The 230686-nt window shown below is 66.2% G+C and carries 210 protein-coding genes, 1 tRNA gene and 3 rRNA genes (2 of these 214 only partly in view); 62 read left to right on the top strand and 152 right to left on the bottom strand.

Going from position 1 to position 230686, the window contains the following annotated elements:
• The 10 genes from QNO06_RS07360 to QNO06_RS07315 form a co-directional block, all read left to right on the top strand.
• A protein-coding gene (locus QNO06_RS07360) for an OsmC family protein (protein WP_227910906.1) crosses the window boundary here: on the top strand, positions 1 to 316 show its 3' portion. It extends 113 nt beyond the left edge of the window; 316 of the gene's 429 nt are visible here — the last part of the coding sequence; the start codon falls outside the window, past its left edge; its stop codon occupies positions 314 to 316.
• A 223-nt stretch (positions 317 to 539) separates the two neighbouring features.
• Positions 540 to 845: an urease subunit gamma gene (locus QNO06_RS07355; RefSeq protein ID WP_227902226.1), complete on the top strand. Its 306-nt coding sequence runs from the start codon at positions 540 to 542 to the stop codon at positions 843 to 845.
• Position 846: 1 nt separating this feature from the next.
• Complete coding sequence (locus QNO06_RS07350; protein ID WP_227910905.1) at positions 847 to 1746, top strand: hypothetical protein; 900 nt, start codon at positions 847 to 849, stop codon at positions 1744 to 1746.
• Positions 1747 to 1807: 61 nt separating this feature from the next.
• Positions 1808 to 2254, top strand: a complete 447-nt coding sequence (locus QNO06_RS07345) for an urease subunit beta (protein ID WP_227910904.1) — start codon at positions 1808 to 1810, stop codon at positions 2252 to 2254.
• Positions 2254 to 3978, top strand: coding sequence for an urease subunit alpha (gene ureC / locus QNO06_RS07340; protein WP_227910903.1), 1725 nt, complete (start codon positions 2254 to 2256; stop codon positions 3976 to 3978). Before QNO06_RS07345 ends, ureC begins: the two co-directional genes overlap by 1 nt.
• Before the next feature lie 9 nt (positions 3979 to 3987).
• Positions 3988 to 4677 carry an urease accessory protein UreF gene (locus QNO06_RS07335; protein ID WP_227910902.1) on the top strand — a complete coding sequence of 230 codons (690 nt, stop codon included), beginning with the start codon at positions 3988 to 3990 and terminating at the stop codon, positions 4675 to 4677.
• Between the two features lie 46 nt (positions 4678 to 4723).
• Positions 4724 to 5356: an urease accessory protein UreG gene (gene ureG, locus QNO06_RS07330; RefSeq protein WP_227910901.1), complete on the top strand. Its 633-nt coding sequence runs from the start codon at positions 4724 to 4726 to the stop codon at positions 5354 to 5356.
• A 26-nt stretch (positions 5357 to 5382) separates the two neighbouring features.
• The gene (locus tag QNO06_RS07325) at positions 5383 to 6438 is read left to right on the top strand and encodes an urease accessory protein UreD (RefSeq protein ID WP_227910900.1); all 1056 of its coding nucleotides are present in this window, start codon (positions 5383 to 5385) and stop codon (positions 6436 to 6438) included.
• Between the two features lie 95 nt (positions 6439 to 6533).
• Positions 6534 to 7577, top strand: a complete 1044-nt coding sequence (locus tag QNO06_RS07320; protein ID WP_227910899.1) for a HoxN/HupN/NixA family nickel/cobalt transporter — start codon at positions 6534 to 6536, stop codon at positions 7575 to 7577.
• Complete coding sequence (locus QNO06_RS07315; protein WP_227910898.1) at positions 7574 to 8503, top strand: urea transporter; 930 nt, start codon at positions 7574 to 7576, stop codon at positions 8501 to 8503. The genes QNO06_RS07320 and QNO06_RS07315 overlap by 4 nt, the downstream gene beginning before the upstream one ends.
• Before the next feature lie 144 nt (positions 8504 to 8647).
• Here the strand turns inward: QNO06_RS07315 and crcB are convergent, their stop codons facing one another.
• The 4 genes from crcB to QNO06_RS07295 all read right to left on the bottom strand — a co-directional run bounded on the left by crcB (position 8648) and on the right by QNO06_RS07295 (position 15047).
• The gene (gene crcB / locus QNO06_RS07310; RefSeq protein ID WP_227910897.1) at positions 8648 to 9025 is read right to left on the bottom strand and encodes a fluoride efflux transporter CrcB; all 378 of its coding nucleotides are present in this window, start codon (positions 9023 to 9025) and stop codon (positions 8648 to 8650) included.
• Positions 9022 to 9480: a fluoride efflux transporter FluC gene (locus QNO06_RS07305; protein ID WP_227910896.1), complete on the bottom strand. Its 459-nt coding sequence runs from the start codon at positions 9478 to 9480 to the stop codon at positions 9022 to 9024. The genes crcB and QNO06_RS07305 overlap by 4 nt, the downstream gene beginning before the upstream one ends.
• Positions 9481 to 9633: 153 nt before the next feature.
• Entirely contained in the window at positions 9634 to 13188 is a 3555-nt protein-coding gene (locus tag QNO06_RS07300) for a S41 family peptidase (protein ID WP_227910895.1), read from the bottom strand.
• A 47-nt stretch (positions 13189 to 13235) separates the two neighbouring features.
• The gene (locus tag QNO06_RS07295; protein ID WP_227910894.1) at positions 13236 to 15047 is read right to left on the bottom strand and encodes a protein kinase domain-containing protein; all 1812 of its coding nucleotides are present in this window, start codon (positions 15045 to 15047) and stop codon (positions 13236 to 13238) included.
• 162 nt (positions 15048 to 15209) lie between these two features.
• Here QNO06_RS07295 and lipB point away from each other — a divergent pair, with 162 nt between their 5' ends.
• The 3 genes from lipB to QNO06_RS07280 all read left to right on the top strand — a co-directional run bounded on the left by lipB (position 15210) and on the right by QNO06_RS07280 (position 17782).
• Positions 15210 to 15935, top strand: coding sequence for a lipoyl(octanoyl) transferase LipB (gene lipB, locus QNO06_RS07290; protein ID WP_227910893.1), 726 nt, complete (start codon positions 15210 to 15212; stop codon positions 15933 to 15935).
• A complete protein-coding gene (lipA, locus tag QNO06_RS07285; RefSeq protein ID WP_227910892.1) occupies positions 15932 to 16936 on the top strand; it encodes a lipoyl synthase in 1005 nt (334 codons plus the stop codon). The genes lipB and lipA overlap by 4 nt, the downstream gene beginning before the upstream one ends.
• Before the next feature lie 93 nt (positions 16937 to 17029).
• Entirely contained in the window at positions 17030 to 17782 is a 753-nt protein-coding gene (locus QNO06_RS07280; protein ID WP_227910891.1) for a DUF4191 domain-containing protein, read from the top strand.
• Positions 17783 to 17833: 51 nt separating this feature from the next.
• On the opposite strand, the gene QNO06_RS07275 is transcribed toward QNO06_RS07280, so the two are convergent.
• Both QNO06_RS07275 and QNO06_RS07270 read right to left on the bottom strand, forming a co-directional pair.
• Positions 17834 to 18940 carry an NAD-dependent epimerase/dehydratase family protein gene (locus QNO06_RS07275; RefSeq protein WP_227910890.1) on the bottom strand — a complete coding sequence of 369 codons (1107 nt, stop codon included), beginning with the start codon at positions 18938 to 18940 and terminating at the stop codon, positions 17834 to 17836.
• A gap of 37 nt (positions 18941 to 18977) precedes the next feature.
• Positions 18978 to 19418 carry an RDD family protein gene (locus tag QNO06_RS07270; RefSeq protein ID WP_227910889.1) on the bottom strand — a complete coding sequence of 147 codons (441 nt, stop codon included), beginning with the start codon at positions 19416 to 19418 and terminating at the stop codon, positions 18978 to 18980.
• A 248-nt stretch (positions 19419 to 19666) separates the two neighbouring features.
• On the opposite strand from QNO06_RS07270, the gene glnA reads away from it, so the two are divergent.
• On the top strand, positions 19667 to 21091 hold the full coding sequence (gene glnA, locus QNO06_RS07265; RefSeq protein ID WP_227910888.1) for a type I glutamate--ammonia ligase: 1425 nt from the start codon (positions 19667 to 19669) through the stop codon (positions 21089 to 21091).
• A gap of 101 nt (positions 21092 to 21192) precedes the next feature.
• Here the strand turns inward: glnA and QNO06_RS07260 are convergent, their stop codons facing one another.
• Complete coding sequence (locus QNO06_RS07260) at positions 21193 to 21846, bottom strand: hypothetical protein (protein WP_227910887.1); 654 nt, start codon at positions 21844 to 21846, stop codon at positions 21193 to 21195.
• 167 nt (positions 21847 to 22013) lie between these two features.
• The gene (locus QNO06_RS07255) at positions 22014 to 22190 is read right to left on the bottom strand and encodes a hypothetical protein (RefSeq protein WP_227910886.1); all 177 of its coding nucleotides are present in this window, start codon (positions 22188 to 22190) and stop codon (positions 22014 to 22016) included.
• A gap of 296 nt (positions 22191 to 22486) precedes the next feature.
• Between QNO06_RS07255 and QNO06_RS07250 the strand changes: the two genes are divergently transcribed.
• Positions 22487 to 23170, top strand: coding sequence for an alpha/beta hydrolase family protein (locus QNO06_RS07250; RefSeq protein ID WP_227910885.1), 684 nt, complete (start codon positions 22487 to 22489; stop codon positions 23168 to 23170).
• Here the strand turns inward: QNO06_RS07250 and QNO06_RS07245 are convergent, their stop codons facing one another.
• Positions 23171 to 23722 (bottom strand): dihydrofolate reductase family protein, encoded by a 552-nt coding sequence (locus QNO06_RS07245; protein ID WP_227910884.1) that lies wholly within the window; start codon positions 23720 to 23722, stop codon positions 23171 to 23173. It abuts the gene before it with no gap.
• Positions 23723 to 23839: 117 nt separating this feature from the next.
• Here QNO06_RS07245 and QNO06_RS07240 point away from each other — a divergent pair, with 117 nt between their 5' ends.
• Positions 23840 to 24712, top strand: a complete 873-nt coding sequence (locus QNO06_RS07240; RefSeq protein ID WP_284162978.1) for an alpha/beta hydrolase fold domain-containing protein — start codon at positions 23840 to 23842, stop codon at positions 24710 to 24712.
• Between the two features lie 22 nt (positions 24713 to 24734).
• Here QNO06_RS07240 and QNO06_RS07235 read toward each other — a convergent pair whose 3' ends face one another.
• The 7 genes from QNO06_RS07235 to QNO06_RS07205 all read right to left on the bottom strand — a co-directional run bounded on the left by QNO06_RS07235 (position 24735) and on the right by QNO06_RS07205 (position 33652).
• Complete coding sequence (locus QNO06_RS07235) at positions 24735 to 25748, bottom strand: ATP-dependent DNA ligase (protein ID WP_227910882.1); 1014 nt, start codon at positions 25746 to 25748, stop codon at positions 24735 to 24737.
• Positions 25749 to 25757: 9 nt separating this feature from the next.
• Positions 25758 to 26165 (bottom strand): SdpI family protein, encoded by a 408-nt coding sequence (locus QNO06_RS07230; protein WP_227910881.1) that lies wholly within the window; start codon positions 26163 to 26165, stop codon positions 25758 to 25760.
• A 68-nt stretch (positions 26166 to 26233) separates the two neighbouring features.
• A complete protein-coding gene (locus QNO06_RS07225) occupies positions 26234 to 26923 on the bottom strand; it encodes an NUDIX hydrolase (protein ID WP_227910880.1) in 690 nt (229 codons plus the stop codon).
• Between the two features lie 57 nt (positions 26924 to 26980).
• Entirely contained in the window at positions 26981 to 27709 is a 729-nt protein-coding gene (locus QNO06_RS07220) for an amino acid ABC transporter ATP-binding protein (protein WP_227910879.1), read from the bottom strand.
• Positions 27706 to 29166 carry an amino acid ABC transporter substrate-binding protein/permease gene (locus QNO06_RS07215; RefSeq protein ID WP_227910878.1) on the bottom strand — a complete coding sequence of 487 codons (1461 nt, stop codon included), beginning with the start codon at positions 29164 to 29166 and terminating at the stop codon, positions 27706 to 27708. Before QNO06_RS07215 ends, QNO06_RS07220 begins: the two co-directional genes overlap by 4 nt.
• A 110-nt stretch (positions 29167 to 29276) precedes the next feature.
• Complete coding sequence (locus tag QNO06_RS07210; protein ID WP_227910877.1) at positions 29277 to 32291, bottom strand: bifunctional [glutamine synthetase] adenylyltransferase/[glutamine synthetase]-adenylyl-L-tyrosine phosphorylase; 3015 nt, start codon at positions 32289 to 32291, stop codon at positions 29277 to 29279.
• 20 nt (positions 32292 to 32311) lie between these two features.
• The gene (locus QNO06_RS07205) at positions 32312 to 33652 is read right to left on the bottom strand and encodes a glutamine synthetase family protein (RefSeq protein ID WP_227910876.1); all 1341 of its coding nucleotides are present in this window, start codon (positions 33650 to 33652) and stop codon (positions 32312 to 32314) included.
• A gap of 163 nt (positions 33653 to 33815) precedes the next feature.
• On the opposite strand from QNO06_RS07205, the gene panB reads away from it, so the two are divergent.
• Positions 33816 to 34682 carry a 3-methyl-2-oxobutanoate hydroxymethyltransferase gene (gene panB / locus QNO06_RS07200; protein WP_227910875.1) on the top strand — a complete coding sequence of 289 codons (867 nt, stop codon included), beginning with the start codon at positions 33816 to 33818 and terminating at the stop codon, positions 34680 to 34682.
• Here panB and QNO06_RS07195 read toward each other — a convergent pair whose 3' ends face one another.
• Positions 34683 to 34847 (bottom strand): SPOR domain-containing protein, encoded by a 165-nt coding sequence (locus QNO06_RS07195; protein ID WP_227910874.1) that lies wholly within the window; start codon positions 34845 to 34847, stop codon positions 34683 to 34685.
• A gap of 69 nt (positions 34848 to 34916) precedes the next feature.
• Between QNO06_RS07195 and map the strand changes: the two genes are divergently transcribed.
• Positions 34917 to 35795, top strand: coding sequence for a type I methionyl aminopeptidase (gene map, locus QNO06_RS07190; protein WP_227910873.1), 879 nt, complete (start codon positions 34917 to 34919; stop codon positions 35793 to 35795).
• Positions 35796 to 35831: 36 nt separating this feature from the next.
• Positions 35832 to 36635 (top strand): polyphosphate--glucose phosphotransferase, encoded by an 804-nt coding sequence (ppgK, locus tag QNO06_RS07185; RefSeq protein WP_227910872.1) that lies wholly within the window; start codon positions 35832 to 35834, stop codon positions 36633 to 36635.
• A 115-nt stretch (positions 36636 to 36750) separates the two neighbouring features.
• On the opposite strand, the gene nrdR is transcribed toward ppgK, so the two are convergent.
• The 3 genes from nrdR to QNO06_RS07170 form a co-directional block, all read right to left on the bottom strand.
• Positions 36751 to 37251, bottom strand: coding sequence for a transcriptional regulator NrdR (gene nrdR, locus QNO06_RS07180; protein WP_227910871.1), 501 nt, complete (start codon positions 37249 to 37251; stop codon positions 36751 to 36753).
• A 133-nt stretch (positions 37252 to 37384) separates the two neighbouring features.
• Positions 37385 to 38743, bottom strand: coding sequence for a histidinol dehydrogenase (hisD, locus tag QNO06_RS07175; RefSeq protein ID WP_442860124.1), 1359 nt, complete (start codon positions 38741 to 38743; stop codon positions 37385 to 37387).
• Between the two features lie 55 nt (positions 38744 to 38798).
• The gene (locus tag QNO06_RS07170) at positions 38799 to 39980 is read right to left on the bottom strand and encodes an ROK family transcriptional regulator (protein ID WP_227910869.1); all 1182 of its coding nucleotides are present in this window, start codon (positions 39978 to 39980) and stop codon (positions 38799 to 38801) included.
• A 262-nt stretch (positions 39981 to 40242) separates the two neighbouring features.
• Between QNO06_RS07170 and QNO06_RS07165 the strand changes: the two genes are divergently transcribed.
• The 6 genes from QNO06_RS07165 (at position 40243) to QNO06_RS07140 (ending at position 46425) form a co-directional block, all read left to right on the top strand.
• Positions 40243 to 40971 carry an amino acid ABC transporter ATP-binding protein gene (locus QNO06_RS07165; protein ID WP_227911123.1) on the top strand — a complete coding sequence of 243 codons (729 nt, stop codon included), beginning with the start codon at positions 40243 to 40245 and terminating at the stop codon, positions 40969 to 40971.
• 48 nt (positions 40972 to 41019) lie between these two features.
• Positions 41020 to 41970, top strand: a complete 951-nt coding sequence (locus tag QNO06_RS07160) for a glutamate ABC transporter substrate-binding protein (protein WP_227910868.1) — start codon at positions 41020 to 41022, stop codon at positions 41968 to 41970.
• Between the two features lie 101 nt (positions 41971 to 42071).
• Positions 42072 to 42716, top strand: coding sequence for an amino acid ABC transporter permease (locus tag QNO06_RS07155; RefSeq protein ID WP_227910867.1), 645 nt, complete (start codon positions 42072 to 42074; stop codon positions 42714 to 42716).
• A complete protein-coding gene (locus tag QNO06_RS07150) occupies positions 42713 to 43633 on the top strand; it encodes an amino acid ABC transporter permease (protein WP_227910866.1) in 921 nt (306 codons plus the stop codon). The genes QNO06_RS07155 and QNO06_RS07150 overlap by 4 nt, the downstream gene beginning before the upstream one ends.
• Before the next feature lie 12 nt (positions 43634 to 43645).
• A complete protein-coding gene (locus QNO06_RS07145; RefSeq protein WP_227910865.1) occupies positions 43646 to 44680 on the top strand; it encodes an asparaginase in 1035 nt (344 codons plus the stop codon).
• 41 nt (positions 44681 to 44721) lie between these two features.
• Positions 44722 to 46425: a copper homeostasis protein CutC gene (locus QNO06_RS07140; RefSeq protein WP_284014605.1), complete on the top strand. Its 1704-nt coding sequence runs from the start codon at positions 44722 to 44724 to the stop codon at positions 46423 to 46425.
• Positions 46426 to 46455: 30 nt separating this feature from the next.
• Here QNO06_RS07140 and dnaE read toward each other — a convergent pair whose 3' ends face one another.
• The 23 genes from dnaE to dinB form a co-directional block, all read right to left on the bottom strand.
• Positions 46456 to 49995 (bottom strand): DNA polymerase III subunit alpha, encoded by a 3540-nt coding sequence (dnaE, locus tag QNO06_RS07135; protein ID WP_227910863.1) that lies wholly within the window; start codon positions 49993 to 49995, stop codon positions 46456 to 46458.
• Between the two features lie 87 nt (positions 49996 to 50082).
• Positions 50083 to 51018: an RluA family pseudouridine synthase gene (locus QNO06_RS07130; RefSeq protein ID WP_227910862.1), complete on the bottom strand. Its 936-nt coding sequence runs from the start codon at positions 51016 to 51018 to the stop codon at positions 50083 to 50085.
• Positions 51015 to 51599 carry a signal peptidase II gene (gene lspA / locus QNO06_RS07125; protein ID WP_227910861.1) on the bottom strand — a complete coding sequence of 195 codons (585 nt, stop codon included), beginning with the start codon at positions 51597 to 51599 and terminating at the stop codon, positions 51015 to 51017. The genes QNO06_RS07130 and lspA overlap by 4 nt, the downstream gene beginning before the upstream one ends.
• A gap of 160 nt (positions 51600 to 51759) precedes the next feature.
• Positions 51760 to 52422 (bottom strand): DivIVA domain-containing protein, encoded by a 663-nt coding sequence (locus tag QNO06_RS07120; RefSeq protein WP_227910852.1) that lies wholly within the window; start codon positions 52420 to 52422, stop codon positions 51760 to 51762.
• Between the two features lie 154 nt (positions 52423 to 52576).
• Positions 52577 to 52867, bottom strand: coding sequence for a YggT family protein (locus tag QNO06_RS07115; protein WP_227910851.1), 291 nt, complete (start codon positions 52865 to 52867; stop codon positions 52577 to 52579).
• Between the two features lie 63 nt (positions 52868 to 52930).
• Positions 52931 to 53461, bottom strand: a complete 531-nt coding sequence (locus tag QNO06_RS07110; RefSeq protein ID WP_227910850.1) for a cell division protein SepF — start codon at positions 53459 to 53461, stop codon at positions 52931 to 52933.
• 100 nt (positions 53462 to 53561) lie between these two features.
• The gene (locus QNO06_RS07105) at positions 53562 to 54314 is read right to left on the bottom strand and encodes a YggS family pyridoxal phosphate-dependent enzyme (RefSeq protein ID WP_227910849.1); all 753 of its coding nucleotides are present in this window, start codon (positions 54312 to 54314) and stop codon (positions 53562 to 53564) included.
• Between the two features lie 33 nt (positions 54315 to 54347).
• On the bottom strand, positions 54348 to 55088 hold the full coding sequence (locus tag QNO06_RS07100) for a purine nucleoside phosphorylase YfiH/LACC1 family protein (RefSeq protein WP_227910848.1): 741 nt from the start codon (positions 55086 to 55088) through the stop codon (positions 54348 to 54350).
• A 21-nt stretch (positions 55089 to 55109) separates the two neighbouring features.
• Entirely contained in the window at positions 55110 to 56306 is a 1197-nt protein-coding gene (gene ftsZ, locus QNO06_RS07095; RefSeq protein ID WP_227910847.1) for a cell division protein FtsZ, read from the bottom strand.
• A 255-nt stretch (positions 56307 to 56561) separates the two neighbouring features.
• A complete protein-coding gene (locus QNO06_RS07090) occupies positions 56562 to 57431 on the bottom strand; it encodes a cell division protein FtsQ/DivIB (protein ID WP_227910846.1) in 870 nt (289 codons plus the stop codon).
• A complete protein-coding gene (gene murC, locus QNO06_RS07085; protein WP_227910845.1) occupies positions 57421 to 58827 on the bottom strand; it encodes a UDP-N-acetylmuramate--L-alanine ligase in 1407 nt (468 codons plus the stop codon). The genes QNO06_RS07090 and murC overlap by 11 nt, the downstream gene beginning before the upstream one ends.
• Positions 58824 to 59933 (bottom strand): undecaprenyldiphospho-muramoylpentapeptide beta-N-acetylglucosaminyltransferase, encoded by a 1110-nt coding sequence (gene murG, locus QNO06_RS07080; RefSeq protein WP_227910844.1) that lies wholly within the window; start codon positions 59931 to 59933, stop codon positions 58824 to 58826. Before murG ends, murC begins: the two co-directional genes overlap by 4 nt.
• Positions 59930 to 61378 (bottom strand): FtsW/RodA/SpoVE family cell cycle protein, encoded by a 1449-nt coding sequence (locus QNO06_RS07075; RefSeq protein WP_227910843.1) that lies wholly within the window; start codon positions 61376 to 61378, stop codon positions 59930 to 59932. The genes murG and QNO06_RS07075 overlap by 4 nt, the downstream gene beginning before the upstream one ends.
• Position 61379: 1 nt before the next feature.
• Entirely contained in the window at positions 61380 to 62948 is a 1569-nt protein-coding gene (gene murD, locus QNO06_RS07070; protein WP_227910842.1) for a UDP-N-acetylmuramoyl-L-alanine--D-glutamate ligase, read from the bottom strand.
• Positions 62930 to 64033 carry a phospho-N-acetylmuramoyl-pentapeptide-transferase gene (gene mraY, locus QNO06_RS07065; RefSeq protein WP_227910841.1) on the bottom strand — a complete coding sequence of 368 codons (1104 nt, stop codon included), beginning with the start codon at positions 64031 to 64033 and terminating at the stop codon, positions 62930 to 62932. The genes murD and mraY overlap by 19 nt, the downstream gene beginning before the upstream one ends.
• A complete protein-coding gene (locus tag QNO06_RS07060; protein WP_227910840.1) occupies positions 64030 to 65535 on the bottom strand; it encodes a UDP-N-acetylmuramoyl-tripeptide--D-alanyl-D-alanine ligase in 1506 nt (501 codons plus the stop codon). Before QNO06_RS07060 ends, mraY begins: the two co-directional genes overlap by 4 nt.
• A gap of 6 nt (positions 65536 to 65541) precedes the next feature.
• A complete protein-coding gene (locus QNO06_RS07055) occupies positions 65542 to 67107 on the bottom strand; it encodes a UDP-N-acetylmuramoyl-L-alanyl-D-glutamate--2,6-diaminopimelate ligase (protein ID WP_227910860.1) in 1566 nt (521 codons plus the stop codon).
• A gap of 82 nt (positions 67108 to 67189) precedes the next feature.
• Positions 67190 to 68971, bottom strand: coding sequence for a peptidoglycan D,D-transpeptidase FtsI family protein (locus QNO06_RS07050; protein WP_227910839.1), 1782 nt, complete (start codon positions 68969 to 68971; stop codon positions 67190 to 67192).
• 45 nt (positions 68972 to 69016) lie between these two features.
• Positions 69017 to 69721 (bottom strand): cell division protein FtsL, encoded by a 705-nt coding sequence (gene ftsL / locus QNO06_RS07045; protein WP_227910838.1) that lies wholly within the window; start codon positions 69719 to 69721, stop codon positions 69017 to 69019.
• Positions 69721 to 70719 (bottom strand): 16S rRNA (cytosine(1402)-N(4))-methyltransferase RsmH, encoded by a 999-nt coding sequence (gene rsmH, locus QNO06_RS07040; RefSeq protein ID WP_227910837.1) that lies wholly within the window; start codon positions 70717 to 70719, stop codon positions 69721 to 69723. The genes ftsL and rsmH overlap by 1 nt, the downstream gene beginning before the upstream one ends.
• Positions 70720 to 70913: 194 nt before the next feature.
• Positions 70914 to 71345: a division/cell wall cluster transcriptional repressor MraZ gene (mraZ, locus tag QNO06_RS07035; protein ID WP_227910836.1), complete on the bottom strand. Its 432-nt coding sequence runs from the start codon at positions 71343 to 71345 to the stop codon at positions 70914 to 70916.
• Positions 71346 to 71655: 310 nt separating this feature from the next.
• On the bottom strand, positions 71656 to 72030 hold the full coding sequence (locus tag QNO06_RS07030) for an SCO2097 family morphological protein (RefSeq protein ID WP_227910835.1): 375 nt from the start codon (positions 72028 to 72030) through the stop codon (positions 71656 to 71658).
• 183 nt (positions 72031 to 72213) lie between these two features.
• Complete coding sequence (gene dinB / locus QNO06_RS07025) at positions 72214 to 73440, bottom strand: DNA polymerase IV (protein WP_284014595.1); 1227 nt, start codon at positions 73438 to 73440, stop codon at positions 72214 to 72216.
• 105 nt (positions 73441 to 73545) lie between these two features.
• On the opposite strand from dinB, the gene QNO06_RS07020 reads away from it, so the two are divergent.
• Positions 73546 to 74034: a hypothetical protein gene (locus QNO06_RS07020; RefSeq protein WP_227910834.1), complete on the top strand. Its 489-nt coding sequence runs from the start codon at positions 73546 to 73548 to the stop codon at positions 74032 to 74034.
• A gap of 144 nt (positions 74035 to 74178) precedes the next feature.
• Positions 74179 to 75222, top strand: a complete 1044-nt coding sequence (locus QNO06_RS07015) for a polyprenyl synthetase family protein (protein WP_227910858.1) — start codon at positions 74179 to 74181, stop codon at positions 75220 to 75222.
• Between the two features lie 161 nt (positions 75223 to 75383).
• Here QNO06_RS07015 and QNO06_RS07010 read toward each other — a convergent pair whose 3' ends face one another.
• Positions 75384 to 75737, bottom strand: a complete 354-nt coding sequence (locus tag QNO06_RS07010) for an Rv2175c family DNA-binding protein (protein ID WP_227910833.1) — start codon at positions 75735 to 75737, stop codon at positions 75384 to 75386.
• A gap of 306 nt (positions 75738 to 76043) precedes the next feature.
• Here QNO06_RS07010 and QNO06_RS07005 point away from each other — a divergent pair, with 306 nt between their 5' ends.
• Positions 76044 to 77357 carry a lytic transglycosylase domain-containing protein gene (locus tag QNO06_RS07005; protein ID WP_227910832.1) on the top strand — a complete coding sequence of 438 codons (1314 nt, stop codon included), beginning with the start codon at positions 76044 to 76046 and terminating at the stop codon, positions 77355 to 77357.
• Between the two features lie 86 nt (positions 77358 to 77443).
• Positions 77444 to 79609 carry a Stk1 family PASTA domain-containing Ser/Thr kinase gene (locus QNO06_RS07000; protein ID WP_227910831.1) on the top strand — a complete coding sequence of 722 codons (2166 nt, stop codon included), beginning with the start codon at positions 77444 to 77446 and terminating at the stop codon, positions 79607 to 79609.
• A gap of 55 nt (positions 79610 to 79664) precedes the next feature.
• Here the strand turns inward: QNO06_RS07000 and QNO06_RS06995 are convergent, their stop codons facing one another.
• Both QNO06_RS06995 and QNO06_RS06990 read right to left on the bottom strand, forming a co-directional pair.
• A complete protein-coding gene (locus QNO06_RS06995; RefSeq protein WP_227910830.1) occupies positions 79665 to 81068 on the bottom strand; it encodes a class II 3-deoxy-7-phosphoheptulonate synthase in 1404 nt (467 codons plus the stop codon).
• A 92-nt stretch (positions 81069 to 81160) separates the two neighbouring features.
• Positions 81161 to 82090 carry a lysophospholipid acyltransferase family protein gene (locus QNO06_RS06990; protein ID WP_227910829.1) on the bottom strand — a complete coding sequence of 310 codons (930 nt, stop codon included), beginning with the start codon at positions 82088 to 82090 and terminating at the stop codon, positions 81161 to 81163.
• A gap of 167 nt (positions 82091 to 82257) precedes the next feature.
• Between QNO06_RS06990 and QNO06_RS06985 the strand changes: the two genes are divergently transcribed.
• Together QNO06_RS06985 and QNO06_RS06980 are read left to right on the top strand one after the other, a co-directional pair.
• Positions 82258 to 83022 carry an alpha/beta hydrolase gene (locus tag QNO06_RS06985; RefSeq protein ID WP_227910828.1) on the top strand — a complete coding sequence of 255 codons (765 nt, stop codon included), beginning with the start codon at positions 82258 to 82260 and terminating at the stop codon, positions 83020 to 83022.
• Positions 83019 to 83528 (top strand): hypothetical protein, encoded by a 510-nt coding sequence (locus QNO06_RS06980; RefSeq protein WP_227910827.1) that lies wholly within the window; start codon positions 83019 to 83021, stop codon positions 83526 to 83528. The genes QNO06_RS06985 and QNO06_RS06980 overlap by 4 nt, the downstream gene beginning before the upstream one ends.
• Before the next feature lie 76 nt (positions 83529 to 83604).
• On the opposite strand, the gene QNO06_RS06975 is transcribed toward QNO06_RS06980, so the two are convergent.
• Positions 83605 to 84678 (bottom strand): ROK family glucokinase, encoded by a 1074-nt coding sequence (locus tag QNO06_RS06975; protein WP_442860123.1) that lies wholly within the window; start codon positions 84676 to 84678, stop codon positions 83605 to 83607.
• A 139-nt stretch (positions 84679 to 84817) separates the two neighbouring features.
• Here QNO06_RS06975 and QNO06_RS06970 point away from each other — a divergent pair, with 139 nt between their 5' ends.
• Entirely contained in the window at positions 84818 to 86626 is a 1809-nt protein-coding gene (locus QNO06_RS06970) for an AMP-dependent synthetase/ligase (protein WP_227910826.1), read from the top strand.
• A gap of 29 nt (positions 86627 to 86655) precedes the next feature.
• On the opposite strand, the gene QNO06_RS06965 is transcribed toward QNO06_RS06970, so the two are convergent.
• Both QNO06_RS06965 and QNO06_RS06960 read right to left on the bottom strand, forming a co-directional pair.
• Positions 86656 to 88083 carry a mycothione reductase gene (locus QNO06_RS06965; protein WP_227910825.1) on the bottom strand — a complete coding sequence of 476 codons (1428 nt, stop codon included), beginning with the start codon at positions 88081 to 88083 and terminating at the stop codon, positions 86656 to 86658.
• A gap of 46 nt (positions 88084 to 88129) precedes the next feature.
• Positions 88130 to 91528, bottom strand: a complete 3399-nt coding sequence (locus QNO06_RS06960) for a pyruvate carboxylase (protein WP_227910824.1) — start codon at positions 91526 to 91528, stop codon at positions 88130 to 88132.
• Between the two features lie 279 nt (positions 91529 to 91807).
• Here QNO06_RS06960 and QNO06_RS06955 point away from each other — a divergent pair, with 279 nt between their 5' ends.
• Complete coding sequence (locus QNO06_RS06955; RefSeq protein ID WP_227910823.1) at positions 91808 to 92647, top strand: ParA family protein; 840 nt, start codon at positions 91808 to 91810, stop codon at positions 92645 to 92647.
• Between the two features lie 118 nt (positions 92648 to 92765).
• On the opposite strand, the gene QNO06_RS06950 is transcribed toward QNO06_RS06955, so the two are convergent.
• The 7 genes from QNO06_RS06950 to QNO06_RS06920 form a co-directional block, all read right to left on the bottom strand.
• Positions 92766 to 93347 carry a MerR family transcriptional regulator gene (locus tag QNO06_RS06950; protein ID WP_283996607.1) on the bottom strand — a complete coding sequence of 194 codons (582 nt, stop codon included), beginning with the start codon at positions 93345 to 93347 and terminating at the stop codon, positions 92766 to 92768.
• A gap of 192 nt (positions 93348 to 93539) precedes the next feature.
• Positions 93540 to 94034, bottom strand: coding sequence for a bifunctional nuclease family protein (locus QNO06_RS06945; protein WP_227910822.1), 495 nt, complete (start codon positions 94032 to 94034; stop codon positions 93540 to 93542).
• Positions 94035 to 94036: 2 nt separating this feature from the next.
• A complete protein-coding gene (ftsR, locus tag QNO06_RS06940; RefSeq protein ID WP_227910821.1) occupies positions 94037 to 94786 on the bottom strand; it encodes a transcriptional regulator FtsR in 750 nt (249 codons plus the stop codon).
• Between the two features lie 19 nt (positions 94787 to 94805).
• Complete coding sequence (locus tag QNO06_RS06935; protein ID WP_227910820.1) at positions 94806 to 95294, bottom strand: FHA domain-containing protein; 489 nt, start codon at positions 95292 to 95294, stop codon at positions 94806 to 94808.
• A gap of 567 nt (positions 95295 to 95861) precedes the next feature.
• On the bottom strand, positions 95862 to 96146 hold the full coding sequence (locus QNO06_RS06930) for a hypothetical protein (RefSeq protein WP_227910819.1): 285 nt from the start codon (positions 96144 to 96146) through the stop codon (positions 95862 to 95864).
• Between the two features lie 323 nt (positions 96147 to 96469).
• On the bottom strand, positions 96470 to 98023 hold the full coding sequence (locus QNO06_RS06925; protein WP_227910818.1) for a choice-of-anchor A family protein: 1554 nt from the start codon (positions 98021 to 98023) through the stop codon (positions 96470 to 96472).
• 88 nt (positions 98024 to 98111) lie between these two features.
• A complete protein-coding gene (locus QNO06_RS06920; protein ID WP_227910817.1) occupies positions 98112 to 98474 on the bottom strand; it encodes a hypothetical protein in 363 nt (120 codons plus the stop codon).
• Here QNO06_RS06920 and QNO06_RS06915 point away from each other — a divergent pair.
• The 4 genes from QNO06_RS06915 to QNO06_RS06900 all read left to right on the top strand — a co-directional run bounded on the left by QNO06_RS06915 (position 98473) and on the right by QNO06_RS06900 (position 100551).
• Complete coding sequence (locus tag QNO06_RS06915) at positions 98473 to 98676, top strand: hypothetical protein (RefSeq protein WP_227910816.1); 204 nt, start codon at positions 98473 to 98475, stop codon at positions 98674 to 98676. The genes QNO06_RS06920 and QNO06_RS06915 overlap by 2 nt on opposite strands.
• A gap of 134 nt (positions 98677 to 98810) precedes the next feature.
• The gene (locus QNO06_RS06910) at positions 98811 to 99578 is read left to right on the top strand and encodes an SDR family NAD(P)-dependent oxidoreductase (protein WP_227910815.1); all 768 of its coding nucleotides are present in this window, start codon (positions 98811 to 98813) and stop codon (positions 99576 to 99578) included.
• Between the two features lie 48 nt (positions 99579 to 99626).
• On the top strand, positions 99627 to 100130 hold the full coding sequence (locus tag QNO06_RS06905; protein WP_227910814.1) for a helix-turn-helix transcriptional regulator: 504 nt from the start codon (positions 99627 to 99629) through the stop codon (positions 100128 to 100130).
• 10 nt (positions 100131 to 100140) lie between these two features.
• On the top strand, positions 100141 to 100551 hold the full coding sequence (locus QNO06_RS06900; RefSeq protein WP_227910813.1) for a VOC family protein: 411 nt from the start codon (positions 100141 to 100143) through the stop codon (positions 100549 to 100551).
• 6 nt (positions 100552 to 100557) lie between these two features.
• Here the strand turns inward: QNO06_RS06900 and QNO06_RS06895 are convergent, their stop codons facing one another.
• Complete coding sequence (locus QNO06_RS06895; RefSeq protein ID WP_227910812.1) at positions 100558 to 101520, bottom strand: PQQ-dependent sugar dehydrogenase; 963 nt, start codon at positions 101518 to 101520, stop codon at positions 100558 to 100560.
• Positions 101521 to 101746: 226 nt separating this feature from the next.
• On the opposite strand from QNO06_RS06895, the gene QNO06_RS06890 reads away from it, so the two are divergent.
• Positions 101747 to 102310, top strand: a complete 564-nt coding sequence (locus tag QNO06_RS06890; RefSeq protein WP_284162942.1) for an alpha/beta fold hydrolase — start codon at positions 101747 to 101749, stop codon at positions 102308 to 102310.
• 65 nt (positions 102311 to 102375) lie between these two features.
• Here the strand turns inward: QNO06_RS06890 and QNO06_RS06885 are convergent.
• The 10 genes from QNO06_RS06885 to QNO06_RS06840 form a co-directional block, all read right to left on the bottom strand.
• Positions 102376 to 102449 (bottom strand) — tRNA-Pro (locus tag QNO06_RS06885).
• A 309-nt stretch (positions 102450 to 102758) separates the two neighbouring features.
• Positions 102759 to 104321, bottom strand: a complete 1563-nt coding sequence (gene der / locus QNO06_RS06880; protein WP_227910810.1) for a ribosome biogenesis GTPase Der — start codon at positions 104319 to 104321, stop codon at positions 102759 to 102761.
• A gap of 171 nt (positions 104322 to 104492) precedes the next feature.
• Positions 104493 to 105194, bottom strand: coding sequence for a (d)CMP kinase (cmk, locus tag QNO06_RS06875; protein WP_227910809.1), 702 nt, complete (start codon positions 105192 to 105194; stop codon positions 104493 to 104495).
• A complete protein-coding gene (locus tag QNO06_RS06870) occupies positions 105191 to 106300 on the bottom strand; it encodes a prephenate dehydrogenase (RefSeq protein WP_227910808.1) in 1110 nt (369 codons plus the stop codon). Before QNO06_RS06870 ends, cmk begins: the two co-directional genes overlap by 4 nt.
• A 3-nt stretch (positions 106301 to 106303) precedes the next feature.
• The gene (locus QNO06_RS06865; RefSeq protein WP_227910807.1) at positions 106304 to 107515 is read right to left on the bottom strand and encodes a pseudouridine synthase; all 1212 of its coding nucleotides are present in this window, start codon (positions 107513 to 107515) and stop codon (positions 106304 to 106306) included.
• A gap of 25 nt (positions 107516 to 107540) precedes the next feature.
• A complete protein-coding gene (gene scpB, locus QNO06_RS06860; protein WP_442860122.1) occupies positions 107541 to 108191 on the bottom strand; it encodes an SMC-Scp complex subunit ScpB in 651 nt (216 codons plus the stop codon).
• On the bottom strand, positions 108188 to 109108 hold the full coding sequence (locus QNO06_RS06855) for a segregation and condensation protein A (RefSeq protein ID WP_442860121.1): 921 nt from the start codon (positions 109106 to 109108) through the stop codon (positions 108188 to 108190). Before QNO06_RS06855 ends, scpB begins: the two co-directional genes overlap by 4 nt.
• Positions 109086 to 109979, bottom strand: a complete 894-nt coding sequence (locus QNO06_RS06850; protein ID WP_227910806.1) for a ParA family protein — start codon at positions 109977 to 109979, stop codon at positions 109086 to 109088. The genes QNO06_RS06855 and QNO06_RS06850 overlap by 23 nt, the downstream gene beginning before the upstream one ends.
• 114 nt (positions 109980 to 110093) lie before the next feature.
• Positions 110094 to 110681, bottom strand: coding sequence for a GNAT family N-acetyltransferase (locus QNO06_RS06845; protein WP_227910805.1), 588 nt, complete (start codon positions 110679 to 110681; stop codon positions 110094 to 110096).
• Positions 110682 to 110841: 160 nt separating this feature from the next.
• Positions 110842 to 112257 carry a cation:dicarboxylate symporter family transporter gene (locus QNO06_RS06840; RefSeq protein WP_227910804.1) on the bottom strand — a complete coding sequence of 472 codons (1416 nt, stop codon included), beginning with the start codon at positions 112255 to 112257 and terminating at the stop codon, positions 110842 to 110844.
• Positions 112258 to 112390: 133 nt separating this feature from the next.
• Here QNO06_RS06840 and QNO06_RS06835 point away from each other — a divergent pair, with 133 nt between their 5' ends.
• Entirely contained in the window at positions 112391 to 114022 is a 1632-nt protein-coding gene (locus QNO06_RS06835; RefSeq protein ID WP_227910803.1) for a sensor histidine kinase, read from the top strand.
• Entirely contained in the window at positions 114019 to 114789 is a 771-nt protein-coding gene (locus tag QNO06_RS06830; RefSeq protein WP_227910802.1) for a response regulator, read from the top strand. Before QNO06_RS06835 ends, QNO06_RS06830 begins: the two co-directional genes overlap by 4 nt.
• Here the strand turns inward: QNO06_RS06830 and QNO06_RS06825 are convergent, their stop codons facing one another.
• Positions 114790 to 116709 (bottom strand): AMP-binding protein, encoded by a 1920-nt coding sequence (locus tag QNO06_RS06825; RefSeq protein WP_227910801.1) that lies wholly within the window; start codon positions 116707 to 116709, stop codon positions 114790 to 114792.
• 271 nt (positions 116710 to 116980) lie between these two features.
• Here QNO06_RS06825 and QNO06_RS06820 point away from each other — a divergent pair, with 271 nt between their 5' ends.
• The 4 genes from QNO06_RS06820 to QNO06_RS06805 are packed head-to-tail and all read left to right on the top strand — an operon-like array spanning position 116981 to position 121273.
• Positions 116981 to 117676, top strand: coding sequence for a GntR family transcriptional regulator (locus QNO06_RS06820; protein WP_227910800.1), 696 nt, complete (start codon positions 116981 to 116983; stop codon positions 117674 to 117676).
• Positions 117673 to 119190 carry an MmgE/PrpD family protein gene (locus QNO06_RS06815; RefSeq protein ID WP_227910799.1) on the top strand — a complete coding sequence of 506 codons (1518 nt, stop codon included), beginning with the start codon at positions 117673 to 117675 and terminating at the stop codon, positions 119188 to 119190. Before QNO06_RS06820 ends, QNO06_RS06815 begins: the two co-directional genes overlap by 4 nt.
• A complete protein-coding gene (gene prpB, locus QNO06_RS06810) occupies positions 119191 to 120096 on the top strand; it encodes a methylisocitrate lyase (protein WP_227910798.1) in 906 nt (301 codons plus the stop codon).
• A 43-nt stretch (positions 120097 to 120139) separates the two neighbouring features.
• Positions 120140 to 121273 carry a bifunctional 2-methylcitrate synthase/citrate synthase gene (locus QNO06_RS06805; protein ID WP_227910797.1) on the top strand — a complete coding sequence of 378 codons (1134 nt, stop codon included), beginning with the start codon at positions 120140 to 120142 and terminating at the stop codon, positions 121271 to 121273.
• Between the two features lie 215 nt (positions 121274 to 121488).
• Here QNO06_RS06805 and QNO06_RS06800 read toward each other — a convergent pair whose 3' ends face one another.
• The 10 genes from QNO06_RS06800 to QNO06_RS06755 all read right to left on the bottom strand — a co-directional run bounded on the left by QNO06_RS06800 (position 121489) and on the right by QNO06_RS06755 (position 131561).
• Positions 121489 to 121989: an 8-oxo-dGTP diphosphatase gene (locus QNO06_RS06800; RefSeq protein ID WP_227910796.1), complete on the bottom strand. Its 501-nt coding sequence runs from the start codon at positions 121987 to 121989 to the stop codon at positions 121489 to 121491.
• Entirely contained in the window at positions 121989 to 122930 is a 942-nt protein-coding gene (gene xerD / locus QNO06_RS06795) for a site-specific tyrosine recombinase XerD (protein WP_227910853.1), read from the bottom strand. The genes QNO06_RS06800 and xerD overlap by 1 nt, the downstream gene beginning before the upstream one ends.
• 328 nt (positions 122931 to 123258) lie before the next feature.
• Positions 123259 to 123927, bottom strand: coding sequence for an NUDIX domain-containing protein (locus QNO06_RS06790; RefSeq protein ID WP_227910795.1), 669 nt, complete (start codon positions 123925 to 123927; stop codon positions 123259 to 123261).
• A gap of 4 nt (positions 123928 to 123931) precedes the next feature.
• Entirely contained in the window at positions 123932 to 125626 is a 1695-nt protein-coding gene (gene pyrG / locus QNO06_RS06785; RefSeq protein WP_283996589.1) for a CTP synthase, read from the bottom strand.
• A gap of 63 nt (positions 125627 to 125689) precedes the next feature.
• Positions 125690 to 127411: a DNA repair protein RecN gene (gene recN / locus QNO06_RS06780; protein ID WP_227910793.1), complete on the bottom strand. Its 1722-nt coding sequence runs from the start codon at positions 127409 to 127411 to the stop codon at positions 125690 to 125692.
• The gene (locus QNO06_RS06775; RefSeq protein ID WP_227910792.1) at positions 127408 to 128442 is read right to left on the bottom strand and encodes an NAD kinase; all 1035 of its coding nucleotides are present in this window, start codon (positions 128440 to 128442) and stop codon (positions 127408 to 127410) included. The genes recN and QNO06_RS06775 overlap by 4 nt, the downstream gene beginning before the upstream one ends.
• Before the next feature lie 53 nt (positions 128443 to 128495).
• Positions 128496 to 129362, bottom strand: coding sequence for a TlyA family RNA methyltransferase (locus QNO06_RS06770; protein WP_227910791.1), 867 nt, complete (start codon positions 129360 to 129362; stop codon positions 128496 to 128498).
• Between the two features lies 1 nt (position 129363).
• On the bottom strand, positions 129364 to 129591 hold the full coding sequence (locus tag QNO06_RS06765; RefSeq protein ID WP_227910790.1) for a hypothetical protein: 228 nt from the start codon (positions 129589 to 129591) through the stop codon (positions 129364 to 129366).
• Positions 129592 to 129733: 142 nt separating this feature from the next.
• Positions 129734 to 130735: an HAD-IIA family hydrolase gene (locus tag QNO06_RS06760; protein ID WP_227910789.1), complete on the bottom strand. Its 1002-nt coding sequence runs from the start codon at positions 130733 to 130735 to the stop codon at positions 129734 to 129736.
• Complete coding sequence (locus tag QNO06_RS06755; protein ID WP_227910788.1) at positions 130725 to 131561, bottom strand: hypothetical protein; 837 nt, start codon at positions 131559 to 131561, stop codon at positions 130725 to 130727. Before QNO06_RS06755 ends, QNO06_RS06760 begins: the two co-directional genes overlap by 11 nt.
• A gap of 6 nt (positions 131562 to 131567) precedes the next feature.
• Between QNO06_RS06755 and QNO06_RS06750 the strand changes: the two genes are divergently transcribed.
• Entirely contained in the window at positions 131568 to 132689 is a 1122-nt protein-coding gene (locus QNO06_RS06750) for a hypothetical protein (RefSeq protein WP_227910787.1), read from the top strand.
• A 298-nt stretch (positions 132690 to 132987) separates the two neighbouring features.
• On the opposite strand, the gene rrf is transcribed toward QNO06_RS06750, so the two are convergent.
• The 6 genes from rrf to QNO06_RS06720 all read right to left on the bottom strand — a co-directional run bounded on the left by rrf (position 132988) and on the right by QNO06_RS06720 (position 143381).
• Positions 132988 to 133104 (bottom strand): 5S ribosomal RNA (rrf, locus tag QNO06_RS06745).
• A 229-nt stretch (positions 133105 to 133333) separates the two neighbouring features.
• A 23S ribosomal RNA gene (locus QNO06_RS06740) occupies positions 133334 to 136469 on the bottom strand.
• Between the two features lie 513 nt (positions 136470 to 136982).
• Positions 136983 to 138510 (bottom strand): 16S ribosomal RNA (locus tag QNO06_RS06735).
• The 16S, 23S and 5S rRNA genes sit together here, the layout of an rRNA operon.
• 573 nt (positions 138511 to 139083) lie before the next feature.
• Positions 139084 to 140406, bottom strand: coding sequence for a tyrosine--tRNA ligase (gene tyrS / locus QNO06_RS06730; protein WP_283998027.1), 1323 nt, complete (start codon positions 140404 to 140406; stop codon positions 139084 to 139086).
• Between the two features lie 13 nt (positions 140407 to 140419).
• Complete coding sequence (locus QNO06_RS06725; protein WP_227914056.1) at positions 140420 to 142687, bottom strand: HelD family protein; 2268 nt, start codon at positions 142685 to 142687, stop codon at positions 140420 to 140422.
• A 139-nt stretch (positions 142688 to 142826) separates the two neighbouring features.
• Positions 142827 to 143381, bottom strand: a complete 555-nt coding sequence (locus QNO06_RS06720) for an adenine phosphoribosyltransferase (RefSeq protein WP_227914055.1) — start codon at positions 143379 to 143381, stop codon at positions 142827 to 142829.
• Between the two features lie 181 nt (positions 143382 to 143562).
• On the opposite strand from QNO06_RS06720, the gene QNO06_RS06715 reads away from it, so the two are divergent.
• Complete coding sequence (locus tag QNO06_RS06715; protein WP_227914054.1) at positions 143563 to 144555, top strand: aldo/keto reductase; 993 nt, start codon at positions 143563 to 143565, stop codon at positions 144553 to 144555.
• Between the two features lie 71 nt (positions 144556 to 144626).
• Here QNO06_RS06715 and QNO06_RS06710 read toward each other — a convergent pair whose 3' ends face one another.
• From QNO06_RS06710 to argC, 10 genes are all read right to left on the bottom strand, one after another.
• Positions 144627 to 145286 (bottom strand): DNA-3-methyladenine glycosylase, encoded by a 660-nt coding sequence (locus QNO06_RS06710; protein ID WP_227914053.1) that lies wholly within the window; start codon positions 145284 to 145286, stop codon positions 144627 to 144629.
• A gap of 35 nt (positions 145287 to 145321) precedes the next feature.
• Entirely contained in the window at positions 145322 to 145840 is a 519-nt protein-coding gene (locus tag QNO06_RS06705) for a pyridoxine/pyridoxamine 5'-phosphate oxidase (RefSeq protein ID WP_227914052.1), read from the bottom strand.
• Positions 145841 to 145863: 23 nt separating this feature from the next.
• Positions 145864 to 147321 (bottom strand): argininosuccinate lyase, encoded by a 1458-nt coding sequence (gene argH, locus QNO06_RS06700; protein ID WP_227914051.1) that lies wholly within the window; start codon positions 147319 to 147321, stop codon positions 145864 to 145866.
• 4 nt (positions 147322 to 147325) lie between these two features.
• Positions 147326 to 148534, bottom strand: a complete 1209-nt coding sequence (locus tag QNO06_RS06695) for an argininosuccinate synthase (protein ID WP_227914050.1) — start codon at positions 148532 to 148534, stop codon at positions 147326 to 147328.
• Positions 148535 to 148615: 81 nt separating this feature from the next.
• Positions 148616 to 149152: an arginine repressor gene (locus tag QNO06_RS06690; protein WP_227914049.1), complete on the bottom strand. Its 537-nt coding sequence runs from the start codon at positions 149150 to 149152 to the stop codon at positions 148616 to 148618.
• Positions 149149 to 150114 (bottom strand): ornithine carbamoyltransferase, encoded by a 966-nt coding sequence (gene argF, locus QNO06_RS06685; RefSeq protein ID WP_227914048.1) that lies wholly within the window; start codon positions 150112 to 150114, stop codon positions 149149 to 149151. The genes QNO06_RS06690 and argF overlap by 4 nt, the downstream gene beginning before the upstream one ends.
• The gene (locus tag QNO06_RS06680) at positions 150111 to 151340 is read right to left on the bottom strand and encodes an acetylornithine transaminase (RefSeq protein ID WP_227914047.1); all 1230 of its coding nucleotides are present in this window, start codon (positions 151338 to 151340) and stop codon (positions 150111 to 150113) included. The genes argF and QNO06_RS06680 overlap by 4 nt, the downstream gene beginning before the upstream one ends.
• Complete coding sequence (gene argB / locus QNO06_RS06675; RefSeq protein WP_227914046.1) at positions 151337 to 152260, bottom strand: acetylglutamate kinase; 924 nt, start codon at positions 152258 to 152260, stop codon at positions 151337 to 151339. The genes QNO06_RS06680 and argB overlap by 4 nt, the downstream gene beginning before the upstream one ends.
• Before the next feature lie 13 nt (positions 152261 to 152273).
• Positions 152274 to 153479 carry a bifunctional glutamate N-acetyltransferase/amino-acid acetyltransferase ArgJ gene (gene argJ, locus QNO06_RS06670; RefSeq protein WP_227914045.1) on the bottom strand — a complete coding sequence of 402 codons (1206 nt, stop codon included), beginning with the start codon at positions 153477 to 153479 and terminating at the stop codon, positions 152274 to 152276.
• Positions 153479 to 154510 (bottom strand): N-acetyl-gamma-glutamyl-phosphate reductase, encoded by a 1032-nt coding sequence (argC, locus tag QNO06_RS06665; RefSeq protein WP_227914044.1) that lies wholly within the window; start codon positions 154508 to 154510, stop codon positions 153479 to 153481. Before argC ends, argJ begins: the two co-directional genes overlap by 1 nt.
• Positions 154511 to 154617: 107 nt before the next feature.
• On the opposite strand from argC, the gene QNO06_RS06660 reads away from it, so the two are divergent.
• Positions 154618 to 155580 (top strand): quinone oxidoreductase family protein, encoded by a 963-nt coding sequence (locus QNO06_RS06660; RefSeq protein ID WP_227914043.1) that lies wholly within the window; start codon positions 154618 to 154620, stop codon positions 155578 to 155580.
• Positions 155581 to 155643: 63 nt separating this feature from the next.
• Here the strand turns inward: QNO06_RS06660 and pheT are convergent, their stop codons facing one another.
• Together pheT and pheS are read right to left on the bottom strand one after the other, a co-directional pair.
• Positions 155644 to 158181 (bottom strand): phenylalanine--tRNA ligase subunit beta, encoded by a 2538-nt coding sequence (gene pheT, locus QNO06_RS06655; RefSeq protein WP_227914042.1) that lies wholly within the window; start codon positions 158179 to 158181, stop codon positions 155644 to 155646.
• Positions 158182 to 159279 (bottom strand): phenylalanine--tRNA ligase subunit alpha, encoded by a 1098-nt coding sequence (gene pheS, locus QNO06_RS06650; protein WP_227914041.1) that lies wholly within the window; start codon positions 159277 to 159279, stop codon positions 158182 to 158184. It lies immediately after the preceding gene.
• Between the two features lie 117 nt (positions 159280 to 159396).
• Here pheS and QNO06_RS06645 point away from each other — a divergent pair, with 117 nt between their 5' ends.
• Both QNO06_RS06645 and QNO06_RS06640 read left to right on the top strand, forming a co-directional pair.
• Complete coding sequence (locus QNO06_RS06645) at positions 159397 to 159882, top strand: hypothetical protein (protein WP_227914040.1); 486 nt, start codon at positions 159397 to 159399, stop codon at positions 159880 to 159882.
• A 32-nt stretch (positions 159883 to 159914) separates the two neighbouring features.
• Positions 159915 to 160988, top strand: a complete 1074-nt coding sequence (locus QNO06_RS06640; protein ID WP_227914039.1) for an Rv2578c family radical SAM protein — start codon at positions 159915 to 159917, stop codon at positions 160986 to 160988.
• Positions 160989 to 160992: 4 nt separating this feature from the next.
• Here the strand turns inward: QNO06_RS06640 and QNO06_RS06635 are convergent, their stop codons facing one another.
• Positions 160993 to 161424 (bottom strand): (deoxy)nucleoside triphosphate pyrophosphohydrolase, encoded by a 432-nt coding sequence (locus QNO06_RS06635; protein WP_284015187.1) that lies wholly within the window; start codon positions 161422 to 161424, stop codon positions 160993 to 160995.
• A 302-nt stretch (positions 161425 to 161726) separates the two neighbouring features.
• Between QNO06_RS06635 and QNO06_RS06630 the strand changes: the two genes are divergently transcribed.
• The gene (locus QNO06_RS06630) at positions 161727 to 162950 is read left to right on the top strand and encodes an MFS transporter (protein WP_227914069.1); all 1224 of its coding nucleotides are present in this window, start codon (positions 161727 to 161729) and stop codon (positions 162948 to 162950) included.
• On the opposite strand, the gene QNO06_RS06625 is transcribed toward QNO06_RS06630, so the two are convergent.
• Positions 162889 to 163830 (bottom strand): cation diffusion facilitator family transporter, encoded by a 942-nt coding sequence (locus QNO06_RS06625; RefSeq protein ID WP_227914038.1) that lies wholly within the window; start codon positions 163828 to 163830, stop codon positions 162889 to 162891. The two genes, QNO06_RS06630 and QNO06_RS06625, sit on opposite strands and share 62 nt — an antisense overlap.
• Positions 163831 to 163933: 103 nt before the next feature.
• Positions 163934 to 164614 carry a TetR/AcrR family transcriptional regulator gene (locus QNO06_RS06620; protein ID WP_227914037.1) on the bottom strand — a complete coding sequence of 227 codons (681 nt, stop codon included), beginning with the start codon at positions 164612 to 164614 and terminating at the stop codon, positions 163934 to 163936.
• A gap of 129 nt (positions 164615 to 164743) precedes the next feature.
• On the opposite strand from QNO06_RS06620, the gene QNO06_RS06615 reads away from it, so the two are divergent.
• Positions 164744 to 165670 carry an NAD-dependent epimerase/dehydratase family protein gene (locus QNO06_RS06615; RefSeq protein ID WP_227914036.1) on the top strand — a complete coding sequence of 309 codons (927 nt, stop codon included), beginning with the start codon at positions 164744 to 164746 and terminating at the stop codon, positions 165668 to 165670.
• A gap of 41 nt (positions 165671 to 165711) precedes the next feature.
• Here QNO06_RS06615 and QNO06_RS06610 read toward each other — a convergent pair whose 3' ends face one another.
• The 4 genes from QNO06_RS06610 to infC form a co-directional block, all read right to left on the bottom strand.
• A complete protein-coding gene (locus QNO06_RS06610) occupies positions 165712 to 166620 on the bottom strand; it encodes a TrmH family RNA methyltransferase (RefSeq protein ID WP_227914035.1) in 909 nt (302 codons plus the stop codon).
• A gap of 22 nt (positions 166621 to 166642) precedes the next feature.
• A complete protein-coding gene (gene rplT, locus QNO06_RS06605; RefSeq protein ID WP_227914034.1) occupies positions 166643 to 167293 on the bottom strand; it encodes a 50S ribosomal protein L20, sunset domain variant in 651 nt (216 codons plus the stop codon).
• Between the two features lie 121 nt (positions 167294 to 167414).
• Entirely contained in the window at positions 167415 to 167609 is a 195-nt protein-coding gene (gene rpmI, locus QNO06_RS06600) for a 50S ribosomal protein L35 (protein WP_146363238.1), read from the bottom strand.
• 108 nt (positions 167610 to 167717) lie between these two features.
• Positions 167718 to 168719, bottom strand: coding sequence for a translation initiation factor IF-3 (infC, locus tag QNO06_RS06595; RefSeq protein ID WP_442860193.1), 1002 nt, complete (start codon positions 168717 to 168719; stop codon positions 167718 to 167720).
• 387 nt (positions 168720 to 169106) lie between these two features.
• On the opposite strand from infC, the gene QNO06_RS06590 reads away from it, so the two are divergent.
• Entirely contained in the window at positions 169107 to 169535 is a 429-nt protein-coding gene (locus QNO06_RS06590) for a DUF1844 domain-containing protein (protein WP_227914033.1), read from the top strand.
• Positions 169536 to 169605: 70 nt separating this feature from the next.
• Here the strand turns inward: QNO06_RS06590 and QNO06_RS06585 are convergent, their stop codons facing one another.
• From QNO06_RS06585 to QNO06_RS06550, 8 genes are all read right to left on the bottom strand, one after another.
• A complete protein-coding gene (locus tag QNO06_RS06585) occupies positions 169606 to 170916 on the bottom strand; it encodes an MFS transporter (protein WP_227914032.1) in 1311 nt (436 codons plus the stop codon).
• A 34-nt stretch (positions 170917 to 170950) separates the two neighbouring features.
• Entirely contained in the window at positions 170951 to 171799 is an 849-nt protein-coding gene (locus QNO06_RS06580) for an SseB family protein (RefSeq protein ID WP_227914031.1), read from the bottom strand.
• Between the two features lie 2 nt (positions 171800 to 171801).
• Positions 171802 to 172551 carry a bifunctional 1-(5-phosphoribosyl)-5-((5-phosphoribosylamino)methylideneamino)imidazole-4-carboxamide isomerase/phosphoribosylanthranilate isomerase PriA gene (priA, locus tag QNO06_RS06575; RefSeq protein WP_227914030.1) on the bottom strand — a complete coding sequence of 250 codons (750 nt, stop codon included), beginning with the start codon at positions 172549 to 172551 and terminating at the stop codon, positions 171802 to 171804.
• Between the two features lie 23 nt (positions 172552 to 172574).
• The gene (locus QNO06_RS06570; RefSeq protein WP_227914029.1) at positions 172575 to 172733 is read right to left on the bottom strand and encodes a CG2302 family histidine operon protein; all 159 of its coding nucleotides are present in this window, start codon (positions 172731 to 172733) and stop codon (positions 172575 to 172577) included.
• 5 nt (positions 172734 to 172738) lie between these two features.
• A complete protein-coding gene (gene hisH, locus QNO06_RS06565) occupies positions 172739 to 173377 on the bottom strand; it encodes an imidazole glycerol phosphate synthase subunit HisH (protein ID WP_227914028.1) in 639 nt (212 codons plus the stop codon).
• Positions 173374 to 173991, bottom strand: a complete 618-nt coding sequence (gene hisB / locus QNO06_RS06560; protein ID WP_227914027.1) for an imidazoleglycerol-phosphate dehydratase HisB — start codon at positions 173989 to 173991, stop codon at positions 173374 to 173376. The genes hisH and hisB overlap by 4 nt, the downstream gene beginning before the upstream one ends.
• A gap of 133 nt (positions 173992 to 174124) precedes the next feature.
• On the bottom strand, positions 174125 to 175225 hold the full coding sequence (locus tag QNO06_RS06555; RefSeq protein WP_227914026.1) for a histidinol-phosphate transaminase: 1101 nt from the start codon (positions 175223 to 175225) through the stop codon (positions 174125 to 174127).
• Positions 175226 to 175289: 64 nt separating this feature from the next.
• Positions 175290 to 175676: a LysM peptidoglycan-binding domain-containing protein gene (locus tag QNO06_RS06550; protein WP_227914025.1), complete on the bottom strand. Its 387-nt coding sequence runs from the start codon at positions 175674 to 175676 to the stop codon at positions 175290 to 175292.
• A 435-nt stretch (positions 175677 to 176111) separates the two neighbouring features.
• On the opposite strand from QNO06_RS06550, the gene lexA reads away from it, so the two are divergent.
• Positions 176112 to 176903, top strand: coding sequence for a transcriptional repressor LexA (gene lexA, locus QNO06_RS06545; protein WP_442860192.1), 792 nt, complete (start codon positions 176112 to 176114; stop codon positions 176901 to 176903).
• A gap of 105 nt (positions 176904 to 177008) precedes the next feature.
• Here the strand turns inward: lexA and QNO06_RS06540 are convergent, their stop codons facing one another.
• Both QNO06_RS06540 and hflX read right to left on the bottom strand, forming a co-directional pair.
• The gene (locus QNO06_RS06540; RefSeq protein WP_227914024.1) at positions 177009 to 179045 is read right to left on the bottom strand and encodes an ATP-dependent DNA helicase; all 2037 of its coding nucleotides are present in this window, start codon (positions 179043 to 179045) and stop codon (positions 177009 to 177011) included.
• Positions 179038 to 180603, bottom strand: coding sequence for a GTPase HflX (hflX, locus tag QNO06_RS06535; protein ID WP_442860194.1), 1566 nt, complete (start codon positions 180601 to 180603; stop codon positions 179038 to 179040). The genes QNO06_RS06540 and hflX overlap by 8 nt, the downstream gene beginning before the upstream one ends.
• A gap of 192 nt (positions 180604 to 180795) precedes the next feature.
• Here hflX and QNO06_RS06530 point away from each other — a divergent pair, with 192 nt between their 5' ends.
• Positions 180796 to 181410, top strand: coding sequence for a class I SAM-dependent methyltransferase (locus QNO06_RS06530; protein WP_227914022.1), 615 nt, complete (start codon positions 180796 to 180798; stop codon positions 181408 to 181410).
• A gap of 13 nt (positions 181411 to 181423) precedes the next feature.
• Here the strand turns inward: QNO06_RS06530 and dapF are convergent, their stop codons facing one another.
• From dapF to QNO06_RS06490, 8 genes are all read right to left on the bottom strand, one after another.
• Positions 181424 to 182350 (bottom strand): diaminopimelate epimerase, encoded by a 927-nt coding sequence (dapF, locus tag QNO06_RS06525; RefSeq protein ID WP_227914066.1) that lies wholly within the window; start codon positions 182348 to 182350, stop codon positions 181424 to 181426.
• Between the two features lie 35 nt (positions 182351 to 182385).
• Positions 182386 to 183321 carry a tRNA (adenosine(37)-N6)-dimethylallyltransferase MiaA gene (gene miaA, locus QNO06_RS06520; RefSeq protein WP_227914021.1) on the bottom strand — a complete coding sequence of 312 codons (936 nt, stop codon included), beginning with the start codon at positions 183319 to 183321 and terminating at the stop codon, positions 182386 to 182388.
• Positions 183322 to 183333: 12 nt separating this feature from the next.
• Positions 183334 to 184860: a tRNA (N6-isopentenyl adenosine(37)-C2)-methylthiotransferase MiaB gene (gene miaB, locus QNO06_RS06515; RefSeq protein ID WP_227914020.1), complete on the bottom strand. Its 1527-nt coding sequence runs from the start codon at positions 184858 to 184860 to the stop codon at positions 183334 to 183336.
• Between the two features lie 113 nt (positions 184861 to 184973).
• Complete coding sequence (locus QNO06_RS06510) at positions 184974 to 185333, bottom strand: aggregation-promoting factor C-terminal-like domain-containing protein (RefSeq protein ID WP_331461483.1); 360 nt, start codon at positions 185331 to 185333, stop codon at positions 184974 to 184976.
• Positions 185334 to 185871: 538 nt separating this feature from the next.
• Positions 185872 to 187155: an aggregation-promoting factor C-terminal-like domain-containing protein gene (locus tag QNO06_RS16975; protein WP_331461482.1), complete on the bottom strand. Its 1284-nt coding sequence runs from the start codon at positions 187153 to 187155 to the stop codon at positions 185872 to 185874.
• Positions 187156 to 187235: 80 nt separating this feature from the next.
• Positions 187236 to 188036, bottom strand: coding sequence for a regulatory protein RecX (locus tag QNO06_RS16970; protein WP_331461481.1), 801 nt, complete (start codon positions 188034 to 188036; stop codon positions 187236 to 187238).
• 112 nt (positions 188037 to 188148) lie between these two features.
• Entirely contained in the window at positions 188149 to 189201 is a 1053-nt protein-coding gene (gene recA / locus QNO06_RS06495; RefSeq protein WP_227914019.1) for a recombinase RecA, read from the bottom strand.
• 247 nt (positions 189202 to 189448) lie between these two features.
• On the bottom strand, positions 189449 to 189673 hold the full coding sequence (locus QNO06_RS06490; RefSeq protein WP_227914018.1) for a DUF3046 domain-containing protein: 225 nt from the start codon (positions 189671 to 189673) through the stop codon (positions 189449 to 189451).
• Between the two features lie 55 nt (positions 189674 to 189728).
• Here QNO06_RS06490 and QNO06_RS06485 point away from each other — a divergent pair, with 55 nt between their 5' ends.
• Positions 189729 to 190226: a MarR family winged helix-turn-helix transcriptional regulator gene (locus tag QNO06_RS06485; RefSeq protein WP_227914017.1), complete on the top strand. Its 498-nt coding sequence runs from the start codon at positions 189729 to 189731 to the stop codon at positions 190224 to 190226.
• A gap of 143 nt (positions 190227 to 190369) precedes the next feature.
• Here the strand turns inward: QNO06_RS06485 and QNO06_RS06480 are convergent, their stop codons facing one another.
• The 7 genes from QNO06_RS06480 to QNO06_RS06450 all read right to left on the bottom strand — a co-directional run bounded on the left by QNO06_RS06480 (position 190370) and on the right by QNO06_RS06450 (position 198616).
• A complete protein-coding gene (locus QNO06_RS06480; RefSeq protein WP_269437448.1) occupies positions 190370 to 190795 on the bottom strand; it encodes a helix-turn-helix domain-containing protein in 426 nt (141 codons plus the stop codon).
• Between the two features lie 141 nt (positions 190796 to 190936).
• The gene (locus tag QNO06_RS06475) at positions 190937 to 191464 is read right to left on the bottom strand and encodes a CinA family protein (protein WP_227914016.1); all 528 of its coding nucleotides are present in this window, start codon (positions 191462 to 191464) and stop codon (positions 190937 to 190939) included.
• Complete coding sequence (gene pgsA, locus QNO06_RS06470; RefSeq protein ID WP_227914015.1) at positions 191461 to 192051, bottom strand: CDP-diacylglycerol--glycerol-3-phosphate 3-phosphatidyltransferase; 591 nt, start codon at positions 192049 to 192051, stop codon at positions 191461 to 191463. Before pgsA ends, QNO06_RS06475 begins: the two co-directional genes overlap by 4 nt.
• A 20-nt stretch (positions 192052 to 192071) precedes the next feature.
• Positions 192072 to 194981, bottom strand: a complete 2910-nt coding sequence (locus QNO06_RS06465; RefSeq protein ID WP_227914014.1) for an FtsK/SpoIIIE family DNA translocase — start codon at positions 194979 to 194981, stop codon at positions 192072 to 192074.
• Positions 194982 to 195103: 122 nt separating this feature from the next.
• A complete protein-coding gene (locus QNO06_RS06460) occupies positions 195104 to 196795 on the bottom strand; it encodes a ribonuclease J (protein WP_227914013.1) in 1692 nt (563 codons plus the stop codon).
• Positions 196796 to 196801: 6 nt separating this feature from the next.
• Positions 196802 to 197719 (bottom strand): 4-hydroxy-tetrahydrodipicolinate synthase, encoded by a 918-nt coding sequence (dapA, locus tag QNO06_RS06455; RefSeq protein WP_227914012.1) that lies wholly within the window; start codon positions 197717 to 197719, stop codon positions 196802 to 196804.
• Positions 197720 to 197806: 87 nt separating this feature from the next.
• Positions 197807 to 198616 carry a helix-turn-helix transcriptional regulator gene (locus QNO06_RS06450; protein ID WP_227914011.1) on the bottom strand — a complete coding sequence of 270 codons (810 nt, stop codon included), beginning with the start codon at positions 198614 to 198616 and terminating at the stop codon, positions 197807 to 197809.
• An 86-nt stretch (positions 198617 to 198702) separates the two neighbouring features.
• On the opposite strand from QNO06_RS06450, the gene QNO06_RS06445 reads away from it, so the two are divergent.
• Positions 198703 to 199374 (top strand): SDR family NAD(P)-dependent oxidoreductase, encoded by a 672-nt coding sequence (locus QNO06_RS06445; RefSeq protein ID WP_227914010.1) that lies wholly within the window; start codon positions 198703 to 198705, stop codon positions 199372 to 199374.
• Positions 199375 to 199463: 89 nt separating this feature from the next.
• Complete coding sequence (locus QNO06_RS06440; protein WP_227914009.1) at positions 199464 to 200639, top strand: heparan-alpha-glucosaminide N-acetyltransferase domain-containing protein; 1176 nt, start codon at positions 199464 to 199466, stop codon at positions 200637 to 200639.
• On the opposite strand, the gene QNO06_RS06435 is transcribed toward QNO06_RS06440, so the two are convergent.
• From QNO06_RS06435 to modA, 9 genes are all read right to left on the bottom strand, one after another.
• Positions 200636 to 201118: a hypothetical protein gene (locus tag QNO06_RS06435; protein ID WP_227914008.1), complete on the bottom strand. Its 483-nt coding sequence runs from the start codon at positions 201116 to 201118 to the stop codon at positions 200636 to 200638. The two genes, QNO06_RS06440 and QNO06_RS06435, sit on opposite strands and share 4 nt — an antisense overlap.
• Positions 201119 to 201126: 8 nt before the next feature.
• Positions 201127 to 201885: a 4-hydroxy-tetrahydrodipicolinate reductase gene (gene dapB, locus QNO06_RS06430; RefSeq protein ID WP_227914007.1), complete on the bottom strand. Its 759-nt coding sequence runs from the start codon at positions 201883 to 201885 to the stop codon at positions 201127 to 201129.
• 20 nt (positions 201886 to 201905) lie between these two features.
• A complete protein-coding gene (locus tag QNO06_RS06425) occupies positions 201906 to 202343 on the bottom strand; it encodes a molybdenum cofactor biosynthesis protein MoaE (RefSeq protein ID WP_227914006.1) in 438 nt (145 codons plus the stop codon).
• Positions 202333 to 202836, bottom strand: a complete 504-nt coding sequence (locus tag QNO06_RS06420) for a MogA/MoaB family molybdenum cofactor biosynthesis protein (RefSeq protein ID WP_227914005.1) — start codon at positions 202834 to 202836, stop codon at positions 202333 to 202335. The genes QNO06_RS06425 and QNO06_RS06420 overlap by 11 nt, the downstream gene beginning before the upstream one ends.
• The gene (gene moaC / locus QNO06_RS06415; protein WP_231708843.1) at positions 202833 to 203258 is read right to left on the bottom strand and encodes a cyclic pyranopterin monophosphate synthase MoaC; all 426 of its coding nucleotides are present in this window, start codon (positions 203256 to 203258) and stop codon (positions 202833 to 202835) included. Before moaC ends, QNO06_RS06420 begins: the two co-directional genes overlap by 4 nt.
• A 124-nt stretch (positions 203259 to 203382) precedes the next feature.
• A complete protein-coding gene (locus tag QNO06_RS06410; RefSeq protein ID WP_227914003.1) occupies positions 203383 to 204750 on the bottom strand; it encodes a molybdopterin molybdotransferase MoeA in 1368 nt (455 codons plus the stop codon).
• A 52-nt stretch (positions 204751 to 204802) separates the two neighbouring features.
• The gene (locus QNO06_RS06405; RefSeq protein WP_227914002.1) at positions 204803 to 206425 is read right to left on the bottom strand and encodes a molybdopterin-dependent oxidoreductase; all 1623 of its coding nucleotides are present in this window, start codon (positions 206423 to 206425) and stop codon (positions 204803 to 204805) included.
• Positions 206422 to 207267: an ABC transporter permease gene (locus QNO06_RS06400; protein ID WP_227914001.1), complete on the bottom strand. Its 846-nt coding sequence runs from the start codon at positions 207265 to 207267 to the stop codon at positions 206422 to 206424. Before QNO06_RS06400 ends, QNO06_RS06405 begins: the two co-directional genes overlap by 4 nt.
• Complete coding sequence (gene modA, locus QNO06_RS06395; protein ID WP_227914000.1) at positions 207257 to 208045, bottom strand: molybdate ABC transporter substrate-binding protein; 789 nt, start codon at positions 208043 to 208045, stop codon at positions 207257 to 207259. Before modA ends, QNO06_RS06400 begins: the two co-directional genes overlap by 11 nt.
• A gap of 38 nt (positions 208046 to 208083) precedes the next feature.
• Between modA and moaA the strand changes: the two genes are divergently transcribed.
• Together moaA and QNO06_RS06385 are read left to right on the top strand one after the other, a co-directional pair.
• Positions 208084 to 209286, top strand: coding sequence for a GTP 3',8-cyclase MoaA (gene moaA / locus QNO06_RS06390; RefSeq protein ID WP_442860191.1), 1203 nt, complete (start codon positions 208084 to 208086; stop codon positions 209284 to 209286).
• Positions 209287 to 209547 carry a MoaD/ThiS family protein gene (locus tag QNO06_RS06385; protein WP_227913998.1) on the top strand — a complete coding sequence of 87 codons (261 nt, stop codon included), beginning with the start codon at positions 209287 to 209289 and terminating at the stop codon, positions 209545 to 209547.
• Here QNO06_RS06385 and QNO06_RS06380 read toward each other — a convergent pair.
• The 10 genes from QNO06_RS06380 to truB form a co-directional block, all read right to left on the bottom strand.
• Positions 209544 to 209861 carry an HNH endonuclease gene (locus QNO06_RS06380; protein ID WP_227913997.1) on the bottom strand — a complete coding sequence of 106 codons (318 nt, stop codon included), beginning with the start codon at positions 209859 to 209861 and terminating at the stop codon, positions 209544 to 209546. The two genes, QNO06_RS06385 and QNO06_RS06380, sit on opposite strands and share 4 nt — an antisense overlap.
• Positions 209839 to 210945, bottom strand: coding sequence for a DUF222 domain-containing protein (locus QNO06_RS06375; protein ID WP_284162892.1), 1107 nt, complete (start codon positions 210943 to 210945; stop codon positions 209839 to 209841). The genes QNO06_RS06380 and QNO06_RS06375 overlap by 23 nt, the downstream gene beginning before the upstream one ends.
• Before the next feature lie 278 nt (positions 210946 to 211223).
• Complete coding sequence (locus QNO06_RS06370) at positions 211224 to 212618, bottom strand: M16 family metallopeptidase (RefSeq protein ID WP_227913995.1); 1395 nt, start codon at positions 212616 to 212618, stop codon at positions 211224 to 211226.
• Positions 212619 to 214844 (bottom strand): polyribonucleotide nucleotidyltransferase, encoded by a 2226-nt coding sequence (locus QNO06_RS06365; RefSeq protein ID WP_284162889.1) that lies wholly within the window; start codon positions 214842 to 214844, stop codon positions 212619 to 212621.
• Between the two features lie 342 nt (positions 214845 to 215186).
• Entirely contained in the window at positions 215187 to 215456 is a 270-nt protein-coding gene (rpsO, locus tag QNO06_RS06360; RefSeq protein WP_227913993.1) for a 30S ribosomal protein S15, read from the bottom strand.
• A 146-nt stretch (positions 215457 to 215602) separates the two neighbouring features.
• Positions 215603 to 216586 carry a bifunctional riboflavin kinase/FAD synthetase gene (locus QNO06_RS06355; RefSeq protein ID WP_227913992.1) on the bottom strand — a complete coding sequence of 328 codons (984 nt, stop codon included), beginning with the start codon at positions 216584 to 216586 and terminating at the stop codon, positions 215603 to 215605.
• Between the two features lie 109 nt (positions 216587 to 216695).
• Entirely contained in the window at positions 216696 to 217385 is a 690-nt protein-coding gene (locus tag QNO06_RS06350; protein WP_227913991.1) for a DUF4345 domain-containing protein, read from the bottom strand.
• Positions 217386 to 217470: 85 nt separating this feature from the next.
• Positions 217471 to 217920, bottom strand: coding sequence for a hypothetical protein (locus tag QNO06_RS06345; RefSeq protein WP_227913990.1), 450 nt, complete (start codon positions 217918 to 217920; stop codon positions 217471 to 217473).
• Positions 217917 to 218291, bottom strand: a complete 375-nt coding sequence (locus QNO06_RS06340; RefSeq protein WP_227913989.1) for a hypothetical protein — start codon at positions 218289 to 218291, stop codon at positions 217917 to 217919. The genes QNO06_RS06345 and QNO06_RS06340 overlap by 4 nt, the downstream gene beginning before the upstream one ends.
• Positions 218292 to 219209, bottom strand: a complete 918-nt coding sequence (gene truB / locus QNO06_RS06335; protein WP_231700865.1) for a tRNA pseudouridine(55) synthase TruB — start codon at positions 219207 to 219209, stop codon at positions 218292 to 218294.
• A gap of 66 nt (positions 219210 to 219275) precedes the next feature.
• On the opposite strand from truB, the gene QNO06_RS06330 reads away from it, so the two are divergent.
• The 3 genes from QNO06_RS06330 to QNO06_RS06320 all read left to right on the top strand — a co-directional run bounded on the left by QNO06_RS06330 (position 219276) and on the right by QNO06_RS06320 (position 225044).
• A complete protein-coding gene (locus QNO06_RS06330; RefSeq protein ID WP_227913987.1) occupies positions 219276 to 220439 on the top strand; it encodes a pyridoxal phosphate-dependent aminotransferase in 1164 nt (387 codons plus the stop codon).
• Positions 220440 to 220623: 184 nt separating this feature from the next.
• Entirely contained in the window at positions 220624 to 223665 is a 3042-nt protein-coding gene (locus tag QNO06_RS06325; protein WP_227913986.1) for a beta-glucosidase, read from the top strand.
• 125 nt (positions 223666 to 223790) lie between these two features.
• On the top strand, positions 223791 to 225044 hold the full coding sequence (locus tag QNO06_RS06320) for a ScyD/ScyE family protein (RefSeq protein WP_227913985.1): 1254 nt from the start codon (positions 223791 to 223793) through the stop codon (positions 225042 to 225044).
• Positions 225045 to 225148: 104 nt separating this feature from the next.
• Here QNO06_RS06320 and rbfA read toward each other — a convergent pair whose 3' ends face one another.
• From rbfA to rimP, 5 genes are all read right to left on the bottom strand, one after another.
• Complete coding sequence (rbfA, locus tag QNO06_RS06315; RefSeq protein ID WP_227913984.1) at positions 225149 to 225631, bottom strand: 30S ribosome-binding factor RbfA; 483 nt, start codon at positions 225629 to 225631, stop codon at positions 225149 to 225151.
• A gap of 81 nt (positions 225632 to 225712) precedes the next feature.
• Complete coding sequence (infB, locus tag QNO06_RS06310; protein ID WP_227913983.1) at positions 225713 to 228607, bottom strand: translation initiation factor IF-2; 2895 nt, start codon at positions 228605 to 228607, stop codon at positions 225713 to 225715.
• Positions 228608 to 228739: 132 nt separating this feature from the next.
• Positions 228740 to 229135, bottom strand: a complete 396-nt coding sequence (locus tag QNO06_RS06305) for a YlxR family protein (RefSeq protein ID WP_227913982.1) — start codon at positions 229133 to 229135, stop codon at positions 228740 to 228742.
• Positions 229136 to 229184: 49 nt separating this feature from the next.
• Positions 229185 to 230156 (bottom strand): transcription termination factor NusA, encoded by a 972-nt coding sequence (gene nusA, locus QNO06_RS06300; protein ID WP_227913981.1) that lies wholly within the window; start codon positions 230154 to 230156, stop codon positions 229185 to 229187.
• Positions 230157 to 230686, bottom strand: the 3' portion of a protein-coding gene (gene rimP / locus QNO06_RS06295) for a ribosome maturation factor RimP (protein WP_227913980.1). It continues 97 nt past the right edge of the window; the window shows 530 of its 627 coding nt (coding positions 98–627); its start codon lies off the right edge, out of view; its stop codon occupies positions 230157 to 230159.

Below are 230686 nucleotides of genomic sequence, written 5' to 3'. Positions count from 1 at the left end.
CCGTGCCGAGGAGGCCAACGGAAAAACCAGCCCGGAGGAACTCATTGCCGCGGCCCATTCGGCCTGCTTCTCCATGGCCTTCAGCAATGCGCTGGCCGAGGCGGGCAAGACCGCCGAGCGGATCTCGACTTCCGCCGATGTCACCTTCGTCCCGGGCACCGGCATCACCGGCAGCCACCTGACGGTCACCGCCGTGGTCCCCGGTCTGACCGCCGAGCAGTTCGATGACCTCGCCGAATCCGCAAAGACCGGCTGTCCCGTCTCGCAGGCCCTGGCAGGAATCGACATCACCATGGACGCCACCCTGGAGTCCTAGGCCTCCCACATCCCAGGCATCAAGGCCCGGACCGCGATTGCTGCGGTCCGGGCTTTTCGTCTTTCGAGCCCGGGCAAACCCAATGCAGGGTTTTGCTCCGGCATCCGGGTGGACGGGGTGTTGGCCCCGCCGGGGTCCGCGTAGCGTGGTTTGCAAGCGAGCTTGGCCCGTACGCCAAGGGAGCGGTTTCGATAGCATCGCAACTGCGGCTGAAGGTGAAGAAATGAACCTCACTCCCAAAGAAATCGACAAGCTTTACATCTACCAGGTTGCTGATCTGGCCCGGAAGCGGCGCGACCGGGGAACCAAGCTGAGTGTCAGCGAAGCAACCGCCCTCATCTGCGAGGCAATCCTGGAGGGCGCCCGCGACGGACGGACCGTTGCTGAGGTGATGGAGCTCGGCAAGACCATCGTCTCCGAGTCCGAATGCATGGACGGCGTGCGTGAGCGGCTGCCTCTCCTGCAGGTCGAGGCGACCTTCGTTGACGGCAGCAAGCTGGTCTCCTGTCACGATCCCATTGGGGTGTGACTTGACCGGGCCCGCCGAGCCGCGTGCAACGGTGGTCCTGGTCGGAGGGCACGAGAGCGGCAACGGTGCGGACTTCTCCTTCCTCACCGATATGATCCCCGACGCTCTCGTCACCCCGCCCGGACGGCCGTTGCACAACACCCTCACCCGGCTGCGCGCGCGGAACATCTCCGGCGCGGAGGCGGCACCAATCGTCGTGCTACCAATGACTTTCGGGCGCAATCCGACTCTCGTGGCCGACACGGCGAAAACGCTCAAGTGGCTCGGTGCCCAAGGCGCCCGGGACAGCGCCGCCGCGCCGCTGGCTTTGGCGGACGCTTTCGGCACGGCCGACCACCTCACGGCGTGGCTGCGGACCGCCGCCGTCGAGGTGCGCCGGCGCACACCCCGCGCAGCCGTGTTGATAGTTGCAGATGCAGCCAACCCCTTCGACGACGCCGAACTCCACCGCATCGCGCATTTGGTGCGGACCCACGGGGCCGGCAACCCGGTGGAAACGGCTGCTGTCGAGGACACGGAGGCACTCCTGGAAGCTGTCCGGCGGATGCGGCTGCTTGGGAGTACGGAAACGGTGGTTGTACCGGCCGGGTTCCGCCGGGTGGCCGCCGTGCACGGCGAAGCTGTCCCCTTCGGCGAAGGCGCACTTGCCGACACCGGCTTCTACGGTGCCCTGCTGAGCGAACAGGCGGTTCTGCGCGTCATCCGCGAACGGGTCCATGACGCACTGCACGCCCTCGGGCACGGCCGTACCGGCATTGAGGCAGGCCTTCAGGCTGACCACAGTCACGGTTATGCCCACTCGCACGCCTTCGAGGAGGCTAACGGCCACTCCCACATCCACAGCAACGGGGCGGGCGACGGCCACACCCATCACCACCCCGCCCCGATCGGCTCGAGCTGACCGGAATCCCCCACTGAAACACCATGTGCGGCCGCGCTGCGCCGCAAGGGAAGGAATCACCATGCTGGGCAGCCCCACTTATGACCACGGAGAACAAGAGATCGAGATCAATGCCGGCAGGCCGAGCGTCAAGCTGCTGGTGAGCAACACAGGTGACCGGGCCATACAGATCGGCTCCCACTTTCACTTCTTCGAAACCAACAAGGCGCTTCTGTTTGAACGCGAACTCGCCTACGGCATGCACCTTGACGTGCCGGCAGGCACCGGTATCCGCATCGAGGCAGGCGACACCAAAGAGGTAACCCTGACGGCTTACGCCGGCAACCGCCGGGTCATCGGCTTCAACAACCTCGTAGACGGCGGGCTCGATTCTGCGGCAACGAAAATTCGGGCGATGGACCGGATGAACGAACTCAAGTTCCAGAACGGCAAACCGAATGCCAAACCCAGTGCCGGCAACACGGGCAACCCGGCGAAAACGGGTAACGCAGGAGAAGGGAAGAAGTGATGGCGAAGATCTCGCGCAAGCAGTACACCGATCTCTTTGGACCGACCACCGGGGACCGGGTCCGCCTGGCCGATACCAACCTGGTGATCGAGATTGAGAAGGACTACAACGAAGGCCACTACGGCGACGAGGTTGTCTACGGCGGCGGTAAGACCGCCCGTGACGGCATGGCTGCCGACCCGCAGGCGACCGCCGCGGAAGGCGTGCTCGACCTGGTGATCACGAACGCCATCATCCTGGATCCAGTGCTTGGCGTGGTCAAGGGCGATATCGGTGTACGCGACGGCAAGATCGCCGGCGTCGGCAAGTCCGGCAACCCGCACACCCAGGACGGGGTGGATCCGCGGCTGGTGGTTGGACCGGGCACTGAATTACTGGCCGGCGAACACTTTATTGCCACCGCCGGCGGCATCGATTCGCACGTGCACTACATCTCGCCGGAACAGGCGCTGGCGACCCTCTCCAACGGCATCACGACCATCTTCGGCGGCGGCACCGGGCCAACCGACGGCACCAACGGCGTCACCACCACCCCCGGTGTTTGGAACCTCGCCCGGATGCTCCAATCCGCCGAGGGAATGCCGGTGAACATGGGTTTCCTCGCCAAGGGCAACGGATCGCTGCCGGAGGCCCTGATGGAACAGATCGAGGCCGGGGCGGCCGGACTCAAAGTACATGAGGACTACGGCACCACCCCGGCAGCGCTCAGCAATGCACTTTCCATGGCAGATCACTACGATGTGCAGGTCTCGGTGCACACCGACAGCCTCAACGAGTCCGGTTACGTGGAGAACACCCTGGACGCGATCGACGGGCGCACCATCCACACCTTCCACACCGAAGGTGCCGGCGGCGGACACGCCCCGGACATCATCAAGGTGGCCGGGCACCCCAACGTCCTCCCGTCGTCGACGAACCCGACCCTTCCCTACACCGTCAACTCGGTCGATGAGCTGCTCGACATGGTGATGGTCTGCCACCACCTTTCCCACGACATCCCGGAAGACGTCGCCTTCGCCGATTCCCGGGTGCGGGCCGAGACAATCTCCGCCGAAACCGTTTTCCACGACGAGGGCATCATTTCGATGGTTTCCTCCGACTCCCAGGCGATGGGGCGCATTGGCGAGTCGTTCATGCGCACCTTCCAGATCGCCCACCACTGCAAGGACCAGCGCGGCAAGCTGCCCGAGGACAGCCCGGACAACGACAACTTCCGGGTGCTGCGCTTCCTCGCCAAGATCACGATCAACCCGGCCATCACCCAGGGCGTGTCCGACTACATCGGCTCACTGGAAGAGGGCAAGATGGCCGATATCGTGCTTTGGCCGATCCAATCCTTCGGCGCCAAACCCCGGCTCATCGTCAAAGGCGGACTGATCAACTGGGCACTCATGGGCGATCCGAACGCCTCACTGCCGACCCCTCAGCCGGTGTACTACCGGCCCATGTTCGGTGCGCAGGGCAAGGCGCTGCAGAGCACGCGGGCAACGTTTATGTCCCAGGCGGCCATCGACAAGGGTGTGCCGGAGAAGCTCGGGCTTCAGAGCCAGGTGCTCCCGGTGCACCGCTGCCGCGGCATCGGCAAGCAGCACATGGTGCGCAACAGCGCCACACCGAACATCGAGGTGGACCCGGAGACCTACAACGTGACATACAACGGCACGCTGGCCACGATCCCTCCGGCCCAGTCGCTGCCGTTGACCCAGTTGTTCTTCCTCGCCTAGGGGCACCGAATGACGGATGTACGCCAGTTGCTGACAGCCCTGCAGTTCGCGGACTCGGCTTTCCCCAGCGGCTTTTACACGATGTCACACAGTCTCGAAGGGTACAGCCAGGCCCGCCTGGTGGGCCGGGACGGCGTGCAGCAGCTGCTGGGCGAGCTGTTGCTGCACGCCGTCGGGCCTTCGGACGCAACCGCACTCGCCGCCGCGCACCGCGCGGCGGCGGACGGCGACGTCGAACTCGTCCAGGAGATCGACCAACGGCTCTTCGCCTCAAAGCTGAACGCCGAAATGCGCACCGCTTCGGTACGCAGCGGGCACCAGCTGATCGATCTGGGCGCCGAGCTGACTTCTCAGGCGCTGCTAGCCGAATACCGGGAGCGGGTGCGGGTGCGCAGCACCCCCGGGTGCCAGCCCGTCGCCGCAGCTGTGGTGTATGCGGCGAACGGGGTTGACGCCAGGGACGCTGTTGCAGCGGACCTGTTCGCCTTTTCGGCGAGCTTCGTCGGGGCCGCGCTCCGGCTTCGGCTGACCGACCACCGGCAGGCGCAGGCCATCCTGCTGGAAACGTCCGGGGTGATCGAGCAGGCGACGGATGCCGCCCTTGAGCGCGATCTCGCTGACCTCGGCGGCTGCGCGCCCATGGCGGACGTGATGTCGGCCCGGCACGAAAGGGCCGAGGCGCGGCTGTTCTCCAGCTGAATGGCGCATACGGAAGAACGACATCTACACCGAAAAAGAGGAACCCATGAGCGAGAACGTTTTGAGGATCGGCATCGGCGGACCCGTTGGCAGCGGCAAGACAGCTTTGACGGAGGCGCTGGTTCCGCTGCTGATCGAGGCCGGCCGCACCCCCGGCGTCATCACAAACGACATCTACACCCAGGAGGATGCCCACCACGTGCGCCGTGAGTTGGCCGGTATCCTCGATCCCGAGCGCGTGATGGGCGTCGAGACCGGGTCGTGCCCGCATACTGCCGTCCGCGACGACCCGACCATGAACCTGGCCGTAGGGGCCGAAATGCTGGAACGGTTTCCCGAGATCGACACACTGATTTACGAATCCGGCGGCGACAATCTGACGCTGACGTTCTCGCCTGCACTGGCGGACGTGTTTGTGTTCGTGCTGGACACCGCAGAGGGCGAGAAGATGCCGCGCAAGCGGGGTCCCGGCATCACCGACAGCGACATCCTGGTCATCAACAAGATCGACATTGCACAATATGTCCGCACGGATCTCGGGGTGATGGAGTCGGACGCGCACCGGGTGCGTGAAGACAGGCCCGTAGTTCTGACGAACTCACTCACCGGGTTCGGGGTTGACGAACTCCAGCGGGAGATCATGTCCCAGTGGGGTGCCAGAACCGAGCTGATCGGATGAGGCTGAAGGCGACGGACCCAGCAACTATGGCGGAACCGGCCGGAAACACCGCTGCCGGTGCAGCCCGGCTCGCCAGCGTGAGTGCACTGCCCCGCCCCGCGCCGGCGGGCGGCCGGGAACCGAGCAGGGGCGGCTACCGGCTCGAACCGGCGTTCTATGAGCCGGCCCGGGTTCCGGCAGAAGTGCTGCACCAGGCTCAAATCTGGCGGGGTTTGCCCGTTGGCAGCCCGGGTAAGGTGGGCATTCTGCAGCTGGGGTTCGACCGCAACCGGGGCCGCACCGAGCTGGTGCAGCACTACCAGAAGTCACCGCTGCAGATAATGCATCCGCTCTACTACAACGAGCTGCGCCCGGATATGGCCTACACCTACCTGATGTCGGCAGGCGGAGGCATCCTGCATGGAGACAGGCTGCGCACCGATCTGCGTTTCGGGCCGGGCACGTCGGCGCATGTGACCACCCAGACCCAGACACGGGTCTACCGGATGGAGCACGACTACGCCTCCGCGATTATGAACATCGCTGTCGAAGAAGGCGCCTACGCGGAGTACCTGCCCGAGGCCGTGGTCCCCTTCGCCGGTTCGCGCTTCTACCAGCAGACATCGGCGGTGGTCGACGCGTCGGCCACCCTGCTGCTCGGCGAGACCCTGTACGCCGGCAGGCTCGCCCGCGGCGAACGCCATGCCTATGACGTGTACGCCTCCGACCTCGAGGTGCGGCGTCCGGACGGCCGGCTCGTTGCCCTGGACCGGGTGAGGCTGCGCCCCGGGGCAGGAGAGCCGGGAGGGTCCGACGGCGTGAACGGGCTCGGCGTGCTCGCGAACCATGACGTGCTTGCGATGCTTTACGTCTTCACGCCCCTCGTACCGCCGGCTCAGCTCGCCGATACCATGCACCGGGCAGTCGCAGAGAGCGGCGGCGACCTGATCTTCGGGGTGAGCACGTTACCCGGTGAAGCCGGTGTGTGGATGCGGCTGGTAGGCAACGACACCGTGGCCGTGGCCGCAGCGAACACGGCCGCCGCGGCCGCCGTGCACGAGTTGCTGACCGGGAAACGGGCACCCGTGATCCGCAAGAGCTAGAGAGGGGTGGAACGGTGCGAGACAACACGCAAGCGGAAGCCGCGACGCAGGGGCGCTCCTACCGGGCGCAGGTGGTACGTGCTTTCATTCCAGTCGTGCTCCTGCACATTGCAGGCTTCGGTCTGTTCTTCGTCCTGGTCGAGCCGCTGCATCTCCAGCTCGGCTCATCCGTCTTCGGTGTGGGCATTGCCGTGGTGGCCTATGTCCTCGGCGTCAGGCACGCCTTCGACGCCGACCACATCGCCGCCATAGACAACACCACCCGCAAGCTCGTTGACCTGCGCAAGCCGGCTGCCGGCGTCGGCCTGTTCTTCTCCCTCGGCCACTCCACCATCGTGTTCCTGATGGCGGCCTTGCTGGCGCTCGGGGTCAGCTGGGCCGTGGGGCTGAGCGATGACGGGAACGCCGTCCGGAACGGCCTCGGCGTGTTCGGCACGGTTATCTCCGGAGTATTCCTGCTGCTGATCGGACTCATCAACGCCGTCGCGTTTATGGGGATCCTCAAGGTCTGGCGGGCGTCGCGCGACGGAGATCTGGATGAGTTGGAACTGGAGCGGCATCTGCAGGGCCGCGGTTTCATCAGCCGCCTGATCCGGCCCATGATGCGGTCAATCGACCGGCCGGGCAAAATGTACGCGGTCGGTTTCCTGTTCGGGCTCGGCTTCGATACCGCCAGCGAGATAGCGCTGCTCGTGCTGGCCGGAACGGGTGCGGCAACCGGGCTCCCCTGGTACGCCATCCTCTGCCTGCCGCTGATCTTCGCGGCCGGCATGAGCCTGTTCGACACGCTCGACTCGGCCGCAATGGTCAAAGCCTACGGCTGGGCGAGCGTCAACGCGATCCGCAAGCTCTATTACAACCTCACCATCACCGGCCTCTCCGTGATGATCGCCGTGATGATCGGCGGCATCGAACTGGTTGGCCTGCTGAATGAGAAGCTCGGGCTGCGCGACCCGCTCACGGGGTGGGTGGCCGGCATTGACCTGGAGAACGTGGGCTACATCGTCGTAGGAACCCTCGTGCTCGTCTGGCTCGTCTCGACGGCGTACTGGAGGTTCGGCCGGGTGGAGGAACGGTGGGCCGGACCGCGACCCGCCCAAGCGCCGCCTGACGGCGCCCCGGGAAAGGACACGACGTGAGCAATGCAGGCGCGGCCGACCCGGATTCGGCTATCTCGGGTTCAGGCTGGCTGAAGGGGTGGGGACAGGGCCTGTCCCAGATCTTCTTCCAGAGCAACATCTGGACGGCGCTGCTGATCCTGGCCGCCTTCGTCGTGGCCGACTGGCGCATGGCCCTGCTCGTGCTGATTGGCTGCGCGGGAAACACAGCGGCAGGGCGCCTGCTTCGGGCCGATCCCTCGTCCGTTACCGCAGGCTTGCAGGGCTTCTGCGGCGCCCTGGCCGGTGCTGCAACGTATTCGGCCATTGGCGGCCAGTGGGCGGCGTATCCGATCGCGCTCATCGGCGGTGCGCTCTGCGCCCCGGTCACGTGGCTGGTGGTCGCACTGTTCACGAAAACGCCGCTGAGAGTCTATGGGCTGCCGTCGACGACGGCACCGTTCTGCATTGTTGCGACAGGAATACTGCTCAGCACCGAGGCGCTGCATGTGAGTTCGGGACCGTCACAAACCATCGACTCGGCTCCCCTTGCCTTCGCGCGCTCGTTGCTGACGAATGTGTCTGAGGTAGTACTGATCAACAACGTGTGGTCAGGGGCCCTGATCCTGCTAGGCCTCTTCGTAGCGGGCTGGAAAGTGGGGCTCGCCGGGTTGTTGGGCAGCGTGGTGGGCAGCCTGTGCGCCTTGGCGATGGGAGAGGCCCTCACCGAAACGGCAAACGGCCTGGCCGGCTATTCCGGTGTATTGACCGCCATTGCCCTCGCCGTCGTTTTCCTGAAGAGCAACACGGTCTCATGGGTCCTGGCCGTCATCGGAACCGTGGTGACCGCGGTGGTCACGGTGTTCATGCATGACCTGAATGCTCCCACCTACACCTGGCCGTACATCCTCACCACCTGGGTGTTCCTGGTGATTGCCCACTACATCCCCGCAGCCAAACGCCCCTAGGCCGTCCCGTGCAGGGTGCCCCGGACTGGCTGTGGCCTTATTGCCTTCTGTACACCCGATGCGGGTTGCGGCCCCGCCAGGCAGCATCTTCTGTACAGGAGCTTAGTATGACGGCCCACCATAGGGCCGGATCCAGGACGGGTGCTACAGGGCAGCGCCGATCCAGAGTCCAATCGCCGCGGCCGCAACGGAGAGCACGAGCATCACCACGCCGCTGATGAAGGACGCCCCGTACCGGCCCTTTTTGATCAGCTGCACAGTCTCGTAGCTCGCCGTGCTGAAGGTGGTGTAGCCGCCGAGGAACCCGGTTCCGATCACGATGCTGAAGTCGGTAGACACAAAGCGCGCGATGGTCAGGCCGGTGAGGAAGCCCAGCACGAGGGAACCTGAGACGTTGATGATCGTCGTCGCCCACGCAAACCGCGTATTGGAGTGGGCGCGGATAAGTCCGTCCACGACGAACCGCACCGTGGCCCCAACCCCGCCGGCAAGCGCCAGCAGCAGGAAAATTCCGGGAGTCATGTAGCGTCCTCCTGCTCATCTTTGCGGTGTTGGCCGGAGCGGTTATTGACAGCAGTCGCAATGGCGATGCCCGCCCAGGTGGCGCAGGCGCCCACCAGCACTGTGCCGAGGGCGTAGATCACCGCCGGCCAGGGTAACCCGTCGCGAAAGAGCACAGCGGTGTCAGTGGCCAGCGAACTGTAGGTGGTGAAGCCACCGCAGAAACCGGTGCCCAGCAGCAGCTTGAGGTTCGCACCGGTCGGACGCGCCTTGTCGAGACGGGTGACCGCCTCGTAGAGGTAGCCGAGCAGAAACGCACCCACCACGTTAATGATCGGGATCGCCACCGGCACCGAGCCGAGATTCGGGATCGCCAGACTCAGACCCTCGCGGCTCGCGGCACCCGCTGCGCCGCCGAGGGCAACAAGCCCTATGGGCCCCCAGCGCAGATACGAAGGGCGGATTCCGGTACTCATTCCTTGCTCCCATCTTGAGCGGTGCCAGCGACGGCTGGTTGCTTGGGGAAATCGCGGGAAATGCCCATCTTTGCGAGGCTACTCCTGCGCCCCCACGCCTTCAACGCCGGAAGGGCCCGGACTGCGTATTGAAGTCCAGACCCTTCGACGCCGTTAGTGCCGGTTGTCCTTGGCACCGTCATTACCTGCCGCGCCTGCGGACACCGGTGCCGGAATGGACAGGCCGCCGTCGTCCTGCGGCCGCTCCCCCTGCCGGCCCTGCGGCCGGGGCGGCAGGGGTGCGGGCTGGAGGACGGGATAGCCTTCCCGGGCCGGAGGCTGGTCCGTGGGCAGTTCAGTGAGCATTTCCCGCAGGATTCCCACGCCGTGCTCAAGCTGGGGATCGTCGCCTGCAACGTAGGCGTGCGGAGGGAAGGCCACCTCGATGTCCGGTTCCACGCCGCGGTTCTCCACTCCCCAGCCCACCCCGCCGGTAAACCAGTAGGCGTAACGCGGCTGGTTCACTGCGGTTCCGTCCACCAGTTTGAACCGGCCGTCGATGCCGACCACACCGCCCCAGGTTCGGGTGCCGACAACCGGACCGATCCCCCGAAGTTTCGAGGTCTGGGTGATGATGTCGCCATCGGAACCCGCGAACTCATCTGTCAGGATCACTACAGGTCCGCGCGGTGCGTGCGCCGGATAAGTGGAAGGCTGGCCGCCGCGCGGGTTTTCCCATGCCGTGACCTTCCGTCCGATCTGCTCGGCAACCAGTTGGGAAGTGTGGCCGCCGCGGTTGCGGCGGACGTCGATCACCAGCGCCTTGCGGGAGGCTTCCTCATCAAGGTCACGGTGCAGCTGGGACCAGCCGTTGGCCACCATGTCCGGGATATGCAGGTAGCCGAACTCGCCGTTGGAGGCCTCCCGGACAGTATGCCGGTTGGCGCTGACCCAGTTTTGGTAACGCAGCCTCTCTTCCGAGGCCAGGGGAACGACGGCGATGCGCCGCTGTCCGGGTGCCTCGCCGTCCGCGGACGCAGAGACGATTGTCAGCTCCACAGCGCGGCCGGCAGCACCGGCCAGCAGGGCAGCCGGTCCCTGGTCCGCCGGAACCGGAACGCCGTCCACTGCGGCGATGATGTCTCCGGGGTGGACATCGGCACCCGGGGCGCTCAGCGGCGAGACCGCCTGCGGGTCGGAAGACTCGGCGGCCAGGATCCGTACCACTTCCCAGCCTCCGGCTGCCGGGCGCAGATCCGCACCCAGGAAGCCCTGGGCGCCGGAGCCGGGCTCCGCTGCAGGAGCGGGGGTGACATAGGCGTGGGAGGTACCAAGTTCACCGTGCATTTCCCAGAGCAGGTCAACCAAGTCATCGTGGCTGCCGAGGTTCTGCACCAGCGGGCGGTAGCGGTCCCGGACGCCTTCCCAGTCAATCCCGGCCATATCCGGGGCCCAGAAGAAGTCGCGTTGCAGCCGCCATGCCTCGTCAAAGGCCTGGCCCCACATCTTGACCGGGTCAATGCGTACCCGGATCCGGCCCAGGTCTACCCGGACGTTGTCTGCTGAGTCTTCCTCCACGCGGGAAGCGGTCGGGACCACGCGGAGGTTCCCCTCGTGCTGCAGCACGAGCCGCGAACCGTCAGCGCTGACTTCGTAGGTATCCAGTGCGGGTACCAGGACAGACACGTCCTTCTTGGCAAGGTCGAACCGTTCCAGCCGTGATGCCGGTTCCCTGTCTGCAGACGTAGCCCGGCCGTCACCTGTGACGCCGAAGATGTCCGTGGCCTGCCACAGGAGGGCATTCCCGGCAGTGCGGAGCTTTTCGTAGCGGCCTTGCGGCACCGGTACGGCAATGATGCGGTCGGCGATGCGTTCAGCGTCAACCCGGACTTCAGGGACCGGCTGGTTCTCCTCTTCGCTGCCGCTGGTTTCCTCTGCTGCGGGTGTTCCGCCGGACACCGCCGGACCGAACGGCGACGGCGTGCCGGCGGCCAGGGCGACCATAAAGGGCTTGGTGGAGGACGGGAAGCTCAGATCGAACCGGTGCGTGTCATATACCGGGTCAAAGCTGCGTTCGGACAGGAAGGCCAGGTACTTGCCGTCTTGGGTGAAGGCCGGGTCATGATCGCTGAAGCGGCCGTCCGTGACGTCGATGATCCCCGCTTCGCTGCTGCTGACAGACCGCAGCCGGATCCGGGACCGCCCGCCGCCGGCACTGGCCGGCTCCGCCCACGCGAGCCACTGCGAGTCCGGGGAGAATGCCAGGTGATCCACTGCGCCGAAATCAGAGGAGGCTACCGGGTGCAGTTCCCCGGTCCGGACGTCCAGGAGGAAGACTTCGCCGTATTCGGTGGCAACGCCCACGCTGTTGCCGTCCGGGCTGGCCGCCAGCTGGCTGACGCGGGTGGGGCGGTCAAACCCGATGCGTACCGTTCCGGCCGGCGAATCAGCATGGCCGGAATCGCCGGGCTCGGGCGTCTCACCCTGGTGATCGTCAACCGGTGAGGCGACCGGCGTGGCGGCTGCCGTGCGGCCCGTTCCCGCTGCGGAAACCGGGCGGGGCAAGACAAGCCCGCTGGCCGTGTCCGCCGCCGGCACCGATTCGGTTCCCTTGCGGCCCGCTGTCCCGGCAGCCGGAAGGTCCTCGAAAACGTTTCGAATGTAGACGGCGTCTTCGCCGTCACGGTCGCTGACGTACACCGCACGGGAATCCCCCAGCGGCCGGCCGAGCCGGGCACGCACCGAGGAGTCCGCTTCGATAACACGGGAGGGTCCGTCCCGGTGGGCGAGCCAATGCAGTGTGCCATGGGTTTCCACCACGCTCGCGTTGCCTGCGGCATCCGGCACGGCTTCGGCGAGGTGCTTGGCAACGTCGAGCGGCCGGGGGCGCCGTGCGGTGCCTGCCGAACCAAGGACAATGTCCAGCGGCTGCGCTTCGGCATCCAGCGACGGCAGGAGCCAGATGCGGCCGGCGGATTCGAACACGATGCGGCTGCCGTCCGAGGACGCGTGCCGGACGTAGAAACCTTCAAAGTCAGTGTGGCGGCGGAGGTCCGTTCCCTGCGGCGTCACGGAGTAGAGGTTGCCGTAGCCCTCGTGGTCCGAGAGGAAGACAACGCGGCCGTCGATCCACATGGGGTCCGAAAGGTTGCCGTCCAGTTCAGGCACCAGGCGCTCGAACTCCCCGTTGCCGTCGGCATCAATCCAGAGCTTGCCTGCGGTGCCGCCGCGGTAGCGCTTCCACCAGGCCTGCTCGCGGGTGAGCATGCTGCCGATCACCAGCGGGCGTTCATCACCGACGGCGGGGCCCTCGGCCAGCGTTTCCACCGGACCGTAGGGCAGTTTGACGGGCGCCGCACCGTCCAATGGAACTTCGAAGGCCCAGCGGAGCCGGTTGTCCTCCTGCTCCACGGACGTGGTCGCGATGACCCGTCCGGCGGAATTAAACCCCTTCAGGCGCGTGCTCTGACTGCCCCAGTAGGTCAGCTGGCGGAAGTCTCCGCCGTCGGTATTGGCCGTAACGATTTCCGGCGCGCCGCCCTGCACTGCCTGCCAGGCCAGCCGGGTGCCGTCCGGGGAGAACTTGGGGCTGCGGGCCGGCAGCCCCATGGCGGACACCCGCCAGGCCCGGCCGCCGGCGACGGGAGCCATCCATACATCGTCTTCCGCCACAAAGGTGACCAAGTCGTTGTGCAGGTCTGGGTAACGAAGGTAAGCAGTTGGACTCATAGACCGATCCTATCTTTCAGCTCACGCTAGATCCGGCAGCAACCTGCCTAATCCGTGCCGAGGACCGTGCTGATCTTCCAGGTGCCGCCGCTTTGCACGAGCACCAGCATCACTTCCTGCTGCCGGGCGGATGCGTCTTCCAGGACCAAACCGTCGCTGCCCACGCGCTGGTAGGCAGAAACCTCCAACCTGACCCGCAACTGCACCGTGACATCAGCCGGTGCGGCGGATCCGCCGGCAGCGGGGGTGTCCGGAGCCAGCACACTTGCCTGCATCTCCAGACCCCGCAGGGCCTGTCCGTCCCGGACCAGCCTGCCCACCTGTTCCTCATCTGCGGACAAAGCCGGCGATTCCGGTGCGTCCACATGGGCCAGCAGGCGCGGGTCGCCTGTACGGAACGCCCGGGCGCGCAGCTCGGCGAGCGCCGGGACCGCCTCAGCCGGATCGGCGGCAGCAGCCGTGGCCAGCAGGACCTCCACAGCCGGCGTTTGCTCCCCCTGCATCCGCTGCGCCTCTCCCCTCCCCTGCCCGGCCGCACCGTAACCCGTGTCATCGCCGGAGGCTCCGTCCGGATTGCCGTGCCCAACATCCTCTGTACGGGTTTCCGCGCCCTCGCCGCTGCCGCCGTCCGGCCGCGGTTCCACGGGAGCATCCTTGGCCGGCCCGGCGGACCGGTTGGTTTCTACCTGGAGAAGGTCGGGCGCTGCGAGCGCCACTCCGGCCAGCAGAAGCACTGCAGCCACCAGGACAGTGGCAGCAACGCGGACAAAGGTGCCCGCCGGCCTGCGCCGGTGCGGAGGAAGCGGCCGCCGGAACTGCCGCGTACCCCTCCCGCTGATGCGGCCCCTTCCCCTGTTCCGCTCCCCCTCCCTGTTGGGCTCCTTCTGGGGGCGCCTTCCCCGGCCCTTCTTCGTTCCGCCTGCACGGGCAGCCGAACCTGTCCGCCGGGTCAGCAGGTCCGGGCGCACCTCGGGGTGGGCGGAAGCCACCAGGTCCACCGGCAGCGGGCGGGCGCCGCGGTAGGCCCATGCCGCCATCTCGTCTGCCCCGGGACGCACGCCCGGGTCCTCCGAGAGTCCCGCCTCCAGCAAGGCGGGCAGCTCCCGCCCCACCCCGGGAACCAGAATCGACAGCGGCGGGCGGTCCCGAACAGGCGGAGGAGGCTTGCCGGTGAGCAGGAACCAGCCCACGGCGGCGAGCGCATAAACATCGGCGGCTGCCCCGAGGGTACTTTGCCGGGAGCGCTGCCTCTGGCGGCTGCCGCCAACCTCCGGCGCTTCGAACCCCGGGGTGGCCGGCGCCGAGGTTCCCGGCTCCCCCAGCAGGCGCGCCTGGCCGAAGTCGGCAAGCTGCGGCTTGCCCTCGGCCGTGAACAGGATGTTGGCCGGAGAAACATCTCCGTGCGCTGCCCCGCGCGCATGGAGGTAGCCCAGCGCCCCGGCAATGCCAACCAGCACACTGACCGCTTCACCGGGTTGAACCGGTCCCCTGGCAGCGACCAGGGCTGCGGCGCTGCCTCCGGCGGCATACCCCACCAGCAGCCCCTCACCCTGGTCGGTCTCAGCCACCCCGTGCAGCTGGACCAGATGCGGATGCTCCATCCGGGCCAGCACGTTCACTTCCCGCCGGGCTTCAAACCCGTGGTGTCCCGCGCCGGCCGGGACCTTAAGGGCAAAGGCCGAGCCGGCGGCGTCGCGCACCAGCCACACGGCACCGCTGCCGCCCGTTCCAAGCAGCCGGTCCACGGAGAACCCCCGTACAGCAGGAGCGGTGCGGCCGGGGGCATCGGTGCCGGCCTCCGGGGAAAAGGTCTGATACGGCGGTACGCCTGGGCGTCCGTCATTGGGCGTGGTGTCCATGGCACCCAAGTGTCAACCTGCCCCGGACGGGCACGCCCGTTATCCACAAGGTAGTCGCCGCCGGGGCCGGGCCGGGGCCTGCCGCAGCCGCGCGGAACCCCGTCTGCGTCGCCGTCGGGGATGTGGTCCACATTACGTCTGCGGGGGTCTAGGCTAGGCCCCATGGCTTTGGAGTTCACCCGCGTAGGCCTGGCTCCGCACTACGTGGATTATTCAGCAGGCTGGGATCTCCAGCAGCAACTGCACCGGCAGGTCCTTGAGGGTTCTTCCCCCGATACGGTCCTGCTCCTTGAGCACACCCCGGTATACACGGCGGGACGCCGTACCGAACCGCATGAGCGCCCGTTTGACGGAACTGCCGTGATCAACGTGGACCGCGGCGGAAAACTCACCTGGCACGGCCCCGGCCAGCTGGTGGGCTATCCGATCCTGCGCCTGGCCGACCCGGCCCATGTGAAGGCATACGTAGCAGCCCTGGAGGCCGCCGTCATCGCCGTCCTGCAGGAATACGGCATTACCGGCACCCGGATCGAGGGCCGCTCGGGAGTGTGGCTGCGCGGAGACGGGCAGCCCTTCGGCACCCCGGACCGCAAAATCGCCGCCGTCGGCATCCGCGTCCACCAAGGCGTAACCATGCACGGCTTCTCCCTGAACTGCAGTAACGACCTTGCTCCGTACAGCCAGATCATTGCCTGCGGCATTACCGACGCCGGCACCACCTCCATCAGCGCCGAAACCGGCAGGACCGTGTCCCCGGCCGACGTCGTTGACCGGATCGAGTCCGAGCTTGCCGCCCGCATGGCGGAACTGACCGGCACCACCCCGACAGAACTCCCCGGCCGCGGCGCCATCCCTGCCGACGGCCGGCCGAAAGGAGCCCTGCTGTGACCCTCGCCCCTGAAGGACGCCGCCTGCTGCGCATCGAACAGCGCAACGCCGCCGTCCCGGTGGAACGCAAGCCCGAATGGATCAAGGCCAAAGTGAACATGGGCCCGGAATTCGTGGAGCTGAAGAAGCAGGTGAAGAAGGAAGGCCTGCACACCGTCTGCGAGGAGGCCGGGTGCCCGAACATCTTCGAGTGCTGGGAGGACCGCGAGGCCACCTTCCTCATCGGCGGGTCCGAATGCACAAGGCGCTGCGACTTCTGCCAGATCGACACCGGCAAGCCCTCCGCCCTGGACCGGATGGAACCGCTCAAGGTGGCACGCTCGGTGCAGCAGATGAACCTGCGCTACGCCACGGTGACGGGCGTGGCCCGGGATGACCTGGAAGACGAAGGTGTCTGGCTTTACGCCGAGACGATCCGCAAGATCCACGAACTCAACCCGGGCACCGGCGTCGAAATCCTCATTCCCGACTTCTCCGGCAAGGTGGAGCACATCATCGATATCTGCGAGGCGAAGCCGGAAGTCTTCGCCCACAACGTCGAAACGGTGCCGCGCCTGTTCAAGCGCATCCGGCCCGCATTCCGGTACGAGCGGTCCCTGGACGTGATCACCCAGGGCCAGAACATGGGCATGGTGACCAAGTCCAACCTCATCCTGGGCATGGGCGAGACCCGCGAAGAGGTCTCCGGTGCCTTGAAGGACCTGCGCGATGCCGGCTGCGACCTGCTCACCATCACCCAGTACCTGCGCCCCAGCGAACGCCACCTCCCGGTGGACCGCTGGGTCAAGCCGCAGGAATTCGTGGACATCAGTACCGAAGCAGAGGAACTGGGCTTCCTGGGCGTGATGAGCGGTCCGCTGGTCCGTTCCTCCTACCGCGCCGGCCGGCTGTGGGCCGGAGCAATGCGCCGCAAGGGCCGGGAACTGCCCCCGCAGCTGGCACACATCGAGGATTCCGGCACCACCCTGCAGGAAGCCTCCTCCATCCTCGCCCGCAGCTGAGGCACCCGCCCCGCATACCGTTGCACCACGGCGCGTGTCACATCCGCACGCCCTTCAATACAGCACGCCCGCATCACGTAGAATTGACTTATTATGGCCAAAAGCACTGATTCCGACGCATCCCAGACCCCCCGCAAGGGCGCCTTTTCCCGCAAGCCGAAGGGGGAAAAGAAGCCCAAGAAGCAGGGGCGCATGAAGCAGATGGTGGACATCTTCAAGATGACCCGCCGGAATGACCCGAACGTTGTATGGCTGATGCTTGGTGCCTTCTTCGGCATCATCGCCGTGGGCCTGCTGATCGGCCTGCTCATCGACAACTGGATCACACTGCTGATCATCGCCATCCCGCTTGGCCTGCTCGCCGCGGTGTTCATCCTGTCCCGGCGCGCAGAGCGGGCGGCGTTCTCGCAGATCGAAGGACAGCCCGGTGCCTCCGGTGCAGCCCTGAGTGTGCTCCGCCGCGGCTGGATCCTCGAAGAGCAGCCCGTTGCGGTCAACCCGCGCACCCAGGAAGCGGTGTTCCGCGCCATTGGCCGTCCCGGCATTGTCCTGGTCACCGAAGGCTCCCCGACCCGCGCCCGTGCACTGGCCGACGGCGAACGCCGGCGCATGAACCGCATCGCCCCCAAGGTTCCGGTCACCGTCATCCAGACCGGAAACGGTGAAGGGCAGGTCCCCCTGGCCAAGGTGGCCCCCACGGCCAAGAAGCTGCCCAAGCAGTTGACCAAGCAGGAAGTCGCCGCCGTCAACCAGCGTCTCTCCGCACTGGGAACCCGGCTGCCGATCCCCAAGGGCATTGACCCCTACCGTGCCCGCCCGGACCGCAAGGCTACCCGCGGACGCTAGCCGTTCCTACCAAAAGGGCCCCTCTCGAGGGGCCCTTTTGTTGTATCCGGCCTAGGACTCGGCCTTTCCCCGTCCAGCCGTGACCGCGCCTGGGCCAGCATCAAGGCGCGCCAGCAGTTCCCGCTCTTCGTTGCCGGACAGACCGGCGCCGCGGGGCCGGTCGATGCCTTCGTTCTCTTCCCAGGCCAGTGTGTCCGCAAGGGTCTGCTCCAGGGGCCGGAGCGTCAGCCCTGCCCGGCGCGCCCGCGCATTCGAGCGGGCATTCATGCCTTGCCAGTCCTGATCTTCCAGCCACAGCGGGAGCGAGCGGGGACCGGACCATTCCCCCACACCCTGCTCACGCAGCCACTGCTGGGCGACGGCGACGGCGCTGCCCCGTTCCTCCCCGGCCGCACCGGTGCTTGCCGGTTCGTGCTCCGGCAGCAGTGTTCCGGGCCCTGCGGCCGCGGAGGCGGCGGCGGCGGCGGCCAAGTGCTGCGCCAGGGGAACGGTATCCCCCACGGCGTTGAAAATCCCCGCGGTGCGTTCCCGGGCCAGGTCCACCAGCCACTGGGCGAGGTCGCGCACATCGATGAGCTGTGTGGGCTGCGCGCCGGCCTCGGGCACCAGGACCCTGCCGCCGGCGTCGGCGGGATGCGCGAAGCGCATCGGCCAGTATCCGCTGCGCCCGGAGGTGTCGCCGGGACCGCCGATCAGCCCCGCCCGCACGATCGCCCGGCGCGACGGGCCGAACCCGGACGTCACGGCCTGCTCGCAGGCCACCTTGGCCGGGCCGTAGCTCTCCATGGACTCCATGACGTCGGATGTCAGCGGTGGCAGCAGCGGTGCATCTTCGTCCTGCCCGCACTCCTTCTGGCTGGCATAGACGTTCCCGGTGGACACAAATACGTAGAAGTCCGCCGCATCGGCCAAGTCCCGCACGGCCCGCCGGACCTGCCCGGGCTGCCGGGACACGTCGATGACCGCGTCCCACTGCTGCCCTGCCGCTTCCGCCAGGCCGCCGTCGGCGTCGCGGTCAATTGACAGGAACGCGGCCCCGGACGGCGGGGCGCCGGAGATGCCGCGCGCTGCGCAGGTGACCTGATGTCCTTCCGCGGCGGCCGCCAGTGCGGTGCGGTGTCCAAGCCAGGCGGTGCCGCCGAGAATAAGGAGCTTCATGCCCCGAGCCTGCCGCAGGCAGGCGGAAAAGGAAAGCTTAGTGTTTAACCTTCACCAGGACGGTTCCCATGGCACGGTCGTGCAGTCCGCGCTGGTCGGCGTCGAATACAACAGCCGGGAGCACCAGGCACAGCAGCAGGGTGCGGACAATGCCGGCCGGAATACCCGCGGCCCGGCCGTCCATTTTCTGCACCTGCAGGCTGAACACACGGTGGCCGATGCTGTAGCCGAGCAGGCTGACCAGGACGATCTGTTCGACGGCGAAGATGCCGAGGATCGCGAAGTCGTCACCGCCGAAAAGCCAGTAGGCAATCAGCGAAGCGATGGCCCAGTCAATGACCAGCGCTCCCAGGCGTGGCCCTACGCGGGCTATTGAACCCGGACCCGTCCGGGGCCGGCCAAGGCCCTTGCCCGGCCAGGTGCTCTCATCGGAGGGAGGGCCTTCCAGCCAGGAACCTATATCGCTTCTATCGACCACGGTTAAAGACTACCCGGGTGGCCGGGACGTAAATAAACCCCCTATTATCACTGCCCCGCACAGTTGCGGATAGGGTGGAAGGGAGACCACCGACTGCGTAACGTGCCGGAAACACACGTGTCACCGCCGGGAAACCGGGTCCTTCTAAGGTCAAGGTGTTGCGCCGGACGGTCAAAGGACCGGGCGCCAGCTTTGGTCTTGCAGCCCGAGGTCCTCCATCCAAACAGTTGTATAGGAGCACAGAAACGATGTTCAAGAACGCGGACGAAGTCCTCAAGTTCATCGCTGACGAGCAAGTGAAGTTCGTCGACATCCGATTCACCGACGTTCCCGGAGTGCAGCAGCACTTCAACGTGCCGGCCAAAACCGTAGATGCCGATTTCTTCGTCAACGGTCAGCTGTTCGACGGCTCATCCATCCGCGGCTTCCAGGGCATCGCCGAATCCGATATGCAGCTCATCCCGGACGTCACCACGGCGTTCCTGGATCCGTTCCGCATCGAGAAGACGCTGGCACTGAACTTCTCCATCGTGAACCCCCGCACCGGTGAGCCGTACCACCGGGATCCGCGCGGCGTGGCCGAGCGTGCCGAGGCCTACCTCGCGTCCACCGGCATTGCCGACACGGCGTTCTTCGGTTCCGAGGCCGAGTTCTACATCTTCGACAACGTCCAGTACGAATCCGCCCCGAAGGGCAGCTTCTACAAGGTGGATTCCATCGAAGCGCCCTGGAACAGCGGCCGCGAGGAAGACGGCGGCAACTTGGGCAACAAGACCCCGTACAAGGGTGGCTACTTCCCGGTGGCTCCGGTTGATAAGCAGGCCGACCTGCGCGACGCCATCAGCGTGGAGCTGGACAACGTGGGCCTCGCCGTCGAACGGGCCCACCACGAGGTCGGCGGCGCCGGCCAGGCCGAAATCAACTACAAGTTCACCACGCTGACGCACGCCGCCGACGACCTGCAGAAGTTCAAGTACATCGTCAAGAACGTCGCCGATGCCTGGGGCAAGTCCGCCACCTTTATGCCGAAGCCGATTTTCGGTGACAACGGTTCGGGCATGCACTGCCACCAGTCGCTGTGGAACGGCGGCGAGCCGCTGTTCTACGACGAAAAGGGCTACGCCGGCCTTTCGGACCTGGCCCGCTGGTACATCGGCGGCCTGCTCAAGCACGCTTCGGCTGTGCTGGCCTTCACCAACCCGACGGTCAACTCCTACCGCCGCCTGGTCAAGGGCTTCGAAGCACCGGTGAACATGGTCTACTCGCAGGGTAACCGTTCCGCCGCCATCCGCATCCCGATCACCGGCTCCAACCCGAAGGCCAAGCGCCTCGAGTTCCGCGCACCGGATCCCTCCTCCAACCCGTACCTTGCTTTCTCGGCCCAGCTGATGGCAGGCCTGGACGGCATCAAGAACCGCATTGAGCCGGCGGACCCGATTGACAAGGACCTCTACGAGCTGCCGCCCGAAGAGGCCAAGCACATCCAGAAGGCTCCGGGTTCCCTCGAAGAGGCACTGGTCGCCTTGGAGAACGACAACGAGTTCCTGCAGGCCGGCGGCGTGTTCACCCAGGACATGATCGACAGCTGGATCGAGTACAAGCGCGAATACGAGATCCTGCCCCTGGCCATGCGCCCGAACCCGTTCGAGTTCGAGCTCTACTACGGCGTGTAGGCACTAAGCACCGCTCCTTATACGAAGCAGGGCCGCACCAACCGGTGCGGCCCTGCTTCGTATCCGGGGTTGTCCCCCGGACGTTCCCGAGCGCCCGGCGCCTACAACGTGACGCCGTCCGGCAGTTCGGGCGCGTCGAACTTCTGCCGTTCACACTCCGCGGCCAGCTGCGGATAGGTAGCCGCGATCAGGTCCAGGATCCGGTTGCGCACCACCAGGTACGCCTCGCCAACGCCCACCACTCCTTTGAACTCCTTCAGTTCCGCCTCGTAAGACGTCTGCTGGTGCCGCAGGTAGTTCACCGTCAGGCGGTTCAGCCGCGACGGGGCAGTGGACATGCTCGCCGGGGACTGCTTGCCGCGCAGCCGGCCGTTGAAGTGTTCAATCGCCTTGCGCTGCACGCTCTCCCACGGCTCCGGGACGATGCGCAGGTCCAGTGACTGCGCGACGGCGACGGCGGCCTTCTTCTTCACCAGGGCACGTTCCCGGGCGGCCAGCTGGCGGTTGCGGGAGGCTTCGCGGGCCTTCCGGTACTCCGGGGTAGCCTCGATGGCCTCTACGCGCTCGAGCGCGTAGAGCTTCATCGGCGCGGCCTTGCGGGAGAACGGGTTGCCCGCCGTCTGATCCGGTTCCGGCAGGAAAGTCTTAATCTGTCCGTCCGTCCAGCCGCGCTCCTTTTTCAGGTCGTTGGCGATGAGCAGTCCCTCGCTGTTGGCCGGCTTGGGACGCGGCGGATGGTGTTTGCCTCTGGGCACGGTGCTCCTGCGCGAATGTAGTGGTTGTGTGCCCTCCATTCTAGGAGCGCCCGCCGACGGACCGGAAAGCCCAAAATAGAACGCCGCCATTCCCGGTACGGGAACGACGGCGGAGACTTCGTTGCGCCCCGTGTATTGCAGGCGCTGCACAGTGTGCTGCTTGTGTCCTAGGCGGATGCCTCGGCGATGACCGGGCTCGGGGCCGGTTCCGCGGTCAGCATACCGATTTCGGCTGCGGATACTCCCCCGGCAACCAGCGCGCAGGCGGCCGAAATAGCGGCGATCTGTGCGGTGAATCGTGAAGTGGTGGTCCTGGTGCGCGTCACGGCGACGTGCTTCAACATATAGTTGATGCTCCCTTCAGAGGCATGTATTGGAACTCCGGGCACGCCGAACACCGGCGGGTTCCTTCTGGTGTGGCTTCAGCGCCGGAGTGGTGACTGCGGTTCGTCGCCCAAGGCGGACCGCGGGGTTTCAGGAGAGGCTGCGCTGTGTACATACGATCTACATATGCGATCTATACGTGCGCTGGCGCCGGTAAGCGCGCCTTGGCCTTCAAATCCTGTCCGTTATCCAGTCTAGAGGCATTGGCTCCCGCTCTCAAGGAGGAGACCCCCGGGACTGCAGTAGATTAGGACACATGCAGTCCGAACCGTTTTCCCTCTCCATGGGCGAAGCAGTTACTTCAGCGGTTTTCGCCCGGCCTGCAGAGTCCGCCGCCGTCGTCGTTGTGGCGCACGGTGCCGGAGCCGGAATGGAGCACCCCTTCCTGACGGGATTCACCGATGCGCTGAACGACGCCGGCCTGGCCACGCTGCGCTTCAACTTTCCCTACCGGGAGGCGGGCAGGAAGTTTCCGGACAAGGCGCCGGTAGCCGTCGGGACGTGGAAGGCGGCCATGGACGCAGCGCTTTCGCGCGGCGGCGATCTGCCGGTGTGGGCGTGCGGGAAGTCCTTCGGCGGGCGGATGGCGTCCATGGCCGTAGCAGAGGGAATGCCTGCCGCCGGGCTGGTGTATCTGGGTTATCCGCTGCATCCGCCGGGGAAGCCCGAGAAGCTGCGCGATGCCCACCTGTACGGACTTCCCCTGCCGATGCTGTTCCTGCAGGGCACAAGGGATCCGTTTGCCCTGCCGGGCGAACTCGAACCTGTCGCCGAACGGATCGGTCCCAATGCCGTGATCCAGCGTGTTGAGGGCGGGAACCATTCGTTCGAGGTCCGCGGGCAGAAGCGGCCGGCGGACGTCATCGGAGCTGGAATGGCAGGGCCGGTGGCAGACTTCGTCCGGGCGCACTTGCCGGTAGGTCATCAGCCCAACGGCTGATCAGTCCGCACGCCGTGCGTAGGTGAGCAGGGCATTGCCGGAGGACGTGATCCGGGAGCTTTTCAGTTCGAGCCGGGTAGTGGGGTCTTCCGGCCGGAAGAGCCGCTCACCTCCGCCGGCGACGACGGGGTGGACCATCAGGGTCAGTTCGTCCAACAGCCCGGCGAAGAGCAGTTGCCGGACCACGGAGATGCTGCCCTGGATGCCGATGGTGCCGCCTTCGCTCCCGCGCAGGGCTGTGACGAAGTCTTCCAGCCCGCCCTCGATGAGCGAGGAGTTTTCCCATTCCAGCGGTCCGTCCAGGGTCCGGGACGCCACGTATTTCCGAACCGGGTTGATGAAGTCTCCGAACCCGTCGTCGCGGGCGGGGTCCGGCCAGTAGCTGGCCCACTGCTCGTAGGTTTTGCGGCCCATTAGCACCGTGTCCATATCGGCCAAAGCGGCTTCCATGGCCGGGCCCATGTCCTCATCGAAGTGGTCGAACTGCCAGAGGTTGGGTGATTCCACCACGCCGTCAACGGAGCTGAACAGGGACGAGGTCACTTTGCGCATGGCAGAAACGTTCCGGGCTCAGGTGGTGCGTGTCAACCGTGTAGTCTTCCGGCAGGTTTGCGTCTTGTTCTGAGCAGGGTGAAGGGGTGTTCGATGGCGAGTATGCCGCTGAGGCTATTGACGCCATACCTGCGGCTGACCCGGAAACCCCTGACGGCAACCGCGGGGCGGGCGGAGAAACGGCTCACAGCGCCCAAGCGCCCGTCGCCTCCGCCCCGCCGGCTCCGGGGCGGTTTCCGGGTGGACGAACGCACCCTCAACGGCTTCACCTGTTACAGCGTGCAGCCCCGCGACCCGCGCCCTGCCTCCGCCTCCGCCTCCGCGGTGATGTATCTGCACGGCGGCGCCTACACCAGCCCCATCGCCGGCTGGCACTGGCGCTTTATCGCCGGGCTGGCCGCCGCCGGCCACCGCGTTGAAGTCCCCCTGTACGGCCTGGCGCCGCGGTACAGCCACCGGGACACGACTGCACTGCTGGCACCGCTCTACCAATCGATCCTGGCCGATATCCCGCCGGAGCGGGTGGCCTTGGCGGGCGATTCGGCCGGCGGCGGACTGGCTTTGGCCTTCGCCCAGCAGCTGCCGGCCCTGTCACTGCCGGCCCCGGGCCGCATGGTCCTGCTGTCCCCCTGGGTGGATCTGGCGATGGAGAACCCGGAACTGGACGAGGTGGAAAAGCATGATCCGTGGCTCAGCCGCACCGGGCTCCGCGTGTCCGCCCGCGCCTGGGCATCAGGAACCCCGCTGACGGATCCGCGCGTCAGCCCGCTCTACGGCGGCCTTGCCGGGCTGCCGCCCACACTGCTGTTTGCCGGGACCCGGGACCTGCCGTACCCCGACATCCGCAAGCTGGAAACCCGCATGCGGGCTGCAGGCGGCCAAGTGTCCCTGCAGGTGGCCGACGGCGGCGTCCACGTCTATCCGCTTCTGCCCGTCCCGGAGGGCAGGAAGGCGCGGAAACAGGTTCTGGGGTTTCTGGAAGAAGCCTGATCCGCCACCGGTGCCGGACCCCTCAGCGCAGCGCGGCAGGCAGCTCAATATCCCCGGGATCCATGTCCGGACGCGGCCGCAGGAAGCGCAAGGCATGCCGGAACGAGGTCCCCGTAAACGCGGTGTCCGCCGACACCTCAACCACCACAGGCTCCACGCGGATGATCCGGGTGGGCTCCGCTCCAGCGTTGAACCGGTCCATGGCAGCGGACTTGATCAATTCCGGCCAGGGGTGGCCGTCGCCGGAAGCGTTCAGATGTGCCGCCAGCATTCGGGCAGCAGCAGGCTTCAACGGGGCACTGCGCCCGACTATCCGCAGCTCGCCGTCAATGACCAGCCCGGCCACCACCTCCTGCGGACGCGCCAGCGAACCGGTGACCGCCCCGCAGAGGACCTCCACCGTGTCCCGGTGCCGCAGCTTCAGCCACTGACGCTGCCCGCCCGCGTAGGCCTGCCCGGCCCCCTTGATCACCAGGCCCTCGACGCCCGTGGCAGGCAGGTCCCGCAGCCACTGCTCAGCCGTGTCCGGATCGGATGTTACCGGCGAAAGGTTCAGCGGGGCCTGCCAACTCCGGGCCAGTTCCGTCAGCAGCGCGCGGCGGTCCCGCAGGGGTATGCTCCGGATGTCCTGTCCGTCTACGGCCAGCAGGTCAAACACTGCCAACGACGCCGGTTTTGCACGTACCAGGGCGGCGATTTCCCGTCCTGCCACCAGGCGTTTCTGCAGGGCATCAAAGTCCAGCCGGTCGCCGGAAAAGACCACGGCTTCGCCGTCCAGCACGTACCCGGGCGGCACCTGGTCCGCCGCGGCGGCGGCCAGCTCCGCAAACACTGCGGTGAGGTCCTTCCCGTTGCGCGACTGAACCCGCGCACCGGCGCCGGTGACTATGACGGCAACCCGGAAACCGTCCCATTTGGGTTCATACAGGCATCCGCCCGGCAGCGCACCGGGACCGGGGAGCCGGTCCACCGGCCGGGCCAGCGCGAGCTCGTAGCCGCCTTCAGGGACGGATGCACGCAACGGTTCCGGCGTCACGATCCGGCCCTACTCAGGGGCAGACTGCCCTGGCTTGCTACCGTGCGGGACCGGAACGCCCGGGACCGCCCGTTCCTGAGCCACAACCCGGTAAGCGGCCCGGTTGGCTCGAACCGCGGCCCACAGGACCAGCCCCAGTACCGCCGCTGATCCGGCGATCACCGCAAAACCGGCCACGTCTTCCGAGCCGCGGAAGACAAGCGCGAACACGCCAAGTACGGCGAAAACAGCGGCCGCCGCATGGGTCGGGACCCGGGCTGCACGGTGGCCGGCGAGCCACGCCGCATCGGAAGCGGTCACGTAACCCACCCGGATGCCAACCAGGGAGTTGATCCCCATCCGGCCCCTGGCGGTGGCCTCCGCCGCCCACGAAAGCACAGCACCGCATCCAATCATCAAAACCCCGGTAAACCCCATGCAGGGAGTGTACCCGCCGGAACGCATGCCCACGGAACAACACCCGCCGCCGGCCGTCCCCGGTGCAGCTAACTGCGTTCGTACCGCCAGTTCGTACCGTCCATCACCAGGCGGTGCCGGGGCGCCGGTGATCCCGGCACTGCCGACGTTCCATCCACCGGGGACGCCGCGCCGTCGTACTCTGCGTCCCCTTCCCAGCCGACCACCTTGACTGTGCCGTACCCGGCAAGCGGGCGGGTCCGGAAGGTTTCCGGTTCCGCGGCGGAGATGCGGGCCAGGGCGGCATCGGCGCCGCTGTCCTGCTGCAGGCCGTACAGGGTGACCCATGTGGGCGGTACCAGCTGCATCAGGCCGTTGCGGTGCCGGTCCAAGGCTTCAGCGGGGGCGAGCCACAAATGGTTCAGCAGCTCTCCCGGGTTGAGCCGGATATCGCCTGCTGGTGCCTTTACCGCGAAAAACCAGGTCTGGTACCGGCGCGGGATGTTCTCCGGCGGATACCAGCATGACAACGGCACCAGGTCTTCCGGATGCAGCAGCAGGCCGGTCTCTTCACCGGTCTCGCGGGTCCCGGCCCGACGGGCGGCCGCGGCTTCGGGTTCACCGCTGCGACGGTCCCCGGGGTCCACCCGGCCGCCGGGAAAAACCCAGGCGCCGCCGAAGGAACCCGCCGTCGGGCGCTCCAGCAGGAGCACCTCGGGCCCGGCGCCGGAGTCCCGCAGCAAAACGACAGTGGCCGCCGTACCGGTTAGTTCAGTCATGCCCAGAAGCATAACGAACAACGGCAGGCGGCCACTGCGGGCACAGCTGGGCTCGGGCTAGAGCACCTTTGCCAGGAAGTCCTGCAGGCGGGGTGCCTGCGGGCTGCCGAAGAGCTGGTCGGGGACGTTTTCCTCCACGATGTGCCCGTCGGCCATAAAGATCACGCGGTCCGCCACTTCGCGGGCAAAGCCCATTTCGTGGGTGACCACCACCATGGTCATGCCCTGCTTGGCCAGGTCACGGATAACCTGCAGCACCTCGCCCACCATCTCCGGGTCAAGGGCCGAGGTGGCCTCGTCGAAGAGCATGATGTCCGGCTTCATGGCCAGCGCACGGGCAATGGCCACGCGCTGCTTCTGGCCGCCGGAAAGCTGTGCGGGGCGGGCGTTGGCCTTGTCTGCCAGGCCCACCCGGTCCAGCAGGGCAAGGGCGGTCTTGCGGACCTCGGCCTTGGATGCCTTCTTCAGCTGCACCGGGGCCAGCATGATGTTTTCCAGCACGGTCATGTGCGGGAACAGGTTGAAGTGCTGGAAAACCATGCCGATGTGCTGGCGGACCGAGTTCAGGTCCACCTTCGGATCGGTCAGGTTGACGCCGTTGACCGAGACCGTGCCGCCGGTGATGTCTTCCAGCTTGTTCAGGCAGCGCAGGAACGTGGACTTGCCGGAGCCGGAGGGACCGATGACGCATACTACTTCGCCCTCGGCCACAGCCACGTCCAGGCCCTTGAGCACCTCGTTGGAGCCGTAGGACTTCCGCAGCCCGATGGTTTCGATCTTGCTCACTTGTTAAACCTCTTATCCAAGACGTCAGCCAGCTTGGTCAGCGCCGTAATGACGATGAAGTACAGCGCAGCCACAATGAGGAGGACCTCCGCGGTGCGGAAGTTCACGGCGTAAACCTGCTGGCCCTGGTAGGTCAACTCCGCGAAGCCGATGACGGCCAGCAGCGACGTGTCCTTCAGCGTGATGACGAACTGGTTGATGAAGGACGGCGTCATGATCTTGATGGCCTGCGGAATGATGACCTTCTGCATGGTCTTCACGTAGCCCAGCCCCAGGCTGCGGGCCGCTTCCATCTGGCCCGGGTCCACGGACTGGATGCCGCCACGCACAATCTCCGTCATGTAGGCACCGGCGTTCAGGCTCAGCGTCAACACGCCGGCAGTCAGGACATCCACGGGACGGTCGATGATCTGCGGCAGGCCGAAGTAGAAGAAGAACGCCTGGACCAGAACGGGAGTGCCTCGGAAGATGCTCACGTAGATGGTGGCGATGCCGCGCAGGACCTTGTAGTTGCCGACCTTCAGGAAGCCGAAAAAGACACCCAGGATCAGCGCGAAGAACAGGGACAGTGCGGTGGCCAGCAGGGTCAGGCCCAGCCCCTTGGCGAAGGCCGGAGCGTTGTCCGTGACCAGGGCCCAGAAGCTGGAATCCGCGGCGCCTGCCTCAAGATAGGTGTCCAGGATTTCCTGGTACTCCCCGCTCGCCTTCAGCTCGGCGAGGCCCTCGTTGAAGGCCGCAAGGAGTTCGGCGTTGGTGCCCTTGTTAACGGCAAAGCCGTAGGAGCTGCCGGCTTCCTTCTCCGTGACGGTTTTCAGCCCGTTGCCGGACTTCACGCCGTAGGCAAGCACCGGGTAGTCATCGAACACGGCAACGGAACCGCCGGCTTTGACGTCGTCGTACATCTGCGCGGACTGCGCAAAGGCAACCACTTCGAAGCCGTATTTGCCCTTAATGGACTCTGCGAACGTCTGGCCCTCGGTGCCGGTCTTAACGGCAACACGCTTGCCGCGCAGATCCTCATAGCCCTTGACGTCATCATTGTTCTCGGCAACAGCCATCTGGATGCCGGACTCAAAATACGGGTCCGAGAAGTCGAAGACCTTGCGGCGTTCGTCGGTGATGGACATGCCCGCAATGACGCCGTCCACCTGGTTGGACTGCAGTGACTGCAGTGCAGCGTCAAAGCCCAGGGACTGGATTTCGACGCCGAAACCCTCTTCCTCGGCGATGGCGTTCATAAGGTCCATGTCGATGCCCACGAGTTCGCCGTCCTGGCGGAACTCGAACGGCGCGAAGGTGGTGTCGGTGCCGACGATGAAGGATTTATCCTCCACGCCGTCCGCTGCGAAAGCCCCGGCCGCAGGTACACCCAGCAGCAAAGCCAGGGTTGCGAGGAATGCGGTCAGCGGTACGGCCAGTTTAGCCGGGCCCTTAAAGGCCCGTTTGCCACTAAGCAAAGTTAACGTCTCCTAGCTCTTTCACTGCGGCTGGCGCCGCAAATGCCCCCATAGAGACTACCTAGAGCAGTGGCAATGCAACGAACCGGAACGGCCCGTAGAAACGTGAGCTACGTCCCGTAGCCGTAGAAATACCGTTCGAAAACGGCCCGCGCATGCCGGGTGTCGCGCAGGTAATCCTCCTCCAGGACCCCGCCCTGACCTGCGCCGTAGCCGCACCAGCGGGCCACGGCATCCAGTTCCCGGCGGGACGAAGGCAGGACATCGGCGTTGCGGCCGCCTCGGATAACGTTTGCGCTTCGGATCCGGCTGGCGAGCAGCCAGGCGTGCCGCAGTGTCTCGACGTCGGCAGCAGGAAGCAGCTTCGCGGCCTCGATCGCGTCCAGTGCCGGTATGGTCGCCGTGACGCGCAGTTCCGGGATCCGGTGGGCGTGCTGGAGCTGCAGCAGCTGCACCAGCCACTCCACGTCGCTCAGCCCGCCCCGGCCCAGCTTGAGCTGCCGGGAGGGGTCGGCACCGCGGGGCAGCCGTTCTGCCTCGACCCGGGCCTTGATGCGCCGGATCTCGCGCACATCCTTGTCGGTAACCTCGCCGGGGTAGCGCACCGGGTCAATCAGCGCCATGAAATCTTCGGCGAGGGCGTCGCTGCCGGCCATGGGACGGGCCCGCAGCAGGGCCTGCGCTTCCCAGGCCAGGGACCACCGCTCGTAGTAGCCGCGGTAGGATTCCAGGCTGCGCACCAGCGGACCCTGCCGCCCTTCGGGCCGCAGCCCGGCATCCAGCACCAGGGTGCGTTCGGCCAGGATGGCCGGGGTGCAGGGCTGCTGCAGGAAGGTCGAAATGGAGGACACGATTTTTTCGGCCTGGGCCTGCGCCGCCGCCGGATCAGCCCCGGCCAGGGGCCGGTGCACGTACATGACGTCCGCATCCGAGCCGTAGCCGATTTCGCGGCCGCCCTGCCGGCCCATTGCCACCACCAGCATGTCCGTAAGTTTGCCGCTGCTGCCGAAGACTTCCCCCTCCGCAACGTTTAGGGCGCCGAGGACAGCAGCCCGGTCGGCGTCGGCCAGCGCCTGTCCCACCTCCTGCTGGCTGAGCAGTCCGGCGCTGTCGGCCACCGCAATGCGCAGCATTTCCCGGCGGCGGATCAGCCGGATCAGCCGCATGGCCTCCGCCGGCCGGGGATGGCGGGACATTTTGGACTGGATTTCCTGCCACTGCGTGTCGAAGGGGACGGGGACCAGGTCCTTGTCGGAGCCGAGCCAGGCGGTGGCCTCGGGGGAAACTTCCAGCAGGTCCGTGATGAACCGGCTGGAGGACAGGATGGAGCACAACCGCTCCCCCGCCGCCGAGGAGTCCCGCAGCATGCCCAGGTACCAGTGGGTGTCCCCCAGGTTCTCGCTGAGCCGCCGGAACCCCAGCAGCCCGGCGTCGGGATCCACGCCGTCGGCCAGCCAGGCCAGCAGCACCGGCAGCAGCTGCCGCTGGAGGGCTGCGCGGCGGCTTACCCCCACGGTCAGGGCTTCAATGTGGCGCATGGCTCCGCGGGGATCGGCATATCCGAGCGCGGCCAGGCGGGCCTGCGCGGCTTCGGGGCTTAGCCGGACCTCATCGGCGCTGAGGTTCGCTGCGGTGCTCAGCAGCGGACGGTAGAAGATGCTCTCATGCAGCTGCCGGACCAGCCGTTTGGTGCGCATCCACTGCTCACGCAGGCGGTCTGCGCTGGGGCGCTCCGCAGTCAGCGATCCGGCGCTGGCCTTCGCCAGGGCGCGCAGGGCGGTGTCGCTTTCGGGCATCAGGTGCGTGCGGCGCATATGCACCATCTGGATCCGGTGTTCGAGTACCCGCAGGTAGCGGTAGGACTCGTCCAGTGCCCGGGCGTCGGTGCGGCCGATGTACCCGGCGTCGCTCAGGGCGGCAATGGCCGCCGTAGTACCGCGCACCCGCAGCGACTCGTCGACGCGTCCGTGCACCAACTGCAGCAGCTGGACGGTGAATTCGACGTCGCGCAGCCCGCCGCTGCCCAGCTTCAGCTGCCGGGACTCCTCGTGGGCTGGAATGTTCTGGGTGACCCGGCGGCGCATGGCCTGGACCGATTCCACAAACCCGTCCCGTTCGGAGCTGCTCCAGATCAGGGGTGCAACCGCTTCCTCATAGCGGCGTCCCAGCTCCCCATCCCCGGCCATGGCACGGGCCTTCAGCAGGGCCTGGAACTCCCAGCTGTGCGCCCACCGCTGGTAGTAGTTCAAGTGCGAATCCAGGGTTCGGACCAGGGGCCCGTCCTTCCCCTCGGGCCGCAGGTTCGTGTCCACTTCCCAGAGCGGCGGCTCAGGTGCGGAGGCATTAATGGCCCGGGAGATGCCGGCGGCCAGTGCCGTGCCGATGGCCGAGGCGCGCTGCTCGTCCAGCCTGTCGCCGTCGATCACGTAGATCACGTCCACGTCGGAGATGTAGTTCAGCTCCCGTGCTCCCGCTTTGCCCATGCCGATCACCGCCAGCTTTACGGCAGCAATATCCTCGGCCGGGTAGCTGGCCGCAAGTTCCGCGCGGGAGACAGCTAAGGCAGCTTCCAGTGCCGCACCGGCGAGGTCGGCCAGTTCGCGGCCGGCCGCCGGGAGGTAGTCCGTGGGCGACGCCGCCCCGAGGTCGCGGACGGCCAGGTCCAGCACGTGCCGGCGGTACCGGGCGCGCAGCTCCACGTAGGCATCGGCGCCCGTAACCCCGGCCACGGGGGCTGCTCCGCTGCCGGCGTGTACGGCGTCCAGCAGCGAGGCGCGCAGCGCCGCCCCGTCGGTACTGCCGGGCTCGGCACGCAGCTGGCGCTGCAGCACCCCGACGTCACCGGGATGGCGCATCAGGAACTCCGCCAGGGCCTCGGACGCGCCGAGCAGGCGGAACAGCGCTTCGCTCTCTTCGGCACCGGCGTTGACCAGGTCCACCAGTTCCGGTGCACGGCCAATCAGCCGCACCAGCGACTGCAGCGCCAGGTCCGGGTCCGCCGAGAAGTTGAACCCGGCAAACAGTGCGTCCTCATCCACCGGGGCAAGTTCGGGCGCGGCCAGGAAACGGGTGCTCTTCTCCAGGTCGTGGAACCCCGTGGCGATCATCCGCCGGGACAGGCTCATGGGTAGTACCGTGCCTTCGCCTAAAGGATGCCCAGGTTTTTCTGCAGCTCGAACCGGGTCACGTGCTGGCGGTACTCGTTCCAGTCCGCCCGCTTGTTGCGCAGGAAATTCTCGAAGACCTGCTCGCCGAGAATGTCCGCTACCAGTTCGGATTCCTCCATAACGCGCACGGCATCATGCAGCGACGCCGGCAGCGGGTCGTGGCCCATGGCGCGCCGTTCCGCGGCGCTCAGGCTCTCAATGTCGTCTTCGGCGCCCGGCGGCAGCTCGTAGCCCTCTTCGATGCCCTTCAGGCCGGCACCAAGCAGCACGGCGTAGGACAGGTACGGGTTGGCGGCGGAGTCGATGCCGCGGTATTCGATGCGGGCGGACTGCCCCTTGTTCGGCTTGTAGAGGGGCACGCGCAGCAGCGCCGAGCGGTTGTTGTGGCCCCAGGAAAGGTAGCTGGGTGCTTCCCCGCCGCCCCAGAGCCGCTTGTAGGAATTTACGAACTGGTTGGTGACCGCAGTGAATTCCGGAGCATGGCGCAGGATACCGGCCATGAACTGGCGGGCAGTCTTGGACAGCTGGAACTCGGCGCCGGCTTCGAAGAAGGCGTTGGAATCGCCTTCGAAGAGCGAGAAGTGCGTGTGCATGCCGGAGCCCGGGTGGTGCGAGAAGGGCTTGGGCATGAAGCTGGCGTAGCAGTCGGTCATCAGCGCCACTTCCTTGACGACCGTGCGGAAGGTCATGATGTTGTCCGCGGTCTGCAGGGCATCGGCGTAGCGCAGGTCGATCTCATTCTGGCCGGGGCCGGCTTCGTGGTGGCTGAATTCCACCGAGATGCCCACGGCTTCGAGCATGGACACAGCGGTGCGGCGGAAGTCCTGGGCAACGCCGCCGGGCACGTGGTCGAAGTAGCCGGCCCGGTCCACGGGAACCGGCTCGCCGTTTTCATCCAGCTGGTCCGACTTGAGCAGGTAGAACTCGATTTCCGGATGGGTGTAGCAGGTGAAGCCCATGTCGGCGGCTTTGGCGAGCTGGCGCTTCAGGACGTTGCGCGGATCCGCGGCGGAGGGCTGGCCGTCCGGCGTCAGGATGTCGCAGAACATCCGCGATGTCTGCTCCTCGTCGCCGCGCCAGGGCAGGATCTGGAAGGTGGAAGGGTCCGGCTGGGCCAGCATGTCGGACTCGAAGATGCGTGCCAGGCCCTCGATCGAGGAGCCGTCGAAGCCCAGGCCTTCCTCGAAGGCGCCTTCCACTTCCGCAGGCGCCAGCGCCACGGACTTCAGCGAGCCCACGACGTCGGTAAACCACAACCGCACAAACCGGACATCGCGCTCTTCAATGGTGCGCAGAACGAATTCCTGCTGGCGGTTCATCCTTACCTTCTTTCTGTACCTGCTCAGGGGCATGTGAAACTTTCTTCACTCTACCTACGTGCGCGCGGTTTGGGCCGCAGCGGTGCGTATGCGGCCGTTGCGTTACGCCGGGCGGATACCCGCGGGCCGGTTCGCGGCGGCCGTTCTTTAGTAGGCTCAAGTAATGACCAGTGCCGAACAGCCTTCCCCGTACGCCGCCGCACCCGCGGACCCTTCAGCTCCCGCGGCACCGCCGCTGAAGAAGATCCGCATCTCCCACCTGCAGCAGCTCAAGGACAACGGCGGCAGGTTCGCCATGCTGACCGCCTATGACCAGTACGCCGCAGGCATCTTCGATGAAGCCGGCATCGAAGTCCTGCTGGTGGGCGACTCCGCTGCGAACAACGTGATGGGACACGCCACCACCCTGCCCATCACCTTGGACGAGATGATTGTTTTCGCCCGCTCCGTCACCGCCGGCGCCAAGCACTCCCTGGTGGTCTGCGACCTGCCTTTCGGCTCCTACGAAGTCTCCCCCGCACAGGCCATCGAGTCCTCCGTGCGGCTGATGAAGGAGGGGCTGGTGCACGCCGTCAAGATGGAAGGCGGCCGGCACTACGTTGACCATGTGCGCGCCATGACCGCCGCCGGCATCCCCGTGATGGCCCATGTCGGCTTCACGCCGCAGGCCGAGCATGCCCTTGGCGGCTACAAGGTGCAGGGACGCGGAGAAGCCGGTGCCGCCGTCGTGCAGGACGCCGTGGCCCTGGCAGAGGCCGGCGCGTTCTGCGTGCTGATGGAGATGGTGCCCGCGGATGTGGCCGCCGAGGTCGACGCCGCGGTGCGCGTGCCGACCATCGGCATCGGGGCGGGCAATGCCACCACCGGGCAGGTGCTGGTCTGGCAGGACATGGCCGGGCTGCGCGGCGGAAAGCAGCCGCGGTTCGTCAAGGCCTTTGCCGACCTGCGCAGCGAGCTGTCCCGGGCGGCGAAGGAATACGCCGACGAAGTACGCAGCGGTTCCTTCCCCGGCCCGGAGCACAGCTTCTAGCTAGTTGTCCTCGTCCGAGTCCCAGGCCTTGTTCCGGGCCTGGACCTTCTGGAGCGCCAGTTCGGCCTCTTCGCGGGTAGGGTAGGGCCCCAGCAGCTTCGTCCAGTCCGACTGCGGGCCTTCCTCCACCTCGTGCGTTACGACGTTGAACCAGTAATCGGCCATCAGCTGTCCTCCTGTTGCTTGGTGTGTGCTCGTCCCCCGGCCGCAGCCGCTGGCGATAAGATCGATGGTATGCCCCAAAAACTTGCCGCAGCACCCGTTGGACACCTGTCGCCCGGGAGCGTGAGCCCCCGGCTGCGCGTTCCCGCGTCAATCCCGCGTCCCGAATACGTGGACAAGGAAGCACCCGCCCCCTTCACCGGTTCCGAGGTCAAGTCAGCCGAGACCATCGAGAAGATCCGAATTGCTTCCAAGGTGGCGGCGCAGGCCATTGTGGAGGTCGGCAAGCACATTGCCCCCGGCGTCACCACCGACGAGCTGGACCGGGTGGGGCACGAATTCCTCCTCGACCACCATGCCTACCCCTCCACGCTGGGTTACCGGGGGTTCCCGAAGTCGCTGTGCTCCTCCATCAACGAGGTCATCTGCCACGGCATCCCGGACACCACGGAACTGGCCGACGGCGACATCATCAACATCGACATCACCGCGTACATGGACGGCGTGCACGGCGACACGAACTGGACCTTCCTGGTGGGCGATGTGGACGAGGAATCCCGCCTGCTGGTGGAGCGCACTCAGGAATCGCTGCGCCGGGCCATCAAGGCCGTTGCGCCGGGACGGGAAATCAATGTCATCGGCCGTACCATCGAGTCCTATGCCAAGCGTTTCGGCTACGGCGTGGTCCGTGATTTCACCGGCCACGGCGTCGGCGAAGCCTTCCACACCGGCCTGATCATCCCGCACTACGACGCCGCACCGGCGTACAGCAGGCTGATTGAGCCGGGAATGGTGTTTACCATTGAACCAATGCTCACGCTCGGAACCATTGAGTGGGACATGTGGGATGACAACTGGACAGTTACGACCAAGGATCGCAAGCGTACGGCGCAGTTCGAGCACACCCTGCTCGTGACTGAGGACGGCGCCGAAGTTCTGACCCTTCCCTAATCCGCAGACCGAGCTCAGAACTACTACTGGAGAACCATGGCCAAGAAGCATAAGTCCGACAAGCACGTCGACGCCGTCATCGGAATTGATATCGGCGGTACCGGCATCAAGGGCGGCATTGTCGACCTGTCCAAGGGCAAGCTGATTGGCGAACGCTACCGCATTCCCACCCCGCAGCCGGCCACCCCCGAAGCCGTAGCCGGGGTTGTGGGGCAGATCGTCGCCGAGCTCTCCTCCCGCCCGGAGGGACCCGGCCCCGATGTTCCGGTGGGCGTTACGTTCCCGGCCATCATCTCCCACGGCATCGCCCGCTCCGCGGCCAACGTCGACAAGAGCTGGGTGGACACCGACGTCGACGCGCTGCTGACCAAGGCGCTCGGGCGCGATGTCCAGGTCATGAACGACGCCGATGCCGCCGGCCTCGCCGAGGCACGTTACGGTGCCGGCCGCGAAGTGGACGGCACCGTACTGGTGATCACCCTGGGCACCGGTATCGGCTCGGCGCTGATCTACAAGGGCGTGCTGGTCCCCAATGCGGAACTGGGCCACCTGGAGATTGACGGCCACGACGCCGAGACGAAGGCTTCCGCGTCCGCCCGCGAACGGGACGGCATCAGCTGGGAAGAATACTCCAAGCGGCTGCAGCGCTACTTCTCCCACGTGGAGTTCCTCTTCTCCCCCGACCTGTTCGTGATCGGCGGCGGCATCTCCAAGCGCAGCGAGGACTTCCTGCCGATGCTGGACCTGCGCACCCCGCTGGTCACCGCCAACCTGAAGAACAACGCCGGCATTGTGGGCGGCGCCCTGCAGGCGGCCCTGCACTTCAAGTACATCAAGTAGCCGGACGGCAGCACCGCACAAAAACGGCGCGCAAAAGCGGCGGAAGGGATTCTCCCTTCCGCCGCTTTTTCGCATCTAAAGCTATTGGGTCCCCTGGCCGGATCCGGCCCGGGACCTACTGGGCGCCCAGCGGGCGCTGCGCGCCGGACGGGACCCGCCCGCGGTTTTGCTGCGCTTCGGCCCGTAGTTTTTCAATGGCCGTCTCGAAGTCTTCCAGCGAGTCGAAGGACTGGTAGACGCTGGCAAAGCGCAGGTACGCCACCTGGTCCAGTTTCTGCAGCGGGGTGAGGATGGCCAGCCCCACGCCGTTCGCGTCGATTTCAGCCACACCGCTGGCCCGGATGGATTCCTCCACTTCCTGGGCCAGCATGGCCAGGTCATCCTCGCTGACCGGACGGCCCTGGCAGGCTTTGCGCACGCCGTTGATGACCTTGCTGCGGCTGAAGGGTTCGGCTACGCCGGAACGCTTGATCACGCTGAGGCTGGTGGTTTCCACCGTGGAGAAACGGCGGCCGCACTGCGGGCACTGCCGCCGGCGGCGGATGGCCGACCCGTCGTCGGCCAGGCGGCTGTCCACGACGCGGGAGTCGGCGTTGCGGCAAAACGGACAGTACATGTCCCGTCCTTTCGGGAAGGCGCCTTATGGTGCTCCCACTATAGGGCGCACTTTGCCTGAGCACCAAGTGGAGGACCACAACATGTAGTAGGTGCTCCTACTACATGTTGCGGGTATCCCGAAGGGTTAGCGGTTATTCGAAACGGACCGTGACCGCGTCCCCGTGCGCCGGCAGATCCTCGGCGAGGGAAAGGGCAACAATGTCGCCGCTGACTTCCTGCAGCGCCTCACGGTTGTAGTTGATCATCTGGATGGCGCGCATAAAGGTGGTGACGTTCAGCCCCGAGGAAAAGGCTGCGGTGCCGCCGGTGGGCAGCACGTGATTGGACCCGGCGCAGTAGTCACCCAGGCTCACGGGACTGTAGTTGCCCACGAAGATGGCACCGGCACTGCGGATTCGGCCGGCCACGGCTTCGGCATCGGCCGTCTGGATTTCCAGGTGTTCGGCAGCGTAGGCGTCACATACCGCAATGCCCTGCTCCAGCCCGTCCACGAGGATAACGCCGGACTGGGGGCCGGACAGGGCCGTGCGCACACGGTCGCTGTGCTTGGTGGCCCGGACCTGGGCGTCCAGTTCAGCCCGGACCTTTTCAGCGAGGGATTCGGACGCCGTGACGAGGACCGACCCGGCATTGGGATCGTGTTCGGCCTGGCTGATCAGGTCGGCGGCCACGAGCCGCGGGTCAGCGGTTTCGTCGGCGAGAACCATGATTTCCGTGGGTCCCGCTTCGGAGTCGATTCCCACTACGCCCTTGACCAGCCGCTTGGCGGTGGCCACAAAGACGTTGCCCGGGCCGGTGACAACATCCACCGGCAGGATGGCGGCATTATTTTCATCCTCCCGCACCCCGTAGGCGAAGGCGGCAATGGCCTGGGCGCCGCCCACGGCATAGACCTCGGTGATGCCCAGCAGCTTGGCCGCAGCGAGGATGGTGGGGTGCGGCAGCCCGCCGAATTCCTTCTGCGGCGGCGAGGCCAGTGCCAGGGAGGAAACTCCTGCGGCCTGCGCCGGCACAACGTTCATGATTACCGAGGAGGGATACACCGCAAGCCCGCCCGGAACATACAGTCCCACCCGGGAGACCGGCACCCATTTGTGGGCCAGGAGGGCACCGGGGCGGATTTCCACTTCGGCGTCGGCGGGACGCTGGGCGGCAGCGAAAATCCGGGTCCGCTCAATGGCCGTTTCCAGTGCCGTACGGACCGCCGGGTCCAGCTGCTCCAGCGCTGAGTCCAGCGCGGTTTCGGGCACCCGCACCGTGTGCTGCTGAACGCCGTCGAAACGCTCTGCCAGTTCCGTCAGCGCGGCGAATCCGCGGGTACGGACGTCGGTGATGATGGCTGAGACGGCGTCGGACGCGGCGTCGAACGTCGTTTCGGCGCGCGGCATGGCACCCTTGAGCTCCGCGGGGCGCAGGTGCCGGTCGCGCAGGTCGATGGTGCGGAAGGAGTCAAAGGCTGCTTCGGGACTGGTTGGATTCACGCATTTCATTCTACCCAGCCAGGCCTCCGGGGCCCCTACCAGTTCCGCTGTGCGTCGCCGGGCGTCAGGCCCGGAACTCCTCCCCGGAGAAGATGTCATCAAGCATCACGCGGGCGGCGCCGCGCAGGCCACCGGTTTGGGGATGCCGGGCGACCTCCACAACAAGTTCCGCAGTGGCCATGGGCGGACAATCCGAGTAGAGGGTCGAGCGCACCGCGGCAACGAAAACCGCTGAACCCGCCAAGACGCCGCCAAGGACCAGCCGGTTCGGATTAAAGAAATTAATGCTGGTTGCGAGGACACCGCCGGTCATCACTCCGGCGCCGCGCAGCAGTCCGGTTGCAGCGGGATGGGCGTCGCGGGCGAGGTCGATCATCGCCTCCACCGTCTGCACATCATGGCCCTGCAGCTGCATCTCGCGGACAAGCGCGGTGCCGGAAGCGAGCACGTCCAGGCATCCCGTCCGGCCGCAGGAGCAAGGCACCGCAGGAGCACCCTGCACCGCCGCATGGCTGATGTCCCCTGCCCACCCGTTACTGCCCTTGTACAGTTCACCGCCGGCAATGATCCCGCAGCCGATACCGGTGCCGGCTTTGACGAAAATCTGGTGCGGATAGGTGACCGGGTCAGTGCCGTTGAGCAGTTCCCCGGCAGCCATGAGATTGGCGTCGTTATTAACGATGACGGGCACCCCCAGCTCCCGCTGAATAATCTCCGCTGCGTTCGTCCCGTTCCAGCCGGGCATGCGGGACGGGGCAACAATGCGGGAATCAGCGCTCGACACCGGTCCGGGCACTCCCACCGAAACACCCCTTAGCCGGCCGGATCCCGTTGCCTCGGCCTGCGCGACCATGTCTTTGAGCCGGGCCGTTGCGGAAGTCAGGATAATCTCCGGACCAGCTGCAAGATCGATGGCCGCATGGTGTTCAGCGAGGAGGTTACCAGCGAAATCGGCCACCCCGAACGAGGTGCGGTCAACGCCAAGGTCAATACAACCCACCAGCCCGGCATCCGCCCTGATTTCCAGGCGCCGCGGGCGGCGCCCGCCGCGTGATTCCCCCTCGCCAACCTCTGCAACGTGCCCCCGCGCGATCAAAGCGTCGATCCGCGTTGCCACCGTGGAGGGAGAGAGTCCCGTGGCTTTTGCCAGTTCCGCGCGGGATCCCGCGCGGCCCGTTCGGATAAGTCCGATCAGGTCCACAGTGCGGGAGGGGCCAGCAGCATTTCCGCTCAATCGTTCAGCCATGTTTTCCCAATCTCTTCGATAGCTCCCTCTTAACTTAGTCCAAGTTTATAGAAAGTTAATCGAAATATCTGTGAAACTTTTACCGCTTAGGTTTATTTTTGGAAAACCTCGGATAGTGTGTGGTGAGTCACACCAACGACAGAACACGGCGCCGCGGCCGGCTAAAGCTGCAGGTCCGGGTTCAGGAAAAGGCAGCTCGATGGCACTGGTTAATGATTCCTCCGGCCTCCCCGGACCCGTTGCTCCGGATAAGCCGGGTGCCATGGTGGTACTGAGGGATGTGCAGAAACACTTCGGTGAGCACCACGTCTTGAAGGACATAAACCTGAGCGTGGCCACCGGTGAGGTGGTAGTGGTGGTTGGCCCGTCAGGATCCGGCAAGTCCACCCTCTGCCGGTGCATCAACCGGCTGGAGACGGTAACCAGCGGGCAGATCCTCGTGGACGGCAGGGACCTGCCGGCAGAGGGCAGGGCGCTTGCGACGCTCCGCTGTGACGTTGGCATGGTTTTCCAGTCCTTCAATCTGTTCGCGCACCGCACCATCCTCGAGAACGTCACGCTCGCACCTGTCAAAGTGCGGCGCGTTGCCCAGAAGACGGCCCGGGCAGACGGAATGGAACTGCTTGAACGTGTTGGCATCGCCGACAAGGCCGACAGTTATCCGGCCCAGCTTTCGGGCGGACAGCAACAGCGCGCAGCTATTGCCCGCGCGCTGGCAATGCGCCCCAAGGTTCTGCTTTTCGACGAACCAACCTCGGCCCTGGACCCCGAAATGGTGACTGAGGTGCTGGACGTTATGGTCTCCCTCGCCCAAGAAGGAATGACCATGGTGGTAGTCACCCACGAAATGGGTTTCGCCCGGCGGGCCGCCGACCGTGTTGTTTTTATGGACGAGGGCCGCATCGTCGAGCACGGCTCACCGGAACGGTTTTTCGCCCGTCCGGATTCTGAACGGGCCCGGGCATTCCTCTCCAGAATCCTTACTCACTGACCAACTATCAGCGGCGCCTGCCGTCCACATCAGAAGAAAGGCCACACCTTGCGCAGCACATCCCCCTTCCGGCGGCTCCTACCTGCCGTACTTGCACTGACTGCACTGCTGAGCGTTTCGGCTTGCGGTGGCGGCGATACCGCCGTCCCCGGAGCCGAAGCCGGCAGTTCGACCCAGCCCTCCAACCTTGAGGAGGTTTACGCAAACGCGGTCGTGGCCGACGCCGCAGCCATACTGCCCGAGTCCACCATGGCCCGGATCAAGGAACGCGGAACGCTGATCGTCGGGGCCGCGCTCGACGCACCGCTGCTGTCTCAGCAGGACCCCGCAAACCCCGAAAGCATCGAAGGATTTGATGCCGATCTCGCGAAACTGCTGGCTATCTACATCCTGGGCGAACCGAATATCAAGATCGTCCCGCCGGCGTCCGAGACGCGTGAAGCCCTGCTCCAAAACGGAACGGTCGACGTAGTGTTCAATACCTACACGATCACCGAGGAGCGTGCCGAGCAGATCTCCTTCGCAGGACCGTATCTGGAATCAGGGTTGGCCGTTGCCGTGAAAGGCGACAACAAGGACATCAACGGCATCGATGACCTCGGCGGAAAAACCGTTATTGTCGGCGCAAACACACCTGCAGTGACTGCCGTACCCGAAAAGCAGCCGACGGCCACCCTGGTGTCCTTCGGCACCGATCCGCAGGCACTGCAGGCACTCAAGCAGGGCCGCGGGGACGCCTATGTGCAGGACTTCACGCTCCTGGCCTCACACAGTGCAGATGACACCTCCATTAAGGTGGTGGGCCAGCCCTTCACTACGGAGTCCTACGGCATCGGCCTGAAGCACGACGATGAGGAATTCAAGGCATTCATCAACGAATGGCTCCAGAAGATCCAGGCCGACGGGACCTGGGGCAAGGTGTGGGATGCCACGCTCGGCGAAGCCGTGGAGGCAGAGGCACCCAGCGCCCCCGAAATCGGTTCCGTTCCCGGCAGTTAGTCCGCCTGCCCGGCGCCCGGTGTCACTGCACGCCGGGCGCCGCGGCAGCGCCGCCGGGCGCCGTACCGGGCATTCGCCCGCCGCATACTCAAAGGAAATAGATGGACATCTTTGCCGACAGTGCCGACGCCTTCCTCCATGCCCTTGGAACAACGGTTGTTATGGCAATCATCGCCGGGGCTGGAGCACTGATCCTCGGCACACTCGTGGCCGCCGCCCGGATCAGCCCCATTCCGCCCCTGCGGGCTGCTGCCTTTGCCTACGTGCAGTTCTTCGTCAATGTTCCCCTGCTTGCCCTCCTGATCCTTGCCGTCTTCGCGCTGCCGGATGCCGGTTTCATCCTGCCGCTCACCCCAACGGCCGTCCTTGTCCTCACGGCCTATGAAGCTGCATACGTTTCCGAAGCCATCAGAAGCGGAGTCAACACCGTGGGCCACGGACAGATAGAGGCCAGCCGCGCCCTGGGTTTCACCCTCCGGCAAACACTTGGCCTCGTCGTCCTGCCGCAGGCACTGCGGGCGGCCGTGCAACCCATCGGCAACGTGATGATCGCTTTGACCATGAACACAGCGCTGGCCGCTGCCGTAGGTGTGGTGGAACTGACGTCCGCAGCCAACAAGCTGAACCTAGTTGAGGCACAGCCCATCCTGATCTTTTCCGCCGCGGGGTTGACCTACATGCTTCTTGCCCTCTGCATCGGACTCAGCGCCGGCCGTATCGAGCGAAAGGTGGCTGTTCTCCGATGACTACCGCCGTACCTGCCAAGTCCGCTGCCCGTACCCGCGTGCAGGCGCAGGCGACCCTGTCCCTCTATGACGAGCCGGGCCCGAAGGCCAGGCGGAACATACGTATATGGTCCGTGATCACAATCTTCGCGCTTCTGGGCGTGATTATCAGCGGGCTGATCCAGTTCGGTTCCAAAGGCCAGCTCCACCCGGACAAGTGGACGCCGTTCCTCTCCTGGCCCATCTGGCAGTACCTGTTCGTTGGACTGTGGGGAACTCTGCAGGCCGGAGCCCTCGTTGCCGTCCTGGGCGGGACGCTGGGACTCCTCCTTGCCCTCGGCCGCCTGAGCCGCTTCGCACCCGTGCGATGGATCTGCGCAGGCTACATCGAAACCGCCCGGACAATACCCGTGCTGTTGCTCATCTACCTGATGCTGTTCGGCCTTCCGCAGCTGGGCCTCAACTTCCCCCTGATCTGGAAGCTGGTCATCCCGCTCACCGTCGCCAACTCGGCTGCCTTTGCGGAGATTATCCGTGCCGGGATCCTCGGCCTCCCCCGCGGCCAGCGGGAGGCTGCACTCAGCCTCGGCATGTCGGAGGGGCAGGCAAGCCGTCTTGTTGTCCTGCCGCAGGCACTGCGTTTTGCCACGCCGTCCCTCGTGACGCAGTTGGTAAGCCTCATCAAGGACACCTCGCTCGGATACATAGTCGCCTTCACGGAGCTGTTGTACCGCGGTCAGGTGCTCTCCGCCTTCAACGGGCTGCTCATCCAGACATTCCTCGTGGTGACCCTCGTTTATCTCGTCTTCAACGGCATCCTTTCCGCCCTCGCCGCCCGCCTGCGGACACGCTCTCCCAAACGAAGCCCGCGCAGGGCCGCTGCAGGACCGGTACCTGTGGCCGGCGCACCCTTTTCCGACCTCCCCCGCCCCCAGTAAAGGAGCACCCCCGTGGTATCCCCCGCCGCGCCTGGCACGGCCAGCGCCCGCATATCCAACGCAGCCGAACAGCTCGCGGAACTCGCCGTCGTCATAAGGTCCGGTGTCACTGAAAGCCGCCATTTCGGCTGGTTGGCGGCACTTGACGCAGATGGAAACGTCGCCGCCAGCCTCGGTGCCGGCTCAGGGCAGGTGCTGCCGCGTTCGACCACCAAGCCGCTGCAGGCTCTTGCCTGCCTGCGCGCCGGCGCCGACCTGTCCGGCCCGGAACTGGCGATCGCCGCCGGAAGCCATACCGGGGAGGACGCCCACGTAGAGGCGGTGCGCAGCATCCTGGAGCGGGCGGGATTGGATGATTCCGCCCTTGCCTGTCCGGCCGATTGGCCCGAGGACGAAGCAAGCCGTGAGCGCCTGATAAGAGCCGGCAAGTCGCGCTCCCGGGTCCACATGAACTGCTCGGGTAAGCACGCCGCCATGCTGCTGGCCTGCACCGCAAACGGCTGGGACACCGCAGGCTACCTGGACCCGGCCCATCCTTTGCAGCTCATGGTCCGGGACACCGTGGAACGCGCTACCGGCGTTCCGGTTGAGCACGCGGCCGTCGATGGATGCGGAGCGCCGTTGTTTAGCACCACGGTCCTTGGGCTTGCGCAGGCGTTCCGCACCCTCGTCACCGCGTCCCCCGGGACTCCGGAGCGCCTGGTAGCCGATGCCATGCGTGCCAACCCTTTCCACGTCGGCGGAACAGGGCATGCAAACAGCAGCGCCATGACCCTTGTACCCGGCGTCCTTGCCAAGGGCGGGGCGGAAGGGGTTATCGGCATGTCCGCGTCGACCGGCCAGGCAGTAGCCATGAAGATTGTCGACGGCAACCCGCGGGCAACCACGCTGATAGCCCTTAAGGTCCTGGAGGCCCTCGGAGTCGACACTTCCGGTGCCGGAGCACTGATGGACCTGCCGATCAACGGCGGCTCGGAACGGGTTGGCCGGATATCGATTGGTTCGGACGTTGCTGCCTGGGCCGAAAACCCGGTGCCCCGGTGGTGAGGTCAGCAAACGGGTGTACGCCTGCAGTGCGGCGCATAGCCGTGGAACTCTGCGTCGATGACGTCGACGGGGCCCTGGTGGCGGACCGTTCAGGTGCGGACCGGATCGAGTTGTGCGCAAACCTGGGCGAAGGCGGCACCACGCCGAGTATGGGTGCGGTTCTGGCCGTGCTGCGGGCGGTGAACCGGGTAGGCGTCCAAGTCATAGTACGGCCGCGCGGCGGCGATTTTGTCTACAGCGACGCTGAACTCGAGACAATGTGCCGGGACCTGGAAGCAATCGAAGCCGCGGCGTCCGGGGCCGGCACCCCGGTAGGAGTCGTGACGGGCGTGCTCACCAGCGACGGCGAGGTGGATGTAAGCGCCATGCGCCGGCTAATGGCGGCCGCAGGCACCCTCCCCGTGACTTTCCACAAAGCCTTCGATCTGGCACGGGATCCACTTAAGGCGTACCAGGAGCTCACGCAGCTGGGTGTCCAGCGTGTCCTCACCTCGGGCGGCCCGCACCCGGCAGCCGAGGGCATCGGAATGCTGGCTGAGCTGGTCCGCCTCTCCAAGGCCGCTCCGTCCGCGCCGTCGGTCCTGGTGGGTGGATCGGTCCGCCCTGCCAACGTGAGGGAAATTGTCGCAGCGACCGGTGCAGGCGAAATCCACCTGCGGGCCCAGACTCCGTCGCCGCGCATGGACGGAACGCTGCAGACAGACCCGGACATGGTCCGCAGCCTCTTCGCGGCACTGGAGTCCGCAGCAGCAGACGACCCACCCTCTGCTCCCCGTCACGACGCAGTGGTTCTCGCCGTGGATGTAGGCGGCACCAACATCAAGGGAGCGCTGGTGGCGGCATCCGGCCGGACCCTGCTCTCCCGTACCGTCCCGGCAGGTGTTACGGGCGACGAATCCATTGAGCGGATACTGGCGCTCGCGGAGGACCTCCGCGACTATGCGGAGGATGACGGCTGCGTTGTCGCAGGGGCAGGCGTCGTCACGCCGGGAATGGTGGACTCCCAAAAGGGAATCATCCGGTATGCCTCTTCCCTCGGCTGGTCCAACGTTCCGCTGAAGCGCCTCCTCACGGAGAGGCTCGGTGTCCCCGTCCACATAGACCATGACGTCCGAACCAGTGGCCTGGCCGAAGACCTTTTCGGAGCTTCACACGGTTCCGGCGACTCCGTGCTGGTTGCTGTGGGAACAGGTGTTGCCGCGTCAATCCAAAGCGGGGGCCATCGTATTTCCGGCGCGTCTGCCACAGCCGGTGAGTTGGGCCATATCCCGGTCATACCGGACGGGGAACGCTGTACCTGCGGCCAGTTCGGCTGCTTGGAGGCCTACTTCTCCGGCGCAGGGGTGGCCCGGCGTTTCGCCGCCTCCGGGGGCGAGGCAGGGTTGGACGTGTCGGGCATTGTTGCCCGGCTGGGTATCGATCCGCTGGCCGACCGCGTGTGGAGCGAGGGCATCACGGCCCTTGCGCTGGGACTCAAGACGCTGACCCTGCTGACCGATCCTGCCGTCATCGTCCTGACCGGCGGCGTGTCCCGCGCCGGGTCAGCCTTACTGGACCCGCTGCTCCGGGAGTTGTCCGGCTCACTCGCATGGCGGGATGCCCCCGATCTCCGTCTCTCCATGCTCGGGACCTCCGGCAGCCGGATTGGAGCAGCAGTCCTGGCGTTCAGGGCCGCCGGAATGGATAACGTGGTGTCCCGCTGGACCACGGAGGACGTCCTGATGCCCGTGTCCAGCGCCAGCTAGGGCGTCGGCCCGGCCGGCCTGCCTAAACGCCTAGGCGTCCAGGCAGGCCGGACCCAGCAGCACCTTCAGGTCGCCGAACAACGACGGCGTGGGGTTCACCCGCATGTCCACGCCAAGCTTCATGACTTCCACGGTGCGGGACCCGTTCAGCCGGATCTGCACCTCGGACGTGCCCGGGTGGGTGCGCAGCACGTCACCCAGCTGGGAGACCACCGTTTCCGTGGCCTTGTAGGTGGCCATCGAAATGACCACCGGCCCGGAGTGGCCCTCGCTGAGGTCGGGAACGGTGAGCTCCTGCGCGTTTAGGGTCACCGCGCCGTCGTCGCGGCGCTGCAGCCGGCCCCGGACCACCACAATCAGGTCCTCGGCCAGCACGGCCGCGATGGGACCGTAGACCTGGCCGAAGAACATCACTTCCATGGACCCGGCGAGGTCCTCGATCTCACAGCGTGCATAGGCGTTGCCGCTGTTCTTGGCGATCCGTCGCTGCAGCGAGGTGATCATGCCCGCAATGGTGACAATGGCGCCGTCGGGCGGCCCCTCCTCCCCCACGATGTTCGTGATTGAGGAGTCGGCGTGCTGGCTGAGGATGCCCTCCAGGCCCTGCAGCGGATGGTCGGAGACGTAAAGCCCCAGCATGTCGCGTTCAAAGGACAGCTTGTCCTTCTTTTCCCACTCCGGCAGGTCCGGGATATCGATGCTGATCGAGTCTTCCGGTTCCTGGTCCGTAATGGCCGCGAACAGGTCGAACTGGCCCACGGCCTCGTTGCGCTTGAGCACCACCACAGAGTCAATGGCCTCTTCGTGGATCATGGCCAGCGGACGCCGGGCATGGCCCATCGAGTCGAACGCGCCGGCCTTGATCAGGGACTCGATGGTTCGCTTGTTGCACACCACCGCGGGGACCTTCATCAGGAAGTCCTTGAAGTTGGTGTACGCGCCCTTTTCCTCGCGGGCGGCCACCATGGCCTGGACAACGTTAGCGCCGACGTTGCGGATGGCGCCCATGCCGAAGCGGATGTCCGTGCCCACAGGGGTGAAGTTCACCGAGGATTCGTTCACGTCCGGCGGCAGCACCGTAATGCCCATCTTGCGGCACTCGTTCAGGTACAGGGCCAGCTTGTCCTTGTCATCTCCCACGGAGGTGAGCAGGGCGGCCATGTATTCGGACGGGTAGTGCGCCTTGAGGTACGCGGTCCAGTAGGACACCAAGCCGTAGGCGGCCGAGTGGGCTTTGTTGAAGGCGTAGTCGGAGAACGGGAGCAGGATGTCCCATAGCGCCTTGATGGCTGCCTCCGAGTAGCCCCGGTCCACCATGCCCTGGTGGAAGCCGGCGTACTGCTTGTCCAGCTCGGATTTCTTCTTCTTACCCATGGCGCGGCGGAGAATATCTGCCTGGCCGAGCGAGAAGCCGGCCACCTTCTGGGCAATGGACATCACCTGCTCCTGATACACGATCAGGCCGTAGGTGGTATCCAGGATTTCCCGCAGCGGCTCTTCCAGCTCCGGGTGGATGGGGGTGACTTCCTGCACGCCGGTTTTACGCAAGGCGTAGTTGGTGTGCGAGTTCGCGCCCATGGGACCGGGACGGTACAGGGCGATGACGGCGGAAATGTCTTCGAAGTTATCCGGACGCATCAGCTTGAGCAGGGACCGCATGGGCCCGCCGTCGAGCTGGAACACACCCAGGGTGTCGCCGCTGGCCAGCAGGTCGTAGGAACCCTTGTCGTCCAGCTCCAGCTTTTCCAGGTCCAGGTCCACGCCCTGGTTGTTCTTGATGTTCTCGATCGCGTCGGAAATGATCGTCAGGTTCCGCAGGCCGAGGAAATCCATCTTGATCAGGCCCAGGCCTTCGCAGGTCGGGTAGTCGAACTGCGTGATCACCTGCCCGTCCTGCTCGCGCTTCATGATCGGGATGATGTCGATCAGCGGGTCCGAGGACATGATGACGCCGGCGGCGTGCACGCCCCACTGGCGCTTCAGCCCTTCGAGGCCCAAAGCGGTGTCGAAGACGCGCTGCGAGTCCGGATCGGACTTGAGCAGTTCACGCAGTTCGTCGGCTTCGCCGTAGCGCTTGGCGTCTTTGTTATGCACGTCCTGCAGGGACAGGCCCTTGCCCATCACGTCCGGCGGCATGGCCTTGGTGAGCCGCTCGCCCACGGAGAACGGATATCCCATCACGCGGGAGGAGTCCTTCAGTGCCTGCTTGGCCTTGATGGTTCCGTAGGTGACGATCATGGACACGCGGTCCGCGCCGTACTTCTCGGTGACATAGTGGATCACCTCGGAGCGGCGCCGATCATCGAAGTCGACGTCGAAGTCAGGCATGGAGACGCGGTCCGGGTTCAGGAAGCGCTCGAAGATCAGCCCGTGGTTCAGCGGGTTCAGGTCGGTGATGCGCATGGCGTAGGCGACCATGGATCCGGCACCGGAACCGCGGCCCGGTCCCACCCGGATGCCGTTGTTCTTGGCCCAGTTGATGAAGTCGGCCACCACCAGGAAGTAGCCCGGGAAGCCCATCTGGGTGATGATGCCGATCTCGTACTCGGCCTGCTTGCGGACGTCGTCGGGAATGCCCTTCGGGAACCGGTAGTGCAGGCCGGTCTCCACTTCCTTGATGAACCAGGATTCCTCGTTTTCCCCGGGCGGGCAGGGGAAGCGGGGCATGTAGGACGCTTTGGTGTTGAATTCGACGTCGCACCGCTCGGCAATGAGCAGGGTGTTGTCGCACGCGTCGGGGTAGTCGCGGAAAATGGCCCGCATTTCCTCCGGGGACTTCAGGTAGAACTCGTCGGCGTCGAACTTGAACCGCTTGGGATCTGCCAGCGAGGACCCCGACTGCACGCACAGCAGGGCCGCGTGCGCGGACGCGTCTTCGGCGTGGGTGTAGTGCAAGTCATTAGTGGCTACCAGCGGCAGCTGCAGCTCGCGGGCCAGCTTGACCAGGTCCGCCTGGACGTTGCGCTCAATGTCCAGCCCGTGGTCCATCAGCTCGCAGAAGAAGTTCTCCTTGCCGAAGATGTCGCGGAAATCCGACGCCGCCTGCACGGCTTCCTTGTAGAGGCCCAGCCGCAGCTTGGTCTGTACTTCACCGGAGGGGCAGCCTGTGGTGGCAATCAGGCCCTTGCCGTAGGTCTGCAGCAGGTCCCGGTCCATGCGCGGCTTGTAGAGGTAACCCTCGAGGGAAGCCAGCGAAGACATCCGGAAGAGGTTGTGCATGCCCTCGGTGTTCTCGGCCCACATGGTCATGTGGGTGTAGGCACCGGCACCGGAGACGTCGTTGCGTCCGCCGTCGCCCCACTTCACACGGGTTTTGTCCGCACGGGCGGTGCCCGGTGTCAGGTAGGCTTCCACGCCCACGATCGGCTTGATGCCGGCGCTGCGGGCCTTGTTCCAGAAGTCGAAGGCGCCGAACACAAAGCCGTGGTCGGTGGTTGCCAGGGCATTCATGCCCAGTTCCTCGGCGTGGCTGAACAGGTCGGTCAGCCGTGCTGCGCCGTCCAGCATGGAATATTCAGTGTGGTTGTGAAGATGGGCAAACGATTTGGACGTACTAGTTGCTGAAGCCACCTGTACATTCTAGGCCCCGGCGCGGGAGCGCTTTGCCGCCGCCGCGCCGGGGCCTGCGTCACTGCCGGGCCGGGCCGGGGTGCGTGCCTAGACCTCGCCGCTGCGCAGGGCGTCGACGGCGTACTGAAGGTCCTGCGGGTACTCGCTGACGAACTCCACATGCTCACCGGTGCCGGGATGGGTGAAGCCCAGCTGTCGGGCATGCAGCCACTGGCGCGTAAGCCCCAGCTCGGCGGCAAGCTTGGCGTCAGCGCCGTAGGTGAGGTCACCGGCACAGGGATGCCGCAGGGCAGAAAAATGGACGCGGATCTGGTGCGTGCGCCCGGTTTCCAGGTGCACCTCCACCAGGGAGGCCTTCCCGAAGGCCTCCAGCACCTCATAGTGCGTCACCGACGGCCTGCCGCCCTCGACCACGGCGAAGCGCCAGTCATAGCCCGGGTGCCGCCCGATCGGGGCGTCAATGGTGCCCTTCAGCGGATCGGGCAGGCCCTGGACGACGGCGTGGTACATCTTGTCCACGGTCCGTTCCTTAAAAGCCTGCTTCAGCAGCGTGTAGGCGTGCTCCGTTTTAGCCACCACCATCACGCCGGAGGTGCCGACGTCGAGCCGGTGCACAATGCCCTGCCGTTCCGGAGCACCGGACGTGGAGATCCGGTAGCCGGCAGCGGCCAGGGCACCCACCACGGTGGGACCGACCCAGCCGGGAGAGGGATGCGCTGCCACACCCACGGGTTTGTCGATGACCACGAAGTGCTCGTCATCGCCCAGGATCTTGAGGTCCTCCACCGGCTCGACGACGACGGCCAGCGGGTCCCGCTGTTCGGGGACGTCGGCGGTGATCTCCTGGCCGGCGTGCAGTTTGTCTGACTTGCCCAGCACCTTGCCGGCGGAACTGAAGTACCCGTCGGTGCACCATGTTGCGGCAGTGGAGCGGGATACATCCAGCAGGCCGGCCAGGACGGCGTCCGCGCGTTTGCCGTCAGCTTCGGGCGGGACCGCGAACACGGCGTGCAACTCGTTCATCGCTGCTCCTCGCCGTCGTTGGCCGCAGCGGGTTCCTTGGCGGCGGGAAGCGTGCGTGTCCCGTCGAGGCTGATGCCGCGGAGGGTCAGCAGGCAGACCAGGATCACGCCGCACACCACGCAGGAATCGGCGATGTTGAAGATGGCGAAATTGGGGAAGGCGATAAAGTCCACCACGTGGCCCTGCCCGAAGGAGGGCGCACGGAAGAGCCGGTCCGTCAGGTTGCCAAGGGCACCGCCGAGCACCAGGCCAAGGGCCGTGGCCCAAGCAAGCGAACGGACCCGGATCATCAGGTACACGAGGAAACCTGAAACCAGCACCATGATGATGGTGAACACCCAGGTGAACTCGGTCCCGATCGAAAACGCAGCTCCGGGATTGCGGATGAAATGCCACCGCAGCAGCGGCGGCAGGACATCGGTGACCTGTCCCTCGGTCATGGTACGCACTACCCACAGTTTGGTGAGCTGGTCCGCAACGAGGGCGGCGGCCGCCAGGGCGAGCATGGCGAAGGCCGCTTTGGCCTTGGCAGGACGCCTGGCTCCGGTGTCCTGCGGGGTGTCCGGTGAAGAGTTGGTCATGGTGCTTTCTGTACTGCTGGGCGGAGCTGGGGGCGGGAAACGAGCGGCGCGCTCAGGCGCCGGGAACAAATGCAGCGGGCCGGCGGCCGGGATGACCCGGCCGCCGGCCCGCTGAAGTGATTCTTATCCGAACGCGGAACGCGGCCGGGACCTGACGCTGTTACGCGTCGGCGGTCTCCGAAGCAACCGAGCCGCGTGCATCCAGATCACGCAGCTGGCCTTCGATGTATGCCTTCAGGCGTGAACGGTAGTCACGCTCGAAGCCGCGGAGCTGTTCGACCTTGCGCTCCAGGACAGCCTTCTGCTGCTCCAGGGTGCTGAGGATCTTGCGGCTCTTCTCCTGGGCATCGGTGACGAGGCCGCTGGCTTCGATCTGTGCCTCGGCAATGATCTTGTCGCGCTGCTCGACGCCGGCGCTGACGTAGTCATCGTGCATCTTCTGGGCCATGGCCAGGATGCCGGCTGCGGTTTCGGTGGTGTTGCCTGCAGGTGCAGCCGGGGCCGCTTCCTGCTTGGGCTCGACCGGAGCGGGACGCTCCTCCACGCGGGGTGCTTCAACCTTAGGCTCAGGCTTGGGCTCTTCGCGGACCTGCTCGGTGGTGGAGGCGGCCGCGACGGGCGCGGGGACGGTCTTCTCCGATACGGAGCCACCGGCTGCCGCTTCTGCCAGCTGGCGGCGGAGATCTTCGTTTTCGGCGTTCAGCCGGCGCAGCTCCACCACGATCTCGTCGAGGAAGTCGTCGACTTCGTCCTGGTCATAGCCTTCCCGGAACTTGGTCGGCTGGAACCGCTTGTTGACAACATCTTCTGGCGTCAGAGCCATCTGGTCACCTCATACTGGATTATAAGATTCGCCTGCGTGTCAGGCAGGCGGTTCTACGTAGAGAATTTCGGACATACAAAAATCTGGGGTTGTATCAATTTTCACAGTATATCTTTTGGGGGCCGAAAACTAACCGGCCCCCAGCGGGCCGGACCTAGCGGGCCACGCCGGCGACGATCTGCGTCAGGATTGACACGATGATGAACAGGACCAGGAACGCGAGGTCCAGTGCCACCCCGCCAAGGCGCAGCGGCGGAATAATGCGGCGAAAAAGCCGTACCGGCGGATCGGTGACACCGTAGATGGCCGTAGCCAGCACGAGTGCCGGGCCCTTCGGGCGCCACTGGCGGGCGAACATCTGCACCGCGTCGTAAACGATCCTCAGGATCAGGGCGAGCTGGAAGAGCACCAGCACCAGATACACCAGGGGAAGAATGATATTCACGCGAAGGGTTTCATTTCGGGAAGTCGGTTGGCAGCCCCCGCGTCCCGTTGGTACGGGAGCACGTTAGCTCTGGTTGAAGAAGGTGGACTGCGACTCGCTGATCTTCTTGTCGTCCCCAAGGACCTCCACGTGTGAAGGCGACAGGAGGAAGACCTTGTTGGTCACGCGCTCAATGCTGCCGCGCAGTCCAAAGACCAGGCCGGCGGAGAAGTCCACCAGGCGCTTGGCATCTGCTTCGCCCATGTCGGTGACGTTCATGATGACCGGGATGCCGTCCCGGAAGCTCTCACCGATGATTTTGGCATCGTTGTAGGAGCGCGGGTGGACAGTGGTGATCTGCCGAAGGCCGGATACATCCTCGCGGGATGACGGGGCACGCTTGATGGGTGTCACGGGTGCGCGGTACTCCTCGACTGCATTGCGGACAACGGGTGCGGGAGCGGGTTCGGGGTCCAGCTCCTCTGGTTCGTGAATGGGAGCATAGTCTTCGTCCCGGACCGGGGCTTCCCGCAGGTTCCGCTGCTCGGACTCGTAGTGCTCGTCACCGTCGGCGAGCCCAAGGTAGATCATTGTCCTGCGCATTGCGCCAGCCATGGTTGCTCCTCTAATCCTTCAACGCCGCAGCTGCCCGTGGTTCCGGTGCTTCCCCGGGCTACATGCCGGGCGGCGGCTTTGTGATGTTCTTACTTCGACGCTACCGCACGGGCGGGCGCGGGCCCAGAACATCGGAACCTATTCGCAGGTGTGTCGCCCCGTTGGCCAGTGCGGCTTCCAGGTCCGAACTCATACCGGCGGAGATGCCCCGCGCCCCGGGGTGGTCCTTTTGCAGCCGCTCCGAGAGCCCGCGCAGCCGGGCAAACGCCTCGGCGGGGTCCCCGTCCAGCGGAGCCACGGCCATCAGCCCGGACAGTTCCAGTCCCGGGGTGCCGGCCACCGCGTCCGCCAGCTGCGCCAGTTCCTCCGGTGCCGCTCCCCCGCGGCCGGGATCTGCCGCCCGGGCATGCTCCGTGCGCAGGTCCACCTGCAGGAAGCAGCGCAGGTCCTGCCTGACCGGCAGCGACTCCCCCGCCCGGCGTTGCTGCTCTGCCGCCATGGCCTTGCCGAGCGCAGTCACGAGCGACAGGCGGTCCACGGAATGGACTGAGGAGGCATACCGCACCACTGACTTGGCCTTATTGGACTGCAGCTGGCCGATGAAGTGCCAGTGAAGACCCAGCCCGTGCAGCTGTGCGGCTTTGGCCGCCGCCTCTTGGTCCTTGTTCTCACCCACCTCGCGCACGCCGAGTCCGGCGAGGATTTCGACGTCGGAGGCCGGGAAGTATTTGGTGACCACAATCAGGCGGGGCTCACCGGAGCGTGCCGGGCGGTCGGCGGCGGCAATCCGGGCGCGGACCCGGCCCAGCCGGTCCGCGAGTTCGACGGCCCGGGATGAATGCATAGATGTCATGGTTCTTTCATTGTCTCAGCCCGCTGCCGGCAGTTAGGCGCGGCGCCAGATGATCCCGGCGAGGCGTCCGGTGGCCGGATTGCGGCGGTGCGAGAACAGGTCCTCGTTCTCCAGGGTGCAGCCGGGGATCCGTTCACTGCGGACGCCCAGCGCAGCCAGCTGCGCTTCGGCGCCTGCCGGAAGGTCCAGGGCTGGTGTACCGCTGCGGGTGCGTGACACTGCTGCCGGATGCAGGGCCGCGGCTTCGGCCTGCATGTCTGCCGGGACTTCGTAGCAGGTCCCGCAGACGCAGGGCCCAATCCAGGCTTGGATGTCCGTACCGCCGGCCGAGCGCATTTGTTCCACTGCGGCCGGCAGGATGCCGTCCAGCAGGCCTTTGCGGCCGGCGTGGACGGCGGCGGTGACGGGGTTCCCGGCCGGGCCTGCGCCCGCGAACAGGACGGGCATGCAGTCTGCCACCAGGACCGCCAGCGGAACGCTGCCCCCGATGCTGATGAGTCCGTCCGCGGTGGGTGCGGAAGTATCCGCTCCCCCGGCATCACCCGGGGCCGAGGCATCCACTACCCGGGCCGAGTGGACCTGGTTCATGAACCGCAGCGAGCCGGGCGCTACGCCCAGCTGGGATTCAAGCGCGGCCCTGCGCTGCAGGACGGCGGCAGGGCTGTCCCCCACATGCAAAGCGAGGTTGCCCGCGGAGGTGTTGGTGAAGCCCGCCCACAGGTTGTCGCCAACCTGCCGGTGCCACCAAAACATCCGGGACAACCCCGCTGCCATGCTCAGCTGTTCCTGCGGTTCCTACTTGAGGAAATCGGGGACGTCGAGGTCATCCGGACGGCCGGTGGACAGATCGGACTCCACGACGGCCGGAAGGTCGATGTCGAACCCGGCGTCTGCCGGGACGTCGCTGTGCTGGTGGGACCGCTGCGACCAGGCCGAAAGTCCTGCCGACGCCGGTGCTGCAGCAGCGTAGCCGCCTGCGGCCGGAGCCGAAGCCGGCGGGGTGGCCGGCTCAGCGGGCTTGTGCGAAGCCGGCTGGGAAGTGACGTCCACCTGGTCGAAACCGGCGGCAATAACCGTAACGCGTGCTTCGTCACCCAGGGCATCGTCAATGACGGCACCGAAGATGATGTTGGCTTCGGGGTGCGCCACTTCCTGGACCAGGCGGGCTGCCTCGTTGATTTCGAAGAGGCCGAGGTCGGAGCCGCCCTGGATGGACAGGAGTACGCCGTGGGCACCGTCGATGGAGGCCTCAAGCAACGGAGAAGCTATTGCCAGCTCGGCTGCCTTGACGGCCCGGTCCTCACCGCGGGCCGAACCGATGCCCATAAGGGCCGAGCCGGCGCCCTGCATGACGGACTTCACGTCGGCGAAGTCGAGGTTGATCAGACCCGGGGTGGTGATCAGGTCGGTGATGCCCTGCACGCCGGAGAGCAGCACCTGGTCGGCGGAACGGAAGGCATCCAGCATGGACACGTTGCGGTCGCTGATCGAGAGCAGGCGGTCGTTGGGGATCACGATCAGCGTGTCCACTTCGTCCCGCAGGGTATCGATGCCCGATTCCGCCTGGTTGGAGCGGCGGCGGCCTTCGAAGGTGAACGGGCGGGTGACGACACCGATGGTCAGCGCACCCAGGGAGCGGGCGATGCGGGCAACGACGGGAGCGCCGCCAGTGCCGGTTCCGCCGCCTTCGCCGGCGGTAACGAAGACCATGTCGGCTCCGCGCAGGACTTCCTCAATCTCTTCGGCGTGGTCCTCAGCTGCCTTGCGGCCGACCTCGGGATCCGCGCCGGCGCCCAGGCCGCGGGTGAGTTCGCGTCCAACGTCAAGCTTGACGTCGGCGTCGCTCATCAGCAGAGCCTGCGCATCGGTGTTGATGGCGATGAACTCCACGCCGCGGAGGCCAACATCAATCATCCGGTTTACGGCGTTCACGCCACCGCCGCCGATGCCGACGACCTTGATGACGGCCAAGTAATTCTGCGGTGCTGCCACGTCCTGTGTCCCTTGTTCGAATCTCTGCAACTTTTTAGTGTTCTGCAACTGCCGGCCCGGGTAAACCGCCGGGACCTCCCCTTGGAGTCCCTGCGGCTGCCCGGCCGAAAACCTTGAACCTGACCAACCCTAACCCTCAGCTTGAGAGTTATAGTTATGTCAAGTAATCCTCTACCTGAGACGCTATGGGGCCAGCGCTGCTTCTGCAATTACCGGCCCCGCGTGTCGGCGGATTCTTTCTGCGCCTCTTGCGGATCAGCGGGTAACCGGCCGGTCCGGAGTGCTCACGTCGTAGACCTGCACGGGCGGATCCGTCGGTGCCATCCGCATCAGCGCTTCGAGGACACGCGCTTTGGCCGCATTGTCGTCGGCGCTCCCCCAGAATACCGTCTGCCCGCTCGCCAGCTTCAGTTCCACGGAGTCCACGGTCTGGGCCGAAGCACTTTCCAGCAGGGCCAGGACATTGGTCGGCAACGCGGCAAGCACCGAGGTGATGCTGGGGAAAACCTGCGCATTCACAGCCTCGGCACCGCCGTCGATCAGCGGCAGCGGCACCGCCGCCCGGTCAGCAGCGGCTGCAAGGCGCCTGCCCTGCTCATCGATCAGCGCCAACTGCGGACCGTCCTGCAGGACGGCCACCGGAACGCGCTCGGTGACGGTGACCACCAGTGTGGACGGCGGCTGGGCCGCGACGTCGATCTTCTCGATTTCCGGGCGGTCCCGCAGCAGCGCTTCTACGTCCCCGTCGGAAATGGTGGGCAGCGTCTGCCCTTTCAGGGGCTCGAGCGCGGCTTCGGCCTGCTCGCGCGGCAGCAGTACCGTGCCCTCCACCACCACGGTCTTCAGCGCCAGGACAGGCGAATAGACCAGGAAAACGAAGAACAGGGCCACGGCTGCCAGCGCGGACACAGCAGTGATCCATACGATCCGGCGACGGCGCTTGCGCGGAGGCTCGGGAAAGGCCAGGACGGTGCCTGCCGGGCGGGGGGCACCCTTGGCCCCGCCGGTCCTGCCGGCTCCCCTTGCCCCGTTGCCCGGGGCGTGCGTAATTTCGTCCCGAGGGTCCAGCGCCCGGGTGGCGGTAATGATCTCGGCGTCGCCTCCGGGGCGCTTCCTACCGGCCATGGACGGCTTTCCCGGCGGCCAGCCGGCGGACCAGTTCGCTGCCCAGGGCCGTGACATCGCCGGCGCCCACGGTGAGGATGATGTCCCCCTCGCCGGCGTTGTCCGCCACCTGCGCCACGGCTTCGTCCGCAGAGCCGGCGTAGCCGCCGGGCACGTGCAGCCGCGAGGTGATTAGTTCGCTGGTGACCCCGTCAATGGGATCTTCGCGTGCGGGGTAGATATCCAGCACCGTGGCGGTGTCCGCCAGGTCCAGGGCAGCCGCGAACTCGGCCGCGAAGTTGCGTGTGCGGCTGAACAGGTGCGGCTGGAACAATACATGCACCCGGTGAGAGCCGGCTACGGTCCGGGCGGCCTTCAGGGCCGCGTTCACCTCGGTTGGGTGGTGCGCATAGTCGTCGAAGACCTGCACGCCCCGGGCACTGCCGCGTGGTTCGAAGCGCCGTGCCGCACCGGAGAAGGTGCCCAGTCCCGCCGCGGCGGCCTGCGGGTCGACGCCCAGTTCCAGGGCGACGGCGAAGGCCGCCGCCGCGTTGAGGATGTTGTGGGCGCCCGGAACCTGCAGCGCCAGCTCCACCTGGGATTCGGTGCCGTCCACCGTGAAGTGCAGCGTGCTGACCGACCCTGCGCCCGCGGCGCGGGTATCCGAGACCCGGACTCCGGCCGTTGCCGCGTAGCCGTAGGTCAGGACCCGCGGGGCACCGCTGCGCTCGGCCAGCGCGCTGGCGCCGGCGTCGTCGGCGCAGGCAATCAGCAGTCCGCCGGCGGGCAGCAGGGCCGCAAACGCGTCAAAGGAGGCGAACACCGCTTCTTCGGTGCCGTAATGGTCCAGGTGGTCCGCTTCGACGTTGGTCACCACAGAGACCCGCGGGCTGTAGTTCAGGAACGACGCGTCGGATTCATCGGCCTCCGCGACGAAGACCGGGCCGGTACCGTGCATGGCGTTGACGCCGAGCGCGGCAACGTCGCCGCCGATGGCGAACGAAGGGTCCAGCCCCGCTTCGCGCAGCATGACCGTCACCATGGCGGAAGTGGTCGTTTTGCCGTGGGTTCCGGCCACGGCCACCAGGTCCTGCGTCCCCATGGCCGCGGAGAGCGCCACCGACCGGTGGATGATCCGCAGCCCGCGGGCACGGGCCTCGGCCAGTTCGGGGTTCTGCTCGCGGATGGCCGTGGAGACCACAACGGTGTCTGCGTCCGCCACGTGTGCGGCGTCGTGCCCGACGTAGACCGTGGCACCCAGCGCCTCGAGCGCGCGCAGCCCCGGGGAATCCTTCGCATCTGAACCGGAAACAGGCACCCCCTGGGCTACGAGCACCCGCGCCACGGCGGACATTCCCGCGCCGCCCAGGCCGATGAAGTGTACCTGTCCCAAGTCACTGGGGTTGAGCCGGTTCATGCCTTTGACCTATCGCTTGCTTCGAGAATAAATGCCGCCATCCGCTGGTCCGCGTCACGGATTCCCAGGCTGGACGACGCCCGGGACATGGCGTCCAGTGCTGCCGGATCGGCCAGCAAAGGTATCAGCCTGCCCGATATCCATTCGGCTGTGAAGAGTGGGTCGGCCACGGTGAGCGCACCGCCGGCAGAGACCAGGGCTTCGGCGTTCAGTGCCTGTTCACCGTTGCCGTGCGGCAGCGGCACCAGCACGGCGGGCAGGCCCACGGCACTGATCTCGCAGACCGTGCCTGCGCCGGAGCGCGCCAGCAGCAGGTCCGCTGCCGCGTAGGCGGTCTCCATCCCGTCCACGTACTCCACCTGGGTGTAGCCGGGGGCGGCCAGCGGCCGGCCGGCCGCATCCAGCAGGGACTTTCCGCGGCCGGTGATGTGCAAGGTTTGGATCCCGGCGGCTGCCAGTGCCGGCAGGGCCTGTTCCACGGCACGGTTGATGCTGGCGGCTCCTGAGGACCCGCCTGTGACCACCAGTGTGGGCATGTCCGGTTTCAGTCCCAGCGCGGCACGGGCACCGGCCCGGGCAGCGTTCCGGTCCAACGAGGAGATTTCCCGTCGCATCGGCATGCCCACCCACGTGGCCTTCGGCAGGCTGGTGGCTTCGAAGGCGACCCCGGTGACGGCGGCAAAGCGGGCGCCCACGCGGTTGGCCAGGCCAGGACGGGCGTTGGCTTCATGGACAATCACGGGCAGTGAGCGGCGGCGGGCCGCCAGGTACACCGGTGTGGAAACATATCCGCCCACGCCCACGACGACGTCGGCCTGTGCAGCGTCCAGGATCGCACCGGCCTGCTTCACGGCACGCACCAGACGGGCCGGGAGCTTCACCAGGTCCGCCGAGGGACGGCGGGGCATGGGCACCCGGTCAATGGTGGCCAACTCGTAGCCGGCAGCCGGGACCAGGCGCGTTTCCATGCCTGACGCCGTTCCCACCACGGTGATGCGGGAGTCGGGGCGCTGCGCGGTCACGGCGTCTGCAATGGCCAGCAGCGGGCTGATGTGCCCGGCGGTGCCGCCTCCGGCCAGGACTACGGACAAGGGGTGCTGCGTCATGGAGCTGTTGGTTCACTTTCAGGAATTTTGCGGGCAAAGGAAAGCAGGACGCCGATGGCGGCGAGGGTGAAGGTCAGGGACGATCCGCCGTAGGAAATGAAGGGCAGCGGAACACCGATGACAGGCAGCAGGCCGGTGACCATGGCGATGTTCACTGCCGCCTGGCCGATGATCCAGACCAGGACGGCACCGCATGCGATCCGGATGAAGGGGTCCGTGTGGCGCATGGTTACCCGGACGGTGGCGATCGCCAGCACGGCAAACAGGCTGACCACCACGAGGGTGCCCAGCAGGCCGAACTCCTCGCCGATGATGGCGAAGATGAAGTCGTTGTGTGCTTCGGGAATCCAGTTCCACTTCTGCCGGCTCTGTCCGATGCCCACGCCCAGCCAGCCGCCGGATGCCAGGGCGTACATGCCCGCGTTGGCCTGGTCACACAGTCCGGTGCCGCAGTCCAGCTTCAGCCAGGCGCTGATTCGGCCGGACCGGTTGCCGCTGAGCGCAGACATCAGCAGGGCTCCGAAGGCTGCGGCAGCGGCGAGGGCAGCCAGGAACCGCCCCGGGGCGCCGGCGAAGAACAGTGCGGCCACCATGATCAGGCCCATGATGATCACGGTGCCGAGGTCGCTGCCGGCCATGACCAGCACAATCAGGATGCCGCCGCCGGGCACCACCGGGATCAGCGCATGCTTCCACTCAGTGAGCAGCCGCCCCTTGCGGGAGAGCACGGCCGCAAACCAGATGGCCATGGCCAGCTTCGCGGCTTCCGACGGCTGTCCGGTAATGGGGCCAATCTCGATCCAGTTCTTGTTGCCGTTGACTTCCTTGCCGATCGCCAGCACCAGGATGAGCAGGAAAATCGCGAGGAAGTACAGCGGCCAGGCCAAGACCCGGTAGTGGCGGGTGGTCAGCCGTGAGAGCACCAGCATCGCGATGACGCCGGCTGCTGCGAACATCGACTGCTTCAGGAACAGGTCGAACGTGGTGGCCGCTCCGGCGTCGCTTCCGGCGGCTGCAGCGATGGATTCAACCGAGGAGGCCGAGAGGACCATCATCAGGCCAATGGCCGTCAGCGCCAGCGTGGCGCCGAGGATGGTGTAGTAGCTGGAACCGGTGGCAAGGCGGCCGCTGCCTTCCAGGAAAACCATAAAGCGTTCCCGGCGGGAGACCGGCTTGGCGGCGGCGGCTGTCGTCTCCGCGGCCCTGCTGGCCGTGGCGGTCCTGTCCGCTTTGCCTGCGGAGGACGTGCCTGCGGAGGACCTGTCCGCGGAGGGCCCGCCCGCTGAGGCCCGGCCGGAAGACGGCCGGGGTGCGGAGGAGGCCCGGCCGGCGCCGGACGATGCCCCGCCAGTCCCTGATACCGCGCCCGTTCCGTTACTGGATCCCGCGCCCGGATTCCGGCGCAGGACCGGTTTGCGCTTGCTGCCGGTGGGCGTGGTGGCCAATCTAGGGCTCCTTCGGGGTTTGGACCTGTCCCGGCGTGGTGTTTTCCTGCTGCTCGCCCACATACCCGGCAACCGCTTCGATAAAAGCCTCGCCGCGGTGGGCGTATGACGTGAACTGGTCCATGGACGCAGCTGCCGGAGCCATCAGGACGGTGTCACCGGCCTCCGCGACGGCGGCCGCTGCAGCAACGGCACGGACCATGATTTCCTCGGCGCTGGTGACCGGGGTCTGCTCTTCACCAGTTTGCTCTCCGAGTGCACGGATCACCGGTACATCGGGTGCGTGTCTTGCCAGGGAATCCTGCAGGTCGCGGGTCTCTGCGCCTATCAGGACCACGGCCCTGAGCCGGTCCCGGTGCGCCGCGATCAGGTCGTCGTAGCCCACGCCCTTGGACAGGCCGCCGGCAATCCAGACCACGCTGCTGAAGGCGGCCAGCGAGGCCGAAGCCGCGTGCGGGTTGGTGGCTTTGGAGTCATTGACCCAGAGGATGTCTCCGAGCCGGGCAACCGCCTGGATCCGGTGGTCTCCGGGCGAGTAGGCGCGCAGTCCCTCACGGACGGCAGCCGGTTCGACGCCGTAGGCCCGCACCAGTGCCGCGGCGGCCAGTGCGTTGGCCACCATGTGCCGCGGGGCGTACTCCCCCAGGTCCGCCATGGCGGCGAGCTCGGCGGCCGAGTCCTTCCGCTGTTCGATGAACGCGCGGTCCACCAGCAGGCCTTCGACAACGCCCACCATGCTGACGGCGGGAACACCGGTGGTGAAGCCGATGGCACGGCAGCCTTCCACCACGTCCGCTTCCTCGACCATGTGTTCGGTCTCGTATTGTTCGGCGTTGTAGATGCAGGCAACCTGCGTGTTTTCGTAGATCTTGGCCTTATCGGCCATGTAGGCCTCATAGGAGCCGTGCCAGTCCACGTGGTCTTCGGCAATGTTCAGGCACACACTGGCCAGCGGCGAAATGGAGTGCGTCCAGTGCAGCTGGAAGCTGGACAGCTCCACGGCAATGGCGTCGTAGCCTTCCGGGTCCCGGATGGCGTCCAGGATCGGCGTGCCGACGTTGCCGGCCGCGATGGCTCGCAGTCCGGCTGCGCGGAGCATGCTCTCCGTCATCGAAACGGTGGTGGTCTTGCCGTTGGTTCCGGTGATGGCAAGCCACTGCGCTGTCTTGCGGCCTTCGCGGATGCGCACCCGCCAGGCCAGCTCGACGTCGCCCCACACCGGGATACCTACCTCGGCGGCTGCTGCCAGCACCGGATGGGTGGGCCGGAACCCCGGGGAGGTCACCACCAGGTCGGGCGCCTGCCCGTCAACCGGCGGCAGGGACGCAACGGCATCCGCACCCAGCAGGATGTCCGTTGCACCCACAATCCGCAGGGTGTCCGCCTTGGCACGGTTTTCCTCCGTGTCGCGCGCGTCAACGACAACCACCCGGGCACCGAGTTCCACGAGGGTGTCCGCGGCGGAGAAGCCGGAGAGGCCGATGCCGGTCACCACCACGCGCAGTCCGCTCCAGTCAGCGTCCCAGGTTGTCAGTTCCTCCAGAGGAGCACTCACAGTCCCACCACCCATTCGGCGTAGAAGATTCCCAGTGCCACGGCTACGCATAGTCCGGCGATGATCCAGAACCGGACCACCACCGTCACTTCTGCCCAGCCCTTGAGTTCAAAGTGGTGCTGCAGCGGGGCCATCTTGAACACACGCTTGCCGCCGCTGATCTTGAAGTACCCCACCTGGATGATGACCGACAGCGTGATGATCACGAACAGTCCGGCCAGGATCACGAGAAGCAGTTCGGTGCGGGAAAGGATGGCGAAAGCGGCAATGGCACCGCCGATGGCCAGCGAACCGGTGTCGCCCATGAAGATCTTGGCGGGCGCCGTGTTCCACCAGAGGAAACCGACCAGCGCGCCGGCCATGGCTCCGGCCAGCAGTGCCAGGTCCATCGGGTCGCGGACCTCGTAGCAAACGGAGCCTGCATCCTCGGCACCGCAGCTCTGGTTGTACTGCCAGATGCCGATCAGGAAATAGGCCCCGAAGACCAGGATCGAGGCGCCGGCGGCGAGGCCGTCCAGGCCGTCGGCCAGGTTCACGCCGTTGGTGGTTCCGGTGGTAATCAGCAGGGACCAGATCACGAACAGGACCGCGCCGATGATGGTTCCGGCAAACGCCAGGTCCACGCCGGTGTCACGGACGAATGAGATGGCGGTGGAGGCCGGTGTGCGCCCCTGGTCGTTCGGGAACTGCAGGGCCAGGACGGCGAAGGTTATGCCCACCGCGGCCTGCAGGATGATTTTGGCCTTGGCGTTCAGGCCGAGGCTGCGCTGTTTGGAGATCTTGGTGTAGTCGTCAATGAAACCGACCATGCCCATGCCCACTGTGAGGAGCAGCACCAGCAGGCCCGACGCCGTCGGGCTGAACGATCCCGATCCGAGCATGCCGCTGATGAGGTGGGTGATGAAGTACGCAGCCACCACGGATGCCACAATGACGGCGCCGCCCATGGTGGGGGTGCCGCGCTTGGTGTGGTGCGAGGTGGGGCCGTCGTCGCGGACAAACTGGCCGTAGCCTTTGTGCACCAGGAAACGGATGAACAGGGGTGTTCCGGCAAAGGCAAAAACCATGGCCAGCGAAGACCCTACGAGCAGGGAGATCACAGGTTCTCGCCTCCGGTCCCTTCGGCGCGGGCCGGCTGGGCGGCTGAGTCTGTGACTGCGGACGGTGGTACAGGGGTCAAGGCTATCCGATCGCCGAGGTAGCGCAGGGCTGCTCCGTTGGAGGATTTGAACAGGACAAGATCACCGGGCGCCAGGGATTCGGCGAGGATACGTTCGGCGTCCTCGGCGGTCTCCACGAAGGTGGATTCATCCCCCCATGAACCCTCCATAACGGCCCCGGTGTGCATGGCGCGGGCGCCGGTGCCCACGACAATCAGTTTGGAGATGTTCAGCCGGACAACGTACCGGCCGATCGCGTCGTGTTCGGTGACGGAGTCTTCACCGAGTTCGAGCATTTCGCCCAGCACCGCCCAGGTGCGGCGTTCGGCGCCGAGTTCGGCCAGGGTCCGCAGCGCTGCCCGCATGGATTCGGGATTGGCGTTGTAGGCGTCGTTGATGACGGTGACGCCGTCGGCCCGGTCGGTGCGTTCCATCCGCCAGCGGCTGGCCGCGGTGCGTCCGGACAGTCCCGCGGCGATCTGCTCGCCGCTGATGCCGGCGGCATACGCAGCCGCAGCGGCTGCCAGCAGGTTCGCGGTGTGGTGCGCGCCAATGAGCCCGGAGCGGATCTCGTGCTTGCTGCCGTCGGGCAGCAGCAGCGTAAAGACCGGGCGGCCCTCGGCGTCGGTACGCGCGTCCAGGGCGCGCACGGCGTTCTTGGCCCCGTGGGCTTCCTCCGGCGAGGAGGTGAAGTACAGCACCGGGGCCTGGGTGCGGGAGGCCATCGCGGACACGCGGACGTCGTCTGCGTTCAGGATGGCGGTACCGCCTTCGGGCAGCGCCTCCACCAGTTCACCCTTGGCCACGGCAATGTTTTCCACGCCGCCGAATTCGCCGGCGTGGGCGGACCCTACGAACAGGACCACTCCGATGTCCGGCTTCACCATGTCCGCCAGGTAGCGGATGTTACCGATGCGCGTGGCACCCATTTCCATCACGAGGTAGCGGGTCCCGTAGCCGGCGTTGAACACAGTCAGCGGCAGGCCTACTTCACCGTTGTAGGACCCGACGGGCGACACGGTGGGGCCCGCCTGCGACAGCACCCCTGCCAGCAGGTCCTTGGTGGTGGTCTTTCCGGCGGATCCGGTAATGCCGATGACGGTCAGCTCGCCGTGGGCCCGGAGCCTGCGGACTATTTCCGCGGCGATGGCGCCCATGGCGAGGACGGCGTCGGGAACCATAACGGCGGGGTACAGCGCGCCGGCGTCGTCGGTCACGGGACGCTCCACCAGCGCCAGCACGGCGCCGCGTTCAAAGGCCGTCCCCACGTACAGGTGGCCGTCGGAGTTCTCCCCCGGCTTGGCTATGAAGAGCGAACCCCCGGTTACTTCACGGGAATCCGTAGTGGCGGAAGTCACTGCCGGAACCGGTGCCTGCGCGGCCGGACCGATCAGTTCGCCGCCCGTGATTGCCGCTATTTCGGCTGCATTAAGTTCAATCATAACGATTTAGGACTCTACCCCGTCGCTGGAAAGGGCAGTGAATCCGTATCTTGTCAAAGCCCGGCGCAGCTCCACCCTGTCATCCAGGGCGAGGTTCTCCCCCATGACTTCCTGCCAGACCTCGTGGCCCCGGCCCGCCACCAGGACAGTGTCCTGCGGCCGGGCAAGTTCCACGGCGCGGTCAATGGCTGCAGCACGGGGCGCCACTTCCTCAATGACACAGGTGAGCCCCTCCCGGGACTGCGCTGCAGATGCACCGCGGAGCACGTCGGCGCGGATCGCCGCCGCGTCCTCACCGTGCGGGTCGTCATCGGTGACGACGACGACGTCGGCCAGCCGCGCTGCGATGGCCCCCATCAGCGGGCGCTTGGTCTGGTCGCGTTCGCCGGTGGCACCGAAGACGATGATCACCCTGCTGTCTTCGTCAGGGCGCCGCACGGCCTCCAGGGTGCGGGTCAGCGCATCGGGGTTGTGCGCAAAATCAACAATGGCGGCCGGCTCTTCGCCGATCAGCTGCATCCGTCCCGGCACCTCAACGGTGAACGGGTCATGGGTATCGAGGGCCCTCTGTACGGCGTCCGCGGGGACACCGGAGGCCAGGACCATAACGGTGGCCAGGGCTGCGTTGGATACGTTGAACCCGCCGGGCAGGGCGGTAGACACGCGCAGCTGTACGTTGTCCGGGCCGCTCAGCACGAAGGAGTGCCCGAGGCCGCGGGGAGCCACTTTGGCCACGTTCCAGTCCGCACCGGCACCTGCACCGTCCGTGGACAGGGTCAGGACCGGCACCCCGGCCCGTTCGGCCATCCTGGTGCCCCATTCGCCGTCGACGGTCACCACGGCGCGGCGGGCACGGTCGGGCTGGAACAGCGCGGCCTTGGCGGCGAAGTATTCCTCCATGGATCCGTGCAGGTCCAGGTGGTCCTGGGTGAGGTTGGTGAACCCGGCTACGTCAAAACGGATCCCGTCCACCCGCCGGTAGCTGATGGCGTGCGAAGAGACCTCCATGGTGGCCGCGTCCAGGCCCCGCTCGCGCATGAGCGCCAGCAGCCCGTGGACCTGGGGCGATTCAGGGGTGGTCAGCACACTGGGAATCGATTCCCCGCCGGCCAGGATCTCGATGGTGCCGATGAGCCCGGTGGTCCGCCCGAGTGCCTGCTGCAGGGAGTTCACGAAGTAGGAGGTGGTGGTTTTGCCGTTGGTGCCGGTGACGCCGAGCAGCACCGGGCGCTGCCCGTCGGCGGGCATGCTGTTGAACACGGCAGCGGCGAGCGGGCCCACCAGGCGGCGGACGTCGCCTGCGAGGAACACCGGGATGCCGAGTCCTTCGAGGTGTTCCAGCCCGGCCTCGTCGGTCAGAACTGCGGCGGCGCCGGCCTTTTCGGCAGCGGCAGCGAAACGGGCACCGTGGTGGCGCGCCCCGGCAACACCCACATACAGGTCGCCCGGCAGCACCTCGCGGGAGTTGATGGTGAGACCGGTCAGTTCAGTGCCCCAGGCGGTGTTCCCGGTTCCTGCTGCGGGCGCCACCGCGCGCAGGGCCGCCGGCAGCCGGTCTACCGCAGCACGCATGGTGACGGGTTCCACGGCGGCAGGACGGAACCCGGAACCGGGCTGCTGATCTTCACTTGTTGGCACTTCGTTGCTCCAGGAATTAGTACTCAATGGGGTAGGTCTCCGGCTCGCCCTTGGACGGCGGCACGTTGTTGCTGACCAGGGCTTGTTCCATGACCTTTTGGAAGGACTGGCCGGGAACGATGTAGTAGAGGTCGCCCTGGGGCCGCTGGAGGGTCACCACAACCACGTACTTGGGGTCGTCCATGGGTGCAATACCAGCATAGGAGAGTGTGGAACCGTCGTAACCGCCGTTGGCGCCGGGAGCCTCCGCGGTACCGGTCTTGGAACCCACGCGGTACTGCTTCAGCGCGCCGGTGGCGCCGGAACCATCCGTGGTGACCGTCTCCAGCATGTGCTGTACCTGCGTGGCTGTCTCTTTGGACACCACCCGGGTTCCCTTGTCCTTCTCCACCGGATGCTCCGTGCCGTCCTCGTCGATCACTGAGTCAATGATGCTCGGCTTCAGCCGGACGCCGTCGTTGGCGATGGTCTGGTAGACGCTGGCGGTGTGCAGCGCGGTCTGGGTCAGGCCCTGGCCGAAGAGCACGGTGTACTGCTGCCGGTTGTCCCAGTCCTCCGGGTCGGCCAGCAGGCCTGCGGTCTCTCCGTTCAGGCCCACGTTCAGGGGCTGGCCGACTCCGAACTTCGTCAGCCAGTCGTACCGTTCCTGGGGAGTCAACTGCTGGCCGATCTTCACGGTCCCGGTGTTCAGCGACTTGGCCAGAATTCCCGAGGCCGTCATGTGGAGCACTCCGTGGGGCGAGGCGTCCTTGAACGTCTGGCCGTCGACGGTGTAGGTGGGCTCAAGTTCGAACTGCGACTGCGGGGTGATGATCCCCTCTTCGATGCCGGCGGCCATGGTGATCACCTTGGTGGTGGAACCGGGTTCGAAGGAGTCCGTGACGGAGCGTGCCTTGCGCGATTCCGCCGGTGTTGCGCCGGGATCGTTCGGGTCGGCAGTGGTGGATTCGGCCAGTGCAACAACCCTGCCCGTCTCCACCTCCATGGCGACGATGTTGCCCCACTCGGCGTGGTATTCCTCCACCTGCGCGGCAATGGTCTGCTGGGCGAACCACTGCAGGTCCTGGTCGATGCTGAGCTTGATGGACTGCCCGTCCCGGACCGGTTCGTCAGTGTTGGTGGCGTACGGGATGCGGATGCCGTCACCGCCGATTTCGTACGTCTTGCTGCCGGCAGCACCGGCCAGGATGCCGTCCTGGGTAAGCTCCAGGCCTTCCTGGGCACCTTCCGTGCCGAGGAAACCGACAATGGAACCGCCCACCGCTCCGGAGGGGTAGGTCCTCAATGTGGTGCGGTCCGCGTAGATCCCCGGGAACTTGACGGCCAGGACCTTCTCCTTGATTTCAGGGGTCACGGTCTTGGCGACGAAGTTGAAGCCCTTCTCCCCCAGCACAGCAGAACGCAGGGTCTCCGGGTCTTGGCCCAGTACGGCCGAAAGTTCCGTGAAGGCCTGGTCGAAGGTGACTTCCTGCAGGGTGCCTTCGGCGTCGCGGCGCTTGTACTTCTCCTCGATGTCCTGGGAGAGGCGCTGGTCCACGACTATGTCGAAGCGCTCCACACTGCGGGCCAGGTAGTTGCCCTTGGCATCCAGGATGCTGCCGCGCAGGGCCGGGACAGGGACGGTCACCAGCCGCTTGTCGACGGCGGCCTGCGCCATGCCGTCCGGGTCCACCGCCTGGACCCAGAACAGGCGGAGCCCCAGCAGTGCCAGCAGTGCCAGTGCCAGGACCAGCCCGACACGCAGCCGCTTGGCTACGATGGCCACCCTGTGGTTGTCCGGGCCGGAAGTTTGTGCCACAACGTGTCCTTGTTTATGCCTAAATTCGATGCCTGCCGGCCTGGATCAGTTTCCGCTTCTCTGGCCCGGAACCGGAATGGTTCCACCGTTCAGCTCAGCTTCCGGTACCGTCTCGGGCGCTTGGGGTACAACCGTGGGCGCGGCGGGAGCCGTGTCCTGTTCCCGGGGAGCGGTTTCCTCCTGCTCCTCGGTCGCCCTCACAGTATCCCGGGATTCCTCCGGAACCACGGAAGGCGCGGGTGCCACCGGTTGTGTCAGGACACTGGGAGCACCGATCAGTGCCTTGGCCGGGTCTGCTTCCTTGGCGGCTTCGGGGCTGCCCGTAACGCCCAAGGTCATCAGGTCGATGGTGCCGAAGGTGGGTGAAGACACCATGCCCAGCTCCCCTGCGGCCGCTGCCAGGACCTGGGGCGCCTGGTGGTTTTCGATTTCCTGTGTCAGGGCCTCGTTGCGCTGGGCGAGTTCCGCCTGCTGGCTCTGCAGCTGTACAAGCTCGTACTGGCCGCTGGAAACGGAGATGTTCAGGAGCAGCACGGACGCCAGTCCCAACACCAGGGCCGCGAAGCATACGACAGCGAACGGAGTGCGCTTCCTGCGGGCGGCCGCGGGGACCAGCGACAGCGGAGTGCGCCGCTTGGGCGCGGGAGCGGCTGTGGCTGTGTCCCAGTCGAGGGCACGGGCGGTGTTGCCCACAACCGACTGCGCTGCGCGGCCGGAGCCGATTCGGGCCGATGGCCGACGTTCACTCATTATTTCCTGGCCCCATCCATGGGTTTGCGGATTCGTTCTACTGCCCGGAGCTTGGCCGATGCCGCGCGGGGGTTCTCTGCTATTTCTTCGTCGGTGGGCACTTCGGTGCCCTTCGTCAGCCGTGTGAGCTGGGCCTTGTGCTGCTCAAGCTCAACGGGGAAACCCTTGGGGGCGGAAGACCGGGCTCCCGCGGCGAAGACACCCTTGACGATCTTGTCTTCAAGCGAGTGGTAGGAGAGCACCACAACCCGGCCGCCCAGGTTCAGCACCGACAGTGATGCCGGGATGGCGCGCTCCAGCACGTCCAGTTCCTCATTCACTTCGATCCGCAGGGCCTGGAAGGTGCGCTTGGCGGGGTGTCCGCCGGTGCGGGCCGCAGCAGCGGGAACCACCTTGCGGATGGTTTCCACCAGCTCGCCGGTGGTGGAGAAGGGCTGGACGGCGCGGGCCGCAACGATGGCCGATGCAATGCGGCCGGCGAACTTCTCCTCGCCCCACTTGCGGATGAGGGTGACCAGTTCGGTTTCGCTGTAGGTGTTGACGACGTCGGCGGCGGTCTGTCCGCGGGTGGTATCCATCCGCATGTCCAGCGGCGCGTCGTATGAATACGCGAAGCCGCGGTCCCTCTCGTCCAGCTGGAGGGAGGAGACCCCGAGGTCGAAGAGTGCGCCGTCGATGCCGTCGAAGCCCAGGTCTGTGACGACGTCGGCAATCTCGTCATACACGGCGTGAACCAGGTCGATCCGGTCGTTGAAGGGTTCGAGCCGCTTTCCGGCCAGCGCCAGGGCCTGCTGGTCACGGTCAATGCCGATCAGGTGCAGTTCCGGGAACCGCTGCAGCATGGCTTCGCTGTGTCCGCCCATTCCCAGGGTTGCATCCACGACGACGGCGCGGCCGCGTTCTGCGACTGCGCGTTCAATCGAGGGAGCCAGGAGATTGATGCAGCGGTCGCGCAGCACCGGAACATGCCGTTCCTCGGTGGGGCGCTCTTCGCTCATCTGAGGCTTCCTTCCGTACGTAGTGAGTGGTACCGGCAACAGCTGCTGGTTCTTGGATCAGGCCCCCATCCGCGCCTCACCGCTGCCGGCCGCCTGGCTCCGGGGAAGGGAAGCCAGGATGGCTCGCGGTGGGGCGGCTGGAGATCTCATACAAGAAACAACTGCCTGCGGGATTGTCTTTGCGGGTGGTGCACCTAGAAGATGCCGGGAATCGCGTCCTCGTCCGTTTCCGAGAAAGCGGTCTCCTGCTCTTCCAGGTACTTCTGCCAGGCAGCCGCATCCCAGATCTCGGCCCGCGTTCCTGCGCCGATTACGGCGAGTTCGCGTCCGAGGCCTGCATACGACCTCAGGGCCGGCGGGATGGTGACCCGGCCCTGCTTGTCTGGTACTTCGTCAGAGGCTCCGGACAAAAAGACCCGAATGTAGTCGCGCGCCTGGCGGGAGGAAAGTGGAGCTTCCCGCATCTGGTCGTGGACCCGTTCGAATTCCTTCTGGCTGAAGACGTAGATGCAGCGCTCCTGACCCCTGGTCAGGACGAGGCCGTCAGCCAGTTCCTCGCGGAACTTGGCCGGCAGGATCAGCCTCCCCTTCTCGTCCAAACGCGGTGAATGTGTTCCCAGGAACATCACTCACCACCCTGTCCGATTAGGGGAAAACCCCTCGAGTACCGCCCCTACCCTCTTATGTCCCCCACTTTACTCCACTTCCCTCCACAGTCAACGATGCGGGGCATCTGATTCCGGGCGCGCCGTATTCCAAATTCCGCGAATTCCCGCGGGATGCAGGCGGTGGTGCAAAGTGGAGGGACTGGACCGCCCGCCTGGCCCGCAGGGGACACAAAAAAGGACCCGCCTAAGCGGATCCTTTATGCCAAGCCCGTGCCTGGGGTGGTTTCAGGTGGACACTGCCGGGACCGGGAGCGGGCACCGGGGAAGGTTAGGGTTGGTCACGCTTGCGTTCGTCCCATTTGTTTTCCAGATTGTTCATGAATCCGCGCTGGGCACTTGATTCGCGTTCCTTGCGGCCGTCCGCAGGTTTGGGCGCATTCTTGCGGCCGCGCGTGGTGGCGTAGTAGACCCCCGCACCCATAACCAGGAACCCAAGGACGCCGACCACTATGCCGGCTTCGGTGATGCCAAGGAGCAGTATCGCCAACCCCACCACGGCCATGAGTGACCCGAGGACAATGCGCCTGGTGGAAATGCCGCGGCCGGCGGACGTTGCCATCGAGTTCGCGAATTTCGGATCTTCGGCGTGTAGTTGCTGCTCCAGTTGATCCAGCAAGCGCTGCTCGTGTTCCGAGAGTGCCATTGCTGCCTCCTTGCCGTCCGGTTTGTGCCCCTGTAAACCAACCAACGAACCCGTTACGCCGAATGTTCCCGCGCAGGCCGCTGCTGCTTTGCACTTAGTCCAAGGATAGGTGTCAACGGGTCCGCATGAAAGCGGCCCGTGTACGTATTCCGGCGGGTAGGCCGCCGGAGCCGTTCCGGTGCCTCATTCCGTGCTCTCCGGCGGTGTCTTGCGGGCTGAGGGTGCGATCAACCGGGCCGGCACCACACCGAGTTCGCCAAAGCGCCGGTTGATCCGGTCCAGGGCATCCTCCGCCGAACGCCAACTGTCTTCCCGCCCGTCCAAGGTGAGCTGCATGGCGGCACCCTGCGCCGGCTCCAGCTGTTCCGCCCGCAGGCCAATGAGGCGCACGCTTTGGGGCCTCCGCCCCAGGGCCGTTAGCAGGCCCTTGGCCGCCTCGTAGATCATCTGGGCACTGTCCAAAGGTTCGGTGAGGGTGCGGGTGCGGGTTAATGTCGTGAAGTCGGTGTAGCGCAGTTTGAGGGAAACCGCCCTGCACTGCAGGCCTGCGGCGCGCAGGCGCACAGCGCTTTTGTGTGCCAGGCGCAGCAGTTCGGTATGCAGCACGTCATCGTCGCTGACATCGGCCGCGAAGGTTTCTTCGGCCCCGATGCTCTTTTCCCGGCGTACCGGTGTCACTGCGCGCGCGTCCCGCCCCCAGGACAGTTCGAACACATGCTCCCCCGTGGCACCGAGCAGCCGCCGGAGTACGCTCGGCGGAGTATTGGCGACGTCGGCGACGGTGGCTATGCCCACCCGGGCCAGCACCTCGCGGGTCTTGGCGCCCACCCCCCACAGTGCGGATACCTCCAGGGTGTGGAGGAAGTCCACTGTTCGGTCCTTGGGCACCAGCAGCAGTCCGTTGGGCTTGCAGCGGGTGGAGGCGATCTTGGCCACGAACTTGGTTGCGGCAATGCCTACGCTGGCGGTCATCCCCAGCTCTGCCGCCACCCTTTTACGGATCAGTTCGCCTATGGCGCGTGGCGGGCCGAGCCTGCGCATGGAACCGGAGATATCCAGGAAGGCCTCGTCCACGCTGAGCGGCTCCACCAGGGGCGTGATGGATTCGAAGATTGCCATCAGCTGCTTGGAATAGGACCGGTAGACCTCTTGGTGCGGTTCAAGCACCACCGCCTGCGGACACTGGCGCCTGGCCACCGCCATAGGCATGGCTGAGTGCACGCCGTAGCGGCGGGCCTCATAGGAAGCCGACAGCACAACGGACCGGCCCCCCAATCCTCCAACAATCACCGGCTTGCCCACCAGGTCCGGGTGCTGCAGCAGTTCGACGGAGACATAGAAGGCGTCCATGTCCACGTGCATGATGGTGCAGTCGCGGTTGCCGCTGCCGTTCTCGGGGCCATTGCTCACCAACTCATCGTAGCCACCGCCACCCCCATAACTCCTTTCCTGCCCGGGCGGTCCGGTCGCCTAGACTTGGGTGCAGGACCCTGACCCCCACCGATGCGGAAACCGATGAACAAGTCCCTCCCTGCACTGACCATCGCGGCCCTGGCCCTGGCTGTGTCCGGTTGCACCGCCGGAGACGGCGCTGCTGCGGACCCTGAATCCAGCTCCTCCACGGCCGCCGCTCCTGCTCCCTCAGCTTCTCCCACGAAGACGCCGGTGGCGCTGGCGGACGGTTTCCCGACCGACCGGATCCCGGTTATGGATGGAGCCGAGATCCTCTCCAGCACCGTGGACCGCTCGGGGAAAACGATTACCTCCGTACTGGTCGCCTCCACTGCTGTGCCGGCGGCCGAGGTCATCGCTTACTACGAAGCAGCCCTGACGGCCCAGGGGTTCGCTGCCTCACCCGCAGAACCGGGCACTCCCACGTCCCGGGACTTCCTGCGGATAGGTGCAGGGGAACCGGAAACCGTTAATATCACGGTCACTGCCAAGGACGCAGATTCCTCCACCGTCACCGTAGGCTCCACTCTCCTCGTCGAAGCGGAGGGCTAGCCCGTGGCTCCCGGCACTGCTCCGGAACCGGGTTCCCCCGCCGCGGCAACCGGATCAGGTCCCGCTTCGGCCAGCGGGGTCCACGGTTCCCCCGCCCCGCTCCCGGCAGAAGCGGCCGAACATGAGCAGGCCGGGTACAGGGCCCTGCTGGGCGCGGAACTGGAAGACTTCCTGGCTGTCCAGCATTCGGTCCTCGCGGAAGTGTCCGCAGAAGCCCTCCCGCTGCTGGACGCGGTCCGAAACCTCGCCCGCGGCGGAAAACGGCTCCGTGCCCTGCTGGCCTATTGGGGCTGGCGTGGAGCGGGCGGCGCCGCCCTGGCGCCCGATGCGGTCCGGGCCGGGGTAGCCCTGGAACTGTTCCAGAGCGCAGCACTGATCCATGACGACATCATTGACCGCTCGGACACGCGGCGAGGCGGACCCAGCGTCCACCGGACCTTCTCCATCGCGCACGCAGATTCCAACTGGCATCTGGACGGATCCCACTTCGGTGCCTCGGCCGGCATCCTTGCCGGCGACCTGTGCCTTTCCCTCAGCGAGGAGATGTTCACCGCCGTCGGGCAGCGCGCTGCACACGGCACGACGGCCCGGAGGATCTTCAACCGGATGCGCACGGAGGTGATGGCCGGCCAGTACCTGGACATCCTTGAAGAGGTTGTCGGCCCGAGCCACGAACCTGAGCACGCGGTTGTCCGGGCCCGGAATATCCTGCGCTACAAGGCAGCCAAATACACCACGGAACATCCCCTGACCCTGGGCGGCGCGCTTGCCGGAGCGGAACCTGACCTGTTGTCCGGCTATTCGCGTTTTGCCCTGCCGCTGGGCGAGGCCTTCCAACTGCGTGACGATGTGCTGGGGGTCTTCGGGGATCCGCAGACCACGGGCAAGCCTGCCGGTGACGATTTGCGGGAGGGTAAGCGTACGGTCCTGATTGCCTATGCACTCGCCGGCGGTGAGCACGCGCGCAGGGAGATCACTGCCAGGCTCGGGGATCCGGAGCTGGACGACGACGGCGTTGCCGTCCTGCGCGGAATCATCCAGGAGACGGGTGCACTGGCTGCCACCGAAGAGCTCATCTCCCGGCACACGGAAACTGCCTTCTCCGCCCTCGGGGATCTGTCCCTGGACGAAGTGTCACGGGCGGCGCTGGATGCATTGGCGCATGCAGCCGTCCGGCGCAGCGCCTAGCCGACAACCAGGCAGCACAGCCAACACAGGCAAGGGAGCATCCCAAGACACAAAGCCGCCCCGTCAGCGACGGGGCGGCTTTGTGTTGTCCAGCTGTGTTGTCCAGATTTTGTCCAGCTATTTTCCTGCGGTTACCGGCGGTTACCGGCGGAAGCGGACCACTACCAGGCCAGGGCCTGCGCCCGTCGCCGGATTTCAGTCTTGCGTCCTTCCCGGAGCGCGTCGACGGGACGTCCCGGCAGGGTGTCATCAGCGGTGAACAGCCAGCGGATCATTTCGTCATCATGGAAGCCCGCATCGTTCAGCACCGAGATAGTGCCCTTGAGGCTGTCCAGCACGGCGCCGTCAGCGATAAAGGCAGCCGGGACACTGCGGATCTTCCGTTCCCCCAGGCGGACGGCCACGAGGGCGCGCTCCTCCAGCAGGCTGTGCACCTTGTTAATGGGGAGGTCGAGTTGTTCAGCCACGTCGGGCAGGGTCAGCCAGTCGGAAACCAGTTCCTGAAGTTCATTCACCCTTCAAGGGTGCCACGACCCGGGCACCCCGGGCCACTCGGGCTTTAGTGGCCTAACTGAAACACAAATGGGACTACTCAGGTATTGTGCGGCACCGCCCTTGGTGTAAATTCACAGGAGTACCAGAAGTCACATCAGTAACAAATGCAACAGTAGTAACAGAAATAACAGCTTTCGAGCCCTATCACTTGTTTTTAGTCCCAAGGATTGCGGTAAAGGCCGCGGCCATCACAGATGAGGAAACAGCACCATATGAACGCATCGTCAACAACGGGAACGCAAAGCGCACGTCCCGCTGGTACCGGAATGCCGCGCAAACTGAGTGTCGCGGTGACAACGGCCGCCATTCCGGCAGTGATGATGTCCGCCCTGGCCCTTGCCGAGCCGGCCGCTGCTGCGCCCACCGCCCCGCAGAACACGCTGTTCCCCCAGATGCCGCTCCAGGCCATTAAGAACCTGAACACCGGTGCATCAACCGGAGTTGCCGCCTCACAGCTGGCCACCCAGGTTCCGGCTACCCTGCCGGCCGAGTCCTCCGTCCCCGCCACGCACCGCATTGTCCGCGGCGACACCGTGACCTCCATCGCTGCCCAGTACGGTCTCTCCGTGACCGAACTCCTGCGCGTGAACAACCTGCAGTCCACGTCCCTCATCTTTGCGGGCGAGGAACTCCGGCTGACCGGTGCTGCTGCCCCCGCCGCCCCCGCTTCCCCCGAAGCTCCGGCTGCCTCCGCCGGCACCTACACCGTGGTCTCCGGGGATACGCTCAGCGGCATTGCAGCCCGCCACGGCGTCAGCCTCTCCAGTGTCCTCTCTGCCAACGGACTGACCCTCACCTCGGTGATCTACCCCGGCCAGTCCATCCGCGTTGACGGATCCGCACCGGCTGCCCCGTCCGCCACGCCGGCCGACGTCGCCGTCGCGCCCGCTGACGCGGGAGCGTCCACCTACACCGTGGTCTCCGGCGACACGCTGAGCGGCATCGCCGCCCGGCACGGAGTCAGCCTGACCACGGTCCTGGCAGCCAACGGCCTCACCACGACGTCGGTGATCCACCCGGGCCAGAAGATCGCCGTCAGCGGCAGCACCATCAGCATCGCGTCCTCCGCCCCGGTTACCGCGGCACCCACGGACCTGGTGCCCAGCACCTTCCTGCACTACACCTACCCGGAACACACTGTTGCCGGCGCCAACCTGAACAAGCAGACGCTGAACTCCCTGCCGGTTCCCAGCCGCGCCCAGATGCAGCAGATTGTTGCCGATACCGCAGCCCAGATGGGCGTCGACCCGGCCCTGGCGCAGGCCTTCGCCCTGCAGGAGTCCGGCTTCGACCAGCGGGCGGTATCCCCCGCCAACGCCATCGGCACCATGCAGGTCATCCCGTCCTCGGGAGAATGGGCTTCCCAGCTGGTGGGACGCCAGCTGAACCTGCTGGACCCCTATGACAACGCCACGGCGGGCGTGGCCATCATCAGCGCGCTGGTCCGCAGCAGTGACAGCCTGGAGACCGCCATCGCGTCCTACTACCAGGGCCAGTACTCGGTGAACACCTACGGCATGTTCGCCGACACGCAGGGGTACGTGAACTCCGTGCTCGCACACAGGTCCTCCTTCCTGTAGGCAAAACACAAGGCCTGAAGCGCAGCGAAGGGTCCGGATCGGGTGTCGATCCGGGCCCTTTCGCCTACCCCCATTAGGATCGAAGAGTGCAAGAGCCACTGAAAGACTCCCTCGTTGAGACGCTGGTAGACGAGCGCTACTACGTCCGGTCCCTGATTGCGCGCGGAGGCATGTCCTCCGTCTACCTCGCCACCGACCGCCGGCTGGACCGCGACGTCGCGCTGAAAGTGCTGTATCCGCACCTCGCCGCAGACCGTGGATTCCTGCGGCGTTTCGAAAGCGAAGCCAAGTCCGCCGCCCGGCTGTCCCACCCCCACGTTGTGGGCGTACTGGACCAGGGCATTACCGAGGACCTCGCCTACCTGGTCATGGAGTACGTGCCGGGACGCACCCTTCGCGGATTGCTCGATGAGCGGGGTTCCCTGTCCCCGCGGCTGGCCCTGGCACTGATGGACTCCGTAGTTGAGGGACTCGCGGCTGCGCACGACGCCGGCCTGGTCCACCGCGACGTCAAGCCGGAGAACGTCCTCCTGGCGGAGAACGGCCGGATCAAGATTGCCGACTTCGGCCTTGCCCGGGCCGTCTCCACCAGCACCAATACCGGAACCCTGGTGGGAACCGTTGCCTACCTGGCACCAGAACTCGTGACGGGGGCCGTAGCGGACGAACGCAGCGATGTGTACTCGGCCGGCATCATGCTGTACGAGATGCTGACCGGGCGCCAGCCGTACACGGGCGAGGTACCCATCCAGGTGGCTTTCGCACATGTCCATTCCACCGTTCCGGCACCCTCCATCCTCTGCCCGGGACTTGCCGAGGATCTCGACGAACTTGTCCGTTGGTGCACGGCCCGGGACCCGGAAGACCGTCCGGTCAACGGCCGGGCGCTGCTGGGGGAACTGCGGCATATCCGTACGTCCCTGAGCGATGCGGAACTGGACTTCCACTGCCCGCCCGCCGGTGCCGGCGTTGGCTCCCCCGGCACCGCCACCCAGGCCCTGCCGGCACTCCCGAAGATGCCTCCCGGTGCCACCGAGGTGCTTTCCGCAGCAGGTGCCACCAGCATCATCGACACCTCCGACCTTCGTCCGCCCGCTTCGGGAAGCAACCACACAGAGGTGATCCGCCGAAGCGACAATGACACCACCGTTTTCCCGGCCGGCGGCTTCTCCGGACACGGGCCCGCAGACGAAGACGACGACGAGGACGACGACAGCGCGGACTACGGAGACGATGACGGGTACGACGACGAGGGGCTCAGTGCCCGCGCCAGGCGCCGGTTGGACAAGCGCCACGACCGCGACCGGCTGCGCGAGAGCGACCGGGAAGCCCGACGTCCGCAGGTATCCCTGCGCAGCGGCAAATCCCGGCGCCGCGGCATCCTGCTGGGGGTGCTGATAGCTCTCCTGCTGGCCGGAGCAGCCTTCGCCGGCTGGTTCTTCGGCGCCGGGCCTGGAGCACTCGTTTCCGTGCCCGACGTCAGCAACGTTTCCGTGGAAGAGGCCGGCGCGCAGCTCGGTGATGCCGGACTGTCCTACACCACGAACGAGGTGTACGACGAGGTGGTGGCGGCCGGGCTTGCCGTGGGCACGGATCCGGCCGCAACCCTGGAGGTCCGCCGCTTCCGGCCGGTCACATTGCTTGTATCCAAGGGACCGCAGTTGTTTTCCGTGCCCAACCTCGTACAGCGCAACCTCGGGGCTGCACAGGCAGACCTGTCCGAGTCCAGCCTGGCACTCGGTACGGTCACGGAGGAGTACAGCGAAAACGTGGCGTCCGGCAACATCATCAGCCAGGATCCGCTGCCCGACACGGAGCTCCGCCAGGGCACGCCTGTAAACGTCTCCGTATCCAAGGGCCCGGCCCCGGTTGAGGTCCCCGCCGTGACGGGACAAAGCCGGGACGCCGCGGTGAAGGCCATAGAGGCCGCGGGGCTCACCGCCGCTGTTTCGCCCGAACAGGTCAACAGCAGCACTGTTCCTGCCGGTGCCGTGGTGTCGCTGACACCAGCGTCGGGCCTTCTGGAACGCGGTTCAACGGTGACCCTGACTATTTCCCTCGGCCCCCGGATGGTCGAGGTACCCAACTATGTGGGGCGCCGGGCCGAGGATGCCAAGGCAGATCTGGAAAGCCGCGGATTCAGCGTGCAGGTCGAAAACCTGCTGGGCGGATTGCTCGGCCTGGTCCGTGACCAGGAGCCCGGCGCCGGAACGGCACCGGAAGGTTCCACCATCACCCTGAAGGTGGTTTAGCCGGCTTTCGGTATGCCGGCCGGGGAGGAGCCAATCCTCCCCGGCCGGCGGGGAGTTACTGGCCCCTGCCGGACAGGGCTCCGGCCACCAGGAACGCCATCTCCAGTGACTGCATGTGGTTCAGGCGGGGGTCGCACACCGATTCATAGCCCTCCGCGAAGGCTTCCTGGTCAATCGGATCGGCACCGCCCAGGCACTCCGCGACGTCGTCGCCGGTCATTTCCACGTGCATCCCGCCCGGGAACGTGCCCAGGGAGTCGTGGACTTCAAAGAAGCCGCGGACTTCATCCATCACGTCATCGAAGTTGCGGGTCTTGTACCCGTTGGGAGATGTAACGGTATTCCCGTGCATGGGATCCGTGACCCACAGGACCTGGGCACCGGAGGCAGTGACCTTCTCCACCAGCTGCGGCAGCTTCTCGCGGATGTTGCGCGCGCCCATCCGGGTAATGAAGGTCAGCCGCCCGGGCTCGCGGTTCGGATCGAGCTTGTCGATCAGGGCCAGGGCGTCCTCGGCACTTGTTGAGGGGCCGAGCTTAACGCCAATGGGGTTGCGCACCCGGGACAGGAAGTCCACATGCGCGGCATTCAGGTCGCGGGTCCGCTCCCCGATCCACAGGAAATGCCCTGACGTGTCATAGGGCTGCCCGGTCCGCGAGTCCACCCGGGTCAGTGCACGTTCGTAGTCAAGGAGCAGGGCCTCATGGCTGGCGAAGAACTCGGTCCGCTTCAGGGCTTCGAAATCGGCCCCGCATGCTTCCATAAAGCGCACTGCACGGTCGATTTCCCGGGCAAGTGACTCGTAGCGCGAGTGTGCCGGGTTGGAGGTGAAACCCTTGTTCCAGTGGTGCACCAGCCGAAGGTCCGCGAACCCGCCCTGGGTGAAGGCACGGATGAGGTTCAGCGTGGAGGCAGAGGTGTGGTAGGCCCGGACCATGCGGGCCGGGTCGTGCCTGCGGGACTCAGGCGTGAACTCATAACCGTTGACCATGTCACCGCGGTAGGCCGGCAGCGTCACGCCGTCCCGGGTCTCGTCGTTGGAGGAGCGCGGCTTCGCGAACTGGCCTGCCATGCGGCCCATCTTGATCACCGGCACCGAGGCGCCGTAGGTCAGCACCACGGCCATCTGCAGCAGGGTCCGTACGCGGGCGCTGATCTTATCGGCGGTCGCGGCCTGGAAGGTCTCTGCGCAGTCACCGCCCTGCAGGAGGAAGGCCCTCCCCTGCGCGGCTTCAGCCAGACGGGACCGCAGGACATCCACTTCGCCCGCAAACACCAGCGGCGGAACCATCGACAGTTCATCGATGGCGGCCTTATACCCGGGATCATCCTGCCAGGACGGCTGCTGGCCGATCGGGAGGGAGCGCCAGTTATCCAGTTCGGGGTGGCTGGCCGAAGTTGCTGCCGCACCGGAAAGGGTTGTAGGAGTGGAGTCGCTGTCTACGGGTGTGTACGTCACGGCTTAAATCCTACTGGCTGCCTGCCGGGAACAAACAAGAACGTCATATTCCGCCGGACACAGCGCAACACGGTGCCGCCGTGGGCCCGCCCCTAGGCGGTGTGTGAACGGCGCGCGCGGCCTGTGCCGTCGTCGGGCTCCGGCGCACCGGCGGCGGGCTTCCCCTGCTTCCCCCGGGCAGCATCCCGGGATCCCTTGGCCGAACCGATTACCGTAACGGTTCCGGGCAGCTTGTCCCCGGACTCGGTTGGCAGTTCGGAGCCGCCGGTTGCGGGCCCGGCCCCCTTGCCGGCGGCAAGCCGTACTGCCGCGCCACGGGCTTCCGCCGCCTTTCCGCCCTTGCGGGCGGCCAGCTGTTCCTTGACGGTGCTTGCGTACACGTCGACATATTCCTGGCCGGACAGCCGCATCAGTTCGTACATGATTTCATCGGTCACTGCACGCTGGACAAAACGGTCGTTCTCAAGCCCGGCATAGCGGGAGAAATCCAGCGGCTGTCCCACAATGATGCCGATCCGGCGGATGTTGGGGATCCTGCGTCCGATCGGCTGGACTTTGTCAGTACCGATCATGGCCACCGGAATCACCGGTACCCCGGTGGAGAGCACAAGCTTGGCCACACCGGTCTTGCCGCGGTAGAGGCGGCCGTCGGGGCTGCGGGTTCCCTCGGGGTAAATACCCAACAGGCCGCCGTTCTCCAGAACGTCCACGCCTGCCTTTAGCGAGGATGCGGAGGCGGCACCGCCGGAACGGTCCATCGGCAGCTGGTTGGCAAGCCGGAAGAAAGCAGCCGTGAGTTTACCCTTGAGGCCTTTGCCGTTGAAATAGTCACTTTTCGCCAGGAAACTCACCGGCCGGGGCACGGCCAGCGGAAGGAAAATCGAATCGGAGAACGACAGGTGATTGCTCACCAGGACGGCAGGACCGGATTCGGGGATGTTGTCCATTCCCTTAACCCAGGGCCTGAAGAGAAGATTTACCACCGGCCCGATGAATATCGTCTTCATCACCCAATAGAACACGCGGTTTGATCTCCCGTCCGGACAAGGCAAAGCTAGGGACCTGTTTGGTTCCCCAGACTCTACTGTATGCGCGCCCCAGCCCGCTGGTTAATTTCAGCGAACGGCGCCTACGAATAGTTTGCCCCTTTTGGGGTGGAAAAAGCGCCCTCTAATGCAACCATAGAGATATGACTTCCCTCCCCGGCGCTGCTGCCTTCTCCTATGAGGGGCACGGTCCCAACGCGGGTGTGGGCGTGCTCCTGAGCCACGGATTCACCGGTTCCCCGGTGAGCATGGCGGCATGGGCACGCCATCTCGCCCATCAGGGATACGCCGTGGAGCTGCCGCTGCTGCCGGGCCACGGGACAAGCTGGCAGGAACTTGCCGTGACGCCCTGGCAGCGCTGGTATGAGGAATACGAGGACGCGTACTTCTCCCTCCGTGCCCGGACCCGGTGTGTTGTATCTGCCGGACTGTCCATGGGCGGCGCCCTGGCCCTGCGCCTGGCGGCCCGCCAGCCGGTGGCCGGTGCCGCCGTCGTAAATCCCGGCCTCACCTTCGGCGACCCGCGTGCCCGGTATTCCGGGGTGCTCAAGTATGTACTCAAATCGGTTCCCGCCATCGGCAACGACATCCGGCTGCCGGGCCAGGACGAAGGCGCCTATGCCCGGACCCCGGTGGCAGCCGTTCAGCAGCTCGGCCGTCTCTTCCGGGACACGGCGGCCAGCCTGCCGGCCGTCACCGCCCCCGTACTGGCCTTCCGCTCGCGGACGGATGCGGTGGTCCCGGAATCCAGCATGGACCTGCTGCGCCGGAGGCTGGTGAACGCCGAGCTGGAAGTGGTTCCGCTGGAAAACAGCTACCACGTGGCAACCATGGACCACGATTCGCTGTTGATTTTTGTCCGTTCGCACGAGTTCATCCAACGGGTTAGCACCGGGGTCCGGACATGAGTGAACGCGAACCCGAGCACAACGAGTCCACCGACGAAGAGGTCTGGAAGGATCTGGTGGCCCGCCTGGAACACATGGACGACGCCGGCCCCGCACCGGATACCCGGCCGTCCCCGCCGGCGGAGCCTGCTGCGGAGCCCGGCCCGGAAGCCTCCGGGGCTCCCGCGTCCCCCGGCACGGCATCGCCGGCTGAACGCACCAGAGCCCTTTTCGAGAACCAGGCGCTGGCGGGCGGGCCGCGGGACTACGCTGCTCCCGACGAGCAGGACGGTGCGTTTGTTCCGCCGGAACCGCCGCCGCTGGGCCTCGGCGAACCGACGGTGGTGCTTGCCTGGCTGGGCGCCGTCGGCGGGCCGCTGCTCCTGCTGGTGTTCGCCATGTTCTGGCGCAGCGCTCCGCTGGCCGTCATCCTCGGCACCGTTGCCGTTTTTGTCGGCTCGGCCGGCTACCTGTTGTTCCGCCTGCCGCAGTACCGCGATGAGGGCGACGACGGCGCGGCCGTCTAGGCGCAGCAGTGCGCCCGCCGCTCCCGTGACGGAGCGCGGCGGGCAATGCCGCCGGAATCCGCCCCACCGCCGCGGTTCAGCGGCGCGCGGCTATCCGGGAGAGGTCTGCGGCGCCGATCAGTCCGGCCGCTGGTCCCAGTGCGGCACGCTCCATGCGGGCCGCGGGGCGGAAGCCCCGGCCGGTGAGGTTGCGGGCGAACGAACGCCGTGCAGGTTCCAGCATCAGGTCTCCTGCATCGCTGACGCCGCCGCCGATCACGAACATTCCCGGATCCAGGGCGGCTGCGAGGTTGGCGAGGCCCAGGCCCAGCCACTGCCCCACCTCGTCGAGGAGCTCGATCGACGCCGGATCTCCTTCCAGGGCCAGCCGCGTGACCACAGCCCCGGTCACGTCCCCTATGTTGCCGTCAACGGCCCGCAGGATTTCCTGGGCTACCGGCGAGTTGGCGGCCGCAAGTTCACGGGCTTCCCGGCCAAGGGCATTGCCGGAAGCGTATTGTTCCCAGCAGCCGCGGTTGCCGCATTCGCAGCGGTGGCCGCCGGGCATGATGATCTGGTGTCCGAACTCGCCGGCCACGCCAAAGCGGCCGCGCTCCAGCCGCCCGTCCATCACCATGGCGCCGCCTATCCCGGTGCCCAGGGTGACGCAGACCATCCTGCTCTCCCCCGCCCCCGCACCGAACCGGTACTCGGCCCAGGCCGCGCCGTCGGCGTCGTTGACCAGGAACACGCGGCGCCGCAGAAGCCGTTCCAGGTTTTCGCGGAGCGGCTCATTGCGCCAGGCCAGATGCGGACTGAACAGCACGGTGCTGCCGGCCAGGTCCATCCAACCGGCCGCGCCTATGCCAACGGACCAGACATGATGGTCCGCGGAGAGTTCCTGCACCAAATCCACAATGACCGCTTCGACCTCGCGCGGATCATGCCCGGGAGTCAGGCGGCGGGCCTGCCTGAGGACCCGCCCGTCGCCGTCCACCAGGCCGCCTGCCACCTTTGTGCCGCCGATATCAATGCCGATCGCGAGTCCGCGGCGGCGCATCCGGTTGGGCAGGCGCATGGGCCGGCGGGTACGGAAAGGCCCGGCCGCGTCGGGACGGCGCTGCAACGGGGAGGCGGGACGGGGAACAGGTGCTGGGGTAACGGAACGCATCAGAAACCTATTCTAGGGAAACTGCAAGAGGGGTGGCACGAACGTTATCGATCCGCAAGGTTACCGACGGGTACAGAAGTGTGATCTACGTTATAGGCTGGCAGTGCCTACGGGCCTACCGGATATCAAAGGAGCTATCGTGCGAGAATTCAGCGTTCCCGTCCTAGCGGAATCCCCGCCGCAGACAAACATCACCAACATGCTGCTGGACCAGGCTGCCAAGCCGAGCAACCCGGCGCTGTTTGCTGTCCGGGACGGCCAGGGCGAATGGCAGCGCATCAGCGCCACGGAGTTCACCAAGGACGTCCGTGCCTTGGCGAAGGGCTTTGTGGCCGCGGGAGTAAAGGCCGGGGACCGCGTGGGCATCATGTCCCGGACCCGGTACGAATGGACGCTGGTTGACTTTGCCCTGTGGTTCGCCGGAGCCGTTTCGGTTCCGGTCTATGAGACATCCTCCCCGTCCCAAGTCGCCTGGATCCTGAGCGACTCCGGTGCCGTGGGTATTGTGGTCGAAGCGGCCCGGCACGAGAACATTGTCCGGCAGGCGGCCGCCGACGAAGACCTGTCCGCAGTGGCAAACGTGTGGCAGATCGACGGCGGCGGACTTGATACGCTTCGCAGCGCCGGCACGTCCGTCAGTGACGAAGATCTCGAGGTCCGCCGCGCTACGGCCACCATGGAAGACCTCGCCACCATCATTTACACCTCCGGCACCACCGGGAAGCCGAAGGGCTGCGAACTCACGCACGCCAACTTCGTGAACCTGACGAAGAACTCCGAGCTGGCCGAGCCTGAAGTTGCCCGTGAGGGCTCCCAGACCATCATGTTCCTTCCGCTGGCCCATGTGCTTGCCCGTTTTATTTCGGTACTCAGCGTGGGCACCGGTGCCACCGTTGCCCATACCCCCGACGTGAAGAACCTGTTGCCGGACCTGCAAAGCTTCAAGCCCACGTTCATCCTGGTGGTTCCGCGCGTACTGGAAAAGGTCTTCAACGCTTCCATGCTCAAGGCCGAAGACGGCGGCAAGGGCAAGATCTTCCACGCCGGTGTGGCCACCGCTGTGGAATGGTCCCGCGCCAAGCAGGAAGGCAAGGTACCGCTGTCCCTGAAGCTCAAGCACGCTGTGTTCGACCGGCTGCTCTACGGAAAAATCCGCGAGGCCATGGGCGGACGGGTGCAGTATGCCGTTTCCGGCGGTGCTCCCCTGGGTGAGCGGCTGGGGCACTTCTTCCACGGGATCGGCCTGCTGGTGCTCGAAGGCTACGGCCTCACCGAAACCACCGCCCCGTTGACCACCAACACCCCGCAGCTGGTCAAGCTCGGCACGGTGGGGGCGCCGCTGCCGGGCAACAGCGTCAAGATCGCCGACGACGGCGAGATCCTCGCCAAGGGCATCAGCGTGATGAAGGGCTACTACAAGCGCCCGGAGCTGATGGCGGAAACCTTTACCGACGGCTGGTTCCACACCGGGGATATCGGCGAGCTGGACGCGGACGGCTTCCTGAAGATCACGGGCCGCAAGAAGGAAATCATTGTCACCGCCGGCGGCAAGAACGTGGTCCCCTCCCAGCTGGAGGACTCAATCCGTGCAGACGCCATCGTTTCCCAGTGCGTGGTGGTCGGCGACGCCAAGCCGTTTATTTCCGCGCTGATCACGGTGGATGAAGAAGCACTGCCAGGCTGGTTGGAACGGCACAAGCTGCCGGCCGGCATGACGGTGACCGAGGTGGCCAAGACCGACGAGCTGCAGGCAGAACTCCAGGCCGTGGTTGACCGGGCCAACAAGAAGGTCTCCCAGGCCGAGGCCATCAAGGTGTTCCGGGTGGTCCCCACGGACTTCACCGAGTCAAGCGGGCACCTCACCCCGTCACTGAAGATCAAGCGTGCCCAGGTGCTGCGCGACTTCTCCGAAGTGATTGACGAGATCTACAGCGGGCAGCGCGTCTGATCCTTGCCTGCCGGCCGGGCAGGAACCCCTTAAAGGCGGTTCCTGCCCGGCTTTTCGTTTGTCTTGAGCGAGAGCAGCGCGTTCTCCACAACTTCGGTCAGGGCCGGGTGGATCCAGTACTGGCCGCGGGCCATGGTCGCTGCGTCCAGCCCGAATTCCATGGCCTGGACCAGCGGCTGGATCAGCATGGAGGCCTCGTGACCCATGATGTGCGCGCCCAGCAGCCGGCCGGTTTCCTTTTCAGCCAGGAGCTTGACGAAGCCGGTGGAGTCCTCCATGGCCCAGCCGTATGCCGTTGAGCCGTACTCCTGCACCGCCAGGGCGAGTTCCACTCCCCGGGCTTCGGTGTCGGCGCAGGCCTGCTCTTCGGTCATTCCCACGCTGGCGATCTGCGGGCTGCTGAAAACTGCCGCAGGGACGTACCGGTGGTCCATCTCCCGCAGGTCATCGGGGTGCACCAGGTTGTGGGCCACCACGCGGGCCTCATGGTTGGCTACGTGCTTGAGCTGGTAGGGGCTGCTTATATCGCCCAGGGCCCAAAGATCCGGCACCGGTTCTCCGCCGGACAGCACCCGGCCGAACCCGTCCACCGCGAGCCGTCCGTCCGGCGTGGCGTCGAAACCGGCCGCGGCTATGTCCAGCCGGTCGGTGTTGGGTTTGCGCCCGGTAGCGGCCAGCACCAGGTCCACGTCCAGTTCCCGGGTGCCGCCCGGGCTGCTGAGCACGGCGTGTACGGAACCGTCGGCGTTTTCTTTCAGCGAATCCACGGTGGTGTTCAGCTGCAGGTCCCACTGCTTGGCTGCTTCTGCGGTAAAGCGCTCGGATAGGGTGCCGTCCAGGGAGCGCAGCAACGCCTCCGAGCGGACGGCCATGGTGACCCGGGACCCCAGGGCCGAGAAAACGAAACCGAATTCGGCCGCAATGTATCCCCCGCCGATGATCAGTACCCGGGCAGGCAGGTCATCAATGCGCATGACCGTGTCGGAGGTGTGCACCTGCGGCAGGTCCATGCCCGGGGTGTCCGGGAGTACCGGACGGGAACCGGCAGCCACAACGATCCGGTCAGCGGTGATCTTCTCCCCCGACTCGGTGACCAAGGCGTGCGGCGAGGTGAAGCGTACGTTCTCGCTGTACAGCGTGACGTTGTCCAGTTCCTTGTCCCGGTACCGCCGGCCGCCCTCGGAGATGGCATCAATGCGGGTAAAGATGCGGTCCCGGACCTCCCGCCAGCGGACCCCCTGCATGGACGTATCCACGCCCAGCCGGACGCCGTCGGCAGCGGCGGCCGCCAGCTGGGCGGGATATACGAACATCTTGGTGGGGATGCATCCGACGTTCAGGCACGTTCCCCCGAACGTGCCGCCGTCAATGACGGCCACCCGCTTGCCATCCCAATCCGGGGTGATTATGGAGTTGCCGGAGCCTGAACCGATGATGGCTAGATCGTAGTGGGTCACTCCCCCAGTCTAGGCAGTCGGCCCCGCCGGTACATTTCCGCGGACCTCACTTGGGTGCGATCACCAGCAGGAGGTCCCCGCCCTGGACCTGCTCCACGGTGGAGATGGCCACCCTCTCCACGGTGCCCGCGACAGGTGCCGTAATGGAGGCTTCCATCTTCATCGCCTCAATGGTGGCCACCGTTTCCCCGGCGGCCACTTCGGCGCCTTCCTTGGCCGTGACGGTGACGGCTCCGGCGAACGGAGCAGCGACGTGCCCGGGCTCGGCCGGGTCGGCACGCTCCGCCGTTTTGCTGGAGCTTTCGATGCTCCGGTCCCGGACCGAGACGGGCCGCATCTGCCCGTTGAGCGTGGTCATGACCGTACGCATGCCCTTCTCATCGGGTTCGGACACCGCGTCCAGGGCCGCAATCAGCTTTACGCCCTTCTCCAGCTCAATGACATGCTCCTCACCGCGGCGCAGCCCGTACAGGTAGTCCCGGGTTTCCAGCACGGAAACGTCGCCGTAGGTTTCCCGGACCGTAGCGAACTCCTTTGCCGGGCCTGCGAAGAGCAGCCGGTTCAGGGTTTCCTGCCGGGTGGCGGAATCCGCCTGCAGTCCGGCCTTGTCCACCTCCGTCAGCTCAACGCGGCGGGGCTTGACCTCGCGTCCCTGCAGCGCCTTGGTCCGGAAGGGCTCGGGCCAGCCTCCCGGCGGGTCGCCGAGTTCACCGCTGAGGAAGCCGATCACCGAATCCGGGATGTCGTAGTTCTGCGGGTTCTCCTCGAAGTCTTCCGGGGAGACATTGGAACCGACCAGCTGCAGGGCCAGGTCCCCCACGACCTTGGACGACGGCGTGACTTTCACCAGGCGGCCCAGGATCCGGTCTGCGGCGCTGTACATGTCTTCGATGGCTTCAAACCGCTCGCCAAGCCCCAGCGCGATGGCCTGCTGGCGGAGGTTCGAGAGCTGCCCGCCGGGAATCTCGTGCATGTAGACCCGCCCGGTGGGTCCGGCAAGTCCCGACTCGAACGGTGCGTAGACCCGGCGCACCGCCTCCCAGTAGGGTTCCAGCGCCCCTACGTTCGCCAAGCTGATACCGGTCTCACGTTCGGTGTTGGTCAGCGAGGCGACCAGTGAGGACATGGCCGGCTGGCTGGTGGTTCCGGCCAGCGGCGCGCTGGCAACATCGACGGCGTCCACGCCGGCTTCCGCCGCCGCCAGCAGCGTGGCGAGCTGTCCGCCGGCGGTGTCGTGGGTGTGCAGGTGCACGGGCAGGTCGAAACGCTCCCGCAGGGCTGACACCAGTTTCGCGGCAGCGGCCGGGCGGAGGAGCCCGGCCATGTCCTTGATGGCCAGAATGTGCGCGCCGGCGTCCACCATCCGCTGGGCCAGGTCCAGGTAGTAATCCAGCGTGTAGAGCGTCTCATCAGGGTTGAGCATGTCTGCGGTGTAGCAAAGCGCCACCTCGGCCACGGCTGTTCCGGTCCTGCGGACGGCCTGGATGGCCGGTTCCATCTGTGAGACGTCATTGAGCGCGTCGAAGATCCGGAAAATGTCGACGCCGGTGGCTGCGGCCTCCTCCACGAAGGCATCCGAAACCTCCGTGGGGTACGGGGTGTAACCGACGGTATTGCGGCCGCGCAGCAGCATCTGGATGCATATGTTGGGCAGTGCGTGCCGCAGTGCGGCCAGTCGCTCCCAGGGGTCCTCGCCCAGGAAGCGGAGGGCGACGTCGTACGTGGCACCGCCCCAGGCCTCCACGGAGAGCAGCTCCGGTGTCAGTGCTGCCACTGCCGGTGCGGCGGCGACAAGGTCACGGGTCCGCACGCGGGTTGCCAGCAGCGACTGGTGTGCGTCGCGGAAGGTCGTGTCGGTGACGGCCAGCGCGGTTTGCCTGCGCAGCTCCGCGGCAAAACCCTCCGGGCCCAGCTCCTGCAGCCGCTGCCTGGAGCCCGGCCGAGCCTCCGGCAGCGGGGACGGGAGCTTCTCTGCCGGGTCGATGTGGACGGCTGCCTCGCCGTAGGGCTTGTTGACGGTAACGTCCGCCAGCCAATTAAGCAGTTTGGTGCCGCGGTCCGCGGAGCCGCGCGCGTTGAGCAGCTCGGGGCGTTCCTCAATGAAGGAGGTGGCAACGTCGCCGGCCACAAAATCAGGATCATCCAGCACGGCCTGGAGGAAGGAAATGTTGGTGGCCACCCCGCGGATCCGGAACTCGGCCAGCGCCCGGCGGGCACGGTTCACGGCAATCGGGTAGGTCCGGCCCCGGCAGGTCAGCTTCACCAGCATGGAGTCGAAGTGTGGACTGATCTCGGCACCTGCGTAGACCGTGCCGCCGTCGAGCCGCACTCCGGCGCCGCCGGCTGACCGGTACGCGGTGATCCGTCCAACGTCGGGACGGAAGCCGTTGGCCGGGTCTTCGGTGGTGATCCGGCACTGCAGTGCGGCACCGCGCACCTGCAGCTCGTCCTGTGCCAGGCCCAGGTCCGCCAGGCTCTCCCCCGCCGCGATCCGCAGCTGGGACTGGACAATGTCCACGTCGGTGATTTCCTCCGTGACGGTGTGCTCCACCTGCACGCGGGGATTCATCTCGATAAAGACGTGCTGGCCGGCCCGCTCACCCACGGTGTCCACCAGGAACTCGACGGTTCCGGCGTTGACGTATTTCAGTGCCTTGGCGAACTTCACCGCGTCGCGGTAAAGCGCCTGCCGGATGTTCTCGTCCAGGTTGGGCGCCGGGGCAATTTCCACCACCTTCTGGTGGCGGCGCTGCAGCGAGCAGTCCCGCTCGAACAGGTGCACAATGTTGCCCTCGTTGTCCGCCAGAATCTGCACTTCAATGTGCCGGGGGCGCAGCACCGCCTGTTCCAGGAAGACGGTGGGATCACCGAAAGCGGTCTCCGCCTCGCGCATGGCGGCCTGCAGCGCCTCCGGAAGCTTGTCCGCGGTATCCACGCGGCGCATTCCGCGGCCGCCTCCACCCGCGACGGCCTTAACGAAAATGGGGAAGCCGATGTCCTCCGCCTCACCCAGCAGCTTCTCGACGTCGGCGCTGGGCTGGGTGGAGCGAAGGACCGGGATACCCGCTTCCCGGGCTGCGTTCAGGGCATGGACCTTATGGCCTGCCAATTCCAGGATGTCGGCGGCGGGACCCACAAAGGTGATGCCGGCGTCGGCCGCGGCCCGGGCCAGCTGCGCGTTTTCCGACAGGAAGCCGTAACCGGGGTAGATGGCGTCGCAGCCGGACTCCTTGGCCACCCGGACGATTTCGTCCACATCCAGGTACGCCCGGACCGGATGCCCCTCTTCACCGATCAGGTAGGCCTCGTCGGCCTTTTGCCGGTGAATGGAGTTGCGGTCCTCGTGCGGAAATACGGCTACGGTCTTGGCACCGAGTTCATAAGCCGCCCGGAAGGCACGGATGGCGATTTCGCCCCGGTTGGCTACCAATATCTTCGAGAACATGGGTCTCCTGCGTCTATTGCGGGCTGGGGCACCTGGACAGTACCGCCTGTATCGGATTCTACCTACGCTGTCGGGCCATCGGCAGAACGCACCGAAGCCCGCCTGCGGGCGCAACTCCGGGAGAACAGCGCTGCCTGGACCGTGCCGGGGCTCACACTGTGGCACCAGTGTAAGCGCCACCCCTGCAAATCCCTGATGCGAGGGTAACCGTAGTCCGTCACATAGAATGAGTGTGCAGCCTCCAGTGATTCCTAGACACGTTAGGTTTTGGTTCAACAAGTGCAAGTAGTGAGCATCAGCAGCCTGAAGGGCGGCGTCGGCAAGACCTCCGTCACTCTGGGTCTGGCATCCGCCGCGCTGGCCGCGGGCATTCCGACCCTGGTCGTGGACCTGGACCCGCACGCTGATGCAACCACGGGCCTGGGCGTCAGTGCGGGAAACCAGCTGGGCATCGGCGAGATGCTGCGCAGTCCCCGCCGGGTCCAGTTCAGCGACAACGTGGTGCCCAGCGGCTGGGTGGAGAACGCCCGCCGCCTGGCCAAGGACACCGGCAAGCGCCCCGTGCTGGACGTTGCCATGGGCTCGGCTTATTCGGGTATCTACGACCGCCCGGATCTGGGCAAGCGGGATCTCCGCCGCCTGACCAACCTGCTCTCCCGGGTCACCGGCTACGGGCTGGTCCTCATCGACTGCCCGCCATCCCTGAACGGGCTGACCCGCATGGCATGGACCGCCAGCAACCGGGTGCTGCTGGTTGCCGAACCCGGCCTGTTTTCCGTTGCCGGAACCGAGCGGACCATGCGTGCCCTTGAACTGTTCCGGGAGGAGTTCGCTCCCAACCTCGCTCCGGCGGGGATCATTGCCAACCGGGTCCGTCCCAGTTCCAATGAGCATGTTTTCCGGCTGGCTGAAATGAAGCAGATGTTCGGCGATCTGCTGCTTAGCCCCACCATTGCCGAGCAGGCCAACTGGCAGCAGATTCAGGGTGCAGCGCATTCCGTCCACCACTGGCCCGGCGAATCCGCCAAGCAAGCCTCCGGAACCTTTGATGCGTTGCTGAAGAACCTCATGGACACGGGCAGTGTGCGCAACCGCGTGATGCGGCGCCCGGTCGCGTAAACCAAGACAGCATCTGAGCATCCGCTGAGGATTCAGCGTACAAATGCAGGAAGGCCACCCCGCGGGGTGGCCTTCCTGCATTTGTCATAGCGTTATTGCCGGCGCTGCCGGCAGGAGACTAGCTGATTTTGCGGGCGATCCGGCGCTGGCTCAGCTCGTCGCCGGGAAAGTCATTGACGTGTTCGCTCGGGAGCTGGGCCAGGCTGCCTTCAACCTCTCGCCACACGCGGCCGACTGCGATTCCGAAGACACCCTGTCCGCCCTGCACCAGGTCAATGACCTCGTCTGCGGAGGTGCATTCGTACACACTGGCGCCGTCGCTCATCAGGGTGATCTGCGCCAGATCCTCCACGCCGCGCTCCCGCAGGTGTTCCACCGCGGTACGGATCTGTTGGAGCGATACCCCGGTGTCCAAAAGACGCTTGACGACTTTCAGTACCAGGATGTCGCGGAAACTGTACAGCCGCTGGGTACCGGAGCCGGCCGCACCGCGTACGGCAGGTTCAACGAGCCCGGTCCGGGCCCAGTAATCCAGCTGGCGGTAGGTGATTCCGGCGGCCTTGCAGGCCGTGGGACCGCGGTAGCCGGCGTCTTCATCCAGCACAGGCAGGTCCTCCGTGAACAGCAAGCCCTGCGCACTCTGGGAAGGGATGCTCCCCGGTGCTGCGGCATGCTGGCCGGCATCGCCTTTCGGACTCACTTGTGCCTCCTAGTAACGGTTCCCCTGGGGGTCGGCACTGGCCGGAGCTGTCGGGGCTTTCTCAGTGTCCCCCGAGAACTCCCCCGGTGCAATGGGAACTCTATGTCTTCGACGTTAGAACTGACGGGCACCAAGGTCAAAGAGGCGGCGGAACTTTCCGCAGCGTGTCGGACCCGGGGACCGGAAAAGCGTCTAGCGCTCGAAGTCTTCAGGCTCGACGTCGGCCAGGAACTCGCGGAACTGCCGCATTTCCTGCTCGGCGTTGTCCTGCTCTTCCTCGCCGTCGTCGTCAGCGTCGGCAATGCGGACGCCAGCCTCGTCAAGGACCTGGTCGGCGCAGTAAATAGGGCAGGGGATGCGCAGGGCCACTGCGATGGCGTCAGAGGCACGTGAATTGACCGCTGTGCCGTCCTCGAAGACGATCTCGGCGTGGAAGACGGTGTCCTCCACCGAGATCAGCCGGACGAGGCTGACCTCGCGCTTGAGCGCGTGGATGAGGTTCACCAGCAGGTCATGGGTCATGGGGCGCGGCGGGACAATGCCCTGCTGCACAAAAGCGATTGCGCTGGCCTCGGGCGCCCCGATCCAGATGGGCAGGTGGCGTTCCCCGTTTATTTCCTTGAGCAGGACCAGCGGTTGGTTGGACGGCAGTTCAATCCGGACACCCACAACTTCGACTTCCTGCATGCTCAGGACTCCATCCGCGCGATCTGGCCGTGGACCAGCGCACTGTGCAGGCTCAGGCACAGGTCGCTGATTTCCCGTGCGGTTTCGGCAGCTCTGGCTTTGGACGCAACGTCGCGCCGGGACGCAACCGGAGCAACCACACGTTCCACCAGGCCCAGTTCACGATCCGCTGCGGCACGGAAAGGGCGCAGGTGCCGCGGCTCGATGCCATGGGCTTCAAGCTGGGCGCACGCCTTGGCCACTTTCAGCGCGTGCTCGTCGTAGTTCTCATCGGCCGGCCCGATCAGGCCGTAGCTGGCCAAACTCCGCACCAGGTCGGCGCTGGCTCCGGATTCCTGCACCAGTTCGTCAAACGTCAGTGTCCGCGCGTGTGCTCGGGCCGACAGCTCTCCGGCCAGCTGGTCGGAAACAACGCGCGGTGCCAAGGACATCCCGCCGGGGAGGGATTCGGGCCGTTCACCCCGGTCGATCGCATCAAGGTAATCCTTGATGACCTTCAGGGGCAGGTACTGGTCTCGCTGGAGGGCAAGCACGAAGCGGAGGCGCTCGACGTCGGCGGTGCTGTATTTCCGGTAGCCGGCCGCCGTACGCTGCGGCGTCACCAGACCCTTTTCCTCCAGGAAACGGATCTTGGACGCGCTGATGGCGGGGAAATCCCCGCTGAGCTCGCCGAGTACTTCACCGATGTTCAGCACCCTGCCGCGCAGCCGTTCGGGTCCGGTGCTGCGCCTGACGGACTGAGATGCTGACATGACTACTACCTTATCTGCCCTACGCCTGTGCCGGCGCCTGGTTTCCTGCAGATGCGGGCCGGGCAGCATAGAAAGTCAGGCGGAACTTGCCGATCTGCACTTCGCTGCCGGTGCGCAGCAGCACGCTGTCCACGCGGTCGTTGTTGACATAGGTGCCGTTCAGGCTCATGGCATCCACTACCCGGAATCCTTCCGCAGTGCGCCGGAACTCCACATGCTTGCGGGACACCGTCACGTCGTCCAGGAAAACGTCCGCGTTGGGGTGCCGTCCTGCAGTGGTGACGTCTTGGTCCAGCAGGAAACGCGCACCTGCGTTGGGGCCGGTGTGGGCAATCAGCAGGGCGGAGCCCGCCGGAAGGGCCGCGACCGCGGCGCGCTCGTCCGGGGTGAGCTTAGGCTCCACCGTGGTGGAGTCTGAGATTGGCGGAAGACTGATGGATGTGGTGTCTTCCGAGCTGGGTTCCCGTCGGTCGCCCGTTCGTTCGGCGCTGTACTGCTCGCCCGCCATGTGCAATTTCCTCCCCAAAAAGAAAACTGATCAGCCAGTTGTCCTGGCTGACCCGGTTCCGATGACTGTTTCTGCCTTACCTGCTGTATTAGCCTACCCGCTGCCGGCCTCCAACGGCACTGGTTGTTCAGGGGCGTCGAAACATGCTGTCGCGCCGGGTCCCTTCCACCTCCGTCTGAGCGGTCGGATGAGGCGCTGCGGCGGAGCACTGTGTCGCCGGACCGGCCATGCCCCCCCCTCTCGCCCTGCGCAACGCGGGGCGGTTCCAACTGGCCGGCGGCCTGCCGGCGCCCCGTCAAGTACGGGGGCCGGCAGGGACCTTTGCTATGGGAAGGATGGACCGGCAGAGCGTTCTACTCCCGAACTCCGCGTCGGCGAACGAAGTAAAGCCCGGCCGCACCGGCTGTCAGCATTCCGCCTGCGGCCAGCAGGCTGAGCGACGTACCGGTTGTTCCGGTGTTGGCCAAGCCTGCCCGTTCGGGCTGCGATGAATCCACAGCACCCATGCACGGAGGCGAGACGGCCAGGACCCTGTCAACCGTCAAGCCCGTTACGGTCAAGGAGGGGTCAGTTGCCGTCGAACTCGGCTCGGGGTCCGTCATCGGCGGGCTCGGCTCCGAGGTAGTCATCGGCGGGCTGGGCTCCGAGGTAGTCATCGGCGGGCTGGGCTCCGAGGTAGTCATCGGCGGGCTGGGCTCCGTCGTCGTCGGGCTGGGCGAAGGCTCCGTGGGCGTCGGGGTCGGCGCCGGGACTGTAGGCGTAGGCTCCGGGACGCCTGACGTGGGCACGGGATCCGGATCGGTTGGCGTTGGCGCCGGCTCTGTAGGGGCGGGCGCCAGCGAGGGGGAACACGTGGGTGTGGGGTCGGTAAGGGACATAAGTATGCCGTTTTCCAACGAAACGGCATTGCTGACCTGGGCCGAGGACGCCGGTTCAAGCGCGGCGGCGGACGGGGCGGTGGCCAGGGAGCCTGTCAGGGCGAACCCTGTCGCGAGGCTGCACATAGTAGTGACAATTAGGGCTCTTGAGTGACGTTTAGTGTGCATAGGCCAGAGGCTTGCACCTTGGTTTCCGCTCGACAACAGTAAATGCAGAAGTCCGCATGAGTTTCACGCTGGCCCCACCCGCCACATAGGTAGTGCCTGCACCGATCCGTGTCTGGCGTGCGTTCCCGGCTATTCGCGCGATCCACGGCCCCGGGCAAGATAGATTCCCGTGCCTCCTGCCAGCACGAGCGCTGCGGAAAGCCAGCGCAGAGCCGCAGGCCCGGTACCAGTGTTGGGTAGCTGGGGCCGCACAGTCTGGGCCGGTAGCGGGTTGGCGGCTGGCAGACAGGCCCGAGTAGTGGTCGGTTCCGGAGTAGGCGTGATCGTCGGAGTAGGCGTGATTGTCGGGGTCGGCGTGATTGTCGGAGTAGGCGTGATTGTCGGGGTCGGCGTGATTGTCGGAGTAGGCGTGATTGTCGGGGTCGGCGTGATCGTCGGTGTGGGAGTGGGCGTTGGGGTGGGCGTTGGGGTGGGAGTTGGGGTCGGCGGGCACGTCGTGGGGGTGGGCGTGGGCTCCGGAGTGGGAGTGGGAGTCGGCGTCGGAGTGGGAGTTGGCGTCGGAGTCGGAGTGGGAGTAGGTGTCGGATCTGCGCAGCTCAACGTGGTGGCGAACGCCTCACTGTGGATCTCGCGCGGTCCTGTCTCCCGCTCGTTCAAAGCCCCGTGGGTGAGCGAGCCCGCGATAATGTTTCCTTCAATGTTCTGGGTGGTGAGCCAAGCGACGTCCGCGTTCGGTGCATACAACGTTCCCTGCAGGGCGGCCCCTCCCGTGGCGGTAACACTGGTGGCGAAAGGGAAGTTCCACATGATATACGGTGCTTGGTCCCGGCCTATGCCGGCAAGGTTCGGGGTGGTTCCGTTGAACGAGGTCCCAGAGACATTGACCAGCAATGGTGTGGCCGCGGTGGGCTGGTTGGTGAAGGTAAGGACGTCCAGGGCGTCCAGTTCCTCGGCCGTGAGGTTCAGGACGTTGGTCTGGCCTTCCACGAGGGTGATGTAGGCGTTGGTCCCGGCAGCCACCGGACGGGGCAACGGATCGCCGTTGGCGTTGCGCAGTGCCAAGGTCTCGGTGCAGGCCCCCATCTCCTGGGTGAGCGCCCGGTATTGGGTGAAAGCGCCGGGAATGTCGACAATGCCCTCGGTCGCGGCGACGGATGCGGGAGTCTGGCGGACCGTGCCATTGATCTGGGGCGTGGACGTGTACGGCTGACCGAACTCGGTCAACCGGTAATTCACTTGAGCGCCGTTCGGGTCCACGTCGTACGCCGTGTAGGTGCTCGTGTCCCCGACCTTCGTGGTGCCCTGGTTCACGCTGACGATTGACCCGTTGTCCGGCCAGGCGATTCCTCCCCCGACCCAAAGCGACACCGGAGCCGGATCACCGGGTGCAGTGGGTGTCTGGAGTACTTCCGAAATGGCGATGTTGTAGGAGGTGCTGAAGCTCAGGTTCCCTCCAATTGCGATGGAACCTTCCGATTCATCTGCATTGATGGCCGTATTTCCTTCCACAAAAACGAGGAATCCTGAGTTCGCCGGGGCGGCGTCGTTGATCCGGACAGGATTGACCGGCGCCAGTGCCGCGGCCGCGGGAGCCGTGAACAGCGTTCCTGCCACTGCAAGCCCTGCCGCCAGGCTGCAGACGGAAGGTAGGACCAGGGCCTTACGGAGCTTCAAATTTTGCATGCACCGAGGCTTCCATCCCGCCTTTCACCCTGCAACCGAAACGGTGGTAATGGATGCTTCGGGACCCGGATCCAAAGAAAGCGGGCAGCTATGGCGCCTCCACTGTCTGCTGATGATGGATCAACTGAGGCCAACCCGCGTCGAGAAGGTAGCTGGACAGCATCACGGCCTGGTACTCGTCGGGGCCGCGGTTGCCTGTGAACCTGTACGCGATGCTTGCTGTGTCGGCCGTACCGAAATACCAGAACGGGTCGATATCGATTCGGTCCCAGGGAGCGGAGGCTTCAATGGCTGCAACGCATTCCCCCTTGTTGAGCACGGCACCGGGGACGATGACCAGAGCGTCCCGGTGCAGCAGGTCCTCATATGCCGGTGCACCTTCCAGGGCCAGCCGCCGTTCCAGACGGACAAGCTCCTCCCGTGCGAGCTCCGTTGGGATGTTGTCACTCATGTCCCTCCACCCACTCAACGAGTTGGACTATCAGACCGTTCGGATCCCGGTACTAGGCAAACCGCTCGCCCCAGGGTCCGGTTTCCGGAGGCGTGACGACATCTATGCCCCGTTGTACCAGCTGCTCATGGACTCCGTCCAAGCCCTCTACGACCAGCACCTGCAGCAGGCCTTCCAGCAGCGGTCCGCCGGTTTCCGGTGACAGGATAATGCGCCGGCGGCGGCACCGGAAGCGCGCTGCCCATTAACCTCCGCCGGGGCAATAGCGCGGCCACGGGTGACACCGGTGTTCCCGGCCTGCAAGGTTGCGGGATAGAGCTGACCGAAGGAGAAAACATGCCGGTTCAAGGATCAGTTGCAGTTGTCTACGGAGCCGCGGGCGCCATCGGCAGCGCGGTGGCTTCGGCCTTCGCCGCCCGGGGCGCCCGGCTCTTCCTGGCGGGCAGGACGGACGAGCACCTGTCCCGAGCCGCCGCGGGGCTTCGGGACCTCACCGCCGAGCCGGTGTCGACGCACGTGCTGGATGCCGCCGATCCTCTGGCGGTGGAGGACTTCACCAGGGAGGTAATCTCTTCAGCCGGACGGATCGACGTCGTGATGAACGCCGTCGGAATCCCGCTGGTGCAGGGAATCCCGCTGCTGGAGATGCCGCTGGCCGACCTCCTGGACCCGCTCACGGCCTGGCCGCGGACACAGTTCCTGACCGCGCGGGCAGCAGCCGGGCACATGGTCCGGCAGCAGGCGGGGACCATCCTGACCCTCTCCGCCTCGCCCGCCCGGATGTCGCTGGCGGGCGTGGGCGGATTCGCCGCGGCCTGCGCCGCCGTCGAGGCCCTGACGCGTACACTGGCGGCCGAGCTGGGCCCCTCAGGTGTACGCACTGTTTGCCTTCGGCCGCAGCGGATCGCCGAAACACTGGGCGACACACCCGATCTGCCGATGCCGGTGAGCGAATTCCGGACCTTTCTGGAATCCCTGACCAGCAGTAAAACCCTGCCGACGCTCGACGACGTCGCCCGCGCGGCGGTTTTCCTTGCCGATGGCGGGGCCGAGGCCATGAACGGCGCCGTGCTGAACCTTAGCTGCGGCATGAGCCCGGATTAAGCGGCGGTCAACCGGGACACTGGTCCGGCGGTGCGCAAAAATAGCCGTATGGATTCGGAGGACACGGGTTCGGCAAGCACGGGGTCGGCAGGTACAGCTTCGGCAGGTGTAGCTTCGGCAGGCACCCGGTCCCGGCGACTGGAGAACATCACGCTGATCCGCCGCGTTCGGGACCGGATCGATCGGGAGTATGCCCGGCCCCTGAACGTGGAGGAGCTGGCGCGCGCGGTGTATCTGTCCGCGGGACACCTCAGCCGTGAGTTCCGCCGCATCTATGGTGAGTCGCCGTATTCCTACCTGATGACCCGGCGGATTGAGCGCGCCATGACCTTATTGAGGCGCGGGGACCTCAGCGTGACGGAGATCTGCTTTGCGGTGGGTTTCTCCTCACTGGGCACCTTCAGCACCCGTTTCACCGAATTGGTGGGGGTGCCGCCCAGCACCTACCGGCGCAGCCATGCTCCGGACGCGGCGGGCATTCCACCGTGCCAGGCGAAGCAGGTGACCAGACCGGTCAGGAATCAAGAAGCGCACGCTGGCGCCCGCGCGTAGCGTTTCGAGCATGAACCTCAACATTCATTACACCTTCCTTCCACAGACCAACGCCGAAGCCGCTTTGGGCTTTTACCGCGATGTCCTCGGCTTCGAGGTGCGCAACGACGTCGGCTACGAGGACATGCGGTGGATCACCGTTGGCCCCGTGGACCAGCCGGAGACTTCCATCGTGCTGCAGCCGCCGGCTATCGATCCGGGGATTACCGACGCCGAGCGGCAGACCATCCTGGACCTCATCGCCAAGGGTGTGTATTCGTCCGTGACGCTGGCCACCGATGACCTCGACGGGTTGTTCGCGCGGCTGGAAGCGGCCGGGGCCGACGTCGTCCAGGAACCCATCGATCAGGACTACGGTGTGCGCGACTGTGCGTTCCGGGATCCGACCGGAAACCTGATCCGGATCAACCAGATCGCTTAGCCGCCGTCACCCTTCCGGCTCCAGCCGGAGGATGCGGTCATCGTCCGGGCCTGGGCTTCCGCGGCCGTCAGTGTTGTTGGTGAGCACCCACAGGCTCCCGTCCGGTGCATTCACGACGTCGCGCAGCCGGCCGTACTCTCCGGCGAAGTACTCCGCGGAGCTGCCGGGGTCGCTGAGCGGAACCCGCCGCATGCGCTGGCCCCTCAGGTTCGCGATGTAGGCGTACCCGTTGGACACCGCCATCCCGCTGGGGCTCGCATTGTCCGGCGTCCACTGCTGCACCGGGTCAGTGAAACCGGCCTCGCCGGTGATGCCCTCTGCTTCAGGCCAGCCGTAGTTTCCGCCGGGAACAATCACATTCAGCTCATCCCAGGTGTCCTGCCCGAATTCGGTCGCGTAGAGGACACCATTGGCGTCCCAGGCAATTCCCTGCGGATTGCGGTGCCCGTAGCTGTACACGAGCGAGCCGGGGAAGGGATTGTCCCCGGGCGCGGCGCCCTCGGGCGTCATCCGCAGGATCTTGCCCGAGACGGATTCCAGGTCCTGCGCGCTGGCGCGGTTTCCGGCGTCGCCCGTGGTGGCGTAGAGCATGCCGTCCGGGCCGAAGGCGATGCGTCCTCCGTTGTGGACTGGACCGGCGGGAATCCCGTCCAGTACCGTATCCGGCGGCCCCAGCTGCAGCGATCCGGCTGTTCCGACCAGTTCCCGGCGTTCAATCCGGTTCTCTTCCCCAGCGGTCAGGTAGGCGTAGAGGAACCCGTCCCGTACAGCAATCCCCAGCAAACCGCCCTCTCCCCTGCCTGCTGCATCGGCGACGGTTCCAACTTCGCCGCTGGTGCCCTCGCCGTCGAGCTCCAGGATCCGGCCGGAGTCGCGTTCGCTGACGAGCGGGACGCCTTCAAAGAACACTATGGACCACGGGGCGTCGAGGCCGGTGGTGATGGTGTCCGGGGCGGCAGCTCCAGACATAACCGTGGCCGGTGCCGGCGTTGCCGGGCGCGGCGTTCGCTGTCCGGTTCCGCCCGTTCCTGAACAGGCCGTAACCCGGCCAGAGTCAGCACTGCCACAGCCGCTGCAGTTTGCCTGCTCCGCATCCCTTGTCCGTTCTCATGCCTGTTCCAAATGCCCCGCGTCCCGGTCCTGCCCGGGACCCGTACCATATCCGCTGCTTTCGTTGGAAAATAGCGGTACGGGAATGGAGCACCAGATGGAAATCCTCTTTATCCATGGTGCCGGCGGCTGGGAAGATGACCAGCCGATGGCCGAGGCACTGTACGAACTACTGGGAGTACCTGTGTCGGCGCCCCGCTTTCCGGACGAGGACATGTCCGCAGCGGCCTGGCGCAGCGAAATCGAACGGCAACGGGCAGCCCTCGGGCCGGAACTGGTGATCGTAGGCCATTCGTTTGGAGCGTCCATGGCCCTGCAGCACTTCTCGGGCAGCCGGCCGGGCAACGGGCCGGGCAGCGGGCCGGGCGACCCTCCGCTGGGACTCGCCCTCCTGGCCATGCCGTTCTGGGGCGCAGAGGGCTGGCAGGCGGAGTACGCCCTGCCGCCCGAAGCAGAACTGCCGGCGGGCCTGCCGGTCTGGCTGCACCACTGCCGGGACGACGACGTTGTGCCCTTCGGCCACCTCGGGCGCCACGCTGCCCGGCTTCCGCACGCCCGGGTCCGCGGCCATGCGACGGGCGGGCACCAGTTTCGCGACCGGATGACCGCGGTGGCCGATGACCTGACGGCTCTGAGGCCGCAGCCCTGAGTAGATGCATTTGGGCTTGTTAACGACAAAAGCCTGACGAAACTTGCGTTTCATCAGGCTATCTGTCGGGTTGACAGGATTTGAACCTGCGACCCCTTGACCCCCAGTCAAGTGCGCTACCAAGCTGCGCCACAACCCGTTACCCGGCCGGTTTATTTCCGGCCGAACCAACTCGAATACTCTACATCATAGTTGGCAAAAGTCCCGAATCGGCACGTACCCTCCCGAACAAACCCCTCTGCGGCAGCCGGGCGGCCGGGAAATCCGCCTACTGTACAGCTCCTGCTGTCCGGAGGTCCCGAAGGCAGCGTCAGCTGTACAGGAGACGGCCCGGGAGCGGTTCCGCGCCGCCTCCAACGCGGCGAGGCGTCCCGCAGAACGCGAAACCCCGGCCCCGCTCGCCCAGAAGGGAAGCCGGACCGGGGCACAAGACGCCGGAACTGACGGTTTAGCGCTTGCTGTTCTTGCCGCGCTTCTCGCGCACCCGCATGGAAACCTCAATCGGCGTTCCTTCGAAGCCGAAGGTTTCGCGCAGGCGGCGGGTGATGAACCGGCGGTAGCCCGGGTCCAGGAAGCCGGTGGTGAACAGCACGAACTTCGGCGGGCGGGAGGACGCCTGCGTGCCGAAGAGGATGCGGGGCTGCTTGCCGCCGCGGACCGGGTGCGGGTGCGCGGCCACAAGCTCGCCCAGGAAGGCGTTGAGCTTGCCGGTCGGGATGCGCTTGTCCCAGTTTTCCAGGGCGGTGTCCAGGGCGGGCACCAGCTTGTCCTTGTGCCAGCCGGTCTTGGCCGAGATGTTCACGTGCGGGGCCCACTCCACGTGGGCGAGGTCGCGCTCGATTTCGGTCTTGAGGTAGCGGCGGCGGTCGTCGTCGAGCAGGTCCCACTTGTTGAAGGCGAGGACCAGTGCGCGGCCGGATTCGATCGCCAGCTGCAGGATGCGAACATCCTGCTCGCTGAGGACCTCGTCCACAGCCAGCAGCACGACGGCAACCTCGGCCTTTTCCAGCGCGGCCTGGGTACGCAGCGAAGCATAGAAATCCGCACCCTGGGCCATGTGCTGGCGGCGGCGGATGCCTGCGGTATCCACGAAGCGCCAGGTACGGCCGCCCAGTTCAACCATTTCGTCCACCGGGTCGCGGGTGGTGCCGGCGAGGTCGTCAACAACCACGCGCTCGGATCCGGCCAGCTTGTTCAGCAGTGAGGACTTGCCCACGTTCGGGCGGCCGATCAGGGCGATGCGGCGCGGACCGCCGGAGCGGTCCAGTCCGCCGTAGGCGGAGTACTCCGGCAGCACGTCCAGGACGGCGTCCAGCATGTCGCCGGTGCCGCGGCCATGCAGGGCCGAAACCGGGTACGGCTCGCCAAAGCCCAGGCCCCAGAGGGACGAGGCGTCGGCTTCGTTCTGGATGTCGTCCACCTTGTTGGCGACGACGACGACGGGCTTGCCCTTGCCGCGCAGCATCCGCACCACGGCTTCATCCGTGGCGGTGATGCCTACTGTGGCATCAACCACCAGCATGACGGCGTCGGCGTGGTCGACGGCGATCTCGGCCTGGTCGGCCACGCGGGCGTGGATGCCGCGGGCGTCGTGTTCCCAGCCGCCGGTGTCCACAAGGGTGAAGTTCACGCCGTTCCAGGTGGCCGGGTAGGACACCCGGTCGCGGGTGACGCCGGGGGTATCCTCGACAACCGCTTCGCGGCGGCCCAGGATGCGGTTGACCAGGGTGGACTTGCCGACGTTCGGGCGGCCGACAATGGCCACCACGGGATCCTGGCGGAGGGGTGCGTCTTCGTCGAATTCGTCAAAGCCGCCGTCCAGCAGGGCAGCGTCTTCTTCGTCGAGCTCGTAGTCGTCAAGACCGGCGCGGAGGGAGCGGGCGCGAACCTCGGCCTCGTCGTCGTCGATGGCTGCGAGGCGCTCGTTGACCGAGTCGGTTCCTGCGGGGATGTACTCCTCCGCGGAGGCCCAATCACCGGCGGTGTCGTCGTTGAGAGGTTTTCCGTTCATAGAATTGCTTTCTTTCCGTTGAGGTCTGCAGCACTGCGCGTACAGGCCGTCGCCGGACGTTCAGCCCGGTAAGTGTGCGGGAGGATCCGCGCGGCATTGCCGCGCCGGCCCTCCTCCCATTGAAACACGGGCAGGTGCCCGTGTTCGGTGCCGGAACCCCGGCGGGGGTGGTTAGTGGGTGCTGGCGTAGACGACGTCGAGCACCGCGGCAACGGTCTCTTCGAAGTCCAGGTCGGAGGAATCGATGGTGACAACGCCGTCGGCGGCCTGCTGGAATTCCACCACCGTGGAGTCCTTGGCGTCGCGGACCAGCACCTGTTCCTTCAGGGCGGCGGCGCTCTGCGTTCCGCCGAGCTGGATGCCGCGGCGGCGCAGACGGGCTTCTTCGCTGGCCGTGAGCAGGATGCGGACCTCGGCGTGCGGCGCCACCACCGTGGTGATGTCGCGGCCTTCGGCCACAATCCGCAGCCCCGAATCCCGGATCAGCTGCTGCTGCCGGCGGACCAGTTCGGCCCGGGCACCAAGCGTCGTGGCCACGGCGCTGACCGAAGAGGAGACAGAGGGTTCCCGGATGGCGTCGGTGACGTCCCGGCCGCTGACCCGGACCCATTCCTCGTTCGGAGAAACGCTCAGGGCAATGTCGGCGCTTTCGGCAGCCGCTTCCACGGCCACCGAATCGGTCAGGTCGATTCCGGCTTCCATGCAGGAGAGGGTCACGGCGCGGTACATGGCGCCGGTGTCGAGGTAGGCAGCATGCAGCCGGCGGGCCACCTCGCGGCTGATGCTGGACTTGCCGGAACCGGACGGCCCGTCAATGGCCACCACCAGCGGCTTGCCCTGCCGGAACTGGGCCGGATCAATCTTGGAACTCACTGCACTACCTTCCACCCGCGGGCGCTTAATTCAGAAACAAGGTCATTCATCCGGCCGGGCAGGACGGAAATCTCCGCCCGGCCCACCTGGCGTCCGGAGGCATGCTCCAGGCGCAGGTCTTCCAGGTTCACGCCGATCTCACCGATTTCGGTGAGCAGCCGGGCGATCTGCCCGGGCGTGTCATCCACCAGGACGGTGAAGGACACAAAGGACTGGGCCGGGCCGCCGTGCTTGCCGGGAATGCGGGCCTGGCCCACGTTTCCCTCGGCAATCAGCTGGGCCATGTCCAGCCGGGCGCCGTCCGCCACCGGATCCTCCAGGGTCCGGATCAGCCGGTTCAGGTCCTCGCGGACCCCATGCAGGATGGGCACCAGCCGGTCCGCGTTGCCGCTGAGGATCTGCACCCACAGCCGCGGGTCGCTGGCCGCTATCCGGGTGACGTCCCGCAACCCGTTCCCGGCCAGGGCCAGGGACTGCGGCGGGGTTTCCTGCAGCCGGCTGGCCACCAGGGAGGCCATGACCTGCGGCAGATGAGAGGTCAGGGCCACCGACGCGTCGTGCTCCTCCGCGGACATCCGGGCCACCACGGCACCCAGGTCATATGCCAGGGCCTCCGCGCGGCGCACAGCTTCCGGGGCCGCTTCCACCGGCGCACAAATCACCCACGGCATGCCGTTGAACAGCTCCGCACGCGCAGCAACCGGCCCGGATTTCTCCCGGCCCGCCATCGGGTGTGTGCCCACGTACCGGGACAGGTCGGCGTCGTAGCCGCGCAGGTCCGCCAGCACTGCCGACTTGACGCTGGCAATGTCGACGACGACGGCGTCCGGCCAGTCCTTGAGCGCGGCCGCCGCGAGGGACGCGGTGACGTCCGGCGGTGCGGCAACCACCACCAGCGAAGGCGCAAAGCCTTCGCCCACGGTACCGAGCAGCCGGCCGGCGCCGATGTCGCGGGCCACCGCCTCTGTGGAGGGAGAGATGTCCGAGAGCACCACATCCACGCCGCGGGCAGAGAGCCCGAGGCCGATGCTGGTGCCCAGCAGTCCCGTGCCGATGATCAGCACGGATCCGGACAGGTGGGTGCCCCCGTCAGCGGCAGCGGCCATGGCCTACAGTCCTACGGAAGCGAGGAGGTGTCCCACCTCGGTGCGGCCGAGGACGCGGATGCTGCCCTGGCGCTGGTCACCCAGGCTGATCGGGCCGATCTTGGTGCGGACCAGGCGCTCCACCGGGTGCCCGACGGCGTCGAACAGGCGGCGGACAATACGGTTGCGGCCTGAGTGCAGGACGACCTCCACCAGGATGTGTCCGGGGGTGGAGTCCACCAGCTTGAAGGAGTCGACCTTCTGGAAGCCGTCTTCCAGCTCAATGCCCTCGCGCAGCTGCGCGCCGACGCCCTGGCCCATGGGTCCGCGGACCTGGACCAGGTAGGTCTTGGGCACTTCGAAGGAGGGGTGGGTGAGCCGGTTGGTCAGCTCGCCGTCGTTGGTCAGCAGCAGCAGGCCCTCAGTCTCGTTGTCGAGGCGTCCCACGTGGAACAGGCGTTCGTGCTTGCTGGAGGGCTTGAGGTAGTCGCTGATGCACGGACGGCCTTCGGGGTCCTCCATGGTGGAGATAACGCCGCGCGGCTTGTTGAACACGTAGTACTTCTGGGTTTCGTCCAGCTGCAGGCGCATGCCGTCAACGTGGATGGCGACGGTGGCCGGGTCAACGCGGACACCGAGCTCGGTGACAACCTCGCCGTCAACCTCCACGCGGCCTTCGGCGATCATTTCCTCGCACACGCGGCGGGAGGCGACGCCGGCACTGGCCATGACCTTCTGCAGGCGGACGCCCTCGGGGTTGTGGTGCTCGGAGATGACCGGCGCGGCAGGGCGGCGGGTGGTGGAACGGCGGACCGGTCCCAGGTTCTGGCCGAAGCGTTCGTTGCGGAAGGCACGGTCCCCGCTCTTGCGCTGGCCGGCCTGCGGGCCGCCGAACTTTCCGGCACCGGTTTTGCCGGCACCGGGGCGGGCGCCGCCGGACTTGGGCGCACCCGTGCGGGGGGCGGACTTGGCGGAACTGTCGCCGAAGGCCTTCACGGCGTCGGACTTGAATTTCTCCGGACGGACCTCGGGGGCGGGGCGGTAGCCGTTGGCGCGGTCTTCGCCGGGCTTCAGGCCGGAGCCGGAGCGGGGTCCGCCGGTACGGGAGGAGCCGGGCTTCGAGCCGCGGCCGCCGCCCTTGCCGCCGAAGGTCTTGCCGCCGGCGGGGCCACCGGCACTGCGTCCGCCGCCGCGGGGGGTGTTGCGGCCGGATCCGGAACGGGGTGCTGGGGTCATGAGTAAGTCCTTTGGGGTCTAGCGGTTAGTAAGTAGTGTCTTCAAATTCGGCCAGGTTTTCCAGCCCGGGCAGGTGCGGTGCAATCTGCGGAAGTTCGTCGAGGCTCCCCAAGCCAAGCCGTTCCAAAAAGTACGGCGTTGTCCGGTACAGCAGCGAACCCGTAATAGTTTCGGTGCCGGCGTCGACGATCAATCCACGCTGAACCAGCGTGCGGACCACCGAATCGACGTTTACTCCCCGGATCGCTGAGACCCGGGCCCGGGAGACGGGCTGCCGATAGGCAATCACCGCCAATGTTTCCAGTGCGGCCTGCGACAGCCGTGCACTCTGGCCTTCCAGTACAAACTTCGACACAACGGGCGCAAAGTCAGCGCGGGAAAAAATCCGCCATCCGCCTGCTACGTCGCGGAGTTCAAAACCACGCGGTGCGCCCTCGGGTCCATCCCCAGTATAGCCGTCATACTCACGCTGCAGTTCCGTCAGGGCCGCGAGCACCTCAGGCTCGGGAACTCCGATCACTGCGGCCAGCTCCGCCGGCGCGGCGGGTTCGTCCACAACCATCAGCACCGCTTCGACTGCGGCCTTGACTCCGCCGGGCATGCCGGCGATGTCCGGGATGCCGGTTTCGGGCCCGGAACCGTTGACACGCCACGTGTCCTGGTTGGCAGTCGTCATGCCTGCGCTCCTTCTGTATCTGCGGCGGCGCCCGGTCCTGGGCCGTCATATTCGTCCGTTAGGTCCCGGGCCGAGGGGTCGCCGCCGGTCCAGGTGATGCGCAGCTCACCCAGAGGTGCCTGCTGTTCGAAACTCACTGTGCCGTCCCGGAACATTTCCAGCAGCGCCAGGAAACGCGCCACCGCCACCGGACCGTCGGCGTCGGACACCAGCGCAGCGAATGTGGCGGCGCCTTCGGCGAACAGCCTGCCGGCAATGATGCCGGCCTGCTCCCGGACGCTCGTCTTGGGGGCGTGCAGGTGCTCCAGGCCCACGGTGGGCGGTTGTTCGTCCCGGGGCTGCAGGGCACGCTCGGCCAGGTCGGCGAACTGCCGGGGCGTGGTGCGCCAGATTAATTCCGGGAGCATGGCGGCAAAGTGCGGGTCCAGGGAGACCTGCCGCGGGAAGCGCCGGGCCTCCTCCTGAAGCCGCTCCCCCATCCGGGAGGCCATCTCCTTAAACGCCTTGTACTGCAGCAGGCGTGCAAAGAGCAGGTCGCGGGCTTCCAGCAGCGCCACGTCCTCTTCGTCTTCGACGTCGCCTGCCGGCAGCAGGCGTGCGGCCTTTAGGTCCAGGAGGGTGGCGGCAATAACCAGGAATTCGCTGGCCTCGTCCAGTGCCACTTCCGGCCCGGTTCCGAAGAGCTCGCGGATGTAGCCCAGGAACTCGTCGGTGACGGCCGCCAGGGCAATCTCGGTGATGTCCAGTTCGTGCTTGGAGATCAGTCCCAGCAGGACGTCGAAGGGTCCGGTGAAGTTTGCCAGCCGTACTTCGAAGCCGCCGCGTTCCGGGGCATCGGAGACCTCGGCGGCCTTTGCTGCGCCCGCTTTGGCAGCCGCCGCGCCGCGCGCCGGCTTAGGGCGCGCCGCCGCGGGCAATCAGTTCCTTGGCCAGGCGCCGGTAGGAGTCGGCCCCGGGGTGGTTCCCGGCGTAGGTGGTGATCGGCTCGGCGGCCACGGTGGCGTCGGCGAACTTGATGGTCCGCTTGATGACCGTTTCGAAGACCTTGTCGCCGAAGGCTTCCACCAGGCGGGAAATGACTTCGCGGCTGTGCAGTGTGCGGGCGTCGTACATGGTGGCCAGCACGCCGTCCACCTGCAGGCCGGGGTTGAGCCGGTCCTGCACCTTCTCGATGGTCTCCACCAGCAGCGCTACGGCGCGCAGTGCGAAGAATTCGCAGATCAGCGGGATGATCACGCCGTGCGCGGCGGTCAGCGCGTTGACCGTCAGCAGGCCCAGGGAGGGCTGGCAGTCGATGAGGATGACGTCGTAGTCGTCCGAGACCCGGCGCAGCGCGCGTTCGAGCACCTGCTCGCGGGCTACCTCGTTCACCAGCTGGACTTCGGCAGCGGAGAGGTCGATGTTGGCCGGCAGCAGGTGGATGTTCTCGATGGAGGTCTCGTGGATGGCCTCGCGGATGTCCACCTTGCGGTCCATCAGCACGTTGTAGACCGTCAGGTCCAGCTCGTGCGGGTTGGCGCCCAGGCCTGCGGACAGGGCTCCCTGCGGGTCAAAGTCCACCAGCAGCACGCGGCGGCCGGCTTCAGCCAGGGCAGCACCGAGGTTGATGGTGGAGGTGGTCTTGCCGACCCCGCCCTTCTGGTTCACCATGGCAATGATCCGGGCAGGACCGTGCGAGGTGAGGACGGGAGGTTCGGGGAATTCAGTCAGGGGACGTCCCGTGGGGCCCATGGTCGAGTCGGTTGCGGTTGCGTCCTGCAGAGTCGATGAACTCTGATCGATGCTCACGTATTAATCCACGCTTCCGTATCTAGCTGTCCTGCGGGCTGTCTGTGTCAAGGTTACAGCCGGGCCGCAGGCTTACCGTGAATCAGTGCGCGGAACACCGGCGAGCCTTGACGCTCAAGTAGAACTCGAACCTTGCGGATTCACGGCGGCGTGGAGGTGCATGTCATGCCACCCGTCTAAGTGCCTCAGGGCGCTGCGTTTGGTTCCCTCCAGGGCAAATCCGGTTTTGCCGGCCACCCTGCACGACGCCGCGTTTTGCACGGAGTGGGACAGCTGGAGCCGCTTCAGCCCGACGACGTCGAAACTCCATCTGCGCAGGGCCGCCACAGAGCGGGAAGCCACACCTTGCCTCCGCGCGGTTTCCAGCACCCAGTAGCCAAGCTCCCCCTCCCCCTCATACAGGTTCAGCCGGCTCAGCGCCGCACGCCCCACCACCTGCCCGCCACGGGTGCAGACGGCCCAGTTTGCGCCGGTCTCGGCCTGCCAGCGGGCGGACCAGCCGAGGATCCATGCGATCGCTTCTTCTTCGGTATCCATGCTGCGGCGGTTGTAGCGGGCTATCGCCGGTTGCTTGTAGGCCTCAACCAGGACGGCGGCGTCGTCTTCGATCCAGGGCCGCAGCACCAGTCCGTCGGCGGTTAGAACCGGCTGCACCGACGAGTTCAGTGATCCCCGCCGCAGATAAGGACCTAGTGCACCCACCGGGGCCCGCCTTTCGTTTAGTGCCGGCCAGTGCCGGAAGTGGAGAAGCCGGGCACCATTATGCCCGCCCGCAGCTTTTGGCAGGCAAAGCTCACCGGACGCAAAAACGCGCCCCGCCCCGGGGAACCGGGACAGGGCGCGTTCGCTGCGTGGTGAGGCGCTAGTGGCGCGGCCCGGGCGCTGCCGTGCTTCCGGCGGGGCCGGGAACCGTCTGGGCCAGTTCGGCGGACTCGGCCGTCTGCAGCGGCTCGCCGGTGCCCGCATCCACGTTCATGCTGGCCTCGTCGAAGGGACGTTCGCGATTCAGTACCGCGGTGACCTGTCCCTTGTCGATTTCCTTGGTCCAGGTGCCGATCAGCACGGTGGCGACGGCGTTGCCGGTGAAGTTGGTCAGCGCGCGCGCCTCGGACATAAAGCGGTCGATGCCCACAATCAGGCCGACGCCGTCGATCAGGTCGGGGCGGTGCGACTGCAGGCCGCCGGCCAGGGTGGCCAGGCCGGCACCGGTGACGCCGGCTGCACCCTTTGAGGCGATGATCATAAAGACCAGCAGGGAGATCTGCTCGCCCAGTTCCAGCGGCTTGCCCATGGCCGAGGCCACGAACAGGGAGGCCATGGTCAGGTAGATGGCCGTGCCGTCCAGGTTGAAGGAATAGCCGGTGGGTACGGTCACGCCGACCACGGGCTTGGACACGCCCAGGTGCTCCATCTTGGCGATCAGCCGGGGCAGGGCCACTTCCGAGGAAGACGTGGAGAAGATCAGCAGGTATTCCCGGCCCAGGTAACGCATCAGCTTGAAGATGCTGAAGCCGGTGACCAGTTTCAGGATGCTGCCCAGCACCACCACGATGAACAGGATGCAGGTGAGGTAGAAGGCGATCATCAGGGTGGCCATGCTGACGATGGCCTGGATCCCGGTTTCGCCGACGACGGCGGCAATGGCACCGAAGGCGCCCACCGGGGCCAGCCACATGATCATCATCAGGATGCGGAAGACCAGCACCTGGATGTAGCCGATGCCTTTAAGGACCGGGGCGCCGGCGGGGCCCATCTTCTGCAGGGCAAAGCCGACCAGCAGGGCCACGAACAGAGTCTGCAGGATGCTCTCACCGGTAAGGGAAGCCAGCAGGGTGGTGGGGACAATGCTCAGCAGGAACCCCGTCATCCCCGCTTCATCCTCAGCGGGGGCCGGCGCTGCCGCACCGGAGGCCTGCAGGTCCAGTCCCTCGCCGGGGTGGATGAAGTTGCCCACCACCAGGCCGATGGCCAGGGCGAAGGTGGACATGATGATGAAGTAGCCCAGCGCCAGCCCCCCGACCTTGCCGACCGTGGCTGCTTTGGCGATTGACCCGATGCCTAGGACAATGGTGCAGAAGATGACCGGCGCGATCATCATCTTGATCAGGTTGATGAACCCGGTGCCGAGCGGCTTCAGGGATTTGGCGAACTCAGGAGCCACCAGTCCGATGACGGCGCCAAGCACTACCGCCGCAATGACGGCAATGTAGAGGAAATGGGTTCGGTCCGGCCGGCGGCTCTTCTGTGAACCGGCGTACGGATTAGTGGCAGCTGCCATGGCGGTACTCCTTGGTGCGTGGGGTCGGCTTCCATCTTCTTGTGTTGTGTGATCACAGTCACCCTTGTGTTCATACTGTTCGCGGCAATGTACCTACCCCCGGAAAATGCACCAGCGAAACGAAGGATGGAACGTGCGGAGATGGAGCCTGGCCGGCCGGTTGTTCCTGGGCCAGCTGGCATTCATCCTGTGCGTCTCCGGGGGAATTGCCTGGGGCCTCTACCAGCAGGCCGAAGAGAACACGTATGAGGAAACCGGCGAGCGCATGCTGGCTGTGGCCGGAACGGTTGCCGCCAGCGACACCGTACGGGCAGCAGCAGGCGCCTTCCCGGACGGCCCGGTGTCCGGCGACTCTGCCCTGCAGGACTATGCGCAGGAAGTGATGGCCGGCGTCGGCGTCGATTTCGTGACCATCATGGACACCGACCGCACCCGCCTGACCCACCGCAACCCCGAGCAGATCGGCAAACCCTACATCGGCTCCGTGGACCAGGCCCTGGCCGGGAAGAGCTTCACGGAGACCTACACCGGCACCCTCGGTCCTTCGGTCCGCGCCATCACGCCGGTGCGCGACGACGCCGGCAATGTCACCGCCCTGGTTGCAGCCGGGATCACCGTGGACCGGGTGGGGATTGCGCGCGACGCACGGCTGCCGGAGCTGTTCGCGATCGATGCCGCTGCGCTCGCTGCGGGAGCGCTGGCCTCCTATCTGCTCAGCCGGTACCTGCGCCGCGCTACGTACGGACTGGGTCCGGCCGAGCTGGCGCATATGTTCACCTTCTACGACTCCGCGCTCCACTCAGTGCGGGAAGGACTGCTGCTGCACAACAACCGCGGAGAATTGGTCCTCTACAACGACGAGGCAGCCGCCCTATTGGGACTGCCGCCCCGAGGCACCGGCCCGGAGGTCCCAGAGCTCCCGGACCTGCCCGGCCCGCTGGCCTCCCTGCTGCGCACCGGCCGGGATGCGCGCGAGGAAGTCCACCTCACCGGCGAGCGCATCCTGGTGGTCAACCAGTCCGACGCCGTCTCCCCCGGTCCGCACGGCCGGCGCTTTGGCATCGTGACCACGCTGCGGGACTGCACCGACGTCGAATCCCTTACCGGCGAGCTCGCCTCCATGCGTACCTTGGCGGACGCGCTCAGCGCGCAGGCGCACGAGCATGCCAACCGCGTACACACCCTCGTCTCCCTGATCGAACTTGGCCGCAGCGAGGAGGCGCTCCGATTTGCCACCGCGGACCTTGAACAGTCCCAGCACCTCAACGACGAGGTCCTGGCGGGCGTGGAGGAACCGGCGGTGACCGCACTGCTGATGGGCAAGGCCGCCCAGGCCCGCGAGCGCGGCATCGACCTCGAAATCACCGTGGCAGCCGCGGGCGGGCGGTTCAGCGGCGGCGGTGTGGAACCGGTGGAACTGGTGACCATCATCGGCAACCTGCTGGACAACGCCTTCGACGCCGCCGCAGGTTTAGTCACGCTCTCACTGGGCAGCGACGACGGTGCGCTTCTGATTGCAGTAGAGGACGACGGGCCGGGGGTCGATTCCGATGTACTCGAACATATCTTCGAACAGGGATTCAGTACCAAGCAGCTCCCCGAGGGACGCACCGCCTCCGGACGCGGCATCGGCCTGGCCTTGGTCCGGCAGGCCGTCAACCGGCTGAGCGGGCGCATTCAGGTGCTTCCCGGCCACGGGGCCTGCTTCCGGGTGGATATTCCCCTCCCCTCCACTGAGGCCGCACCCCCTGGGGGACGGCCATGACCGATTCCACGACGATCGGTGTCCTGGTGGTGGAGGACGAGGAAATCCCCGCCGAGGCGCATGCCGAGTATGTCCGCCGCATCCCCGGCTTCCGGCTGGCAGGCATTGCCCGCACCGGCACCGAAGCCATCACGGCCCTGAAGGTCGACGCAGCACCGGGCAGCGGGCCGGGCAGCGGGCCGGGCAGCGGGCCGGGCAGCGGGCCGGGCAGCGGATCCGACGCCGGACAGGGAATCGACCTGGTGCTGCTGGACATGAACTTGCCGGACCTGCACGGGCTGGACCTGCTGCGCCGGATCCGCGGGGCGGGCCTGCCCGTGGACGTTATTGCCATTACCGCGGTTCGGGACCTGGCCGTGGTCCGCGGCGCGATGTCCGGCGGCATTGTCGGTTACCTCATCAAGCCCTTTACCTTCTCGGCGTTCAGCACCAAGCTCACCACCTACGCGGAATACCGGCGGCGGATGGGCGAGCAGGCGGCGTCGACCACCCAGAGCGAAGTGGACAGCGCGTTTGCGGCGCTGCGCCCCACCGTGGCCACCCCGCTGCCCAAGGGAATGTCCGGGGAAACCCTGGAAGCGGTGGCCGACCTGCTCAAGCGTGCCCCTTCCCCGCTGTCGGCCTCCGAGGTTTCTGCGGAACTGGCAATGTCCCGGATTACGGCGCGGCGGTACCTGGAGCACCTTGCCGAGGAGCAGTCGGTGCTGCGCTCGCCGCGATACGGGACCCGGGGCCGGCCCGAGCTGGAGTACAGCTGGCGCTGGTAGCTAACGGGTTGAGGCTTCGGGCCGCAGCAGCGGCGCCAGTGCGTCGATGACTCCCGGGTCCTCGATGGTGGAGGGCACCGTGTGGGGCACGCCGTCGGCGATCTGGCGCATGGTCTTGCGCAGCACCTTCCCGGAGCGGGTCTTGGGCAGTGCGTCCACCACCTGCACGTCCTTGAAGTCCGCCACGGCACCGATCCGCGAGCGCACCCGCTCCACCAGCTCCGCCTGCAGCCGGCCGGCGTCGATCTCCGAGCCGGACTTGAGCACCACAAAACCGCAGGGCCGCTGGCCCTTGACCGGATCCGCGACCCCGATCACCGCGCACTCGGCCACATCCGGATGGGAGCCGACGGCCTCCTCCATGGCCCCGGTGGAGAGCCGGTGCCCGGACACGTTGATGACGTCATCGGTGCGGCCCATCACGTACACGTAGCCGTCCTGGTCCCGGTAGCCGGAGTCACCGGTGGCGTAGTACCCCTCGAAGACTTCCAGGTATGCGGCCCGGTAGCGGTCATCACTGCCCCACAGGGTCCGGAGGGTGCCCGGGGGCAGCGGCAGCTTCAGGGCAATGTTGCCCTCGGTTCCGGGCGGAACCTCGGTGCCGCTTCCGTCCAGGATGCGCACATCGAAGCCCGGCACGGGCACGGTGGGCGAGCCCGGCTTCACCGGCAGCTCCTGCAACCCCACGGGGTTGGCGCAAATGGCCCAGCCGGTTTCGGTCTGCCACCAGTGGTCGATCACCGGCACCTCCAGGGCTGTGCCCGCCCAGTCCATGGTGGCGGGGTCCAGGCGCTCCCCGGCTGAGAAGAGGTAGCGCAGCCGGGAGAGGTCGTAATTGGCCGGCTCGGCGGCGTTGGGGTCCGCCTTGCGGATCGCGCGCAGGGCGGTCGGGGCGGTGAACAGGACGTCCACGCCGTGGTCGGCGGCCACCCGCCAGAAGGCGCCGGCGTCGGGGGTGCCCACCGGCTTTCCTTCGTACAGCACGGTGGTTGCCCCGGCGATCAGGGGCGCATAGACGATGTAGGAATGCCCCACCACCCAGCCGACGTCCGACGCGGTCCACATCACCTGCCGCGGGCCGATTCCGTAGATGTTTTCCATGGACCAGGCCATGGCGACGGCATGGGAGCCGTTGTCCCGCACCACCCCCTTGGGCGAGCCGGTGGTGCCGGAGGTGTAGAGGATGTACAGCGGATCCGTGGCGGCCACGCTCACCGGTCCGGCGGGTGCCGCGGCGGCGGCGAGCGCCGTCCAGTCCAGCCAGGCCGCCCCGCCGGTGCCGTCGTACTGCTTCCGGGAGGCGGTGAAGCCGTCGCGTTCGGCGACGACGACGGCGCCCACCCGGCGTGCCGCGGTCTCCAGCGCTTCGGCCACGGCGGGCAGGTACTCCACCCGGCGCTTGGGTTCCAGTCCCCCGCTGGCCGTCACGATCACCTTGGGCCCGGCGTCGTCGATCCGGGCTGCCAGTTCACGGGGCGCGAAGCCGCCGAACACCACCGAGTGCACCGCACCCAGCCGGGCGGTGGCAAGCATGGCGATCACGGCCTCGGGGATCATCGGCAGGTAGATGATCACCCGGTCCCCCGCGGCCACGCCCAGGCCGCGGAGCACCCCGGCGAACGCCTCCACTTCCGCCAGCAGCTCGCGGTAGGAGTAGGTGCGGCTGGTGCCGAGCATCGCGGAGTCATAGATGAGGGCCGCGTTGTCTCCGCGGCCCGCTGCAACATGCCGGTCCAGGGCGTTGACGCTGGTGTTCAGCCGGCCGTCGGGGAACCAGGCATAGAGGGGCGCCTTGGAAGTGTCGAGGGCGAGTGCCGGAGGGGTGTCCCAGTCCACCAGGGCTGCAGCCTCCAGCCAGAAGCCCTCGGGATCCGACATACTGCGGGCATAGGCCGCTGCATAGGTGTCGCGCTCGCCCATCTGAATCCTCCTTGATCCGGCGTGGTAGGCGCCATGGTACCTGCGCAGCTGCGCCGCTCAATGGTGGGCCGGAAGACCCGGGTGGGGATCTCGACCGGATGCAGTACTCCCGCATAGCTGCGTCACACGGACAGCGTCGACCAATGAAGGCCCATCTGTATACAGAGCCGCAGGTCCAGCGGCCAATTGTGAGCCCGGATACGTTAATTTGCTCTCTCGTGTATACACTGTGGTGAAAGTAACGCAGGTATCTGACGCAAGGAGGCGGACTATGCGGGCAAGTGACCGCGCTTATGCCACCTTGCGGCAGGACATTGTGGATTGGCAGCTGCCTCCCGGGACGGTACTGGGCGAAGTTGAGCAGTCCGCCCGGCTCGGGGTCTCCCGCACTCCGCTGCGCGAAGCCCTCAGCCGCCTCACCGCCGACGGACTGGCCGCTCCGCACAGCGGGCGCGGCGTCGTCGTTACCGGCATTTCCCTGGACACCGTGGCTGAACTCTTCGAACTGCGGCAGGCGCTGGAATGCAAGGCAGCGGCGCTCGCCGCGGTCCGCGGGCAGGAAGCTGCCTTCCGTACGCTGGCCACCCGGTTCCGTGCCGCCGGGGAACTGATCGGATACGCGGACAGCGACCGCACCGGGTACTACGCCCTGGTGGCCGAACTGGATGCCGCCATGGACGAGGCCGCAGCCAACGCCTATCTGGTGCAGGCACTTCGCAACGTCCGCCTGCATCTGGTCCGCGTCCGGCGCCTGGCGAAGGACAACCCGCAGCGGCTGCTTGAAACGGCCGCGGAACACGCCACCATTGCCGACGCCGTTGCCGCCGGAGATGCTGACCTTGCCTCCGCCGCCGTCGCCGTCCACCTGCACAAAAGCCTCGAACACCTTCGGTCCGCCCGGACCGCCGCCCCCGGGACCACCGTCCCCGGGCGGACCACTACCCCTGAAATAAAGGACAAACCGTGAACCTGCATAAAGTACGCGTCTACCGCAGCGATGAGAAGCTGGCCCGCGAGGACCAGCTGGCCTACAAGATCGCCAAGGTTGCCGCCGACCCCGTGGACGTCACCGACGACGTCACGGACATGGTCATCAACCGCATCATCGACAACGCCTCCGTGGCCATCGCCTCCCTGAACCGCGGACCCATTGTCGCCGCCCGCGCCCAGGCGCTGTCCTTCTCCCCTTCCGCCCACGGCAAGGGCGCCTCGCTCTTCGGCGTGCTGGCCAAGACCAGCCCCGAATGGGCTGCCTGGGCCAACGGTGTGGCCGTGCGCGAACTGGACTACCACGACACCTTCCTGGCCGCTGAGTACTCCCACCCCGGCGACAACATCCCCCCGGTCCTCGCCGTCGCCCAGCACACCGGCGCCTCCGGCCGGGACCTGATCCGCGGCATCGCCACCGGCTACGAAATCCAGGTCAATCTGGCCAAGGCCATCTGCCTGCATCGGCACAAGATCGACCACGTGGCCCACCTCGGCCCTTCCGCCGCCGCCGGCATCGGCACCTTGCTGGGGCTCGACGTCGACACCATCTTCCAGGCCGTGGGCCAGGCCCTGCACACCACCACCGCCACCCGGCAGTCCCGCAAGGGCGAGATCTCCACCTGGAAGGCGCACGCCCCGGCGTTCGCCGGCAAGATGGCCGTGGAAGCCGTGGACCGCGCCATGCGCGGCCAGACTTCCCCCACCCCCATCTACGAAGGCGAAGACGGCGTCATTGCATGGATGCTGGACGGCCCCGACGCCGCCTACGAGGTGCCGCTGCCTGAAGAGGGCGAAGCCAAGCGCGCCATCCTGGACACCTACACCAAGGAACACTCCGCCGAATACCAGGCCCAGGCCTGGATCGACCTGGCCCGCAGGATTTCCGCCGAGCACCCCGAAGCAGCGGATCCGGCCAACGTGGAAAGCGTCCTGATCGCCACCTCGCACCACACCCACTACGTGATCGGCTCCGGTGCCAACGATCCGCAGAAGTACGATCCCACCGCATCGCGCGAAACCCTGGACCACTCCATCCCGTACATCTTCACCGTTGCCCTGCAGGACGGCGCCTGGCACCACGTGGACTCCTACTCCCCCGAACGCGCCGGACGCCCGGACACCGTGGAGCTGTGGCACAAGGTCACCACGGTGGAGGATCCGGAATGGACCCGCCGCTACCACTCGCTGGACATCAACGAGAAGGCCTTCGGCGGCAAGGTCACCATCGTGCTGACCGACGGCACCGTCATCACCGACGAAATTGCCGTGGCGGACGCACACCCGCTGGGCGCCAAGCCGTTTGCCCGCGAGCAGTACATCAACAAGTTCCGCACCCTGGCTGCCGGCCTGGTCTCCGAAGAGGAGATCGAACGGTTCCTGGCCACAGTGCAGCGCCTGCCCGAACTGGCCGCCGGCCAGCTGGACCAGCTGAACATCACCGCCGCCGACGGCGTCATCAGCCCCGCCGCCGCACCGAAGGGACTCTTCTAAATGCTGTACTCCTCCGTTACCCCCGAAGCGAAGCGGATCGCCTTCCGCGAAGGCCTGGCCTCCGGTACGCTCCAGCAGTTCCCCGGCGCCTTCAACCCGCTCTCAGCCCGCCTCATTGAGGAAAAGGAATTCGACGGTGTCTACATCTCCGGCGCCGTGCTGGCCAATGACCTCGGCCTGCCGGACATCGGCCTGACCACCCTCACCGAGGTGGCCACCCGGGCCGGGCAGATTGCCCGAATGACCAACCTGCCCGCCATCGTGGACGCGGACACCGGATTCGGCGAGCCGATGAACGTGGCCCGCACCATCCAGGAACTCGAAAACGCCGGCCTGGCCGGCTGCCACATCGAGGACCAGTTCAATCCCAAGCGCTGCGGCCACCTGGACGGCAAGAACGTGGTGGACACCGAAACCGCAGTCAAGCGGATCCGTGCCGCAGCGGACGCCCGCCGGGACCCGAACTTCCTGATCATGGCCCGCACCGACATCCGTGCCGTGGACGGCCTGGAGGCGGCGCAGGACCGCGCCCGGGCGCTGGTCGACGCCGGAGCCGACGCCATCTTCCCCGAGGCCATGAAGTCGCTGGAGGAATTCGCCGCCATCCGCGCCGCCGTCGACGTCCCGATCCTGGCCAACATGACCGAGTTCGGCAAAAGCGAGCTGTTCACCTATGAGGAGCTCTCCTCGGTGGGCGTGAACATGGTGATCTACCCGGTCACCCTGCTGCGCAGCGCCATGGGCGCAGCCGAACGGACGCTGGAGACCATCAAGGCGCACGGCACCCAGGAAGCGGACGTGCCCAATATGCTCACACGTGCGCGTTTGTACGATCTGGTGGATTATGAGGCGTACAACCACTTCGACACGTCCGTTTTCAATTTCCAGGTTCCGGGCACCCGCTAGGACCGGCCAGGCATTTACCGCACTTTCGAAGGAGCCAGCAGCAATGACTGATACCCAGATCCACAAGGGCCTGGCGGGGGTACTCGTAGACACCACCCGCATTTCCAAGGTCAACCCGGAAACGAACTCCCTGCTTTACCGCGGCTACCCGGTGCAGGAACTCGCCGCCCGGTGCAGCTTCGAAGAGGTGGCCTACCTGCTCTGGAACGGCGAGCTGCCCACCGAGGCCGAGCTGGCGGAGTTCACCGACGGGGAGCGCAGCCAGCGGGCACTGAGCCCGGAACTGAAGGCCGTGATCGATGCCCTGCCGGTAACCTGCCACCCCATGGATGTGTGCCGTACCGCGGCGTCCGTCCTCGGTGCGTCGCATGAACTGGCCGAGGACTCCTCGGTGCAGGCCAACATGGAGAAGGCAGTCAGCCTGTTCGCTGCCATGCCTGCCGTGGTCGCCTATGACCAGCGCCGCCGGCGCGGCCAGGAACTGGTGGAGCCACGCGAGGACCTCGGCTATTCAGCGAACTTCCTGTGGATGACCTTCGGCGAGGAAGCCGCCCCCGAGGTGGTGGAGGCCTTCAACGTCTCGATGATCCTCTACGCGGAGCACTCCTTCAACGCGTCCACGTTCACCGCCCGGGTGATCACCTCCACCCTCGCGGACCTGCATTCAGCCGTCACCGGTGCCATCGGCGCCCTCAAGGGCCCGCTGCACGGCGGCGCCAATGAGGCCGTGATGCACACCTTCGCGGAGATCACGCAGAGCGCGGCCGACGGCGACGTCGCGGCCCACGCCGCTGCCTGGCTCGATGAGGCGCTGGAGCAGAAGAAGAAGATCATGGGCTTCGGCCACCGGGTCTACAAGAACGGCGACTCCCGGGTGCCGACCATGAAGGCCTCCCTGGACAACATGGTCAAGCACTACGACCGTTCCGACCTCGGCGAACTGTACACGGCCCTGGAATCGGCCATGGGTGAGCGCAAGAACATCCTGCCGAACCTGGACTACCCGGCCGGTCCCGTCTACCACCTGATGGGCTTCGATACGCCGACCTTCACGCCGCTGTTCGTGGCGGCCCGGATCACCGGGTGGACGGCGCACATCATGGAGCAGCTGGAAGCCAACTCCCTGATCCGGCCGCTGAGTGAGTACAACGGGGCTGAGGAGCGGCACCTGCCGTAGGTTTCATCTCTAGCCTTGGGTGAGGTCTGAGGTCCCGAGGGTCCCCGAACGGCGGCAACGAAATTCCCTGCTCGCAGAGCTCGCAAGGAATATTAAAGCCGCCTTTCCTCCGGGACCCTCGGGGCCTCCTCTGCGTCTTGGCTCCCTATCCGGATCCGGACTCTTCATCCCCTGCTTGGTTCCGTACCGGGAGCACGGTCCTTGGGTTTGGGAGGTTAGGAAAAGACGATGCTTGCCACGTTGACGTTGTCGTCGGCGATGGTGACAACGGCATCGAAGTATTCGCCGGACAGCAGGCGGGGCATCCAGTGCGCCGAGTCCGGCCACATGCTGGCGTAGGGCATCTCCCCGGGGGCATACCAGGCGGGAAGGATTTCGGAGGTCTCCACCGGTTCCCCCTCCCAATGGTGCGCCCGGAACAGAACCGTGGACATGTCCAGGGCCGGCTGTGCGGGGAATATCCATTCGATGGTGCCGGCACGCTGCAGGTCCGCTTCCTGCACTGCTACGCCGGATTCTTCCTGAACCTCGCGGACGGCCGCCTGTTCCGGGGTCTCCCCTGCTTCAATATGCCCGCCGAGCGTGACCACGCGGCCGAGGCCGAAGCCGGTCTTCTTCAGTCCCATCAGCACCTGGGTGCCGTCCCGGGTATCCCGGAAGAGGAAGCACAGGACCACCGGGGAAGCCCGGAAGGACCGTCCGGCGGCGGAATCCATCAGAGCGCCCGGGGGTGTGCCGCCGCGTAAACCTCGCGCAGGGTTTCGGCGGTGACGAGGGTGTAGACCTGCGTGGTGGTCACCGAGGCGTGGCCGAGCAGCTCCTGGACCACACGCACGTCCGCTCCACCTTCAAGCAGGTGGGTGGCAAAGGAGTGGCGCAGTGTGTGCGGGGAAACGTCGCGCCCGATATTGGCTTTTTCGGCGGCGTTTTTGAGGATGGTCCAGGCGCTCTGCCGGGACAGCCGGCCGCCGCGCGCGTTCAGGAACAGCGCAGGGGTTCCCTTGCCCTTGGCCGATGCGGCCGGGCGGCCGCGGACCAGGTAGTCGTCCAGCGCGCGTGCGGCATAGGAGCCCAGCGGAACCAGGCGCTCCTTGGAGCCCTTGCCGAACAGCCGCACCACGTCCGGGCCCTTGGCCGGAATGCGTTCCAGGGACAGGTCATCCACGTCCAGCCCCACGGCCTCGCTGATGCGCGCGCCGGTGGAATACAGGAATTCCAGCAGGGCACGGTCGCGCAGGCCTGAAGGGGTATCCAGCGAGACGGCCTCGAGGATGCGGGTCACTTCGCTGACGCTGATGGCCTTGGGCAGGCGCTTGCCGGCCATGGGCGGGTGGACGTCCGACGCCGGGTCGGCGGTGGTCATGCCCTCCAGCGCCCAGAAGCGGTGCAGGCCGCGCACCGCTACCACGGTCCGGGCTGCCGAACGCAGGCTCAGCGCGGAGGCGCCGTCGGAGCCTTCCGAGATGGACTGGGCGAAGGCCGTAACGTCGTGCCGGGTGATGCGGGAAATGTCCTCCACTCCCCTGGCGCTCAGGAAACGTGCGTAGCGGAGCAGGTCGCGGCGGTAGGCATCCAAGGTGTTCACGGCCAGGCCGCGTTCCACGGCCATGTGCTGCAGGTAGCTGCCGATGGCACGGCCGGCAGGGGTGGACCGCAGCTCCTCGGCAGCCGAGCGGGCCGTGGCGGCACGCGAACGTGCGGGTGCCTTCTGGGCCGCTGGAGACTTGGCTGCTGTCTTGGGCGCTGCCCTGGGCACCGGCGGAGACGCGGGCTCAACCGCGGGCGCAGGCGCCGACGACGACCGGCGGGCGTCCGGCCCGCCGGTCCGGTCCAGCTCAGCCAGATCCGCGTCCCGCAGCCGGCGGGCCTCTTCGGACTCCAGATCCAGCTTCAGGGTGGGGTTGAGGGACCCGCTGAGGTTGATGGCTATGGTGTCGTTGCTGTTATGCGCGGAAGCGTCAGCGCTGGGCATGGCGTGGTCCCGGCTAGCGCACCGGGCCGTTGGCCCAGGTGGAATGCTGCGAGTGGTGCTCGGGCCACGGTGCATTGGCCGCGCGGAGACCGCGAAAACCGTTACCGCGGGCCACTGCGGCAGCCAGGACGGCAGCTACCGCGGACGCGCTGTGCATCCGTCCCTGCAGGGCCGCCTCCACGGCGACGTCCAGATCCACCCACTCCACCTTGATTTCGGCTTCTTCATGGGTGCGGATGTGGCGCTCCGCTTCGGGCACCTCGGAAATGCCCCGCGCCAGGTAGATGCGCAGGGCTTCCCGGGAGGAACCCGGTGAGAGGAACAGGTCGGTCAGGACCTGCCATTCGGAGGCCACCAGGTCGGCTTCCTCTGCGAGCTCGCGGGCGGCGCCGACTTGGAAGTCTTCACCCTCCACATCCAGCAGGCCGGCCGGAATTTCCCACAGGGTCATCCGCACCGGGTGCCGGTACTGGTTGATCAGGAGCACTTGCCCGGCGTCGTTCATGGCCAGGATGGCCACGGCGCCGGGGTGGGTGATGTAGTCACGGACGAGGGGCTCGCCGCCGTCGGTCAGGGTGAATTTCTCCTTGACCACGTCCCAAACCGGACCGCTGTACACCGTTTCGGATGCCAGCAGCGGGCGTGGGCTTTGTTCATCTGCGAACCCCTCTGTCCGTGCCATGGGGCTAGGCCTTGCCGCTCTGGTGTGCCAGGGCAGCCTTGACGAGTCCGGCGAAAAGCGGGTGCGGACGCGTCGGGCGGGAGCTGAGCTCCGGGTGTGCCTGCGTGGACACGTAGTACGGGTGAACGTCGGCGGGAAGCTCGACGAACTCCACCAGGCCGCCGTCGGTGGTGGTTCCGGAGAACACCAGGCCGGCGTCGGCAATCTGGTCGCGGTACTGGTTGTTGACCTCATAGCGGTGGCGGTGGCGCTCGGCCACCTCCGTCTTGCCGTAGGTCTTGGCAACCACGGACTCCGGCTCCAGCTTGGCGTCCCAGAGACCCAGGCGCATGGTGCCGCCCATGTCGCCGCCGCCGTCAACAATGGCCTTCTGCTCGGCCATGGTGGCGATGACCGGGTACTGGGTGTCCGGTTCGAACTCGGAGGATGAAGCACCTTCGAGGCCCACCACGTTGCGGGCGTACTCGATGACCATGCACTGCAGGCCAAGGCACAGGCCCAGCGTCGGGAGCTTGTTTTCCCGGGCGTAGGTCAGGGCGCCGAGCTTGCCTTCAAGGCCGCGGATGCCGAAGCCGCCGGGCACGCAGATGGCGTCCGCGCCGGCCAGGGCCTTTGCTGCACCTTCGGGGGTGTCGCAGTCATCGGAGGGAACCCAGCGGATGTTGACCTTCGCTTTGTTCGCGAAGCCGCCGGCACGCAGCGCTTCGGTCACGGACAGGTAGGCGTCCGGCAGGTCCACGTACTTGCCCACCAGGGCGATGTCCACATGGTGCTTGGGGTTGTGCACGGACTCGAGCAGGCGGTCCCACTTGGTCCAGTTGACGTCCTTGAACTTCAGATCCAGGTGCTGGACGATGTACGCGTCCAGGCCCTGGGAGTGAAGGGTCTTGGGGATGTCGTAGATGCTCGGGGCGTCCGGGCAGCCGATGACCGCGTCAACGTCGACGTCGCACATGCGGCCGATCTTGTTGCGCATGGCGTCGGGCACCGGGCGGTCCGAACGGATCACGATGGCGTCCGGCTGGATGCCGATGGAGCGCAGCGCGGCCACGGAGTGCTGGGTCGGCTTGGTCTTCAGTTCCTGGGACGGGCCGATGTACGGCACGAGGGAGACGTGCAGGAAGAAGACGTTGCTGCGGCCGATGTCCTGGCGGACCTGGCGTGCCGCTTCGAGGAACGGCTGGGACTCGATGTCGCCTACCGTACCGCCGATTTCGGTGATGATGACGTCGGGGGTCTTCTTCGCCTCGGAGGGCAGGCGCATCCGGCGCTTGATCTCGTCGGTGATGTGCGGAATGACCTGGACCGTGTCACCGAGGTATTCGCCCCGGCGCTCCTTGGCAATAACCGTGGAGTACACCTGTCCGGTGGTTACGTTGGCGGAACCGTCGAGGCTCTCGTCAAGGAACCGCTCGTAGTGTCCGATGTCGAGGTCGGTCTCCGCGCCGTCGTCGGTCACGAAGACTTCGCCGTGCTGGAAGGGGTTCATTGTGCCCGGATCCACGTTCAGATATGGATCGAGCTTCTGCATGGTCACCGCTATGCCGCGCGACCTCAACAGATGGCCGAGACTTGACGCTGTCAGTCCCTTACCGAGTGAGGACGCCACGCCACCGGTGACGAAGATGTGTTTGGTCGTAGAAGACGACTTGGGAAACCTGGAATTTGATCGCTGCACCACGGAGTTCGAGCCTATCACCTTTTATTGATTCGAGTAGAACCTGCACTGGATCTGCCGGAGACTCGGGTCTCCGGCGGACGGTTATTGGAGATGTCCCGCTGCTTCCAGCAGTTCCTCGGCGTGGGCGCGTGCCGTTGCCGAATCCTCCTGGCCGGCCAGCATCCGTGCGAGTTCCTTGATCCGTTCCTCGTGGCCGAGCACGCGGACGTCGCTGGCGGTAACGCCCGTGCCGTCGTCGGCCGCAGTGGAGGTCTTGATCACACGGATGTGATGGTCGGCGAAGGCTGCCACCTGCGGGAGGTGGGTCACCACGATCACCTGCACGTGCCGGGCGAGCATGGCCAGCCGGCGGCCGATTTCGACGGCGGCCTTGCCGCCGACGCCGGCATCCACTTCGTCGAAAATGAAGGTGGGCACCGGGTCCACGGCGGCGAGCACCACTTCGATAGCCAGCATAACGCGGGACAGTTCACCGCCGGACGCGCCCTTGCCCAGCGGGCGGGCAGGCGCACCGGGGTGCGGCGCCAGCAGGAAGGCAATGGTGTCAGCGCCGTGCGGACCGGGCTCGCCGGCCGGCTCCACCTCGATGACCAGGTTGGCGTCCTTCATGGCCAGGGCCGTCAGCTCGTCACTGACCCGCTGTGCCAGTTCCGCGGCTGCTTCGGTCCGCAGCTTGGTCAGGGCCGCTCCCCTGTTCTCCAGCGCCTCACCCAGGGCAGTGATCTCCGCTTCCAGGGCTTCGATGCGCGTGTCATCGGAGCTGAGCTCGGCAAGCCGTTTGGCGCTTTCACCGCTCCACTGAAGCACGCCGTCGATGGACGGGGCGTACTTGCGGACCAGCCCGGCCAGCTCAGCGCGGCGGGCCTCCACTTCGGCCAGCCGTCCCGGACCCTCGGAGTCAAGGGAGGCACCGTAACTGGCCAACTCGGTGGCGATGTCCGCGAGGATGTAACCCACTTCGGCCAACCGCGTGCCGGCATCGGCCAGCGCCGGGTCATGTTCGCCGGCGGATTCCAGTTGGCGTTTGGCGGCGTCCACCAGTGAGGTCGCGTCGCCGCCGTCGGCGAAATCGTCGGCAATCAGGGCCGCGTGGGCTCCCACCGCTGCGGTCCGCAGCTCTTCGAGGTTGCTCAGGCGCATCGCCTCGGCCTTCAGGGACTCGTCCTCCCCCGGCTGCGGGTCCACGGCTTCGATTTCTTCCAGTGCTGCGGTGAGGTATTCGGCCTCGCGCAGACGGTCCCGTGCCTGGTCCCGCAGTTCGGCCAGTTCCTTGGCGGCGGCGCGCCAGCGGGCGTAGTCCTCACGGTAGGCGCCCAGCTCCGCAGCCAGCGGCGCTCCTGCATATTTATCCAGCGCCTCGCGCTGCGCGGCGGCGCTCTTGAGACGCAGCTGGTCCGTCTGCCCGTGCACCACCACCAGGTGTTCGCCCACCTCGGCCAGGACACCCACCGGAGCAGACCGGCCGCCCACGTGGGCCCGGCTGCGGCCGTCGGCGTTAACGGTGCGTACCAGCGTCAGTTCAGCGGCGCCGTCGTACTCCTCGAGTTCGGCTCCCGCTTCGGCGGCGCGCACTGCGGCGGCGCTATGCGGGTCGACATGGACCAGCGCCTCGGCGACGGCGGACTTGGCCCCGATGCGCACGGCACCGGCGTCGGACCGGGCGCCAAGGAGCAGCCCAAGGGCGGTGATCACCATGGTCTTGCCCGCGCCGGTTTCACCGGTCACCACGGTAAAGCCCGGACCGAGGTCCAAAGTGGCATCGGTGATGACGCCGAGGTCCCTGATGCGGATTTCCTCAATCATTCGACCACGCCTCCATTGTCCGAAGCTGCTTTGTCCGAAGCTGCACTGTCCGACACGGCCCCGGTTTCCCCGACCCGAGCCTCCGCGACCCGGGCCGCGGGGCTCAACTGGGTGCCCGGGACCGGGCCGGACACCGGCCCGCGCCAGCCGGTGGTGGGTAGCTGGAATTTCCGGACCAACCGTTCCGAGAAGGGCGTTTTGTGGGTGCGGGCCAGCCGTACCGGGGTGGCCGACCGGGTGACCTCGACCCGGGAGCCCGGAGGCAGGTCCACGCTGCGCCGCCCGTCGCACCACAGCACCCCGGAGGCGTCCGTGCGGGTGAGGATTTCCACCGCCAGGACGGATGTGGGCGCCACTACGAGGGGCTTGGCAAACAGGGCGTGGGCGCTGATGGGGGCCAGGAGCAGGGCTTCTACCTCCGGCCAGACGACGGGGCCACCGGCGGAAAAGGCGTAGGCCGTGGAACCGGTGGGGGTTGCCATCACCACGCCGTCGCATCCGAAGGAGCTGATGGGGCGGCCGTCGACCTCCATGACCACTTCCAGCATCCGCTGCCGGTCGGCTTTCTCCACCGCTGCCTCGTTCAATGCCCAGGTGTGGGCAATCAGCTTGTTGCTGTGCCAGACCTTAACGTCGATGGTCATCCGCTCTTCGACGGTGTAGGCGCGTTCCACCACCCAGTGCACGGTTTGGGCCAGGTCCGCGCGTTCGCTTTCGGCCAGGAAACCCACGTGGCCCAGGTTGACGCCCAGCAAGGGCACGGTTGTTCCGCGGACCAGTTCAGCGGCCCGCAGGATGGTTCCGTCCCCGCCCAGGACCATGCCCAGGTCCACATCTTCCAGTGCCACGTCCTCGTCCAGGATTTCGGTGGGCGCCGTGAGCACGCCGTATTCAGCTTGGATGTCTTCGAGGTCGCAGCGGCGCATTACCGGCACGAGGCCGGAGGAATGAAGCTGGGTGCAGGTTTCCTGGGCAGCAGTCATGGCGTCCCGCCGTCCCGTGTGGGCCAGGACCAGTATCCGTCTGCTCATCTGCGTCTTCATCCTTTTCCGTCTACGGGCAATGTGTACGGCACGCCCACCCGTCAGTCTTCTACGGCCGGTTCGTGCTCCGCAAACCGGTCGAATCCGGCGAACGCTTCCCCAACCAGCCGGGCGGCTGCTTCCTCCGCCTGCTGCGTATCCTGCCCGTTCTCCTTGCCCCGGTCCTTCCGCTGTGCCGGTACCTGCAGCCACATAAAGAACTCCACGTTGCCGTTCTGTCCCGGCAGCGGGCTGGGAGCGATACCGGCTATATGCAGTCCTGCGGCCAAGGCTGCGGCGGCAACTGCCGTCACGGCCAGGCGGTGCTGCCCCGGATCAGTAACGACGCCGGTACGGTCCAGCCTCTCACGGCCCACCTCAAACTGCGGCTTCACCATCAGCAGCAGGCTGCCCCCGGGGCGTGTGGCTCCGGCAAGGGCGTTCACCACCATGGTCAGCGAGATAAAGGACAGGTCGGCAACAGTCAGGTCAACGGTGCCGCCAATATGATCAGGGTCCAGGTACCGCACGTTCATGCCCTCATAGACGCTGACGCGCGGATCCTGCCGCAGCGGTTCCACCAGCTGACCGTGTCCCACGTCCACCGCGGCTACGTGCGCGGCGCCTGAGCGCAGCAGGACGTCGGTGAATCCGCCGGTGGAAGCACCGGCGTCCAGGCACCGCAGCCCCTGCGGCTGTACGGCGGGGAAGGCGGCCAGGGCGCCGGCCAGTTTGTGGCCGGCGCGGCTGACGTAATCCGGCAGGCCGTCGTCGAGCACTTCAAGGGACTCAGAAGCGTCCACCGGCGTTGACGCTTTGGCCGCAGGCTGGCCGCCGCGCAGGACGCGGCCGGCGGCAATCAGCTTGGCAGCCTGGGTGCGGGAGCGGGCCAGCCCGCGGGTCACCAGTTCCTGGTCGAGCCTGGACATCCTAGCGGCCTGCCCGGGGGCCGCCCGGCATAGGGGCACCGGACGCTGCTGCCACATCCGGTTCAGTGTTCAGTTCTGCCAGCAGCCCGTCATGCAGGGCGGCGTAGGCAGCCGCCTGTCCGGACACCGGCTCTCCGGCGAGAGCGGAAAGTCCCTCCAGCAGGGCATCCACAGCGGGGTCCCCCGTTGCTGCCGGAGAATCCGGCCACGCGGGATGGGAATCGGGCATCTGTGGTCCTCCTGGAAATGGCTATTGAGGCGGTGTGTTCAGGCGGTGTGTTCAGGCGGTGTGTTCAGGCGGTGTGTTCAGGCAGTGTGTTCAGGCAGTGTGTTCAGGCAGTCCCGTAACGGGCGAAGCGTCTGACGGAAGCTTATCCGCGCCCGGTGACAGTCCAGCGGATCTCGGGGGTTGAAGCCGTTGCAACATCCGGCCGGGCCCCCCACCAGGCGGCGCAGGCGGCCCGCCAGCTGTCCAGATCCGAGGAATCGCCGTCAATCACCAGGACGTTGTCCTCCACCCAGGCAGCAGCGTTCCCGCAGCGGTAGCGGGCGCCGTCGGCGGTCGTCTCCGGATAGGGCGCAAAAAAAGCTTCCAGGTTGCTGATGAGGTACGCCGGGCGTTCGGGAGTGCGGGCCGCCAGCGCAGTCAGGGGTGTATCCACCCCGGTGAGGACCAGGGCGGTGTCGAAGCCGGCGTTGGTGCCGCCCAGGATGTCCGTGTCCAGGCGGTCCCCCACCACCAGCGGGCGGTGGACGCCCAGGTGGCGGGCCGCCGTCGTAAACAGCGGCGCCTCCGGCTTGCCGGCCACAAACGGAACTTTGCCGGTGGCGGCGCCGACGGCGGCCACGAGGGTGCCGTTGCCGGGCGCAATACCGCGGGCCTGGGGAATGGACAGATCAGTGTTGGTGGCCACCCAGACCGCGCCCCGGCCGACGGCGAACGCCGCCTCGGCCAGGTCCTTCCAGCCCAGGGACGGATCAAATCCCTGGATGACGGCATCGGGCTGGTCATCAGCCGACCTGACCACGGTGAGCCCCTGCGCTTCGACGGCGGCGGCCAGCGTGGCGCTGCCGGTCACCAGGACTCTGGCTCCGGGTGCCACCTTCTCGGCCAGCAGTTCAGCGCCGGCCTGCGCGGATCCGAAAACAGTTTCCGCCGTTGCGGGCGCACCGAGCTCGCGCAGGTGCGCTGCAACCGTTTCCGAGGAGCGTGAGGCGTTGTTGGTGACGTAGGCAAGCTGAACGGATACATCCGCCAGCCGTCCCAGTGCCTCCACGGCTCCGGGTATGGCATGCGGACCGGCGTAAACCACGCCGTCCAGATCGGAAAAGACCGCGTCATACCCGGAGACCAGGGAGGTATCAGTCGTCAAGGTGCTGGTGCTCCGTCTCGTCGGCGTCTTCGCGGGCGGTTTCCTCATCGTCGTCGTCGCCGAGGTCCAGGTCCTTCACGGTGACCTCGACGTCGTCGGCATCATCGACGTCGCCGGCCTCGGTGAGCAGGGCTTCCTGCTCGTCGCCGGGCAGTGCATCCGCGTCTACGTCCACCACCGAGTTGTCCTTGGAAACCGGTGCTTCAGCCTCGAAATAGGCACCTGAGCGGTCCTCGCGGGGCTCGGAGCGGCGGTCCTTGCGCTCTTCCTCTTCAGGGACGAGGTCGAAGATCTCCGGCTCGGCGAAATCGCCCAGACCGAGGGCACTGTCGGCACGAAGGGCCTGCTTGCGCCACTGTTCGGCTTCGTCGTTGCGGCCGACCAGTTCCAGCGCGTCTGCGTAGGCACGGAACAGGCGCGGGCTGTAGGAGAACGCACGGTTGCGGTCCAGCTGCGGGATTTCCAGGGCCGTGACGGCGGCTTCGAACTGTTCCATGTCCATGCGCGCACCGGAGGCCACGATGGCCAGCTCCACCTGACCGGCGACGTCCAGGTCCTTGGCGTCCTCGGAACGGACCAGGTCCAGTGCCCTTTCCGGGTGACCCAATCCGCGTTCGCAGTCGGCCATCATCGGCAGGTAGGCGTTGGAGCCGCTGATCCGGCGGTACGTCCGGAACTCACGCAGTGCTTCGCCGAAGTGTTCGGCAGCATAAGCGGTGAGGCCCACTGCCTCGCGGACTACGGCCATGCGGCCGCCGCGGCGACTGGCTGCCAGGGCGTGCTGGAAAGCAAGCTCCGGCTCGTCGTCGATCAATCGCCCGGCCATCACCAGGTGCTTGGAGACCCACTCGCCGTTGACCTCTTCGAGGTTGCGCAGCTGGGCACGGGTTACCTTGTCCAGTTCCTGGCCGGTGACGTCCTCGTCGATTTCCGGGGACCGCTCACGGTCGGGACGGTTGGCGCTGCGCAGGTCCTTCGCATTGCGGGGCCGCGGTGCTGCCGGGGCTTCGTCGCGGCTGAAGGACGGGCGCTCCGAGCGCTGTGCCGGGCGGTCGCCACGGGGCGGACGGCTATCGCGCTGCGGACGATCATCACGGCTAAACGGCTTACGCTCACCGAACTGCTTGCGCTCACCATCACGGGGCGGACGGCTGTCACGCTGCGGACGATCATCACGAGAGAACGGCTTACGGCCGGCGGAAGCACCGCGGTCACCGAAGGAGCGACGCTCCCCATCACGCTGGGGACGATCATCACGAGAGAACGGCTTACGCTCACCGAACTGCTTGCGCTCCCCATCACGGGCCGGACGGTCATCACGGCTAAACGGCTTACGCTCACTGTCACGGGGCGGACGGCTGTCACGCTGCGGACGATCATCACGAGAGAACGGCTTACGCTCACCGAACTGCTTGCGCTCCCCATCACGGGCCGGACGGTCATCACGGCTAAACGGCTTACGCTCACCGAACTGCTTGCGCTCACCATCACGGGGCGGACGGCTGTCACGCTGCGGACGATCATCACGAGAGAACGGCTTACGACCAGCGGAAGCACCGCGGTCACCGAAGGAGCGACGCTCCCCATCACGGGCCGGACGCTCGTCACGGCTAAACGGCCTACGCTCACTGTCACGGGGCGGACGGCTGTCACGCTGCGGACGATCATCACGAGAGAACGGCTTACGCTCACCGAACTGCTTGCGCTCCCCATCACGGGCCGGACGGTCATCACGGCTAAACGGCTTACGCTCACCATCACGGGCAGGACGGCTGTCACGCTGCGGACGATCATCACGAGAGAACGGCTTACGCTCGTTCGAACCGCTGCGCTGGCCGGCAGGCTTGCGGTCTTCCCAGCGTTTGGGGGCATTACGGTCATTCGTGGCGGGGCGGCCCTGGGAATCCCGGCGCGGTGCGCCGCTACGATCCTGGTCCCTGTTGTTCTGCTCTGACATGCTGGCTAGTTCCTCTCGTCGTGAGCCGACCAACGGAATTTACTGCAGTCGCTCGTCACTATGTACCTGTAATGGAGATGTAAAAGTTATGGGAGGCGTTCAACGCCTCAGCTAATTCTAGTGCAGGCAGGCCCCACCTACCGATTCACAGGCGTGTATGCACGGCCGGATCAGGGTGACCCTCGCCACCCCGGGCCTGCCGGCTGGCAGTTTGGATCAATCGTCTAGTTAAAGTTTGGCGGGTTAAACAGGTGAGGCCCGTACCAACACTGGTACGGGCCTCACCCCACAATTTGTCCGGCGGTGACCTACTCTCCCACACCCTCCCGGATGCAGTACCATCGGCGCTGTGGGTCTTAGCTTCCGGGTTCGGAATGGGACCGGGCGTTTCCCCCACGCTATGACCGCCGTAACCCTTCCACCCGCACCACACACCCAAAAACAGTGTGCGTGGGGAAAACAATGATCACGAACATCAAAAAGACGTAAGCAAATATTCAAATATAGTGTTCATTCGTTCCCAGGGGGAACAACCCTTGACGGGTTGTTGTCCGGGAACCACATAGTGGACGCAAGCAGCATGATCACAACACCCTCTACATTGGGAAACCGTTTGAAGTCGTGTTTCCCCAGGTGTTGATGTGGTGTAAGTTATCGGCCTATTAGTACCGGTCAGCTTCACGGGTCTTTAGTCCCCGCTTCCACATCCGGCCTATCAACCCAGTGGTCTGGCTGGGGGCCTCTCACACACAAGGTGTATGGAAATCTCATCTCGAAGCGGGCTTCCCGCTTAGATGCTTTCAGCGGTTATCCCATCCGAACGTAGCTAATCAGCGGTGCACTTGGCAGTACAACTGACACACCAGAGGTTCGTCCGTCCCGGTCCTCTCGTACTAAGGACAGCCCTTCTCAAATTTCCTGCGCGCGCAGCGGATAGGGACCGAACTGTCTCACGACGTTCTAAACCCAGCTCGCGTACCGCTTTAATGGGCGAACAGCCCAACCCTTGGGACCTACTCCAGCCCCAGGATGCGACGAGCCGACATCGAGGTGCCAAACCATGCCGTCGATATGGACTCTTGGGCAAGATCAGCCTGTTATCCCCGAGGTACCTTTTATCCGTTGAGCGACGGCCATTCCACAATGTACCGCCGGATCACTAGTCCCGACTTTCGTCCCTGCTCGAGATGTCTCTCTCACAGTCAAGCTCCCTTGTGCACTTACACTCGACACCTGATTGCCAACCAGGCTGAGGGAACCTTTGGGCGCCTCCGTTACTCTTTAGGAGGCAACCGCCCCAGTTAAACTACCCATCAGGCACTGTCCCTGACCCGGATTACGGGCCGAAGTTAGATATCCAGTATGACCAGAGTGGTATTTCAACGATGACTCCACCCGAACTGGCGTCCGGGTCTCACAGTCTCCCACCTATCCTACACAAGCCACACCGAACACCAATACCAAACTATAGTAAAGGTCTCGGGGTCTTTCCGTCCTGCTGCGCGTAACGAGCATCTTTACTCGTACTGCAATTTCGCCGAGTTTATGGTTGAGACAGCGGGGAAGTCGTTACTCCATTCGTGCAGGTCGGAACTTACCCGACAAGGAATTTCGCTACCTTAGGATGGTTATAGTTACCACCGCCGTTTACTGGGGCTTAAATTCCCAGCTTCGCCCGTAAGGGCTAACCGGTCCTCTTAACCTTCCAGCACCGGGCAGGAGTCAGTCCGTATACATCGTCTTGCGACTTCGCACGGACCTGTGTTTTTAGTAAACAGTCGCTTCCCCCTGGTCTCTGCGGCCCCGATCCCCTCCGGACAGCAAGTGTCCATCAAGGTTGGGGCCCCCCTTCTCCCGAAGTTACGGGGGCATTTTGCCGAGTTCCTTAACCATAATTCTCTCGATCGCCTTAGTATTCTCTACCTGATCACCTGTGTCGGTTTGGGGTACGGGCGGCTAAAACCTCGCGCCGATGCTTTTCTAGGCAGCATAGGATCACCGGATCCCCCCGTGAGGGAGTCCCGTCAGATCTCAGGCACGTCATCAAAGACACCGTGACGGATTTACCTATCACGGACCCTACATCCTTAGACCAGGTCAACCATCGCCTGGCCCGGCTACCTTCCTGCGTCACACCTGTTAATACGCTTACCTCCCAGGATCAGGTCCCGTGCTCGGCCAAAACCCTCACACCACAAGGATGCTCGGGCAGGCTCCGGACGGTTAGTGTCCCCTGCTTGGTATGGGCGGTTTTTCGCCGGTACGGGAATATCAACCCGTTGTCCATCGACTACGCCTGTCGGCCTCGCCTTAGGTCCCGACTTACCCAGGGCAGATTAGCTTGACCCTGGAACCCTTGATCATTCGGCGGACGGGTTTCTCACCCGTCTTTCGCTACTCATGCCTGCATTCTCACTCGTGTAGGCTCCACAACTGGTTTACACCGCTGCTTCACTGCCCACACGACGCTCCCCTACCCATCCAGACGACTGAACCACGAAGGCTTATCTAATATCTGAATGCCACAACTTCGGCGGTGTACTTGAGCCCCGCTACATTGTCGGCGCGGAATCACTTGACCAGTGAGCTATTACGCACTCTTTCAAGGGTGGCTGCTTCTAAGCCAACCTCCTGGTTGTCTGGGCAACTCCACATCCTTTCCCACTTAGCACACGCTTAGGGGCCTTAGTTGGTGGTCTGGGCTGTTTCCCTCTCGACTATGAAGCTTATCCCCCACAGTCTCACTGCTGCGCTCTGACTTACCGGCATTCGGAGTTTGGCTGACGTCAGTAACCTTGTAGGGCCCATTAGCCATCCAGTAGCTCTACCTCCGGTAAGAAACACGCAACGCTGCACCTAAATGCATTTCGGGGAGAACCAGCTATCACGGAGTTTGATTGGCCTTTCACCCCTACCCACAGCTCATCCCCTCCATTTTCAACTGAAGTGGGTTCGGTCCTCCACGACGTCTTACCGTCGCTTCAACCTGGCCATGGGTAGATCACTCCGCTTCGGGTCTAGATCACGCCACTGCATCGCCCTATTCAGACTCGCTTTCGCTACGGCTTCCCCACACGGGTTAACCTCGCGACGTAACACTAACTCGCAGGCTCATTCTTCAAAAGGCACGCTGTCACAGCAATCAGAGCTGCTCCAACGGTTTGTAGGCACACGGTTTCAGGTACTATTTCACTCCCCTCCCGGGGTACTTTTCACCTTTCCCTCACGGTACTTGTCCGCTATCGGTCATCAGGGAGTATTTAGGCTTACCAGGTGGTCCTGGCAGATTCGCACGGGATTTCTCGGGCCCCGTGCTACTTGGGATCCTCTCCAAGCGGCAGCATACATTCCGGTTACGGGGCTAACACCCTCTACGGCCTGGCTTTCAAACCAGTTCACCTATGCACCTGCACTCACTTCACCAATCCGGCAGAATCGGTACGGAAAGTCCCGCAACCCCAGTGATGCAACGCCCGCCGGCTATCACACACCACTGGTTTAGCCTCTTCCGCGTTCGCTCGCCACTACTAACGGAATCACTGTTGTTTTCTCTTCCTGTGGGTACTGAGATGTTTCACTTCCCCACGTTCCCTCCACGCACCCTATGTGTTCAGATGCGGGTCACCCGGTCACTCGCGCGCCGGGCGGGGTTTCCCCATTCGGACATCCTGGGATCAAAGTTCGGTTATCAACTCCCCCAGGCTTATCGCAGATTCCTACGTCCTTCTTCGGCTCCTGATGCCAAGGCATCCACCGTGTGCCCTTAAAAACTTGACCACAAAGATCAATAATTAATATCGCTATCGAGAAAACCATGGAGGCCGGTAAAAACCGGTCACCAGGTTTATCTGAAATTGCACTTAATAATTTTTAAGATGCTCGCGTCCACTATGTAGTTCTCAAACAACAACCCCGTCACACCCATCCCCACCACCAACCAGCCCCCCAAAGGGAACCGGCACCCGTGATGTACCCGGCATGCGCAGGAACAAACAGAAACAAACCACAACCATGAACACCCCCACCCCCTCAAAGAGGGAAGAAGCCCCACAGCCCTGTTGTCTCAGGACCCAACAGTGTGCCAAACGGTCAACCGGTAACCTGCCCGCACCGCTTTCCAGAACCCCAAAGGGAACGTACTCACTGATGCCAGGCAATCATGCCGGCGCCTATCCATTGATATTCCACCCTTGAGCACCCACCGGAAAACATATGCTTCCGACATGGGCATCTCCTGCAAAGCACACATCCAACACTGTGGAAGGACATCCGCTTCGAGGTGCTCCTTAGAAAGGAGGTGATCCAGCCGCACCTTCCGGTACGGCTACCTTGTTACGACTTAGTCCCAATCGCCGGTCCCACCTTCGACGGCTCCCTCCCACAAGGGGTTAGGCCACCGGCTTCGGGTGTTACCAACTTTCGTGACTTGACGGGCGGTGTGTACAAGGCCCGGGAACGTATTCACCGCAGCGTTGCTGATCTGCGATTACTAGCGACTCCAACTTCATGAGGTCGAGTTGCAGACCTCAATCCGAACTGAGACCGGCTTTTTGGGATTAGCTCCACCTCACAGTATCGCAACCCTTTGTACCGGCCATTGTAGCATGCGTGAAGCCCAAGACATAAGGGGCATGATGATTTGACGTCGTCCCCACCTTCCTCCGAGTTGACCCCGGCAGTCTCCTATGAGTCCCCGCCATAACGCGCTGGCAACATAGAACGAGGGTTGCGCTCGTTGCGGGACTTAACCCAACATCTCACGACACGAGCTGACGACAACCATGCACCACCTGTAAACCGGCCACAAGTGGGGGACCTGTTTCCAGGTCTTACCGGTTCATGTCAAGCCTTGGTAAGGTTCTTCGCGTTGCATCGAATTAATCCGCATGCTCCGCCGCTTGTGCGGGCCCCCGTCAATTCCTTTGAGTTTTAGCCTTGCGGCCGTACTCCCCAGGCGGGGCACTTAATGCGTTAGCTACGGCGCGGAAAACGTGGAATGTCCCCCACACCTAGTGCCCAACGTTTACGGCATGGACTACCAGGGTATCTAATCCTGTTCGCTCCCCATGCTTTCGCTCCTCAGCGTCAGTTAATGCCCAGAGACCTGCCTTCGCCATCGGTGTTCCTCCTGATATCTGCGCATTTCACCGCTACACCAGGAATTCCAGTCTCCCCTACATCACTCTAGTCTGCCCGTACCCACTGCAGACCCGGGGTTGAGCCCCGGGCTTTCACAGCAGACGCGACAAACCGCCTACGAGCTCTTTACGCCCAATAATTCCGGATAACGCTTGCGCCCTACGTATTACCGCGGCTGCTGGCACGTAGTTAGCCGGCGCTTCTTCTGCAGGTACCGTCACTTTCGCTTCTTCCCTGCTGAAAGAGGTTTACAACCCGAAGGCATTCGTCCCTCACGCGGCGTCGCTGCATCAGGCTTTCGCCCATTGTGCAATATTCCCCACTGCTGCCTCCCGTAGGAGTCTGGGCCGTGTCTCAGTCCCAGTGTGGCCGGTCACCCTCTCAGGCCGGCTACCCGTCGTCGCCTTGGTGGGCCATTACCCCAACCAACAAGCTGATAGGCCGCGAGTCCATCCAAAACCGCATAAAGCTTTCCACGAACCGCCATGCGGTGGTCCGTCGTATCCGGTATTAGACCCGGTTTCCCAGGCTTATCCCGAAGTCAAGGGCAGGTTACTCACGTGTTACTCACCCGTTCGCCACTAATCATTCTGTGCAAGCACAGAAGTCATCGTTCGACTTGCATGTGTTAAGCACGCCGCCAGCGTTCATCCTGAGCCAGGATCAAACTCTCCGTAAATGTTCATACAGACACAATGCCGGGGCCAAGGAAAATTGGCCGCCAGGCACTGCACTAAATTCGAAACCAGCTAAAAAAACCATTCCAGCCCACGGGGTGGGCGGAACAGTCGATTCAACCAATTAAAATAAATTGGTATCAATAAACTTGGCACACTATTGAGTTCTCAAACAACAGACGCAATCCGAAAATACTCGGGAAAACAATGTTTTCCTTTTCTTCTTCGCTGCAAGGTTTTCCATCTTATTCCATTCCGGCGTTTTCCGCAATTCCCGGTTTTCCTCATCGGAAGCCCCGGGAAAGCGTGTCAACCGCCGTTCCGGCCCAGCAAAAAGCCGGAGTCTTTCCTGCCGGCCCCGTGAAGGGCGCACCAGAGAAACTCTGTTTTTGGGTGGGTTTGTCCGCCATGCTTCGGGCGCTTATTTCAGCGTCCCGGCCGCGGCGACTCGTCTATCTTTGCACACCCGGTCCGGTCCTTGCAAACCGTTCCGAGGTGACCTGCCGCACGCTCCCCCGGCAGCTGCCGGGGGACACGAAGCGGAAGATCTTCGCCTCCCGAAGGAGGCAATAAAACTATACGGCGGTCACTTCAACCGTTGCAAGGTTCCGCTTGCCGCGCCGCAGCAGCAGGTACTTGCCGTGCAGCAGCTCAGCCGGGTCCACCACGGTATCCGCATCGGCCACCTTGACGTTGTTGACATAGGCACCGCCTTCGGAAACGGTCCGGCGGGCTTCGGACTTGCTGCCCGAGAGGCCGGAGGCGACCAGCAGGTCGATGATCCCCAGCCCGTCCGCGGATACCGTCACGGCCGGCAGTTCAGCCGTGGCAGCCTTAAGGGTTGCCTCGTCCAGGTCTTTTACTTCGCCCTGGCCGAAGAGCGCGGCGGAAGCGGCAATAACCTTTTCGGTTGCCTCCGCTCCGTGGATCAGCGAAGTCACGTCGAACGCCAGGGCACGCTGCGCTTCGCGCTTATGCGGCGCTTCGGCGACCGAGCGTTCCAGCTCCTCGATCCGGGACCGGCTCATGAAGGTGAAGACCTTCAGACGGTCCACCACGTCCTTGTCCGAGGTATTGAGCCAGAACTGGTACATGGCGTACGGGCTGGTCATTTCCCCGTCGAGCCACACGGCATTGCCCTCGCTCTTGCCGAACTTGGTGCCGTCGCTGTTGGTGACCAGCGGGGTGCCCAGTGCGTGGACAGTCTTACCCTCAACCTTGCGGACCAGTTCGGTTCCGCTGGTGAGGTTGCCCCACTGATCCGAGCCGCCGGTTTCCAGCACACAGTTGTAGTTGCGGAACAGCTCCAGGTAGTCCATCCCCTGCAGCACCTGGTAGCTGAACTCGGCATAGCTGATGCCTTCATCGGAGTTCAGGCGGGAGGAGACGATTTCCTTTTTGATCATGGTGCCCACCCGGAAGTGCTTTCCGATGTCACGCAGGAAGTCGATGGCGCTCATTGGCGCCGTCCAGTCCAAGTTGTTCACCATGCGGGCGGCATTGTCACCCTCGAAGCTCAGGAATCGCTGGACCTGGCCCTGCAGGTAGCCCACCCACTCGCTGACCGTTTCCTTGGTGTTCATGGTGCGCTCGGCCGTCGGCCGGGGATCCCCCACCAGCCCGGTGGATCCGCCCACCAGCGCCAGCGGCCGGTGTCCGGCCAACTGCAGGCGGCGCATGGTCAGCAGTTGCACCAGATTGCCCAGGTGCAGGCTCGGCGCCGTCGGGTCAAACCCGCAGTAATACGTGACGGGTCCCCCGGCGAGGAGCTTTTCCAGCTCCGCCTCATCGGTGGAGACCTGGACCAGGCCCCGCCACTTGAGCTCCTGCCAGATGTTGGCAAAGGACGGATCGTTCTGCTGGGCTACAAGGCCCCGGGAGTTCACGTTTTCTGACACGCTTTCTAAATTATCAGGATTCTTCTTCGGGAATGCCTGCGGGGATACCGTTGGCGGCGATCAGGCGCAGCCGCTGGGTGGGCCGGGTCATGGCCACGTAGAGGTCTCCGACCTTGCCGGCGGCAGCCGTCAGCAGTTCCGACGGCTCGAGGATCACGACGCCGTCGAACTCCAGGCCCTTGGCCTCCCGGGGCGACGTCACCACGATGTCCTGCTCCAGGCCACCGGCACCGGAACCCACGCGCGGACCGTAGGCTTCAGTCACCGCACGCCGTACCTCCGCGAGCCGGTGATCCTCGGCAATGATTGCCAGCAATCCGCCGTCGAGCGCTTCGAGGTCTGATGGGAGGGTTTCGAGCAGGCGCTCAATGAGCCCTCCGTGGGGCACCTCATCAATGAACGGCGCCCAGCGTCCCTCACGGACGGCCTTGGGCGCGGACACCACCAGTCCGGCGGCGTTGGCCATGCGCACGGCACCCTCGGCAATCTGCGCCGGGGTGCGGTAGTTGACCGTCAGCTCTTCCAGCGTCCACCGCTCCCCTACAAAGGGAGCCAGCGCCCCCTGCCAGGAGGTGGCGCCCGCAGCGGAGCTGGTCTGGGCGATGTCGCCCACGACGGTGAAGGACTTCAGCGGGCACCGGCGCATCAGCAGGCGCCACTGCATGGCGGACAGTTCCTGCGCCTCGTCCACCACTATGTGCCCGAAGGCCCAGGTGCGGTCGACGGCGGCACGGTCGGCGGCGGTGAGCCGCTGCTCCCCCACCGCGTTGTGGTCGGCGAGGTCCTCGGCGGACAGGATGCCATGGGCACCGGAGTCCTCGAGGAACCCCTCGGTATTGGCGATGGCGCTTTCGGCGTTGGCCAGGTCCCGCTTGCGCTGTTCTTCCCGCGCGGCGTTCTCCCGTCCGGCAGATGCGTCCAGCTCGCCCAGCAGTTCGGCAGCCTCATCCAGCAGCGGTACGTCGGACTCCGTCCACGGTGCATCCGCACTGCGGCGCAGCAGGTCCAGCTCAGCGTCGCTAAGGTCCGGTGCGGCGGCTTCGAGCTGGCCGGGCTTGCTGAACAGGTCAGAAATCAGCTTCTCCGGCGTCATGGGCATCCAGCACAGGTTCAGCGCCACGCGTACGTCGCGGGCGCTGCGCACGTCTTCGGCCAGGTACGCGCGGTCGGTGCTGTTGCCCGCTCCTGCGGACTCTTCGAGCTGTTCGGTCAGCTGCTCGGTGAGCTCACGCAGCAGGATCTTCACGAACGTTACGCGCGCCTCGTTGTGCGGCTTGCCGGTGGCACGGGCCTTGTCCCGGGCACGCTGGACCTGCCTGGGCGTCAGCGTAAGGATGGTGCCTTCGACATTGAGTTTCCGCGGACCCGCGGGCAGGCGCTGACGGTTGGCCACCGCGCGGGCCACGACGTCGGCCATATACAGCCGGCCCTTGACCTCCGCGGCAGCGGCGTCTTCCTCATGGGTGGCGCTGATGCCGGGCATCAGCTGGCCCAGGCTGGACATCACCACGCCGGTCTCGCCCAGCGAAGGCAGGACCCGCTCGATGTAGCGGATGAAGGCGTTGGAGGGGCCGACCAGCAGCACGCCGGCGGACTTCAGCCGTTCGCGGTGCGTGTACAGCAGGTACGCCGCACGGTGCAGCGCGACGGCGGTCTTGCCGGTGCCCGGCCCGCCCTGCACCACCAGCGTCCCGGCCAGGGGTGCACGGATGATGCGGTCCTGCTCGGCCTGGATGGTGCCGACGATGTCGGACATTTGGCCGGTCCGCTTGGAGTTCAGTGCCGCCAGCAGCGCGCCTTCGCCCTGCAGCGCCTGCTCGTCTTCCAGCATGGAGTAATCCAGCACGTCGTCCTCGATGGCCTGCACATCGCGGCCCTTCAGGATCAGGTGCCGGCGCCGCCGGACGCCCTGGCGTTCAAATGCGGTGGCCTGGTAGAAGGTGCCTGCCTCGGGGGCACGCCAGTCCACCATCAGCCGCTGCAGGTCCTCCGTGGACAGACCGATGCGGCCGATGTAGCGCTTCTCGCCGTCGTCGAGGTCCAGGCGCCCGAACACCAGCCGTTCATCGACGGCGTTCAGCTGCGCCAGGCGGTCCTCGTACATAGTGGCGAAGGCGTCCCGCTCGGACCGGTTCTGGTGGGAACCCGCGGAGTGGCTGCGCCGGATCGCGGCGAGCTGCTCCATCTTTTCGGCGCGCAGTTCGTCCAGCCGGTGGTATAGACCGGCCACGTACTGACGCTCGTGTTCCAGCTCGTTTGAAGCTGAAGGTGTTTCAGGCATGTTCGCGTTCCCTCTCGCAAAGGCAGAGCGTCAATCTTACAGTGCATTTGGACTTTTGCAGGTCACTAATGTATGCGGTTTCTCTCTCAGCTGCTGCCTGCTCCCACGCGTGTCGTGCCCGCGGCCGCGCCGGGCGCGGTTAGTAGCGGACGAGCGCGGTGACGGGGGTGTCACCTAGGCGTTCGCGGCCGCCCAGCTCGCCCAGTTCCAGCACGACGCCGAACCCGGCCACTTGCGCGCCGGCCTTGCGGATCAGGCGGGCCGCGGCCCCCAGGGTTCCGCCGGTGGCCAGCACGTCATCGAGGATGAGGACGCGGGAGCCAGCGGGCATATCGTCGCGGTGCAGTTCCAGGGTGCTCTCGCCGTACTCCATCGAGTAGCTCTCAGAGAAGACCTCGCGGGGCAGCTTCCCGGGCTTGCGGACGGTGATGACGCCCTTGCCCGAGGCATAGGCGGCAGCTGCAGCCAGGAGGAAGCCGCGCGCTTCAACGCCTGCCACGAAATCGAACTGGCCCTCGAACGGGGCGATCAGTGCGTCCACCACGCCGCGCAGCGCCGGACCGTCGGCAAACACCGGGGTGAGGTCGCGGAACACGACGCCGGGCTTGGGGTAATCGGGAATGACAGCGCCCAGGCGTTCGATGGTTTGTGCAATGGACTCGTTGTTTACCGGTTCTGCCGGGGCATCTTTCACGCGTCCACCTTACCCGCTCAGGCCCGACGTCCCCTGACCGGACCGGCACGCTGTGGCACTTCTCTCGCGGGCATATCCGGGCAGGTTGCCGGAATAAAGGGTGCCTAAAGACAGTTGCCGACAGATAAGGGGCCCCTCACCGGGCCCCGGATTTTCGATAAGAAGTCAAGGATTGGAACATATGTCTAACCTGCACGAAGTGCTCAAGAACAAGATCGGATTCGGCACAGCCCCGCTGGGAAACATGTTCCGGGACATTCCCCAGGACGAAGCGTTGGCCACGGTTGAGGCCGCTTGGAACGCAGGCATACGTTACTTCGACACGGCCCCGTTCTACGGCGCCGGCCTCGCAGAATCCCGGCTGGGTGAGGTCATCTCGCAGCACAACCGCGATGAGTATGTGCTGAGCACCAAAGTGGGACGGCTGATCCTGGATGAAGAAGAGGAAAAGAGCGACGGCCTCTTCAACCACGGACGCTCGAACAAGATCGCCACGGACTACACCGCCGATGCCACGCTGCGCTCCATTGAGGAAAGCCTTGCACGGCTGAAGACCGACCGGCTGGACTTCGTGTTCATCCACGACACCTCCCGGGACTTCCTCGGTGATGAGTGGGTGGCCAAGTTCAACGAGGCTCGAACCGGCGCGTTCCGCGTCCTCGCCCGGCTGCAGGATGAGGGCGTCATCAACGGCTGGGGCCTGGGTGTAAACACCACCGAGCCCATCGAGCTGGCCATGGACATGGATGAGGCCGCACCGACGATGAGCCTTTCCGCCACCCAGTACACGCTGCTGCAGCACGACCGTGCCCTGCAGCGCATGATGCCCACGGCGCAGGAAAAGGGTGTGGGCATCGTCGTCGGCGGCCCCTTCAACTCCGGTGCCCTGCTGGGCGGCGACCACTTCGACTACGGAGACATCCCCCCGGTGATCAAGCAGAAGATCGCCGCGATGACTGAGATCGCCCGGCGGCACGACGTGAGTCTGAAGGCTGCTGCCCTGCAGTTCTCCACCGCCCACCCCGCCGTAACTGCGGTCATCCCGGGTTCCAGCCGGCCCGAACGGGTCTGGGAGGATATCGCCGCGATGAAGGCTGACATCCCGGGTGCGTTCTGGGACGAGCTGCTCGAGCAGAAGCTCATTTCCGCTCACGCTCCCCTGCCCCGCTCGTAGCGGGAAGCAGCTAACCCCCTAAGGGGCAGCACCGCCGAACGGCGTCCGGGATGATTCCATCCCGGACGCCGTTATGCGTTTTGCGGATTCCCGGCCGGCGCAGCTGCTGCCGGCCGGCGCCGGGGCACTGCCGGACGGTACTTCGAGACAGTTGGATCCCCGGTCAGCCAGTACCGCCAGGGATACTCGTCTGTCCCCCCGGGGCCGCTGACGCCGACCCGCGGACCGGTGGATACCAGCTCGGCGGGCACGGGTTCGTCGGGCAGCGTGAGCCGCAGCGGATCGGCGAAGACATCTGCACCGTCCAGTGGCCGTGCTATCCCCAGGGCCTGGGCGAGCCGGGCCGGGCCGCGCGCCAGATCCAGGTGCGAGCGTGGGTTCCCGCGCCGCAGCGCCGCCGTCTCGGCGCCCTCGACCACCTCACCGGCACGCAGCAGCAGCCCGGTCGCGGAGCCTTCGGTGCCGCAGACCACGTTGGCGCAGTAATGCATGCCGTAGGTGAAGTAGACGTACAGGTGCCCGGCCGGCCCGAACATGGTGGCGTTCCGTGCGGTCTGTCCACGGAAGGCGTGCGAGCCGGGGTCCACGTCGCCCATGTAGGCCTCAACCTCGGTAATGCGCACGCTCACGCGCTCTCCGTCGACGTCGTGGGTCAGCACCGCCCCCAGCAGGTGGCGTGCCGCTTCGGTGGCCGGCACGGCCAGCCGTTCTCTATCACTCGCATAAGCCATACTCCGACGTTAGCAAGATCGGCACGGCAGCAAGATCAGCGGGCCAAGCGGTGCCGGATATGGTGCCGGTCGGCGCGGGCCTGCCAGAACTCGATCTCCCGCGGCTGCAACGCGTACAGCTGCCAGTTCGGATTCGGGCTGCCGTCCGCCGCCGGCCGCGCCTGCCAGTCGGCAGCCGAGGCCTGCGCGGAGAGCAGCACTACGCCGCCGGCCACCCGCACCTGCCGGCCCAGTTCGGGCCAGTAGAAATTCATGGCGGCGTTCGGGTTCTCCGCCAGTTCCCCGCCCTTGCGCGAGGTGCGTGCCGTGGCGAACTGCCAGCCGTCGTCGTTTATGTCCTTGAGGATCAGCATCCGTGCCGAGGGGTGCCCGGCAGCGTCGGCCGTGGCCAGCGAAAAGGCGTGCGGTTGCCGCACTCCGGCCGCCAGTGCGTCGGCCAGCCAGCTCCGGAAAAGTTCCGCGGGATCCCCGGGCGCCGTCTGCGGATCGAAGGACGGCATATCGTCTGGAAAGTCCGGCAGGGCACGCAGCTGGGCGCGGAAGTCGCTGATCATGGGCCGAGCGTAGCCTGTCAGCGTCAGCCGGCGTAGCCGCGCACTGCCTCCAGCTGCCGGTGGAGCTCAGCGAGCTGCGCTTCGACGGCGGACCGCGCGGTGCCGCCCTGGGAGCTGCGGCTGCCGAGTGAGCCTTCGGTGCTGAGCACGGTACGCACCTCCGGTGTCAGGTGCGGGGAGATCCCGGCATAATCCTCGTCGGTCAGGTCCCACAGTTCGACGCCGCGTCCCTCGGCCAGCTGCACGGCCGCACCGGATAGTTCATGTGCCTGGCGGAAGGGGACGCCCTGGCGGACCAGCCACTCGGCAATGTCCGTAGCCAGGGCAAAGCCCTGCGGGGCCAGCGACTGCATCCGGCCGGTGTTGAACTTGAGCGTGGCGATCATGCCGGAGACGGCGGGCAGCAGCAGTTCCAGGGTGTCCGCCGCGTCGAAGACCGGTTCCTTGTCTTCCTGCAGGTCGCGGTTGTAGGCCAGCGGCAGTCCCTTGAGGGTGGCCAGGAGCCCGGTCAGGTCGCCGATCAGGCGTCCGGCCTTGCCGCGGGCCAGTTCGGCCACGTCCGGGTTCTTCTTCTGCGGCATGATGGACGAACCGGTGGAGTAGGCGTCATCCAGGGTGACGAAGGAGAATTCCTTCGTGGCCCAGAGAATGACTTCCTCGCTGATCCGGGACAGATCCACGCCGATCATGGCCGCCACCCAGGAAAATTCCGCGTACACGTCGCGCGAGGCGGTGCCGTCAATGGAGTTCCACACCGCGGAGTCGAACCCGAGGTCCGCGGCGACGGCGTTCGGATCCAGGCCCAGGGAGGAACCGGCCAGGGCGCCGGAACCGTAGGGAGATACCGCGGCACGCTTGTCCCAGTCCGCGAGCCGCTGCACATCACGCAGCAGGGCCCACGCGTGGGCCAGCAGGTGGTGGCTGAGCAGGATGGGCTGGGCATGCTGCAGATGCGTGCGGCCCGGCATGGCCACCCCGAGGTGCGCCTGCGCCTGGCCCACCAGGGCATCGATCACGGACAGCACCCCGGCGCCGATGATCCGTGCGTGGTCCCGCAGGTACATCCGGCCGAGCGTGGCGATCTGGTCATTGCGGGACCGTCCGGCCCGCAGTTTGCCGCCCAGCTGGGCACCGGCGCGCTCAATCAGGCCGCGCTCCAGGGATCCGTGCACATCCTCGTCGGACGCGGCCGGGACATACGCGCCGGACTTCACGTCGGCGTCGAGCTGGTCCAGGGCTGCGAGCATCCCCGCCAGCTCGCCGTCGTCGAGCAGGCCGGCTTTGTGCAGCACGCGGGCGTGGGCACGGGAACCGGCGATGTCATAGCCGGCAAGCCGCCAGTCGAAGTGGGTGGATTTGCTCAGCGCGGCAAGGGCGTCCGCCGGACCGCCAGCAAACCGGCCGCCCCACAGCGCGCCCTGGACGGTTGATCCGGCGGACCCGGAACCCGTTGCTTCTTCTGGCGACTTGCCGTCTGTCATCTTCTTACTTACCTTCTGCTAGGCGCTGGTCGCGGCCGGAGGCCACCTTGGAGGACATGCCGAACAGCTCAATGAAGCCGCGGGCCATGGACTGGTCGAAGCTGTCACCGGTGTCGTAGGTGGCCAGGTTGAAGTCATACAGCGAGGAATCCGAACGCCGGCCGGTCACTACCGGGCGGCCGGCATCCAGCGTCATGCGGATGTCGCCGGAAACGTACTTCTGGGTGTCGCCGATGAAGGCATCCAGGGACTGCTTCAGCGGGGAGAACCACTGGCCGTCGTAAACCAGTTCGGTCCAGCGCTGGCCAACCGTCTTCTTGAAGCGGGCCTGCTCGCGCTCCACCGTGACGTTTTCCAGTTCGCGGTGCGCGGCCATCAGTGCCATGGCGCCGGGCGCTTCGTAGATTTCGCGGCTCTTGATGCCCACCAGGCGGTCCTCGACGATGTCGATCCGGCCGATGCCCTGTGCGCCGGCACGACGGTTCATTTCCTCGATGGCCTGCAACGGAGTGACGGGCTTGCCGTCGATGGCCACCGGCACACCTTCCTTGAACGTGATGACCACTTCGTCGGGCGCCGGAGCGGACGCCGGGTCCGAGGTGTACTCGTAGACGTCCGGCGTGGGGCCGTTCCAGATGTCTTCCAGGAAGCCGGTCTCCACGGCGCGCCCCCAGACGTTGGCATCGATGGAGAACGGGTTCTTCTTGGTGGTGACGATCGGCAGGTTCTTCTCCTCGGCGAAGGCAATGGCCTTGTCGCGGGTCAGCGCGAGGTCACGGACCGGGGCGATGCACTTCAGGTCCGGGCCCAGCGTCTGGATGCCAACTTCGAAGCGGACCTGGTCGTTGCCCTTGCCGGTGCAGCCGTGGGAAACGGTGGTGGCGCCGAACTGGCGGGCTGCAGCAACCAGGTGCTTGACGATCACCGGGCGGGACAGCGCGGAGACCAGCGGGTAGGCGTCCATGTACAGGGCGTTGGCCTTCAGTGCCGGCATGCAGTATTCGCTGGCGAACTCTTCGCGGGCGTCCGCCACGTAGGCTTCCACGGCACCGCAGTCCAGGGCGCGCTGGCGGATGGTTTCCAGGGACTCGCCGCCCTGTCCCACGTCCACCGCCACGGCGATGACTTCGGCGCCGGTTGCCTCGGCAATCCAGCCGATGGCCACTGACGTATCCAGGCCACCTGAGTAGGCCAGAACAATACGTTCGCTCACGAAATGCTCCTCTTGCATTGGTTCGCGGCCCGCGGGGCCGCTGGTTGGTTGAAGTATGGGGTTGCAGCTGCCGGGAAGCAGCTACAGGATCCGGCTCTCGGGTGCCGAGCCGTTGTTGCTGGCTTCGTCGGCTATCCGCAGGAAGCGGGCCGCCAGATCCGGTCCGCCGTCGGGGTCACGCGTCACCATCATGACGGTGTCGTCGCCGGCAATGGTGCCCAGGACCGACGGAAGCACGGAGTGGTCAATCGCCAGGGCCAGGAAGTTGGCCGCTCCCGGCGGGGTGCGCAGCACAACGATGTTCGCGGACGCTTCGGCGGTGACCAGCAGTTCCCCGCATAGCCGGGCCAACCGGGCGTCCAGCACCTCCTGGGTGACCCCGGACTTCGGGGCCCGCTCCCCGCCCTCGGACGGGACGGCGTACACCAGGGCGCCGTCCTTGCCGCGCATGCGCACGGCGCCCAGTTCCACGAGGTCGCGGGACAGCGTCGCCTGCGTGACCTGCACGCCGTCGTCGGCAAGCAGCGCGGCGAGTTCGGCCTGGGACCGGACCGAAAGCCCGGTCAGCAGCGTGCGGATGCGCGCCTGGCGCGCAGTCTTTGTGGCTGGCATGGTCATGCGCGTGCCTCCGGGGTTCCGGTCAGGCCCGAACGCGCCATCAACCAGACCATCAGGGCCTTCTGCGCGTGCAGGCGGTTTTCGGCCTCTTCCCACACCAGGGACTGCGGCCCGTCAATCACGTCGGCGGAGATCTCGTAACCGCGGTAGGCGGGCAGGCAGTGCAGGACGACGGCGTCGTCCGCGGCCTGTGCCATGGCCTCGCCGTCCACGGCGTAGCTGCGGAACAGTTCCTGCCGGGCAGCCTTTTCGGCTTCCTGGCCCATGGACACCCACGTGTCGGTGGCGACGACGTCGGCTCCCGCCAGCGCTTCGGCGGCGTCGGTGGTGATCATCACCGATCCGCCGGTCTCTTCGGCGCGGGCGGCTGCGGCGTCGACAATCTTGGGATCCGGCAGGTAGCCCAGCGGCCCGGCCACCCGCACGTGCATGCCGGCGGTGACACCGGCGAGCAGGTAGGAGTTGGCCATGTTGTTGGCGCAGTCGCCCAGGTAGGTCAGGGTCAGTCCGGCGAGGGTGCCCTTGTGCTCGCGGATGGTCAGCAGGTCCGCAAGCAGCTGGCAGGGGTGGTAGTCGTCGGAAAGCGCGTTGATGACGGGCACCGCGGAGTTCGCGGCCATTTCCTCCAGGCCGGACTGCGCGTAGGTGCGCCAGACGATGGTGGAGACCATGCGGTCGAGCACCTTGGTGGTGTCCGCCACGCTTTCCTTGTGCCCCAGCTGGGAATCCCCCGCGCCGATGATCAGGGGTACGCCGCCCAAGTCCGAAATGCCGGCGGCAAAGGAGACCCGGGTGCGGGTGGACGTTTTGTCGAAGATGACGGCCACGGTCTTCCGGCCGGTGGACTCGCCGGCGAACGGCTGGTACTTGTAACGGTCCTTTTTCAGGACGGCAGCCAGATCGAGGACCTCGGCCTGCTCCGCCTGGGTGAGGTCGGTGTCGACCAGGAAATGACGGGTCATGGTTTTCCTTCAGGGGTTGTGCCGGACGGGCCGGGGACGGTGGCGGCGCGGTGCAGGATGCCGGGCAGTGCGGCCAGGAAGGTCCCGGCCTGCTCGGCGGTGAGGATCAGCGGCGGTGCCAGGCGCAGCGTTGCCGGTCCGGTGCTGTTAATGATGAACCCGGCCTCCAGTGCCGCTGCAACTGCAGCCGGAGCAATCGGGGCATCCAGGTCGATGCCGATCAGGAACCCATCGCCGCGCACCTGAGCCACACCGTCCAGTGCGGCCAGTTCCCGGCGCAGGTACTTGCCGGTGGCCGCGGTGTTGGCCAGCAGTTCCTCCGACTCCAGGACCGAGAGCGTGGCCAGCGCAGCTGCCGCTGCTACGGGGTTTCCGCCGAACGTGGTCCCGTGCATGCCGGGGCTGAGCAGGCCGGAAACCTGTTCACCGAAGGTCAGCAGCGCCCCCACGGGGAAACCGCCGCCCAGCCCCTTGGCCAGGGTCATCGCGTCCGGCTGGACGCCCTCGGAGGCGAACCACTTGCCGGTCCGGCCGATACCGGTCTGCACCTCGTCGATGATCAGCAGCGCGCCGGCGGCGCGGGTGGCCTCACGGGCCGCCTGCAGGTAGCCGTCGGGGAGCATCCGTACGCCGGCCTCGCCCTGGATGGGTTCCAGGAACACCGCCGCGACGGTGGAATCCACCGCGTTGACCAGGGCGTCGGTGTCACCGAAGGGAAGGTGCTCCACTCCCCCGGGCAGCGGTTCGAACGGCTCGCGGTAGGCCGGCTTGGCGGTGAGTGCCAGTGCCCCCATGGTCCTGCCGTGGAATGCGCCCTCCAGGGCAAGGATGCGGGTCCGGCCGGCCGCGGGGTCCGCGTTGCGGCGGGCCAGCTTGAAGGCCGCCTCGTTGGCCTCGGTGCCGGAGTTCACGAAGAACGCCTTGGAGCCCTCCGGTGCGCCGGCCAGTTCCAGCAGGCGCTCGGCCAGGAGCACCTGGGCCGGGCTGGTGAAGAAGTTGGAGACGTGTCCGAGTTTTCCCAGCTGCCCGGAGACGGCCGACACCAGGGCCGGATGGGCGTGCCCGAGGGCGTTGACCGCTATCCCTGCAAGCAGGTCCAGGTACTGCTTTCCGTCGGCGTCCTCCACGTAGCAGCCGCTGCCGCGCACCAGGACGCGCTGCGGGGCACCGAAGACGCCCATCAGGGCCGTGTCGTAGCGGTGCAGCCAGTCTGCGGAGCTGCTCATTTCGCCTCCTCGGGGACAACCTGGGTGCCGATTCCGGCCTCGGTGAAGATTTCCAGCAGCATCGAGTGCGCCATCCGCCCGTCCACGACGGCGGCGCGCTCCACCCCGCCGTCCACGGCGGCCAGACAGGCCTGCATCTTGGGGATCATCCCGGATTCGAGCGACGGCAGCATGGCCCGCAGTTCCCCGGTGGTCAGCGAGGAGATGAGCGAGGATTTGTCCGGCCACTGCTCGTACAGCCCTTCCACATCGGTGAGCACCACCAGGCGGGAGGCCCGCAGGGCAACGGCCAGTGCCGAAGCGGCGGTATCGGCGTTGACGTTGAGCACCTGGCCGGTGGGTTCGCCGTCGGCGTTGACCTCGGGAGCCACGGTGCTGATGACCGGGATGCGTCCGGCGGCCAGGAGGTCCAGGATGGACCCCGGGTTGACGCCCACCACCTCCCCGACCAGGCCGAGGTCGACTTCTTCTCCGTCAATCACCACGCCGGTCCGTGTTGCCTGCAGCAGTGCGGCGTCTTCCCCGGACAGCCCAACGGCGTAGGGGCCGTGGGAATTGATCAGTCCCACCAGTTCCCGCCCCACCTGGCCGGTCAACACCATCCGGACAGCGTCCATCGCTTCAGGAGTGGTCACGCGCAGGCCGCCGCGGAACTCCGATTCGATTCCGAGCCGCTCCAGGAAGGCGTTGATCTGCGGACCGCCGCCGTGCACCACCACCGGGTGCACACCGGCATGGTGCAGGAAAACAATGTCCTCGGCGAAGGCGCGGCGCAGCTCCTCGTTGACCATGGCGTTGCCGCCGTATTTGATCACCATGGTGGTGCCGGCGAACCGCTGGATCCAAGGCAGTGCCTCGATCAGCGTTGCCGCCTTGTCCTGTGCCTGCAGCCGTTCCCCGGCTGCTGCTGGTGTGCTCATGGTTCTCCCCCGCTCAGCTGCTGTAGGCCGAATTCTCGTGGACGTAGTCCGTGGTCAGGTCATTCGTCCAGATGGTGGCGCTTTCCGTGCCGGCGTGCAGGTCGATCTGCACGCTCACGGCACGCGGCGCCAGGTCTACACCCTCGCGGGGTTCGCCGATCCCGCCGTCGCGGCAGACCTGCACCCCGTTGATGCTTACATCGATCCGGTCCGGTTCGAATGCAGCGTCGGTAGTTCCCACAGCGGAGAGCACACGTCCCCAGTTCGGGTCGTTGCCGAAGATGGCGGTCTTGAAGAGGTTGGAGCGGGCGACGGCGCGGGAGGCCGTTTCGGCATCGGCCACGGTGGCCGCGTTGACCGTGGTGATCGCGATGTCGTGGCTGGCGCCCTCGGCGTCGGTGATGAGCTGCTGCGCCAGGGAATGGCAGACCTCAGTCAGTCCGGCAATGAACGCGTCCCGGTCCGGCACGGCACCGGAAGCGCCGGAGGCCATCAGGACCACGGTGTCATTGGTGGACATGCAGCCGTCGGAGTCGGTGCGGTCGAACGTGACGGCGGTGGCGGCACGGAGCGCGGCATCAAGCTCTTCAGCGGCGAGTTCCGCGTCGGTGGTCAGCACCACCAGCATGGTGGCCAGCCCCGGGGCGAGCATGCCGGCGCCCTTGGCCATTCCGCCGATGCTGTAGCCGCGGCCGGAGCTGTCCGTGCCGGTGAAGACGGCCTGCTTGGCCACCGTGTCGGTGGTCATGATGGCGTGCGCGGCGTCCGCCCCGCCGTCGCCGTCCAGTTCCGTCACGGCGGCCTGGACACCGGGCAGGAGCCGGTCCATCGGCAGCTGGACGCCGATCAGCCCGGTGGAGCAGACCAGTACATCCGAGGCGCTGATCCCGAGCAGTTCAGCGGTTTTCTCGGCGGTGGCGTGGGTGTTCCGGAACCCCTCGGCGCCGGTGCAGGCGTTGGCCCCACCGGAGTTCAGGATGACGGCGTCGGCCCGTCCGTCGGAGACGGCCTGCCGGGACCACAGCACGGGGGCCGCGGCTACCCGGTTGCGGGTGAACACTGCTGCGGCGGACTTCACCGGTCCGTCGTTGACCACCAGGGCGACGTCGCGTCCGCCGGAGTCCTTCAGGCCGGCGGTCACGCCGGCGGCACGGAACCCGGCCGGGGCGGTGACTCCGGTGGCCCGGCCGGTGCTGGTTGCTGTTGCTGCGGCACTCATTACGGAGCCACCCCCTGCTGCGTCAGTCCCGCGGCTTCATCCAGGCCGAGGGCTATGTTCATGGACTGCACGGCACCGCCGGCAGTTCCCTTGGTGAGGTTGTCGATGACGCAGCTAACCACCACGCGGTTGGCGTGCGGATCATAGGCCAGCTGCAGCGCGGCATAGTTGGAGCCCACCACCATTTTGGTGGCCGGCCACTGCCCTTCCGGCAGCACGCGGACAAACTGCTCGCCGGCGTAGGCCGCTTCCCAGGCCGTGCGCAGCGCTGCCGGGTCGACGCCGGGGCGGACCTTGGCGGTGGCGGTGGTCAGGATGCCGCGGGCCATCGGTGCCAGGGTGGGCGTAAAGGACACTGCCACGGCAACACCTGCGGCTGCGGAAAGGCCCTGTTCAATTTCCGGGGTGTGCCGGTGCCCGCCGCCTACGCCGTACGGGCTCATGCCGCCCAGGACTTCGGAGCCGAGCAGGTGCGGTTTGGCGGCTTTGCCGGCGCCTGAGGTGCCGGACGCGGCAACGATCACGACGTCGTCGGGCTCCAGCAGCCCGGCGGCGAAACCAGGTGCCAGGGCCAGCAGTGAACTGGTCGGATAGCAGCCGGGAACGGCAATCCGGCGTGCACCCTTGAGCCGGTCGCGGTGCCCGGGCAGTTCCGGCAGGCCGTAGGGCCAGGTGCCGGCATGCGCGGAGCCATAGAACTTTTCCCAGGCCTGCGGATCCTCCAGCCGGTGGTCAGCGCCGGCATCGATCACCAGGGTGCCCGGATCCAGCTGCGCGGCAATGGCGGCGCTGGCACCGTGCGGCAGGGCCAGGAACACGACGTCGTGGCCGGCAAGGTTCTCCACGGTGGTTTCTGCCAGCACACGGTCGGCCAGCGAATGCAGGTGCGGCTGGAGCTCGCCCAGCCGGGTCCCGGCATTGCTGTGCGCGGTGATGGCGCCGATGCTTACCTCCGGATGGCCGGCCAGCAGGCGCAGCACTTCCCCGCCGGCATAGCCGCTGGCGCCGGATACTGCTACGGAAATCGTCATGCCATCACCCTACAGCACATTTATGCATGACTCCCAATAATTATGCAAACCGTATGATAGGAAGCACATCAAGCCAGCCCGTACGAGCCAAGCAAAGAGGTTCTGCCATGCACAAAGCCATTGTTGTCCCGCGGGCCGGCGGGCCCGAAATCCTGCGCTATGAGGACGTTGACCTGCCCGAACCGGGGCCGCGCGAGGTCCTGGTGAAGGTGGCCGCCGCCGGTGTGAACTTCATCGACACCTATAAGCGCGGCGGCGTCTATCCGATGTCATATCCCTTCATACCGGGTGCCGAGGCGGCAGGAACGGTTGTTTCCGCAGGTCTGGAATCCGGGTTCCGGGAAGGGAACCGGGTGGCCACGGCCGAGGGCGGCGGGACCTACGCCCAGTACACCCTGATGGACGCCGACGCCGCGCTGCCCGTCCCCGCCGGCGTGGATGACGAGACGGCGGCCGCCCTGATGATGCAGGGCATGACGGCGCATTACCTGTGCAACTCCACCTTTCCCGTGCAGGAAGGGCAAACGGTACTGGTGCATGCCGGCGCCGGCGGGGTGGGCCTGCTGCTGATCCAGCTGCTCAAGGCCAAGGGTGCCACCGTGATGACCACGGTCTCCACCGAGGAGAAGGAAGCCCTGGCGCGCGGCGCCGGGGCGGACCATGTGCTGCGCTATGACGGATTCCCCGGCCAGGTCCGTGCGCTGACCGGCGGCACCGGCGTGGATGTGGTGTTCGACGGCGTCGGCGCGGCAACGTTCGACGGCTCCCTGGCCAGCCTGCGCCCCCGCGGCATGCTGGTGCTCTTCGGAGGTGCGTCCGGGCAGGTGCCCCCGTTCGACATCCAGCGGCTGAATTCCTCCGGCTCCCTGTTCCTGACCCGTCCCACGCTGGCGCACTATCTCCTGACCACGGAAGAACGGCAGTGGCGGGCACGGGAGCTTTTCGAGGCGGTGCTGGCCGGATCGCTGAAGGTACGGATCGGCCAAACGTACCCGCTGGCCGAAGCGGCACGCGCTCAGGCTGATCTGGAGGGCCGGAAGACCACCGGAAAGGTGATCCTGGTGCCCTAGCTAAACAGCGAAGGGCCCCGCCGGAGTGCTCCGGCGGGGCCCTTCTAGGCGGTGCGGCTGCGGCTAGCGCTGGACGGCGCCGAAGCGTTCGGCCGCCAGGGCGACGGCGGCAGCACGTGCCTCCGAGGCCTCATCGGCGGTCAGCGTCCGGTCAGCAGCGCGGAAGCGCAGTGCGAACGCCAGCGACTTATGCCCGGGATCGATGCCGGAGCCGGCGTAAACGTCGAACAGCGCCACGTCTTCGAGCAGCTCGCCGGCACCTTCACGCAGGGCCTCGCGGACGTGCTCGGCGGGAACATCCTCAGCCACCACCAGCGCCACGTCCTGCGTGGAGATGGGGAAGCTGGAGATCGGCCGCGCCACAATGACGTCCGGCGCGGCATCAAAGAGAGCGTCGACATCCAGCTCAGCAGCAACCGTCCGGGCCGGCATGTCCCGCTCTGCGAGCAGCTTCGGGTGCAGCTCGCCGGCGTAGCCCACGGTTCCACCGCTGCGCAGCGCAATGCGGGCGGTGCGGCCGGGGTGGAAGGCCTGGTGGCTGCCCTGCTCCACCACCAGCTCCACACCCAGGACATCGCCCATCAGCCGGGCGAAGTCGACGGCGTCGGCCCAGTCCCAGGTGCGCGGCGTGTTGCCGGCACCCGGGGCGGACTCGTGTCCGGCGAGCAGGACACCCACGTGCAGCGGCTGGTCGGGGATGCCGGCGTACAGCTCGTCCAGGACCTCTTCGGACGGCTTGGCCCCCAGCGGCGGGATGCTCTTGGTGCCCAGGTGTTCGCCCGGCAGGAAGACCGTGCCGGATTCAAACAGGGCCAAGTCGCGGAAGCCGCGCGACATGTTGCGCTTGGCCACCTCGAACAGGCCCGGCAGCACCGAGGTGCGCAGGTAGCCGTATTCGGCGCTGAGCGGGTTGGCCAGCTTCAGTGCCTGCACACCGCCCTCCGGCGTACCGAAGGTGTTGTTGTCCGCTTCGGTGACGAACGGGTAGGCCAGCACTTCGGTGAGCCCGGCGGCCGCCAGGGACTGCATCAACCGGCGGCGCTGCTGCTGCAGCCGGGTCAGTCCCCGCCCGGGAGGGGCCACGGGCAGAGTGGAAGGAATCTTGTCGTAACCGACCAGCCGGATGATTTCCTCGGTCAGGTCCTCGCGGGTCTCCAGGTCGGGGCGCCAGCTCGGCGGCGTGACCAGGTAACCGGCGTCGGTCTTCTCCACGGAGGCGCCCAGGTCTTCCAGCGTGCCGGTGATCTGGGATTCGGTGAAGTCCAGTCCGATCAAGCGGGACGGGAAGTCCACCGGCAGCTCGATGCGGCGCGGCGCCGGAGCGGCGCCGACGTCGGTAATGGACTCATCGGCGGTGCCCCCTGCCAGTTCCACCAGCAGGTCCACCGCGCGCTGGGCGGCGACGTCGGCCACGTTCCAGTCCACGCCGCGTTCGAAGCGCTTGGACGCTTCGGAGGGCAGCCGATGACGGCGGCGGGAGCGGGCAATGCTAACTTCCTCGAAGTGCGCAGCCTCGATCAGGACGTTCTGGGTGCTGCCGGACACCTCCGTGGCCGCTCCGCCCATCACACCTGCAATGCCGATGGCACCGGAGCCGTCGGTGATGAGCAGGTCCTCCGGAGATAGCCGGCGCTCCTTCTCATCCAGGGTCTTCAGGGTTTCACCGTCGGCGGCGCGGCGGACCACGATTTCGCCGGTGAGCTTATCCAGGTCGTAGAAGTGCAGCGGCTGGCCGAGCTCGAGCATCACGTAGTTGGAAATGTCCACCACCAGGGAGATGGAGCGCATGCCGGCCAGGCGCAGGCGGGAGGACATCCACGGCGGGGTGGGCCGGGACGGATCCACACCGCGCACAGTACGGGCCACGAACCGGTCGCAGCCAGGCTTGCCATATATGGGCGCCTCATCCTGCAGGCGGACGGGGTAGCCCATGCCGTCGGCGATGGGCACGGCGACGGCGGCGGCCGGGTCGGTGAACTTGGTGCCGGTGGCGTGCGCGTATTCGCGTGCGGCGCCGCGGATGGAGAAGACGTAGCCGCGGTCCGGGGTGACGTTGATTTCCGCGGCCTGGTCATACAGGCCCAGCAGCTCCATGGCGTCGGTGCCCACCTCGGGATCAAGCCCCAGGGTGGAAAGAACCAGGATGCCGTCGTGGTCATCACCGATACCCAGTTCACGCACGGAGGCGATCATGCCGGCGGAAACGTGGCCGTAGGTCTTGCGCGGGCTGATCCTGAAGTCTCCGGGCAGCACGGCGCCGGGCAGGGTGACTACAACCTTGTCCCCCACCTTGAAGTTGTGCGCGCCGCAAACGATGCCCTGTACACCGGTAGGCTCAATGCCCTTGCCGGTCAGGCTCTGTTCGGCGCCTTCGGGGACCACGCGGACCGAGCACCAGTTAATGGTCTTGCCGTTGCTCTGGGGCTCGGGCTCCATGCTGAGCACCTGGCCCACCACAATGGGACCCTGCAGCTCGTCGGCGGGACGGTGGACGTCCTCTTCCTCCAGGCCAACCTTCACCAGGTCTTCCATGATGTCTTCGGCGGTTGCGTCCGCCGGAACCTGGGCATACTCGCGCAGCCAGGAAAGTGGGATTCTCACTTAGATCTCCATCCCGAAGTGTTCGCTGAAACGTACGTCGCCTTCGATCATTTCGTGCATGTCCGAAACTTCGTTGCGGAACATGAGGGCACGGTCAATGCCCATGCCGAAGGCAAAACCTGAGTAGACCTCGGGATCGATCCCGGCGGCGCGGAGCACGTGGGGGTTGACCATGCCGCAGCCGCCCCACTCGATCCAGCGCGGGCCGCCCTTGGCACCGGGGTGCCAGATGTCCAGCTCGGCGCTGGGCTCGGTGAAGGGGAAGTAGTTCGGCCGCAACCGAACCTTCGCCTCGTCGCCGAACAGCACACGGGTGAAGTGCTCCAGGGTGCCCACCAGATCCGCCATGGTCAGCCCCTTGTCGATGGCCAGGCCCTCGAACTGGTGGAAGACCGGGGTGTGCGTGGCATCGAGCTCGTCTGTGCGGAACACCTTGCCCGGGCACAGCACGTAGATCGGCAGGTCGCGTTCCAGCATGGACCGGACCTGGACCGGCGAGGTGTGCGTGCGCATCACCAGGTGGGCTTCCGGCGGCTCAACGAAGAAGGTGTCCTGCATTTCGCGTGCGGGGTGGTCCGGCTTGAAGTTCAGGGCGTCGAAGTTGAACCACTCGGATTCCACCTCGGGGCCTTCGGCGATCTCCCAGCCCATCCCCACAAACACATCCGCCACACGGTCCTGCAGCGTGGAGATGGGGTGGCGGCCGCCGATGCGGCGGCGGCGCGGGGCGGCCGTGACGTCAACGGCCTCTTCCACGAGGATCCGCGCATCACGCTCGGCTTCGAGTTCAACGGTCCGGGCGGCGAGCGCCGCATTGATCCGGCCGCGTGCCGGGCCTACCAGCTTTCCGGCTGCCGCCTTCTGGTCCTTGGGCAGCTTGCCGATGGTCCGGTTGGCGAGGCTGAGCGGAGACTTTTCGCCGGTGACGGCAATACGGACTTCCTTCAGGCCGTCGAGGTCCGCGGCAGCGGCAATGGCGGCGAGCGCCTGCTCGACGGCAGCAGCAATTGCGGCTTCATCCAGCGGATTCGGCGGCTCGGGCAGGGCGCCCTCAGGGGAGGTGTCTGGGGAACCAGTCCCCGGTGTGGAGTTAGACATGTACGGTTCTTACCTGTTTCCGGCCCTAGTTGGGTTCTGGCTTATCATGGCAAGTCTAGTAGACGCCCCCTGCGGGGGCCGTCATGCAACCGGTCCGGGTGCCATTGAGGAGGTCCCGTGTCTGAATCTATGCCGCGTTTTCGACTGCATTCGGCTCGTCCCCGCCGCACCGGACCGCGGAGCAGGGCGCTGCGGGTTCGCCGCTGGGCCAATATCGTGAACCTCTCCACGCCTGCCGGTCTGGCCCTGGCCCGGTTCACCGGCTGCCGGGTACGGCCCGGGCCCAATGGAGTACTGCTCGCCGAAGGATATCCGCTTGCCCTTCCCCGAGCCGCCGCCTTCACGGTTGGCAACGTGATCCTCTACCCCGGGTCCACGGCCCGGCGCATCACCGCGGACAACAGCCCCCTGCTCCGCCACGAGATGCGGCACAGCACGCAGTACGCCCTGCTGGGCCCGTTTTTCCTGCCCCTGTATGCCGCCGCGTCGGTCCTCTCGCGCGCGGCAGCCGGCGATCCGGCGTCGGCGAATCCCTTTGAACGGTTGGCAGGCATTCATGACGGCGGCTACCGCCCGGAAGGTATCCGGGGCCACAAAGGGTAGCCCGGCATTAGAACGTATGTTCTAATGAGGGAATGAGGTGGCAAGGCCAGGAACTGAACGCTCCAACTACAGCACCGGCGGAGGAACCCGCCCCGCAGCTCCTACCGGCGCCTGCCGATGCGCTGATCCCGCTGCAGGGACTCGTCCGCACAGTCCGCACTCCCGACTTCGCCGGCGTGACCTTCCATGAGGTGGCCGCCAAATCGGTGCTGAACAAGGTGGGCGGCGGCTCCAACATGCCGTTTGAGTGGACGGTGAACCCGTACCGGGGCTGCAGCCACGGGTGCGTATATTGTTTCGCCCGCAAGACCCACACGTACCTGGACCTGGACAGCGGTGCCGATTTCGACAGCCAGCTGGTGGTCAAGGTCAATGCGGCAGAGGTTCTGCGCCGGGAACTTGCCCGCCCGTCCTGGCAGCACCACCACGTGGCAATGGGCACCAACACCGACCCCTATCAGCGGGCCGAGGGCCGCTACAAGCTGATGCCCGGAATTATCCGCGCCCTGGCGGACAGCGGCACCCCCTTCTCCATCCTGACCAAGGGGACCCTGCTGGCGCGCGACATCCCGCTGCTCAAGGAAGCCTCTGCGTCCACGGAAATCGGCATGGGCATCTCGCTGGCACTGGTTGACCCCGCACTGGCCAAGGTGGCCGAACCCGGAACACCCACGCCCCGTGCCCGGTTGGACCTGATTCGGCGCCTCCGCGACGCCGGACTGCCCTGCTCGGTCATGGCCATGCCCATCCTGCCGTGGCTGACGGACGGCGATGAGTCCCTGGACGCACTGTTCTCGGCCCTCGCCGAGGCGGGAGCCACCGGCGTCACCGCCGGAGCCCTGCACCTGCGCCCCGGCGCGCGGGAGTGGTACATGGAGTTCCTGGCACGCCACTACCCGGACCTCACCGCCCGGTACCAACGCCTGTACGGGAAGGGAACCTATGCGTCCCAGGAATACCGGGACTGGCTGGCCGGACGCATCCGCTTCTTTAAGGCCAAGTACGGCTTTACCGGCGGAGCCCGGTTCCTGCGGCCCGCGGCAGCGAAAGCCTCGCCGGCTGCCCCGGCAGGTGTAGCGGCCGCCGACCAGGCCGCCCTGTTCTAGGAACCTAGTCCTGCCGGGCGGCAACTGCATCCAGCAGCGCACCCACGATCGGCAGGTCGGCGGGTATCCACTCCAGTCGGCTCAACGCGCTGCGCTCCAGCTCCACCCACCGCAGCTCATCGTGGTCCTCCAACGGCTCCGGGGACCCGTGCGTAACTTCGGCCAGCCACACCCGCATGGCAGCGTTCCGGTTGAGCTGCCAGCCCTGGACCAGCGGCCCCTCGACTTCCGCACCCAGCCGAACCCGGATACCCAGCTCCTCCGCCAGCTCGCGGTGCAGGGCTTCAGTGCATCCTTCACCGGGTTCGACCTTGCCGCCGGGGAATTCCCACAGTCCGGCAAGGGCGACAGGAGCGCTGCGGCGTGCTGCCAGCAGCAGGGAGGGCGATTCGAGGCGGTCCACCACGGCCGCCCCCACCACCTGCTTGAGGCCCACCTGGTGTTGATCCGGGTGTTCCTGTACTGCGGGGATAACCGTCTGCTGGTCCTGCGCTGGTTTGTTGGCCACGGGAAAAGTCTATGTGCACTCCGGGTCGTTTCCTCCAGGCCCCGCGCGGTTCGGCCCTGCACTAGGCTGGAGGGGACAATGCCGTCCCGGCCTTCGGCCCGTGCGGATCATTTCCCCGGGCCGGCTGCTCCGCAACGCCGCATCCGCAGCTGTACCACGTCGCTGCAGCTGCACTCCACAGCCGCACCCCACTTGAAAGCGAAGCCTTGACCCGCAGCACCTCCGCGCCCATGCCACTGTCCAACCAGCGTTTCTCCGGTTCCCGCCGCACCACTGTTGCCAAGGCCATTACTGCCCTGGCCGTGGGCGGGTTTGCCATCGGCACCACGGAATTCAGCATCATGGGCCTGCTCCAGGAAATGGTCGACGACCTCGGCATTTCCGTACCCTCCGGCGGCCACGTGATTTCCGCCTACGCGCTTGGCGTCGTTGTCGGAGCCCCCGTGCTCGCCGCCCTGGGCGCGCGCATGCCCCGGAAGCTGCTGGTGATGGGGCTGATGGCGTTCTTCGCCCTGAGCAACCTCTCGTCCTTCCTCGCCCCGGACTATTCCTGGCTGCTGTTCACGCGCTTCCTGTCCGGGCTGCCGCACGGCGCCTTCTTTGGTGTGGCCGCGGTCATTGCCGCCTCCTTGGTGGCACCTACCCGCAGGGCGTGGGCCATCTCCATGGTGATGCTGGGGCTGAGCATCGCCAATGTGGTGGGTGTTCCTTTTGCCACCTGGCTGGGCCAGCAGGCCGGTTGGCGTTGGATGTTCGTCCTCGTGGGGGCGCTTGCACTGCTGACAGTGGCACTCGTGGCACGGTTTGTTCCCTACCAGCCCGCCCTGGCGGAAGCCAGCATCAAATCGGAGCTGAGCGCGCTGGGGCGGGTTCAGGTCTGGCTGGCACTGCTGGTGGGAACGGTAGGGTTCGGCGGGTTCTTCGCCGTTTACACCTACATTGCACCCACTATGACCGAAGTAGCAGGCATATCGGAGAACGTCCTGCCCGTCGTCGTCGGCCTCTACGGTGTGGGACAGGTGATCGGCAACGTTGCCGGCGGACGGATTGCGGACATCAACGTCATGGGCAGCATTTACGCGGTCCTGGGCGGGACGGTAGTGGTCCTGCTCGCCTACGCGTGGGCGGTGCAGTACGCCGCGACCGCCATGGTGCTGGTGTTCCTGGTCGGCCTGATCGGTTCCATGCTCACCCCGCCGCTGCAGACCCGGCTGCTGGACGTGTCGCCCGGCGCGCAGTCGCTGGCTTCGTCGCTGAATCATGCCGCGTTGAACCTTGCCAACGCGCTGGGCGCCCTGCTGGGCGGCGTCGTCATTGCCTGGGGCTGGGGGTACCGCTCCCCCGCTGTGGTGGGAGCGGTACTCGCCCTGCTTGGTTTGGCAGTTGCCCTGATCAGCGGGGTGCTGGATCGCCGGCCTTCTTCGCCGAAAACACATCCGGCTCCAGGTAAATAGAGCGCGCGATCGGGACCGCTGCACGGATCCGTTCCTCCGCAGCGTTGATGCCGTCGGCAATCTCCTGTCCGGTCTCGCACTTGGGGATGGCGATCTTCGCCGCTACCAGCAGCTCCTCCGGACCCAGGTGCATGGTCTTGAGGTGGATGATGCGGGTGTCGGGGTCGGCCTGGATGGCCTCTTCGATCCGGCGCACATCAGCCTGCGTTGCGGATTCCCCGAGCAGCAGCGACTTGGTCTCCACCGCCAGGACAGCGGCAATGGCCACCAGCAGGATGCCGATCATGGCGGTGCCGAAGGCGTCCCAAACGCCGTTTCCGGTCAAGAGGGTCATGCTGACGCCGAACAGGGCGAAGAGCAGGCCGAGCAGGGCCCCGAAATCCTCGAGCAGGACAACGGGCAGTTCAGGGGCCTTGGCGGTCCGAACGAACTGCACCCACCCCTGCTTGCCGCGGGTGTGGTTGGACTCGCGGACTGCGGTACGGAGGGAGGAGCCCTCCGCGATCATGGCGCCCACAAGCACGGCAAGGGGCACCCACCACCACTGGCCCTCGATCGGGTGCGGGTCCTGGTACTTGTGGTAGGCCTCGTACAGGGCGAAGAGTCCGCCGACGCTGAACAGGACAATGGAAACAATGAAAGCGTAAATGTAGCGCTCACGGCCATAGCCGAAGGGGTGCTCCGGGCTGGCCTGGCGCCTGGACCGTTTGCCGCCCAAAAGCAGCAGCACCTGGTTGCCTGAGTCGGCAACGGAGTGGATGGCCTCAGCGAGCATCGATGAGGAGCGCGTTAAGGCGAAAGCAATGAACTTCAAGGCCGCGATGGCCAGATTGGCGCTCAGTGCCGCGACAACCGCCTTATTACCGCCGCTGGCAGACATGTAAAACCCGTTTCTCTTTGGTGTAGTGGACCGGCTCGCTGAAAGCGGCCGTTACCAATACGCTACATCCGCCGCAGGGGCCGTACGTGCCGCAGGCCGGCAGTCAGCCGTTCATCCGGAGGTAGGCCGCCCGCAGGGTGTCATCAAAAAAGGACCTTTGTGCCGCGACCACATTGCGGAAGTGGCCAAACAGCTCAAAGTTGACCAGCCCGAAGAGCTGGCTCCAGACGGCTACCCCGGCAGGCAGCTGCCGGGGGTCGGCTCCGATGCCCTCGGCCAGGGCAACGAGTCCCGGATCCAGCAGGTCGAGCCCGTTGGCTCCGGCTTGGCCGCTTGCCGGCGGCAGCAGCCGCAGGAGCGCCACCGGCACCCGGGCGGCCTGTTCCACCGTGGATTCGGGCGCGTGGTAATCCGGAACCGGTGAGCCGTAGATCAGCGCATATCGGTGGGGTTGGGCCAGTGCCCAGTCCCGCACTGCGTGGCAGACGGCCATAAACCCCTTCTCGCCTGGCGCCGCATTCGATGCAGCGCGTTCGGCGGCGTCGCCCAGGTCCGAATAGGCGCGAAGGATAAGCGCTGTGAGCAGTTCGTCTGCGCTGGCGAAGTAACGGTAGATGGCAGACGAAGCCATCCCCTGGCCGCGGGCGATGGCCCGGAGGGAAAGATTTGCCGGACCGCCCTCGGCCAGCTGTTGTTCAGCGGCGTCGAGGATACGGGCGGTGTGCAGCCGCCGGGCCATGGCCCGGGGCCCCTCCCCCGATTGGGGCGAAGTGGAACTCGTCATCCACTCATCCTGCCTCAAGTAATCAGTGCACACAATTGTGAGCAGTGCTCTTGTTTTTGACTGCATGGCGGTCTAGCGTCGAGCCGGTAAGCAACACGCACTGACCAACAGACTGGAAAAGGACGAAACATGGCGGTATCACTCATCATTGGCGCTGGCGCCGTCGGCCGGGCCTTGGCCGCCCATCTCACCGAACGGGACCAGCGCGTCCTGGTGGGCACCCGTTCCGGAACCGAGGTGCCAGGCACCGAGGCCGTGCGCCTGCAGGCGTCGGACGCCGAAGCCCTCACGCGGGCAGCGCGCGGCGTGGAAGCGCTGTACGTTTGCAGCAATCCGCCTTACCCAGCCTGGGAGCGCGAGTGGCCACCCATCACTGCGGCCGTCATTTCCGCGGCGGAGGCCACCGGCGCCCGGGTCGTCCTGATGGGAAACCTCTACGCTTACGGCCGCGCGCACATGCCCATGCGGGAAGACAGTCCGCTGAATCCGGCCGACCGGAAGGGCGAAGTACGCCGGCGCATGTGGGAGGAACTGCTGGCGGCGCATACGGCAGGACGCATCCAGGCAACGGAGGTGCGGGCCAGCGACTACTTCGGGCCGGGCGCCGGTGCCAACGCCCATCTGGGTCCGCGTTTCCTCAAGCCGCTGGCGGCTTCGAAAACTGCCTGGGTAGTGGGGAATCCGTCGCTGGCGCATAGCTGGGCTTATCTGCCGGACATCGCGGCAACACTGGCCGCTGCGTCAGCTGACGGCGCGTCCGGGACGGCCTGGCATGTTCCGCACTCCTCGCACCTGGACCGGCTCACCATTGCACGCCGGGTCAACGAACTGCTGGGTTCCGCGGGCAGGGTACGCTCCTATCCCGCCGCGCTGTTCCGAATCGGCGGGAAGTTCCTGCCCGAAGTACGGGAGATCGGTGCTTCGTCCTATCAGTTCACGTCGTCGTTCACTGCAGATTCCGCCCGAACCGAAGCAGCCCTGGGCGTTCGGGCTACGCCCTTTGACGGTGCGTTGGAGTCGACGCTGCGCAATTCGGCGGGGTTGAAGATCCGCTAACTGCGGGGTGTGCGCTGCGGCAGCGACGGCGGCAGCCGGTCCTACCGGTTCTGGGCGCGGGCGGAGGCGTACAGGCAAACAGTCGCCGCTGTGCCCACGTTCAGGCTCTCGGCGCTGCCGTACAGAGGGACCGCCACACGGTGGTCGGCGGCGGCAAGTTCGGCGTCGGAAAGCCCCTGGGCCTCGTTGCCGAACAGCCAGGCGGTAGGAGCCTCCAGCTGCGGCAGGCCGGCGTCGTCGTTGTGGCGGTCAGCGGCAGGAGCAAGCCTGCGCACCGCACTGAGGTCCTGCAGGCGGTCGAGGTTCACGCTGCCGTAGCCGTCGGCCGCGAGGACCGTCACTCCGGCTGTGCCCAGGGCCTCGATGACGGCGCCGAAGTCGGCTCCGGTGACCACCGGCAGGTGGAACAAGGACCCTGCCGTGGAGCGCACGGCTTTGGGGTTGTAGATGTCCACGCTGGAAGCGGTCAGCACCACCGCGTCGGCGCCGGCGGAATCAGCGGCGCGCAGCACGGTCCCGGCGTTACCGGGGTCCCGGACCTCGCACAGAACGGCCACCAGTTTTGCTCCGCCGGCCAGGACATCCTGCAGGCGCGCTGTGGACATGTTGCAGACGGCGACGATGCCCTGCGGGGACACGGTGTCTGCCATAGCGGCCAGGACTTCGTCCGTGGCCAGGCGCAACGTCAGGCCGCGGGCCAGATCCGCCAGCTCGGGCAGCCGGTCCAGGCACGCCTGGGTGGCATAAACCTCGTGCACGACGGCAGAGCCGCCGTTGGCCGCGGCCGCTCGGTGTGCGCTCAGCGCCTCCCGGACGGCCTGCGGCCCCTCGGCCAGGAAACGGCCGGATTTTAAGCGCGAAGAGCGCCCGGCAAGTCTCGCAACATCACGGACCCGATCAGCTCGGGGGTTGGACATCAGCGGTGCCTGCGGGCGCCCTTCAAGGTTCATCGTCTTTTAGAGACCGATTCCCTTAGCCCTGGAACTTCTGGCGGGATTCTCCGCCAGCGGGTTCCAGACCGGCAGCCTTGGCTGCTTCAACGGAATCGAACCAGTACTCAGCAACAGTCTGCTCGTACCAGGTGGAACCGGGGACGTGGTACTTGCCCGAGCCCAGGTTGCCCTTGATAACGAAACCTTCGGGGGCGTCGCCCTCGGAAGCCTTGAAGCCACCCTTGGCGGTGGCAACGGCAGCAGCCGGCTTGGTGTCAGCAACGGGAGCAGCCTTGGCGGCCGGAGCAGCCTGGACAGCCGGAGCGGAGGTGTCGGACGGCAGGGCATCCTTGGCGATCTGGACCAGTGCGGCGAACGCAGCGGCGTCGTTGACGGCCAGTTCGGCCAGCATGCGGCGGTCAACCTGGATCTCGGCCAGCTTGAGGCCCTGGATCAGGCGGTTGTAGGTCAGGCCGTTGGCGCGGGAAGCAGCGTTGATGCGCTGGATCCAGAGGCGGCGGAAATCGCCCTTGCGCTTGCGGCGGTCACCGTAGCTGTACACAAACGAGTGCAGCAGCTGCTCTTTGGCCTTACGGACCAGGCGCGAACGCTGTCCGCGGTAACCCTTGGCGCGCTCGAGAATAACCCGACGCTTCTTGTGGGCGTTAAGCGCCCGCTTCACACGTGCCACGTGCGTACTCCTTTTGGTAAATCTCCCCGACTTGGTAAGTCACTGCGCCTGGAAGGCCCAGGAGCGGGGAAAGCTTTGATGGGTGAGACCGGCCCGGACGGGACGGCCATCAGGGAATTAGTTAGATGCCCAGCATCTTCTTGATGACCTTGGCGTCTGCCGGTGCCACGAGCTTGTCGTTGGCCAGGCGGCGCGTCAGCGTGGAGGGCTTGTGCTCCAGGTAGTGGCGGCGGTTAGCCTGCTGGCGCTTGAGCTTGCCGGTACCGGTCAGCTTGAAGCGCTTCTTGGCGCCACTGTGGGTCTTCATCTTCGGCATGTCTACCGATCTCCTTTAGGTTTCCGCGGGCAGGCCCGCGGGGCTTCAGGCACCCGTTGGGTGCCAGGGCATTGTTACTGGACGCCGGGGCGTCGCAGTGCAGTGGAACTACTCTGCGGTTCCGGGCTTGGGCTGGCCGGACATTCCCCGAGGGGTGGACGGCTTGCCGGCAGGCTTCGGTGCCGCGGCCGGCTTGGGCCGGGCAGCGGGCTTGGGTGCAGCAGTCGGCTTCGGAACCGCGGCCGGCTTGGGTGCAGACACCGGCTTCGGTGCTGCGGCCGGTGCGGCTGCCTCGGCAGGCTTGGCAGGCTGAGCCGGTGCGGCAGGCGCAGCGGCCGGCTTGCTGGCTGCAGCCACACGGCGTGCTTCGGTTGCGGCCTTTTCAGCAGCCGCAGCCTTGGCCCGCTTTGCGGCCTGTTCCTTCTCTGCCTGTTCCTGCTCTGCACGGGCCTTATCGGCTTCGGCAGCGGAGGAACCCAAACGCAGGCCGTCCGGCAGCAGATCCGCCAGGCTCTGCGTCATGGGAGCCTTGTCCGCCGAGGTATCCACCCGAGCAGGTGCCTCGCCGTTCTTGATCGCCTCGTTAGCAGCCTTGGCATCTGCCCGCTGCGTTGCGCGGCGGGCTTCGGCCTTGGCCTCAGCCTTGTTCTTCAGCGGACCGATGACCATCACCATGTTGCGGCCGTCGATGCGCGGCGTGGACTCAACCACACCCACCTCGGCTACATCCTCAGCGAACTTGTTCAGCAGCCGCATACCCATTTCAGGACGCTGCTGCTCACGGCCGCGGAACTGGATCATGGCCTTGACCTTGTCCCCGGCGGCGAGGAAGCGCATGGCGTGGCCGCGCTTGGTCTCGTAGTCGTGGGTGTCGATCTTCAGGCGGAAGCGGATTTCCTTCAGAACGGTGTTCGTCTGGTTCTTCCGTGCTTCACGTGCCTTGACGGCGGCTTCGTACTTGTACTTGCCGAAGTCCATTAGTTTGCACACCGGCGGCTTCGCCTGCGGTGCTACCTCAACAAGATCCAGGTCCGACTCAGCAGCCAGTCGAAGCGCGTCCTCAATACGGACAACTCCTACCTGCTCACCTGCCGGACCTACCAGCCGCACCTCAGGGACGCGGATTCGATCATTGATTCTTGGCTCGCTAATGTTGCAGCTCCTGTGTTCTTCAAAACGGCTACCGCCTGCAAATGAAGAAGGCCTCCAATTGCAAGCGCAATCGAAGGCCCGTGAGGGGTCGGCATCAACTGCCCGTAAGGCAGTTAGCTCCCGGCAGTGCTGGCAGGCGCGGAATATCCGTGCTGCTGGCCCGCCGGGGCCGACCTGAACCCGGCAACTCTGCCGCCACAATGGCAGTCAGGCTGACGCGGGTGGGAGGGGTCTCCGCTTGCATACCGGTGACGCCGCCTTCAGGAGGAAAGTGTGATTTTCATCCTGCCCGCAAGGGGCATTGAAAGTAACGACAACCAGTCGGTCTGTGACAAGCTTACCAGTATGAGTACCCCACAGAGCAATCCGGCAGGCGAGGCAACCCGCCACTCCTTCCCGGGAACACCCGCAGAGACCGAATCCGCCGCTGCAGCGCAGCAGGAAGTCGCCGAGCAGATGCGCGACATTGCCGAGGTGCCGGCCATCGAGGTCATCACCACCGCTGCCGTCCACCTGATGAGCGCCGCCGCCGTTAAGTGCGGCCTGGCTGAAGGCGACGACGCCGAAGAGCTGAAGGACCTGGACGAAGCACGCAAGCTGATCACCGCCCTGGCCGGCTTCGTTACCGCCGCAGCCCCCGAGATCGGCAGCCAGCACGCCGGGCCGTTGCGCGACGGCCTGCGTTCGCTGCAGCTGGCTTTCCGGGAAGCATCCGTCATTCAGGACGCCCCCGGCAAGGGTCCGGGCGAGAAGTTCACCGGCCCCGTCAGCTAGAGGCCCGGCTACCGCTACAGACCCGGAGCGCCTGCCCCTGCGGCAGGCGCTCCGGGTCTTTTTGTCTTCGCTAGAGGGCGGCCGGCCGGCGAACGAGCCGGCGAACCGAGAGCGTCACCAGGACAAGCACCCCGGCCGCGCCGCCCGCCATCAGGAAACCGGCCCACGGACCGATCACGTCGATGGCCAGTCCGGCCACCGGCGCGCCCAGTGCGGTTCCGGCGGTCATCGCCGAACCGTACCAGCCCATGGCTTCCCCTCGACGGTCCTCGGACACCAGGTCCGCGACCCGTTCGGATGCCGAGGACAGCACGGGCGCGCAGAGCAACCCGGCCGGAATGGAGAGCAATGCGAGGCTGAGGGTGCCGGTCGCCAACCCCATCGGCATGGTCAGCACCGCCATGGCCAGCAGGAGCACCATGGGCGAAATCCGCTTGTTCATGGCGCCGTACACGACGCCGCCCACGGCCGAGGCAGCGCACCAGGCCACAAACACAATGCCGACCTCGGACGGGTTGCCGCCGGCTTCCACGAGGGCCACAATCCCGACGTCGGTGCTGGAGAGCAGCAGCCCGGCACCCACGGCAACGGCGAACACCACGGCCACACTGGCGGTTAGCCAGCCGAAGTTGCCGGCCAGTCCCCTGCCCAGCCGGGTAAGGAGGTTCTGCGGTCCGCCGGGGAGGCCGGCTCCGGTGAGCTCCATGGGAGCATCCTGCACATTTGCGGGTGCGACGTTGATGACGGCGGAGGCCGCGGCCTCCTGCTCGTCGACGGCGGTCACGGCGTCCTTCGGTTCGGCAGTCCGCGTTGGCGGGTTGAACCAGATGAGCAGCAGTCCGGACACCGCAGCGGACAGACCTACCGCGGTGAGGCCCACCACGGAGGAGATCTGTGTGGCGATGACGGCTCCGAGGGCAGGACCCACCATAAAGACGAGCTCGGTGGCAATTGAATCCAGGGCGAAGGCTGTGCGCCGCTGCTCGCCGGTGGCCAGCACGCCCAGGGACTGCCGCACCACGCTGAAGACCGGCAGGGTAAAGACGCCGCCGATCAGCGCGAGTACCAGCAGCCACTCGAAACTGGCGTGCGGCGCGATGCTCCAGATGGTTGCCTCGGCGATCACTGACGGGATCAGCGCCCGGCGCACCCCCACGGTATCCACGCGTCGCCCGCGCCACGGCGCACCCACGGCAATGCCGATGGTCACCACCGCGGCCACCGCGCCGGCTGCCGCGTAGCCCTTGTCCATGGTGTTCACCACGTGCAGCGTCAGCAGCACGCCTGCGGCGGAATGCGGGAACCTCGCCACCATTCCCACCAGCAAAAGTCGGCGGATGGGGGCAATCCGCAGCATCTCGCGGTACAGGCCAAAATTCACGGCGGTTCTCTTCTGGCGGGCTACGCCTGACGGGTCAGCGCGTGGTCAACAGATCCAGTGAATCCACACGCTCAACAAACTCGGGGTTGGCAGTCAGGCGCTCCTGCAGGACTGCCATCAGGGCAGAGACGTCCTGCGGACCAAGTCCGGGCGCAAGCTGAACGACCATTGTAAGCTCAGGACCGGCGCCTCCCCCGCCCACCGGCTCACCGGCGGCTGTACGTGACGCGGTGCCCTGGCCCTGCTGGAGGGTAATGCCCAGGATCCGCGGGTCCGCTTCCGCGGCGGCCCGGGCAAAGTCCACCAGTTCCGCGTCGGCGTAGGAGGGCACCCATTCCCGCTGCTGGGCCAGCGCCCACATGGCCGGCCGGCGCACCACAAAAGTGAAATCGGCGCCGGGATCGATGACCAGCAGCTGCGCATCCTCGGAAACGGCGGACAGTGCGGCGCGTGGTGTGTAAACGGCCACGGGCCGTGCTTCCGGATGCCACTTTTCCAAGGCGTCCACCGAGGTGAACACCGGCAGCGCCTTCCGCCCGTCCGGCGCCGTCAGCGACACGAGCGCCATGTCGGCCTGTTTGTCGGCAGTCAGGCCGTGGTCGGATTCGGCTTCCTCCCCCAGCACGGCGACGATGGGCACGAACACGCGGGCGGTGGCCAGGGCGGCCACAACCTCGGGTTCGCTGCCGGTCCCGGCAACGAGGCGCGCGACGGCGGCGACGTAGCCGGCGTCGGCCCGACCGTCGTCGCTGTCAAAGTTATGCAGCGGATTCCCGTCGCCGGTCAGGTCCCGTCCGGACCAGGACCGGCCGGCAGAGTCCGCGGGACCGCCGGCCCCTGCCAGGGCGGCGGCAATGTGGCCCGGGAGTTCGCGCGATGCCATGGTCAGCGGGCCGGGTGTCCGGCGACGTCGAAGGCCTGGGGCAGCGTGAAGGCGCCGGCATAGAGGGCCTTGCCCACAATGGTTCCTTCCAGCCCCAGCGGAACCAGCTCGCGCAGGGCGGCGAGGTCGTCCAGGCTGGAAATTCCGCCGGAAGCCACCACCGGACGGTCGGTGCGTTTGAGCACTTCCCGCAGCAGGTCCACGTTCGGTCCGCGCAGGGTGCCGTCCTTGGTGACATCGGTGACTACGTAGCGGGGGCAACCGGCCTCTTCGAGCCGGGCGAGCACCTCCCACAGGTCGCCGCCCTCCTTGGTCCAGCCGCGGGCCGCCAGGGTGGTTCCGCGCACGTCCAGGCCCACGGCGATTGCCTGCCCGTAGCGGGCAATCGCGCTGGCGGTCCATTCCGGGTTCTCCAGTGCCGCAGTGCCCAGGTTCACGCGTTCTGCGCCGAGCTCCAACGCCTTGTCCAGCGACTCGTCGTCACGGATGCCGCCGGAAAGCTCCACTTTGATATCGAGGGACTTCACCACGCGGCTGAGCAGGTCAAGGTTCGAGCCGCGGCCAAACGCGGCGTCCAGGTCCACCAGGTGGACCCACTCGGCGCCGTCGTTCTGCCAGGCCAGGGCCGCCTCCAGCGGATCGCCGTAGCTGGTCTCGCTGCCGGCTTCACCCTGGACCAGGCGCACGGCCTGTCCGTCGGCCACATCCACGGCGGGCAGCAGTTCTAGGACGGGTGTTTCGCTGAAGGGCATCTCTTGTGCTTTCGGTGGTGGGGTCAGGAAAGGTCGAGGGTCAGCAGGTAGGCGCCCAGCAGGGCCATTCCGGCCAGGACCCAGAAGCTGATGACAATGATTTTGGACATGCCCTGGCTGCGGAAAGACACCGCGCCGCCAATGAGGAGACCGGCCAGGCCCATCAGAAGAATGCTCCACATAGCGCTCAGCCCAGCGTCTTAAGCCAGTTGTTCAGCAGTGCTGCGCCGGCGTCGCCGGACTTCTCCGGGTGGAACTGGGTAGCCGACAACGCACCGTTCTCCACCGCGGCAATAAACGGGCCGCCGTGGTCCGCCCAGGTGACCTGGGGCGGTCGCATGGCCGGCTGGGTGACGTCGAAGTCCCACTTCTGCACGCCGTAGCTGTGCACGAAGTAGAACCGCTCGTCCTCGATACCGTCGAAGAGGGCCGAACCGGCCGGGGGCTTTACGGTGTTCCAGCCCATGTGCGGCACGACGTCGGCCGCGAGCCGTTCAACCACGCCGGGCCACTCGCCCATCCCCTTGGTCCGGACCCCGTGCTCCACGCCCTCATCAAAGAGCACCTGCAGGCCTACGCAGATACCCAGCACCGGGCGGCCGCCGGCCACGCGGCGGCCGATCATGCGGAGGGCATCCACGTCCTTGAGGCCCTGCATCACGGCGGCGAACGCGCCGACGCCGGGGACCACGAGCCCGTCGGCGTTCAGGACGTCATCCGGCTTGGCGCTAAGCGTGACGTTGGCGCCGGCGTGCTCAAGGGCGCGCACGGCGGAGCGGATGTTGCCCGAACCGTAGTCCAGGACGGTGACGTTGCGGGGACTCACAGTGCTCCCTTCGTGGAGGGGATGCCCTCAACGCGCGGATCGGATTCAACCGCCGCGCGCAGGGCGCGGGCGAAGGCCTTGAACTGGGCCTCGACAATGTGGTGCGGATCCCGTCCGGACAGCACGCGCATGTGCAGGCAGATCTGGGCGTGGAGCGTGATCGCTTCGAAGACATGCCGCGTCAGGGATCCGGTGAAATGCCCGCCGATCAGGTGGTATTCCTGGCCAGCAGGCTCCCCGGAGTGCACCAAATAGGGGCGGCCGGAGATATCGACGACAGCCTGCGCCAGTGCTTCATCCAGCGGAACGGTGGCTTCGCCGAAACGGCGGATGCCGGCCTTGGTGCCGAGGGCGGTCTTCAGCGCCTCGCCGATGCTGATGGCGATGTCCTCCACCGTGTGGTGGACATCGATGTGGGTGTCCCCCGTGGCCCGGACGGTGAGATCCATCAGTGAGTGCTTGGCCAGCGCGGTCAGCATGTGGTCGTAGAACGGCACCGAGGTGCTGATATCCGCGCGGCCCGTGCCGTCCAGATCGAGTTCGACGACGACGGACGATTCGCTGGTGGTCCGCTCAAGGCGGGCGGTGCGTCCGGTGGCGGTCTCCACAGTCATGAGGTTCCTTCGCGAAGGTTGGAGCCGAAGCAATAGGCAAAGCCCCGGCAGGTCATCAGTTTAGTCCCGAAGCGGGCAACACCCGGAACTGGAACCGGGGGCCGGGAGGTGGATGCACCGACGGACGGGCGGCTCAGGCGGCGAGCAGTTCCTGCAGCCGGGTCAGGAACGCCGTGGTTTCCGCTTCGGTACCGGCGGTTACCCGCAGGTGCCCCTCAATGCCGATGTCACGGACCAGGACACCGGCTTCCAGCAGCCCTTCCCAGACGGCCCGCGGGTTCTCCATCCCGCCGAACAGGACAAAGTTGGCGTCCGACGGCGCCGGGGCCAGTCCCATAATGGTGAGTTCCCGGACGATCCTGTCGCGCTGGGCCTTGATGTCCTCAACGTTGGACAGGAGGGCATCGGCGTGCGTCAGGGCTGCGTTGGCCGTGGCCTGGGTAATGGCGGAGAGGTGGTACGGCAGCCGGACCAGGCGCAGGGCGTCGGCGATCTGCGGCGCTGCGGCCAGGTAGCCGATCCGGGCCCCGGCCAGGGCGAAAGCCTTGGACATGGTCCGGGAGACGATCAGCCGCTCGCGTCCGGGCAGCAGCTGCAGGGCGCTGGGGGTTTCCGTGTGGGAGAACTCCGCGTAGGCCTCGTCCACCACGACAACTGCGTTGGAGGCGGCGCCGGCATCGTAGGCCGCCTCGATGGCGTCCAGTCCCAGGGCGGTGCCGGTGGGGTTGTTCGGGGTGCAGAGAATGATGATGGTAGGCGCCTGTGCCCGGACCTGCTCCGCCACGGACTGCGGGTCCAGGGTGAAGTCGGCTTCCCTTGTGCCGGTGACATAGGCGGTTCCCGTGCCGCTGGCGAGCAGCGGGTACATGGAGTAGGTGGGCGGGAAGCTCATGGCCTTCCGGCCGGGGCCCCCGAAGGCCTGCATGATGTGCTGCAGGACTTCGTTGGAGCCGTTGCCGGCCCAGATGTTTTCAGCGGTGAGGCCGTGGCCGAGATAGGCGGCCAGGTTTTCCCGCAGCTGGGTGAACTCGCGGTCCGGGTACCGGTTCAGGCCGGCAACTGCCGCCTGGACCTCGGTAACGATCGCTTCCCTTACATGCCGGGGCAGCCCGTGGGTGTTTTCATTGACGTTCAGCAGGATCGGCACATCCAGCTGCGGAGCTCCGTACGGGCTCAGGCCGCGGAGGTCTTCCCGCAGGGGAAGTCGGTTCAGGTTTTCCAGCTGTTCACTCACCCGTACAGCTTAAGGCGCTGCGGCACCCGGCGCGGAATCCGGTGTCCCGGCATGAAGTTCCGGGCTAGGAGGCGACGGGGATGTAGAGCTGCCGGCCGGCCGGGACCGTGGCGTTTTCCAGGTTGTTCAGTTCCACGATGTCCGCAACGACGTCCCGGGGATCCCGCTCCGGTGCGTATTCGGTGGCGAGGGACCACAGTGAGTCGCCGGTGGAAACGGATACCTGCAGGGTGCGTGTAGTTTCCGGTGAGTTCCCGGTGGCCATGGCAGGGGCGGTGAAGAAACCCGCAAAGACCAGAAGTGCAGCGGTGGAGAACATCAGGGGTGCGCCCACCAGGACGAGCCGTCCGCGGCGGGTGAGGCGCAGCGGTGCCTGGCTGCGCGCGGCAGCGGAGGCGCCGGCCGGGGCACTGGGACGCACCGAAGCGTTGGGAAGTACGTGTACTGACATGTCAATACCTTTCCGGTCCGATGAGCAGCTCCCGCGCCGTCCGGACAATCCCCGGCAGGACCGGGTATTGCGCGGGGCTTAGAAACTGCATTCGAACATCTGGTGGATCCTGCGAGGTGTCACAGGACCATACTCGAACATACGTTCTAAGTTGTACTCGAACATTTCTAGCACTTATCTACGAACATTGTCGAGACTCGCTCGAATATATGTTTGAAAAACTTGCCGCGCTCCCTTAGCGTTGAACCTGTCGGGAAAGCGGTGATACCAACTAATCACCCGGCACTGACAAAACTGAGAAAACCGGGAAACCGGGACGCCCGGGAAACCGGGAAAAGCGACAAAACGGTACGGCCAGCACCGCAGGCACGGCCGGCACATAAAGAAGAAGCCATCGGGTCCGCATCCGCGGGCCTACCGTGAAGGGAAGCCGACGTGGCCCGTGTTACCAATGGCAGCACCCCCGCCCCTGCCGCGCCCGCTCCGGCAGTGCGCACCAAGGGCCTCACCGCCCGGCAGACTAAGATCCTCGAGACCATCCAGCGCTCGGTCAGTACCAACGGCTACCCGCCCTCTATGCGGGAAATCGGAGACATCGTCGGTCTGGCCAGCCTCTCGAGCGTTACCCACCAGCTGAGCCAGCTGGAAAAGCTGGGGTACATCCGCCGGGATCCTAAACGGCCCCGGGCCATGGAAATCCTGGTCCCCCTGCTGCTTCGCGACGCGCCTTCAACCCGCCGCAGCGCATCCGGTTCGCCGGACGGTTCAGCGGCGGAAACCGGCTCAGGGTCCACGGCGGGGGCAGCATCCGGCGCCGGCAGCTCACATGTCTTCGACCTCACCACCGCGATCGACACGGCCATGGTTCCGCTCGTGGGACGCATTGCGGCCGGCGGGCCCATCCTGGCGGATCAGCAGGTGGAGGAAGTCATTCCCCTGCCGCGCCAGCTTGTTGGCCACGGCGACCTGTTTATGCTCCGCGTGTCCGGCGACTCGATGGTGGACGCTGCCATTTGCGACGGAGACTGGGTGGTGGTGCGGCGCCAGCCCACGGCAGAGAACGGCGATATTGTTGCCGCCCTGCTGGAGGACGAAGCGACGGTCAAGACCTTCCGCCAGCGCAACGGCCACACCTGGCTGCTGCCGCAGAACACCCGCTATGAGCCCATCCTCGGCGACGAAGCCACCATCATGGGCAAGGTCGTATCGGTCATGCGTTCTCTCTAGGGCCGCACGCACCAAAAACAGCGCCCATAAGTACAGCGCCGCCGGCTCCCTGCCGACGGCGCTGCTGCGTTCCTGCCTCGCGCTTCCCCCTGGACGGGGCCCGGCCTAGGTCCGGGTGCCTGCGGGCTGAGCTGAGAGGCGTTCAAGGGCCTGCAGCACCACGCCGCGGTCCGTGGTGGACCAGAACGGGGGCAGGGCAGCCCTCAGGAAGCTGCCGTAACGGGCGGTGGCGAGCCGGGAGTCCAGGACGGCCACCACCCCCTTATCACCGGAGGCCCGGATCAGCCGGCCAGCGCCCTGCGCCAGCCGGACGGCGGCGTGGGTTGCCGAAACACTCATAAAGCCGTTGCCGCCTGCCTTGGCCACCGCACGGGTGCGGGCCGTCATCAGCGGATCATCGGGACGCGGGAACGGAATCCGGTCCATGATGACCAGCCGGCACGAGGCACCAGGGACATCCACGCCCTGCCACAGGGACATGGTTCCGAAGAGGCAGGTCGCGTCGTCATCGGCGAACTGCTGTACCAATGCGGACATGGTGGACTCGCCCTGGCACAGGATCGGGAAGTCCACCCGTGTGCGCAGGGCATCAGCCGCTTCCTCGGCTGCACGCCGGGAAGAGAACAGACCCAGTGCGCCGCCGCCGGAGGCCTTGATCAGCGCCTCAATCTCGTCCAGTTGCTCCGGGGATGTCCCCCGCCCCGGTTTAGGCAGGTCCTTGGCTACGTAGAGGACACCCTGCCGGGGGTAGTCAAAGGGACTGCCGACGTCGGTGCCGTTCCATTTCGGGGCACCGCTGCCCAGGAGTCCCAGGGCGCCGGCCACCGGACCGAATTCTGCTCCGATGGCCAGGGTGGCGGAGGTCAGGACCACGGTGTGACCGTCGAAGAGCCCTTCGCGCAGCCGGCCGGCCACCGACAGTGGGGCCACGTTGATGGTGGGCGGTGAGTCTTCTTCGGGCGCCGTGTATCCGGCACCGGGAGAGAACGTGCTGGGGCGCGATGCCCAGACCACTTCACCGGAGTTGCCGGCATCAAGAATGCGGTCGCACATTTCCTGCACGGCCATGAGCCGGGAACGGGCCATCTGGCGCCCGCCGTCCACGTTCTCGCCGTCGGGCTTGGAATCTGACAGCGCTGTGCGGGCCGAGTCGCGTACGTGCCCCAGGACCATCTCCTGGTCCTCGGACAGTCCCGCGGCCAGCAGACCGGACGGGACCGGTGCGAAGACCTGGTCGAACGCGCGGCCGGCAGCGGCCAGCGGCTCCAGGGCGGCGGAAGTGTGTTTGCGGGCTGCGGACACGGCTGCGGAGATAACGGTCCCGGACAGCTGTCCGGTGACGGCGCCGGTGACGCGGTCCTGCAGCTCGTGGGCCTCGTCAATGACCACCACGTCGTAATCGGGCAGCACGGCCAGACCCTCAAAGGCGGCGATGGCCAGCATGGCGTGGTTGGTGATGACAAGGTCCGCCACGGCCGCTTTGGCCCGGGCCTGCTCGCTGAAGCACAGTTCCGCCACGGGACACTTCTGCGCCCCGAGGCACTCCATGGAGGTCACGGAGACTTGGCGCCAGGCCCGGTCGCTGACACCTGGCAGCAGTTCGTCGCGGTCCCCGGTTTCTGTTTCCTGTGCCCACTCCTGCAGGCGGACGACGTCGCGCCCCAGTGCCGAGGTGGGTCCCCCGGCGGGCGCTGGGTGGGACACCGCCTGCTCGTGCATAAACAGCGTTCCCGCCTCGTCTTCCTCGGGGAACCCGCCGCCGGTCTTGTGGACGCAGACGTAGTTACTGCGGCCCTTGAGCAGGGCGACATCCACTTCCCGGGGCAGCTTGGGCGCCAGGGTCTTCAGCAGGCGCGGCAAGTCCCGGCCCACAATCTGGGACTGCAGGGCCAGGGTGGCCGTGGAGACCAGGGCAGGCTTGTCGCTGTCGAGGGCATGGGCAATCAGCGGAACCAGGTACGCCAATGACTTGCCGGTGCCGGTGCCGGCCTGGACCAGCAGGTGCTCGCCGGACTCGATCGCCTCGGCCACCTGCCGGGCCATCTCGTGCTGGCCCGGCCGGTTCTGTCCGCCCATGGACGTGACCGCCGTGTCCAGCAGCTCCAGTACCTGCTCCGGCACCTGCTGCGTCTTCCTACCCATGGGTTACGAACGGCTCCAGCTCTGCAGCGAGCCCTTCACGGACCTTCACGTGCAGCCGGGTACCGGTCTCCACATGGTCCGTGGACAGGATCTCTGCGTCCTGCTGGTGGAGCCGGGACACAATCTCGCCGCGCTCATACGGCACCAGCAGTTCCAGCTCCACTCCCGGGCGCGGAATGCCTTCGGAGATCGCCTGGAGCAGCTCCGGGATGCCTTCGCCCGTGCGGGCCGAAACCACCACATACCGGCTTTCGCGCTGGCGCAGCCGTTCCAGGACAAACGGATCCGCGGCGTCGGCCTTGTTCAGCACAATGATCTCAGGCACCTTGCGGGCGTCCACCTCGGCAAGGACGGTGCGGACGGCCGCAATCTGGCCTTCCGGGTCCGGGTGCGAGGCATCAACTACGTGCAGGATCAGGTCTGCGTCCGCTACTTCTTCCAGTGTGGAGCGGAAGGCCTCCACTAGCTGCGTGGGCAGGGAACGGACAAAGCCGACCGTGTCCGCCAGCGTGTAACCGATCCCGTCTTCCGTCTGTGCCTTGCGGATGGTGGGATCCAAGGTGGCGAACAGGGCGTTCTCCACCAGCACGCCGGCGTCGGTGAGCCGGTTCAGCAGGGAGGATTTGCCGGCATTTGTATAGCCGGCAATGGCTACCGAGGGCACGGCGTTGCGCTGCCGGTTGGCACGCTTGGTCTCCCGCGCCGGCTTCATGCCCGCAATTTCGCGACGCAGCTTGGCCATGCGGGTGCGGATCTTCCGGCGGTCCAGCTCGATCTTGGTTTCACCGGGACCGCGCGAGCCCATGCCCGCGCTGGCGCTGCCCACCTGGCCGCCGGCCTGGCGGGACATGGATTCACCCCAGCCGCGCAGGCGCGGGAGGAGGTATTCCAGCTGCGCGAGCTCAACCTGGGCCTTACCTTCACGGGACTTGGCGTGCTGGGCAAAGATGTCCAGGATCAGGGCCGTACGGTCAATGACCTTGACCTTGACAATGTCTTCCAGTCCGCGGCGCTGGGACGGAGCGAGCTCGCTGTCCACGATCACTGTGTCAGCGCCGGTCGCCGTGACAATGTCCTTCAGTTCCTGGGCCTTGCCGGAGCCGAGGAAGGTGCCGGGATCCGGCTTGAGGCGGCGCTGGATGATTCCGTCCAGGACTTCCGATCCGGCGGTCTCCGCCAGCGCGGCCAGTTCCTTCAGGGAGTTTTCGGCATCTTCTGCGGTGCCTTCGCTCCACAGTCCCGCGAGGACAACCCGTTCCAGACGCAGCTGGCGGTACTCAACCTCGGTGACGTCTTCGAGTTCGGTGGACAGGCCGGCGACGCGGCGCAGCGCGCGCCGCTCCTCGAGGTCCTGCTGCTCGCCGTCGTGGACGGAATGCTCAGTGTTGTCGGACAGCGCCTGGGCGCGTCCGTTGTTGACTCCGGTGCGGGTCAGCGGCTTGGTCTCCACCGTTTTGGCTTCAACTGCGCTGTCCTTCGCAAGGATCCGGTCGATGACCCCTTGGATGTCCGAAGCGCTGAGCTCCGAAGCGGAGCCGGCACCGTTGACGGAACCCATGGAACGGGAGTTGTTGATGGTCATAATCTCCTTATGAGAACGTACTTAACATGGTAGGCCAGTGAACTGACATTCTCCGGCGAGACCGACCGTCTGCGCAATGGATTCCTGTCCCGACTTCCACCTGTTCCAACCCCGCAGGCACCGCTTAAATTCCTGTCCGCGCCCGGGTTCCGGCTAATCTGGACTGTTATGGGTTCAGACCACTATTTCTCTTCCACACCGTCCGGACCCGAGGTCCGACGGCCGCTGCGCGTCACGCTCAACGGCTCCGAACGGACGCTCCAGACCGCCGGCGGCATCTTCAGCCCGGACGGCATCGACAAGGGCACCGCAGTACTGCTGGACGAAGTTCCCGCCCCGCCCGCAACCGGTAATCTCCTGGACATCGGCTGCGGTTGGGGCCCGGTGGCCCTCACCCTGGCGCTGAAGTCCCCCGCCGCACAGGTTTACGCCGTGGACGTCAACGAGCGCTCCCTTGCCCTGACCCGCGACAACGCCGCTTCGCTGGGATGCACCAACGTTAGTGCTGCCCGGCCCGAGGACGTGGATCCGGAGCTGCGCTTTGACGCCATCTGGTCCAACCCGCCCATCCGCATCGGCAAGGATGAACTGCACGCCCTGCTGCTGCTCTGGCTGCCACGCTTGGCTCCGGGCGGCACCGCGTGGCTGGTGGTCCAGAAGAACCTCGGATCGGATTCGCTGCAGCGCTGGCTGACCGAAGAACTGCCCGCCGGCTTTGCGGTGTCCCGCCACAGCACCGCCAAGTCCTTCCGGATCCTGAAGGTGGAACGCGCGCACTCCTAGCCCGGGCCTTCTCCTACAGCAGGATGCCGCGGGCCACCAGCACGGCCGGTCCGCTGAGTTCGACGTGTTCGCGGCCTTCGGGACCGGTCAGGAACCGGACGCCGACGACGCCGCCGGGCACCGTCACGGCCCACGCATCGGGCGCACCGGCACCGGCCCAGAAACGCGTGGCGACGGCGGCGGCGCAGGCGCCGGTACCGCAGGACAGGGTCTCCCCCACGCCGCGCTCGTGCACACGCATGGTCACCAGTCCCACCCCGTCCTCCACGAGCGGCTCGGCCGGGACAACGAACTCGACATTCGTTCCGTTGGAGGGTTCGGGCTGCACCGACGGCGCGGTGGTGAGATTGGTTGCGGCCAGTTCGTCCAGCTCGGCCAGGGCAACCACCGTGTGCGGGTTGCCCATGCTGACCGACAGCCCGGGACGGGGCACTTCCAGGCCCCCGGCGTTCACCACGGTGTCCATGGACTTGGCGGCAGCGTGGTCCGGGTAGATGAACTCCCACGGGCCCATGTCCACCGCGTAGCCTCCGGGCGTGCGGGTGACGGTCTTCAGCCCGGCCCGGGTGCCGATAACCAGGCTTTCACCCTCTCCCAGTTCCACCAGGTGCTCTTCAAGCAGGAAATGCACAAAGACCCGCACACCGTTGCCGCACATTTCGGAAACGCTTCCGTCTCCGTTCCGGTAGTCCATGAACCATTCGGCTTCCGGTGCGTTCTGCAGCAGTGCACGGCCTTCGGGGACGTACTCGGAGCGGACGGCGCGGATGAATCCGTCCGCACCTATTCCGCGGTGCCGGTCACATACAGCTGCCACGTCTGCGGCAGCCAGGTCATGGGATCCGTCCGTATCGGCCAGCAGCACAAAGTCATTGCCGGTGCCGTGGCCCTTGGCGAAGGGCAGGCCGGCAACGGCAGCGGGCAGGCCGGAGGCGGGCAGGGACGCGGCAGATGCCGTCGAAGCAGAAGTGTTGGTCACCCTTCAAGGATACTGGGCCGCACGGCGGCACGGACGGCGTCGGCCGCTCGGGTAACCAGGGCGGGATCGTCAAAGCCCAGCCAAGTGATGCGCGGGTCGGCGCGGAACCAGGTCAGCTGGCGGCGGGCGAACTGCCGGGTGGCAACAACGGTGGCCTCCGCGGCCTCAGGCACCGAGGACTTCCCGTCCAGGACCGCAAGGAACTGGGCGTAGCCCAACGCACGCGAGGCGGTACGGCCGGTCCGCAGTCCGGCCGGTTCCAGCCGCCGTACTTCCTCGAGCAGGCCCTGTTCCACCATGGCGTCAACACGGCCGGCCAGGCGCTGGTGCAGCACGGGACGGTCCACCTCCAGGCCGATCTGCACGGCAGGCTGGAAGTACTGGCGGACGGGCATAAAGGAGCTGAACGGCCGTCCCGTCAGTTCGAGGACTTCAAGGGCCCGCACGACGCGGCGGGCATCTGAAATCCGTTCTGCCGAGACCGGGTCCGCGGCCCGCAGGCGGGCCATCAGCGCGGGCAGCCCGGCGGTTTCCAGTTCGGCTTCAAGTGCCGCGCGGACAGCGGGGTCGGTGCCGGGGAATTCCAGTACGTCCAGCGCGGCCCGCATGTACAGCCCCGAACCGCCCACGAGGATGGGGAACATGCCCCTGCCCCGGATGTCCTCGACCAGTGCCCTGGCCCGGGTCTGGAACGCCGAGACGCTGGCCTCTTCGGTAACGTCCATGATGTCCAGCAGGTGGTGCGGAACGCCGCGGCGTTCGGCAACCGGGATCTTCGCCGTGCCGATGTCCATGCCGCGGTAGAACTGCATGGAATCCGCGTTGATGACTTCCCCGCCCAGTTCCAGGGCAAGGTTTACGCCGAGGTCCGACTTGCCGGATCCGGTAGGCCCGACGACGGCAATCACCGGACGCTCAGGTGCAGGGTTCATGCTGCAGCGCCCTTAGGAACGCGGGGGCAGCGCGGGCATGCCCAGCGAAACACCCGTGCGGGTGCCGGCCGGTGCGGCCGGCACGCCGCAGGATTCGGCCTGCGAACGGTCCCAGGCATCTCCGGCGCGGGACCGGCGCAGCGAATAGTCGGCGGCTGTGGCGGGATCGGAAATCAGGTGGAAGGCGGCGGCAGCGGTGACCGGGACGGTGACGAGGTCGCCCGGCCGCGGTGCAGGGGCGCCGTCGGGCACCGAGAAGTGCACCAGCCGCTGGTCCCGGGAACGTCCGGAGAGCCGGCCGGTCTCTTCAGCCTTCCGGCCCGAACCGGCAGTGACCATGACTTCTACGGTTGTGCCCACCTGCTTGGCGTTCTCCTCGGCGGCAACCCGGTCCTGGAGGGCAGTGAGCCGCTCATAGCGTTCCTGCACCACGGCCTTGGGCAGCTGGCCGGGCAGGCCGGCGGCGGGGGTGCCGGGGCGCTTGGAGTACTGGAAGGTGAAGGCGCTGGCGAAGCGGGCCTTTTCCACGACGTCGAGGGTGGCGGCGAAATCCTCCTCGGTCTCGCCCGGGAATCCGACAATGATGTCCGTGGAGATGGCGGCGTGCGGCATCCGTTCCCGCACCCGGTCCAGGATCCCCAGGAACTTCTTGGAGCGGTAGGAGCGGCGCATGTCCTTGAGGACCTTGTCCGAGCCCGACTGCAGCGGCATGTGCAGCTGCGGCATCACGTTAGGGGTTTCCGCCATGGCGTCAATGACGTCGTCGGTGAAGGCCGCCGGGTGCGGGCTGGTGAAGCGGACCCGTTCCAGGCCCTCGATGCCGCCGCACGCGCGCAGCAGCTTGGCGAAGGCACCGCGGTCGCCGAACTCCACGCCGTAGGAGTTCACGTTCTGGCCCAGCAGCGTGACCTCGATGGCGCCGTCATCGACCAGTGCTTTGATTTCGGCCAGGATCTCCCCCGGGCGCCGGTCACGTTCCTTGCCGCGCAGCGACGGGACGATGCAGAAGGTACAGGTGTTGTTGCAGCCGACGGAGATGGACACCCATCCCGAGTACACCGAGTCCCGTTTGGTGGGCAGCGTGGACGGGAACACGTCCAATGACTCCAGGATTTCCAACTCGGCCTTGGCATTGTGCCGCGCGCGTTCAAGCAGCGCGGGCAGGGACCCGATGTTGTGGGTGCCGAAGACGGCGTCCACCCAGGGTGCCTTGCGCAGGATGGTTTCCCGGTCCTTCTGTGCCAGGCAACCGCCCACGGCAATCTGCATCCCCGGGCGGCGTTCCTTGATGGGCGCGAGCAGGCCCAGGTTGCCGTACAGCTTGTTGTCCGCGTTCTCCCGGACCGCGCAGGTATTAAAGACAACGATGTCCGCCTGCTCGCCGTCGGCCTCCACATATCCGGCGTCCTGGAGCAAGCCCGAAATGCGTTCGGAGTCGTGTACGTTCATCTGGCAGCCGAACGTCCGGACCTGATAGGTACGCGGTGTTGCCTCGGAGGCCACGGGGGAAGGCACGGGGGAAGGAGAGGAAACAGTCATGCTCACCCTCCTAGGGTACGTCAGCCGCCGTCCCCCACTAGGCCTAATCCCTCACCGAGGCGCAATTCCGCTGCCGCCCTTAGTACCGTTTACTGGCTAGTACCAGTTACTGGCTAGTACCAATTATTGGCGTGGTGGAAATTCAGCGCGTTGCAGGGGCTGCCGTAACGCGATGAGATGTACTGAAGTCCCCAGTCGATCTGCGTGCGGTAGTTCACCGCCCAGTCAGCTCCGGTTGCCGCCATTTTTTCGGCGGGAAGGGACTGTGCAATCCCGTAGGCTCCGCTGCTGGAGTTGGTGGCGCTGGTCAGCCATTCCGATTCTTTGGTCCAAAGCCGGTCCAGGCACGTCAGCTGGGATGCTTCCCACCCCCGGGAGGCGAGCATGGAAGCAGCGTAGGCCTTGGCCGCCGCAGGGTCATCCACAGGCACGGCCGCACGCGCGGCCTCGGCTGCTTCCTCTGCGGCCTGCATGGCCGCGGCCTCATCCGCCGCGCGGGCCGCAGCCTGCTCCGCGGCGGCTTGCTCTGCTGCAGCCTGCTCGTCGGATTCCCCGGCGGGCGGCTGCTCCGCGGGGTGCTGCTCTGCGGGGTGCTGCTCTGCGGGGTGCTGCTCTGCGGGGGCTGTTCAGCTGTTGAACCCTTGGTTTCCGTGACATTCCCGGTTGTGGCACCGTCCCGGACGGGTTCTTGGGTGGCGAGCAGCGGCACCGCCATATTGACCAGCTGCAGTCCGGCGGCGGCGCGCAGATCCTCACCTGCGGCAGTGCCGACCGCGGCGCCGGACACACCCAGCATTGCCAGGGAGCCTAGTGCTGCCGAGGCCCCCATTCGCAGCCTTCGGCGGCGGCGCAGGGCGCGTCGGATGCGGGTCTGTTCGCGGCGTGATGAGTCAAGTGAAGTCACAAGCGCAGGACGCTACCGGAGTTTTCTGGGAAAAGTCTCAAAAAGGTAACGACGATGTTGACGCCCCCGACATCGCATGCAGCCGCAAACCGTTGCCGCCAATTGGGCTAATACCAGTTGACCTCTTCGGAATGCTGCCAGGCGCCGCAGGGTGTGCCGTAGCGCCAGGAGATGTATTCGAGCCCCCAGTTAATCTGGGTCCGGTAGTTTGTCTGCCAGTCGCTGCCGTGGCTGGCCATTTTGCTACCGGGCAGCGACTGCGGGATTCCGTAGGCGCCGCTGGACGGATTGGCCGCCGAAGTGCGCCAGTTGGACTCCCGGTTCCAGAGGCTGACCAGGCAGCGGAATTCGTTGCCGTCCCAGCCGTAGGCACCCATCATGCCGGCGGCATAGTTCTGGGCCCCGGCCGGATCGTCCACCGGTTGGGCGGGCGGCGGCGGAAGCGGAACGGGTGCCGGGCCAGGCGCCGGCGCAGGTGCGGGAGCAGGTGCCGGCACAGGTGCTATGGGGAGGGTCACGGCCGGAACCCCTGTTTCCGGCGCGCCGGGAGCAACGGGTGAGCCAACCGCAGGCCGCGTCACGGTACCGGCGTTCCGTGCCGCCCGTTCCGCTGCCGCCTGCTGTTCCTGGAAGGCCTGCTCAGCGGCAATTCCGCGCAGCCGTGCGTTTTCCACGTCGGCGGTGGTCCCGTGCAAATCGGCCAGTTGGGCCAGCAAAACGGTTTTCCGGGCTTCCTCCTCCCGGACCGCTTCATCCGCCGCGGTGGCAGAGGCGCCGGCTTCGTCAAGATACCGTTTGGCCTCGGCCAGCAGGTCTGCACGGGCATCTCGGGCCTGCTGTTCCTGATCGGCAAGGCCGGCCGCTACCCGTTCGGATGCCGTCGCTGCCGCATACAGGGTTCCGGCCCGCGAGGAAACGCGGTCCATCAGGTCCGCCCCGTGCAGGGCGTCGGCAGACGCTTCCGTATCCAAGAGCAAAAGTCCCAAGCCGTCCGCTGCGGCACCTCCGGACTTGTACGTCTGCGCGGCCAATGCGGCCACACGCTGCAGCGTTTCATCCGCCTGCGCCTCGGCGGCCTCCCGCTGTGCGGATAGCGAGGCCAGGAGCTTCTCATTTTCTGCCAGGGCATCCCTCGCTGCGTTGTAGCGGCTGGTGGCTTTAACCGCAGCGTCGCCCAGTTGCCCGGCGTCGGTGCGCAGCTCCGTGAGCAGCCCTTCGAGCTTGTCAGCCTCAGAGGCTTTGGCGGCCTCGGAGGACTTGGCCTGCTGGATATCTTCCCAGGACGGGTACGGGTCCGCAGCCGAGACAGGTCCAGCGGTCAGCACGGCGGAGGCCAGGATTCCGGCAAACACCACGGCAAACAGCGGGGAACGCCTTAACTTGGGCCCCACCAAGCTCATCTTTAACATAGTTGGCACAGCATACGACACGGCGCGGCGAATTGACACCGGCCCTTCGAGGGTGTGCGCTTTTAGACGCTGTCGCCTCTGGCCTCGCGTGCCTCGCTGATAATTTCTCCGGCCACGCGGAAACCCAGCGACGGCGAGTAACCCTTGCGGGCCAGCATGCCCACGAGCCGCCGCGTTTGTTTGTCCCTTGCCGTGCGGTCTGCGAGATCCGCGGAGGACTGCAGCTTTTTCCGGGCCAGGGTCCTGGCGGCCTCAAGTTCGTCATCGGCGCTGACCTGTTCGAGGGCATCCTCGGCCAGATCCGGCGCAATCCCCTTTTCGGCTAGTTCGCGGCGCAGTGCGCCGCGGGCCAGTGATTTGCCCTGCGACCTGCTCTGGACCCACAACCGGGCGAACTCGGCGTCGTCCACGAGCTGCACTTCCTCGAAACGGTCCAGGACTGCTGCGGCCGCATCCGCCGGAATCTCGCGTTCGGCCAGCTTCGCTTCCAGCTGGTGCCGGCTTTTGGGTGATGCCGTGAGTTGGCGCAGCACAATGGCTTTCGCCTCCGAGTAGGCTTCCTCAGGTGTCAGCTCGGGCGCCGGCCCGGAAACGGAATCCGCCTCCCCCGCGCTGTTCCTCCGGCGCTTCTTTTTCTTGGTGCCGCCTCCGGCGCCTGGTTCTGCCCACGGTTCATCTGCCGGGGCTTCCTCGCCAAAACCGCCTTCTTGGAAGGTATCCCCTGCATCCTTCGGCTTCCGGCGGGAGCGCGCACGGGAGGCCGGAGGCACATCTGCCGGCGTCGTATCCGAAGGCACGGCAGTACCCGCCTGGATGTCGGCGAGCCGCTGCTTCAGTTGTTCGAGCGTTTCTTGGGATGCCATAGCTGTTCCGGTTGAATGAGTCAGTGTTGAATGAGCTGCTGCCTGGATGGCCAAACCCCAAGGGCAGCACCTCCTGAGGAGGCGCTGCCCTTGTTGCCTGAGGGGGTAAGCCCTAGGAGTCCTTGGCTACAGCCTTGAGCTTGGGTGCGGCCGGTTCCTCTGCGGCCGGAACGCCGATGCCCAGCTTTTCGCGGATGCGGCGGTCCAGCTCGTCGGCCAGGTCGGGATTGTCCTTCAGGAAGTTGCGGGCGTTCTCCTTGCCCTGGCCCAGCTGGTCTCCGTCGTAGGTGAACCAGGCACCGGACTTCTTGACCAGCCCGTGCTCCACGCCCATGTCGATCAAGCCGCCTTCGCGGGAGATGCCGACGCCGTACATGATGTCGAATTCCGCCTGCTTGAAGGGCGGTGCCATCTTGTTCTTGACGATCTTGGCGCGGGTGCGGTTGCCAACCGGGTTGGTGCCTTCCTTGAGCGTTTCAATGCGGCGGACGTCGATGCGTACGGACGCGTAGAACTTCAAGGCCTTGCCGCCGGTGGTGGTTTCCGGGCTGCCGAAGAAGACGCCGATCTTTTCACGCAGCTGGTTGATGAAGATGGCGGTGGTGTTGGTGTGGCTCAGCCGGCCGGCGATCTTTCGCAGCGCCTGGCTCATGAGGCGGGCCTGCAGGCCGACGTGGCTGTCTCCCATGTCGCCTTCGATTTCGGCCCGCGGCACCAGTGCGGCAACGGAGTCAATGACGACGACGTCGACGGACCCGGAGCCGATCAGCATGTCCATGATTTCCAGGGCCTGCTCGCCGGTGTCCGGCTGGGACACCAGCAGCGAGTCCGTATCAACGCCGAGCTTGGCGGCGTAGATGGGGTCCAGGGCGTGCTCCGCGTCGATGAATGCGGCGATGCCGCCGTTCTTCTGCGCATTGGCCACAACATGGAGGGCCAGCGTGGTCTTACCGGAAGATTCCGGACCGTAGATCTCCACCACGCGTCCGCGCGGGAGCCCGCCAATGCCCAGGGCAACGTCCAGAGCGACGGAGCTGGTTGAGATGGTCTCTGCGGGGGCGCGCACCTCATCGCCCAGACGCATGATCGATCCCTTGCCATACTGCTTGTCAATCTGGGCCAGCGCTGCCTCAAGTGCTTTTGCGCGGTCGGCTGGAGCAGCCATTCTTCACCTCGTGTTGTGGTTGTGAGTGGCCCGTAGGCCTGTCGTCCATTGCTTAGTAACGACCCTATCCGGCGGCACTGACAAAACGGCTGACCGGACCTTGTTGCTCATTATCTTGTGGATATCCCGGGCCGCGCCTGCTGTGGCCGACCCCTGTGTAGGAGCATATCTTTATCCGAACACAGATTCGAATATTCACCCCGGCGTGTTCCGTTCCGGCTGTCCGGGCTCCCGGGCGTTCCCGCCGCTACGTTGCCTTCGGTTTGATGTCCCGGCCAAGCCTGCGGTCAGCCGGCACGTCCTGGATCTCGCACACGGCCAGCCATACCGCTTTTGGTTCCACGCCTTTCCGGAGCGCTTCCGCAGCGGTAACCCCGCCCAGCTGGCCGAGGACCAGATCCGCGGCCAAGACCCGGGAATAGGCCGAACCGAACTCGTCATCCATGAGCCGCCAGAAGTCACTGATACGCATCGCTTAATTCTCGCACGCACGCAGCGCCCCGCAGTAACCAACCTAGAATGGAGACATGACCGAGACCACCGGTCCCGCGGACCGGCCCGATGGCGGGGACCCGGACAACGATGCCGCCATTGAGGACCTGGAACAGGAACTGAGTGTCCTGTGGCGCCGCGCGCGCTCCGTCTCCCACCAGATAGCCCGCGAAGTCCACCCCGACATGGAACCGTCGGCCTACGGCCTCATGGTGCTGCTCCACCAGCAGGGTCCCATGCGCCTGACGGACCTGGCCGCGGCGGTGGGGGTGGGTAAGCCCTCGTTGAGCCGTCAGGTTGCGATGCTGCAAAGCCTGGGCCTGGTGGAGAAGCATACGGACCCGGTGGACGGGCGGGCCCAACCCATCAACCTCACCGACGTGGGGGCGGCACAGTTGGAAGGCACGGCAACGGCCCGAAAGGAGCACTTCCGCCGGACATGGACCGGATGGGAGGCCGAAGAGCTGCGCGCCCTGGTTCGGCTGCTGCACAAGCTGAATGCCTCCGTCCGTCCGGCCGGGGACAGTCTTTGAAACCGGGGACAGTCTTTGAAATCAGCCCCGGACAGAACAAACCCCCGCAGGCACCGCACCTGCGGGGGTCACTAGCTGTTCAGCTGGTAAATCTTGGGGGCAACGCATCCGTCGCCTGAAGCGAAGGGGCGCTGCCGGGGTTCCTAGGATGTGCGGGCCAGGTCCCGGGCCAGGTCTTCGGGAAATTCACGTGCGAATTCCCGCGAAAACTCAGAGGGCACGGTATCTGGAATGGCAACGCCTTCAGCGCTGGCCACCCGGTCACTGACTTCACGGAGCATCAGGGACAGGGGCACATCGAGGGCCGTGCAGATTGAAGACAGGAGTTCCGATGATGCTTCCTTCTGTCCGCGTTCAACCTCGCTGAGGTAGCCGAGGGATACACGGGCACTGTGCGACACCTCGCGCAGGGTACGGCCCTGGCGCTGGCGCACGTCGCGGAGGACATCACCAATCTCGTGACGAAGAACTACCATCTTGCGCTCCTTAGGCTCCCGGTGTGCGTCTTCCGCCAACCCTACATCCCGCCAGCGGATCACGCCGTTCACGGATACGGGTTGTTTAACCATGTGTATCGTCCTGCTCCCTATGAGTACGGGCTGCGGCGAGTTGCCGCAGACTGTTCAAAGATCGTACTGAAAGAACCTTGGCGGTTCCTGATACTAACAACTGATGCCCTGACGGTTTTGTTCCCGCGGCGGATGGGGCGGTTACTGTCCGTCTCCAACGGGACCGGCGGTCTCCAGTTCTGCGGCCAGCATCGCGAGTGCCTCGCGGCAGGCAGCGGCACGGATGGCGGTGCGGTCTCCGGGGAACAGGAACTCCCGGAAGTAAGATCCTCCGGCAGAGGCGATCCCTACGAAGACTGTTCCCACCGGTTTGCCGTCGTGGGCCGCAGGCCCGGCCGCCCCGGTGGTTGATACTGCGACGTCGGCGTCCAGGGCCTTGCGCGCCCCGACCGCCATAAGCTCCGCCACCCTTCCATCCACGGACCCGGCTTCGGCCAGGAGCGCGGCCGGAACCCCGAGGACGGAATGCTTGATCCCATTTTGGTACGCGACCACGCCACCCTGCAAAACTGTGGACGCTCCCGGCACGGATCCAAGCTCCGCGCAGAGCATTCCCGCGGTCAGGGACTCGGCAGTGGCTACGGTTTTGCCGGCCCGGTTCGCGGCGCGCAGGACACGGGCGGCCGAGCTCTCCTCCACAGGGGCGCCCGCCCCGGTCTCCGGGCTCATACGCTCTTTGCGCTGCGGCGCAGGCGGACGGCCTGCAGGACGTAGTCGATGCCTGTCACCACGGTGATCACCAGTGCGGCGGCCATAAAGACGGCGCCGATCCACCAGGCCCAGCTGCCCAGCCAACTGCCCAGCGGCAGCAGGAACACGAAGATTGCGAAGGTCTGTACCACCGTCTTGAGCTTGCCCCCTCGGGAAGCTGCCATCACGCCGTAGCGGATCACCACGAAGCGCATCAGGGTAATACCCAGTTCGCGGACCAGGATCACAATGGTCACCCACCACCACAGTTCGCCCAGCAGCGACAGCATCACCAGTGCGGAACCGATCAGCAGCTTGTCCGCGATCGGATCGGCGATTTTGCCGAAGTCGGTGATCAGGCCGCGGCTGCGGGCTATGTCGCCGTCGAGCTTGTCCGTGTAGATGGCGACGGCGAATGTTGCCACCGCCAGCCATCGGTAGAGCCCGCCGCGGCCGTCGTCGGCAGCGAGGAACCAGATGAAGAGCGGAACCATCAGGATCCGCACCACCGTCAGTGCATTGGCGATATTGAGGGTAGGTACCCTCTCGCTAGGAGAATTGCTCACAGCTTCAGCCTAGCGAACATTCACCGGCCGGTGAGGTTCCATGCGTCCTCGGACTCCGGGTCGTCGGCGCCGTCGTGGTACTCCGCAGCCTGCGGCCGGCCATCCAGGTCGGCGGCGACCAGGTCCACGGGACCGCCGGCGTCGAACCCGTGGTTCACGTTGGCGTTCTCGGCCAGCGCTGCGGCGTCCGCTCCCCCGGACGGGGCAGGCGCTTCGTCGCCGCTGATGGCTGCCAGGGTGGCCGCCAGGTCGTCGGGCTTCACCAGCACATCGCGTGCCTTGGAACCTTCGGAGGGCCCGACGACGCCGCGGGACTCGAGCAGGTCCATCAGGCGTCCTGCCTTGGCGAAGCCCACGCGCAGCTTGCGCTGGAGCATGGAGGTGGAGCCGAACTGAGTGGTCACCACCAGTTCGGTGGCCTGCAGCAGCACGTCGAGGTCGTCTCCGATGTCGTCGTCGATCTGCTTCTTGGGCGCCGTGACCGCAACGTCTTCGCGGTAGACGGCCTGCAGCTGGTTCTTGACGTGCTCCACCACACGGTGGATTTCGGACTCGGTGACCCAGGCGCCCTGTACACGGATGGGCTTGTTGGAGCCCATCGGCAGGAACAGGGCGTCACCCTGGCCCAGCAGCTTTTCAGCGCCGGGCTGGTCCAGGACCACGCGGGAGTCGGTGACCGACGACGTCGCGAAGGCCATGCGGGAGGGCACGTTCGCCTTGATCAGGCCGGTCACCACGTCCACGGAAGGCCGCTGGGTGGCCAACACCAGGTGGATGCCGGCGGCGCGGGCCAGCTGGGTGATGCGGACAATGGAGTCTTCCACGTCCCGCGGGGCAACCATCATCAGGTCGGCCAGCTCGTCCACGATCACCAGCAGGTACGGGTAGGCGCGGATGACCCGCTTTGATCCGGCCGGGGGCACTACCTTGCCGTTGCGGACGGCCTTGTTGAAGTCGTCAATGTGCTTGAACCCGAAGTTGGCGAGGTCGTCATAGCGGGTGTCCATTTCCCGGACCACCCACTGCAGCGCTTCGGCAGCCTTTTTGGGGTTGGTGATGATGGGGGTGATCAGGTGCGGAACGCCCTCATAGGCGGTCAGTTCCACGCGCTTGGGGTCCACCATGACCATGCGCACCTCATCCGGCGTGGAGCGCATCAGGATGGAGGTGATCATGGAGTTCACGAACGAGGACTTACCGGCGCCGGTGGCACCGGCCACGAGCAGGTGCGGCATCTTGGCCAGGTTGGCCACCACGAACCCGCCCTCAACGTCCTTGCCCACGCCCATCACCATGGGGTGTTCGGTCTTGCGGGCGGAGTTGGAGCGAAGCACGTCGCCCAGGGCCACGACTTCCTTGTCCGCGTTCGGGATTTCGATGCCGATGGCGGACTTGCCGGGAATGGGCGAAAGGATGCGCACGTCGGAGCTGGCCACGGCGTAGGCGATGTTTTTGGAAAGGGCCGTAACCCGTTCCACCTTGGTACCCTCGCCGAGTTCGATCTCGTACCGGGTAACCGTGGGGCCGCGGGAGAAGCCGGTGACCTTGGCGTCCACGTTGAACTGCTCCAGAGTGTGCGTCAGGGCCGCGACGACGGCGTCGTTCGCTTCGGAGCGTTCCTTGGCGGGCGGGCCCGGCGGCAGGAAGTCCGACGGCGGCAGCGTGTAGGTGATGTCGCCGGAAAGCTGCAGCTGCTCGGTCCGCTGCGGGATGGGGGTAGCCGGCGGGGTGTGCGCCACCGGGCGGGACGGGACCGGAGGAACGGCAGCGGCAGCCGCGGGAAGGTTCAGCACCTCGGTGGCGCCCGGGACCATGCTGATGGCTTCGGTGGGCGGTTCCGCGCTGTCCATGCCGCGGTCCAGGTCGCCGTCGACCGGCAGGCCCTGGTTGCGGCGGATCTTCTGCGTGGCCAGTTCGGCCTGGGTGGGACGGCGGACGCCCGGCGGGACGACGGGCGCTGCTGCTGCGGCAGCAGCCGCTTCTTCCTCTTCATCGGCCAACAGGGCGCGTTCAAAGGCTTCATCGCCGGCAAAACCGTCCTGCGCAGCGGCTGCGGCCGCCTCGGCTTCCTTCTCCCGGCGGGTCTTGCGCGGCTTTTTGACCTTCTCGGGCTTGGGGTTGCCGTAGAGGTAGCTCTGGTCATGCGCCTCGGGATCATCCGGGGCCAGGTCCTGGCCCATGAGGTGCTCGTACAGGGCGCGCAGGCGTGCGGGAATGTGGCGGAAGGGTGTGGCGGTGATGATCAGGACGCTCACGAACACCAGGAAGGACAGAAGGATGAGCACCGGCCACTTGGTCAACGCGGCGGAGAGCGGGCCGGATACAAGGAAGCCGACAATGCCGCCGGATACCCAGAGCCGTTCGAAGCCGTCCGTCAGGGAGGGCAGGCCGCCGACAATGTGGGTGATGCCCGACCCGGCGAGCAGCATGATCACCAGGCCGATGCTGATCCTGCTGTTGGCGCGGTGGCGTTCCGGGTATCGGAAGAGTCGCACGGCACCGGTGAAGAGCATGAACGGCAGCACCAGCGCCATCCAGCCGAACGTGCCGGCGGCGCCGGCGTGGATGACGTCGGCTACGGGACCGCGCAGGGCCCACCACTCCACCGTGGCGACGGCAAGGCCGAGCAGGGTCAGGAAGAAACCGGTTCCATCGCGGCGGATTTCGTAGTCCGGGGACACATCGGTGCCGAGCTTGCGCACCCCGCCGCCGGCAATACGGGAAATGCCCATCCAGGCGCTTTCAACGGCGCGCAGCGGCAGGGGCAGCTGTTCCGGCGGGGCCGGGCGTGCTGCAGCGCTCCCCCGGCCTGTTGTTCCGCCGCGCGGGCTGCCTTTGCCTGATGCCTTGCTTGTGCTGCCGCCGGCACTCCGGGCCGTGGTACGGCCGGAAGAACCGCTGCGTGCGGCAGGGGAAGTACGAGTCGCCATACCAGCCACGCTACCCGACGGGACCCCTGATCCCCCGGATTTACGCGGCCGGACCGGCATTTACCGGCCTGCTCGGGCCGCGCAGGTACCCGCAAGTACCCGCGGGGGTCCCCTTCAGCGGGCTACGCCTCGACGACTACGGGGACAATCATGGGGCGGCGGCGCAGGCGCCGGTTGACCCAGGTGCCCACTACCCGCCGGACCACCTGCTGCAGCTGGTAGGTGGTGTGGTCCGTGTTGGAACGGACCGCTTCCTCCAGCGCTGCGCTGATCTTGGGAATGATCTCGTCAAAGACCGCATCACCTTCGGCGAATCCGCGGGCATGGATTTCCGGTCCGGAGACGATGGTCCCGGTGCTGCGGTTCACCACGGAGATGATCGAGATGAAGCCCTCTTCGCTGAGGATCCGCCGGTCCTTCAGATCGGTGTCGGTGATCGCTCCCACGCTGGAGCCGTCCACGTAGACAAACCCGCACTCAACCTCGCCGACCACCCGCGCCTTGCCGTCGCGCAAATCCACCACCGTGCCGTCGTCGGCCAGGACAATGTTCTGTTCCGGGACGCCGGTGGCCGCGGCCAGCCGGCCGTTGGCAATCAGGTGCCGGGTCTCGCCGTGGACCGGCATGGCGTTCTTGGGCTGCAGGATGTTGTAGCAGTAGAGCAGTTCACCGGCCGCGGCGTGCCCGGAGACGTGGATTTTGGCGTTGCCCTTGTGCACAACGTCCGCACCCATGCGCATCAAACCGTTGATGACGCGGAAGACGGCGTTCTCGTTGCCCGGGATCAGGGAGGAGGCCAGGATGACCGTGTCGCCCTTGCCGATGCTGATCCGGTGGTCTCCGTTGGCCATCCGGGACAGTGCTGCCATGGGTTCGCCCTGCGACCCGGTGGACATCAGCACCACCTTGTTGTCCGGCAGGTCGTCAACGTTTTTCAGGTCCACCAGGATGCCCTCGGGGACGTTCAAGTAGCCCAGCTTCTCCGCAATGGCCATGTTGCGAACCATGGAGCGGCCCACGAAGCAGACGTAGCGGCCGTGTGCCGCGGCGGCGTCCAGTACCTGCTGCACCCGGTGGATGTGGGAGGAGAAGGAAGCGACGATGATCCGTTTGTTGACCTTCCCGAACAGTTCCTGCAGCACCGGGCCGATCTCGCGTTCGGCAGTGGTGAAACCGGGTACGTCGGCGTTGGTGGAGTCGGCCATAAAGAGGTCCACGCCCTCTTCGCCCAGCCGTGCGAAGGCACGCAGGTCGGTGATCCGCCCGTCCAGGGGCAGCTGGTCCATCTTGAAATCACCGGTGTGCAGCACGGTGCCCGCCGCCGTGCGGATGAACACTGCCAGCGCGTCGGGGATGGAGTGGTTGACCGCCACAAACTCGCATTCAAACGGTCCGAAGCTTTCGGTCTGGCCTTCCTTCACGGTCAGGGTGAACGGCTTGATCCGGTGTTCCTGCAGCTTGGCTTCCACCAGGGCAAGGGTCAGCTGTGAACCGATCAGCGGAATGTCGTTCTTGAGCCGCAGCAGATACGGAACGGCGCCGATGTGGTCTTCATGGCCGTGCGTGAGCACCACGCCCACAACGTCCTCGAGCCGGTCCTGGATGTAGGAGAAGTCCGGCAGGATGAGGTCAACGCCGGGCTGGGTCTCTTCCGGGAAGAGGACCCCGCAGTCAACAATCAGCAACTTGCCGTCGATCTCGAAGACGGCCATGTTCCGGCCGATCTCCCCCAGCCCGCCCAGCGCGACGATGCGCAGCGTTCCCGGTTCCAGTGCCGGCGGGGTCATCAGTCCGGTGCCCGTTGTTTCCGTCATGTCCGGTTACGCCTCGTTCCGGGAAAAGTCCATGCCGGCTTCGGCCAGGTCCGTCAGGACCGTTTCCATTTCGACGGCGTCCGGTGCCACCAGCGGCAGCCGGACGGCGGCGGTGGGGATGACCTTCTGCATCGCCAGGACCTGCTTGGCGGCGACGGCACCGGGAATGTGGGTCATCACCGCGCGGATCAGCGGGTCCAGTTCGAAGTGGATCCGGCGGGCGGTCTCGAAATCCCCGGCCGCGGCGGCGTCCACCATGGCACGGAACTGTTCGGTGGCGATGTGCGCGGTGACGCTGACCACGCCCACGGCGCCGGCGGCCATCCACGGGAGGGTGAGGCCGTCGTCGCCGGCGTAGATGTCAAGCGTGGTGTTGGCCAGCACCCGGGTGATGCCGGCGAAGTCGGCCTTGGCATCTTTCAGGGCAAGGATGCGCGGGTTCTCGGCGAGCTTGAAGATAGTGGAGGTGCTCAGCGCAATTCCGGCGCGGCCGGGAATGTCATAAACCATCACGGGCAGCTCGGTGGCGGCGGTAACGGCATCGAAGTGCGCCACCACTCCTGCCTGCGTGGGCTTGTTGTAGTAGGGGGTCACCACCAGCTGGCCGTCGGCGCCGGCCCGCTCGGCGCGGCGGGCCATTTCCACTGAATGGGAGGTGTGGTTGGTGCCCGTGCCGGCGATGACCTTCGCCCGCCCGCCGACGGTTTCGGCAACCACCCGGAACAGGTCTTCCTTCTCGCTGTCCTCCAGAGTGGAGGTTTCCCCCGTGGTGCCGGAGACCACCAGGCCGTCACAACCGTCTTCCACCAGCTTGTTCGCGAGGTTGGCGGTGGCGTCGAAGTCCACTGCTCCGTCCTCCGTGAACGGGGTCACCATGGCGGTGACGAGTGTACCGAAGGGAAGGGTGCGGTTTTGGAAATCCATGGGTAAAACGTTACCCGCTGCGCAGCGCAAAGGGGCAACGGTCACGCGGCCGGCTGTTCCCAGCCGGATGAACCGGACGGGGCGGCATCAGGAGCAGACGGCTGCCTGCAGCACCTTCAGTGCGGCGTTCGACGCCGATCCCGGCTCCGCCCGGTAGACCACCAGTTCCTGTCCGGGTGCAGCCCGGACGTCGAACGCCTGCAGGTGCAATTCCAGGTCCCCGGCCTCCGGGTGGCGGAAGCGTTTGCTCCTCAGCCGTCCGCCGCGCACCTCGGCATCGGTCCACAGTTCCGCGAAGCGGGCATCGGCGGCCAGCAGGCGTCCGCGGACCTCGGCGATCCGCGGCTCGCGGGGCTGGGCTGCCTCCAGCAGCCGGAAACTGGCCACCATGCTGGCGGCCACCGTCTCCCAGTCCCGGTACAGCACAGCCGCAGCCGGGTCCAGGAACATGGATTCCAGCAGGTTGCCGGTGGGGCCGAACCCCAGGAACAGGGCCTCGGCCAGCGGGTTGGCAGCAAGGACGTCGAAGGCCTGGCCAAGGACGAAGGCAGGGTGGTCCGGCCATTCGTTAAGGAAGGCCGCCAGCTGGGGGTCCACGGCGGCGGCGGTCGGAACGGTGCGCGGCGGCGTCAGCCCCGCCAGGCGGTACAGATGCGCCAGCGCATGTTCGTCGAGCAGCAGTGCGGTGCCGATGGCAGCCGCGACTTGGGGCGACGGCGAGGCTTCGCGGCCCTGCTCCAGGCGCATGTAGTAGTCCACGCTCACATCCGCCAGCCGCGCGACCTCCTCCCGGCGCAGGCCCGGCACGCGGCGCCGGCCGTTGCTGCGCAGCCCGACATCGGCGGGCTGGACACGGGAACGGCGGAGGATGAGGAATTCTCCCAGCGGCGAAGGCACATCAGCAGTGTAGCGAGGGTGGGTGCCGTGCACCCGGGAACGGCACGGCGTTCCGCGGCGGCCTTCTGCGCGCAAGCATTGACGCCATGGAAGACGCCATGGAAAACGAGCAGCAGAAAACAGTCCTGATTATCGGCGCGGGGCCCGGCATCGGCCTTTCCGTGGCCCGGCGCTTCGCGTCCGGCGGGGTTGCCCTGGTGGCACGCTCCGCGGAACGGTTGCAGCAGCTGGCCGCCACGCTGGCAGGCGAGGGGATCGCTGCCGAGTGGGAAGCGGCGGATGCTGCGGACCCGGCCGCCCTGCAGCAGGCCGTGAAGTTGCTCGTCGAGCGGGTAGGCCCCATCGACGTCCTCTGCTTTAGCCCGCTGCCCAGTCTCGACCTGATCGGTCCGGTCCTGGACACCGGCGCCGAAGAGTTCCTTGCCTCGCTTGCGCTCAGCGTAGGCGGGGCCGCTACCGCCGTGCGCGCGGTGGTGCCGGGCATGCTGGAGCGCGGACACGGCAGCCTGCTGTTCACCACTGGCAGCGGAGCCCTGCGGCCCTCCCCCGGCCGGGCGGCCAGCGCCGTTTCAACGGCAGCGGAAACGGCGTATGTGGACCTGCTGCACCGGCAGCTCAGCCCGGCCGGAATCCGGGTGGCGCACGTGCTGATAGTCGGACCGGTGGGTCCCGGGCTCAAGCACGAGCCCGAGGCCGTTGCTGCGGCGTTGTGGGAAGCCCACCGCACGGACGGCGGCGTCGTCACCGTTTTGGACTAGGGCCGTCCTGGACTAGGAGCCGTCCCCGGGTAGGCTCCGGAGCCTACCCGTGCGCGGGCAAGCGGGTACGGCGTGAGACGATGCTGTGCATGATCCAACGCCGCCTCACGGGCATCGATGCTGCCCGCGGGATCGCCCTGCTGGGTATGATCGCCACCCACACCATGCCCCTGTACAACCAGGAGACCGGGGATCCGTCGTTTACCGGCTTGGTCTTTTCGGGGCGGTCCTCGGCGCTGTTCGCGCTGCTGTCCGGCGTCGGGCTGGCCCTGCTGACCGGTGGCAGCCAGCCCCACGAGGCGAAGGCCGTGAACCGCGACCGCCGCGGCATTGCGGTCCGTGCAGTCATCATTGCCCTGGTGGGCCTGGCCCTGGGTGGATTGGAGACCAACATTGCGGTCATCCTGTTCCACTACGCGGTGTTGTTCCTGCTGGCCCTGCCGTTTGCCGGCATGCCGCTGCGCCGGCTGGCGGTCTGGGCTGCCGGGTGGTTGCTGCTCTCCCCCGTGCTGGCATACCTGCTGCGCGGCTGGCTGCGGGAAGTCCTTGCGCCGTCGGAGATCGGCGGCAACCTCACGTGGGACTCGTTCCAGGAACCGGCCGCCCTGGCGGCAGACGTATTCGTCACCGGCTTCTACCCGGTGCTGCAGTGGCTGAGCTACATCTTGCTCGGGATGGTTATTGGACGGCTTGACCTGAAGAACCTGCCGGTGCAGGTGGGACTGCTTGCCGCCGGGGTGTTCGCCGCCGTCGCCGCCAAGTTCACCTCGTACTACCTGCTGGGCACACTGGGCGGCCTGCAGGTGCTGGAAGCCACCGAATCCGGGCAGCGGCTGCCGCTGGCCAGGATGCTTGAGGTTAACCTCAGCCCGGTGGAACAGACCGGGTCCTGGTGGTGGCTGGCGCTGGCGGGGCCGCACTCCAACACCAGCCTGGACATGCTGCATGCCTCCGGGACCGCCGCTGCGGTCCTGGGTGCGTGCCTGCTGCTGACCAGGGCCCGCCCCAACCTGCTCCTGCCGCTGTCGGCAGCCGGGGCCATGACCCTGACGCTGTACAGCCTGCATGTATGGGTCATGACCATTGTGGACCAGCAGGACCCGGCGCTGGAGCCGCTCCCGGTGTTCTGGATCCAGGCCGTCTTCTACGTGGTCCTGGCCGTCCTGTTCCAGCGCATCCAGGCGCGGGGACCGCTGGAGTTCGTGACGTCCGGGGCGTCCCGGCTGGCGCGCGGGAAAGCGGCCGGCCGTTCAGCAGCTCGCTAGCTGCCGGCCTTCGCGCGTTCGGCAAACAGCTTCCCGGCCTGCCGCATGGAACGCCGGGCACGGGTGCGGTCCCCGGCGGCGTCGTAGGCGCAGGACAGCCGGAACCAGCTGCGCCAGTCCTCAGGTGCAGCTTCGGTCTCGGCCTTGTACTTGGGGAATTCCGCGTCCGCCGCTTCCCGGACGATGCGCCCGGCCGGTGTGCGGGGCAGATCATCAACGGGCAGGCGGCCTTCTTCGGCCAGGATGACTGCCATCTTTTCGGTCCGCGCACCGAACATCAGTTCCCGGATCAGTGCCCAGGCGCCTACCACCGGCAACACCAGGTAAGCGGCGCCCATAAAGCGTGCAGTCAGCTCAGACGAGGTCAGCAGCAGCCAACCCCGCTGCGCGGAGACCACCAGGTAGAACAGCAGCAGCAGCGTCACCAGGGCCACGCCCAGTTTGGCGCGGTTGGAAAACAGGCCGGTGAAGAAAGACAACGTGTTCCTTAGTCGTTCAGGTTGAGGTAGCCGTCAAGTCCGACGGTCAGTCCGGGGTGGGCGTCCACCTGGCGCAGCCCCAGCAGCACGCCGGGCATAAAGGAGGCACGGTCGAACGAATCGTGCCGGATGGTCAGCTGTTCGCCGGGGCCGCCCAGGAGCACTTCCTGGTGGGCTACCAGTCCGCGCAGCCGGACTGAGTGCACATGCACGCCGTCCACGTCGGCGCCGCGGGCGCCGTCGAGCTGTTTCACGGTGGCATCCGGCGACGCCGGCACACCTGCCTCGCTGCGGGCGGCGGCAATCAGCGCGGCCGTGCGGACGGCGGTGCCGGATGGGGCATCCACCTTGTCCGGGTGGTGAAGTTCAATGATTTCCACCGACTCGAAGTACCGCGCCGCCTTGGCGGCGAAGGCCGAGGCCAGCACGGAGCCCAGCGCGAAGTTCGGAGCGATGAGCACACCCGTGCCCGGCGACGCGCGAAGCAATATTTCCAGCCGGGCGAGCCTATCGGCGTCCCAGCCCGTGGTGCCCACTACGGCGTGCATGCCGTGTTCGACGGCGAAGCGGACGTTGGCCTCGGTGCTGTCCGGCACGGTGAGGTCCACGACATACTGCGCTCCGGAGGAGACGAGGGTTTCAAGCGGGTCGGTGCGGCCCAGGGCTGCAACGAGCTCCATGTCCCCTGCTGCCCGCACGGCGGCCACAGCCTCGGATCCCATGCGGCCTGCGGCGCCGAGGACCGCCACGGCAAGTTTTTCGCTCATGTGCACCAGATTACCGGTGCTCAGGGGCGGTCGCTGACGCCCACCCACTCGGTTGTGCCGTCCGTGAAGCCCTGTTCCTTCCAGATCGGTACGTTCGCTTTGACGGTGTCCACCAGCTCGGAGCAGGCCGCGAAGGCCGTGCCGCGGTGGGCCGATGCCACGGCGGCCACCAGTGCTGCGTCGCCGATGTCCAGGTTCCCGGTGCGGTGCGCCACCCAGATCCGCACGCCGTCGTACTTGGCGGCAACAGCTGCGGCAGTCTGGCCCAGCACTGATTCGGCGCTCGGATGCGCGCTGTAGCCCAGGGAGGTCACGGACTTGCCGTCGTCGTGGTTGCGGACAATGCCGCTGAAGGTCACCACGGCCCCGCAGTCCGGTGACCAGGCGAGGCGTTCCGCCTCGGCGCTGCTCAGCGGTTCCCGGGAAACTTTGGCGTTCAGGACTTGGCTAGTGTTCACGTTTTCCTTCGAGCTGGCCGCAGATGTGGCCGATGATAGGTTCCAGCACGGCCAGTCCGTCGGCCACGGCCGCCGGCGAGCCAGGCAGGTTGACGATGAAGGTCCGGCCCGCTGTGCCGGCGAAACCGCGGCTGATGGACGCCATTGGTGTGGACGCCAGGCCCTTGGCCCGGATGGCTTCCATGACGCCGGGCACGTGGCGTTCGAGCAGCGGTTCGGTGGCGTCGGGGGTGACGTCATCCGGGCTGAGGCCGGTGCCGCCGCTGGTCAGCAGCACGGACGGTTCCAGGGCGAGGATGCGCTGCAGGGAAGCGGCCACTTCCTCTCCGTCGGGCACCACTTCGGCCAGGACAATGTCATACCCCAGCGCGTAGAGCCAATCCGCTATCAGCGGACCGCTTTCATCCTGGTAGGTTCCGGCGGCGGCGCGGGTGGAGGCGATCAGCACGCCGGCGGTGCGTCGCGGCGACGCGGCAGGCTGCGAGACGCTCACAGCGTCCAGTCCCCGCTTTTGCCGCCGGATTTGGCGAGCACCATGGTGTCCGTGATCCGGGCGTGCTTGTCCACGGCCTTGATCATGTCGTACAGCGTCAGGGCGGCAACGGAGGCGGCGGTCAATGCTTCCATTTCGACGCCGGTGAGGGCCTTGGTCTTCACCGTGGCCTCGACGACGACGTCGCCGCCCCGGGGCGTGAAATCCACTGTGACCTTGGTGATCGGCAGCGGATGGCACAGCGGAATGAGATTGGAGGTCTGCTTCGCGGCCATGATCCCGGCCACCCGGGCCACGGCCAGCGCGTCTCCCTTGGGCAGCCCGCCGTCGGCGATCAGCCGGACCACGTCTTCGGTGCTGCGCAGTACCGCCTGGGCGGTGGCCTGGCGCGTGGTCTCAGCCTTGGCTGACACGTCCACCATGTGAGCGGACCCGTCCTCGCGGACGTGGGTCAGTCCGGCGGGTGGTAAATCTTCGGGTTCGACGCTCACGCGGGGTCCTTTCAGTGCACGCTTGATGCGGTGGCTCGTTTAGTCCCACCGGCAATTAGTCCAACAGCAATACTGTCACTTCCGTGCCGGCCGGAATGTGTTCGATGCCCGCAGGGATGGAAACCAGGGCGTTCGAGGAGGCCAGGGCGTGGACCAGGTGCGAGCCGGGACCGCCCACGGGTTCCACCGTGCCGCCGGCATACCGTCCGCGCCGCACCTGGTGTTTGCCGGCCGGGCTGTCCAGTGCTTCGGTGAGGCGGGCCCGGATCTCCGGGCGCGGCCGCGGGGCGCCGGTGACAGTGCCCAGGGCCGGGCGCAGGAACATTTCGAAGGAGACCAGCGAGCTGACCGGGTTGCCCGGGAAGCCGAGGAACGGCACACCGTCCACGGTGCCGATCCCCTGCGGCCCGCCCGGCTGCATGGCCACGGACAGGAACCGGACATCGGCCGAGGCCAACGCCTGCCGCACCACCTCGTACGCACCCTTGCTGATGCCGCCCGAGCTGAGCACTAAATCCGGTGCGTCGGCAACCAGATCGGCGCGGAGCAGGGCGGAGAACTCCTCCGGGGAGTCGGCCAGGATCCGGGAGCGGAGCACTTGTGCCCCGGCCTGCTCCAAAGAGGTCCGCAGCAAGGTGGTGTTGGCATCGTGGATCTGGCCCGGGTCCAGTTGCTGGCCGGGTTCCCGGACCTCGTCTCCGGTGGTCAGCAGCAGCACGCGCGGGCGGGCCCGGACGGGCACCTCGGCCAGGCCCAGGCCGGCCAGCAGCCCCAGTTGCAGCGGACCAAGAACCGTTCCGGCTGCCAGCGCGAGGCTGCCGGCGGCTATGTCGCTGCCTGCGGTCCGCACAAACTGCCCGGCCGGAACAGCAGCCGGCAGGTCCACGGTCCCCGCGGTCTCCGGCGGAAGGAAGCGGTCGGGGCGGCAGGCCTCAATCGGCACGACGGCGTCTGCCCCCGCGGGCAGCATCGCCCCGGTCATGACGGGTGCAGCGGTTCCGGGCTGCAGCGCAGCCGGGGCGGTCCCGGCGGGAATGGAGGCAGCCCGGGCCAGCCGGACCAGGCCAGCGGCCGGGGCGGTGGTGCCGGGGCCGCTATAGGGACCGGGAACGGCGTCGGGAACAAGGTCAGCCGACCGGACCGCGTAACCGTCCATTTGGGAATTCGTAAACGGCGGAAGGTTTCCCGGCGCATACACGTCCTCGGCCAGCACCCGGCCCGCGGCACTAGCCAGCCCCACCGTCTCCCGGGCCGGCGGGTGTGCTTCGAACCAGGTAGCGAGCAGCTCCCGGACGGCTTCGCGGTGCTCGGCAACACTGCGCGCACCGTGGGCGGAGTGCTGTCCGGAAGCACTGTGCTGTCCGCCGTGCGGGACCTGCTCTGGGGCGCGGGGGGCGCCTTGTGGAAGGGGCTGCGTGGACATCTTCCTCCTAGTGGAGACGGCGGGATGGAGCATCGGGCCCGGCGCCCTGGCCTCAGCGCACCGTCACCCGAATTGTATGCAGGCCGGTGGCGCCGTCGGGAAGCACCGACCGTTTCTCGTCGGTCTGCACAGTGCCGTTGGCATCCACGGCCCGCACGGTGATGTCGTGTCCGCCCGGCGACAGGTCAACAGGAATCCGGTACTGCCGCCAGGTGTCCGCCGAAATTCCGGCGGCCAGTTCCGAGTCCTGCCAGTCGCCGTCGTCAACGCGGACCTGGACGGCACTGATTCCAGTGTGCTGCGCCCAGGCCACGCCCGCCACCGTCACTGTGCCGGCCTGCACAGGCTTGCGGCCGGGAACGTCGATGCGGGAGGACAGCTTGACGGGCCCGCGCTCGCCCCAGCCGCGTTCGGTCCAGTAGGCGGTGTCATCGGCGAATCGGGTCACCCGCAGTTCGGTCACCCACTTGGTGGCGGAAACGTAGCCGTAGAGTCCGGGGACCACCAGGCGGACCGGGAAACCGTGTTCCAGCGGCAGCGGTTCCCCGTTCATGCCCACGGCCAGCAGCGCGTCGCGGCTGTCCGTGAGGGCCTCCAGCGGGGTGGACGCGCTCCACCCGTCGTTACTGGTGGAGAGCACCATGTCCGCGCCGAGCCGCACTCCGGCCGAGGCCAGCAGCTCGCGCACCGGCCACCCCAGCCAGCGGGCATTGCCGATCAGGTTTCCGCCCACCTCGTTGGATACACACGCAAGGGTCACGAAGCTTTCCTGCAGGGGTTTGGCCAGCAGGTCCGCGTAGCTGAGCTCCACTTCGCGGTCCACCATGCCGGTGACCCGCAGGCGCCAGTTCTCCGGATCGATGGCGGGCACGCTCAGCGCCGTGTCGATGCGGTAAAAGTCCGCAGCGTCAGTCACCAGCGGAGTCAGCCCGTCCACGGCCAGTTCAGCCCCCGCCGGAATCGGTGCCGCGGCGCGGGCGGGAGAGGGCAGCCGTACAGCGTCGCGCACGGCAGCTACTCCGGCCTGCCCGCCGCGGGCAATGCCGGCCAGCGCCGCACCGAGCAGGGCCACCAGCGCTCCCCCGCCGACCGAGACCAGGACCGCCCGGCGGCTCACGGCCGCGTCAGCGGGTGCGGGCGCCGCAGCCAGGGCGCGGACACGCACGGCGAGCCAGCGCAGGACCATGACGGCGACGACGGCGGCAGCCAGCGGCGGAACAATGGAGAGGACGGCTGACTGGGGACGGGTCAGGACAGCAGCCAGCCCCGCCGCTCCGAAGGCACCAAGGATCAGTGACCCGGCGGGCGGGCGGCGCAATTCCAGTACCCCTGCTGCAATAGCAGCGAGGGCAATGATCAGTCCCATGCCTGCCAGCAGGGCGGCTTTGTCCGCAGTGCCGAACAGGGCAATGGCTGCGTCCTTGACGGGTCCGGGAACGGCATTGATGACCACTGAGCCGACGGCCGAGACCGGGGACAGCGACGGACTCAAGAATGCCGCGAACAGCTCCCCGGCTGCGATGCCCAGGCAGGCTGCCACCAGTCCCGCCCCTGCCGCCCAGCCGCGGATCCGCCGCTGAGCGGGAGCGGGCTTACCTGCTGGACGTTCGGCAGGAGTTCCGTCCGGCTTTCCGCCGGGGGCGGGCGGCTCCGGTGCCGCCTCCGGTCCGCTCATCGCGGCAGCAGCCGTCCGGCGCCGAGCCGGGCCAGCAGCAGGACCAGAAGGTACAGGGCAATGAGCATCAGGCAGATCCCCAGTGCCGCCTGCGGCTGGTTGGAGTTCAGGCTCAGCTCGATTTGCAGCGGCAGGGTGCGGGTGCGGCCTTCGATGCTTCCGGCGAAGGTGATGGTTGCCCCGTATTCACCCAGGGAGCGGGCAAAAGCCAGCAGCGCTCCGGCCACAATGCCGGGCAGCGCCAGGGGAAGGGTGATGTGGCGCAGGATGGCGGTTGGGCCGGCACCCGAGGTGGCGGCAGCCATTTCCAGGTCCCGGTCCACGGCCGAAAGGCTGTTCAACGAGGCGACCACAAAAAACGGCAGCGACACGAACACCTGGACAATCACTACGGCGGCCGGTGAGTAGCCGACGTCGAGCCCTGCTGCGCCCAACAGCCGGCCGGCAATCCCGTGCCTGCCCCAGAAATAGAGCAGGGCAATGCCGGAGACGACGGGTGAGAGTACCAGCGGGATCAGCAGGATCCCTCGCATGAGCTGTATAGCGGGCCCCTCGAGTTTGCTGAACAGGACAGCCAGCGGCAGCCCCAGCAGGACGCAGATCAGCGTGGAGATAACCGAGGTGGCCAGGGACAGCCCCAGCGCGGTCCGGGCCTGGTCCGAGTCCAGCAGGTCTGAAAGGGAGGTCCACGGGACGTTCAGCAGCAGGGCGGCAACGGGTCCGGCACACAGCAGCAGGGCGAGACCGGCCGGCAGCCAGAGCCAGCCGGGTGTGGTTGCGCGCGCTTCCCGGTCCCGCAGGGAAGTCCGAGCGCGGGCAGGGACGGAAGTATTAGGGGGCATCGGTGTGTCCTGTGCCGGCGGGGCCGAAGCCTGCCTCGGCGAGGATGGCTGCGGCATCGGAGCCGGTGAGCCATTCATAGAACGCTGCGGCACTGGCATTTCCGGCTCCTTCGGCGGTCAGGGCGGCCGGATAACGGTTTGGTGCCGGATCATCCAGCGGCAGGAATCCAACGCCCGTGCCCGCTGCTGCCAGGGCGTCGGTCCGGTAGACAAAACCGGCGTCGGCCTGCCCGGTGGACACCTTGGCCAGCACTGATCGCACGCTGTCCTCGATGCTGGGGGCCTGCAAGGCCAGGCCGGCGGTTACCAGGATCCGCTCCGCAGCCCGGCCGCAGGGAACGGAAGGAGCGCAGACGGCGGTGCGCACCGCGTCGTTCGCGGCGTCGCCCAGCGCTGCAATTCCGGCGGGATTGCCCGGCGCATAAGCCAGGACCAGCGTGTTGCTGGCCAGCACGGTTTCCTCCGCCAGCAGGCCGGATGCGCGCAGGGGGTCAAGCGATTCAAGATCAGCGGTGATCACGACGTCGGCCTGCGCCCCCGACTGCAGTTGTGCCACGAGCTGGCTGCTGGAACCAACGTTGATGCGCAGCTTCCCCCCGCCGTCGTACGCGGCGTTCAGCGTCTCCACCACGTCAGTGAGGGACGATGCGGCGAAAACGGTGACGCCGCCGTCGCCCTCTGCGCCGGAGCCGGTGGACGCACACGCGGCCGTGCACGTGGCCAGGAAAACCGCCGCGCACGCCGCCAAGGTCCTGCGGACCCGGAGAACAAAGCGCATTCATAGAGCCTAACTGTGAAAGAGCGTAACCTCGAGGGATGGGAATACAGCTGGGAATGCCTGCCGTTGGCCCTTCCCCACACGCACCGGGGACCGGATCATCACCAACTAGTACATCAGAGTCCAGTACAGCAGAATTCAGCGTACCGATGGCCCCGGTTCCGGCGGCTGCTGAAGCGCCGGCCACGGCTGTGCTGTCCCCCGGCCCCGCCGCGGCGGACGGCCTGCTGGACAGGTATGGGCGCAGGGCCACCGATATGCGCCTCTCACTGACGGACAAATGCAACCTCCGCTGCACGTATTGCATGCCCGCCGAGGGGTTGGACTGGCTGGCCAAGGACAAAGTCCTGTCACGGGACGAAATTGTGCGGCTGGTCCGTATCGGTGTGGACCGGCTGGGGGTGCGGGAGCTGCGCCTGACCGGCGGCGAACCGCTGGTGCGTGCCGATCTGGTGGACATTATTGCCGGGATCCGGGCCAACCATCCCGATCTGCCGATCTCGCTAACCACCAACGGCCTGGGCCTGGACAAAAAGGCCCAGGCACTCAAGGAGGCGGGCCTGACCCGCATAAACGTTTCCCTCGATTCCCTGCATCCGGACACTTTTGCGCAGCTGACCCGGCGGCCTTTCCTGGACCGTGTGCTGCGCGGGTTGGAGGAAGCGGCGCGGGTGGGCCTGGGTCTTGTGAAGATCAATGCGGTGCTGATGCGCGGCATCAACGACGCCGAGGCCCCGGATCTGCTGGAATGGGCCGTCAGCAACGGTTTCGAGCTGCGTTTCATTGAGCAGATGCCGCTCGATGCCGACCATGGCTGGACCCGCGACGGCATGATCACCGCCGCCGAGATGCGGAGCCTGCTGGAGCGGGACTTCGTCCTGACTCCGGACCCCCGGGAACGCAACGGTGCTCCTGCCCAGCGGTGGGAGGTCCGTCGGCGGGCCACGCCGGAAACCGTGGCCGGCACGGTGGGGATCATTGCCTCCGTCACGGAGCCGTTCTGTGCCGAGTGTGTGCGGACCCGGGTCACGGCAGAGGGGAAAGTGCGCAGCTGCCTTTTCTCCCACGAGGAAACAGACCTGCTCGCCTTGATGCGCAGCGGAGTGGACGACGACGCGGTGGTCCGGCGGTGGCAGGAAGCAATGTGGGGCAAACCGAAGGCCCACGGGATGGCCCACGTTGGGCTGGGTGCGCCCGACTATGTACAGCCTGAACGAACCATGAGCGCGATAGGTGGCTAGGTGCTGATCCGATATTTCGGCGCTGCGAAAGCGGCAGCCGGCACAGAAGAAGAAACCCTGGATGAAGGACCCCTGACACTGGGCGAACTGGCGGAAAAGCTGGGTGCGAAGTATCCGGCCGCCGGGCCCGGGGTGCCGGTGCTTGCCACCGTGATTGCGCGCAGTACGTTCCTGGTGAATGAAACCGCAGCCCAGGATCGGGCCATGCTTCTGCAGGAGGGCGACGTTGTGGATATCCTGCCCCCGTTCGCCGGGGGTTAGGCGCCCGGCAAGGGTGGAGCCGTCGACCGGTACCGATGGCCGGTTGGCGTGCTGATCTCCACAGTGTGCCAGCGGGCACACGTGGCCTTCCGGGCGGTTGGGGCAGCAGTGGCCTTCCGGACCCGCGGTGTCGGCTGATCGGTGGTGCCGGGTGCCCCGATGACTGTTGCCTTCCAGCCTGGTGCCTCCTTGGCCTGGTTGCACGCCTCGCACAGCCCCTGGATATTGGCTGCCTCCGTGGGACCGTCGTCACGGTGCGGCCGAATATGGTCCTGGTGCCGGATCGGCGCATCACACCACGGGGTCCGGCACATCTGGTCCCGTACCGTGATCAATCGGGCCAGGGACACCGGTACGAACCCGGGCCTTCGAGTCCATGGCCAGCAGCTCCCCGGAACTCGGGGCCGTGTAGAGGCGGCGCAGCCAGAATCCGGGAGAGGACTCCCCCGTTTCCCCCGACTCCCCCGGCTTCCCTGTCTTCTGAGCCCTTCGACGGGCGCCCTTGCCTACCAGGTTCCGTGCCCACGGTGCCGGAACCACCCCGTACCCGGCCAGGTATGCCGGCTCCTTATCTTCGGCCAGCAGGGTTCGGTCCGTCATTACCAGCTGCACTTCCACCGGCACCTGCTCAGCCTTTGCCTGGCCGGTGATGCGTTCAACCATCGTGTCAGCCATGATCTGCCCCCGGCCGCGGGCATCGCCCCGGGCCCGCAACGAATCCGCAGCCCGGCACAAGGCCGCATACACCGCAACCCCCTGGGCCACCGGCAGCAGACCCGTCAGGTACGTCATGGTGTCCGGAGCCGGACGGCAGGACACAAACCGGTCCGCCTCCGCCTTCGCCGCCCGCCGCACCAACGCGGCCTGATCAAGCCGGTACGTGATCTTCCGGATCCTCGCAATCAGGCGTCCATCCCCCAACCCGTCCAACCCGGCAGGATCCCCGGCGATTTCACGGTCCACCAGTTGCCGGTCCGCCACGGACAGGCAGGCAGTCTCGCGGACCAGCAGGGTCGCCCGCCACTCACTGATGTGGCCTTCCGAGAACGCTTTGAGCGTGCACGGCATCTCCCGGGTCAAGGCCTTCGCGAAGCCCAGAATCCGGCCGCCGCGGGCCGGAGACTCCCGCCACGCCAAAGCCACCTGCGCTCCAACGCCCACACCATGCTTCTCCGCCGGCAGCCCGGCCCGGGCATGAGCCGCACGCACGGACACGTCCAACGCCGCCGCCACCCGGGCCTGCGCCGCACACGCAGCAGCCTTCAGCTCCTCCAAAGCACGGAGCCGGTCAACAAGCCCCGCATCGGAATCAGCAGCAATCGCGGCCAGCGTGTCAGGCGAAGAAAGTCCCAGCGTCAGGGCAGCTACTGCGGCAGTTGATGCCGCTTTCGGGTGCATCTCAAACGCAGCGTGCGGGCCCGCATCTGCAAGTCTTAAGTGCGGTCCGGCGCTGCCGTGAGTACCTGTTGATTCGAACATGTGTTCGATAGTAACGGCGGCAAAAGGCCGCAACAACGGGTGTTTGGGGGCTGTGGATAAAGTACTTGGACATACAGGTACCAGCATCCGGCGCGTCGACACGCGCCGCCCCACACGCCCCCTCACACCCCTCCCACAGCCCAGGGAAACAGCAAAAGCCGGGAACGCCCAGCGTTCCCGGCTTTGACGAAGTGCGGCTAGAAGCCCAATTCCGTCGCTGACTCGAAGGGTCCAACCACCGTGATGGTCCGCGGCGCCGCAGCCAGCTCAGCGGCCAGCTCCTGGACCTGCTCCGCAGTGACGGAGTGGATCCGCCGCAGGGACTCGTCAATGTCGATGAATTCGCCGCTGACCAGTTCAGCACGCCCGAGCCGGGACATCCGCGAACCGGAGTCCTCCAGCCCGAGAACCATGCCACCGGAAATCTGGCCCAGGGCCTTGGCAAGTTCCGCCGGCTCAACGCCGTCGGCCGCCAGGCGCTCAAGTTCGCTCCCGAGCAGGTCAATGACCTGCCGGGTCTTGGCAGGAGAGCAACCGGCGTACATGCCGAAGTAGCCGGCGTCGGCGTACGACGCCGAGAAGGAGTAGGTGGAGTACACCAGGCCGCGCTTCTCGCGGATCTCCTGGAACAGGCGCGAGGACATGCCGCCGCCGAGGATCGTGTTCAGCACGCTCATCGCAAAGCGACGGTCATCCGTGGCAGTCAGCGACGGGCAGCCCATCACGATGTTCGCCTGCTCCACCGGCCGGTTGTATACGTGTACGCCCGCGGTGCCGGAGATCAGTGCGGGTTCGGTGTTGCGGCGGGGAGACGGTGTGGCTGCAGGATCAAGGTCCCAGCCAGCAGTGCGGAGGGCTTCAAAAACGAGGGTGCAGACCTGGTCATGGTCCAGTCCGCCGGCAGCAGTAACCACCAGTTCCGAGGGACGGTAGTACCGGTGGTAGTGCTCCAGCACTGCTTCGCGCGAGACGCTGCGGATGGCTTCCGGGGTACCGCCGATGGGACGTCCCAGCGGGTGGTCCCCGAGAACGGCTTCGGAGAAGCGTTCGTGGCACAGGTCCGCGGGATCGTCATTGTCCATGGCAATTTCTTCCAGGATGACGTCGCGCTCCTGCTCCAGCTCGTCCGGGTCCAGGACGGCGGAGGTGACCATGTCGGTGATGACGTCAATGGCCATGGGAAGGTCGGTGTCGAGCACCCGTGCGTAATAGCAGGTGCTCTCCTTGGCGGTGGCCGCATTGGACTCACCGCCCACCTCGTCAAAAGCCGAGGCGATGTCCAGCGCCGAACGGCGGCTGGTGCCCTTGAACAGCAGGTGCTCAAGGAAGTGGGTGGAGCCGTGCCGGCCCGCGGCTTCATCCCGCGAGCCGACCCCAACCCAGAATCCGATGGCCGTACTCCGCTGGCCGGGCATTTCCTCCGTCAGTACCCGGACGCCGCCGGGCAGCACCGAACGGCGCACGACAGCGCCTCCCGGAGTGCCGACCACGAGGGTCGGGTCGGAGGGCAACGTGGTCAGTGGAAGCTTGACGACCGTCCCGTGTCCCTGCGAAGCGGACACGGGACGGGCACCATCGGAAAAGTCCGGCATTTACTCTGCAGACTCGGTTTCTGCTGCTTCGTCGCCTTCGGCGTCTTCAGCAACCACCGGGGAGAGCGAAAGCTTTCCGCGGTCATCGATCTTGGTGATTTCGACCTGGACCTTCTGGCCCACGGAGACGACGTCGTCGACGTTGTCCACGCGCTTGCCGCCGGCGAGCTTACGCAGCTCGGAGATGTGCAGCAGGCCGTCCTTGCCCGGGGTCAGGGAGACGAAGGCACCGAAGGTGGTGGTCTTGACGACCGTACCCAGGTAACGCTCGCCGATTTCCGGAACCATCGGATTGGCGATCGCGTTGATCGCCGCGCGGGCAGCCTCGGCGGAGCCGCCGTCGGTTGCGCCGATGAGGACGGTGCCGTCATCTTCGATGGAGATGACGGCACCGGTGTCCTCCTGGATCTGGTTGATCATCTTGCCCTTCGGGCCAATGACCTCGCCGATCTTATCCACGGGGATCTTCACCGAGATGATGCGCGGAGCGAACTCGGAGAGCTCGTCCGGTGCGTCAATGGCGGCCTGCATCACGTCGAGGATGTGCAGGCGAGCTTCGCGGGCCTGCTTCAGCGCTGCTGCCAGCACGGAGGCGGGGATACCGTCGAGCTTGGTGTCCAGCTGGATGGCCGTGACGAACTCGGAGGTACCGGCAACCTTGAAGTCCATGTCACCGAAGGCATCTTCGGCGCCGAGGATATCGGTCAGGGCTGCGTAGCGGGTTTCGCCGTCAACCTGGTCGGAGACCAGGCCCATGGCGATGCCGGCAACCGGTGCGCGCAGCGGTACGCCGGCGTTGAGCATGGACAGCGTGGAAGCGCAGACCGAGCCCATGGAGGTGGAGCCGTTGGAGCTGAGCGCCTCGGATACCTGGCGGATGGCGTACGGGAACTCTTCACGCGAGGGCAGCACCGGAACCAGTGCGCGCTCGGCGAGGGCGCCGTGGCCGATTTCGCGTCGCTTGGGCGAGCCCACGCGGCCGGTCTCACCGGTGGAGTACGGCGGGAAGTTGTAGTTGTGCATGTAGCGCTTGCGCGTTACCGGCGACAGCGAATCGATCTGCTGTTCCATCTTCAGCATGTTCAGCGTGGTGACGCCCAGGATCTGGGTTTCGCCGCGCTCGAAGATGGCCGAACCGTGCACGCGGGGCAGGACCTCGACCTCGGCGGTGAGCTGGCGGATGTCCGTCAGGCCGCGGCCGTCGATGCGGACCTGCTCCTTGAGGATGCGCTGGCGCACAACCTGCTTGGTGACGGAGCGGAAAGCTGCGGAGATTTCTCCTTCGCGGCCTTCGAACTTCTCGGCAAGGGAAGCCTTGATTTCGTTCTTCAGCTCGTCGGAAGCAGCGTCGCGCTCCTGCTTGTCGGCGATGGAGAAGACCTTGGCCAGCTTCTCGGCAGCTGCAGCTTCAACGGCCTCGTACACGTCGTCCTGGTAGTCCAGGAAGATCGGGAACTCGACGGTGGGCTTGGCAGCGCGTGCGGCCAGGTCCGACTGGGCGTCGCACAGAACCTTGATGAACGGCTTTGCAGCCTCAAGGCCTTCTGCAACAACCTCTTCGGTCGGGGCGGTAGCGCCCTCGTCCTTGATGAGGTTCCAGGCGTTGTCGGTGGCTTCGGCCTCGACCATCATGATGGCGACGTCGTCACCGGCAATGCGGCCGGCAACCACCATGGAGAACACGGCGCGCTCCAGCTCGGAGTGCTTGGGGAAGGCAACCCACTGGCCGTCGACCAGGGCAACGCGGACGCCGCCGATCGGGCCGGAGAACGGCAGGCCGCTCAGCTGGGTGGACATGGAGGAAGCGTTGATGGCAACCACGTCGTAAAGCACGTCGGGGTTGATCGCCAGCACGGTGACCACAATCTGGACCTCGTTGCGCAGGCCCTTCACAAAGGCGGGGCGCAGCGGGCGGTCCATCAGGCGGCAGGCCAGGATGGCTTCGGTGGACGGGCGGCCTTCGCGGCGGAAGAACGAGCCCGGGATGCGGCCGGCAGCGTACATACGCTCCTCGACGTCCACGGTCAGCGGGAAGAAATCGAAACCTTCACGCGGGGACTTGCCGGCGGACGTGGCCGAGAGCAGGGCGGTGTCTTCGTCGATGTAGACCATTGCGGCGCCGGCTGCCTGCTGGGCAAGGCGTCCGGTTTCGAACCGGATAACGCGCGTGCCGTATTTGCCGTTGTCAATGACGGCTTCTGAGAACTGAATTTCGGGACCCTCCATATGAGAGCCACCTCCGTTTCTTCTGTGGGCGGAGGCACCCAGCACCGTTTCAAACTTCCGTCCGTACGGCCGTGCCGTACGTTCAACACCCGGTCTTCGATCGAGGTCCACGGGCTGAAATCTCCCGGAGACCACTACCGAGGACCGCGAATGCTGCGATGCTGGCTGACTCCTGCTGTTTTCTTCTTTGCTGCGTGTTTCTTTTTGCTGCTTGCGGGTCCCCGGTTCAGGGGACCCGTTCGTCAATCAGACAGGTGCGCTTCCGGCTTTCCCGGTGTCCATGCCTGCCTGCGCAAAAGGCGGCTCCCCGTGCTGATGCACAGGTGCCGCCTTTCACAAAGACTATCGACGCAGGCCGAGGCGCTCGATGAGCGCACGGTAGCGGGCGATGTCGGTCTCGCGCAGGTAGGTAAGCATACGACGACGGCGACCAACCAGGGCCATCAGGCCGCGGCGGGTGTGGTGGTCGTGCTTGTGGGTCTTCAGGTGCTCGGTCAGGTCGAGGATGCGGCGCGAAAGCACAGCAACCTGAACCTCGGGGGAACCGGTGTCCCCTTCAGCCCGAGCGAATTCCCGGATGATCTCCTGCTTGACGGCGGGATCGAGTGCCAATGTAACTCCTAGAGTTGTGCCGTGAGGCCCGAGTCAGCACTTCGCTGCCGGGAATCTTTCCGCTCCTTGGGATGACCCCTGGGGCTCACACCCCGGAACACAAAGAAATTCAGCCGCCACGGACCGCAGCCGAATTTGAATCCAGTTTACCTGCCCGCGGCGGTTTCTGTCGAAAGCACATTTCTGGTGCGTTCGACGTCGAGGCGCATCTGCTCCACCAGCGCTTCGGGCCCGGTGTAGGCGACCATGCCGCGCAGCCGCTCCACGAACTCCACCACCACGTGCTGGCCGTACAGGTTGAAATCGTGCACGTCCTCAGCCGGGCGGTCGATGACGTGCGCTTCAACCTGGCGGCTAACCCCCTCGAAGGTCGGATTGGACCCGACGGACACCGCGGCCGGCCAGCGGGCACCGGCCTCGTCCACGAGCCACCCGGCGTAAATACCGTCGGCTGGGATGAGGCCGGAAGCTTCCGGTGCCAGGTTGGCAGTGGGGAACCCGAGTTCGCGGCCGCGGGCGGCGCCGTGCACCACTTCCCCGCGCATCCGGTGGGTGCGGCCGAGAAGGCGGGCAGCTGTGCGGACATCGCCTTCCCGCAGCGCCTCACGAATCCAGGTAGAGGAACAGCGCCGCCCTGAGGCCGGACCGTCCGCCAGGGCACCGAAGTCGTCCACCGCTTCGACGTCGAACCCCAGTTCGGCACCGAGGGCGCGCATGGTCTCCAGGTCTCCGGCGTTGCCGCGGCCGAAGCGCACGTCGTGGCCGATGACCACGGTCTTGGCGTGCAGTGCGTCCACGAGGACGGTCCGGACAAATTCCTCGGCCGTCAGGGACGCGAGGTCCATGTCATAGTGCATCATCAGCAGCCCGTCCAGGCCGGTGTCAGCAAGCGCCTGGACCCGGTCCACGGTACCCATGATGAGTTCCGGGGCGCTTTCGGGACGGTGCACCTGGGCGGGGTGCGGGTCAAAGGAAATGGCTACCGCTGCCGCGTCCTGTTCCCGGGCCGCCTTGACCAAGCGGTTCAGCACATGCTGGTGGCCCAGATGCACGCCGTCGAAGTTGCCGATGGTGATTACTGTCGGACCAATGCCGGCCGGTATCTCCGCCAGGTCATTCCAGTAGTACACGCAGGCTCCTTAGCAGCATTTTTCCGTGCCGGACCTTTCGCTTTGTCCGGCGCACCGCCGTCGGCTTCCGCCGCACGGGGACCTATCCATTATGTCCGATCATCGCCGGTCACCGGGCACCGCCCGCAATACCGGGGTCCGCGGCGCCTCCGCCGGCCCCGCCCTGCTGGCTGTACTCCTGCCGCAGTTCACTGGTCTTGGCAATGAACCGGTGCCAGACCAGCAGCGCCGGCGGGAAGGCCAGCTCCACGATCATCAGCACAATAAAGGTGAAGTGCGGCGTGCCGGAAAAGGCCCAGGACACCACCCTGCCAATGCCGCCGAGGAAGACCATCAGGCAGACCAGCCACAGCATGTTCGCCCACTGGAACTTCACGGCTATGGCCACGAACGCGGCTCCAACGCCCACCATCATGGCGGAGAAGAAGCGGTACTGGCTCTCCAGGGTGGCGTTGACCTCTCCCCCGCTTCCGTCCGGCAGGCCGGCGGTGCCGGTGATGAGGTTGTACAGGCCGAAGCCGGCCACCAGGATGCCCACGCCAATCACCACGGCCCGGAAGACTGCCCAGTCATCGCTGGCCTTATACGCTTTGGGGGCCTTGCGCGGCTTCGGCGCCCCGGAGCCCTTTGACCCGCGGCGCGGCTTGGCACCGCTGCCCGGGACCGCCTGCTCCGGCACACGCCGCCCGTCGCCGGTTCCGGGGGCCTGCGCCCCTGCTGCCTGCGGCGGCCGGGTTCCGGGTATGTCGGATCCGGCGCGGCGGTTCCCCTCGCCCGGTGCTGGTGCGGTGTTGCTCATGGCTCCCCCTGATTGGGTTTGGAACAGTGTCTGTTCCTGCCATGGTCTCACGCACCTGACCGGATCAGGTAAGCATGCTGTCTTTCTACTTCCGTGCGTCTGCGCGGTGACGGTACAGCCACCACAGGCCCACCATGGGCAGCACCAGCGGAACGTAGCCGTAGCCGCTGCCGAAGCCGGACCACACAGTGTCATCGGGCAGTGCCGCGGGGTCCACAAGGCCGAAGATGCCCACGGCCAGCACGCCGACCATTTCCACGCCCACGGCCGCAACCGAGACCTTGTACGCGGTGGAACCGGACCGGGCCAGTCCCACGGTTGCCACTATGTAGACAACCGCAGCGAAGGCGGACAGCAGATACGCCAGCGGTGCGTGCTCGAACTTGGTGAGGATCTGGAACGCGGCACGCGCGGTCGCGGCCAGGGCGAAGATGGCGTACACGGCTACCAGCAGCCGCCCGGGGCCGGCATTGCGCGCAGCAGGGGCCGTATCTTTGGCCGCACCGTCGTTGCGGGGGCCCATGTTGCGTTTCATAGCAGGTTTACTCCATCCCAGATCTGTTCCATGCGGAACAGCATGACAAATACGGTGATGCCGACGGCGGAGAGCACAATGTTGCTCCAGCGGCTGCGGTCCATCAGCGACCACCAGACCGCTCCGATTGGAACAATCAGGGCGGTCAGCAGGTAGCCCCAGAATTCCCACGCTTCACCGGCAATGTGCTGCCCGGTGGCCAGGCGGACCAGTGACACCACGCCGTAGACCAGCAGGAAGAGTTCAACGGCGGCAGCGGAGAGGATCGTGAGGTCGTTCGGCCCGTGGCGCAGGGCGGCCGCGCCGATGCACAGCACCACCGACACCAGGCAGACCAGCGAGCCGACCAGGAAAAGAAGGTCCACGCCCATTTACGCTTTCTCGTTTCCGGGCGCGAAGACCAGCAGCGCCTTGGCCGCGGTGCCCTTGTCCTCGAGCAGGCCCACCACGTGGCCCTCGGGGTCCATGGCAGCCACCGGCCCCGGCTCCGGGTTACCAGTGGCGGTGATCCTGCGGCCGTGGGACAGGTCCTCCGCTTCGGCCGCGGAGAGGTTACGGACCGGGAAGAGCTGCGCGGCGGCGTCGTCCAACTCCAGGACGCGCAGGTCACCGGCCAGCTCCTCCAGAGTGGACGCGTCGTCGATGCCGAAGGGCCCCACGCAGGTGCGGCGCAGGGACGTCAGGTGCCCGCCCACGCCCAGCGCGGTACCGAGGTCGCGGGCCAGGGCGCGGATGTAGGTGCCGGAGGAGCAGTCCACGGTGACGTCGACGTCGCGCAGCTTGCCGCCGTTCTCCCGCCGTATGTCGTGGATTTCGAAGCGGGACACCGTTACGGGGCGGGCCGGCAGGTTCACTTCGCCGCCCGCGCGGACCTTGGCATAGGAGCGTTCCCCGTTGACCTTGATGGCGCTGACGCTGCTGGGGACCTGCTGGATGTCTCCGGTGAGGGCCTGCACGGCGGCACGGATTTCTTCATCGGTCACTGCGGCGGCAATCGTTTCGGCAGTGACCTCGCCCTCGGCGTCGTCCGTCAGGGTCGACTGGCCCAGCCGGATGGTGGCCTCGTACGTCTTGGTGGTACCCACAATGTAGGTCAGCAGGCGGGTGGCCTTGTTGATGCCGACCACCAGCACGCCTGTAGCCATGGGATCCAGGGTGCCCGCGTGCCCCACCTTCCGGGTGCCAGCCAGCCGCCGGAGGCGGCCGACCACGTCGTGGCTCGTCCATCCCTGCGGTTTGTCCACAATAATCAGTCCTGAACGGACCTGCCCTGAATTCACGCCTTTCAGTATATGGTGCGGCGCGGTGCCCGGCGGGCGCGCCGCGGGTCGGCCCGACGGCGATACGATGCGGATATGGCACAGCTCTCACCCCACGTCCGCGCCGTTCCCGCAAACCAGATCCGCGAAATCACCCAGGCCGCGTGGGCGAAACCCGATTCCATTGTCCTAAGCATCGGCGAACCCGGCTTCCCCACTCCGGCGCATATCCTCGACGCGGCGCGGTCCACACTGGACCGTGACGAAACGGGGTACACGCCAAACGCCGGCATCGCTCCCCTGCGGCAGGCTTTTGCCCGGCACGCCGAAGCGCTCAGCGGCACGCAGGTTTCCGCGGAACGCGTGTTTGTCACCTCGGGCGCCCAGCAGGGACTGCACCTGGCGATGAGTATGCTCCTGGACGCGGGGGATGAGATCCTCGTGCCGAATCCCGGCTACCCAACCTTCGCGATGACCGCTGAACTGCTGCACGCGGTTCCCGTGCAGTACCCGCTGTATCCCGAGCACAGCTTCCAGCCGCGGATCGAGGACCTTGAGGCGCTGCTGGGACCGCGGACCCGGGTGCTGCTGCTGAACTCGCCGTCCAATCCGCTGGGCGCGGTGTTCAGTCCCGAGTTGACCAAGCAACTGGTGGATCTTGCCCGGCGGCACGATCTGTGGATCATCTCCGACGAATGCTATGAGGCCTTCACCTTCGACGTTCCGCATGTCAGTCCGCTGGCGTTCGACGGCGACGCCGGGGAACGGGTGATCACCTCCCTCACGCTGTCCAAGACCTACGGCCTGACCGGGCTGCGGATCGGTGCGCTGGTGCTCCCGTCCGGCCTGGAACCAGTGCTGAGCACAGTGATGGAGTCCATTGTTTCCTGCGTGGCTTCACCCTCACAGTACGCGGCGCTGGCCGCGTTGACCGGACCGCAGGATTACGTATCCACCGCTGCCGCCCACTACCGGGCGAACCGGGATGCAGCCTGCGCGGTGCTGGACAGGAAGGGCATCGGGTATCTGGAAGCCCAAGGCGCCTTCTACCTGTGGGCCGATGTGTCCTTCGCGGCCGGGGGCAGCGTGCGGGACTGGACCGTGCGGTTCCTGGCCGAACAGGGTGTGGCCGTGGCGCCGGGGACGGCTTTCGGTTCCATTGGCGAGGGCTGGATCCGGATCGCCCTGTGCGGGGACCGGGATGAGCTGCTCGAAGGGGTCGGCCGGCTGCCGGAGCCGCCGGCAGCAGGAACTACCTAGAACGCCGACGGCAGCTGGTTTTTATACTCGCACAGCGTCGAGCACGCACCGCGGTCAATACCCGCAGTCTCGGTTTACGTGCGTAGTCCGGCCCCCTAGTCTTTGAGCGCTCCACCCGGGGAACGCTTGCGGGTGCGTGTTGGGGCAGTCTCTCATCGGACCGAACCCTGCCGAGGAGTACTTTGTGAAAAAGTCACCCGCACTAATGACCCAGGCCCTGGCCGCGCGCTTGAGGCGGCATTCCTCCAGCGGCCATCGCCGCCCCGATCATACGCAGACCCTGAAAATCCTCGCTGTGGCCGTCTGCTCAGCTGCACTGGTGGTCCCTTCCGGAGCTGCCGGCGCCGCGAACGGACAGCAGGCCGCTGCAGGCAGCGGCCAGGCCAACGGAAACTACTGGGACGAGGACCAGTCCGCGACGGACCGGGCCAACGCCCTACTTTCCCAAATGTCGCTGGAAGAAAAAGTCGACATGCTGCACGGCGAGCTGAACAACGAATACGGGTTCTACAACGCGCCCATCGAACGGCTGGGCATTCCCGCCCTGACCATGACCGACGGCCGCACCGGCGTGCGGCAGGCCAACACCAACTTCAACAACGGCGAGTCCACCCTGCTGCCCTCCGCCATTTCCGTTGCGGCCTCATGGGACCGCAACGTCTCGGCGCGGCATTCACAGGTCGCCACGGACGAGACCTTCCGGAACGGCCTGAACATCCTGCTCTCACCGTCCATCAACATTGCCCGGGTTCCCCAGAACGGCCGGAATTTCGAGTCCTACGGCGAAGACCCGCTGCTGCAGGGCATCATGGGTTCAGCCTATTCCGAAACCACGCAGAACTACGGCGGGGTGATGTCGAACCAGCAGGACTGGGCTGTGTACACACAGGAGACGAACCGCCTGGAGGGCCTGAACAACGTCCTCAGCGAACGGGCGTTGCAGGAAATCTACACCCGGCCCTTCGCCATTGCCGTTGAAGGATCCCATCCCGGGTCCGTTATGTGCGGCTTCAACAAGGTCAACGGCGAATACTCCTGTGACAGCGACTACCTGCTCAACCAGATCCTCAAGACCCAGCTGGAGTTCGAGGGGTGGGTACTGACGGACTACGCTGCCGAAACCACCACACTGGGCATCAACAACGGACTGGACCAGCAGCAGCCGGGCAACTTCGACCCGGTGGCGGGTGAGGCCGGCACGTGCCTGTTCTGCCAGCCGCTGATCGATGCCGTCAACAACGGTGAGGTATCCATTGACCGGATCAACGATGCGGTGCTGCGCATCCTCCGGTCCATGTTTGGACTCGGCCTCTTCGACCGCAGCTACGAAGGACAACCGCTGCCGGTCGAAGCGCACAACGCGGAATCGGCAGACATTGCCGAAGAAGGCATGGTCCTGTTGAAGAATGACGACGAGCTTCTGCCACTGGACGCGGGGGCCCTGGATTCGATTGCCGTGGTCGGCACCGATGCGGACGTGGTGGTCCAGGGCGGAGGCAGCTCGCATATCGCCAACCCCACCGAAGAGACCTCCGCACTGGAAGGCATCCAAGACCGCCTTGCAGATACCGGTGCGGACGTGAACTTTGTCCCCGGCACCGATCCGGTCACCTCCACGGCATACCTGCCCGGCGCCCAGCCCATCCCGTCATCGTTCCTCACCCCAACGGGCGGGGCGGCGGGAACCGGACTGACCGCGCAGTACTTCCTGAACCAGGACTTCTCCGGCACACCGTACCTGGACCGGGTGGAGCCCTATGCCGGGTTGAACGCAGGCTTCTTTGTCTACACCAACTTCAACGCCTCCTCACCGCACTTCCCTACCCAGCCGCAGGAACTGGACACCAATATGTCGGCCCGCTGGACCGGCACGCTGACAGCGCCGGTGACCGGGACCTACGAGCTGCAGGTAGTCACCAACGGACGGACCACCCTCACCGTTGACGGCAACCAGGTCATCAATGAAACCGACTTCTTCACCCCCTCCGCAGAAGCCGAGAACCAGACCATCTCCGTACCGCTGGACTTCACCGCCGGCTCCACCCACACCGTGGAGTTGTCCTACGCCTTTGACACCGGCTCCCAGTGGAACGGCAACGGACCGCAGGTCAAGCTCGGTTGGGTTCCGCCGGCCGGTGTAGTCCTGCCGCAGGCGGAAGCCGCCGCCGAGCAGGCCGCGGCTGCCGATGCCGCCGTCGTTATGGTCCGTGACTTTTCGTCCGAGGCCGGCGACCTGCCGGATCTGGCGCTGCCGAATTACCAGGCAGACCTCATCCGTGCGGTGGGAGCCGCCAACCCCAACACCGTGGTCGTCATGACCACCGGCGGTGCCATGGAGGTAGTGGACTGGCAGGACGCGGTGGATGGGCTGGTCCAGGCCTGGTACCCCGGGCAGAACCAGGGCACCGCCATCGCGAGCCTGCTGTTCGGTGATACCAATCCCTCCGGCCGGCTGCCGATCACCATTCCGGTCAGTGACGAGCTGACGCCAACCGCCACCACGGCGCAGTTCCCCGGCAACGGACTGGACGCCGAGTTCACAGAGGGCATTTTCGAGGGCTACCGCGGTTACCAGGAGTTCGGCCTGCCCACGGCCTACCCGTTCGGGTACGGCCTGAGCTACACCGACTTCGACTATTCGGACCTGCGGATCACGTGTGGCGCGTTCAAGCCCGGCAAGGCCAAGGGCCTGACGGACCAGCTCTTCGGGGACGACACCAGCGTCTCCGAGGATGCAGCCATGGCGCAGGACGGCATCGCGGTTGACCCCGAGGTGTCCGCCCCGGAGGATGCCAAGGCGGGTCCGACCGCCGGGTCCGCCTCGACGGCCAGCCCGTCGCCGTCACCTACCGAGACGTCCACCCCAACGCCGAGCCCGACCAAGAGCCATGGCAGGGACCGGTGCAAGGGCAAGCCGCTGGAAGTTTCAGTGCGCCTGACCAATGTGGGCGAGCGGATCGGCAGCGAAGTGGTCCAGGCCTACGCGGGCCGGCTGCCGGCACCGGTAGCCACCGCCCAACGGTCGCTGGCCGGATGGGAGAAGGTAACCCTCGCCCCGGGGCAGAGCCAGCGGGTACGACTGCCCCTGGACATCCAGTCCTTCTCGTACTGGGACGAGAACACCGATCAGTGGGTGACGCCGGCCGGCAACGTGCCGGTGTACGTCGGATCGTCCGTTGAGGACACACCGCTGGCCACAGTCGTGCGGATCCACGAGCGCGACTGAGTCCGCACGGGCGGTACCCACCGCCCGCTGACCTTCCCGCAACCAGGGGGAAGGCTTGCTTGCGAACAGGCAGGCCTTCCCCCGTTGCCTCTTTTCCCAGCACCCTCGCCCCAAAGGAGACACTCGTGAAATCGTCATCATCAGCTGCCGCTGTCCTGGCAGCTGCCGCGCTGCTGGCCCTGGGCGCCTCGCCGGCCGCGGCCGGCGGCTACGGGCCCCGCCCGCCGCAGCCACCCGATCCGCCCGCCGCGGGCGAAGTCACCACCGTGGCAGAAAACCTGCTCTCGCCGCTCAGCTTCGCCGTGAGCCGCGGCGGAGCCATAGACGTAGCCCAGTCTTTTGCCGGGGTGCTTACCCGGATAGCTCCGGATGGCAGCACGAAAACCCTGGACGCCGTCGGAGGCGGCTACGGTTCCGCAGGTGTATCCCGCATCCACGGCCGGACCTACTACACCATGGGCATCGGCGCCGACACCGAAGACCCGGCGCAGAACATCAGCCTGCTGAAGTCGGTGGACCGGGACGGCAATGTGGAGACCCTTGCCAACATCGCCTCACACGAATACGCCGAAAACCCTGACGCCGTAAACACCTACGGCTTCGAAGGCCTGGATGCAGCCTGCGCGGCCCAGCTGCCCCCGGAGGTCCGCACAGCCCGCCCCGGCCGCACGGACTCGAACCCGTATGCCACGGTTCCCACCCGGGACGGCATAGTGGTTTCGGACTCAGGCATGAATGCCCTCGTGCTGGTGGACTGGGACGGGGACATCTCCACCCTGGCCGTGCTGCCGGCGATCCCCGTAACCATCACCGCACCCATGGCGGAGGCCAACGGGCTGCCGGAGTGCACTGTGGGACTCACCTACAACACGGAGCCGGTGCCCACCGATGTGGAGCGCGGCCCGGACGGGATGCTTTATGTCGCCTCCCTGCCCGGGGCGCCTGAGGGCTTCCCGACCGGGTCAGTGTTCCGGGTGGACCCCCGGTCCGGCGAAATGGAAGTGGTGGCCACCGGCTTCAGCGGAGCCACCGGACTCGCGGTTGCTCCGGACGGGGACATTTACGTGGCCGAGCTGTTCGCCAACCGCATTTCGGTCATCCCGGCCGGGAGCGATACGCCCGAACCATTCTACGAAGTGAACCAGCCCGGCGCCCTGGAACTGCGAGGCTCAACGCTCTATGCCTCAGTGGACGTACTTCCCCCCGGAGGCCCGCAGGAACCGGGTGAGCCACCCGCCGAGCCGCCCGTACCCGAGGCGCCTCCGGCCGGCCGGATCATCGGCGTCGAGGTGGTGCATGCCGGCTGCGGCGGCGCAGACGGTCACGGCGGAAACAGCGGCAGCGGGCTCCCATACAGCACACAGGACGAGGAGGACTAACTTTTGGCAGGCGGCCAACTCCCCTGACCGGCAACAAAAAGGAAGCGGCTCCCGGAGGGGAACCGCTTCCTTTTTGCGTCAGCGTCAGCTGCCGTTTTTGCTAGCTACTTTGCGTCCGAGTCGACCGGCGCATCGGAGTCCTCGAGATCGTCCTCGAAGTCTTCGTCGTCCTCGTCCTTGCGGTACGGGTCGGCGTCGCCGGCGTACGTGGCGCCTTCCTTGAGCGCAGCCAGTTCGGCGTCGCGCTCCTTGGCGGCCCGGATGAGCTCCTCGAGGTGGTTGGCATTGACCGGAATCTCGTCAGCCACAAATTCGAGCGTGGGCGTCAGCCGGACGGTGATGTTCTTACCCACCTCGGCGCGGAGGATGCCCCGTGCCGATTCCAATGCGGCCTTCGTGTCTGCCTGCTGTTCCTCGTCACCGAAAACGGTGTAGTACAGCGTGGCGTGCTGAAGATCGTTAGTGACGCGGGCATCGGTGATGGTGACGAAGCCCAGCCGCGGATCCTTGACCCGCCGTTCGAGCGCCTGGGCAACCACTACCTTGATGCGGTCAGCGAGTTTCGCAGCGCGTGCTGGATCTGCCATTACCTCTCCTTACCTAAGAACGTTGAAAAGCGCGGATCCGGAGCCGCCGGGAAACTTCCCGGCGGCTCCGGCCACGGACTGCTAGACGCGCGGCTTCTCGCGCATCTCGAAGGTCTCGATGATGTCGCCTTCACGCAGGTCGTTGAACGAGCCCAGGCCGATACCACATTCGAAGTCCGTGCGGACCTCGGTGGCGTCGTCCTTGAACCGCTTGAGCGAGTCAACAGTGAGGTTCTCACCGATGATCTTGCCGTCGCGGGTGACGCGGGCCTTGGCGTTGCGGCGGATGACGCCGGAGCGGACGATCGAGCCGGCGATGTTTCCGAACTTGGAGGAACGGAAGACTTCGCGTACCTCGGCGGTGCCGAGCTGGACTTCTTCGTACTCAGGCTTGAGCATGCCCTTGAGCGCAAGCTCAATGTCATCGATTGCTGCGTAGATGACGGAGTAGAAGCGCATGTCCACGCCTTCACGCTCTGCCAGGTCGGCAACGCGTTCAGCCGGCTTGACGTTGAAGCCGATGATGACGGCGTTGTCCACCGTCGCCAGGTTGACGTCGTTCTGCGTGATGGCACCAACGCCGCGGTGGATGACGCGCAGCTGCACGCCTTCGCCGACGTCGATCTTGAGCAGCGAGTCTTCCAGGGCTTCCACGGCACCGGAAACGTCACCCTTGAGGATGAGGTTAAGGGTGTCGACCTTGCCGTCGGCAACAGCCTGGTCGAAGTCCTCGAGGCTGATCCGCTTGCGGCGCTTGGCCAGGGCCGCGTTGCGGTCCGCAGCTTCACGCTTTTCAGCGATCTGGCGGGCGGTACGCTCGTCGTCGGTGACGAAGAACGTGTCACCGGCGCGGGGAACGTTGGACAGGCCGAGCACCTGGACCGGACGCGACGGTCCGGCTTCGGTGACGTTGTCGCCGTTCTCGTCGAACATGGCACGGACGCGGCCGTGGGCCGTTCCGGCCACGATCGTGTCGCCGACCTTCAGCGTTCCGGACTGGACCAGCACAGTTGCAACTGCACCGCGGCCCTTGTCCAGGTTGGCTTCGATCGCGATGCCGCGGGCATCCTTGTTCGGGTTGGCGCGCATGTCCAGGGCAGCGTCTGCGGTGAGCAGCACGGCCTCGAGCAGGGCGTCAATGTTGAGGTTCTGGCGGGCAGAGACCTCAATGAACATGGTGTCGCCACCGTACTCCTCGGGAACCAGACCGTATTCGGTCAGCTGGCCGCGGACCTTCTCCGGGTTGGCGCCTTCCTTATCGATCTTGTTCACCGCAACCACGATCGGCACTCCCGCTGCCTGTGCGTGGTTGAGTGCTTCCACCGTCTGCGGCATAACGCCGTCGTCGGCTGCAACAACCAGGACCGCAATATCGGTGACCTTGGCACCACGGGCACGCATGGCGGTGAACGCCTCGTGGCCCGGTGTATCGATGAAGGTGATGGCGCGCTCGGTGCCCTCGTGGTCGAAGTCGACCTGGTAGGCACCGATGTGCTGGGTGATGCCGCCGTGTTCGCCTTCAACAACGTTGGAGTTCCGGATGGCATCCAGCAGGCGGGTCTTACCGTGGTCAACGTGACCCATAACGGTGACTACCGGAGGACGTGCTTCCAGTTCGTCGTCGCCTTCGGCTTCCAGCTCGGCATCGAAGTCAATGTCGAACTGGCTGAGGAGCTCGCGCTCTTCATCCTCGGGGGACACAACCTCGATCCGGTAGCCCAGTTCCTCGCCCAGGATCCCGAAGGTTCCCTCATCGAGGGACTGCGTGGCCGTTGCCATTTCACCGAGGTGGAACAGCACGGTTACCAGTGCGGCCGGGTTTGCCTCAATCTTGTCGGCGAAGTCCGTGATGGACGCGCCGCGGCGCAGACGGACAACAGTGTTGCCGTCGCCGCGGGGTACCGAAACGCCGCCCAGCGACGGAGCTGACATCTGCTCCAGTTCCTGCCGCTTTGCCCGCTTCGACTTGCGCTGCTTGCCGCGGCCTGCGCCGCCCTTACCGAAGGCACCGGCAGTGCCGCCGCGTCCGCGGCCGCCCTTGCCGAAGCCGCCGCCAACAGGTGCGCCGCCGCCGGTTCCCGGGGCTCCGCCCGGTCCGCGGCGCGGTCCGCCTGCACCGGCACCGGGACGGCCCGGGGCTGCCGGACGCTCGGTGCGGTTGGGCATCATGCCCGGTGTGGGACGGGTTCCGCCGGCGCCTGCCGGACGGGGTGCACCCGGACGCGGGGCGCCCGGACGTGCTCCGCCTGCTGCGGGACGGGGTGCACCCGGACGCGGAGCGCCCGGACGGGGTCCGCCTGCACCGGCTGCGGGACGGGGGCCGCCGGCACCGGGGGCACTGGTCCGTTCGGCCTCGTCACGGCGTCCACCCGGACGCGGCATCCCCTGGGAGGTGGCAAACGGGTTGTTGCCCGGACGCGGTGCGCCCGTTCCCCGCTCGCCTTCACCGCGGCCACGCGGCCGGGGCATGCCCTGGGAGGTGGCGAAAGGATTATTGCCGGGGCGGGGGCCGCCGGCGCCGGGACGCGGAGCGCCCGGACGCGGTGCCGACGAAGCGGACGCGTTGTCGGCGTCTGCCTTGCCAGCCGCGGGGGTTTCGGCTGCCGGGGCGGCCGGAGCGGATTCGGCAGCTGCCGGGGCGGCCGGAGCTGCCTCAGCGGGGGCCGGAGCTGCGGGGGCGGCCGGAGCCGGAGCAGCAGGCTGTTCCGCTGCCGGGGCCGCAGGCGCGGCCGGCGCGGGCTTGCCGGGCTTGGGTGCTGCGGAGCGCGGGGCTGCAGGCTTGGAATCGGCGGCCGGTGCGGCTGCCTTGTTGTTGTCAGACGCCGGGAAGGCGCCTCGAAGCTTCTTTACTACCGGGGCCTCAATGGTCGAAGAGGCGGAACGGACGAATTCGCCCAGTTCCTGCAGTTTTGCAACTGCATCCTTTGAGGTAATGCCGAGCTCTTTTGCGAGCTCGTGTACGCGGACCTTGGCCACATTTCTCCTGTCTCGGTCCGCACCGAGCCAGGTACGAACCGTCTATTTGCTGCGGGCTTCCACTGCAGTTGCAGCAGGGCCCATCACAGAGCACAACAAAGCACTCATCGCTGGGTACTCATCGGGTTTCCATCAGATTTCTGACCCGCTTTCAGGTTGGACGGTTTTGAAGCCGTTCCCGGTCGGAACGTCCTCAAGGGCCTTGAACCAACGCTCCACGTCCGTTATTCCTACAGCGCCCCGGAAGGCCCGCGGGAAAGCGGAACGTTTCACTGCCAATCTCAGGCATGCCGGCTCCGGGTGCAACCAAGCACCCCTGCCGGACATTCGGCGGTCCTGGTCCACACGGACGGCGTTGACGCCTTCCATGCTGACCCGTACCAGCCGAAGCAGCACAGCCTGGTCATCCTTCTTCCTGCACCCTATGCATGTCCGCTGCGGAACGTGCGTACGGTCCCCGGTTTCCCTGGCAGCGCCGGAAGCGGCTGCAGGTGAACGGGAGGCGGAGGGTGACCCGGCCTTATACATTCTAGCGCCTTTCTTAACCGGCGCTGCATCCGCTCCCGGCACGGACGGCCTAGGAGGCCTTCGCGTCGGAAACGATGTCGATCCGCCAGCCTGTCAGCTTGGCGGCAAGGCGGGCGTTCTGCCCTTCCTTGCCGATAGCCAGCGATAGCTGGTAGTCGGGTACGACCACACGTGCCGAGCGCATGTCTTCGTCCGTGATGGTCACGGAGTTGACGCGCGACGGCGACAGTGAGTTGGCGATGAACGTTGCCGGGTCCTCGCTGAAGTCGACAATGTCGATCTTCTCGTCGTGCAGCTCGTTCATGACCGCACGCACGCGCGAACCCATTTCACCGATGCAGGCACCCTTGGCGTTGATGCCCGGGACGTTGGCCTTGACCGCGATCTTGGTGCGGTGCCCGGCTTCGCGTGCCAGTGCCACGATTTCCACGCTGCCGTCCGCGATTTCCGGAACTTCCAATTCGAAGAGCTTCCGGACCAGGCCCGGGTGGGAACGCGAGAGCGTGATGGACGGGCCCTTGAAGCCGCGGCGCACATCAACCACGAAGGCGCGCAGGCGTGAACCGTGCAGGTACTTCTCGCCGGGGACCTGCTCGGGCGGCGGCAGCAGTGCCTCCACCGATCCGAGGTTCACCTGGATCATGTGCGGGTTGTTGCCCTGCTGGATCTGGCCGGAGACCAGTTCACCTTCGCGGCCCTTGAATTCGCCGAGGATGTTGTCATCCTCGACGTCGCGCAGCCGCTGCAGGATGATCTGCCGGGCGGTGCTGGCGGCAATGCGGCCGAAGCCTGCAGGCGTGTCGTCGAACTCCCCCACCTCGGCGCCGTCGTCGTCCAGTTCCTTGGCCCAGATGGTGACGTGGCCGGTTTTCCGGTCCAGTTCCGCCCGGGCCGAATCCTGTGCACCGTTGGTCTTGTGGTAGGCAACCAGCAGAGCCTGCTCGATGGTCGGAACAAGCAGATCCAGGGGGATCTCCCGTTCGCGTTCCAGCAGCCTCAGCGCACTCATATCAATATCCATCTAGGCCTCCTCAGCTGTGGTTTCATCATCCGGGGCGTCCTCGCCGGCCGGGTCGTCTTCAAGGTGGGCGAATTCAACTTCAACGCGGCCCTTGCGGATGTTGGCGAAAGGCAGATGGAGCGGGTCCCCCTGCTTGGCTTTCATCCCTTTCTTGACCGGGAGTTCCGGTATCAACGTAATGCCGTCATCATCGACGGAAACAATGCGGCCCATGACGTCGTCGCCGTTCACTACGGAAACCGACACCATCCGGGCCACGTTGCGGCGCCAGTGGCGCGGTTCAGTCAGGGGACGGGAGACACCCGGGGAGGAAACCTCCAGGTTGTAAGGCCTGCCGTCGTCGTGGGGATCATTGTCCATGGCCTCGGATATTGCCTGTGCGGCAGCCGAGATCCGGTCCAGGCTGACTCCGCCGACCTGGGTCTCGGGAAGGTCCACGACCACGTGGACCGTGCGGTGGGCGCCGGCCATTTTGATCTCGATGTCTTCGAGGAAGAGGTCCTGCATCTCTACCGTGGGGGCCAGGTATT

Source organism: Arthrobacter sp. zg-Y20, assembly GCF_030142075.1.
Taxonomy (GTDB): Bacteria; Actinomycetota; Actinomycetes; order Actinomycetales; family Micrococcaceae; genus Arthrobacter_B.
The sequence above is the reverse complement of the archived record's forward strand: the minus strand, read 5'-3'. Positions and strand labels throughout refer to the sequence as shown.

Bases quoted from the DNA above. Each gene is read 5' to 3' on its own strand.
- QNO06_RS07275 (WP_227910890.1), bottom strand. From the start codon at position 18,940: ATGAAGCTCCTTATTCTCGGCGGCACCGCCTGGCTTGGACACCGCACC.
- QNO06_RS06920 (WP_227910817.1), bottom strand. From the start codon at position 98,474: ATGAGTGACAACATCCCAACGGAGCTCGCACGGGAGGAGCTTGTCCGT.
- murG (WP_227910844.1), bottom strand. From the start codon at position 59,933: ATGACGCAGCACCCCTTGTCCGTAGTCCTGGCCGGAGGCGGCACCGCC.
- lipB (WP_227910893.1), top strand. From the start codon at position 15,210: ATGGCTTTGGAGTTCACCCGCGTAGGCCTGGCTCCGCACTACGTGGAT.
- QNO06_RS06610 (WP_227914035.1), bottom strand. From the start codon at position 166,620: ATGAACCTTGAAGGGCGCCCGCAGGCACCGCTGATGTCCAACCCCCGA.
- QNO06_RS07100 (WP_227910848.1), bottom strand. From the start codon at position 55,088: ATGGCAGCGGGGTTGTCCCGGATGTTTTGGTGGCACCGGCAGGTTGGC.
- QNO06_RS06910 (WP_227910815.1), top strand. From the start codon at position 98,811: ATGCCGGTTCAAGGATCAGTTGCAGTTGTCTACGGAGCCGCGGGCGCC.
- QNO06_RS06615 (WP_227914036.1), top strand. From the start codon at position 164,744: ATGGCGGTATCACTCATCATTGGCGCTGGCGCCGTCGGCCGGGCCTTG.
- QNO06_RS07020 (WP_227910834.1), top strand. From the start codon at position 73,546: ATGAACAAGTCCCTCCCTGCACTGACCATCGCGGCCCTGGCCCTGGCT.
- prpB (WP_227910798.1), top strand. From the start codon at position 119,191: ATGCTGTACTCCTCCGTTACCCCCGAAGCGAAGCGGATCGCCTTCCGC.
- rbfA (WP_227913984.1), bottom strand. From the start codon at position 225,631: ATGGCAGATCCAGCACGCGCTGCGAAACTCGCTGACCGCATCAAGGTA.
- QNO06_RS06530 (WP_227914022.1), top strand. From the start codon at position 180,796: ATGGGTTCAGACCACTATTTCTCTTCCACACCGTCCGGACCCGAGGTC.
- QNO06_RS06790 (WP_227910795.1), bottom strand. From the start codon at position 123,927: ATGGCACGGACAGAGGGGTTCGCAGATGAACAAAGCCCACGCCCGCTG.
- argB (WP_227914046.1), bottom strand. From the start codon at position 152,260: ATGAGCACACCAGCAGCAGCCGGGGAACGGCTGCAGGCACAGGACAAG.
- map (WP_227910873.1), top strand. From the start codon at position 34,917: ATGCCCCAAAAACTTGCCGCAGCACCCGTTGGACACCTGTCGCCCGGG.
- QNO06_RS06725 (WP_227914056.1), bottom strand. From the start codon at position 142,687: ATGCCTGAAACACCTTCAGCTTCAAACGAGCTGGAACACGAGCGTCAG.
- modA (WP_227914000.1), bottom strand. From the start codon at position 208,045: ATGCGCTTTGTTCTCCGGGTCCGCAGGACCTTGGCGGCGTGCGCGGCG.
- QNO06_RS06925 (WP_227910818.1), bottom strand. From the start codon at position 98,023: ATGCAAAATTTGAAGCTCCGTAAGGCCCTGGTCCTACCTTCCGTCTGC.
- QNO06_RS06405 (WP_227914002.1), bottom strand. From the start codon at position 206,425: ATGAGCGGACCGGAGGCGGCACCGGAGCCGCCCGCCCCCGGCGGAAAG.
- QNO06_RS07255 (WP_227910886.1), bottom strand. From the start codon at position 22,190: ATGTTGAAGCACGTCGCCGTGACGCGCACCAGGACCACCACTTCACGA.
- argC (WP_227914044.1), bottom strand. From the start codon at position 154,510: ATGACGATTTCCGTAGCAGTATCCGGCGCCAGCGGCTATGCCGGCGGG.
- QNO06_RS07355 (WP_227902226.1), top strand. From the start codon at position 540: ATGAACCTCACTCCCAAAGAAATCGACAAGCTTTACATCTACCAGGTT.
- QNO06_RS06980 (WP_227910827.1), top strand. From the start codon at position 83,019: ATGAGTGAACGCGAACCCGAGCACAACGAGTCCACCGACGAAGAGGTC.
- QNO06_RS06460 (WP_227914013.1), bottom strand. From the start codon at position 196,795: ATGACGGAAACAACGGGCACCGGACTGATGACCCCGCCGGCACTGGAA.
- QNO06_RS07155 (WP_227910867.1), top strand. From the start codon at position 42,072: ATGGACATCTTTGCCGACAGTGCCGACGCCTTCCTCCATGCCCTTGGA.
- QNO06_RS06490 (WP_227914018.1), bottom strand. From the start codon at position 189,673: ATGCGTATCAGTGACTTCTGGCGGCTCATGGATGACGAGTTCGGTTCG.
- QNO06_RS07345 (WP_227910904.1), top strand. From the start codon at position 1,808: ATGCTGGGCAGCCCCACTTATGACCACGGAGAACAAGAGATCGAGATC.
- QNO06_RS06410 (WP_227914003.1), bottom strand. From the start codon at position 204,750: ATGTCCACGCAGCCCCTTCCACAAGGCGCCCCCCGCGCCCCAGAGCAG.
- pheS (WP_227914041.1), bottom strand. From the start codon at position 159,279: ATGTCTAACTCCACACCGGGGACTGGTTCCCCAGACACCTCCCCTGAG.
- QNO06_RS07165 (WP_227911123.1), top strand. From the start codon at position 40,243: ATGGTGGTACTGAGGGATGTGCAGAAACACTTCGGTGAGCACCACGTC.
- QNO06_RS07110 (WP_227910850.1), bottom strand. From the start codon at position 53,461: ATGGCTGGCGCAATGCGCAGGACAATGATCTACCTTGGGCTCGCCGAC.
- QNO06_RS07335 (WP_227910902.1), top strand. From the start codon at position 3,988: ATGACGGATGTACGCCAGTTGCTGACAGCCCTGCAGTTCGCGGACTCG.
- QNO06_RS06350 (WP_227913991.1), bottom strand. From the start codon at position 217,385: ATGAGCAACACCGCACCAGCACCGGGCGAGGGGAACCGCCGCGCCGGA.
- QNO06_RS06340 (WP_227913989.1), bottom strand. From the start codon at position 218,291: ATGGGCGTGGACCTTCTTTTCCTGGTCGGCTCGCTGGTCTGCCTGGTG.
- QNO06_RS07305 (WP_227910896.1), bottom strand. From the start codon at position 9,480: ATGAGTACCGGAATCCGCCCTTCGTATCTGCGCTGGGGGCCCATAGGG.
- QNO06_RS06375 (WP_284162892.1), bottom strand. From the start codon at position 210,945: ATGCACCCGAAAGCGGCATCAACTGCCGCAGTAGCTGCCCTGACGCTG.
- glnA (WP_227910888.1), top strand. From the start codon at position 19,667: ATGTTCAAGAACGCGGACGAAGTCCTCAAGTTCATCGCTGACGAGCAA.
- QNO06_RS06660 (WP_227914043.1), top strand. From the start codon at position 154,618: ATGCACAAAGCCATTGTTGTCCCGCGGGCCGGCGGGCCCGAAATCCTG.
- QNO06_RS07280 (WP_227910891.1), top strand. From the start codon at position 17,030: ATGGCCAAAAGCACTGATTCCGACGCATCCCAGACCCCCCGCAAGGGC.
- QNO06_RS07170 (WP_227910869.1), bottom strand. From the start codon at position 39,980: ATGGCTGAACGATTGAGCGGAAATGCTGCTGGCCCCTCCCGCACTGTG.
- QNO06_RS06775 (WP_227910792.1), bottom strand. From the start codon at position 128,442: ATGAGCAGACGGATACTGGTCCTGGCCCACACGGGACGGCGGGACGCC.
- QNO06_RS07300 (WP_227910895.1), bottom strand. From the start codon at position 13,188: ATGAGTCCAACTGCTTACCTTCGTTACCCAGACCTGCACAACGACTTG.
- QNO06_RS07205 (WP_227910876.1), bottom strand. From the start codon at position 33,652: ATGAACCGCCAGCAGGAATTCGTTCTGCGCACCATTGAAGAGCGCGAT.
- QNO06_RS07105 (WP_227910849.1), bottom strand. From the start codon at position 54,314: ATGACATCTATGCATTCATCCCGGGCCGTCGAACTCGCGGACCGGCTG.
- QNO06_RS06465 (WP_227914014.1), bottom strand. From the start codon at position 194,981: ATGGCGACTCGTACTTCCCCTGCCGCACGCAGCGGTTCTTCCGGCCGT.
- QNO06_RS07245 (WP_227910884.1), bottom strand. From the start codon at position 23,722: ATGCGCAAAGTGACCTCGTCCCTGTTCAGCTCCGTTGACGGCGTGGTG.
- QNO06_RS06975 (WP_442860123.1), bottom strand. From the start codon at position 84,678: ATGCGTTCCGTTACCCCAGCACCTGTTCCCCGTCCCGCCTCCCCGTTG.
- QNO06_RS06345 (WP_227913990.1), bottom strand. From the start codon at position 217,920: ATGAAACGCAACATGGGCCCCCGCAACGACGGTGCGGCCAAAGATACG.
- crcB (WP_227910897.1), bottom strand. From the start codon at position 9,025: ATGACTCCCGGAATTTTCCTGCTGCTGGCGCTTGCCGGCGGGGTTGGG.
- QNO06_RS06820 (WP_227910800.1), top strand. From the start codon at position 116,981: ATGCGGGCAAGTGACCGCGCTTATGCCACCTTGCGGCAGGACATTGTG.
- rsmH (WP_227910837.1), bottom strand. From the start codon at position 70,719: ATGAGCGAAGAGCGCCCCACCGAGGAACGGCATGTTCCGGTGCTGCGC.
- priA (WP_227914030.1), bottom strand. From the start codon at position 172,551: ATGCCCTTCAGCGAAACACCCGTCCTAGAACTGCTGCCCGCCGTGGAT.
- scpB (WP_442860122.1), bottom strand. From the start codon at position 108,191: ATGACGACTGCCAACCAGGACACGTGGCGTGTCAACGGTTCCGGGCCC.
- argF (WP_227914048.1), bottom strand. From the start codon at position 150,114: ATGACCCGTCATTTCCTGGTCGACACCGACCTCACCCAGGCGGAGCAG.
- QNO06_RS07150 (WP_227910866.1), top strand. From the start codon at position 42,713: ATGACTACCGCCGTACCTGCCAAGTCCGCTGCCCGTACCCGCGTGCAG.
- ppgK (WP_227910872.1), top strand. From the start codon at position 35,832: ATGGCCAAGAAGCATAAGTCCGACAAGCACGTCGACGCCGTCATCGGA.
- QNO06_RS07210 (WP_227910877.1), bottom strand. From the start codon at position 32,291: ATGAGCCTGTCCCGGCGGATGATCGCCACGGGGTTCCACGACCTGGAG.
- QNO06_RS06905 (WP_227910814.1), top strand. From the start codon at position 99,627: ATGGATTCGGAGGACACGGGTTCGGCAAGCACGGGGTCGGCAGGTACA.
- QNO06_RS06840 (WP_227910804.1), bottom strand. From the start codon at position 112,257: ATGGCAGCTGCCACTAATCCGTACGCCGGTTCACAGAAGAGCCGCCGG.
- QNO06_RS06550 (WP_227914025.1), bottom strand. From the start codon at position 175,676: ATGTCAGTACACGTACTTCCCAACGCTTCGGTGCGTCCCAGTGCCCCG.
- QNO06_RS07295 (WP_227910894.1), bottom strand. From the start codon at position 15,047: ATGGACACCACGCCCAATGACGGACGCCCAGGCGTACCGCCGTATCAG.
- panB (WP_227910875.1), top strand. From the start codon at position 33,816: ATGACCAGTGCCGAACAGCCTTCCCCGTACGCCGCCGCACCCGCGGAC.
- QNO06_RS07030 (WP_227910835.1), bottom strand. From the start codon at position 72,030: ATGGCACTCTCGGAACACGAGCAGCGCTTGCTGGATCAACTGGAGCAG.
- QNO06_RS06710 (WP_227914053.1), bottom strand. From the start codon at position 145,286: ATGGCTTATGCGAGTGATAGAGAACGGCTGGCCGTGCCGGCCACCGAA.
- QNO06_RS07225 (WP_227910880.1), bottom strand. From the start codon at position 26,923: ATGACTGAACTAACCGGTACGGCGGCCACTGTCGTTTTGCTGCGGGAC.
- QNO06_RS06825 (WP_227910801.1), bottom strand. From the start codon at position 116,709: ATGGGCGAGCGCGACACCTATGCAGCGGCCTATGCCCGCAGTATGTCG.
- QNO06_RS06715 (WP_227914054.1), top strand. From the start codon at position 143,563: ATGTCTAACCTGCACGAAGTGCTCAAGAACAAGATCGGATTCGGCACA.
- QNO06_RS06620 (WP_227914037.1), bottom strand. From the start codon at position 164,614: ATGACGAGTTCCACTTCGCCCCAATCGGGGGAGGGGCCCCGGGCCATG.
- ftsR (WP_227910821.1), bottom strand. From the start codon at position 94,786: ATGTCAGCATCTCAGTCCGTCAGGCGCAGCACCGGACCCGAACGGCTG.
- argJ (WP_227914045.1), bottom strand. From the start codon at position 153,479: ATGAGTGCCGCAGCAACAGCAACCAGCACCGGCCGGGCCACCGGAGTC.
- QNO06_RS06630 (WP_227914069.1), top strand. From the start codon at position 161,727: ATGCCACTGTCCAACCAGCGTTTCTCCGGTTCCCGCCGCACCACTGTT.
- QNO06_RS06440 (WP_227914009.1), top strand. From the start codon at position 199,464: ATGATCCAACGCCGCCTCACGGGCATCGATGCTGCCCGCGGGATCGCC.
- miaB (WP_227914020.1), bottom strand. From the start codon at position 184,860: ATGACTGTTTCCTCTCCTTCCCCCGTGCCTTCCCCCGTGGCCTCCGAG.
- QNO06_RS06690 (WP_227914049.1), bottom strand. From the start codon at position 149,152: ATGACCATGCCAGCCACAAAGACTGCGCGCCAGGCGCGCATCCGCACG.
- lspA (WP_227910861.1), bottom strand. From the start codon at position 51,599: ATGACCAACTCTTCACCGGACACCCCGCAGGACACCGGAGCCAGGCGT.
- QNO06_RS06380 (WP_227913997.1), bottom strand. From the start codon at position 209,861: ATGTGCCGGACCCCGTGGTGTGATGCGCCGATCCGGCACCAGGACCAT.
- QNO06_RS06625 (WP_227914038.1), bottom strand. From the start codon at position 163,830: ATGTCTGCCAGCGGCGGTAATAAGGCGGTTGTCGCGGCACTGAGCGCC.
- QNO06_RS06680 (WP_227914047.1), bottom strand. From the start codon at position 151,340: ATGAGCAGCTCCGCAGACTGGCTGCACCGCTACGACACGGCCCTGATG.
- mraZ (WP_227910836.1), bottom strand. From the start codon at position 71,345: ATGTTCCTGGGAACACATTCACCGCGTTTGGACGAGAAGGGGAGGCTG.
- miaA (WP_227914021.1), bottom strand. From the start codon at position 183,321: ATGAACCCTGCACCTGAGCGTCCGGTGATTGCCGTCGTCGGGCCTACC.
- QNO06_RS06770 (WP_227910791.1), bottom strand. From the start codon at position 129,362: ATGTCCAGGCTCGACCAGGAACTGGTGACCCGCGGGCTGGCCCGCTCC.
- QNO06_RS06485 (WP_227914017.1), top strand. From the start codon at position 189,729: ATGACCGAGACCACCGGTCCCGCGGACCGGCCCGATGGCGGGGACCCG.
- QNO06_RS06510 (WP_331461483.1), bottom strand. From the start codon at position 185,333: ATGCAGGCCGCAGAGGAAGCAGCCGAGGCCGCGCGTGCGGCCGTGCCT.
- nrdR (WP_227910871.1), bottom strand. From the start codon at position 37,251: ATGTACTGTCCGTTTTGCCGCAACGCCGACTCCCGCGTCGTGGACAGC.
- QNO06_RS06895 (WP_227910812.1), bottom strand. From the start codon at position 101,520: ATGTCTGGAGCTGCCGCCCCGGACACCATCACCACCGGCCTCGACGCC.
- QNO06_RS07325 (WP_227910900.1), top strand. From the start codon at position 5,383: ATGGCGGAACCGGCCGGAAACACCGCTGCCGGTGCAGCCCGGCTCGCC.
- QNO06_RS07005 (WP_227910832.1), top strand. From the start codon at position 76,044: ATGCCGCGCAAACTGAGTGTCGCGGTGACAACGGCCGCCATTCCGGCA.
- QNO06_RS06915 (WP_227910816.1), top strand. From the start codon at position 98,473: ATGTCCCTCCACCCACTCAACGAGTTGGACTATCAGACCGTTCGGATC.
- QNO06_RS07060 (WP_227910840.1), bottom strand. From the start codon at position 65,535: ATGATTGAACTTAATGCAGCCGAAATAGCGGCAATCACGGGCGGCGAA.
- QNO06_RS06755 (WP_227910788.1), bottom strand. From the start codon at position 131,561: ATGGCCGGGCGATTGATCGACGACGAGCCGGAGCTTGCTTTCCAGCAC.
- QNO06_RS06480 (WP_269437448.1), bottom strand. From the start codon at position 190,795: ATGGTTAAACAACCCGTATCCGTGAACGGCGTGATCCGCTGGCGGGAT.
- QNO06_RS06945 (WP_227910822.1), bottom strand. From the start codon at position 94,034: ATGCAGGAAGTCGAAGTTGTGGGTGTCCGGATTGAACTGCCGTCCAAC.
- QNO06_RS07090 (WP_227910846.1), bottom strand. From the start codon at position 57,431: ATGGCCGGTAGGAAGCGCCCCGGAGGCGACGCCGAGATCATTACCGCC.
- murD (WP_227910842.1), bottom strand. From the start codon at position 62,948: ATGGGTGGTGGGACTGTGAGTGCTCCTCTGGAGGAACTGACAACCTGG.
- murC (WP_227910845.1), bottom strand. From the start codon at position 58,827: ATGAACCGGCTCAACCCCAGTGACTTGGGACAGGTACACTTCATCGGC.
- QNO06_RS06400 (WP_227914001.1), bottom strand. From the start codon at position 207,267: ATGCCCCCTAATACTTCCGTCCCTGCCCGCGCTCGGACTTCCCTGCGG.
- ftsL (WP_227910838.1), bottom strand. From the start codon at position 69,721: ATGAGTGAACGTCGGCCATCGGCCCGAATCGGCTCCGGCCGCGCAGCG.
- ureC (WP_227910903.1), top strand. From the start codon at position 2,254: ATGGCGAAGATCTCGCGCAAGCAGTACACCGATCTCTTTGGACCGACC.
- QNO06_RS06900 (WP_227910813.1), top strand. From the start codon at position 100,141: ATGAACCTCAACATTCATTACACCTTCCTTCCACAGACCAACGCCGAA.
- QNO06_RS16970 (WP_331461481.1), bottom strand. From the start codon at position 188,036: ATGGCATCCCAAGAAACGCTCGAACAACTGAAGCAGCGGCTCGCCGAC.
- QNO06_RS06705 (WP_227914052.1), bottom strand. From the start codon at position 145,840: ATGATCAGCGACTTCCGCGCCCAGCTGCGTGCCCTGCCGGACTTTCCA.
- QNO06_RS06960 (WP_227910824.1), bottom strand. From the start codon at position 91,528: ATGTTCTCGAAGATATTGGTAGCCAACCGGGGCGAAATCGCCATCCGT.
- QNO06_RS06445 (WP_227914010.1), top strand. From the start codon at position 198,703: ATGGAAGACGCCATGGAAAACGAGCAGCAGAAAACAGTCCTGATTATC.
- QNO06_RS06985 (WP_227910828.1), top strand. From the start codon at position 82,258: ATGACTTCCCTCCCCGGCGCTGCTGCCTTCTCCTATGAGGGGCACGGT.
- QNO06_RS06365 (WP_284162889.1), bottom strand. From the start codon at position 214,844: ATGGAGGGTCCCGAAATTCAGTTCTCAGAAGCCGTCATTGACAACGGC.
- QNO06_RS06935 (WP_227910820.1), bottom strand. From the start codon at position 95,294: ATGGCGGGCGAGCAGTACAGCGCCGAACGAACGGGCGACCGACGGGAA.
- der (WP_227910810.1), bottom strand. From the start codon at position 104,321: ATGAACGGAAAACCTCTCAACGACGACACCGCCGGTGATTGGGCCTCC.
- QNO06_RS07120 (WP_227910852.1), bottom strand. From the start codon at position 52,422: ATGGCTCTGACGCCAGAAGATGTTGTCAACAAGCGGTTCCAGCCGACC.
- QNO06_RS06890 (WP_284162942.1), top strand. From the start codon at position 101,747: ATGGAGCACCAGATGGAAATCCTCTTTATCCATGGTGCCGGCGGCTGG.
- QNO06_RS06540 (WP_227914024.1), bottom strand. From the start codon at position 179,045: ATGGGTAGGAAGACGCAGCAGGTGCCGGAGCAGGTACTGGAGCTGCTG.
- QNO06_RS06870 (WP_227910808.1), bottom strand. From the start codon at position 106,300: ATGGCCGCTGCCGCTGACGGGGGCACCCACCTGTCCGGATCCGTGCTG.
- QNO06_RS06580 (WP_227914031.1), bottom strand. From the start codon at position 171,799: ATGGCATCGCGCGAACTCCCGGGCCACATTGCCGCCGCCCTGGCAGGG.
- dapA (WP_227914012.1), bottom strand. From the start codon at position 197,719: ATGGATTTCCAAAACCGCACCCTTCCCTTCGGTACACTCGTCACCGCC.
- ureG (WP_227910901.1), top strand. From the start codon at position 4,724: ATGAGCGAGAACGTTTTGAGGATCGGCATCGGCGGACCCGTTGGCAGC.
- hisD (WP_442860124.1), bottom strand. From the start codon at position 38,743: ATGAAATGCGTGAATCCAACCAGTCCCGAAGCAGCCTTTGACTCCTTC.
- hflX (WP_442860194.1), bottom strand. From the start codon at position 180,603: ATGGGTTCCGTCAACGGTGCCGGCTCCGCTTCGGAGCTCAGCGCTTCG.
- moaC (WP_231708843.1), bottom strand. From the start codon at position 203,258: ATGGTGGACGTGTCAGCCAAGGCTGAGACCACGCGCCAGGCCACCGCC.
- QNO06_RS07055 (WP_227910860.1), bottom strand. From the start codon at position 67,107: ATGCGTGCTGCGGTAGACCGGCTGCCGGCGGCCCTGCGCGCGGTGGCG.
- QNO06_RS06305 (WP_227913982.1), bottom strand. From the start codon at position 229,135: ATGTATAAGGCCGGGTCACCCTCCGCCTCCCGTTCACCTGCAGCCGCT.
- QNO06_RS06370 (WP_227913995.1), bottom strand. From the start codon at position 212,618: ATGCCGGACTTTTCCGATGGTGCCCGTCCCGTGTCCGCTTCGCAGGGA.
- QNO06_RS06765 (WP_227910790.1), bottom strand. From the start codon at position 129,591: ATGCCCGATTCCCATCCCGCGTGGCCGGATTCTCCGGCAGCAACGGGG.
- dapB (WP_227914007.1), bottom strand. From the start codon at position 201,885: ATGAGCGAAAAACTTGCCGTGGCGGTCCTCGGCGCCGCAGGCCGCATG.
- QNO06_RS06865 (WP_227910807.1), bottom strand. From the start codon at position 107,515: ATGACCCCAGCACCCCGTTCCGGATCCGGCCGCAACACCCCCCGCGGC.
- QNO06_RS06475 (WP_227914016.1), bottom strand. From the start codon at position 191,464: ATGAGCCCGGAGACCGGGGCGGGCGCCCCTGTGGAGGAGAGCTCGGCC.
- QNO06_RS07250 (WP_227910885.1), top strand. From the start codon at position 22,487: ATGCAGTCCGAACCGTTTTCCCTCTCCATGGGCGAAGCAGTTACTTCA.
- QNO06_RS06805 (WP_227910797.1), top strand. From the start codon at position 120,140: ATGACTGATACCCAGATCCACAAGGGCCTGGCGGGGGTACTCGTAGAC.
- recN (WP_227910793.1), bottom strand. From the start codon at position 127,411: ATGATTGAGGAAATCCGCATCAGGGACCTCGGCGTCATCACCGATGCC.
- rpmI (WP_146363238.1), bottom strand. From the start codon at position 167,609: ATGCCGAAGATGAAGACCCACAGTGGCGCCAAGAAGCGCTTCAAGCTG.
- QNO06_RS06830 (WP_227910802.1), top strand. From the start codon at position 114,019: ATGACCGATTCCACGACGATCGGTGTCCTGGTGGTGGAGGACGAGGAA.
- nusA (WP_227913981.1), bottom strand. From the start codon at position 230,156: ATGGATATTGATATGAGTGCGCTGAGGCTGCTGGAACGCGAACGGGAG.
- argH (WP_227914051.1), bottom strand. From the start codon at position 147,321: ATGACAGACGGCAAGTCGCCAGAAGAAGCAACGGGTTCCGGGTCCGCC.
- hisB (WP_227914027.1), bottom strand. From the start codon at position 173,991: ATGACTGTGGAGACCGCCACCGGACGCACCGCCCGCCTTGAGCGGACC.
- QNO06_RS06640 (WP_227914039.1), top strand. From the start codon at position 159,915: ATGAGGTGGCAAGGCCAGGAACTGAACGCTCCAACTACAGCACCGGCG.
- QNO06_RS06800 (WP_227910796.1), bottom strand. From the start codon at position 121,989: ATGGATTCCGCCGCCGGACGGTCCTTCCGGGCTTCCCCGGTGGTCCTG.
- QNO06_RS07230 (WP_227910881.1), bottom strand. From the start codon at position 26,165: ATGGGGTTTACCGGGGTTTTGATGATTGGATGCGGTGCTGTGCTTTCG.
- moaA (WP_442860191.1), top strand. From the start codon at position 208,084: ATGGGAATACAGCTGGGAATGCCTGCCGTTGGCCCTTCCCCACACGCA.
- QNO06_RS07195 (WP_227910874.1), bottom strand. From the start codon at position 34,847: ATGGCCGATTACTGGTTCAACGTCGTAACGCACGAGGTGGAGGAAGGC.
- QNO06_RS07130 (WP_227910862.1), bottom strand. From the start codon at position 51,018: ATGAACGAGTTGCACGCCGTGTTCGCGGTCCCGCCCGAAGCTGACGGC.
- QNO06_RS06570 (WP_227914029.1), bottom strand. From the start codon at position 172,733: ATGTGGAGCATTCTTCTGATGGGCCTGGCCGGTCTCCTCATTGGCGGC.
- QNO06_RS06590 (WP_227914033.1), top strand. From the start codon at position 169,107: ATGAGTACCCCACAGAGCAATCCGGCAGGCGAGGCAACCCGCCACTCC.
- QNO06_RS06330 (WP_227913987.1), top strand. From the start codon at position 219,276: ATGGCACAGCTCTCACCCCACGTCCGCGCCGTTCCCGCAAACCAGATC.
- recA (WP_227914019.1), bottom strand. From the start codon at position 189,201: ATGGCTGCTCCAGCCGACCGCGCAAAAGCACTTGAGGCAGCGCTGGCC.